At 58.3% G+C, this 195,954-nt stretch carries 166 protein-coding genes, 1 tRNA gene, 2 rRNA genes and 2 pseudogenes (1 of these 171 cut by a window edge); 104 read left to right on the top strand and 67 right to left on the bottom strand.

Features of this window, described 5'->3' with window-relative positions:
* Nucleotides 1-423: 423 nt before the first annotated feature.
* The 6 genes from rpmH to rsmG all read left to right on the top strand — a co-directional run bounded on the left by rpmH (nucleotide 424) and on the right by rsmG (nucleotide 3,672).
* A complete protein-coding gene (gene rpmH / locus QM007_RS11025; RefSeq protein ID WP_083091541.1) occupies nucleotides 424-561 on the top strand; it encodes a 50S ribosomal protein L34 in 138 nt (45 codons plus the stop codon).
* A gap of 95 nt (nucleotides 562-656) precedes the next feature.
* Nucleotides 657-1,019, top strand: coding sequence for a ribonuclease P protein component (gene rnpA, locus QM007_RS11020; protein ID WP_283490005.1), 363 nt, complete (start codon nucleotides 657-659; stop codon nucleotides 1,017-1,019).
* 3 nt (nucleotides 1,020-1,022) lie between these two features.
* A complete protein-coding gene (yidD, locus tag QM007_RS11015; RefSeq protein ID WP_283490004.1) occupies nucleotides 1,023-1,427 on the top strand; it encodes a membrane protein insertion efficiency factor YidD in 405 nt (134 codons plus the stop codon).
* 61 nt (nucleotides 1,428-1,488) lie between these two features.
* Nucleotides 1,489-2,466, top strand: a complete 978-nt coding sequence (gene yidC, locus QM007_RS11010) for a membrane protein insertase YidC (protein WP_283490003.1) — start codon at nucleotides 1,489-1,491, stop codon at nucleotides 2,464-2,466.
* A gap of 21 nt (nucleotides 2,467-2,487) precedes the next feature.
* Complete coding sequence (locus QM007_RS11005) at nucleotides 2,488-3,018, top strand: Jag family protein (protein ID WP_283490002.1); 531 nt, start codon at nucleotides 2,488-2,490, stop codon at nucleotides 3,016-3,018.
* A 3-nt stretch (nucleotides 3,019-3,021) separates the two neighbouring features.
* The gene (rsmG, locus tag QM007_RS11000; RefSeq protein ID WP_237210078.1) at nucleotides 3,022-3,672 is read left to right on the top strand and encodes a 16S rRNA (guanine(527)-N(7))-methyltransferase RsmG; all 651 of its coding nucleotides are present in this window, start codon (nucleotides 3,022-3,024) and stop codon (nucleotides 3,670-3,672) included.
* A gap of 65 nt (nucleotides 3,673-3,737) precedes the next feature.
* Here the strand turns inward: rsmG and QM007_RS10995 are convergent, their stop codons facing one another.
* Nucleotides 3,738-4,259 carry a GNAT family N-acetyltransferase gene (locus QM007_RS10995; RefSeq protein WP_283490001.1) on the bottom strand — a complete coding sequence of 174 codons (522 nt, stop codon included), beginning with the start codon at nucleotides 4,257-4,259 and terminating at the stop codon, nucleotides 3,738-3,740.
* 393 nt (nucleotides 4,260-4,652) lie between these two features.
* Between QM007_RS10995 and QM007_RS10990 the strand changes: the two genes are divergently transcribed.
* The 6 genes from QM007_RS10990 (at nucleotide 4,653) to QM007_RS10965 (ending at nucleotide 9,381) form a co-directional block, all read left to right on the top strand.
* On the top strand, nucleotides 4,653-5,432 hold the full coding sequence (locus QM007_RS10990) for a ParA family protein (protein ID WP_283491029.1): 780 nt from the start codon (nucleotides 4,653-4,655) through the stop codon (nucleotides 5,430-5,432).
* A gap of 137 nt (nucleotides 5,433-5,569) precedes the next feature.
* Nucleotides 5,570-6,679, top strand: coding sequence for a ParB/RepB/Spo0J family partition protein (locus QM007_RS10985; RefSeq protein ID WP_283490000.1), 1,110 nt, complete (start codon nucleotides 5,570-5,572; stop codon nucleotides 6,677-6,679).
* Nucleotides 6,680-7,115: 436 nt separating this feature from the next.
* Nucleotides 7,116-7,439 carry a hypothetical protein gene (locus QM007_RS10980; protein WP_283489999.1) on the top strand — a complete coding sequence of 108 codons (324 nt, stop codon included), beginning with the start codon at nucleotides 7,116-7,118 and terminating at the stop codon, nucleotides 7,437-7,439.
* A gap of 104 nt (nucleotides 7,440-7,543) precedes the next feature.
* The gene (locus QM007_RS10975) at nucleotides 7,544-7,744 is read left to right on the top strand and encodes a hypothetical protein (RefSeq protein ID WP_283489998.1); all 201 of its coding nucleotides are present in this window, start codon (nucleotides 7,544-7,546) and stop codon (nucleotides 7,742-7,744) included.
* A 189-nt stretch (nucleotides 7,745-7,933) separates the two neighbouring features.
* The gene (locus tag QM007_RS10970) at nucleotides 7,934-8,719 is read left to right on the top strand and encodes a helix-turn-helix domain-containing protein (protein WP_283489997.1); all 786 of its coding nucleotides are present in this window, start codon (nucleotides 7,934-7,936) and stop codon (nucleotides 8,717-8,719) included.
* A 182-nt stretch (nucleotides 8,720-8,901) separates the two neighbouring features.
* Nucleotides 8,902-9,381 carry a hypothetical protein gene (locus QM007_RS10965; RefSeq protein ID WP_283489996.1) on the top strand — a complete coding sequence of 160 codons (480 nt, stop codon included), beginning with the start codon at nucleotides 8,902-8,904 and terminating at the stop codon, nucleotides 9,379-9,381.
* Between the two features lie 213 nt (nucleotides 9,382-9,594).
* On the opposite strand, the gene trxA is transcribed toward QM007_RS10965, so the two are convergent.
* From trxA to QM007_RS10940, 5 genes are all read right to left on the bottom strand, one after another.
* Nucleotides 9,595-9,915: a thioredoxin gene (gene trxA / locus QM007_RS10960; RefSeq protein ID WP_185173759.1), complete on the bottom strand. Its 321-nt coding sequence runs from the start codon at nucleotides 9,913-9,915 to the stop codon at nucleotides 9,595-9,597.
* Between the two features lie 35 nt (nucleotides 9,916-9,950).
* Nucleotides 9,951-10,985: a thioredoxin-disulfide reductase gene (gene trxB / locus QM007_RS10955; protein WP_283489995.1), complete on the bottom strand. Its 1,035-nt coding sequence runs from the start codon at nucleotides 10,983-10,985 to the stop codon at nucleotides 9,951-9,953.
* Between the two features lie 93 nt (nucleotides 10,986-11,078).
* Nucleotides 11,079-12,341 (bottom strand): serine/threonine protein kinase, encoded by a 1,263-nt coding sequence (locus QM007_RS10950; RefSeq protein WP_283489994.1) that lies wholly within the window; start codon nucleotides 12,339-12,341, stop codon nucleotides 11,079-11,081.
* Nucleotides 12,342-12,390: 49 nt separating this feature from the next.
* Entirely contained in the window at nucleotides 12,391-14,073 is a 1,683-nt protein-coding gene (murJ, locus tag QM007_RS10945) for a murein biosynthesis integral membrane protein MurJ (RefSeq protein ID WP_283489993.1), read from the bottom strand.
* Nucleotides 14,074-14,097: 24 nt separating this feature from the next.
* Nucleotides 14,098-14,601, bottom strand: a complete 504-nt coding sequence (locus QM007_RS10940) for an NUDIX domain-containing protein (protein WP_237197713.1) — start codon at nucleotides 14,599-14,601, stop codon at nucleotides 14,098-14,100.
* Between the two features lie 92 nt (nucleotides 14,602-14,693).
* Here QM007_RS10940 and QM007_RS10935 point away from each other — a divergent pair, with 92 nt between their 5' ends.
* The 15 genes from QM007_RS10935 to QM007_RS10865 all read left to right on the top strand — a co-directional run bounded on the left by QM007_RS10935 (nucleotide 14,694) and on the right by QM007_RS10865 (nucleotide 27,091).
* Nucleotides 14,694-16,100 carry a CCA tRNA nucleotidyltransferase gene (locus tag QM007_RS10935; protein ID WP_283489992.1) on the top strand — a complete coding sequence of 469 codons (1,407 nt, stop codon included), beginning with the start codon at nucleotides 14,694-14,696 and terminating at the stop codon, nucleotides 16,098-16,100.
* A gap of 65 nt (nucleotides 16,101-16,165) precedes the next feature.
* The gene (locus QM007_RS10930) at nucleotides 16,166-16,744 is read left to right on the top strand and encodes a helix-turn-helix domain-containing protein (protein ID WP_283489991.1); all 579 of its coding nucleotides are present in this window, start codon (nucleotides 16,166-16,168) and stop codon (nucleotides 16,742-16,744) included.
* Between the two features lie 25 nt (nucleotides 16,745-16,769).
* Entirely contained in the window at nucleotides 16,770-17,393 is a 624-nt protein-coding gene (locus tag QM007_RS10925; protein ID WP_283489990.1) for a hypothetical protein, read from the top strand.
* A 137-nt stretch (nucleotides 17,394-17,530) separates the two neighbouring features.
* Nucleotides 17,531-18,547 (top strand): ABC transporter ATP-binding protein, encoded by a 1,017-nt coding sequence (locus tag QM007_RS10920; protein WP_283489989.1) that lies wholly within the window; start codon nucleotides 17,531-17,533, stop codon nucleotides 18,545-18,547.
* Nucleotides 18,548-18,549: 2 nt separating this feature from the next.
* Entirely contained in the window at nucleotides 18,550-19,446 is an 897-nt protein-coding gene (locus tag QM007_RS10915) for an ABC-2 transporter permease (RefSeq protein WP_283489988.1), read from the top strand.
* A 94-nt stretch (nucleotides 19,447-19,540) separates the two neighbouring features.
* The gene (locus QM007_RS10910; RefSeq protein ID WP_283489987.1) at nucleotides 19,541-20,827 is read left to right on the top strand and encodes a hypothetical protein; all 1,287 of its coding nucleotides are present in this window, start codon (nucleotides 19,541-19,543) and stop codon (nucleotides 20,825-20,827) included.
* 12 nt (nucleotides 20,828-20,839) lie between these two features.
* A complete protein-coding gene (locus QM007_RS10905; protein ID WP_283489986.1) occupies nucleotides 20,840-21,193 on the top strand; it encodes a TM2 domain-containing protein in 354 nt (117 codons plus the stop codon).
* A gap of 176 nt (nucleotides 21,194-21,369) precedes the next feature.
* Nucleotides 21,370-21,675, top strand: a complete 306-nt coding sequence (gene rpsF / locus QM007_RS10900; RefSeq protein WP_135011322.1) for a 30S ribosomal protein S6 — start codon at nucleotides 21,370-21,372, stop codon at nucleotides 21,673-21,675.
* Nucleotides 21,676-21,763: 88 nt separating this feature from the next.
* Nucleotides 21,764-22,432 carry a single-stranded DNA-binding protein gene (locus QM007_RS10895; protein WP_283489985.1) on the top strand — a complete coding sequence of 223 codons (669 nt, stop codon included), beginning with the start codon at nucleotides 21,764-21,766 and terminating at the stop codon, nucleotides 22,430-22,432.
* Between the two features lie 129 nt (nucleotides 22,433-22,561).
* A complete protein-coding gene (gene rpsR, locus QM007_RS10890) occupies nucleotides 22,562-22,798 on the top strand; it encodes a 30S ribosomal protein S18 (protein WP_004005948.1) in 237 nt (78 codons plus the stop codon).
* Between the two features lie 22 nt (nucleotides 22,799-22,820).
* Nucleotides 22,821-23,270, top strand: coding sequence for a 50S ribosomal protein L9 (rplI, locus tag QM007_RS10885; protein ID WP_237199864.1), 450 nt, complete (start codon nucleotides 22,821-22,823; stop codon nucleotides 23,268-23,270).
* Between the two features lie 134 nt (nucleotides 23,271-23,404).
* On the top strand, nucleotides 23,405-23,731 hold the full coding sequence (locus QM007_RS10880; protein ID WP_283489984.1) for a hypothetical protein: 327 nt from the start codon (nucleotides 23,405-23,407) through the stop codon (nucleotides 23,729-23,731).
* Nucleotides 23,732-24,157: 426 nt separating this feature from the next.
* Nucleotides 24,158-25,438 (top strand): DUF418 domain-containing protein, encoded by a 1,281-nt coding sequence (locus QM007_RS10875; RefSeq protein ID WP_283489983.1) that lies wholly within the window; start codon nucleotides 24,158-24,160, stop codon nucleotides 25,436-25,438.
* 178 nt (nucleotides 25,439-25,616) lie between these two features.
* Nucleotides 25,617-25,931, top strand: coding sequence for a DMT family transporter (locus tag QM007_RS10870; RefSeq protein ID WP_237187008.1), 315 nt, complete (start codon nucleotides 25,617-25,619; stop codon nucleotides 25,929-25,931).
* A 23-nt stretch (nucleotides 25,932-25,954) separates the two neighbouring features.
* Nucleotides 25,955-27,091 (top strand): glycerate kinase, encoded by a 1,137-nt coding sequence (locus QM007_RS10865; RefSeq protein ID WP_283489982.1) that lies wholly within the window; start codon nucleotides 25,955-25,957, stop codon nucleotides 27,089-27,091.
* On the opposite strand, the gene QM007_RS10860 is transcribed toward QM007_RS10865, so the two are convergent.
* Both QM007_RS10860 and QM007_RS10855 read right to left on the bottom strand, forming a co-directional pair.
* Entirely contained in the window at nucleotides 27,088-28,131 is a 1,044-nt protein-coding gene (locus tag QM007_RS10860) for an ABC transporter substrate-binding protein (RefSeq protein ID WP_283489981.1), read from the bottom strand. The two genes, QM007_RS10865 and QM007_RS10860, sit on opposite strands and share 4 nt — an antisense overlap.
* Before the next feature lie 87 nt (nucleotides 28,132-28,218).
* Nucleotides 28,219-29,196, bottom strand: a complete 978-nt coding sequence (locus tag QM007_RS10855) for a siderophore-interacting protein (RefSeq protein ID WP_283489980.1) — start codon at nucleotides 29,194-29,196, stop codon at nucleotides 28,219-28,221.
* Nucleotides 29,197-29,475: 279 nt separating this feature from the next.
* Between QM007_RS10855 and dnaB the strand changes: the two genes are divergently transcribed.
* Nucleotides 29,476-32,697, top strand: a complete 3,222-nt coding sequence (dnaB, locus tag QM007_RS10850) for a replicative DNA helicase (protein ID WP_502949061.1) — start codon at nucleotides 29,476-29,478, stop codon at nucleotides 32,695-32,697.
* A gap of 40 nt (nucleotides 32,698-32,737) precedes the next feature.
* On the opposite strand, the gene QM007_RS10845 is transcribed toward dnaB, so the two are convergent.
* Nucleotides 32,738-33,418 (bottom strand): TetR/AcrR family transcriptional regulator, encoded by a 681-nt coding sequence (locus QM007_RS10845; RefSeq protein WP_283489978.1) that lies wholly within the window; start codon nucleotides 33,416-33,418, stop codon nucleotides 32,738-32,740.
* Between the two features lie 158 nt (nucleotides 33,419-33,576).
* Here QM007_RS10845 and QM007_RS11190 point away from each other — a divergent pair.
* The 5 genes and pseudogenes from QM007_RS11190 to QM007_RS10825 all read left to right on the top strand — a co-directional run.
* Nucleotides 33,577-33,785 (top strand): annotated as a pseudogene (locus tag QM007_RS11190) (DNA alkylation repair protein); the annotation flags it as partial.
* A 121-nt stretch (nucleotides 33,786-33,906) separates the two neighbouring features.
* Nucleotides 33,907-34,767: a uroporphyrinogen-III synthase gene (locus tag QM007_RS10840; protein WP_283489977.1), complete on the top strand. Its 861-nt coding sequence runs from the start codon at nucleotides 33,907-33,909 to the stop codon at nucleotides 34,765-34,767.
* Between the two features lie 56 nt (nucleotides 34,768-34,823).
* Nucleotides 34,824-35,360, top strand: a complete 537-nt coding sequence (locus QM007_RS10835) for a DUF421 domain-containing protein (protein ID WP_283489975.1) — start codon at nucleotides 34,824-34,826, stop codon at nucleotides 35,358-35,360.
* Nucleotides 35,361-35,451: 91 nt separating this feature from the next.
* A complete protein-coding gene (locus QM007_RS10830) occupies nucleotides 35,452-36,882 on the top strand; it encodes a sensor histidine kinase (protein WP_283489974.1) in 1,431 nt (476 codons plus the stop codon).
* A gap of 35 nt (nucleotides 36,883-36,917) precedes the next feature.
* Nucleotides 36,918-37,709 (top strand): LuxR C-terminal-related transcriptional regulator, encoded by a 792-nt coding sequence (locus tag QM007_RS10825; RefSeq protein ID WP_283489973.1) that lies wholly within the window; start codon nucleotides 36,918-36,920, stop codon nucleotides 37,707-37,709.
* Nucleotides 37,710-37,842: 133 nt separating this feature from the next.
* On the opposite strand, the gene QM007_RS10820 is transcribed toward QM007_RS10825, so the two are convergent.
* Nucleotides 37,843-38,826, bottom strand: coding sequence for an LLM class flavin-dependent oxidoreductase (locus tag QM007_RS10820; RefSeq protein ID WP_283489972.1), 984 nt, complete (start codon nucleotides 38,824-38,826; stop codon nucleotides 37,843-37,845).
* An 857-nt stretch (nucleotides 38,827-39,683) separates the two neighbouring features.
* Between QM007_RS10820 and QM007_RS10815 the strand changes: the two genes are divergently transcribed.
* From QM007_RS10815 to QM007_RS10805, 3 genes are all read left to right on the top strand, one after another.
* A 16S ribosomal RNA gene (locus QM007_RS10815) occupies nucleotides 39,684-41,212 on the top strand.
* Nucleotides 41,213-41,587: 375 nt separating this feature from the next.
* A 23S ribosomal RNA gene (locus QM007_RS10810) occupies nucleotides 41,588-44,683 on the top strand.
* Together the 16S and 23S rRNA genes form the textbook arrangement of a ribosomal RNA operon.
* Before the next feature lie 210 nt (nucleotides 44,684-44,893).
* Entirely contained in the window at nucleotides 44,894-46,120 is a 1,227-nt protein-coding gene (locus QM007_RS10805; RefSeq protein ID WP_283489971.1) for a hypothetical protein, read from the top strand.
* A 70-nt stretch (nucleotides 46,121-46,190) separates the two neighbouring features.
* On the opposite strand, the gene QM007_RS10800 is transcribed toward QM007_RS10805, so the two are convergent.
* Complete coding sequence (locus QM007_RS10800) at nucleotides 46,191-46,814, bottom strand: LysE/ArgO family amino acid transporter (RefSeq protein WP_283489970.1); 624 nt, start codon at nucleotides 46,812-46,814, stop codon at nucleotides 46,191-46,193.
* 70 nt (nucleotides 46,815-46,884) lie between these two features.
* Between QM007_RS10800 and QM007_RS10795 the strand changes: the two genes are divergently transcribed.
* From QM007_RS10795 to QM007_RS10785, 3 genes are all read left to right on the top strand, one after another.
* A complete protein-coding gene (locus QM007_RS10795) occupies nucleotides 46,885-47,799 on the top strand; it encodes a LysR family transcriptional regulator ArgP (protein ID WP_283489969.1) in 915 nt (304 codons plus the stop codon).
* A gap of 121 nt (nucleotides 47,800-47,920) precedes the next feature.
* Nucleotides 47,921-48,460, top strand: a complete 540-nt coding sequence (locus QM007_RS10790; RefSeq protein WP_283489968.1) for a YceI family protein — start codon at nucleotides 47,921-47,923, stop codon at nucleotides 48,458-48,460.
* 198 nt (nucleotides 48,461-48,658) lie between these two features.
* Nucleotides 48,659-49,681 carry an arsenic resistance protein gene (locus QM007_RS10785; RefSeq protein ID WP_283489967.1) on the top strand — a complete coding sequence of 341 codons (1,023 nt, stop codon included), beginning with the start codon at nucleotides 48,659-48,661 and terminating at the stop codon, nucleotides 49,679-49,681.
* On the opposite strand, the gene QM007_RS10780 is transcribed toward QM007_RS10785, so the two are convergent.
* Complete coding sequence (locus tag QM007_RS10780; protein ID WP_283489966.1) at nucleotides 49,678-49,863, bottom strand: long-chain fatty acid--CoA ligase; 186 nt, start codon at nucleotides 49,861-49,863, stop codon at nucleotides 49,678-49,680. The two genes, QM007_RS10785 and QM007_RS10780, sit on opposite strands and share 4 nt — an antisense overlap.
* A gap of 9 nt (nucleotides 49,864-49,872) precedes the next feature.
* On the bottom strand, nucleotides 49,873-50,148 hold the full coding sequence (locus QM007_RS10775; protein WP_283489965.1) for a cell division protein CrgA: 276 nt from the start codon (nucleotides 50,146-50,148) through the stop codon (nucleotides 49,873-49,875).
* A 132-nt stretch (nucleotides 50,149-50,280) separates the two neighbouring features.
* Here QM007_RS10775 and QM007_RS10770 point away from each other — a divergent pair, with 132 nt between their 5' ends.
* From QM007_RS10770 to QM007_RS10760, 3 genes are all read left to right on the top strand, one after another.
* Nucleotides 50,281-51,099, top strand: coding sequence for a class E sortase (locus tag QM007_RS10770; protein ID WP_283489964.1), 819 nt, complete (start codon nucleotides 50,281-50,283; stop codon nucleotides 51,097-51,099).
* A gap of 33 nt (nucleotides 51,100-51,132) precedes the next feature.
* Entirely contained in the window at nucleotides 51,133-51,294 is a 162-nt protein-coding gene (locus QM007_RS10765; RefSeq protein WP_283489963.1) for a hypothetical protein, read from the top strand.
* 64 nt (nucleotides 51,295-51,358) lie between these two features.
* Nucleotides 51,359-52,000: an aminodeoxychorismate/anthranilate synthase component II gene (locus tag QM007_RS10760; protein ID WP_283489962.1), complete on the top strand. Its 642-nt coding sequence runs from the start codon at nucleotides 51,359-51,361 to the stop codon at nucleotides 51,998-52,000.
* An 87-nt stretch (nucleotides 52,001-52,087) separates the two neighbouring features.
* On the opposite strand, the gene pknB is transcribed toward QM007_RS10760, so the two are convergent.
* The 7 genes from pknB to QM007_RS10725 are packed head-to-tail and all read right to left on the bottom strand — an operon-like array spanning nucleotide 52,088 to nucleotide 61,767.
* Nucleotides 52,088-54,052 (bottom strand): Stk1 family PASTA domain-containing Ser/Thr kinase, encoded by a 1,965-nt coding sequence (gene pknB, locus QM007_RS10755; protein WP_283489961.1) that lies wholly within the window; start codon nucleotides 54,050-54,052, stop codon nucleotides 52,088-52,090.
* Nucleotides 54,053-54,079: 27 nt separating this feature from the next.
* Entirely contained in the window at nucleotides 54,080-55,807 is a 1,728-nt protein-coding gene (locus QM007_RS10750) for a protein kinase domain-containing protein (RefSeq protein WP_283489960.1), read from the bottom strand.
* On the bottom strand, nucleotides 55,804-57,246 hold the full coding sequence (locus tag QM007_RS10745; protein WP_283489959.1) for a peptidoglycan D,D-transpeptidase FtsI family protein: 1,443 nt from the start codon (nucleotides 57,244-57,246) through the stop codon (nucleotides 55,804-55,806). Before QM007_RS10745 ends, QM007_RS10750 begins: the two co-directional genes overlap by 4 nt.
* Nucleotides 57,239-58,690, bottom strand: a complete 1,452-nt coding sequence (locus QM007_RS10740; protein WP_283489958.1) for an FtsW/RodA/SpoVE family cell cycle protein — start codon at nucleotides 58,688-58,690, stop codon at nucleotides 57,239-57,241. The genes QM007_RS10745 and QM007_RS10740 overlap by 8 nt, the downstream gene beginning before the upstream one ends.
* A complete protein-coding gene (locus QM007_RS10735; protein ID WP_283489957.1) occupies nucleotides 58,690-60,429 on the bottom strand; it encodes a PP2C family protein-serine/threonine phosphatase in 1,740 nt (579 codons plus the stop codon). The genes QM007_RS10740 and QM007_RS10735 overlap by 1 nt, the downstream gene beginning before the upstream one ends.
* Nucleotides 60,430-60,432: 3 nt before the next feature.
* Complete coding sequence (locus QM007_RS10730; protein ID WP_283489956.1) at nucleotides 60,433-60,936, bottom strand: FHA domain-containing protein FhaB/FipA; 504 nt, start codon at nucleotides 60,934-60,936, stop codon at nucleotides 60,433-60,435.
* Nucleotides 60,937-60,939: 3 nt separating this feature from the next.
* Entirely contained in the window at nucleotides 60,940-61,767 is an 828-nt protein-coding gene (locus QM007_RS10725; RefSeq protein WP_283489955.1) for an FHA domain-containing protein, read from the bottom strand.
* 317 nt (nucleotides 61,768-62,084) lie between these two features.
* On the opposite strand from QM007_RS10725, the gene QM007_RS10720 reads away from it, so the two are divergent.
* Nucleotides 62,085-62,168, top strand: a tRNA-Leu gene (locus QM007_RS10720).
* Nucleotides 62,169-62,419: 251 nt separating this feature from the next.
* Here QM007_RS10720 and QM007_RS10715 read toward each other — a convergent pair.
* The 10 genes from QM007_RS10715 to nhaA (QM007_RS10670) form a co-directional block, all read right to left on the bottom strand.
* Nucleotides 62,420-63,358, bottom strand: a complete 939-nt coding sequence (locus tag QM007_RS10715) for a DUF808 domain-containing protein (RefSeq protein WP_283489954.1) — start codon at nucleotides 63,356-63,358, stop codon at nucleotides 62,420-62,422.
* A 134-nt stretch (nucleotides 63,359-63,492) separates the two neighbouring features.
* Nucleotides 63,493-64,557 carry an NAD(P)-dependent alcohol dehydrogenase gene (locus QM007_RS10710; RefSeq protein ID WP_283489953.1) on the bottom strand — a complete coding sequence of 355 codons (1,065 nt, stop codon included), beginning with the start codon at nucleotides 64,555-64,557 and terminating at the stop codon, nucleotides 63,493-63,495.
* A gap of 64 nt (nucleotides 64,558-64,621) precedes the next feature.
* On the bottom strand, nucleotides 64,622-64,966 hold the full coding sequence (locus QM007_RS10705) for a PLD nuclease N-terminal domain-containing protein (RefSeq protein WP_283489952.1): 345 nt from the start codon (nucleotides 64,964-64,966) through the stop codon (nucleotides 64,622-64,624).
* A 146-nt stretch (nucleotides 64,967-65,112) separates the two neighbouring features.
* A complete protein-coding gene (locus tag QM007_RS10700) occupies nucleotides 65,113-67,539 on the bottom strand; it encodes a 5'-nucleotidase C-terminal domain-containing protein (protein WP_283489951.1) in 2,427 nt (808 codons plus the stop codon).
* A 103-nt stretch (nucleotides 67,540-67,642) separates the two neighbouring features.
* On the bottom strand, nucleotides 67,643-69,061 hold the full coding sequence (locus QM007_RS10695) for a TIGR01777 family oxidoreductase (RefSeq protein WP_283489950.1): 1,419 nt from the start codon (nucleotides 69,059-69,061) through the stop codon (nucleotides 67,643-67,645).
* Between the two features lie 91 nt (nucleotides 69,062-69,152).
* Nucleotides 69,153-69,611, bottom strand: coding sequence for a hypothetical protein (locus tag QM007_RS10690; protein ID WP_283489949.1), 459 nt, complete (start codon nucleotides 69,609-69,611; stop codon nucleotides 69,153-69,155).
* A gap of 411 nt (nucleotides 69,612-70,022) precedes the next feature.
* On the bottom strand, nucleotides 70,023-71,525 hold the full coding sequence (locus QM007_RS10685; protein ID WP_283489948.1) for an APC family permease: 1,503 nt from the start codon (nucleotides 71,523-71,525) through the stop codon (nucleotides 70,023-70,025).
* A gap of 181 nt (nucleotides 71,526-71,706) precedes the next feature.
* Complete coding sequence (locus QM007_RS10680; RefSeq protein WP_283489947.1) at nucleotides 71,707-73,260, bottom strand: alanine/glycine:cation symporter family protein; 1,554 nt, start codon at nucleotides 73,258-73,260, stop codon at nucleotides 71,707-71,709.
* A gap of 312 nt (nucleotides 73,261-73,572) precedes the next feature.
* The gene (gene nhaA, locus QM007_RS10675; protein WP_283489946.1) at nucleotides 73,573-74,931 is read right to left on the bottom strand and encodes a Na+/H+ antiporter NhaA; all 1,359 of its coding nucleotides are present in this window, start codon (nucleotides 74,929-74,931) and stop codon (nucleotides 73,573-73,575) included.
* 216 nt (nucleotides 74,932-75,147) lie between these two features.
* Nucleotides 75,148-76,497 (bottom strand): Na+/H+ antiporter NhaA, encoded by a 1,350-nt coding sequence (gene nhaA / locus QM007_RS10670; protein WP_283489945.1) that lies wholly within the window; start codon nucleotides 76,495-76,497, stop codon nucleotides 75,148-75,150.
* Nucleotides 76,498-76,913: 416 nt separating this feature from the next.
* Between nhaA (QM007_RS10670) and QM007_RS10665 the strand changes: the two genes are divergently transcribed.
* The 3 genes from QM007_RS10665 (at nucleotide 76,914) to QM007_RS10655 (ending at nucleotide 79,167) form a co-directional block, all read left to right on the top strand.
* Nucleotides 76,914-77,438, top strand: a complete 525-nt coding sequence (locus QM007_RS10665) for a MarR family winged helix-turn-helix transcriptional regulator (protein ID WP_283489944.1) — start codon at nucleotides 76,914-76,916, stop codon at nucleotides 77,436-77,438.
* Between the two features lie 690 nt (nucleotides 77,439-78,128).
* Nucleotides 78,129-78,761, top strand: coding sequence for a superoxide dismutase (locus QM007_RS10660; protein ID WP_135012588.1), 633 nt, complete (start codon nucleotides 78,129-78,131; stop codon nucleotides 78,759-78,761).
* Between the two features lie 52 nt (nucleotides 78,762-78,813).
* A complete protein-coding gene (locus QM007_RS10655; RefSeq protein WP_283489943.1) occupies nucleotides 78,814-79,167 on the top strand; it encodes a hypothetical protein in 354 nt (117 codons plus the stop codon).
* On the opposite strand, the gene QM007_RS10650 is transcribed toward QM007_RS10655, so the two are convergent.
* From QM007_RS10650 to QM007_RS10640, 3 genes are all read right to left on the bottom strand, one after another.
* Nucleotides 79,164-79,907 carry a thermonuclease family protein gene (locus QM007_RS10650; RefSeq protein WP_283489942.1) on the bottom strand — a complete coding sequence of 248 codons (744 nt, stop codon included), beginning with the start codon at nucleotides 79,905-79,907 and terminating at the stop codon, nucleotides 79,164-79,166. The two genes, QM007_RS10655 and QM007_RS10650, sit on opposite strands and share 4 nt — an antisense overlap.
* 116 nt (nucleotides 79,908-80,023) lie before the next feature.
* Nucleotides 80,024-80,845: an NUDIX hydrolase gene (locus QM007_RS10645; protein ID WP_283489941.1), complete on the bottom strand. Its 822-nt coding sequence runs from the start codon at nucleotides 80,843-80,845 to the stop codon at nucleotides 80,024-80,026.
* Nucleotides 80,846-81,031: 186 nt separating this feature from the next.
* A complete protein-coding gene (locus QM007_RS10640; RefSeq protein WP_283489940.1) occupies nucleotides 81,032-81,349 on the bottom strand; it encodes a putative quinol monooxygenase in 318 nt (105 codons plus the stop codon).
* Between the two features lie 188 nt (nucleotides 81,350-81,537).
* Here QM007_RS10640 and QM007_RS10635 point away from each other — a divergent pair, with 188 nt between their 5' ends.
* Together QM007_RS10635 and QM007_RS10630 are read left to right on the top strand one after the other, a co-directional pair.
* Nucleotides 81,538-81,756 (top strand): helix-turn-helix transcriptional regulator, encoded by a 219-nt coding sequence (locus tag QM007_RS10635; RefSeq protein WP_283489939.1) that lies wholly within the window; start codon nucleotides 81,538-81,540, stop codon nucleotides 81,754-81,756.
* The gene (locus QM007_RS10630; protein ID WP_283489938.1) at nucleotides 81,753-82,232 is read left to right on the top strand and encodes a hypothetical protein; all 480 of its coding nucleotides are present in this window, start codon (nucleotides 81,753-81,755) and stop codon (nucleotides 82,230-82,232) included. The genes QM007_RS10635 and QM007_RS10630 overlap by 4 nt, the downstream gene beginning before the upstream one ends.
* Nucleotides 82,233-82,333: 101 nt before the next feature.
* Here the strand turns inward: QM007_RS10630 and QM007_RS10625 are convergent, their stop codons facing one another.
* The 5 genes from QM007_RS10625 to QM007_RS10605 are packed head-to-tail and all read right to left on the bottom strand — an operon-like array spanning nucleotide 82,334 to nucleotide 88,684.
* Nucleotides 82,334-83,197 (bottom strand): anchored repeat-type ABC transporter permease subunit, encoded by an 864-nt coding sequence (locus QM007_RS10625; RefSeq protein ID WP_283489937.1) that lies wholly within the window; start codon nucleotides 83,195-83,197, stop codon nucleotides 82,334-82,336.
* Entirely contained in the window at nucleotides 83,194-83,973 is a 780-nt protein-coding gene (locus QM007_RS10620; protein ID WP_283489936.1) for an anchored repeat-type ABC transporter ATP-binding subunit, read from the bottom strand. Before QM007_RS10620 ends, QM007_RS10625 begins: the two co-directional genes overlap by 4 nt.
* On the bottom strand, nucleotides 83,970-85,007 hold the full coding sequence (locus QM007_RS10615) for a choice-of-anchor M domain-containing protein (RefSeq protein WP_283489935.1): 1,038 nt from the start codon (nucleotides 85,005-85,007) through the stop codon (nucleotides 83,970-83,972). The genes QM007_RS10620 and QM007_RS10615 overlap by 4 nt, the downstream gene beginning before the upstream one ends.
* A gap of 13 nt (nucleotides 85,008-85,020) precedes the next feature.
* Nucleotides 85,021-86,619 (bottom strand): anchored repeat ABC transporter, substrate-binding protein, encoded by a 1,599-nt coding sequence (locus QM007_RS10610; RefSeq protein ID WP_283489934.1) that lies wholly within the window; start codon nucleotides 86,617-86,619, stop codon nucleotides 85,021-85,023.
* Nucleotides 86,585-88,684 carry a TIGR03773 family transporter-associated surface protein gene (locus QM007_RS10605; RefSeq protein WP_283489933.1) on the bottom strand — a complete coding sequence of 700 codons (2,100 nt, stop codon included), beginning with the start codon at nucleotides 88,682-88,684 and terminating at the stop codon, nucleotides 86,585-86,587. The genes QM007_RS10610 and QM007_RS10605 overlap by 35 nt, the downstream gene beginning before the upstream one ends.
* A gap of 218 nt (nucleotides 88,685-88,902) precedes the next feature.
* On the opposite strand from QM007_RS10605, the gene QM007_RS10600 reads away from it, so the two are divergent.
* Both QM007_RS10600 and QM007_RS10595 read left to right on the top strand, forming a co-directional pair.
* Entirely contained in the window at nucleotides 88,903-89,316 is a 414-nt protein-coding gene (locus tag QM007_RS10600) for a choice-of-anchor M domain-containing protein (protein ID WP_283489932.1), read from the top strand.
* A 161-nt stretch (nucleotides 89,317-89,477) separates the two neighbouring features.
* On the top strand, nucleotides 89,478-90,713 hold the full coding sequence (locus QM007_RS10595; RefSeq protein WP_283489931.1) for an NRAMP family divalent metal transporter: 1,236 nt from the start codon (nucleotides 89,478-89,480) through the stop codon (nucleotides 90,711-90,713).
* Nucleotides 90,714-90,791: 78 nt separating this feature from the next.
* Here the strand turns inward: QM007_RS10595 and QM007_RS10590 are convergent, their stop codons facing one another.
* Genes QM007_RS10590 through QM007_RS10580 form a run of 3 tightly spaced genes read right to left on the bottom strand, consistent with a single transcriptional unit; the run spans nucleotide 90,792 to nucleotide 95,088 of the window.
* Nucleotides 90,792-91,478 carry a GntR family transcriptional regulator gene (locus QM007_RS10590; protein WP_283489930.1) on the bottom strand — a complete coding sequence of 229 codons (687 nt, stop codon included), beginning with the start codon at nucleotides 91,476-91,478 and terminating at the stop codon, nucleotides 90,792-90,794.
* Nucleotides 91,479-91,534: 56 nt separating this feature from the next.
* Nucleotides 91,535-93,343 (bottom strand): acetyl/propionyl/methylcrotonyl-CoA carboxylase subunit alpha, encoded by a 1,809-nt coding sequence (locus QM007_RS10585; RefSeq protein ID WP_283489929.1) that lies wholly within the window; start codon nucleotides 93,341-93,343, stop codon nucleotides 91,535-91,537.
* An 8-nt stretch (nucleotides 93,344-93,351) separates the two neighbouring features.
* Nucleotides 93,352-95,088, bottom strand: coding sequence for a 5-oxoprolinase subunit B/C family protein (locus tag QM007_RS10580; protein ID WP_283489928.1), 1,737 nt, complete (start codon nucleotides 95,086-95,088; stop codon nucleotides 93,352-93,354).
* A gap of 409 nt (nucleotides 95,089-95,497) precedes the next feature.
* On the opposite strand from QM007_RS10580, the gene QM007_RS10575 reads away from it, so the two are divergent.
* Nucleotides 95,498-96,136 (top strand): DUF559 domain-containing protein, encoded by a 639-nt coding sequence (locus QM007_RS10575; protein WP_283489927.1) that lies wholly within the window; start codon nucleotides 95,498-95,500, stop codon nucleotides 96,134-96,136.
* Between the two features lie 95 nt (nucleotides 96,137-96,231).
* On the opposite strand, the gene QM007_RS10570 is transcribed toward QM007_RS10575, so the two are convergent.
* Nucleotides 96,232-96,993: a LamB/YcsF family protein gene (locus tag QM007_RS10570; RefSeq protein ID WP_283489926.1), complete on the bottom strand. Its 762-nt coding sequence runs from the start codon at nucleotides 96,991-96,993 to the stop codon at nucleotides 96,232-96,234.
* A 132-nt stretch (nucleotides 96,994-97,125) separates the two neighbouring features.
* On the opposite strand from QM007_RS10570, the gene QM007_RS10565 reads away from it, so the two are divergent.
* From QM007_RS10565 to QM007_RS10530, 8 genes are all read left to right on the top strand, one after another.
* The gene (locus QM007_RS10565; RefSeq protein ID WP_283489925.1) at nucleotides 97,126-98,364 is read left to right on the top strand and encodes an MFS transporter; all 1,239 of its coding nucleotides are present in this window, start codon (nucleotides 97,126-97,128) and stop codon (nucleotides 98,362-98,364) included.
* A gap of 40 nt (nucleotides 98,365-98,404) precedes the next feature.
* Nucleotides 98,405-98,893, top strand: coding sequence for a hypothetical protein (locus tag QM007_RS10560; RefSeq protein WP_283489924.1), 489 nt, complete (start codon nucleotides 98,405-98,407; stop codon nucleotides 98,891-98,893).
* Nucleotides 98,894-99,224: 331 nt separating this feature from the next.
* Nucleotides 99,225-100,928 (top strand): DUF5635 domain-containing protein, encoded by a 1,704-nt coding sequence (locus QM007_RS10555; protein ID WP_283489923.1) that lies wholly within the window; start codon nucleotides 99,225-99,227, stop codon nucleotides 100,926-100,928.
* A 52-nt stretch (nucleotides 100,929-100,980) separates the two neighbouring features.
* A complete protein-coding gene (locus QM007_RS10550) occupies nucleotides 100,981-103,101 on the top strand; it encodes a hypothetical protein (RefSeq protein WP_283489922.1) in 2,121 nt (706 codons plus the stop codon).
* 105 nt (nucleotides 103,102-103,206) lie between these two features.
* Nucleotides 103,207-104,916 (top strand): type I restriction-modification system subunit M, encoded by a 1,710-nt coding sequence (locus tag QM007_RS10545; RefSeq protein WP_283489921.1) that lies wholly within the window; start codon nucleotides 103,207-103,209, stop codon nucleotides 104,914-104,916.
* Between the two features lie 2 nt (nucleotides 104,917-104,918).
* Nucleotides 104,919-106,052 (top strand): restriction endonuclease subunit S, encoded by a 1,134-nt coding sequence (locus QM007_RS10540; RefSeq protein WP_283489920.1) that lies wholly within the window; start codon nucleotides 104,919-104,921, stop codon nucleotides 106,050-106,052.
* A gap of 36 nt (nucleotides 106,053-106,088) precedes the next feature.
* Nucleotides 106,089-106,718 (top strand): hypothetical protein, encoded by a 630-nt coding sequence (locus QM007_RS10535; protein ID WP_283489919.1) that lies wholly within the window; start codon nucleotides 106,089-106,091, stop codon nucleotides 106,716-106,718.
* A 12-nt stretch (nucleotides 106,719-106,730) separates the two neighbouring features.
* Nucleotides 106,731-108,167 (top strand): DUF8370 family protein, encoded by a 1,437-nt coding sequence (locus QM007_RS10530; protein ID WP_283489918.1) that lies wholly within the window; start codon nucleotides 106,731-106,733, stop codon nucleotides 108,165-108,167.
* Between the two features lie 500 nt (nucleotides 108,168-108,667).
* On the opposite strand, the gene QM007_RS10525 is transcribed toward QM007_RS10530, so the two are convergent.
* Both QM007_RS10525 and QM007_RS10520 read right to left on the bottom strand, forming a co-directional pair.
* A complete protein-coding gene (locus QM007_RS10525) occupies nucleotides 108,668-109,144 on the bottom strand; it encodes a DUF4411 family protein (protein WP_283489917.1) in 477 nt (158 codons plus the stop codon).
* Nucleotides 109,144-110,289, bottom strand: coding sequence for an ImmA/IrrE family metallo-endopeptidase (locus tag QM007_RS10520; protein ID WP_283489916.1), 1,146 nt, complete (start codon nucleotides 110,287-110,289; stop codon nucleotides 109,144-109,146). Before QM007_RS10520 ends, QM007_RS10525 begins: the two co-directional genes overlap by 1 nt.
* A gap of 488 nt (nucleotides 110,290-110,777) precedes the next feature.
* Here QM007_RS10520 and QM007_RS10515 point away from each other — a divergent pair, with 488 nt between their 5' ends.
* The 5 genes from QM007_RS10515 (at nucleotide 110,778) to QM007_RS10495 (ending at nucleotide 118,313) form a co-directional block, all read left to right on the top strand.
* Complete coding sequence (locus QM007_RS10515) at nucleotides 110,778-114,101, top strand: type I restriction endonuclease subunit R (RefSeq protein ID WP_283489915.1); 3,324 nt, start codon at nucleotides 110,778-110,780, stop codon at nucleotides 114,099-114,101.
* A 280-nt stretch (nucleotides 114,102-114,381) separates the two neighbouring features.
* Nucleotides 114,382-114,687, top strand: a complete 306-nt coding sequence (locus QM007_RS10510) for a hypothetical protein (RefSeq protein ID WP_283489914.1) — start codon at nucleotides 114,382-114,384, stop codon at nucleotides 114,685-114,687.
* Nucleotides 114,688-114,903: 216 nt separating this feature from the next.
* Nucleotides 114,904-116,328: an efflux RND transporter periplasmic adaptor subunit gene (locus tag QM007_RS10505; RefSeq protein WP_283489913.1), complete on the top strand. Its 1,425-nt coding sequence runs from the start codon at nucleotides 114,904-114,906 to the stop codon at nucleotides 116,326-116,328.
* Between the two features lie 3 nt (nucleotides 116,329-116,331).
* Complete coding sequence (locus QM007_RS10500; RefSeq protein WP_283489912.1) at nucleotides 116,332-117,021, top strand: ABC transporter ATP-binding protein; 690 nt, start codon at nucleotides 116,332-116,334, stop codon at nucleotides 117,019-117,021.
* The gene (locus tag QM007_RS10495; protein ID WP_283489911.1) at nucleotides 117,018-118,313 is read left to right on the top strand and encodes an ABC transporter permease; all 1,296 of its coding nucleotides are present in this window, start codon (nucleotides 117,018-117,020) and stop codon (nucleotides 118,311-118,313) included. Before QM007_RS10500 ends, QM007_RS10495 begins: the two co-directional genes overlap by 4 nt.
* Nucleotides 118,314-118,425: 112 nt before the next feature.
* Here the strand turns inward: QM007_RS10495 and QM007_RS10490 are convergent, their stop codons facing one another.
* On the bottom strand, nucleotides 118,426-120,075 hold the full coding sequence (locus QM007_RS10490) for a thiamine pyrophosphate-binding protein (RefSeq protein ID WP_283489910.1): 1,650 nt from the start codon (nucleotides 120,073-120,075) through the stop codon (nucleotides 118,426-118,428).
* Nucleotides 120,076-120,341: 266 nt separating this feature from the next.
* On the opposite strand from QM007_RS10490, the gene QM007_RS10485 reads away from it, so the two are divergent.
* The gene (locus tag QM007_RS10485) at nucleotides 120,342-121,406 is read left to right on the top strand and encodes an apurinic/apyrimidinic endonuclease family protein (protein WP_283489909.1); all 1,065 of its coding nucleotides are present in this window, start codon (nucleotides 120,342-120,344) and stop codon (nucleotides 121,404-121,406) included.
* 90 nt (nucleotides 121,407-121,496) lie between these two features.
* Here the strand turns inward: QM007_RS10485 and QM007_RS10480 are convergent, their stop codons facing one another.
* The 4 genes from QM007_RS10480 to QM007_RS10465 all read right to left on the bottom strand — a co-directional run bounded on the left by QM007_RS10480 (nucleotide 121,497) and on the right by QM007_RS10465 (nucleotide 128,477).
* The gene (locus QM007_RS10480; RefSeq protein ID WP_283489908.1) at nucleotides 121,497-122,351 is read right to left on the bottom strand and encodes a GNAT family N-acetyltransferase; all 855 of its coding nucleotides are present in this window, start codon (nucleotides 122,349-122,351) and stop codon (nucleotides 121,497-121,499) included.
* 1 nt (nucleotide 122,352) lies between these two features.
* On the bottom strand, nucleotides 122,353-123,771 hold the full coding sequence (locus QM007_RS10475) for a sodium:solute symporter family protein (protein WP_283489907.1): 1,419 nt from the start codon (nucleotides 123,769-123,771) through the stop codon (nucleotides 122,353-122,355).
* Between the two features lie 203 nt (nucleotides 123,772-123,974).
* The gene (locus QM007_RS10470) at nucleotides 123,975-125,384 is read right to left on the bottom strand and encodes an MFS transporter (RefSeq protein ID WP_283489906.1); all 1,410 of its coding nucleotides are present in this window, start codon (nucleotides 125,382-125,384) and stop codon (nucleotides 123,975-123,977) included.
* Between the two features lie 27 nt (nucleotides 125,385-125,411).
* Nucleotides 125,412-128,477: a glycoside hydrolase family 2 TIM barrel-domain containing protein gene (locus QM007_RS10465; RefSeq protein WP_283489905.1), complete on the bottom strand. Its 3,066-nt coding sequence runs from the start codon at nucleotides 128,475-128,477 to the stop codon at nucleotides 125,412-125,414.
* A 246-nt stretch (nucleotides 128,478-128,723) separates the two neighbouring features.
* On the opposite strand from QM007_RS10465, the gene QM007_RS10460 reads away from it, so the two are divergent.
* From QM007_RS10460 to QM007_RS10395, 14 genes are all read left to right on the top strand, one after another.
* Entirely contained in the window at nucleotides 128,724-129,494 is a 771-nt protein-coding gene (locus QM007_RS10460) for a DeoR/GlpR family DNA-binding transcription regulator (RefSeq protein ID WP_237196621.1), read from the top strand.
* Complete coding sequence (gene galT / locus QM007_RS10455) at nucleotides 129,491-130,615, top strand: galactose-1-phosphate uridylyltransferase (protein ID WP_283489904.1); 1,125 nt, start codon at nucleotides 129,491-129,493, stop codon at nucleotides 130,613-130,615. Before QM007_RS10460 ends, galT begins: the two co-directional genes overlap by 4 nt.
* A gap of 12 nt (nucleotides 130,616-130,627) precedes the next feature.
* Nucleotides 130,628-131,962 carry a galactokinase gene (gene galK, locus QM007_RS10450; RefSeq protein ID WP_283489903.1) on the top strand — a complete coding sequence of 445 codons (1,335 nt, stop codon included), beginning with the start codon at nucleotides 130,628-130,630 and terminating at the stop codon, nucleotides 131,960-131,962.
* Nucleotides 131,963-131,970: 8 nt separating this feature from the next.
* A complete protein-coding gene (locus QM007_RS10445) occupies nucleotides 131,971-132,903 on the top strand; it encodes an aldose 1-epimerase family protein (protein ID WP_283489902.1) in 933 nt (310 codons plus the stop codon).
* Between the two features lie 396 nt (nucleotides 132,904-133,299).
* Nucleotides 133,300-134,319, top strand: coding sequence for an agmatinase (gene speB / locus QM007_RS10440; RefSeq protein ID WP_283491028.1), 1,020 nt, complete (start codon nucleotides 133,300-133,302; stop codon nucleotides 134,317-134,319).
* Nucleotides 134,320-134,321: 2 nt separating this feature from the next.
* Entirely contained in the window at nucleotides 134,322-135,593 is a 1,272-nt protein-coding gene (locus QM007_RS10435) for an aminotransferase-like domain-containing protein (protein WP_283489901.1), read from the top strand.
* 213 nt (nucleotides 135,594-135,806) lie between these two features.
* Nucleotides 135,807-136,568: a Fic family protein gene (locus QM007_RS10430; RefSeq protein WP_283489900.1), complete on the top strand. Its 762-nt coding sequence runs from the start codon at nucleotides 135,807-135,809 to the stop codon at nucleotides 136,566-136,568.
* 138 nt (nucleotides 136,569-136,706) lie between these two features.
* Nucleotides 136,707-138,179 carry an ATP-binding protein gene (locus QM007_RS10425; protein ID WP_283489899.1) on the top strand — a complete coding sequence of 491 codons (1,473 nt, stop codon included), beginning with the start codon at nucleotides 136,707-136,709 and terminating at the stop codon, nucleotides 138,177-138,179.
* Between the two features lie 149 nt (nucleotides 138,180-138,328).
* Entirely contained in the window at nucleotides 138,329-138,619 is a 291-nt protein-coding gene (locus QM007_RS10420) for a Fic family protein (RefSeq protein WP_283489898.1), read from the top strand.
* A 5-nt stretch (nucleotides 138,620-138,624) separates the two neighbouring features.
* Nucleotides 138,625-140,097, top strand: a complete 1,473-nt coding sequence (locus tag QM007_RS10415) for an McrB family protein (protein ID WP_283489897.1) — start codon at nucleotides 138,625-138,627, stop codon at nucleotides 140,095-140,097.
* Between the two features lie 2 nt (nucleotides 140,098-140,099).
* Nucleotides 140,100-141,554 carry a 5-methylcytosine restriction system specificity protein McrC gene (locus QM007_RS10410; protein WP_283489896.1) on the top strand — a complete coding sequence of 485 codons (1,455 nt, stop codon included), beginning with the start codon at nucleotides 140,100-140,102 and terminating at the stop codon, nucleotides 141,552-141,554.
* A 53-nt stretch (nucleotides 141,555-141,607) separates the two neighbouring features.
* On the top strand, nucleotides 141,608-142,384 hold the full coding sequence (locus QM007_RS10405) for a glycerophosphodiester phosphodiesterase family protein (RefSeq protein WP_283489895.1): 777 nt from the start codon (nucleotides 141,608-141,610) through the stop codon (nucleotides 142,382-142,384).
* A gap of 77 nt (nucleotides 142,385-142,461) precedes the next feature.
* Nucleotides 142,462-143,955 carry a DUF1846 domain-containing protein gene (locus QM007_RS10400; protein WP_283489894.1) on the top strand — a complete coding sequence of 498 codons (1,494 nt, stop codon included), beginning with the start codon at nucleotides 142,462-142,464 and terminating at the stop codon, nucleotides 143,953-143,955.
* A gap of 274 nt (nucleotides 143,956-144,229) precedes the next feature.
* Nucleotides 144,230-145,396 (top strand): cytochrome P450, encoded by a 1,167-nt coding sequence (locus QM007_RS10395; protein ID WP_283489893.1) that lies wholly within the window; start codon nucleotides 144,230-144,232, stop codon nucleotides 145,394-145,396.
* Between the two features lie 112 nt (nucleotides 145,397-145,508).
* On the opposite strand, the gene QM007_RS10390 is transcribed toward QM007_RS10395, so the two are convergent.
* The 3 genes from QM007_RS10390 to QM007_RS10380 form a co-directional block, all read right to left on the bottom strand.
* A complete protein-coding gene (locus QM007_RS10390) occupies nucleotides 145,509-145,910 on the bottom strand; it encodes a cupin domain-containing protein (RefSeq protein ID WP_283489892.1) in 402 nt (133 codons plus the stop codon).
* A gap of 55 nt (nucleotides 145,911-145,965) precedes the next feature.
* Nucleotides 145,966-146,583 carry a lytic transglycosylase domain-containing protein gene (locus QM007_RS10385; RefSeq protein ID WP_283489891.1) on the bottom strand — a complete coding sequence of 206 codons (618 nt, stop codon included), beginning with the start codon at nucleotides 146,581-146,583 and terminating at the stop codon, nucleotides 145,966-145,968.
* Nucleotides 146,584-146,724: 141 nt separating this feature from the next.
* A complete protein-coding gene (locus QM007_RS10380; RefSeq protein WP_283489890.1) occupies nucleotides 146,725-149,556 on the bottom strand; it encodes a multicopper oxidase domain-containing protein in 2,832 nt (943 codons plus the stop codon).
* A 62-nt stretch (nucleotides 149,557-149,618) separates the two neighbouring features.
* Between QM007_RS10380 and QM007_RS10375 the strand changes: the two genes are divergently transcribed.
* The 7 genes from QM007_RS10375 (at nucleotide 149,619) to QM007_RS10345 (ending at nucleotide 155,327) form a co-directional block, all read left to right on the top strand.
* Nucleotides 149,619-150,122, top strand: a complete 504-nt coding sequence (locus QM007_RS10375) for a DUF456 domain-containing protein (RefSeq protein WP_283489889.1) — start codon at nucleotides 149,619-149,621, stop codon at nucleotides 150,120-150,122.
* A gap of 18 nt (nucleotides 150,123-150,140) precedes the next feature.
* Entirely contained in the window at nucleotides 150,141-150,653 is a 513-nt protein-coding gene (locus QM007_RS10370; protein WP_283489888.1) for a hypothetical protein, read from the top strand.
* A 6-nt stretch (nucleotides 150,654-150,659) separates the two neighbouring features.
* Nucleotides 150,660-151,937 carry a glycosyltransferase 87 family protein gene (locus QM007_RS10365; RefSeq protein ID WP_283489887.1) on the top strand — a complete coding sequence of 426 codons (1,278 nt, stop codon included), beginning with the start codon at nucleotides 150,660-150,662 and terminating at the stop codon, nucleotides 151,935-151,937.
* Nucleotides 151,938-152,065: 128 nt separating this feature from the next.
* Entirely contained in the window at nucleotides 152,066-152,500 is a 435-nt protein-coding gene (locus QM007_RS10360; protein WP_283489886.1) for a hypothetical protein, read from the top strand.
* On the top strand, nucleotides 152,490-152,720 hold the full coding sequence (locus tag QM007_RS10355) for a hypothetical protein (RefSeq protein ID WP_283489885.1): 231 nt from the start codon (nucleotides 152,490-152,492) through the stop codon (nucleotides 152,718-152,720). Before QM007_RS10360 ends, QM007_RS10355 begins: the two co-directional genes overlap by 11 nt.
* Nucleotides 152,721-152,875: 155 nt before the next feature.
* Nucleotides 152,876-154,012, top strand: coding sequence for a CPBP family intramembrane glutamic endopeptidase (locus tag QM007_RS10350; protein ID WP_283489884.1), 1,137 nt, complete (start codon nucleotides 152,876-152,878; stop codon nucleotides 154,010-154,012).
* Between the two features lie 10 nt (nucleotides 154,013-154,022).
* The gene (locus tag QM007_RS10345; protein WP_283489883.1) at nucleotides 154,023-155,327 is read left to right on the top strand and encodes a M18 family aminopeptidase; all 1,305 of its coding nucleotides are present in this window, start codon (nucleotides 154,023-154,025) and stop codon (nucleotides 155,325-155,327) included.
* An 89-nt stretch (nucleotides 155,328-155,416) separates the two neighbouring features.
* On the opposite strand, the gene QM007_RS10340 is transcribed toward QM007_RS10345, so the two are convergent.
* Both QM007_RS10340 and QM007_RS10335 read right to left on the bottom strand, forming a co-directional pair.
* On the bottom strand, nucleotides 155,417-155,779 hold the full coding sequence (locus QM007_RS10340) for a GNAT family N-acetyltransferase (RefSeq protein WP_283489882.1): 363 nt from the start codon (nucleotides 155,777-155,779) through the stop codon (nucleotides 155,417-155,419).
* Between the two features lie 68 nt (nucleotides 155,780-155,847).
* Entirely contained in the window at nucleotides 155,848-156,303 is a 456-nt protein-coding gene (locus QM007_RS10335; protein ID WP_283489881.1) for a carboxymuconolactone decarboxylase family protein, read from the bottom strand.
* 103 nt (nucleotides 156,304-156,406) lie between these two features.
* Between QM007_RS10335 and QM007_RS10330 the strand changes: the two genes are divergently transcribed.
* Nucleotides 156,407-157,144, top strand: a complete 738-nt coding sequence (locus tag QM007_RS10330; RefSeq protein ID WP_283489880.1) for a phosphatase PAP2 family protein — start codon at nucleotides 156,407-156,409, stop codon at nucleotides 157,142-157,144.
* Here QM007_RS10330 and nadE read toward each other — a convergent pair.
* Together nadE and QM007_RS10320 are read right to left on the bottom strand one after the other, a co-directional pair.
* Complete coding sequence (gene nadE, locus QM007_RS10325; RefSeq protein WP_283489879.1) at nucleotides 157,113-157,937, bottom strand: NAD(+) synthase; 825 nt, start codon at nucleotides 157,935-157,937, stop codon at nucleotides 157,113-157,115. The genes QM007_RS10330 and nadE overlap by 32 nt on opposite strands.
* Before the next feature lie 94 nt (nucleotides 157,938-158,031).
* Nucleotides 158,032-161,910 (bottom strand): S8 family serine peptidase, encoded by a 3,879-nt coding sequence (locus tag QM007_RS10320; RefSeq protein ID WP_283489878.1) that lies wholly within the window; start codon nucleotides 161,908-161,910, stop codon nucleotides 158,032-158,034.
* A 98-nt stretch (nucleotides 161,911-162,008) separates the two neighbouring features.
* On the opposite strand from QM007_RS10320, the gene QM007_RS10315 reads away from it, so the two are divergent.
* Both QM007_RS10315 and QM007_RS10310 read left to right on the top strand, forming a co-directional pair.
* On the top strand, nucleotides 162,009-162,662 hold the full coding sequence (locus QM007_RS10315) for a DUF4870 domain-containing protein (protein WP_283489877.1): 654 nt from the start codon (nucleotides 162,009-162,011) through the stop codon (nucleotides 162,660-162,662).
* A gap of 214 nt (nucleotides 162,663-162,876) precedes the next feature.
* Nucleotides 162,877-164,061, top strand: coding sequence for a tyramine oxidase subunit B (locus tag QM007_RS10310; protein WP_283489876.1), 1,185 nt, complete (start codon nucleotides 162,877-162,879; stop codon nucleotides 164,059-164,061).
* Nucleotides 164,062-164,280: 219 nt separating this feature from the next.
* Here the strand turns inward: QM007_RS10310 and QM007_RS10305 are convergent, their stop codons facing one another.
* On the bottom strand, nucleotides 164,281-166,257 hold the full coding sequence (locus QM007_RS10305) for a M13 family metallopeptidase (RefSeq protein WP_283489875.1): 1,977 nt from the start codon (nucleotides 166,255-166,257) through the stop codon (nucleotides 164,281-164,283).
* A gap of 270 nt (nucleotides 166,258-166,527) precedes the next feature.
* On the opposite strand from QM007_RS10305, the gene QM007_RS10300 reads away from it, so the two are divergent.
* A complete protein-coding gene (locus QM007_RS10300) occupies nucleotides 166,528-167,340 on the top strand; it encodes a ChaB family protein (protein WP_283489874.1) in 813 nt (270 codons plus the stop codon).
* A gap of 216 nt (nucleotides 167,341-167,556) precedes the next feature.
* Nucleotides 167,557-169,053, top strand: a complete 1,497-nt coding sequence (locus QM007_RS10295; protein WP_283489873.1) for an MDR family MFS transporter — start codon at nucleotides 167,557-167,559, stop codon at nucleotides 169,051-169,053.
* On the opposite strand, the pseudogene QM007_RS10290 reads toward QM007_RS10295, so the two are convergent.
* Nucleotides 169,007-169,487 (bottom strand): annotated as a pseudogene (locus QM007_RS10290) (5-methyltetrahydropteroyltriglutamate--homocysteine S-methyltransferase); the annotation flags it as partial. The gene QM007_RS10295 and the pseudogene QM007_RS10290 sit on opposite strands and share 47 nt — an antisense overlap.
* A gap of 44 nt (nucleotides 169,488-169,531) precedes the next feature.
* On the opposite strand from QM007_RS10290, the gene QM007_RS10285 reads away from it, so the two are divergent.
* Nucleotides 169,532-170,518, top strand: a complete 987-nt coding sequence (locus tag QM007_RS10285) for an aldo/keto reductase (RefSeq protein ID WP_502949060.1) — start codon at nucleotides 169,532-169,534, stop codon at nucleotides 170,516-170,518.
* An 88-nt stretch (nucleotides 170,519-170,606) separates the two neighbouring features.
* Here QM007_RS10285 and QM007_RS10280 read toward each other — a convergent pair whose 3' ends face one another.
* Both QM007_RS10280 and QM007_RS10275 read right to left on the bottom strand, forming a co-directional pair.
* Nucleotides 170,607-171,032 carry an arsenate-mycothiol transferase ArsC gene (locus QM007_RS10280; RefSeq protein ID WP_283489871.1) on the bottom strand — a complete coding sequence of 142 codons (426 nt, stop codon included), beginning with the start codon at nucleotides 171,030-171,032 and terminating at the stop codon, nucleotides 170,607-170,609.
* Between the two features lie 103 nt (nucleotides 171,033-171,135).
* The gene (locus QM007_RS10275) at nucleotides 171,136-172,002 is read right to left on the bottom strand and encodes an Ltp family lipoprotein (protein WP_283489870.1); all 867 of its coding nucleotides are present in this window, start codon (nucleotides 172,000-172,002) and stop codon (nucleotides 171,136-171,138) included.
* A 421-nt stretch (nucleotides 172,003-172,423) separates the two neighbouring features.
* Here QM007_RS10275 and QM007_RS10270 point away from each other — a divergent pair, with 421 nt between their 5' ends.
* From QM007_RS10270 to QM007_RS10255, 4 genes are all read left to right on the top strand, one after another.
* Complete coding sequence (locus tag QM007_RS10270) at nucleotides 172,424-173,719, top strand: adenylosuccinate synthase (RefSeq protein WP_283489869.1); 1,296 nt, start codon at nucleotides 172,424-172,426, stop codon at nucleotides 173,717-173,719.
* A gap of 560 nt (nucleotides 173,720-174,279) precedes the next feature.
* A complete protein-coding gene (locus QM007_RS10265) occupies nucleotides 174,280-174,813 on the top strand; it encodes a hypothetical protein (protein WP_283489868.1) in 534 nt (177 codons plus the stop codon).
* 29 nt (nucleotides 174,814-174,842) lie between these two features.
* The gene (locus QM007_RS10260; RefSeq protein ID WP_283489867.1) at nucleotides 174,843-175,439 is read left to right on the top strand and encodes an ATP-binding cassette domain-containing protein; all 597 of its coding nucleotides are present in this window, start codon (nucleotides 174,843-174,845) and stop codon (nucleotides 175,437-175,439) included.
* Between the two features lie 144 nt (nucleotides 175,440-175,583).
* A complete protein-coding gene (locus QM007_RS10255) occupies nucleotides 175,584-176,441 on the top strand; it encodes a hypothetical protein (RefSeq protein ID WP_283489866.1) in 858 nt (285 codons plus the stop codon).
* Between the two features lie 363 nt (nucleotides 176,442-176,804).
* Here QM007_RS10255 and QM007_RS10250 read toward each other — a convergent pair whose 3' ends face one another.
* A complete protein-coding gene (locus QM007_RS10250; protein ID WP_502949059.1) occupies nucleotides 176,805-178,346 on the bottom strand; it encodes an MFS transporter in 1,542 nt (513 codons plus the stop codon).
* A gap of 176 nt (nucleotides 178,347-178,522) precedes the next feature.
* Here QM007_RS10250 and QM007_RS10245 point away from each other — a divergent pair, with 176 nt between their 5' ends.
* Nucleotides 178,523-179,095, top strand: coding sequence for a TetR/AcrR family transcriptional regulator (locus QM007_RS10245; RefSeq protein ID WP_283489865.1), 573 nt, complete (start codon nucleotides 178,523-178,525; stop codon nucleotides 179,093-179,095).
* Here the strand turns inward: QM007_RS10245 and QM007_RS10240 are convergent.
* A complete protein-coding gene (locus QM007_RS10240; RefSeq protein ID WP_283489864.1) occupies nucleotides 179,001-180,551 on the bottom strand; it encodes an FGGY-family carbohydrate kinase in 1,551 nt (516 codons plus the stop codon). The two genes, QM007_RS10245 and QM007_RS10240, sit on opposite strands and share 95 nt — an antisense overlap.
* Before the next feature lie 109 nt (nucleotides 180,552-180,660).
* Here QM007_RS10240 and QM007_RS10235 point away from each other — a divergent pair, with 109 nt between their 5' ends.
* The 4 genes from QM007_RS10235 (at nucleotide 180,661) to rbsK (ending at nucleotide 185,192) form a co-directional block, all read left to right on the top strand.
* On the top strand, nucleotides 180,661-181,617 hold the full coding sequence (locus tag QM007_RS10235) for a sugar-binding transcriptional regulator (protein WP_283489863.1): 957 nt from the start codon (nucleotides 180,661-180,663) through the stop codon (nucleotides 181,615-181,617).
* 229 nt (nucleotides 181,618-181,846) lie between these two features.
* Nucleotides 181,847-183,214, top strand: coding sequence for an L-fucose:H+ symporter permease (gene fucP, locus QM007_RS10230; protein WP_283489862.1), 1,368 nt, complete (start codon nucleotides 181,847-181,849; stop codon nucleotides 183,212-183,214).
* 2 nt (nucleotides 183,215-183,216) lie between these two features.
* Nucleotides 183,217-184,269, top strand: coding sequence for an aldose 1-epimerase family protein (locus QM007_RS10225; protein ID WP_283489861.1), 1,053 nt, complete (start codon nucleotides 183,217-183,219; stop codon nucleotides 184,267-184,269).
* Nucleotides 184,270-184,274: 5 nt separating this feature from the next.
* Nucleotides 184,275-185,192 (top strand): ribokinase, encoded by a 918-nt coding sequence (rbsK, locus tag QM007_RS10220; protein ID WP_283489860.1) that lies wholly within the window; start codon nucleotides 184,275-184,277, stop codon nucleotides 185,190-185,192.
* An 80-nt stretch (nucleotides 185,193-185,272) separates the two neighbouring features.
* Here the strand turns inward: rbsK and QM007_RS10215 are convergent, their stop codons facing one another.
* The 3 genes from QM007_RS10215 to QM007_RS10205 all read right to left on the bottom strand — a co-directional run bounded on the left by QM007_RS10215 (nucleotide 185,273) and on the right by QM007_RS10205 (nucleotide 189,423).
* Nucleotides 185,273-186,922 carry an alpha,alpha-phosphotrehalase gene (locus QM007_RS10215; protein WP_283489859.1) on the bottom strand — a complete coding sequence of 550 codons (1,650 nt, stop codon included), beginning with the start codon at nucleotides 186,920-186,922 and terminating at the stop codon, nucleotides 185,273-185,275.
* 164 nt (nucleotides 186,923-187,086) lie between these two features.
* A complete protein-coding gene (treR, locus tag QM007_RS10210; protein WP_283489858.1) occupies nucleotides 187,087-187,821 on the bottom strand; it encodes a trehalose operon repressor in 735 nt (244 codons plus the stop codon).
* 396 nt (nucleotides 187,822-188,217) lie between these two features.
* Nucleotides 188,218-189,423, bottom strand: a complete 1,206-nt coding sequence (locus QM007_RS10205; RefSeq protein WP_283489857.1) for a cobalamin-independent methionine synthase II family protein — start codon at nucleotides 189,421-189,423, stop codon at nucleotides 188,218-188,220.
* Between the two features lie 362 nt (nucleotides 189,424-189,785).
* On the opposite strand from QM007_RS10205, the gene ilvD reads away from it, so the two are divergent.
* On the top strand, nucleotides 189,786-191,624 hold the full coding sequence (gene ilvD, locus QM007_RS10200; protein ID WP_283489856.1) for a dihydroxy-acid dehydratase: 1,839 nt from the start codon (nucleotides 189,786-189,788) through the stop codon (nucleotides 191,622-191,624).
* A gap of 71 nt (nucleotides 191,625-191,695) precedes the next feature.
* Here ilvD and QM007_RS10195 read toward each other — a convergent pair whose 3' ends face one another.
* Nucleotides 191,696-192,394, bottom strand: a complete 699-nt coding sequence (locus QM007_RS10195) for a DUF3021 domain-containing protein (protein WP_283489855.1) — start codon at nucleotides 192,392-192,394, stop codon at nucleotides 191,696-191,698.
* Between the two features lie 270 nt (nucleotides 192,395-192,664).
* Between QM007_RS10195 and QM007_RS10190 the strand changes: the two genes are divergently transcribed.
* Nucleotides 192,665-193,861, top strand: a complete 1,197-nt coding sequence (locus tag QM007_RS10190) for an RNase H family protein (RefSeq protein ID WP_283489854.1) — start codon at nucleotides 192,665-192,667, stop codon at nucleotides 193,859-193,861.
* Nucleotides 193,862-194,000: 139 nt separating this feature from the next.
* Here the strand turns inward: QM007_RS10190 and QM007_RS10185 are convergent, their stop codons facing one another.
* Complete coding sequence (locus QM007_RS10185) at nucleotides 194,001-194,627, bottom strand: DedA family protein (RefSeq protein ID WP_283489853.1); 627 nt, start codon at nucleotides 194,625-194,627, stop codon at nucleotides 194,001-194,003.
* Between the two features lie 230 nt (nucleotides 194,628-194,857).
* Between QM007_RS10185 and QM007_RS10180 the strand changes: the two genes are divergently transcribed.
* Nucleotides 194,858-195,954 carry the 5' portion of an O-acetylhomoserine aminocarboxypropyltransferase/cysteine synthase family protein gene (locus QM007_RS10180; RefSeq protein ID WP_283489852.1) on the top strand. 418 nt of this gene lie beyond the right edge of the window, so the window shows 1,097 of its 1,515 coding nt (coding positions 1-1,097); it begins with the start codon at nucleotides 194,858-194,860; its stop codon lies off the right edge, out of view.

Here is a 195,954-nt window from a genome sequence, read left to right as displayed (position 1 = left end):
CCGATTTATCACCATGTTATCCACAGGGTGGAAAACTTGTGATTTAACGAGGGGAGTACCTGTTTACAGTATGTGATTAAACCGCGCACCGCTAGCTCAAAGCCGCAGTTTTTGTAACTTACAACTTTCCCCGGTGCATCTGTGGATAACTCTCGCTAGGGTGAGCGTGCTTGCAAGCTATCCACAGGTGTGGGCAAACTCTCCCACCTACCTGTGATTAAAGACCTACCCCTAGCGGGCTTGACCTTATATCGCAACCTCTTCTAGAGTTGTTTAGTCAAAGTGTGCTAGGACTATGCTTATATCTAAGGCCTGATATCCGCCCCTTACGCGGCGGATCTAACACACGAGCAAGAAGCGTCAACCTGTTCGAAGAACTGTTGAAAGGTTGGCCCCCGTACCAACCATTTTTGGAGTAACCAAATGAGCAAGCGGACTTTCCAGCCGAATAACCGCCGCCGCGCCAAGAAGCACGGCTTCCGTCTTCGCATGCGCACCCGTGCAGGCCGCGCCATCCTCGCGAACCGTCGTTCAAAGGGCCGCGCAAGCCTCTCAGCATAAGGCTTTACATCTCCTCGCCTCGGCCTAGCCCCTTGTGTAGGCCAGCGTGATTACGCAGCCCGCCGAGAGACGACCGAAAAGACAAAGGAGACTACGTGCTGGCACAACAGCACCGGATGCGAGCTTCGGCTCAATTCTCAGCAACTACACGTTCCGGCGCCCGCTCAGGGCGTCGGAACTTAGTTCTATATACAGCCAAAACAGGCCAAGAACCAACCATCGTCGGTTTCATCGTCTCAAAAGCCGTCGGTAACGCCGTCACCCGCAATAAAACCAAGCGACGTCTTCGCGATATCATCGCATCCTTCGTTGCCAAAAACCCCACCGGCTACCAGGTGGTCGTGCGAGCCCTGCCGCCGGCAGCGTCCGCCCCCTACACCGACCTCGAAACAGACTTGACCAGCGCGCTGGCCACCACCCTCAAAAAACTCGGTGCCACCGCCCGAGAGGAGCTCTAAGCCATGGGCACCTCCCACCAGCACCCCGCCGGGGCCCCCGCAGACGAAGACGTCCTGCTCGATAACGCCCCCCACGAGTTCGTCGTGCCCACCACCATCGTTCAGGCAGCTATCACCCTGCCCCAGAACGTCCTCATCGCTTTCATCAAGGTCTACCGCGCCATCGTCTCGCCGCTCTACGGCAACGTCTGCCGGTACTATCCGAGCTGCTCAGCCTACGGGCTCGAAGCGCTCACCACCCACGGCGCCATACGCGGCCTCTCACTGACCGTCCGCCGTCTACTGCGCTGCCACCCCTGGGCCACCGGAGGCCTCGACCCGGTTCCACCCGGACGGCGCACCTTCGCCCCCGGCAGCGAACCCAAAATAATACTTCTAAACCACCCGCACCAGCACCTGAACCACTAACAGGCACTGGCTGCAGTCCACCACAACGGGCTCATATAACCTACTGAGCCAGGGAGAGAATATGAACTTCTTCGACCTAATTCTCTGGCCCTTCAAATGGGTCGTCTCGGCGATTCTCTGGGCATTCCACGAACTCTTCACCGCCATCGGCATGGACCCCTCGTCCGGCGTCACCTGGGTACTGGCCATCATCGGCCTGACCCTGGTCATGCGAACCCTTACCATCCCGCTCTTTATGAAGCAGATCAAGGCCATGCGCGGCATGCAGGAACTGCAGCCCGAACTGGCCAAGCTTCAGGCTAAGTACAAGGGCAAGACCGACCAGCTCTCCCGCCAGGCCATGGCGCAGGAGCAGATGGAACTCTACCGCAAGACCGGCTCCAACCCGCTGGCCTCCTGCATGCCTATCCTGGTACAGATGCCCATCTTCCTTGGCCTCTTCCAGGTGCTCAACGGCGTACCCACCGCAGCGGCTAACAACACCGGTATTCTGGTGCTCGACAACGCCAAGATTGAGCAGTTCAACGACGCCTACATCTTCGGCGCCCCCCTCTTCTCCACTATGCTGCGCCCCGGCGATGGTAACCACGCCGCCACCATCATCATTGCCGCCATCATGGTCGTGCTCATGAGCGCCACCCAGTTCTACATCACCAAGCAGCTCTCGGTGAAGAACATGTCGGATGCCGCCAAACAGTCCCCCATATACCGCCAGCAGCAGATCATGCTCTACGTGCTGCCCCTCATCTTCGCTATCTCGGGTATCAACTTCCCCCTGGGCGTGCTCGTCTACTGGACCGTCTCCAACTTCTGGTCACTGGGCCAGCAGTACTGGGTCATCAAGAACAACCCCACCCCCGGTTCACAGGCCGAGCGCGAGCTCAACGAGCGCCGCGCCGCCAAGGGCCTGCCCCCCGTTGGTAAGACCAAGGAACAGCACGAAGCTGAGCTCGAAGCCCAGCGTGAGCGTGCCAACCGCGGCCAGCGTGCCCAGCCTATGAGCAAGAAGCGCCAAAAGCAGCAGAACAAGAAGAAATAGCGGCAGCTACAGGAGGAACCCATGACTGAAGCCTACGAAGAAACCGCCGCAGACAGCGTCCTTGAAGACGCCGCAGAGCAGGGCTTTGAGGACGAAGGCGACATCGCCGCCGACTACCTCGAAGAACTTCTCGACATCGCAGACATCGACGGCGATATCGACATCGAGGTGCGCAACGGCCGCACCTACCTCTCGGTCGTCACCGAGGACGGCAACAACACCGAACTCGCCGCCCTCGTGGGCGAGGACGGCGAAGTGCTGGACGCCTTGCAGGAGCTCGTGCGCCTCTCTGTGCTCGCTGCTACCGGCCAGCGCACCCGCCTGATTCTGGACATCGCTGAGCACCGTGCCGGCCGCCAGAAGGCCCTCGTTGACATGGCAGAGACCGCCATTGCCCGCGTCAAAGAAACCGGTGACGAGGTACACCTGGAGCCTCTGGGCTCCTACGAGCGTAAGCTCGTGCACGACATCGTGGCAGCCCACGGCCTCTACTCAGAGTCAGAAGGCGCTGGCCCCGACCGTCATATTGTCATCATGCCGGCGGAGGGCTAAACCATGAGCGAAGCAACCACCGACCTTCCCGAACTGGCTGGCCCTACTCTGGTAGCTGCCGACCAGATCTTCGGTGACCGCCTGCCCCTGGCAGAGCGCTACGTGGAGCACCTGGCTACCAGCGGCATCGAACGCGGCCTGATTGGCCCCCGTGAGGTTCCCCGTCTCTGGGAGCGCCACGTGCTCAACTGCGCTGTGGTTGAGGAGTTCATCGAGGACGGTGCCCGCGTGGCCGATGTGGGCTCCGGTGCGGGCTTGCCCGGCCTCTGCCTGGCCATCGCTCGCCCCGACCTCAAACTGACCCTCATCGAGCCCCTGGAGCGCCGCGTCATCTGGCTAACCGAGGTTGTGGACGACCTCGGGCTGGATAACGTCGAAATCCTACGATCCCGCGCCGAGCAGGCCGTGGGGCAGGTCGAGGCTGACTACGTGACCGCCCGCGCCGTTTCTGCCCTGGTAGGCTTGCTGGACATCACCTTGCCGATTCTGCGCGGCACCGGCCAGCTACTGGCTCTCAAGGGCCGTAGCGCGGCTGACGAGATCACCAAGGCTCAGAAGAAGCTCAACAAGTACGGCGCTCGCGAAACCGAAATTCTGGTCGCTGGCGAGACCCTGCTGGAAGAGCCCACCACCGTGGTGCGAGTAAGCCTCTAGGCTTTAAACCAGGACGGCACAGCCCGGCTCCCCTGACAAGGGGAGCCGGGCTTTTTATGTGGGACCTATCGGGGGTCTCTTCTGAAAATGAACTCGTAGTCTTGAGTGGAGCCAACCGTGAAGTAGTAGTCACCAACGCGCGCAAAGCCGTAGCGGCTGTAGAGGCGCTGGGCGCCATAATTTTCAGACCAGACCCCCAGCCAGAGGGAACGGCGGGGGTACTCGCCCTCCAGCCACTCCAGGGCTGTCTCCAGCAGTCTGGTACCCAGCCCTGAGCCCTGCTGATCTGCTAAGACGTAGAGGCGTTTGAGTTCGCCGTCCTGGTCGCTGCAATCAGGGTGGGGGAGGCCAGCAGGGCCTGCCATGACGTAGCCCAGCGGGCTGCCGGCGTCCGTATCTTCTGCCAGCCAGATGGCTGTGCGGGGGTCCGCGAGATAGGTGAGGTAATTTTCGGCGGTGTATGTGGTGGAGAGGTAGTGCTCTAGGTCTTCGGACGGGTAGTAGTTGAAGGTCTGCGCATAGGTGGTGGCAGACAGGGCTGCTAGGGTCTGGGCATCGTGGGGGAGGGCTCTGCGAATGGTGATCATGATCAGTGATTATAGGGGGCGTGTAAAGTGTTTCACGTGAAACGTGGTTCTTTATCTGTAAAACAACTTAATGATGGTGTTTATTTTCAGGTGTTTCGAGAGGTGGGAGAGAACGGGTAACCTTAGATAAGCGAGACCACCACATTTACCGAGGGAGCATAGCCGGTGTCTACCATCTCCAATATCCCCGATTTTGGGCTGCCACCAGAACCTCAGGACGCCCTGGCCAAACCTGACCGAGGCTCACATGTTTCACGTGAAACACGCGAAAAATTGGAGCGCACTGACGCAGCCTCTGCCCAAAATAACCCCATCACCCAGCAGGCTCGCTCGGCCAAGCAACAGTTCGAAGAGCTAGCTAGTGAAACCCTCAGCCGCCCCCGAGAAACCCGCATCTTCACCATCTCTAACCAGAAGGGTGGGGTGGGGAAAACATCAACGGCAGTAAACCTTGCCGCGGCGCTCGCCCTCAAGGGCATGAACGTGCTGGTCATTGACAACGACCCTCAGGGTAATGCCTCGACCGCGCTGAGCATAGAACACGGGGTGGAGGTTCCCTCTACCTACGATGTGCTGATTGACGACAAACCCCTGGCTGATATCGTGCAGCCCTGCCCCGATATCGAAAACCTCTGGTGCGCTCCAGCTAATATCGATCTTGCGGGAGCCGAGATTGAGCTAGTTTCTATGGTGGCTCGAGAGACTCGTTTGAAGACCGCTGTCTCTGATTATGCTGCCGCTCGAGAAGCTGCCGGGCTGCCGCGTCTGGACTATATCTTTATCGACTGCCCACCCTCCCTGGGGCTGCTCACCATCAATGCCTTCTGCGCCGCCCAGGAGGTACTCATTCCCATTCAGTGTGAGTACTACGCCCTAGAGGGTCTGAGCCAGCTGCTCAAAAATATTGGCATGATTCAAAAGCACCTCAACTCTGAGCTACACATCAGCACTATCTTGCTCACCATGTACGACGGCCGCACCAACCTCTCATCTCAGGTAGCTGACGAAGTGCGTGAACACTTCCCTGAGCAGGTGCTTGAAACCGCTATTCCCCGGTCTGTGCGCATCTCTGAAGCTCCCAGCTACCAGCAAACCGTGATGAGCTATGACCCCGCATCACCCGGTGCCGTGGCCTACCTGAAGGCTGCTATGGAGATGGCAAAAAGAGTGTAAACACCTTTTCTACGATGTTTTAGCTGTGTTTTATGAATAAACGGCGCCTTGTGCTTGAACAGGGCGCCGTTGGTCTATGCGGGGGAACTGACTCCACTAGACTTAGGTGAGGAAAACTTTTGAGTACGGAGGTCAACGTGGCAGAGAAGAAACGCGGTCTAGGTCGTGGCTTGGGAGCTCTCATTCCTGAGAGCACTAAGACCCCGGTGGAGCAGAAAAACATCGAGTCAGTAGAGAATGAACAGCTAGATCTGGGTCTAGGTGTAGAGACTCCTGCCCCCGCCCAGAAGAGCGTTTCACGTGAAACATCAAAGAAGAAGCGGGCAGACATGGGAGCTGCCCTGCGCACCGCAACTGGTTCCCGGCGTCCTGTCGATTTCTTCTTTGGCGATGAGACTGCCGCCGCAGGCGATGGTCTGGTACCTGTGCCCGGTGCCGATTTTGCTACCCTCAACGTCACCGATATCCACCCTAACCGCAAGCAGCCCCGTACCGACTTTGATGAACACGATATGCAGGAGCTGGTGCATTCCATCAAGGAAATCGGCGTACTGCAACCGATTGTTGTGCGCCCCAGCCGGGAGGGTGGCACTGAAAAGTACGAACTTATTATGGGTGAGCGTCGCTGGCGCGCTACCCAGCGCGCGGGTCTGACCACTATTCCGGCGATTATTCGTGAGACCCAGGACGAAGACCTGTTGCGGGACGCCCTGCTGGAGAACCTGCACCGGTCGCAGCTTAACCCTATTGAAGAAGCTGCCGCCTACCAGCAGCTCTTGGAAGAGTTTGGAACCACCCAGGAACAGCTGGCCCAGCGTATCGGTCGTTCTCGCCCGCAGATTTCAAATACTATCCGCCTGCTGAAGCTGCCTGCCCTGGTGCAGCGCCGGGTTGCTGCCGGTACTATTTCGTCGGGGCACGCACGTGCTTTACTTGGGCTGAAAAAGGCTGCTGATATTGAGACTCTGGCTCAGAAGATTGTGAACGAGGGCCTGTCTGTGCGAGCTGTTGAAGAGCTCGTGTCAGCTGGTAGCTCTGCGGCTCCCGAGCGTGCTCAGAAGACCACTAAGGTGCAGGACCACTCAGAACGTCTGGATTATCTGGCTGATGCTTTGGCTGACAAACTGGATACCAACGTCAAAATTAATCTGGGAGCTCGTAAGGGCAAGATGACCATCGAGTTCGCCTCAGTGGACGACCTCAATCGAATCCTTGATGTTATTGATCCTAAGCTCAAGAAAAAGTAGGGGAGCGGTCAGTTTAGACTGGCTGGCCTGCCTGTGAGACCTGGAAGCGGTACCTGCTCGAAGCGCAGGTACCGCTTTTTTATGTTTCACGTGAAACATGGCATATGTGGGTGCCCTTGGACGGAAATCTAGGTTTTTACGGCTTGTGGAGAGGTAAAAAAGCGCTGTACGGCTTTCTGCGGGCCTTAAAGAGAGCTCACCTTGCTCGGATATCGGTTAAGTCGCGTTATGCGTTGAGAGTGGCTGCTAGAGCTTCGATTTTTCTCGTAGAGACCAAAATTCTCTCGAATTCCTTGATGCGTGCGCATACAATTGGAACTAACCTGGTCCCTTCTCATGGAGAGACTTTAGCTCATCCTACTCGCAGTAAATATTTGTGGGAGGTTTGGGAGAGGGGGCTGTCCTATACTGGGGATACCATAAGGAGGTGATAACGGTGAATTTTTTCTATGAACTTATTTCCTGGTTTGGCGTTTTTATTATTTACGGCTTACTATTTTTTGCCTTTGCGTTTATTGTGTACCGTATAGTTATTAAGGAAAAACCTAGAGTGGATAATTCTAAAAATAAACCCACGGCTTATGAGGGTGGAATATCTTCTGGTGGTAAATCAGTATTGGGTGACGGCTTGGCTCAGCCCATGGAATTATATGGTTCCTCCTTTGCTCCCGGCCGATCGGCAAGATTTGAAGCATCCCAGAAAAGCGGTCGGGAGAGCTCGTCAATTTATAACCCTGGCAAAGACCCCTTGGAATCTTAAAAGCATCTCTCCAGGGTTGAATTATAGTAAATCCTGAAATTTTTCCGTTTCACGTGAAACATCACCTGATTTTTAAGTCACCCTTTGCAGAATATATGTCATGTATGGAGGTTGATAATATGTCTAAAAAATTATTTTTTATAGCCCTCTCCTTATGGGTATTTGTTGCCTTTATTGAAGTATTCGTTTTTTCTCGTACGTTTACTTCGTGCCCAACAAATCTAGATTCAATTTATGGCCATGCTGGAGTTTCTCTTATTCCGCTGGGATATACCTGCACTTGGGATTCTTTCCCCAGGGCGTAGTGGTGAAAAGTTACCCACCTCTATCAATTCTGCTGACACCCCTAGCGCTTTTGTTATGGGGGTTTAGTCTTCTTGATAAGAAAAAGAAATGAGATTCTTGTAAAGCGAATAGATTGATATTTCAAAATATCTGTTGCGCACATGCATCATCTGTTGCGTATATGCAACAGATATTTTAGGGTGGGATATGTGGATATACCTGAACTCATCCGTGAAGCAGCCAAACAGCCTACCCAAACAGCTCGAAGAGCCGGTATAGCTCGCTCAACTTTGCTCCGCATAACCCAAGAAAAAACGGAGCCCACACCAGCGACCCTGCGCGAAATAGCACTAGCCCACGGGTATGATCTCATCTGCTCCCTCAAGCCAGCCTCAGATCCCTGGGCCGTTACTGCAGCTCGCTACCTTCTCGACCCCACCCTGCCAGAAAATCTGCCTCAAACTCGTCCGAAAGTAGCCCAATGGTTAGCCCGCTATGAACGGTGGGGAATTACCCCAACCACTCCAGAATCTCCCCTCGACCCTGAAAAAATTGCTGAAAAAATCGCTCCTTATGGAAACCTGACCCAGCGGCAGGGGGTGCGTTTCTATGCGCCAGCTCTTTCGATGTCACCAGCCGAACTTGCCTTGCGTGTAGCTTCAGCAGGAGATCAAAGCAAAGCCTCCTGGGCTCTCTCTGGTGCCCCTATTGCCTCGCACCTTTTGGGGAGGCAAACTGTTTTGGCTCCCATCGTTCTCTGGGTAGCAGAAAACCTTGAGCTAGCAGCTCAGAACCTTTCTCTAAACCTAGCTGAAGCCACAAATTTTCAACCTGCAGGAATTGTTCTAGCTCAGGCTGAAACCTATGAGCTCGAAGGAGCCACTCAAGAAGGAGGCATAAACCTCGTTTCCCCTGTCCAGGGCATACTTGACCTGCACTCTCTTAGCTTTGGAGCATTAGCCCGCCAGGTAACAAGCCAGTGGGGTGAAAACTAACTATGAGCCTCCCTCCGCGCCGCATACATTGGGGCAATGGTAACCCCTCAGGCAGCCCTCTACAGCCGCCCCAACCTGAAGGACTTTTAGCTCCCCACGATGAGCGGCACACAACAGGCCGCGTTGTTTGGAACGGCCCCATAGATACTTCCTCTATCCTGCCTAGTGAGACTGGGCGAGCTGTGGCACGTTTTAAACACAATTTGAACGAGCTGATTTGGAATACTGCAGCCTTAGAAGGAAATGCTTTCACCCTGCCAGAAGTCATTACCCTGCTCGACGGAGTAACGGTGGGCGGGAAAAGTATTGAAGATGAGGAGCAAATTTTTGCCTTGAGTGAGGGCTACAACTTCGTTGCAGAGCATGTTGAGTCCGGAACATTTGAACTAACCAGGGAGTTCTCCAATCAGGTTCATGCCCTTGTTGCCCGGCATGAAGCTATCGAGAGCGGGTTTTTTCGGGGTCAGGGAGCTGTGACCGGCGGAGGAAGTGTGCGCCTCTCTCAAGGTGGCGTCATTGACGGCGATGATCACGGGGAGAACGGGGAAAATCTTCTAGCAGACTATGCAAACCTCCTAGCTGCCTTGAGCCAGATAGAAGACCCTCGGGAGCGGGCCCTTGCCTACTTTTGCTCGACGGCTAGAGTTCAACCAGGCACTTGATACTCTCTTCACTCGCGATAATGCAACACAGCTCATACGTTTTCTCGTATCCTGCGCGCTTCGCCCCTAGTTATCAGGCGGTCAATCTGCTGAGTTTCACGTGAAACGCTCCGGCCCTCTTCTGATGTCTCTGGCAGTCATCTGTGGCCACAAACAAGCCCCTCAGTAGGAAGCTGAGGGGCTTGTCAGGGGTGTCTAGAGAAGAAGCAGAGCCTACTTAAGGAACTCCGCAAACTCCTGCTCCAGGGCAGCCTTGGGCTTAGCGCCGACGGTCTGCTTGGCAACCTCGCCGTCCTTGAAAACATAGATAGCGGGGATAGAGGTAATACCGTACTTCATTGCGGTTGCGGGGTTGTTCTCAACGTCGAGCTTGAGCACCTTGACCTTGTCACCGTACTCTTCACCGAGCTGGTCGATGATAGGGCCGACCATGCGGCAGGGGCCGCACCATTCAGCCCAGAAATCGACGATGACGGGCTTGTCTGACTTCAGAACCTCGTCAGCAAAAGTAGCGTCAGTAACCTGCTGTGCCATGATAAATAACCTTTCGTAGAGGGGTAGGGGGAGACTTAGAGGGCCTCGAGGTAGTGCTGGGCATCCAGGGCCGCGACGCAGCCTGAACCGGCTGCTGTGATGGCCTGGCGGTAGGTGGGGTCGATGACGTCGCCTGCGGCAAAGACACCCGGGATAGAGGTACGAGAAGAGCGGCCCTCAACGGCGATCGTGCCGGCTTCTGTCAGGTCCAGTTGGCCCTGCACTAGGGAGGTGCGGGGGTCTGAGCCAATAGCAACGAAGACACCCTCAACACCCAGGGTGGTTTCCTCACCGGTCTTTACATTCGACAGGGTCAGGCCGGAGACCTTCTCGCCACCGTCGATAGTCTTAACAACTGAATCCCAGATGACCTCAATCTTCTCGTGGGCCAGAGCTCGCTGAGCCATGATTTCTGAGGCGCGGAAAGAATCGCGGCGGTGAACTAGGTAAACCTTCGATGCAAAAGAGGTCAGGAAAAGGGCCTCTTCGAGGGCGGAGTCGCCGCCGCCGATAACAGCCAGCGCCTTCTCCTTGAAGAAGAAACCGTCGCAGGTAGCACACCAGGAGACGCCGTGGCCAGAGAGACGGGATTCGCCGTCCACACCCAGCTTGCGGTACTCAGAACCGGTGGAGATGATGACGGTCTTGGCCAGATGAACTGACCCGTCGGTTAGAATAACCTTCTTAACGTCACCCTCCAGCTCAACCTCGGCAACGTCCTCGTAGCGAATATCTGCGCCGAAACGCTCTGCCTGGGCGCCGATGTTGGTCATCAGCTCGGGGCCCTGAATACCGTTGATAAAGCCGGGGAAGTTCTCAACCTCGGTGGTGGTCATCAGGTCACCACCGGGGGAGATAGAAGAAGCAAAAAGGACAGGCTTGAGATTGGCCCGTGCGGTGTAAATAGCGGCGGTGTAGCCCGAGGGGCCTGAGCCCACGATGATGACGTTGTGGATGGGCTGGTCGCCGCTCTCGGTGGTGGCGTCGGGGGCAGTGGTAGTGGCCACTCCTGCCAGGTTGAGGCCGGCAGCAGCGCCGCCGAAGAGGCCGCCGAGTGCGTTGTCGGTCATTGTTCTCCTTGGTGTTGGTAGTGCGCTATAGAAAGGAACGGCGGGTGGGTGGGGTTTATTCCCAACCCACCCGCCGGCGGTGTAGCTAGTGTTTTACTTGACGGAAATTTCTGCCAGTCGCAGGCCATAGACGTAGCCCGGGACAATGGGCTGGCTCAGCTGCGGGGCGCTGGTGAACTGAACGATGATGTATTCGGTTGCGCCGTCCTGGGCGTCCTTGTCGAGCTGGACTGTGGTTTCACCGGTGGCCGCAAAGCTACCGGAGCCGATTTCGGTGGCTCCCTCGATGGAGGCTGAGTCGTTGGCGTAGACGGTGAAAGCGCCGCCTACACCCGAGACCTGGTTGATAGTGATGCTGTTGACGGTGGTTGCCTCGTCGAGCTTGGCTGAGAGGTAGAAGGAATCGGTGAGGCCGCCGAAGTTAGCAGAACCGAAGGCCAGGGAGAGCCAGGTGGTAGAGGCGTTACCGTCGGTCAGGTTACCCAGCAGGGAGTCACTTTCTGCCATCAGGGTGGGTGCGGACGGCACCGTGCGGGTAAAGGTGCCCTCAATCTTGGGGGTGGGAAGGGCAGTTTCGCTGGGGGTTGCTGAGGCGGACGCGCTCGCTGAGGCGCTTGCCGAGGCACTGGCTGACGCGGTGGCTACGGCGGTGCCGTTGGCGTCGAGTACCTGCTTTGAGGCGTCAGAATCCACCATGCCGCCGAGGCTGGCAAAGACGGCTCCGGCGCCGATAACGAGCAGCAGGACGGCCGCAATACCAACGACCCACATGCCACCGTTGCGTTCGGTGGGCTCGTCACCCTCGTAGTAGCCCTCTTCTTCGGCATCGTATTCTTCGAACTCGTCGGCGGGTTCTTCCTCTACGGTGGGGAGGTTGCGGGTGGCAGAGATGGAGGTTGCACCCGCTGCCGCTGCGGCACCTGCTGCCGCACCGGCGTCCTGACCCTGCTCAGCGGTTTTTTCCTTAGCCACCACGTAGGTATTGGGGGCGGTCATGGAACCGGTATCACCAAAGATTTCCTCCCCGAACTCTTCAGCAGAGTTGCTGCCGCCCTCGGTCAGCAGTACATCGAGTAGGGTGTCGGGGCGGGAATGGGAGGTAATCAGGTAGGTGCGCTCGCTGTGGTTGCCTAAATCGAGTACCTGCACCGTAGAACGGGAAAGTGCGCTGGAATTGCGGGCGTTGGTGACCAGAAGACGGCTGTGGTCGGGGGCAGCCACAACAATGGAGACCTTGCGGCCGAGTACCGTATCAAGGCCGTCGAGCACGGCGTCGCCGCTAGCTGTGTCGAGCAGGTGCGCGGTGACTTTGTAGCGATCTCCCAGCAGGGTGTTGAGGGGAATCTGCTGTGTCAAGTGGGGCCTCCCGTTGCGAATGGGTGAGTGATTGGTTAGGTTACTGAGTTTACCCTCTGTGGCGGGCAGCGGGGCGGCGCATACCGATTTTCGCCATAATCGGGTTCATGAGGGTGTCGAGTTCGCGCACGCGGAAGAGCATGAGCATGGCGTAGTAGGCAATCGCCATGACGACGCCGCCTGTAAGGACGGTGATGAAGGCGCTCCCTCGTGAGGCCCAGGCGAAGCCGTCAAAGGTGTAGCCACCTAGCAGGTAGAGGGCGGCGGCACCGGCTAGACCTGCGCCGATAGAAGCGAAGGAGACGCGGGCGTGGGTTGAGACGAGTTCGCGCACCCCGTAGTCGCCGAGACGGCGGGCAAGGACGCGGTGGCTCAGGTAGACCGCCAGCACGTTCTGCAGGGCGTAGGTGAGGGCTAGGCCGTAGATGATGTGCTGGGGGGCAAGGCGGGAGGCGATGAAGCCCATCGTCACGATGACGACAGCTGAGAAGAGCTGGATGTAGAAGGGGGTTTTGGCGTCTTCTTGGGAGTAGAAGACGCGGCCCATCATAAAGGCGATGGTGAGGAAGGGCCCCCCCAGGGCGATGACGGCGATGGTTTGGCCGATGACCGCGCCCGCTTGCTGGGAGCCGCCGCCGAAGATCATGCCGATGGGGCCTGCAAAGACAATGAGGGCTACTGCGCAGAAGATGGTGGCGATAGAGGCAGTGCGTAGGCCGGACGAGAGCGCGGTTGCTACCGAGGTATGGTCGTCGTCTTGGGAGGCGGCAGACATGCGGTTGAAGAGCACCGTGGCGATGGAGAGGCCAATGACGCCGTGGGGCAGGGAGTAGAGCATGGAGGAGTAATTCAGGGCCTGCACACCGGGAATCTGCACGCCCATGGCAAGGAAGTCTTCGCGGGCGCCGACCACACCGGCTGCGACCTTGGCCAGGTAGAGGAAGGCCAGGTTAGAGACGACGCCGGTGGCCAGCGTCCATCCCGCCAGGTTAGCTGCGGTACCCAGGCCGATGCCACGCCAGCCAAAGAGGGGCTTGAGCTTCAGACCCACCTTACGCAGAGGGATAAAGAGAATCAGGGCCTGCAGGGCCACACCCAGGGTCGCTGAACCGGCCAGCACCAGGGTCTGGGCGGACGTCCAGCTCTCCAGGTTGTGGAAGGGCGGGTTGGTGGTGACGTCCTGGGGGCCAAAGGCCATGATGAAAACGACTAGGGCGGCGATAGCTACCACGTTGTTGAGGACGGGGGCCCACATGTACCAGCCGAAGGCACCGCGGGCGTTCAGCACCTGGCCCAGCACCGTGTAGAGGCCGTAGAAGAAAATCTGGGGCAGGCACCAGAGGGCGAAAATCCAGCCGAAATGCTGTTGCTCGGGCGTCCATTTGCTGCCCATGACCGCAATAATGGGCCACGAGAAGAGCAGAACCACAGCGGTCACCGCGGCGATACCGCTGACCGCCAGCGTCACCAGGCGTGAGACGTAGTCGGAGCCGCCGTCATCGTGCTTAGCTGCCTTGATAATCTGCGGCACCAGCACGGCATTAAAAATACCGCCAGCCACCAGCACATAAATCAGGTTGGGCAGGGTGTTAGCGGTTTCAAAAATATCGCCCACGGTGGTTGTAGCACCGAGAGCAACAGTAATCAGGAAGGTTTTAACGAAGCCGAGAACCCTCGAAACGAGCGTACCAGCGGCCATAATTGCGCTGGATAAAGCACCGGAACGTGCCACGGGAATCCTTATCTACTCAGTCAGCTAGGAGAGCTGGTGAATGATGTACTCACGGGCAATCTCAGCGATGCGCCGCTCATTGGGGAAGGAGAGTTTACGCCCCAAATCATCGATGTTGACCCAGGCGACATCAACCGCCTCATGGTCGGGGTCGTTTTCGGTGGTTAGCTCGCCACCGGTTGCAGAGAACAAGAAATGGTGAACCGTCTTGTGCACGCGGTGCCCGGACACATTGAACCAGTAGTCAATGGACCCCAGCGAAGTAATCACATCACCAGAAATACCGGTTTCTTCTTCAATTTCACGGGCAGCCGCTGCCGCCTTGGACTCGTCCCCTTCGGGGTGGCCCTTGGGGAGGCACCATTCCAGACGCCCACCGCGGTTGATGCGGGCGATGATAGCAACGGGCAGGTTGCGGTCGTCAAAGTTGACGATGACGCCGCCTGCAGAGACCTCCTCAACCGTGGGCATGGCAGCGACGGGCGTGAAAGCCCGCCTCTTCGGTGCCCGGGGAATAGGAAAAGTCATGTCTCTACCTTAACCGATAGAGAGGGGTGATGTTTTAAAAGTTGAGGGTGTAAGTGGTAACTTGTGCGGTTTGCTGGCACGATTGAAGGGTTATGGCGTATGTTTTTGATACCTCCCTCATCCACCCGGTAGCACGTGAAGCGGGCGAGCTCTTTGCCCGTGCGGGCTTTGAATTAGCCCTGGTGGGTGGGCCCGTCCGTGACCTGTTTTTGGGGGAAACCTCGGTAGATTTGGACTTCACTACCAACGCCACCCCCGATGAAACCCTGGCTGTGGTGGACGGCTGGGCCGATGCTACCTGGGAGATTGGTAAGGAGTACGGCACCATCGGCATCCGCAAGGGGAATGAGATGGTTGAAATCACCACCTACCGTGCTGAAAAGTATGACCCTGATTCCCGTAAGCCGGTGGTCGCTTTCGGTACAGATTTGAAGGAAGACCTCTTCCGCCGCGACTTCACCATCAACTCCATGGCCCTGCGCCTGCCCTCCCTCGAACTGGTTGACCCCTTTGGGGGGCAGGAGGACCTGCGGAAGGGTATTATCCGCACCCCCGGCACCCCACAGGCGTCCTTCTCTGACGACCCGCTGCGTATGATGCGGGCCGCCCGTTTTGCCTCTCGCCTGGACATTGATCTGGCCCCCGAGGTCTTTGATGCCACGGTCGATATGGCCGACCGTATTCAGATTATTTCGGCTGAGCGCGTGCGTGATGAGCTGGTCAAGCTCATCTGCGGTGCTGCCCCCCGCCGCGGCGTTGATCTGCTCGTGGAGTCTGGGCTGGCGTCCTTTGTTCTGCCCGAAATCCCGGCGCTCAAGCTGGAGGTCGATGAGCACCACCGCCACAAGGACGTCTACCAGCACTCCCTGACCGTCATGGAGCAGGCTGCTGCCCTCGAAACCGATGCGGACGGTGCCGTTCCCGGCCCCGACTTCATCCTGCGCTTTGCCGCCCTCATGCACGATATTGGCAAGCCCGCCACCCGCAAGTTCGAGAGCAACGGGGCTGTGAGCTTCCTGCACCACGACGTGGTGGGAGCCAAGCTCACCAAGAAGCGCATGCGCGAGCTGCGCTTCGATAACGACACCATCAAGGCCGTTGCCCGCCTGGTAGAGCTCCACATGCGCTTTTACGGCTACGGGGACGCCGGCTGGTCGGACTCTGCGGTGCGCCGCTACGTGCGCGACGCCGGGGACCTGCTGGAGCGCCTGCACCGGCTAACCCGGGCGGACGTCACCACCCGCAACAAGCGCAAGGCCAACCGTATTGCGTCCGCCTACGACGACCTAGAGCGCCGTATCGCAGAACTCGCCGAGCAGGAGGAGCTGGAGGCTATCCGCCCCGACCTGGACGGCGAAGAAATCATGGCGATTCTGGGCATCAAGCCCGGCCCCCAGGTGGGACAGGCCTACAAGTTCCTGCTCAACCTGCGCCTGGACGAAGGCGCCCTGGGCAAGGAAGAAGCCACCGCCCGCCTGCTGGAGTGGAGTAAGAAGTAAAGCCAGAAAATTGAGTATAAGTGTATAGCCTTATATTTCAATATATAAGGCTATATACTTATCTTATGTTTGTTCTGACTGTTGACCAGGTAGGGTCATCCGGTGATAAGGACCGGATCCCTGACCTCTTTGCTCTTATCGATGGCCTAGAGGAAGCTGGCCTTCTAGTCCGTCCTTTCCAGCGCACCGCAGGCGATGAAGCCCAAGCGGTGTTCGATGACCCAGCTGCTGCGCTTGTAACAGCTCTTGCCCTGGTACGCACCGGTTACTGGTACGTGGGTATTGGGGAAGGTGCTGTAGCCGTGCCGCTACCTGAAGAAACCCGCGCAGGGGCAGGGCCCGCCTTTGAAAACGCCCGCAGGGCGGTTGAACGGGCTAAAAAAACAAAAGGACGTTGCTGCTTCGTTGGGGCTGTAGCGGTAGCTCAGCTGGTTGATAGAGCCCTGAGCCTGCTCGCCCGTCTTGAGATAGACCGGCAAGAAACCCGCCAGCAGGCAGGAGAAATGGCTCGTCAGGGGTTGTCTCAGAAACAGATAGCTGAAAAACTTGGGATAAGTCAGTCTGCCGTGAGCCAGCGGCTTAGTGAGGGCTACTGGTCTGAAACACGAGCTCTGATAGACGAACTGGTAGAAATCTTGCGGTAGTGAAACTCAACGATGAGGGAGCTGTATGAGCGTCTTTTTAGCCTGTGCCTTAGCGGTTGTGGGTCTAGCGGGTGTTTTACCTAGCTTGCGACCTTCTCTCAAAAGAATGCCAGGAGCGGGCTTTCTTCTTATTCTTCAAACAGCACTCATGGTCACCGTACTCGTGGTAAGTCTCTATGGGTATATAAATTCTTATCAGGAAATTGGTGTGCTGACCGTGTGCGCTATTTGGGCCGCAGCTTGTGGCGGAAGTCTTCCTCTAGCAACTTTGCTAAACCGTATCGCACACCGTGAACCTGAATTCCCCACTGGCTCTGATGATTCGAAACAACTGCATGGGTCGATAACGACACCGGAAGGTGAACAACTTCAGGTTGAAGGAACGCTGAGTTCACCAAAAACACATGAAAGTGCTCTGTTATCCGGTGGGCACTGGATCGGAATCTTTGAGCGTCTAACCATCGCCGTGCTGCTCGTCTTTGCACAGCCAGCACTTTTAGCAGCGGTGGTAGCAGTCAAGGGGCTGGCTCGATACCCTGAGATTCGAGCAAAGAGCAGTCTCGCTGAAAAGTTCATTGTAGGGACTTTCGCCTCGGCGCTTTGGGCAGGCCTATGCATCTTGCCCATACATCTGCTCCAAGTAGGCTAAAAGAAAATAGTGGTAGATGGCGAGACTGGTTTTAACGCTGAGGAAGTATGAAGAACTCACCCCGCAGACTGATGTTTTCTTCGGCCTAAACCCCTAGTGTTAAAAGCGATACCGTCACGCACAACAAGGGGAGACCCATGCTCGAGGTCAGAAACCTCACCAAAACCTACGGCCCTAAAACGGCCGTCAACGACATCAGCTTCACCGTGCCCAACGGCCGGGTCACCGGCTTCCTCGGCCCCAACGGCGCCGGGAAATCCACCACCATGCGCATGCTGGTGGGACTAGAAAACCCCTCCAAGGGTAGCGCTCTGGTCGACGGCCAAACCTACCGCTCCCTCAAGAGCCCGCTGACCTCCGTCGGCGCCCTGCTCGACGCCAAAGCCATGCACCCCGGGCGTAACGGTGCGGCCCACCTGCGCTCGCTGGCTTTGACCCATGGCATCCCGAAAACCCGCGTTGATGAGGTCATTGAGATGACCGGTCTAGCCGCTGTATCGAAGAAGAAGGTCAAGGGCTTCTCCCTGGGCATGGGCCAGCGCATGGGTATCGCCGCTGCCCTGCTGGGGGATCCCCAGAACGTCATCCTCGATGAGCCTGTCAACGGTCTTGACCCCGAGGGTGTTATCTGGGTGCGCAACCTGGCCCGTCACCTGGCCTCAGAGGGCCGGGCCGTGCTGATTTCCTCCCACCTGATGAGTGAGATGTCCCAGACCGCCGACGACCTTATTGTGATTGGCCGTGGCCGCCTGCTGGCCAACTGCTCCATGGAAGACTTCCTGAAAATCGGCGATGAAAATAAGGTTCTTGTGCGAACCGACGCCCGCGAGGCTTTTGCCGCCACTCTGCGCGGGGCTGGCCACGCCTTCACTCCTGTCGATACTGACGGTCTGATGGTTGAGCAGGTTCAGGCTCGCGACCTGGCCCAGTTGGCTGCCCGCACCGACGTCCTGCTCCACGAGCTCACCCCGCAAAAATCCACCCTGGAGCAGGTCTACATGAACATGACCCGTGACGATGTGGAATACAGCTCAGCTAGCTTCGATGCCCCTCAGCAGAATCTCGGTACGGACGCTCCTGCCAGCTCCCAGCCCCAGGCTGGTGCCGCTACCCCGTCAGCTCCCTGGTCCTCAACCTCAGCACAGGAGAACTAACCATGACTACCGCATCTGTTTCTCCTGCGTCCGCGCAGGTCAATCGTTCCCGCTTTGCCGACCGCAAGCTGACCTTCTGGGGTGTGCTGCGCTCCGAGGTGCTGAAGTTCCGCACCCTTACCACTAACTGGGTTATGACCCTGATTCTGGCTGTGGTGATGGTGGGCATGGCCCCGCTCTACTCTCTCATGCTGAACTCTATGGCTGAGAATGCTGAGATGATGGCTCAGGCTTCTGAGGGTATGGCGCAGACCAACGCCGGCATTGAATCTATGACCAATATGGCATATGCCTTGGGTGCCTCGGGTGTTGATTTAGCCAATATGCTAATCGCAGCTGTTGCTGCTGTATTTATTGGTGCTGAATATGCCACTAGGTCTATACATACTAGTCTGACCGTTGTTCCCCGCCGTTCTTCCCTCTATACCGCCAAGCTCTTGGTACTGAGTATTTACGGCTTCGTGCTGGGCTTTGTGCTAGCTGCCCTGGCCTATGCTGCAGGCTACCCCGTACTTGATGCGAGCATCCGAGACTCCCTAGAGTTCACCGATGGCCTGCTACTCAACTGGGTAGCAGTGGGTCTCTACTTCATGTTCATGACCTGGATGGGCTACGGCTTCGGTGCCCTCTTCCGTAACAACGCCGGCGGCATCGTCATGGTGGTCTTCCTGCTCTTCGTGCTACCCATCATCGCCGCTATCTTCATGGGACAGTTCGAGTGGGTTGCAGATGCCTACAACTACCTGCCCTCGGCGCTGGGGCGCGTGATTCTCACCTACGATCTGAGCGAGGAAGCCGACATCAGCTACCTAGAAGGCGGCGCTTGGTTTGCTCTCTGGGCCGCTGTACCCGCCCTGCTGGGCTACCTGCGGTTTACCCTCACCGATACCCGCGGATAAACTGTCTAGCCCCTCAGAAAGATAGGGTGGTGATTTCTTCTCTCTAGCAGAGAAGAAATCACCACCCTTATTTGTTTGGCTTTATAATAGAGCCATGGTTGAGCGTAAGAAAAAGGACGGCGAGCAGTGGCTGGCCCGTGCCGTCTCTCACGCCCGTCCCGAGGTTGTCCGCACAACCTTCACCACCTCCATCCAGCGAGTCAGTCGAATCCCTGGCCAGGTTGGGGAGTTCTCCGGGCGAGCCGCCGGCATCCTTACCCGCAAGGAGGCCCGCGCTGTCCACGTCCGCCTGACCCTCACCACCCTCTTTATCACCCTTCTCGCCATACTGGTCGCCGCTGTGGGCAACTACCTTTCTCTCACCCACACCCCCGAAGACAGTATGGACCGCTATATGAGTGCCCTCGAACGTGGCGACTACATCGCCGGCATCGACCGCGGCGCCTACAGCGACTTCACCTACACCTACCTCACCAACTCCATCTACCGCGCCGCCCAGGGGCGCGTAGAAAACTACACCATCACCGGCACCAGAAAGGACACCACCGGGCAGGTCACAGCCAGCGTCCTCGCCACTGTCGCGGGGCAAGACCACCAGCTCACCCTGCCACTGACCCAGATACCCCGCACCGGGCCCTTCAACGACAGCTGGGAACTTGCCACCCCAGCCCAGTCTTACCTCACCCTCACTGCGCCGGTGGCGCTCGCCGGGGTGCAGGTCAACGGCCAGTCCCTAGACCTTCCCGTTACGCGTCGTACAGAAACAGGGGCAGGTTACCAGTGGGTTATCCCCACCCTGCCTGGCACCTACGATTTCACCCTTCCCAGCAGCTCCTACTACACCCTCAACCACGCCGACCACGTCATCACTGCACCCCTGCCCGGTCAGGGGCCCGCTACCCAAGAGCTCACCCTCGATGTGCGCCCGTCCCCCCGCATGTGGAATGAAACCAATAACCTCATCACCTCCTGGCTAGAACGCTGTGAGAGTGCCCGACGCCTGGATGTTGCCGGGTGCCCCACCTCTCTCCTGCACGGCGAAGACTCGACTACCACCATCAGCAACGTCTCCTGGGAACTCACCGACCGCCCCGCCTTCTACCTGGTGCCGGACCGAACCGACCCCACGGTCTGGCGGGCCTCACGCTACCGCCAGGCCACCTTTGAAGTCACCTACCTCGCCGACGGTAAAGCCCAACGAGAAATCATCCCCTTCTACATCAACGCTGAGGTAGTCTCAGATGGAACCCAAGCTGACATCAGCGTGGGCCTTGGCGGCAGCGAAGAAAGTGAAGCCCAACTGCGTCAGGCCATCACCAGTGAAGACGCCGCCAAATCTACCCTCCAAAAATTTGTGGCCTCACTCGAGAACACCCCCTAAAGGCAGGAGAGCATGCCCGAACAGCCCCAGCACTACCAGCCCACCTATATCAACAACCCCGGCCGCGCCCGCTCCTTTGCTCAGGGGCAGCCGGTTTATATCGTGCAGGCCAAATCCACCCTGGTGGCCTACTTGCTCTTCTTCTTCCTCTGGTGGCTCGGGGCCCACAAGTTCTACCTGCGCCAGCCCATCATGGGCATCTTCTACATCGTAGGTAACCTCATCGCGGGTGGTACCACCGCAGCGGTGCCCTTTATTGGCTGGATCTTCTACATCCCCCTGGTCATCGTCATGATCTGGGACCTCTTCACTATCCCCGTACGCGTGGGCTACCTCAACGCTTTGGCTAACCGCCGCATCTACTAATGGTGCTGTGAACAACACCGCTTTAACCGCGCCACCCCTGCCCAAACTGGGCGTCCTGCGGTAAAGTTGGTCAAGTCTGTGCTGGCGCTCGGCCAACACCTGAGACCTGCCAGACCGTACGTAATCTCCTGCTATGGAAATACCATAGCCGCTTAGCCCAAAGGAGGGGTTTAATCATGCGTGCATACGAACTGATGGTTATCCTCAACCCCGAGGTAGAGGACAAGGCTGTAGAGCCCACCCTCACCAAGTTCCTCGAAGTTGTCACCAAGGACAACGGCACCGTTGACAACATGGACATCTGGGGCCGCCGTAAGCTCGCTTACGAAATCCAGAAGAAGTCCGAAGGCATCTACGCCGTCGTTAACTTCACCTCAACCCCCGAGACTGCTGCTGAACTGGACCGCGTTCTGAACCTGAACGAATCCGTCATGCGCACCAAGATCATCCGCCCGGAAGATCAGCAGATCTCCTCCAAGTAAATGTTTGATACGGGGTCCTGTTCACTAAAATGTCAGACCCCCGTGCAAAACTTCAAATACTTACTCTTATTACGACTGGAGGCATCACATGGCTGGCGATACCGTCATTACCGTCATCGGTAACCTGACCGGCGATCCTGAGCTTCGCTTCACCCCCAACGGGGCAGCGGTGGCTAACTTCACGATCGCTTCGACTCCCCGCAACTTCGACCGCGCATCGGGTGAATGGAAAGAAGGCGAAACCCTCTTCCTCCGCGCCAGCGTCTGGCGTGAAGCTGCTGAGAACGTCGCCGAGACCCTCAAGAAGGGCATGCGCGTTATCGCGCAGGGCCGTCTGAAGTCTCGCTCGTATGAAACCAAAGAAGGCGAACGCCGCACCAGCATGGAGCTAGAGATCGAAGAAATCGGTCCCTCACTCCGCTTCGCCTCCGCTAACGTATCCCGCAACCAGCGCTCAGGTGGCAACTTCGGTGGCGACCAGGGCTTCGGCGGCGGTTACGGTAACCAGCAAGGTGGCGGCTTCAACGCCGGTAACCAGGGTGGTTACGGTGGCAGCGCAGGCTACGGAAACCAGGGCGGCTACAGTGGTAACACCGGCGGCGCACAGCAGGGCAACTTCAATGCTGCCCCTGCCGCACCGGCAGCAGCCCCCCAGGCCGCACCGGCCCAGCAGGCACCTGCTGCTGACCCCTGGGGCCAGCAGTCCGGTGGCAACTACGACTGGGGCTCCGGCGCAGACGACGAACCCCCCTTCTAAACCCCGCGCAGGCACCGCCTGCACGGCAGAAGGAAAGGGACGCCGGGCGTCCTTCTTTGAACCAAGACAAAATATTCATCCATCCCGCGGCTTATCCCGCGGGCTCCCACCAGAAAAAGGAGCACCACGATGGCTAAGGCTGAAATCCGCAAGCCCAAACCCAAGCAGAACCCCCTGAAGGCTGCTGACGTCACCGTCATCGACTACAAGGACGTCGCACTTCTGCGCAAGTTCATCTCCGACCGCGGCAAGATCCGTGCACGTCGCGTCACCGGCGTGACCGTTCAGGAACAGCGCAAGATCGCTCAGGCAATCAAGAACGCCCGCGAAGTTGCACTGCTGCCCTACTCAGGCGCTGGCCGCTAAATCGATAGGAGAGTAGAAGAACATGGCTAAGATTATTCTTACTCAGGAAGTCACCGGCCTCGGCGCCGCTGGCGACGTTGTAACCGTCAAGGACGGCTACGCACGTAACTACCTGCTGCCCCGCGGCTTCGCAGTCACCTGGACTGTAGGCGGCGAAAAGCAGGTTGAGTCCATCCGCGCAGCACGCGCTGCTCGCGCCAAGGCTAACCTCGAAGAGGCAAAGGCAACCGCAGCTGCTCTGGCTTCAAAGCCCGTTGTTGTTGCTCACAAGGCTGGCGCTGACGGCCGACTCTTCGGCACCGTCAAGGCTGAGCACGTTGCTGACGCCATCGAGGCTTCAGGTGCAGGCTCCGTCGACAAGCGTGCGATCAACCTCGGTTCCGCTATCAAGCGCACCGGCGTTTACACCGTTTCTGTGCGTCTGCACGAAGACGTTGTAGCTAACGTTGAGCTGGACGTTGTAGCTGAGTAATTCCCTTGGGGATTATTCGCTAGGCTTTTAGTAGCATCAGAACGCCCCGTTCCCCCTCTTGGGGAGCGGGGCGTTCTTGCGTGGGGCAGGGTAGCGGGTGCGGTTTCACAGCGGAGTCTGGCATGCTAGAGGGTATGGCTTTATACTCAACACCTTCTTCTACCCGTACCCGCCGCCCACAGAGCACCCAGATACTGATTGCATCTGCGGTGACTGAGGGCCTGGCGGTGCTGACGTTGGTGTTGGCTTTTGTGGTGAACGTGGGGTCACCCTCAACGGTTCTGGCGACCTTCTTGGGGTTTATGGCTGTTTCTGTCGTAGCAGCTACCCTGGCCTTTGTGCTGGCCCTGGTGGGGCTGTTGCGCTTTGCCCGGCACACGGCCTGGTTCATCGTGATTCTGGTGGTGTCTGTGCTGGCTAACCCGGTGCTCTGGTTCTTCCTGATCGGCTACTTCTCCTAGAAGCTCCCCCGGGGTAGCCGGTGCCTGCCCGCGCCCGGGAAGCACTCACGGGCGTCCGTAAAAATACCCAGCTTGCTCCCAGGCAACTCAAAACCCGGTTTAAGCCTAGTGCGGTTATATGGATATAACAGCTCGAAAAGCTACAAGAAGCGAATGTGTGTGTGCTTCGAAAACCGGGTAATGCTGAACCCGGCTTTCACTCACCGATGGCGAGACCAGTATGGGGGTCTCGCCATCGGTGTTTAAGTTGTTTTCACCGCTGAGGGCCTCTTTTCACCCGTCCGGCGGATGCGCCACCTATTCTTTTTCTCTAGGGTAGGAGTAGGTACCCACACACGAAAGGTCGCAATGGAGCACCCCACCCAGCCCTCTCATCTACAACCACCGCAGGCTCAGCCCTCGCAGTCTTCCGTCTCGCAAGACCCGGTGTCGTCTGCCCGCTCGCGCATGCTGGTGCCCGACGTTGCCCGCGGGCTGATGCTCTGGGGCATTGCGGTAGCCAACGTAGCTACAGCCTGGGTGCTCTTTGCCGGCGGCCCGGCCTCGATGACCGGGCGGGTCGTCGACGGGAGCTTCTGGGACAAGCTGACTATCATGTTCACCACCTCCTTTGTACATGCCCGCGGCTTCCCCATGTTTTCGACCCTGCTGGGCTTTGGGGTGGGGCTGATTGCCGCCAGTCTCTACCGGCGTGGCTACCCGCTACCTAAGGCTCGCGGAGTGATTGCCCGCCGCTACGGCATGCTGGCAATCTTTGGCGCCCTGCACATGGTCTTTCTCTTCTGGGGCGACATCATGCTGGCCTACGGCCTGATTGGCCTGTTCATGGCCTGCTTAATCGCGGTGCGTACTAAGGTTCTGCTCTGGGTGGCCGGTACGCTTTTTGCCGTGACCAACCTGGTAGCTCTGGTCGGGATGCTCCTACTTGAGGTGGTGCTCGGCGCTGGCCAGCTCCAGGAGCTACTGAGCGGAGGGAGCAGCGGCGGCTTGCTGCCTATGACGAGCTACTGGTCAGTACTGCTCAACGGCCTGATTGTGCTGCTGGGTAGCCTCCTCAGCATACCTCTACAGGCTTTCATGCTGCTTCCCCTGATGCTGCTGGGGTTTGTGCTGGCGCGAGAGGGCGTGCTGGCTGAGCCCGCGCGTCACCGCCGGGTACTGGTCTGGCTGGCCGGGGTGGGCGTAGTGGCTGCCCTGGGCACCGGCATCCCCGCCGGGCTTGAGGCCCTGGGCGTGTTGCCTACCGGTGTGTTCGGGGTGCTCACGATGACCCTGGGTGTTCTGGGTGGCCCGGGCTTTATTGCCCTGCTAGCGCTGGCACTTGCCGGGGTTCAGGAGCGTGTGGACGCCGGTGCCCCCGTCCCTGCCCCGCTTCGGCCCTTGATTGCCCTGGGTAAGCGGTCTATGACCGGTTATGTGCTGCAGTCGGTGATTTTCTTAGTGGTCTTCGGTGGCTTTGCCCTGGGGCTCTTTGCGGACGCCGGTTCCGCCCTGCTCCTGCTGGTTGGCACAGGCGGGTGGCTGGTGACTGTTCTCGTAGCGGTGGCCCTTGAAGCTATGGGCAAGCCCGGCCCGCTAGAGGCCCTGCACCGGCGGATGTCCTATGGCAAGAGTGGGCTTCCGCAAGTGTGGGCGCCACCGGTGGGCGTCCTGCCTACTCATACAGGACCTCATGATTCGCAGGCTGTACACAGGGACGGTATATAAGAGCTTAAGAAGGCTCCGCCATACTAGAGGTACAAGGTTCGAAAGAGCAGCCGCCCGCAGGGTGGCTTTGGAGAATCTCAAGAAAGCAGTAGTGTGTGTTTCTTGCATGGGGCCGGGTCGGGGGACTCAGCCTCGTTGCTTTAACCCCCGGGGTGCCCGGCCCCTAGAATGGGTGCTTATGCACTGGCTTATTCTGATTATTTCTGGCCTTTTCGAAGCTGTCTGGGCAACGGCCCTGGGTAAATCTGAGGGCCTGACCCGCTTGACCCCCACCCTGGTCTTTATAGGGGGTCTGGTTCTCAGCATGGTGGGCCTGGCCTATGCCATGCGGGAGCTGCCCACCGGTACCGCTTATGCCGTGTGGGTGGGCGTCGGCGCAACCGTCACCGTCCTCTACGCCATGGCGACCGGCACCGAGCCCGTTTCCCTACTTAAGGTGCTCTTCCTGCTCATGATTGTGGCAGGTATTGTGGGGCTGAAAGTCACCTCCTAGAGAGACAGGCGCATAATAGACCCATGAAGGTTTTACTCGCTGTCGATAAGTTCAAGGGCACGCTCACCGGTGCCCAGCTCACTGAGGTGCTTGCTGCCGGGTTAGATGAGGCTGGCGGGTGTGAGGTCATCGCCTGCCCCATAGCGGACGGCGGTGACGGCACCGTAGACGCCGCCCTGGCTGCCGGTTACAGCGAGGTCACCTGCACCGTCACGGGCCCCTTTGCCGGCCAGCCGGTGACCGCCCGCTACGCCTACTCGCAGGCTGAACGCACGGCCGTCCTCGAAATTGCCGAAGCGGGCGGCATTGCCCGCCTGCGCGAAGACCAGCTGGATACCTGGCGGTCCACCTCTTTCGGCGCCGGTGAGCTGATTCTGCACGCGGTGGGCGCGGGCGCGCGGACGCTCGTGGTCGGCCTGGGTGGGTCGGCCAGCACCGACGGGGGAGCGGGCCTCATGCAGGCGCTCGGTGTGAGACTTCAGGACGCTGCAGGGCGCGAGCTTGCCCCCGGTGGCGGGGCGCTGGGGCAGCTGGCTTCAGTTGATTCGACCGGGCTCGATGAGCGTCTGGCCGGGGTAGAAATTATCATGGCCAGCGATGTGACCAACCCGCTGTGCGGCCCCTCCGGCGCTGCTGCGGTCTACGGGCCCCAGAAAGGGGCTACCGAAGAGCAGGTTCCCCAGCTGGATCAGAACCTGCAAAAACTAGCTGACGCGGTAGAAGAATCCCTCAATGTTTCACGTGGAACATTCGCCACCGCGCCCGGGGCGGGTGCTGCTGGTGGTCTGGGCTTTGCCTGCCTGTCCATCCTTGGGGCCACCATGCGCCCCGGCGTTGAGGTCTGTTTTGAGCTCACCGGCTTTCACCGGGCCCTGGAAGACGCTGATCTGGTGATCACCGGCGAAGGAAAATTCGACGAGCAAACCCTCCAGGGCAAGGGCCCGGCAGGGGTCGCGGCAGAAGCCTCCGCCCGCAGCCTGCCGGTTATCGCCGTCTGTGGAATCAGCGAACTCTCCAACGGCCAAGCCCGCGAGGCCGGGTTCACCGCCGTCTACTCGGTGGTGGGCGACACCGCCGCCACTCTGGAAGAATCCCTGGCCAACCCGCATCCTTATCTCCACGAACTAGCGGCCACCATCGCCAGCACGCACCTGCGCTAGGAAGCTGCGCGCGTGTTCTCTACAGCCCCTGCCAGGTCTGCAAGCAAGGTGGTCTTGTTGAGAGCCCACAGCACTGAGAGCGGTGAGGCAGCAGAGAGGGCTAGGCCCTTCTGCTTGTCGCTCTCAAATACTGTCGCGTCATTCTTAAGGGCGGGCAGCTGGGCAAACAGCTCGTTAGTGCGGACGGCTTCTGCTTCTTCAGCGGAGTTGGCCCACGCCCAGATTACGTCGCACTCAACCTGGTCAAGAACTTCAGAAGAGATAGTCATATAGACACCCTCGACCTCACCCTCATGATCGCTAATGTAGGGGGCATTGACCATGCCAAGAGAGGCGAAGAACTGGGGTCGGGAGTCCTCTGAGGTGTAGGCGCCAAAGGTATTGGCGGCGGTATCGAAGTAGCCGGCGATGAAACTTGCACCCTTCAGAACAGGGTACTCTGCAACTGCTTCTGCGAGCTTTCCCTCAACTTCTGCGATCAGGGAGGTGGCGTCGTCCTCCCGCTGGAGCATCTTCCCTGCCATCTCAAGGCACTGCTGCCAGCTGGTCTCGTAGGCCCCTACTCCCACGGGGGCAGGAATTACAGGAGCGATACCCGAGAGCTTATCGTAGACCTCCTGGGTCATGTCACCGTAGGGGGAGAAAATGGCGTCAGGTTCTAGGGCGGCAAGAGCTTCGTAGTTGGGGCCGTCAGTCTCGTCATAGCGGGTGGGCTCTTCGCCGCCCAGTTCGGTGAGCTTAGCGTCGAACCAGTCGGTGGAGCGGTTGGCGTTCTCACCCCAGCTCACGTAGGGGGTGCCCGCAGGAACTACGCCGAGGGCAAGAAGAACGTCGGGGTTTTTCCAGGGCTGAACAACAGCAATTTTTTCAGGAACAGCATCAAAGGTGGTGCTGCCAAAGGCATGCTCAACGGTATAGCTACCCCCGCTGGCCTTTGATGTTGAAGAGGGGGTGTTTGATCCTGTTGAGCATGCAGAAAGGATGCCGGTGAGGGCGGTTGCTGTGGTGAGCTTGAGGAAGGTTGCGCGGGTGAGTGTCATGGGTAAAACTCTCTTTTTAGGTGTGCCTAAATCTTTGTTTAAGTTACCCTAAAAATTTGTTTTGTTTGATGACACCCTGTACCCAAACTACTTCTTCTTCCAATACCCCTTGGCATAGCCGTGCCCCTTGGGCACACCCAGCTCCCGCCGCGCCCAGATACGCACGGGGTGAATCGACCCGGACTCGCCCGCCAACCAGGTGCACACCGACCCCTCCGGCAGAGGGTAAGCCATCACGGCCTCAGCCAGCGCCCCGCGCCGGGCAGAATCCACCCAGACCACCTCAAAATTCTCAGGAGCAGCAATCACCTGCTGCGACGCCTCCCCGGGCACCTCAATCACGGCCACACCCCGGGCGCTCGCGGGCAGGCTCTCGATCCAGCGGGCCATACCGGGTAGGCCACTCTCGTCACCGGCCAGCAGGTAAAAGTCGTAGTCCTTGCTGATGGAGTACCCCGACTTCGCACCCAGAAAATGCGCGCTATCGCCCACAGCAACGGTGCGGGCCCAGGTGGTTCCGGCCCCGTGCTCGTGCAGCATGATGTTGATTTCCAGGGCCCCGGTGCGCTCGTCAAAGTTCCTGACCGTGTACTTGGCGGTGGTGGTCGACTGGCTCCATCGCGCCTTGCCCTTCTCAAAGGTCGGCGCGGGCAGCACCTCCCCCTTCTTGCCGGTCACCAGGTAGATGTATTCACCCACCAGCCCCTGGGCCTCAACCCGCTTGCCGTCAGCAGGTTCGGCAACTACCCGCATGACGGTGGGCGTCAGTTGCCCCACCTCGGTCACCCGGTAGTGGGAGTAGCCGCCCCGGTACTTGCCCGACTTCATCGGCTGCGGGTAGGACGCCCCCGCCCCGCCCCGGCTGCCCCCGGCAGCTTGGGGGCGGGCTGGGTTCTGCACAGGGGCGGTAGCAGGTGCCGAACCCTGCCCGGCGGCGAGCGCCTTTTCCAGCTTCTCCACCCGCTTGAGCAGCTGCTTCTGCCCCTTCTTCAGGTACTTCACCTCAGCCTTGAGCTCCTTGAGCTGCTCCTTGGCGTCCTTGCCCTTGCTCTTTGTGCTGCCCACCGGCGTCCTTTCTCTGACTACGACCAGCCCCTTGTGGTGCTGGCCAGCTCAATCTCTAGTACTTAAGTACTCTAGCTAGAACCCATGCTACCGAGATACAGTTAAGCCCATCACGTCATCGTCGCGGTGAACACCAAAGGAGGTAGCTATGACTCTTTCCCCTGCCCCCGGCTACTTTTGCCTCACCAACGTCTAGTCTCACAGCGAAGCGGTGGTCTCCGGGCGCTCGCAGGTGAGATGATAGAACCTCACCATATTCTTCACTACCGAGGGGCCGCCTTGTCTGAGAGCCAGTCTGAGTTCGTCCGTACACCGCCGCACGACGACACCGCCGAGCAGTCGGTACTGGGTGGCATGATGCTCTCCAAGGACGCCATCGCCGACGTCGTTGAGGTCATCGGCGGCGGCGCTGACTTCTACAAGCCCGCCCATGAGATGATTTACGAGGCCATCATCCACCTCTACGGGCACGGTGAACCGGCGGACGCCATTACGGTGGCTGATGAGCTAACCAAGCGTGGCGAACTGAACCGCGTGGGTGGGGCGGCCTACCTGCACTCCCTGATTGCGGGCGTCCCCACCGCTGCTAACGCCGGGTTCTACGCCGAAATTGTGGCCGAGCGCGCTATGCTCCGTCGCCTGGTGGAGGCTGGTACCAAGATTGTGCAGCTGGGGTACTCCGGCGACGGCGAGGCTGAAGCCCTGGTCAACGCCGCCCAGGCCGAGATTTACGGGGTTTCTGCCAACAACACTAAGGAAGACTACGTTCCCCTCTCTGAGGCCATGAACAGTACGGTTGAAGAGATTGAGGCTAATGGGTCGCGCGACGGCGGCGTCCACGGCGTGCCCACCGGCTTCATCGAGTTCGACGAGCTCACCGCCGGCCTGCAGGCCGGGCAGATGATTGTGATCGCGGCGCGTCCGGCAATGGGTAAAGCGCTCGCCCTTGATACCCCCATCCCCACCCCCACAGGCTGGACCACCATGGGCGATATCCGCGTGGGCGATACCGTTCTGGGCGCAGATGGGCATCCCACGACCGTCACGAACGCTACTGACGTGATGACTGGGCGTCCCTGCTTCAAGGTCATTTTTGATGACGGAACCGAAATCATTGCGGACGCCGAGCATCAGTGGCTCACCGAAACCCGCGCGTCCCGTCGGGCCCGTTCGTCAGCTCTGGCGGGTTCAGGCGGGGGGCGTGTGCGGACGTCTGTGGGCGCGCAGGTGCGCACCACCGCTGAGATTCGTGAGACGGTTTGTTGCGCGACGGCTGACCGTCGAGCCAACCACTCCATTGCTAACACCCGCCCGCTCCAACTGCCCGAAGCGGACCTACTAGTCACCCCCTACACTCTGGGAATTTGGTTGGGTGATGACTCAACAATCTTGGCTCCGAGTGCTGAGAGCCTGCGTACTTTGGGCGTTCTGAATAATAAGCACATTCCTATGCAGTACCTACGGGCCTCTGAAGCGCAGCGCCGAGCTTTGCTGGCAGGGCTGCTCGATAGCGACGGCACTGTTACAAACGCCGGGTGTATTCAGTTCACGGTGACGAACCGCCAGTTGGCACTTGATACCCAGGAGCTGGCGCTTTCTTTGGGGTACCGCATGGGTATGGCAACGAAAAAGGTCAAGGGCAGTAGCGAGGCTACGTCGACGGCCTACAAGCTGACCTTCTCTTCCTCTGATTCTGTTTTTGCTCTGTCTCGCAAGAAGCAAATGCACCGTGACCGCGATTCTCGTCCGACCGCTAAGCGAAGCTCTCGCTACATTGTTGCTGTGGAGCCTGTTGATTCTGTGCCGGTGCGCTGTATTGAGGTAGATAATGAGCAGCATCTTTTCTTGGCTTCTCGTGCTTTTGTGCCCACCCATAATTCGACGTTTGCCCTAGACATCGCCAGGTCTGCTGCCATTAAGCACGGTATGACCACGGTGTTCTTCTCCCTGGAAATGGGCCGCAACGAAATTGCTATGAAGATTCTGTCGGCTGAGGCTGGCATTAATCTGTCTGATTTGCGTAAGGGCAAGCTGGACGATGACCAGTGGGCCAAGATTGCTACCGCCATGGGCAAGATGGACTCCGCTCCGCTCTTTATCGACGATTCACCCAACATGACCCTGATGGAGATTCGCGCTAAGGCCCGCCGCCTGAAGCAGAAGAATAACCTCAAGCTGATTGTTCTGGACTACCTGCAGCTGATGAGCTCGGGTAAGAAGGTTGAGTCGCGCCAGCAGGAAGTTTCGGAGTTCTCGCGTGCTCTCAAGCTGATGGCTAAGGAGCTTGAGGTGCCTCTGATTGCCCTCTCGCAGCTGAACCGTGGCTCTGAGCAGCGTACCGATAAGAAGCCGCAGGTGTCGGACCTTCGCGAGTCGGGCTGTCTGACTGCCGATACTCGTGTGCTTCGCTCTGATACGGGAGCTGAAACAACGATGGGCGAGCTTTTTGAGCAGGGCGCTCAGGACGTCCCGGTGTGGTCCCTGGGGGACGACATGCGTTTTGTGGAGCGGCACCTGATCCACGTCTTTTCTACGGGAGTGAAACCTGTTTATCGTCTAACGCTAGCTTCGGGTAAGACCCTGCGCGCTACCGCTAATCATCCCTTCTTTACGTACACAGGTTGGAAGGGGCTGGGTGAGCTTGCAGTGGGCGATCGTTTGGGCGTACCCCGCCACGTTAACGGGCCGTCCGCCCGGACGCATTGGAGTGACGAGCAGGTCATCGAAACTGCTTCCACAGCACCTGTGCTGGGGGTTCCCTCTGAGGTATTTTCCTTACCGAAAGAGCAGATTCGCCTTTTTCTGCGCTCAGTGTTCTTAGACGTACAGACTGTAGATTCATCGGTTACGGTAAATCTGCCTCGACCGGTTGCTGAGCAGGTAAGCCTTCTGCTTCTACGTTTTGGTATTTCAACGGTCGTTGAAGATGGTTCTCTGTGTGTGGCTGAGTCGGATGATTTAGTCCGGTTTAGCTTTGAGATTCAAGAAATCGAGATTCCGGACGCCGGTGTTCCGCTGGGTAGGAATGAGCAGGTCTGGGGGCAGGTAGGTGATGTTTTGAGCGAGCCTACTCGAGTAGCTGATGCTCTTACATCTGCTGGCGTACGCACGAGTGCTCCTGTGCTGACTCAAGTAGCCAGCGTCCTTGATGCCGCTGAGCTCGACATGCTTGCGGTCAATGACCTTTTCTGGGACACCGTCACCTCTATCGAGTACGAGGGGGAAGAAGAGGTCTTCGACGCCACTGTGCTAGGGAACCACAACTTCATCGCCAACGGCATTACCGTTCATAACTCGATTGAGCAGGACGCTGACATGGTCATTCTCTTGCACCGCGAGGACTACTACGAAAAAGAATCAACTCGCGCAGGCGAGGCGGACGTCATCGTCGCTAAGCACCGTAACGGCCCCACCAAGACTATCGCGGTCGCCTTCCAGGGCCACTACTCGCGCTTTGCCAACATGGTGCATGATTCCTACACCGGCACCGAAACCTTCTAACCCCAGCCTAAAAATAAGCCCCCAGGAGTCGGCCCTCTCGTTAGAAGAGGCCATCAAACAGCGACAGCTGCTCCTGGGGGCTCTTCTTTTTCGGCGAGGGCCGGGTCTTACGGGAGTGAGAATTCCCCTCAAGATAGCTCCGGACTGCCGGTGCGGTGCGTTCAGCCAATTCGTCGGTGCTGAGCGCGGCAAGGTGGGGGAGCCCCAGAAGGTAACGCCCTACCGCTACCCCTAGTAGGTGGGTGCTGAGGAGCTCCGCGGACGCCTCATCCAGGCTAGGCTTCAGCGGGTCGGCACAGCTTTGGGTAAGGTGCCGCGTCAGAGCCTCCTTGATAGCGGGTGCCCCCGTGGCCGACGCAAGAGCCGAACGAACTAGGCCTATCAGCAGCGGCCCTGTTTCGGGTGATTCCCACAGGTGCAGGTAGGCCGCGGCAAGGTCGGTGGCCCGGTCGCCGCCGCTGGGTGGTGCGGTCTGACGGGTTGAAAGCTCCGTTGCCTCGTTGAGCAGGGTTGTAAAGAGCGTTTCTTTTGACCCAAAGAAATGTCGAATGAGGGCGGGGTCAACCTGGGCCTGCGCAGCGATAGCCCGTACTGAAGTACCCTCGAACCCGTGTTTAGCAAAGAGGGCAGTAGCTGCCTGCAAAATGTCGTCGCGGGAGCGGGTGCCGCCGCTGCGTCGTCCGCGGGGTGAGCTGGAAGGTGTAGAGTTCTGGGCTGCCATACGCCCAGTCTACCCAAAATTCCCCATTCGTAGATGAAATTCATCAGATGTAGAATAATATCCCCACCTGTTGAATTATGTAGGGTGGACTAAAAGACCCGTTCGCAAACCCCTATAACTCACCACCTGAAAGAGCCCCATGAACTTCTCTACCCTGCATGAAACCCCGGTCGTGGCGTCCAATTCCGTCAATGCTGCCCCCCATGGCCGCCTACATGCGTAATCAATTCCCCTTCCTAGGAATTAAAACCCCGCAGCGCTCGACTATCTACACGCCCTGCGCCGCTACCTCGAACCTGAAGACATTAACTGGCTACGCGAGCTCATTGAAGAGAAAAGCTGGTGGGACACCGTTGACCGCCTCGACACCATGGTCGGTGAAATCCTCTGGCGCAACCCCAACGACGACCTCCGCATGGCCGCTCTAAGCGTGCGTAAGGGCTCTAAACGCCTGGGCTAGCCCGCACCACCGGCGGTACCCTGGTGTTATGACTTCCTCACCTTCTTCACACCGCCCGTCCGCCGCCCCCGAACCCGCTACCGGCCTACTGGCCGGTAAGACCATTGCCGTGACTGCCTCTCGCCGTATTCAAGAGCAGGTTGCGGCCTTTGAGCGGCAGGGCGCGCGCGTGCTGGTGGCGCCCACCGTCCGCATCGTGTCGGTGGCAGATGACACCGAGCTGCACGCGGCCACCGACCACATCCTTGCCCATCACCCCGACGTCCTGCTGGTCACCACCGGCTACGGACTGAACGGCTGGTTCGATTCCGCCCGCGAGCGCGGCCTTGAGGAGCAGCTGAGGAAGGCTCTTGCGGGGGCTACGATTTTGGTGCGTGGCGCTAAGGGCCGGGGTGCGGTGCGCGGCTTGGGGTTTGAGGACGCCGGTATGGCGGCGCAGGAGCGCACGTCGGCTTTGGTGGATTTGGCGCTGGAGCGCGGTGTTGCGGGTAAGCATGTGGTGGTGCAGCAGCACGGGTCGCCGGATGTGGCGCAGGAGGCGCGTCTGGTGGCTGCGGGGGCGCAGGTGACGGCTGTGGTGCCGCACCGGTGGGAGGCTCCTGAGCGTCCTGAGCTGGTGGATGAGCTGATTAATGCCCTTGTTGCGTCGGAGCTGGATGCGGTGACGTTTACGGCTGCTCCTGCGGTGTCTGCCCTGTTTAAGGCGGCGTCGGCTCGCGGGGTGTTGCCGCAGGTGATTGAGGCTTTTAAAACGGGAACTATTGCTGCTGCTGTGGGGCCGGTGACGGCTGAGCCGCTGGAAGAGGTGGGCATTACCCCTCTTGCCCCCGAGCGTTTCCGCCTGGGGGCTCTCGTCAAGGAGCTGACCGCAGCTCTTTCTGATCGGTAGGGCCGGTGGGTATCTTTGAGCCGCCGCAGGGGTGGGGCCCTGCGTTAGTTGAGTATTTGGGGATTGAGCCCTGGCGTATTCCGGTGGTGATGCTCTCTGCTGTAGGTATCTACCTGACCTTTTTGGTGCTGGTGCGTATCTTCGGTGTGCGGGTGCTGAGCGGCTGGAACGGTTTTGATGCGGTCATCATCATTATGTTTGGCGCGGTGGCTGGCCGCGTGATTATTGGGCACCCGCCGACGCTGGCGTCGGGTATGGTGGGTCTGGGCACGCTCATGCTGCTGGAGAGTATCTTTGGTGCGGTGCAGTCGGTCACCGGTATTCGGCATATCAACCACAAGCCCAGGGTGATTATGGCTCACGGTAAGTTTGTGGTGCGCCATTTGAAGCGCTCGCATTTGGCGCCGGCAGAGGTGTACGCGGCTCTGCGGAAGGCCGGGGTGTCGCAGCTGAGTCAGGTGCAGTGCGTGGTGCTGGAGGCCACCGGCCAGCTGTCGATTGTGCGTGAGGGTGTGGAGATCGATCCGCAGCTGCTGCGCGGGGTGGTGGGTGCCGATAAGGTACTAAAGAAGCGGCCAGGACGACCAGGGTAGAGCTAGCTCTACCTGGCAGGTGGGGTGCGGATGAGGTAAGAGTAGAGACTGCCCCACTGCGCTCGGGGGCTGGGCGCGAAAGAATAGAAGCATGACAAGCACCGATTACACCCTGCATGATGCCGCCCCTGCGGCAGGGAGCCAAGCACCGGCGTCCTTTGATACTGACCCCACTGACCAACCTAAGCCCATCAAGAGCCTGTGGCGCCGTATGGCCAACCCCCTCTATATCTTTACTGCCGGCCCCTGGATTGCCTTTGCGGTGTTAGTAGCCCAGGGCATCGTCGCCTCCCTGGTATCCGGTCTGGCCGCCTCGCTGATTGGGCTCCTGGTTCTGCCCTTCGTTGCGATTGGCTTCGGCGCGTATGAGCGCTGGCGCCTGGCCAAGACCGGCCACGGTTTCGTCACCAACGGCCACGTGGACTACCCCAAGGCTGGTTTCTTTGAAGGCTCCCTCTTCCGCCTCAAAGAGATTGCCACCTGGCGCGAGGTCGGCTCCCTAGCCCTGACCACCGTCTGGGGCTGGCTCGCCGGTATCGTCCTTTTCCTCCAGATCATGATGATCGGTGCCGCGGTTGCTGTTGCCTCCTACCTGTACACGGGCAGTAGGCTCTACCTCGACTGGCAGCACCTGTCCCTCTACTCCCAGGGGGAGCTGGACTATCACCTGGCCCAGGGCTTCCTCCCGTCAAATGGTCAGATCTTTGAGGTCACCCCCCAGTACTGGTGGATCTTCCTGGCAGCTATCCCCGTCCTGCTCATCATCTTTGCCTACATCAACGGCCTGCTGGCTGCCACCGGCGCTGGCCTCTCCAAACTGATCCTGTCATCCCGCCCCGAGGAGCAGGAACGCGAACTGGCCCGTCTGACCGCCTCCCGCGCCACCATCGTTGATGCCTTCGAAGGGGAGCGCCGCCGCATCGAGCGCAACCTGCACGACGGCGTCCAGCAGGAACTGGTCAACCTCAACCTGCGCCTTGGTCTAGCCGAGATGGAAGCGAAGAACCTGGCTGCCGACACCCAGGACGCCCGCGCCGCAGCCCTACTCAACCACGTCACCGAGGCCCGCACCCAGCTTTCCCACGCCCAGCAGACCCTGCGCGACACCGTCCGCGGTATCTACCCGGCGGTGCTGGAAGACCACGGTCTCAAGGCTGCCCTGGAAGAGCTGGTGCGCCACAGCGTCCTGCCGGTCCACCTGGCCTACGACGCCCCTGCTCGCCTGCCCCGCGATATTGAGCGCACCGCCTACTACACCGTCAATGAGGCTCTGACCAACACCCTCAAGCACGCTCAGGCCCAGTTTGTTTCACTCTCTGCCTTCGTAGCGGGGGAGTCCCTGGTGGTTACGGTAGAAGACAACGGTATCGGCGGCGCTGACCCCGCCCACGGTACCGGACTTGCCGGCCTGGTAGAACGCGCTGCTGCCCTGGGCGGCACGGTGCAGGTAGATTCCCCAGCCGGTGGCCCCACCCGTCTAACCCTGGCCCTACCTCTACCCAAGGGCTCAACAACCCTGTAGCGTTTCACGTGAAACGTTGTCACGAAAGGTGCCCCATGCGCATTATCCTTGCCGAAGATTCCGCCCTGCTCCGCCAGGGGCTGACGATGGTGCTAGGAGCGCTGGGGCACTCTGTGCTTGCAGAGGTTGAGGACGCCCCCTCCCTGCTCACCGCCGTTGAGGCGGCTATGGCGGGGGAGGGGGTCGATGCCGTCATCACCGATGTGCGCATGCCCCCTACCCACACGTCCGACGGACTGAAGGCTGCCCTGCAACTGCGCGAGACCTACCCAGGGCTTCCGATTGTGGTGCTCTCCCAGTACATCACCACCGCCTACGCCCGCGAGCTTTTCGCCCGCTCCGCGGCCGGGCTGGGCTACCTGCTCAAAGACCGGGTGGGGGACATCGAAGAATTCGCCCGTGCCCTCGACACCGTGGTGGCAGGCGGCACCGTGATCGACCCGGACGTCGTCCAGCACCTGCTCGGCGGCACCTCTAGCGGGCAGATAGCCGGGCAGATGCCCGACACCCCGGCGGGTACTTCCGGCGCGGATGCCCCCACCCCATCTTCCTACCCCGGGGCAGGAAGCAGCGGGGGAGCATCCGCCCGCCAGCCCGGTCAGGCAACCCACCCTACCGAGGGCAAGCTGGCCAGGCTTTCCCCGCGCGAGCTGGAAATCCTGCGGCTCATGGCCCAGGGGCGGTCAAACGCAGAGATTGAAGCTGAACTTTTCATATCCCCGGCAACCGTCGCCAAGCACGTGGGCAATATCTTCGACAAGCTCGATCTGCCCGCCGATACCGGCAACCGCCGCGTCCGCGCGGTCTTGGCCTTCCTAGAGGTGTAGTTGCCCTTACTAAAGGTGTAGCAGGCTCGCAGCGAAGCTGCTGGCTCGGCGGCTGGCGTGAATCGCTTGTGAGCGTCAGCGAACCAGCGAGAGGGTCGGCAGCGAGTGCGAGCCTGCTACACCTTCCTTTGTCCTATTTCTGAATCATGGCCTGCGCCAGCACCTCAAGGCCGCGGTGGGCCTGTTCCGTGCTGGGGGAGAGGTTAGAGATCATCAGCTCGTCGGCCTGTACCGAATTAGCGAAGCGGGTGAGGTAGTCACCTACCTGCTCCGAAGTGCCTACCGCGGTGTAGCGCAGCATGTCCAGGATCTGCTGGCCCTGGGGTGAAGCGACCAGCATATCCAGCTCATCGTCGCTCAGGTCGCGGTCATCTAGGCGCATCATGGACTTCACCCGCTGCCGGTGCGCAATCACCTGCTGGGCGCGGGCATCCTCTTCTGTATCGGCAGCGATTACGTTAGCCGCAGCGATCACGTAGGGCTGCTCTAGCTGCTCCGAGGGGGTGAAGCGCTCGTGGTAGACCTTGATGGCCTGCTCCAGATGGGTGGGAGCGAAGTGGGAGGCGAAAGCGTAGGGTAGGCCCAGGGCGGCTGCTAAGGAAGCCCCAAAGAGGGATGAGCCCAGAATATAGAGGGGCACATTGGTGCCCGCACCCGGAGTCGCGTGCACGCCGGGTACACGGGTATCCCCGCTCAGGTAGCCTGCGAGTTCCTGGACGTCCTGGGGGAAGTTCTCTGCGTCCTGCGGGTCCCGGCGCAGGGCGGCGAGGGTGCGCATATCGGTGCCGGGTGCCCGGCCCAGGCCTAGGTCGATGCGGTCGGGGTACAGTTCGGCCAGGGTGCCGAACTGCTCTGCCACAGTAAGGGGGGAGTGGTTGGGCAGCATAACACCGCCAGCTCCCAGTCGAATAGTTGAGGTCTGCGCACCAACGTGGGCAATAAGTACTGCCGGGGCTGCTGAGGCAATGCGCTGCATGTTGTGGTGCTCCGCGTACCAGATACGTTCGTAGCCGAGTTTCTCTGCGTGCTGGGCTAGCGCTACAGAGCGTTTGAAGCTGTCTGCGGGGCGCTCACCCGGGAAAATCAGGGCAAAGTCGAGAAGTGAAAGGGCTGGCATACTGAAACTTCTTTCCGTATATAGGGGTTGTGTATACCTGACATAATGGCCAGGAGGGGGCGCGATATTCCTTGAAGGGGTTGAAAATGGGCCTTGTGGTAGCCGGAGGAAGATTTTTGAGGAATTTTTTGGTGTAGTGGGTCATAGATTTAAGCCATAGACCTGCCTCACTGAATTCTTCTGACTAGGGAAAACATTCTTGATGGGTGTGATTTTTAGGGTCAAAAAGGGGTGCAAGGAAGCCTGTGGCCGGGTTTTGGGGTCGTTTTCAACTTGCGAAGTGTTTTGAACCTGCGTAGAGTATTACGAGTCGCCACGGCACAGGGGAAGCCCGCCAAGCGACAAAACACCTAGTCACATAGCGAATTCAGGCCAAAGCAGGCAGCTGATCATCAGGGCTCACACGAGTCAGGTTGTGAAGTAACAAACCAGCCAAAAGCCACTGTGAAACACAACACGGAACACCGAGTTGACACACAGAAAAGAAACGCGATAGACTAGACGAGTTGCCCAAACGGGGTGACACAAAACTTGAGAATGACCGATACGAAACACCGGCCAGGTTCAACTGGCTAGGGTTGAGAATGCGGTTTGTTGCTTGAAAACTCAATAGCGTACCAATGTTATAAATAACATTCTTATCGTCCACACTACACACTAGTGTTCACACATGAACACACTGGTAGTGCGGAAATTGAACTGATACCAAATATTTATACAAGATGTGAGAAACCCCTTTGGTTTCTCACAGAATTTGATAATCATATGGTTTCAGATTCGTCAGCTCGAACCACACCACCCCGTGGTGAATGGTTCGCTAACAATCAGAGACCAGGATCATCAACTACTTCATTTTTTCAACGGAGAGTTTGATTCTGGCTCAGGACGAACGCTGGCGGCGTGCTTAACACATGCAAGTCGAACGATGAAGCCCAGCTTGCTGGGTGGATTAGTGGCGAACGGGTGAGTAATACGTGAGTAACCTGCCTTTAACTCTGGGATAAGCCTTGGAAACGAGGTCTAATACCGGATACGACTAGTTCCCGCATGGGATGCTGGTGGAAAGGGATATGTACTGGTTTTAGATGGGCTCACGGCCTATCAGCTTGTTGGTGAGGTAACGGCTCACCAAGGCGACGACGGGTAGCCGGCCTGAGAGGGTGACCGGCCACACTGGGACTGAGACACGGCCCAGACTCCTACGGGAGGCAGCAGTGGGGAATATTGCACAATGGGCGCAAGCCTGATGCAGCGACGCCGCGTGAGGGATGACGGCCTTCGGGTTGTAAACCTCTTTCAGCAGGGAAGAAGCGAAAGTGACGGTACCTGCAGAAGAAGCGCCGGCTAACTACGTGCCAGCAGCCGCGGTAATACGTAGGGCGCGAGCGTTGTCCGGAATTATTGGGCGTAAAGAGCTTGTAGGCGGTTTGTCGCGTCTGCTGTGAAAGCCCGGGGCTTAACCCCGGGTTTGCAGTGGGTACGGGCTAACTAGAGTGCAGTAGGGGAGACTGGAATTCCTGGTGTAGCGGTGAAATGCGCAGATATCAGGAGGAACACCAATGGCGAAGGCAGGTCTCTGGGCTGTAACTGACGCTGAGAAGCGAAAGCATGGGGAGCAAACAGGATTAGATACCCTGGTAGTCCATGCCGTAAACGTTGGGCACTAGGTGTGGGGGGCATTCCACGTTTTCCGCGCCGTAGCTAACGCATTAAGTGCCCCGCCTGGGGAGTACGGCCGCAAGGCTAAAACTCAAAGAAATTGACGGGGGCCCGCACAAGCGGCGGAGCATGCGGATTAATTCGATGCAACGCGAAGAACCTTACCAAGGCTTGACATATACCGGACCGCTCTAGAGATAGAGTTTCCCTTCGGGGCTGGTATACAGGTGGTGCATGGTTGTCGTCAGCTCGTGTCGTGAGATGTTGGGTTAAGTCCCGCAACGAGCGCAACCCTCGTTCTATGTTGCCAGCACGTAATGGTGGGGACTCATAGGAGACTGCCGGGGTCAACTCGGAGGAAGGTGGGGATGACGTCAAATCATCATGCCCCTTATGTCTTGGGCTTCACGCATGCTACAATGGCCGGTACAAAGGGTTGCGATACTGTGAGGTTGAGCTAATCCCAAAAAGCCGGTCTCAGTTCGGATTGGGGTCTGCAACTCGACCCCATGAAGTCGGAGTCGCTAGTAATCGCAGATCAGCAACGCTGCGGTGAATACGTTCCCGGGCCTTGTACACACCGCCCGTCAAGTCACGAAAGTTGGTAACACCCGAAGCCGATGGCCTAACCCCTTGTGGGAGGGAGTCGTCGAAGGTGGGATTGGCGATTGGGACTAAGTCGTAACAAGGTAGCCGTACCGGAAGGTGCGGCTGGATCACCTCCTTTCTAAGGAGCTTCAACGTATTGGTTGAGCCACGCTGAACGCGAGTGTCGTTTGGGTGGTTTGCTCATGGGTGGAATGTTAGTTCAGGTGCCCTTGTGGTGCTGATGAGAATGTGTGTAATGTTGGTGCGCTTTTGGGTTTTGAGGTAACAAGCCATATGTGGTTTGTTGCTCTCAGGTTCCCGGCACGAGAGTAGTGACTGAGCTTTGTCTTTGGTTGCCTCGAGTGGTATCGGGTTGTTGTTTGAGAACTGTATAGTGGACGCGAGCATCTTCGAATGTAATGAAGATTTCTCAATCTCTTATGATTGGGTTTCTTTGATACTTTTGATTTTGTACTTAGTTAGTCAAGGTTTTATTATCTTTGATTTTATCTGTGTGTAAGTTATTAAGGGCACACGGTGGATGCCTTGGCACTAGAAGCCGATGAAGGACGTGTGAATCTGCGAAAAGCCTGGGGAAGCCGATAACAGGGCGTTGATCCCAGGATGTCCGAATGGGGAAACCCAGCAAGCCATCATGGTTTGTTACCACCAGTTGAATGTATAGGCTGGTTGGAGGGAACGAGGGGAAGTGAAACATCTCAGTACCCTCAGGAAGAGAAAATAACTAATGATTCTGTGAGTAGTGGCGAGCGAAAGCGGAAGAGACTAAACCTGTGGTGTGTGATACCGGTTGAGGGTTGCATCATGGGGGTTGTGGGAGTACGCATAACAGTTTCAACCGGCTGTTGACGTGATGTTCTAGCATGTAGGTGAACGCCTTGGGATGGGCGACCGGAGAGGGTGAGAGTCCTGTAATCGTAATGTGTTAGACCGCGTGTGTGCCACCCGAGTAGCACGGGGCTCGTGGAATCTCGTGTGAATCTGCCAGGACCACCTGGTAAGTCTAAATACTTTCTAGTGACCGATAGTGAATCAGTACCGTGAGGGAATGGTGAAAAGTACCCCGGGAGGGGAGTGAAATAGTACCTGAAACCGTGTGCTTACAAGCCGTTGGAGCCTTGTGGGGTGACAGCGTGCCTTTTGAAGAATGAGCCTGCGAGTTAGTGTTCTGTCGCGAGGTTAACCCGTGTGGGGAAGCCGTAGCGAAAGCGAGTCTGAATAGGGCGAGTGAGTGGCAGGATCTAGACCCGAAGCGGAGTGATCTATCCATGGCCAGGTTGAAGCGACGGTAAGACGTCGTGGAGGACCGAACCCACTTCAGTTGAAAATGGAGGGGATGAGCTGTGGATAGGGGTGAAAGGCCAATCAAACTCTGTGATAGCTGGTTCTCCCCGAAATGCATTTAGGTGCAGCGTTGCGTGTTTCTTGCCGGAGGTAGAGCTACTGGATGGCCGATGGGCCCCACAGGGTTACTGACGTCAGCTAAACTCCGAATGCCGGTAAGTGAGAGCGTAGCAGTGAGACAGTGGGGGATAAGCTTCATTGTCGAGAGGGAAACAGCCCAGACCATCAACTAAGGTCCCTAAGCGTGTACTAAGTGGGAAAGGATGTGGAGTTGCTTAGACAACCAGGAGGTTGGCTTAGAAGCAGCCACCCTTGAAAGAGTGCGTAATAGCTCACTGGTCAAGTGATTCTGCGCCGATAATGTAGCGGGGCTCAAGTACACCACCGAAGTTATGGCAATCAAGCGTTGTGCTTGGTTGGGTAGGGGAGCGTCGTGTATCCGGTGAAGCTGCGGTGTAAACCAGTGGTGGAGGGTATGCGAGTGAGAATGCAGGCATGAGTAGCGAATCACGGGTGAGAAACCCGTGCGCCGGATGATCAAGGGTTCCAGGGTCAAGCTAATCTGCCCTGGGTTAGTCGGGGCCTAAGGCGAGGCCGACAGGCGTAGTCGATGGATAACGGGTTGATATTCCCGTACCGGTGAAAAACCGCCCATACTGATATTTTGATGCTAACTGTGAGAAGCCGTTTGTAACCCCTTCACTTGTGTTGGGGAGCTTGTGGTGGACTGCAGGACCCGATTTTTGGAGGTAAACGTATTAACAGGTGTGACGCAGGAAGGTAGCCAAGCCACGCGATGGTTGTCGTGGTCTAAGCGTGTAGGGTATCCGGTTGTTAAATGCGCCGGTGTTGGCCTGAGACGTGATGGGACCCCGTTATTGGGGGATTTGGTGATCCTATGCTGCCGAGAAAAGCATCGACGTGAGGTTTTAGCCGCCCGTACCCGAAACCGACACAGGTGATCAGGTAGAGAATACTAAGGCGATCGAGAGAATCATGGTTAAGGAACTCGGCAAAATGTCCCCGTAACTTCGGGAGAAGGGGAGCCTTGAGCGTGACCGGTCCGTGCGACCGTGAGCGTGTATGGGTCGCAGAGAATTGGGGGAAGCGACTGTTTATCAAAAACACAGGTCCGTGCGAAGTCGTAAGACGATGTATACGGACTGACTCCTGCCCGGTGCTGGAAGGTTAAGAGGATTGGTTAGCCCCTTGTGGGCGAAGCTGAGAATTTAAGCCCCAGTAAACGGCGGTGGTAACTATAACCATCCTAAGGTAGCGAAATTCCTTGTCGGGTAAGTTCCGACCTGCACGAATGGAGTAACGACTTCCCTACTGTCTCAACCATGAACTCGGCGAAATTGCAGTACGAGTAAAGATGCTCGTTTCGCGCAGCAGGACGGAAAGACCCCGTGACCTTTACTATAGTTTGGTATTGGTGTTCGGTGCGGCTTGTGTAGGATAGGTGGGAGACTGTGAAGCATGGACGCTAGTTCGTGTGGAGTCGTTGTTGAAATACCACTCTGGTCGCTCTGGATGTCTAACTTCGGCCCGTGATCCGGGTCAGGGACAGTGCCTGATGGGTAGTTTAACTGGGGCGGTTGCCTCCCAAAAAGTAACGGAGGCGCCCAAAGGTTCCCTCAGCCTGGTTGGCAATCAGGTGTTGAGTGTAAGTGCACAAGGGAGCTTGACTGTGAGACTGGCAGGTCGAGCAGGGACGAAAGTCGGGACTAGTGATCCGGCGGTACGTTGTGGAACGGCCGTCGCTCAACGGATAAAAGGTACCTCGGGGATAACAGGCTGATCTTGCCCAAGAGTCCATATCGACGGCATGGTTTGGCACCTCGATGTCGGCTCGTCGCATCCTGGGGCTGGAGTTGGTCCCAAGGGTTGGGCTGTTCGCCCATTAAAGCGGTACGCGAGCTGGGTTCAGAACGTCGTGAGACAGTTCGGTCCCTATCCGCTGCGCGCGTTGGAAATTTGAGAAAGGCTGTCCTTAGTACGAGAGGACCGGGACGGACGAACCTCTGGTATGTCAGTTGTACCGCCAGGTGCATGGCTGATTGGCTACGTTCGGGAGGGATAACCGCTGAAAGCATCTAAGCGGGAAGCCTGTTTCGAGATGAGATTTCCTGGCAGCTTTGGGCTGTGTGAGGATCCCTATAGATGATGGGGTTGATAGGCTAGGTATGGACGCGGGGAATGCCCGTGGAGTTGACTGGTACTAATAGTCCGAAGGCTTACACTTTATAACTAGTGTGCTTGTGTTGTTTGTGTCCACTGTATGGTTTTGAGGTAACAACCCTGTTGGGTTGAATCAGCGAGGGGTTCTAGAGCTAACGCTCTAGAACCCCTCGCTTTTTTGCACCCAAAAACTACTCTTTACAAAAATAGAACAAATATTTTATATATTGTGCGGTTAAAAATACCCCTCCAGCTCAGCCCGTAGAATCAGAGTATGACACTCACCGAGCAAGAAGCACACACCTGGTTCAGAGCCGCCGGGGCTCCGCTGGTTATCCCTGCGCGAGAGCGTGCGCGATGGACTCTCGCCCGTTCTGCCCCGCTTTCTGCCTGGCTTATAGTTTCTTCCTTCACCTATCTTGCTTTGCTGTGGGGCCTAGCCCAGCTTGATGTGGAGGCGCAGGACGGAGGTGTACCGGTAGACGTGCCAGACAGCGTCCTGACGCCCATCTTCATTGCCCTAGCCCTCGTGCCGCCCCTTCTGCTTCTGGTTGTACCCTGGGCCGTATCGCGCTTACTAGAGCCCCTGCCCTTCTGGCGCCAAACCCTAATTGGTGCGCTGCTTCTGCCTCTAGCGGCTTTCTCCATGCTGCCGCAGACTGCCCGCTGGATGGGGCTGGCAGATGTTGCTGACGCCTTTGCTGCCGGTGACGTGCTCTGGATCCTGGGGGCTACGCTCCTAGCTGTTTACCTGGGCTTGGATTCCCTGTGCTACTGGGCGCTTCGGCAGGTGGTGAAGGAGTTGGCTACCCTTTCAAGCATGGTGGTCAAGGTGCTGCCGGTGCTCATGATTGCGGTGCTCTTCTTTTTTGTGAACGGCGATATCTGGCGTGTGGCTGCGGCTTTGAGTATGCAGCGTACTCTGCAGGTGGTGGCTATCCTGACAGTGCTAAGCTTTCTGGTTGTTTCGTCGACAGTAACCGAGAAGACCCGCCGGCTGCTGGGTGCCCGTAAAGGGGATAAGGTGGAGGAGTTTACGGACGCCGAGTACGCGGGTGCTGCTCTACAGGCTGGGGACAGGTGGCGTCAGGAGCTTAAAAATTTGCCCGCCGCGGGCTTGGGTCGCCCGGCTGATTTTAGGTGGGGCGAGTGGAATAACCTGGTGCTTCTTCCGATTGTGGTGCAGATGATTCAGGCCGTACTTTTTGCCGGGGTTGTTTTTCTGTTTTTTGTTTGGTTTGGCACGATCGCTATCCCTGATGCCACCATTACGAGCTGGCTGGGTTTTGAGGCCTCTAAGGTGACCCTGTTGGGTGTGCAGTTCCCGTTTACGGACGTTCTAGTGAAGGTGTCGATGGTGTTGGGGGCTTTTGCTGCTCTTAACTTTGCTGCGCAGACTAGCACGGATTCCCGGTATGCGGAGGAGTTCTTGGAGCCTGCCATCGGCCAGGTGCGGCGCACGGTCATGGTGCGAAATATCTACCGGGCCCGCGATAGGTAAGCCCCTTGCATCCTGGCGTGTATTCTAGCCTCTTTTATGAGAGGAGCTAATAACGGGCATGAGACGGGTCTTAGTGCCCGAACATGACCTTGTAGGCCAGGAAGAACATGAGGGCGGCGATGCCGGCGTCCAGCACGCGCCAGGCACGGGGGTTGGCGAAGACAGGACGCAGGAAGCGGCTGCACGAGGCCAGGAGGGTAAACCAGATGGCACTACCGGTGACCGTACCCGCATAGAAAAGCCAGCGGTAATCCCCCTGCTGCGCTGCGATACCGCCTATGAGCACAAAGGTGTCGAGATAGGTGTGGGGGTTGAGGTAGGTCATGGCAGCTGCAATGAGTAGGGCCTTGCCCAGGGTTTGCGGCCCGGAGTCTTCGCTGGTGACCTTCATAGCGGACGGACGCAGGGCGCGTTGTGCTGCCAGGGCCCCGTAGATGATGAGGAAGGCACCTCCACCCCAACGCAGGATCTCCAGCATCCAGGCGGCTGAGTCCACCAGGGACCCGATACCCAGAACCCCCAAGCCGATGAGCAGGGCGTCAGAGAGGATGCAGAAGAGGGCGATAGGCCAGATAAATTTGCCGATGATACCCTGCTTCAGCACGTAGGCGTTTTGGGCACCTATGGCCACGATGAGTGAGAGCGAGGTGCCGATGCCAAAGAGGACGTGGGGGAGAATTTCTGCGATAGTCACGAGAATCTATGGTAGGTGACTAGCTTTCATAAAGCTATCTAATGAAACTTTAATAGCATAAGATATTCTTATGATGCGTTTTACTACCGACCAGCTCCAAACCTTCGTTACCGTCATTGAATACGGCACCTTTGACGCGGCGGCCGATATTCTGGGCGTCAGCGCCTCGGCGATCTCTCAGCGTATCAAGGCTATGGAGCAGTTGGCTGGGAGGGTCCTCCTCAAGCGCACCAATCCGGTGGCCCCCACAGAATCGGGGCAGAGCGTCCTGCGTATCGCCCGGCAAAGCGAATTTCTGCATGCAGAAATGGAGCGTGAACTCGGCGGTAGTGAAGAGGGACAGAGCGTAGCTGTAGCCGTCAACGCTGACTCTCTGGCCACCTGGTTCCTCTCGGCTGTGGCCGAACTAGCTGCTCGTGACCGTATCTTCTGCGACGTGCGCAGGGAAGCTGAATATCACTCGTCCGCCCTGCTGCGTTCGGGGGAGGTGATGGCTGCTCTGACCTCCCAGCCGGAGCCCATCGCCGGTTGTTCCGTTGAGAAGCTGGGCGATATTCGCTACCGGGTGGTAGCCTCCCGTGACTATCTAGAGCGCTACTTCCCTGACTATCCACAGGCTACCGTCGAACAGCTGGCGTTAGCGCCAGTGGTGGAGTTTGACCGGAAGGACTTTGGGTTAGCATCAGCGCGCGGGTTACTGGTTGACCGCTTTGCGGTAAACCCTGACTCTTGGCAGGGGTCACCCACTATTTACCTGCCCAGCTCACCTGACTATGCCAGGGCCGTCCTGGGTGGAATTGCTTGGGGTATTCTGCCCGAGGTGCAGGCTTTAGAAGCTCTTGCCTCCGGAGACCTGGTGGAACTCGCCCCTCAGCCTGTTGATGTGCCGCTCTACTGGCAGCATTGGAACATTAGCTCTCCCGTCTTGGCTAGGCTGAGCGAGAGGGTCTACGCCGCCGCGGCTGGCGAGGGTGTGCTGCGCTAGGGGTTGAACCCGGTGCAAAAATTTCTTTGTAAATTTTTTGCCATAGGACTTGCGTAGCTAAAACTTTACTTGTAAAGTAATAACTGTTGAAAACAAACCGTACCGCTCGAAAGGCATAATCATGGCAGAACTCACCGCAGGCACCTGGAACTACGACTCAGCCCACTCAGAGGTAGGCTTCACCGTCCGTCACGCAGGCATCACCAAGGTGCGCGGCACCTTCGACCAGGTCGACGCCCAGCTCGTCGTCGCTGACAACATCGCAGACTCCACCATCAAGGCAACCGCACAGATTGCCTCGGTTAACACCAACAATGCTGATCGTGACGGCCACCTGCGCAGCGCAGACTTCTTCGATGCAGACGCTCACGCCACCATGACCTTCGAATCAACCTCCTTCGATCTTGACGGCGAAGACCTGACCATCGCAGGTAACCTCAGCATCAAGGGTGAAACCCGCCCCGTCACCTTCACCGGCGATTTCACCGGTGCAGTTGTCGATGCCTTCGGGGTTACCCGCGCCGGTGCATCTGTCTCAGCAACCATCTCCCGCAAGGACTTCGGCATCACCTGGAATGCCGCAGTTGAAGCCGGCGGCGTGCTGGTCTCAGATAAGGTCGTTATCAACCTCGATGTAGCCTTCACCGCTCCCGAAGCGTAATCAGCAGACTCCCATCGTGAGAACGCTGACGAGATAAAGCACACTGCTTGAGGCATATACCCAAGCCAAGGTGCAAAATCAGCTGGACTCGAGCTGATAGGTGTTGTGTAGCCCTGCCCTTCCCTGCCTTACGGTAGGGGAGGGCAGGTTGCTTTAAGAGAAAGGACGCACGTGGTCAGCTTGATGGAGAGATACCAGGTGGTTCTGTACCTACTCGCGCTAGGGGCAGGTGCGGCGGCTTCCTTTGTGTCGCCTCTTGCTGCCCTCGCTCAACCACTGGTGACCCCGGCTCTTGGGCTGCTACTCCTAGCTACCTTTCTCACCCTTCCCCTGCGTGGACTTCTAGAGACCGGTGCGCTCACGGGCTTTACTAAAACCCTGCTAGCCCTCAACTTCTTACTGGTGCCCCTGGTGGTGGCTCTACTTTTGCTGGGATTTCGGTGGCTAGTGCCCGATGTTCCTGATCTTCTGCTCTTTACCGCAGGGCTCGTGCTCCTGACACCCTGCGTGGATTATGTGGTAACTTTTGCGGGCCTAGCGGGTGGTGCCCACCTGCGGCTGCTGTCCCTTACTCCGCTCCTGCTTTTGGCGCAGATGGGCCTGACCCCTATGTGGCTTCTTCTCTTTCGTTCGGTCGGTATCTGGCGTGGAGATTTTCTGGCGGACGGCACCCTTTGGCAGGCCTTGCCGCAACTGGGGGTTGCTCTTGCGGTGGTGGCGGTTCCTCTGATCTGCGCTACTCTTATTCAGGGCGTTGGTGGGGTGGTTCAAGCGCGCTCTGAAGATGTGGCGGGTTTGTTAATGGTGCCCCTCATGGTGTTGGTTCTCTTGATAACCCCTGCTGCCCATGCCTCCCATATAACCCTTCTTGCGTCCTATCTCCTACCTCTGGCATGCCTATATGCCATATACGCCATATTTATGGGTTTGCTATCGGGCTACCTACTTGCACACTACGGTAGAGCCCTTCCAGTCCCCGAGCGGATTGCCCTTACCTTCTCAACGGTCACGCGCAATGCCCTGGTGGTACTGCCCCTGGTGCTCGGTCTCTCCACCGCTCTGGCAGGCGAGCCGGCGTCCGCCCTCATGCCCCTGGCCGTCCTCACCCAAACCCTGGTAGAACTCCTCGCCTTCACCCTGCTGGTGGCCCTCTACCGCACGCAAAAAATCCCCGCTACCACAGACCGTAACGGGGATAGAGCACACGGAGCGAGCGTCTAGCCCACCACCGCCTGCCACACAAAATAAATAGCCACAGCAGCAACCACACCAAACAAGGCCCAGCGGCGCAGTTTAGTCTCGAACCGGGCAGCACGAATATCGGCACGTTGATCCAGCGTCTCGTCGGGGTCAACCGGCGCTAAGTTAGACGGATTAGTGGTCTCAGGTTTCTTCTCAGCCACAGTGGCACCCTAGCGCCAGCGGGTGGTCATAATCAGCCCCACCATCATGAAGCTAATGCCGATACCAATATTCCAGTTGCCAATACCCGGAATCGGGTACACCGACTGGGAAATATAGAAAGTAATAATCCATAGCACGCCAATCACAATCATGGCGAACATAATCACGCGATACCAGAGGGGGGTCGGCGACGGGAAATCATCGTCGCTGTACATCGACTCCGCAACGCGGCGCAGCTCCGCCTCTTCAAAATCCTCGTCACGAATAGACTTCGACTCAGCCACTTTTCCTCCAGTAGGGGAGCAGTGCTCCCGGCAGTTCATAAAATATAGGGTCAGAGACGATTTTAACCGCAGTAGCTGAAAAAGTTCTAACATTAAACAGTTCCCCGCAATCGTCCCGTGCCGAGGTGAGATGTGACCACAGCCGTCCCCACTACTAGCCGCCACGCGACTTCCCCTGCCGGGCGCACCCCCCTGCAATGGGCAATTCAGATCATCGGTGAACTGCTGATTACTGCCGGTATCGTCTTACTTCTCTTTGTTGCCTGGCAACTCTGGTGGACCAACATCGACGCCAACCGCACCCAGCAGCAAGCCGTCGACAGTCTCATCCAAGAATTCAACAGCGGTAGCGGGCGCCCCGGCCCCGCCGCCACCGGCCAGGGGGACAATACCGAGGGGGCGGCATCCGGAAACGTCGTACCCGACTACGACCCCGCCAACCCACCGGTTGCCACCCCGCCTGCCTACGGGCAGGCCTACGGCGTGGTCTACATTCCCCGGCTAGGCCAAAACTACGCCCGCCCCCTGGCTGAAGGCGTAGGCACCGATGTGCTCGATACCCTGGGGCTAGGACGCTACCCCAGCAGCCAGATGCCCGGAGAATACGGCAACTTTGCGCTGGCAGGCCACCGCCAAACTAACGGGGCCGTGCTCGATAACATCGACCTGCTTGAGAGCGGCGACAACATCTACATACGCACTGCCGAAGGCTACTACACCTACCGGGTCTACGAGCACAAAATTGTGCTTCCTACCCAGGTGGAGGTCATCGCCCCTAACCCCGACCAGCCCGAAGCGCCCCTCGCCGACGCAGACCGCCGTCTACTCACCCTCACCAGCTGCCACCCCCGCTACGGCGATACTGAACGCTACATCGTCCACGCCGAATTTATCAGCTGGCAGCCTGCTGAAGCGGGTGCCCCCGAAGAAATCGCCGCCATCGCCGGCTAAAGCTAACCACCGCCGTCCACCCCAAGGAACCCCATGTACGCCTGGATTTTCCGTCACCTACCCGGCCCCCTGTGGCTGCGCATCATCATCGCTATCGCTCTGATAGCGGCCGCCGTCTACCTGCTCATGGAATACGTCTTCCCCCACTTCGCCGAGTACAGCCCCTTCAACACCGACGTGACCATGGAGCAATAAGCACCAGACGCCCGCCTCGCCCCGTGCGATAGAATCAAAACACCATCACGAAAGGGCAGGTGCCATGACTAAAATTCTCGTCATCGATAACTACGACAGCTTCGTCTTTACCCTGGTCGGTTACATCCAGCAGCTCGGCGCTGAAACCACCGTTATCCGTAACGACGAACTGAGTCTTGACGAGACCATAGCCCTGGCCCAGGAGCACGACGGCGTGCTCGTCTCACCCGGCCCCGGCAACCCTGCTGAAGCGGGCGTCATCATCGACGTGATCAAATGGGCCAAGACTGCTCATAAGCCCCTGCTCGGCGTCTGTCTGGGCCACCAGGCCCTCGCCGAAGCCTTCGGCGGGGTAGTGGGCCACGCCCCCGAGCTCATGCACGGTAAGACATCCCAGCTGGTGCACACCGGCCAGTCCGTCTTCAAGGACCTGCCCAGCCCCTTCACCGCTACCCGCTACCACTCTCTCGCTGTTGAACCTGCCACCCTGCCCGCTGAACTAGAGGTTACCTCCAGCACCGATAATGGCATCATCATGGGCCTGCGCCACGTCACCGCCCCCCTGCACGGCGTGCAGTTCCACCCCGAATCGGTACTTACTGAAGGTGGCTATCTCATGCTCGGTAACTGGCTCGAAGAAGTAGGTCTAGAAGGGGCCGCAGCCCTGGGCGCGACCCTCTCTCCCCTCATTGAACCGGCAGCCTAATACCAGCTTGATAGCCCAAAAACTCCTATAAGAAAGCCGCCCTCCCCACATGTGGGGAGGGCGGCTTTCTTATAGGTTTAGCACGACCTAGTCGTTGTTGTTACCTCTTGCGCTCGCTGCTGCGCTCGGGGTTACCTGGGCAGTGGCCGTAGCGGCAGGCTGAGTGGCCTGGGCCGTAGCCGCTGCACTCGGTGCGGTAGTAGCTGCCACGCTGGGAGCGCTGGTCGCTACAGGGGCAACTGCCACGCGAATAGTCACGGTTGAGCCCTGCTCAATCAGGGTTCCGGCAGTGGCGCTCTGCGAGATAACGGTGCCAGCGGGCTGGGCGGTGGTGGTGACGGTTTCGATATTGGTGCTCAGCAGGGTATCTGATGCGGTCAGTGCTGCGATAGCGGCATCGCGGCTCAGTCCGACCAGGCTGGGGACCTCAACCTTACCGTTGGAGAGAATGATATTGATGGTCGCACCGGCATCGGCCTGTTCGCCGGAGCCGGGGGTTACACCAACAACCATGCCCGCGGGGATGGTGGGGCTGTTGACGGTGGTGGTGCGGCCGGGCACGAAGCCAGCGTTCGTGAGAGTCTCACGCACGTACTGTTCACTCTGGCCCTCAAGGTTGGCGGGCACGGTTAGCACAGCCGGGCCGGACGATACAGTCACAACAACCTCGCTGCCCTCTTCAGCTTCGAGGCCGGTCACGGGGGAGGTCTTGATAACTGAACCCTTGGGAATAGTGTCGGAGTGCTCTTCTTCGAACTTGAGTGCGAAGTTCAGGTTACGCAGCTGGGTTTCGGCTTCTTCCTTGGTCAAGCCCTGAACCGCGGGAACCACGTGGACGGGAACCTCGTTGAGCTTGGCCTGGTAGTAGAGCACGGAGCACAAACCGAAAGCAGCCAGCAGAAGAATCAGCAGGGTGGTCAGAGCCTTGCCCCAGGCGTTACGGCGGCGCTTTGTGCGGGCCTTAGCCGGGTCCTGGCCGTAGCCGTAACCGTAGAGTTCTTCGTCGGTGTATTCAGACTGGGCGTTGTCGAAGAAGCTGCCAATGCCGGCTTCTTCGGTTTCGCGCGGAGCGGCGGCTACAGCGCCTGCTGCGGCGCCTGCGCCCAGGCTAGCTGCACCGAAAGCGGTGGTTGCTTCGGTGGGATCCTGATCGCTACCGGTAAGTATGCCGCTTTGGGCATCTTTGAGGGCGGACGCAAATTCGCTGGCGCTCTGGTAACGGCTGGCAGGGTTCTTGGCTAGGCCCTTGAGTACAGCGGCATCGAGAGCCGGGGAGACCTCTTCTGAGGCGAAGGCGCTGGGAGGCTGAGGGGTCTCGCTCAGATGCTTACCGGCCAGTTCCACGTTGGTGGGGGCGTCGAAGGGGGAGCGCCCCGCCAGCATCTCGTACACCACGCAGGCAGCTGAGTAGACATCGCTGCGGGCGTCGACGGTCTCGCCGCGGGCCTGCTCGGGGGAGATGTAGCGGGCGGTGCCCATGACGGTGTTGGCCTTGGTCAGGGCATCACCGGCCTCTTCGGCGGCGCGGGCAATGCCGAAGTCCATGACCTTAATCTGACCGGGCTCGCCCAGATCACGGTCCTCTGCCGTCTGGGGCAGAATCATGACGTTAGTGGGCTTGATATCGCGGTGCACGATACCTGCGCTGTGGCTGTAGTCGAGAGCCTCGAGAATCTGCACACCGTAGGCTAGGGCCTGGGCCTGATCGACCTTGCTGCGAGACATGGCGTCGCGCAGGGTGGTGCCCTGAACCAGCTCCATGACCATGAAGGGCACAGAGACCTCAGAGCTACCTACCTGAATATCGAAGGAGCCGGTGTCGTAGACACCTACGATAGAGCGGTGGTTGAGGGCCGCGACGGCCTCTGCCTCGCGCTGAAAACGGGCACGGAAGATGACGTCCTGAGCATGCTCAGTCCGCAGAACCTTGAGCGCAACCTTGCGCCCCAGGCGTGTATCAACCGCCTCGTAGACGGTCGCCATGGCGCCGGAGCCGATAACGGCTCCGACCTCGTAGCGCTGATCGATAGTTTCAGGAACCTGCTGGTCCATGTATTCACCCATCATTTCCGGTGGAGTTTAGTTGCCGGTTGAATTAGCACTCGGTGAGGCTGATTCGGAGCCGGTGGTTGACTGTGATGCTGAGGCGCTCGGCGATGCGGATGCCGATGCACTGGCAGCGGGGGCCTTGGCCACGTAGACGTCTACGCTGCTCCCTACCTCAATGCGGGACCCCGAGGTGGGGCTGGTGCGTAGCACGGTACCTTCGCGGGCACTGCTGCTTTCTTCAAAGTGAATCTGCACGTTTACGCCCAGGCCGGTAATCGCGTTGATGGCCTCTTCAGAGTCTGTACCCTCCAGATTACTGGGTAGGGTCACTGATTTGGGGCCGGTGGAGTACTGCACGGTAATGGTTTTGCCCACTTCTACGCTACCGGTAGGTGAAACGGAGAGCACGGTGTCTACTGCGGAGTCGGAGGTGACGCCGGTGGTGCGGGTTGAGAAGCCCATAGCGGTGAGTTCGTTGACGACATCATCGAGGGGGCGGCCTTCGAAGGAGGCTGAGTCAATTTCAATGCGGGTTGGGGTCTCAGCCGCGCTGGCTTCTTCGGTGGTGGGTGAGACGCTGACGGTTGAGACGGTGCCTGACGCTGTGGGGGTCGTATCGCCGGTAGTGCTGGAGCGGTTGCTGCCAGCTAGTACGAACCAGACGACGGCGGCAATGAGGAGCAGGGCAAGCACCAGGGACACCCAGCCCCAGGGGCTCTTCTTCTTCGCCTGGGGCTCGGCTGTCGGGTAGGCGGCAGCGGCCGGGGCGCTGGGTACACGGGCGGTGGTGGGCTCGGGTTCGTAGTGGACTCCCGAGCCAAACCGGGCCGCTGCGGGAGCCACGGCGGTGGGGGCCGTCATGACCTGGGTGGCCTGGGTATCTGCCCCCTGCGGCAGGAACTTGCCCAGGGGTGGTACAGCCTTAATGGCGGCCGGGATGTCGCGGCGGCGGATAGCGTCAATAGCGGACGCCAGCGCGGTTGCGGTCTCGGGTCGGTCCGCCGGGTCCTTGGAGAGCAGGCACATGATGAGCGCTGCTGCGGGGGCGGGGACGTCCTTGGGCAGGGGCGGCGGTGGGTCGTTAACCTGTGCCAGGGCGATGGCAATCTGTGATTCGCCGGTGAAGGGGCGCTTGCCGGCCAGACATTCATAGCCGATGATGCCCAGAGAGTATATATCTGAGGAGGGGGTGGCCTGCTGGCCTGTTGCCTGCTCAGGCGCCAGGTACTGGGCGGTGCCCATGACCTGGCCGGTGGCAGTGAGGGGCACCTGGTCAGCCAGGCGGGCGATACCGAAGTCGGTGACCTTCACCCGCTCGTCCGGAGTGATAATCAGGTTGCCGGGTTTTACGTCGCGGTGCACGAGACCCTGGGCATGGGCGGCCGCCAGGGCGCGGGCGGTCTGCGCCATGATATTGAGGATGCGGTCAGCAGGTAGCTGCTTGTCGCGCTCAATGATGTTAGACAGTGGCTCACCGGGAACCAGCTCCATGACCAGGTAGGCAGAGCCGTCCTCTTCACCGTAGTCGAAGACGTTGGCGACGCCGGGGTGGTTGAGCAGGGCGGTGTGGCGGGCTTCGGCGCGGAAACGCTCCAGGAAGCCGGGGTCGCCCGTATATTCCTCTTTCAGAATCTTTACGGCGACGGTACGGCCCAAGACCTTATCGCGCGCCTTCCAGACCTCGCCCATACCGCCAATCGCGATACGCTCGGTCAGGGTGTAGCGACCACCAAGAGTCACATCTACCGAAGGCCTCACTTGTTCAACACCGCCTCAAAAAGTTGTTTACCTGCGGGAGCAGCAAGCTGCGCCCCTGTTGTGACGTCTACACCTTCATAGACTACCGCGACAGCTACCTGCGGGTCGTCAGCCGGAGCGAAACCGGTGAACCAGGAGTTATTCAACCCTGTGTCTCCAATTTCAGCGGTACCGGTCTTACCGGCCACCTGAACCCCGCTCACCGCAGCGCCCGAGGCGATACCGTTACTCACGCCGTTTACCATCCACTCTGTTACCTGATTGGCGGCATCGGCTGAGGTGGAGCGTCGTAGCTCCTCAGCTGAGAACTCGTATAGCGAGCTGAGGTTGTGAGACTTAACCGACCTAATCAGGTTAGGTTTCATCTGCACACCGTCGTTAGCGATAGCTGCGCTCATCATAGCAACCTGCAAAGGGGTGGTCTTCACATCGTACTGACCAATAGACGCCTGTGCTAACTGGCTGTCTTCCATGTTAGTCGGGAAGACCGACTGTGACACAGCCAGGGGAATCTGGAGCTCCTGCCCGTAGCCGAAATTGCTTGAGGTCTGGGCGATGGTTTCTTCACCCAGGTCCATAGCAATCTGCGCGAAGGGGGTGTTGCAGGACTGCGCCAGGGCCCACTCGATGGTGACGGACGTGCGGGTTGAGCACTGGCCGCCGGTGTAGTTGGGCAGGGTGACGGTGGTGTTCGGCAGGGTCAGGTTCTGCGGGTTGGGAATCACCGAGTCTGCATTGTATTTACCCGATTCGAGGGCGGCCACGGCGTCAATAATTTTGAAGGTTGAGCCGGGAGCGTAGGTATCGCCCGCGATAGCGCGGTTGTAGAGGGGATGGTTGGCGTCCTCATTGAGGGCTGCGTACTGGGACAGTACCGACTCGGCGTTGTGGGACGAGAGGGCGTTGGGGTCGTAGGAGGGGGTGGACACCATGGCCAGAATTTCGCCGGTCTTGGGGTCGAGGGCCACGATAGAGCCCTTGTAGCCGTCCAGCAGGTCGTAGGCCAGCTGCTGGAGCTCACTGTCGATGGTCAGCTCAACGCTGGCCCCCTGGGCGGTGTTGCCGGTGAACATCTGGGCCAGGCGGTCGTAGAACTGGGCGTCGGAGTTGCCCGAGAGCTGGTCATCCATGGCAGACTCAAGCCCGGTTGCCCCGTAGATGGATGAGAAGTAGCCGGTGAGCCCCGCGTAGAGCTCGGGCTGGGAGTAGGTGCGCTGGAAGGCGTAGCCGTCGTTCGATTCTACGGACGAGGCAATTTCTACGCCGTCAACCACAATGGACCCGCGCTGGGAGCCGTAGCTTTCGTAGAGGGTTCGGGAATTCCAGGCGTTGGCCTGCAGGTTTTTAGCGTCGAAGAATTGGATATAGGTCAGGGTGCCCAGCAGCAGCACGAAGACGCAGGCCGCAGCAATCCATGCCCGGCGGATAGCTTTATTCACCGTGAGCACCTCCTGAACGGTTGGTTTCGGTAATTCTAGAAATGACGGACGTGGCGCCCTCGGGCTCGTATCCCTCGTAGTCGATGCTGTCTGCCTCGTCGAACTCTTCTACCACGTGCGGGGCACGGGCGGTGTGGGAGATAGCGAGCAAGATGGCTACGATAACCCAGTTTGAGAGTAGGGAGGAGCCACCGGCGGACATGAAGGGGGTGGTGAGACCCGTCAGCGGAATCAGGCGGGTGACGCCGCCAATGACCACGAAGAGCTGAATCACGATGAGGGCTGAGAAGCCTGCTGCTAGGAGCTTGCCGAAGGCGTCGCGGGTGCCCAGGGCAGCGCGGAAGCCGCGGGAGACTAGTAGCAGGAAGAGCATGAGGATAGCCCCCAGGCCCAGTAGACCCAGTTCTTCACCCAGAGCAGTGATAATCATGTCTGAGTTGGAATATGAGACCAGGTCGGGGCGGCCGTTGCCCCAGCCGCGTCCGAATAGGCCGCCAGAGGCCAGGCCGAAGAGGCCCTGCACAATTTGACCCGAGCCGCCCAGGGGCTGGTTGTAAATCTCGGGATCAAAGGCATGGACCCAGGAATTGATGCGGTAGTAGACGTGGGAGATGTAGTTGTAGGCCAGCACACCACCAGCAGCTACGAAGAGTAGGCCCAGGGCGACCCAGGTGAGGCTTCCTGTGGCCAAGAAGAGCATGGCCAGGAAGATGCCGAAGAAGAGAATGGCCGAGCCCAAATCGCGCTGGAAAACCAGCACCGCCAGCGAGACAAACCAGGCGATAAACATAGGGGCCAGGTCTTTAAAGCGGGGCAGGCGTACCGGACCGATGCGCTTACCGGCCAGCATGATCAGGTCGCGGTGGGTTGAGAGATAACCGGCGAAGAAGATAGCCAGGGTAATCTTGGCGACTTCACCGGGCTGGAAGGTGCGACCGCCGAGTGAAATCCAGATGCGGGCACCGTTAATTTCGGTACCAATGACCGGTAGTAGCGGCAGCAGAAGCAGCACAATCGAGGCAGCTAAGGATATATAGGTGACCTTCCGCAGCACCCGGTGGTCGCGCAGGAAGAAGAGCACCACGGCTGAGGCAACCATGGCCAGCCCGGTCCACATGAGCTGGGCGGCTCCCGCGTTGGCGGTGGTGGTCAGGTCGATACGGTAGATCATAGCCAGGCCCAGCCCGTTCAGCGCGACTGCAATCGGCAGAATGAAGGGGTCGGCATAGCGGGCCCTCATATACATGACAGCGTGTAGCACCAGGGCACCTACACTTTGAACGGTCAGGGCCTGCAACCACATACGGTTAGCCAGGGCCGCTTCGGGGTCTACCAGGTACATGGCGGCAGGGCAGAGCAACACCGCGAGTACGGTGAGTACCAGTTCGGTCAGGCGGCGGGAGCGGGGCAGCTCAACCGCAGGCGCGGCAGATGAAGCGCTCACTAGTTACCTCCCTGGGTAGTTGTGCTGGTATCGGGTGTTGGGCTGGTTTCGGACGCCGGGCTCGGCTCACCCGAGGCACTGGCAGAAGCACTCGGGGTGGGCTCCGCCGTGGTGACGGTTCCCGGTGTGACCGTAGCCGGTAGCTGGTCGCGCAGGTTCTGCACGATCTGCTCAGCCTCGTCCTGGCTCGTGGCGGTGATAGTGCTGCGCAGAAGGGACTGGGAGAACTCCGGTAGGGAGCTGACCTCAATATCGGTCTCTTCCACCACACTGTTTAGGCTCACCGGCCCCAGGGATTGATTGATGCCGTTGAACACCGTCACGTGGTCGTCCTTAACACCTACGTAGTATTGGGTTTTGGTCCACGAGAAGAAGCTCCACGCACTCGCCGCCAGAACCGCCAGGGTCAGGGCAGCCACGAAGATGCGCATGGGCCAGCGGTGTGGCGACGGAGCGACCTCGTTGCTCAGGGCAACCCGGTATTCCTCGGGCAGTTCGGCAGGCTCCAGGGCCTGGGTAGTCTGCTGGTGGGAGAGGGTGCTGATGTTCTGGGCTGTGCGGGCTGTCACCGCCGGAATCATGCCGGTCTGGGTTGCGTTAGCGGCAGCTCCCACCAGGTCGTGGGGGCGCTCCGAGAGCTCCTGGCGCAGCACGGACGCCGGGGTCGGCTCGTCCTCACCGTCACCGGTGGTGGCGGTGGCGGCGTCCACCCCGGCTTTGACCGTCATGGTGTTGAGCACGCCGTCGGTGAAGGACTCGCCGCGCCACTTGCCGTGGCGCAGGGCGTTACGCATCTTGGCGTGCTGGGGCATGCGGCGGCGCCAGGGGGCGCGGCGCTCGCCGTCCTCGTCTACCGGCTCACCGGCGTCCGCCCCCTCTGCCTGGCTGTCGCTAGAGGCAGGCTCAGCGGCCTCCTGCTCCACGGTGGAGTAAACCCCCACCAGCTCGCCGTCCTTACCGTACTTGCGCACCGGGATAATCGGCTGCGGGGCGGTAATTGCCGCTGAGAGGGAGTCCTCGCTAATGACCTGCAGGGCTACTACGGTTACGTTGTCGGGGGCGCCGCGTTCTAAGGTCATGTCGGTCAGAATATCGACCACCTGCTGCAGGTCGCCGGTGGAGCGCATGACCGCCTCAATCTCAGCTACCTGCACCACGGCGTCCAGGCCGTCAGAGCTCAGCACCCACTTTTCGCCCACCACGGCGTCCAGGGTGCGAAGCTCAAGCTCGGGGGAAGCATCAACATCGCCCAGCACTCGCATAATCACGTTCTTGTGCGGGTGAGCCTCAGCCTCCTCGGGGCTAATACGCCCCTCTTGCAGCAGGCGCTGCACAAAGGTGTGGTCGGTGGTGACCTGCTCAAATACTCCGTCCCGCAGGCGGTAGGCGCGCGAATCACCAATATGGGCCATCTCAATACGGTCGCCATCAATCAGCAGAGCCGTGCAGGTGGTACCCATACCCGCCAAACGCGGGTTTAGCGCTACCAGCTCATTCATGATGATATTGGCATTCACGATCTCATCGGCCAGGTACACCCCGGCATTACCCTCAAAACCTGCCCGGTCAAGAGGAGTCAAATCAAGCACCGTGGTCGCCGACGCAACATCGCCGCCCACGTGCCCGCCCATACCGTCGGCAACAACCGCCAGGTAGTGGCCGGCATAGCCGGAATCATCGTTCTTAGAGCGCACTCGCCCCACATCGGAGCGGGCCGCAAAACGGAAAGCGATACTCATGCACTAGGCTTTCAGCTGCATGGTGGTACGGCCAACCCTAAAGAGCTGGCCAGCCTCAAGCGGAGTGGCACGGGTCAGGCGGGTATCACCCACAAAAGTGCCGTTGGTTGACCCCATATCTTCAAGGAACCAGCGTGACCCCTGCGGGAAAAGACGGGCGTGACGGCCCGAAGCGTAGTCGTCCTGCAAAGACACCTCAATATCGGTGGCGCGGCCAATCGTCACCGGGCTATCGCCCAGGCGCATGGTAGCCCCGGCCTGGGTGCCGTCCACAATCGTCAGCAGGGACGGACGTGCCGGAGGGGCAGCCGCCGGCGCCGGGTGGGCGGGAGTCGCAGGAGCAACCGGCGCATCAACAGCGGCGTCCTCAAACTGAGCCCGCGCAGTGCGGATATTACGCCCCACACCCAGGTCGCGGCGCGACGCGGCCAGAACCATAAAAATAAACAGCCACAGCAGTCCCAAGAAGGCGAAACGTAAAACCGTCACGGTAATTTCAGATGCCACAAGCTACCCCTTACGAACCATCAGACGGAAAACAATACGGGCCCGGCCCATCTCAATCACAGAGCCGTTGCGCAGCTCAGCGCGGCCGTGTAGGCGCTTACCGTCGAGGTAAGAACCGTTCGTGGATCCCAGATCAACTGCCAGATAGGTGCCATCCTGCTCCACAATATCGAGGTGGCGGCGTGAGACACCCGTATCTTCAACGGTGATATCTGCGTTCGACCCGCGCCCCAGGGTAACCGGCAGATCGCGCACGACCACGCGCTCGCCGTTGATGTCGAGCACCACCTGGGGGGTGGGGGCGGGGCGACGAGACTGTGGCAGCTTGTGGGCGGGCACCGGCTCGGTGCGCGGGGGCGCCGCCGGGCGGGTAATGCGCGTGGGAACTGACTGGGGTGCGGACGCCGGGTGGGCAGGTGCTGCCTGCTGGGCAGGGGCCTGCGCGGCCTCGTCCTGCGGGGCCTGCATCTTCTTTACCGTGCTGGTGACGTCGAAGCTGCCCGGTTCAAGCTCGTTGTTGAGCGAGAAGGTCACGCGCACCGCCCCGCGCAGGGAGTAGCCCTGGTCGCGGGCGTGGCGGATGACTACGTCGCAGAGCTCTTCAGCCAGGGGCACACCCCACTGCTGGGCTCGTGAGAAGTCGCTGGCTGAGAACTCAGCGGTGAAGTTGTTGGGGGCGATGGTGCGCCCGGACGAGACGGAAAAGGCCTTGTTGTCCATCTCGGTGCGGAGCCGGTTGGCGATATCTACGGGCTCAAAAGTGCCGCCCTTGCTGAAGGTGCCACGCACGGCCTTTTCTAGGCCCTGTTCAAGTCTGTCGATGAACCCCATGCTTGCCTCCTTCAACACAAAACTACGGGTGCACCGCGCCGTGTTCTGCGGGTGCTTGAGCTGATTCGCTGCGCAGGGTGTGCGCACAGCCTAAGCTTCTAGTCTAGTGGATAACTGTAAAAACTCCCCGGGAAAACCTGGTAAAGCCCTGCTATCTCACGGGTTTGGGGGTGGGGAGCGGACGCCCGTGCGCTGGTTTTGGGTGCCTTATAGGCTTGTGTGTGGTTGAGGACACTTAAGAGCGGTTGGACATCTTCTTGGTGGGGTGTGTATAGTTATCTTCGTTGCTCATTCAGCAACGATAAAAAATGAATAATGCGCAAGTGGCGGAATTGGCAGACGCGCTGGCTTCAGGTGCCAGTGATCGCAAGATCGTGGGGGTTCAAGTCCCCCCTTGCGCACAGCGAAGAAAAACCCGTTTCCCCTAGTGAGAGCTAGGGGGAACGGGTTTTTCGTTCTTGAAAATGGAGCCGTGGCGCTTCTGTGATACTCGTTTGCCCAGCAGCCGGGCACCAGCGTCCTTTTCTCCCCTATGTACCGCGCCCTGCCCACTTTTAGTGTCAAAAACGGGCAGGGCGCGGTACAAACTAGGGGAGGGGTTCATAGGGGCGAGCCTGAGCCTGCAGAACCCCTCCAAGCGGAGCTACAAAGCCTAGTGGTGCTTCTTGCCGGGCAGGAAGTGGACCACAGCGGCAATAATACTGCCCCAGATCAGGCCAACCACCATAGAGCAGAAGGTATTGATCAGCCAGGCTGCTACTCCGCCCAGGGCGGGCAGGTGGTGGCCGTACTCCTCAAGGTGATGCACGAACTGGTAGGGAGCCTCCCACCAGTGCATGTCATAGAGACCCAGCAGAATAATGTGGCCACCCACCCAGAGCATGGCGAACGTACCCACGACAGAAATAACGTTCATGACCACGGGCATAGCCTTCACCAGGCCCAGGCCAAACTTCTGCGCCCCGGCAGATTCACGCTGAGCCATGGCCAGGCCGATGTCGTCCATCTTAACCAGCAGGCCCACGGCACCGTACACCAGGATGGTAATGCCGATACCGACCACAGCTAGAATAGCAGCGCGGGCCCAGAAACCCTCAGAAGCAACCTCGTTCAGGGCAATCACCATGATTTCGGCGCTCAAGATGAAGTCAGTGCGCACAGCCCCCGAGATAATCTTCTTCTCGGCGTCCTCACCCTGCACCACCGCGGGAGTTTCTTCTTCGGCGTGCTCCTTCTTCGAGAACATCTCGATGACCTTTTCGGCGCCCTCAAAGCATAGGTAGGTGCCGCCCAGCATGAGTAGGGGGGTGAGCATCCAGGGCAGGTACTGGCTCAGCAGTAGGGCTGCAGGAAGAATGAAGACCAGCTTGTTGCGCAGGGACCCTACCGCAATTTTTTTGATGATGGGCAGCTCGCGCTTGGGTTCGATATTGCGCACGTACTGCGGGGTGACGGCGGCGTCGTCCACCACCACACCGGCTGCCTTCACGCTGGCGCGGCCAGCTGCCGCTGCTACGTCGTCCACGCTTGCGGCTGCCAGCTTGGCAAGAGCCGCTACGTCATCTAAGAGAGCCGCTAAACCACCGGCCATAGAAATCTCCTCGGGAATGAAAGGTTGTCTTGTTCCTAAGAATACTGCCCGGCGACCCTAGGCAGACTAAGACCCCGCACACACTTTGGCGGGCGGGGTCTGAGCTATATCCAGGTCAGGACGCCGGTGGTCGGCTAGGCGCTGACCTCAGCGCTGTCGAAGGTTGCGGTGTCGATCACCACGCGGAACTGGACGTCGCCGGCGACAACGCGCTCGTAGGCGGCGTCGACCTCGTCCACACCAATCTTTTCGATGACGGCGCCGATGCCGTGCTCGGCACAGAAGTCCAGCATCTCCTGGGTCTCGGGAATACCGCCGATGTTGTTGCCGGTGAGCACCTTGCCGCCCCCAATCAGGCGGTTCATGTGAATCTCCAGGGCCTCCGGGGGTAGGCCCACCACCGAGAGGATACCGCGGGGCTTAAGCAGGCCCAGGTAAGAATCCAGGTCGATGGGGGCAGAGATGGTGTTGAGGATCAGGTCGAACTCACCGCGGTGTTCGGTGAAGAAACCCTCGTCGGTGGTAGCCAGGGTGCGGGCGGCACCCAGCTGGGCGGCGGCGTCCGCCTTCTTCAGGCTGCGGGAGAGCACGGTGACCTCGGCGCCCATGGCGGCGGCAATCTGCACGCCCATGTGCCCCAGCCTACCCAGACCCAAGATAGCAACCTTCATGCCGGGCTTAACGCCCCAGCGGGCCAGGGGTGAGTAGGTAGTGATGCCGGCGCAGAGTAGGGGTGCTGCCACGTCGAAGTCCAGGGCGTCGGGAATACGCAGAACGAAGCGCTCATTGACGGTGACCTTCTGGGAATAGCCACCCTGGGTGATGCTGCCGTCCACGTCCTTGGAATTGTAGGTGCCCACCGCCCCGTTCAGGCAGTTGTTCTCGAACCCGGCGGCGCACTGCTCGCACTCGCCACAGGAGTTGACCAGGCAGCCAACGCCCACGCGGTCGCCCACCTTGAACTTGGTGACGGCAGACCCAACAGCCTCAACCGTGCCCGCGATCTCGTGGCCTACAGCCAGGGGGAAGTGGGCCTCGCCCCATTCGTTGTGGATGGTGTGGATATCAGAATGGCAGATACCGGCTGCCTCGATTTTAATGACCACATCGTCTTCGCGGGGGTCACGGCGCTCAATTTCGGTGACTTTGAAGGGCTGGTCGGGGCCAAATTTTTGCAGGGCCTTGACGGTAATAGGCATAGAGTCTCCTGAGTGAAGTGGTCTTGTCACCTCTCACTCTACGCCTGCCTGCAGACTGCGCTACCTACTGCCCGGCCGGTTCGCTCTCAGAGTGAGAGCTGGCGGACTCAGCCAATTCACGCCGGTCAGCGCGCATGCGCAGCCAGTAGGCGAGGGGCCCCACGATGGGGATAAAGAGGGTGAAGAGCAGCCACTTGAGCTTCTGCGTCTCACTCAGGTGGGGCTGGCGGTGCACGGTGAGCACGCAGAAAATGGCCAGGCCCATGGCAAGAAAGAGTAGGGGGTAGAAGAACCAGCCGAAGAGGCTGAGCTGGGTTCCGGTTTCTTCAGCTGCGCGGACGCCCGCCGCAAGTAGACCTGTAAGGGAAAGGATGGAGGCGGAAAAGACATCGAGGGGCATAGTGTCCATGGTAGCGGGCAAGGCAAAGAGAAAGGGACCAGATTACTCCCATAGTCCTTGTACACAACACATACAATTCAGAGTAATCTGGTCCCCTTTGTGAGGGCAGACTAGGTTTTCACCGTTCTAGGGCGCGGAGCCTATGGTGTAAACCTCTAGGCCTTGCGACGGCGGTTAGCTACCAGGGCCGCGCCACCGGCAACCAGGGCCAGGGCGCCCGCGCCAGCAATCATCGAGGCAGTGAAACCGGTGTTAGCCAGGCGGCCAGATGAGCTGCTACCTGAGGAGGTAGAGGTCTTGATGGCACTGCCGTCCTCAGCCTTATTGGTGTAGTTGGGGTCCTGCTCGCAACCTACGCCGTCCTTATCGGCATCCAGGCCCTTGTGGAAGCCTGCCTCGTCGGACTTGATGGGGCGACCCAGGTCATCCCACACGGCGGCGCAGTTCTTGTACTCAAAAGCGGTAGCTGAGGCGGCAGGTACAACAACAGTGCTCTCGGAGCTGGGAGCTACGATCGGCTCAGTGGTTGGCTCAGCAGAGGGAGCAACGGTGGGCACTTGGCTGGGAGCTACAGTCGGCTCTTCAGAAGGAGCGGGGGTGGGCTCAGCAAGCTCACCGGTGAAGTTCGCAGAGAGGCGGACGGTGGTGCCAGCAACGCCGGTCGCATCAGTCAGAACAACCTCGTGGGTGCCGTTGGTGATGCCCTTACCTGCCAGGTCAAGGGAAACCGCCGCGGTGCCGTCCTCAGCAACAGCAACGGTACCAACCTCAATGCCACCCACGGTCACCTTCAGCTCGGTCAGAGCGGGTACGCCGTAGCTACGAACGTTCAGGTCAGACAGGGAGAAAGCCAGAGTGCCGTTGACGTCGTAGCTCTCAGCCAGGTCGGCAACGCGCACAGCCTGCTTGGCGAAGTTGGGGTCAACGGTGCCGGCGTTCTTGAAGTACTCAACGAAAGCGTCTGAATCTACCAGGGCGGTGTCCTTGGCGTTAACACCCTGGGAGAGGGTGCCGAAGTTATCGCCGCCGCCCAGCAGGAAGCTGGGGATAGCGACGGTGTAGGTGTCGGCGTCCTCAACCTTTGTGCCGTTAACGTACACATCGAGCACGTTGGAGCCGCGGGTTGCGTAGCCCTCAGCGTCGGGGGAGCCGGTGTAGGTGTAGGTGACGTTTGAGGAGAAGCCCAGCTGCAGGTAGGGGCGGGTTGCCATCTCGCCTGCTGAGTTCTGCTGCCACTGTTCCTCAAGTACGGTCTTGAGCTGGGCGCCGGTGAGCTCGGTGGTCCAGAGATTGTTGGCGAAGGGGGTCACGTTGACGATATCCATGACGCGCACGTTCTTGTTGACGGCCAGGCCCAGTGAGGTGCGCAGGCCGCCGGGCAGCTCATCGCGCAGGCCGCCGGGGTTGACGATGCCGATATCGGCGGGGGTGCGGCCGGTGGAGTTAGCGGCAGCCAGGTACATATCCGCTACCAGGTGGCCCATGGTGGACTCGTAGTTGCGCATGTCAAAGCCACCCTGGGTCTCCTTGGCGGAGTCAAAACCGGTGGTGATGGGGGCGCTGACCTGGCCAGCTACCACAGAGCCCTGCTCGGTGGCGTAGGCGTTGGCATTAGTGATGATGGTGTTCACGGTAGCCAGGACGGGGTCAGCTGCAATCTGCTCGGTGGTGGGGGCGCTCATGCGCTTGACCAGCTCAGAGGAGTAGGCAGTGATGTTCTTGTCGGCGTCCAGAGTCAGCACAACCTTGCCCAGGTTATCGCCGTAGTTACCGGTCTGAACGACGGGACGGGTCTTGCCTGCCTGGCCGGGAACGGCGCCGTCAATGACGTACTCGGCGTGGGTGTGGCCGGTGAAAATAGCGTCTACAGCGGCGCTGGTCTGGTTGATGATCGCATCAGCTTCGGGGGCTGAGGTGTCTACGCCCTCGTGGTACTCAGCGATAATCACGTCGGCTTCACCGTTGCTCGCATCGCCGTCGGAGAGCTGCGCGGCGTACTTGTTCACGGCCTCAATGGGATCGGTGAACTGCACTGACGCCAGTGCTGACGGGTCCGTCAGCTGCGGGGTCTCGGTGGTGACAGCACCAATGACGGCCACGGTGGTGCCGTTGACCTCGGTGGTGTAGTAGGGCTCCAGGGCGGGGGTGCCGTCAGCCTTAAGGACGTTGGCGCCCAGGTAGGTGAAAGAGGAGGCGGGGATGATGCGGTTAACTAGGTCGTCCATGCCGGCATCGAACTCGTGGTTACCCACGGCACTGGCAGAAAGGCCTAGGGCGTTCAGGTAGTCCAGGGTGGGCTGGTCCTTCTGCACGCTAGAAACGTAGAGTGAGGCACCCACGTTATCGCCAGCAGACAGCAATAGGGAGCCATCGGTGGCAGCTGCACGCTCGGTCTGGATGGTGTTGGCCAGGCCCATGGCGATGCTGGTGGAAATGCGACCGTGGAAGTCGTTAATGTTCAGCAGGGTCAGGGTGGTGGTGTCGGCTGCACCTGCGCCCGGGACAGGGGCAACAACCAGGGCAACAACGGTTGCGCCACTTGCGGCCAGTCCGGCAAGACGGCGGGAGAGAGAAGAAGACATGCTTATCTTTCGGTGAGAATGATGATGTGTGTCATTCAACAGAATAGCCCGCTTCGCGCCGTCTTGCCGGTGTTTACAGTGATATTTCGGTAAACAAAGAGCTCTACTGGGTGAGCTCGTGAGCCAGGGCCTGCTCCAATTCCGGCTCAAAGAAAACGTAGCCACTAGCCAAGAGCTTATCGGCACTGGCCCGCTGGCTCGCCAGTGCTAATTCCTTCACTCCCTCCTGCCCCAGGGCCAGAGCAGGCACAGCAGGCGGAATAGGGAGCAGGACGGGGCGGTGCAGCACCCTACCCACCGTCTTGGCCAGGGCCTTCGCCGTTACCGGCGTGGGAGCCACCGCGTTTACCGGCCCCTCCAGCTTCTCGGTCAGCACCGCATGCACATAGGTACCGGCAATATCGTCCAGGCTGATCCAGCTCTGCACCTGCTCACCCGAACCAATCCAACCCCCGGTCCCGCTCAAGAAAGCCGGCAGCTGCAGGCGCAACATGCCACCCAGGGCAGACTGCACCAGGCCGGTGCGCACGTTAACTACTCGAAGTCCAGCCTCTCGGGCAGGCTCACAGGCCGCCTCCCACGCCTGGCATACCCGCGCCAGGAAGCCGCTCCCGGCGTCCTGATCCTCGGTGAGCACCTCGTTGCCCCGGTCAGAGCCGTAGAAACCCACCGCAGAAGCACAGACAAAAACGCGCGGGGCGGCGTCCGCACCCCTCTGCCGTACCAGATCAGCCAGGGTGGTTGCCAGCAGGGTCGTGGACTCAACACGGGAGTTGAGTATCTTCTTCTTATTCTCCTCGGTGAAGCGCTGGTTGATGCTGGCTCCGCCTAGGTGAATCACGGCGTCCGCACCCTCAAAAGCGGCGGTATCAATCTCGCCGGCAGACGGATCCCAACGGAACTCGTGCTCCGCCTCGGGGGCGCGGCGCACCAGCGTGCGCACCGTATGCCCACCACCGGTCAGCAGGGCAACTACCTGGCGCCCCACCATGCCGGACGCACCAGACACCACGACCGTCAGGGGGTCACTTTCATAGCGCTGCTGAAAATCAAGATCAGCACCGATACGGCGCTCGCGGGCGGCAAAAACTTTCTCTAGCTGCTTTTGAGCCGCTGCCCGGGCAAGCCGTTCAGCCGCAGCCCCTACCTTTTCTACGGGTGCGGGCAGCGTGGGAAGCGCTGTGAAGGTAATGCTGTCACGCACCACCGTATCGCTCGGCGTCGATAGAAAATCGTGGGTGTGCTCCCAGGAAGAAAAGGGGCCGCGGACCATTTCGTCAGTGAAGGAATCTGCGGACGCCCGGGTATGGCGGGCTGCCCAGGGGAGGGTCAACAGACCCGAGGTCAGCGGCAGAGCCACCCTGGTACGAGCAGTACTTCCCGGCTCGTTCGGGTTGCCCTCTTCGGTGACGGAGCCAGCCCAGTGAGGGGTCGCCCGGGTCAGGGCGCCGGGGCGCACAAACCAGGTGCGCACGGTATCTTCGTCGTAGGGGTAAGCGGCGGTGTAGGTAAAGTCAGCCATGGTAACCTTCCTGGAATCAAAGGAATTTTAAGTAACCTTACCTTTTAGATGGAGCAATAACCAGAAGGCACGCACAGGATGAAAACCTTTTCTAGAGAGCCAGAGCGGTCAGCTTCTCCTCCACCGCCTCAATCAGCTCAGCCAAAGTGGTGATGTAATACTTCTCAGCCAGAGTCACCGCATTCTCACCCGGCAAACCATCCGTAGCGAAAGACCCCAGACCAAAACTCGCCCCCGCACCAAAGCCGCTAGGCGCGGGGGTCTGGCCACCCGCGTCCTGACCAAAAGCGCCCACCCCAAAGGCGGAAGCCGGGGCGCTCGCCGCCTCGCGCGTCAGGGTGTACCCGTAGGCGGTCGAATCGGCATAGCTGATATTGAGCACATACTCCACCTGCACGCCGTCCTCGGAGCGCTCCACCGATAGGTCAGCATCGTCAAGAAACTCACCGTCGAGTTCCAGCCCACCGTTGTACTCGAGGGCCCATCCAAACTTACGGGCCAACGCAAAGGCGGTCTCTTTAATCTGGGTGTGCTGCGGATCGACGGCCATTGATACTCCTTGCTGGGGCGGATGTTTCGTATCTACTGTACTTCGAGTCAAAGAAAGAGGATAAAGAGAAGTGGAGACGAGCCCTTCCCAGGGGGCCCGCCTCCACTTCGGTGCACTGCCCACACCCCTGCGGGCAGCTATCAGAGACGATAAATTTGAAACACACTCATACTCTGAATCGCAGGTCTGTCAGCCCAAACTCTGCCAGACCTACTACACCCAGTATGACATCTCAACCTCAGTAAAACCTGAGACTTTGTAGGCGCAATAGGGGATAAAAATTAGTCAGGTGAGGGGCCTTGCCCCCTATTTTGGGTCTGGCAAGGTGAAATAAAACCACCCCTCAATAGTGCAAATTTTATTTATCTGTAAAAAATTTCTAGACCTTCAGGGCATGGTGGTACAGGCGCCCTATTTCACCTCGTCAAGGTCAGCAGACTCAGGCACCTTTACGCGTGTATCCATGTTCAGGGTATCGCCGCGGAAGAAGGGCTTGAACTCCTCACGGCCCATCAACAGGACCATCAGCCCAAAACCAATCACAAACGAGGCAACCGCCGTAACGAACACACCGCTGGTGCCCAGCATCTGGGTGTAACCGTACTCAGGGTCAGCCATGTTGTAGAGCGAAATGACGAGAATAGCGGTCATCATCACGCCACCAGTTGCCGGAATAACCAGGCGGAACACCACGTTGCGGGCGCTGGTGAAAATATCGCCCCGGTAGTATTTGATGCAGGCGAAGGACGTCACCGCGTAGTACAGGGCCACAGCCACGCTGGCAGCCTCGATGGTATCGGCCAGCATGTTCTCGCTGATGTAGGTCATGCCCGCGTAGAAGAGAGCCGAGCACACACCCATATAAACGGTAGAGGTCTTAGGGGTCTTGAACTTGGGGTGCACATCGCCGAACTTAGCCGGAATTGACCGGTAGACAGCCATGGCAAAAATACCGCGGGAGGAGGGCAGAATCGTGGTCTGGCAAGTCGCCAGGGCAGATACAGCCACCGCCAGAATGATGACCCAACCCCAGGACCCCAGGGCGGCGTCCTTAAAGGGGGTGAAGACATCGTCCGAATTATCGGGGTTAGCCAGGCCAATGCCGCCCGAACCGGCACCCGCGTACATCAGGGCCACCACGGTCACAAACACATAGGTGACCACCAGAATGGAGCTAGAAAGGACAGCCGCGCGCCCCGGGGTACGGTGGGGGTCCTTGGTTTCCTCGGCGATCGCCAGGCAGGTATCCCAGCCCCAGTAGATGAAGATAGCAATCAGCACGGCCTGAATCATGCCATCAAAACTCGCTTCAAAGGGGTTGAACCAGCTGGCCTCAAACTCATAACCGGTCACAGCCCCCGACGCTAGGGAGTTAAAGACGCCCAGCGCCAGCAGCACAATCGCCACATACTGAATTCCGACCAGCAGCCACTGGGTCAGTGAGCCAGCCTCAATATTGCGGTAGGAAATCCAGGTGGTCAGGGCAATCACCAGAACACCGGTTGCCACAATGACGTGCTTGTTGTGGGCGAGGTCGTCCTGCCCCAACAGCAGCCAGAAATAAATCGCCGCAATTTGGGTCTGATTAGCCATAGCGATCACACCCGCCACGATAACGCCCCAGCCAGAAATCCAGCCGGCCTTCGGCCCAAAAGCCTTAGCGCCCCAGGTGAAGACCGTGCCTGAATCCGGCACCGCCTCGTTCAGCTCCTTATAGGAGAGTGCCGTCAGGAGCATAGGGATAAAGCCCAAAATCAGGGCTATAGGGGCTTGATAGCCCACGGCTATCACGATGAAGCCGATAGAGGCAGCCAGTGAGTACATGGGGGCGGTTGACGCAACCCCGATGACGGTTGAAGAAGCTAGCCCCAGGCGCCCTGCGGCGAGGCCTTTGTGGCGGAAGTCGTTGGTCATTGTCGCTAAAGATCATCCTCTGCGGTGGAGCAGGCGTAAGCAGCCTGCCCCGGTGGCGGTTAAGAACAGCTTTCAGTATAGGGGTTTAAAACCAGGCCGCCGCCGCTCACCATTCCTGCCAAGGGGCAGGGTGGCGGGCGACGGCGTCCTTGCGGGTTAACTACCCGGGGGGGGCTTGAGCCTACTTGCCGCGGGCGGTGCGCTTTTCGGCCTGTTCGCGGTCGTAGGCCTGCCAGTACTCTCGCTGGGTGAGCTCGTCGGTGCCGTCCCAGGCGTCCAAGTTCTTAATCTCGGGCAGATCAGAGGCCTGGAAGACCGGTTCGAGGCCGGCCTTGCGCTGGGCCTCGTAGTTGCGGAGAACCTTCATGACCTGAGGCATGAGCAGGCAGACCGCGGTCAGGTTGACGATAACCATACCGCCGTTGAGCAGGTCGGCCAGGTTCCAGAGCAGATCCAGCGAAGCAATGGCACCGAAGAATACGAACAGAATCACAATGACGCGGAAGATGTTCATGGGCAGGTGCTTCTCGGTGACGAAGCGGATGTTGGACTCGCCGTAGTAGTAGTTACCGATAATCGACGAGAAGGCAAAGAGGGCAATCGCTACGGTCAGGAAGTGAACCGCCCAGGGACCCAGGTGGGTCGAGAGAGCGGTCTGGGTGAGAGTGCCGGAGGCATCGCGGTTGCCGTAGGGGATATCGCCTGCAACGAGCACGATGAAGGCGGTCACGGAGCAGACCAGCATAGTATCGAAGTAGACACCCAGAGCCTGCACGAAGCCCTGCTTGGCGGGGTGGGAGACGGACGCGGTCGCACCGGCGTTGGGGGCGGTACCCATACCGGCCTCGTTGGAGAGCAGGCCGCGGCGCATGCCGTGAATGATAATCATGCCGACGCCGGTGCCGGTGACGAACTCTTCCAGGCCGAAAGCACCTGCGAAGATAGCACCCAGCACAGCGGGAACCTCGCCCAGGTTCATGACGATAATGATGAGGCCCAGAATCAGGTAGAGCACGGCCATGAAAGGCACCATGACTTCGGTGACCGAGGAGATGGTACGGATACCGCCGAAGATAATGAAGCCCGCGATGACCGCGATGATAATGCCGAGGGTGATACGGAAGCCCATGCCGTTGGTGCCGCTGACATCAACGCCAAAGGAGCCGGCTGCCGCACCCACGATGGAGTTGGTCTGCACGGCCACGAAGACGAAGGCGTAGGTGATGACGATAAAGGCGACAAAGATGAGGCCCAGCCAGCGGGCGCCCAGGCCGCGAGCCATGTAGTAGGCAGGGCCGCCGATGTAGGAGTCCTTGCCGGGGCGCTTGTAGAGCTGACCCAGCAGGGATTCTGCGAAAGCGGAGGCGGCGCCGATTGAGGCGATGACCCACATCCAGAAGACAGCACCGGGGCCGCCCAGGATGATAGCCATGGCAACGCCGACAATATTACCCACGCCCACGCGGGAGGCAGCGGAGACGGTGAAGGCTCGGAAGGCGGAGATGCTCTTCTTGCCGTTGTACTCGGTACCGGAGGGGTCTTTGAGAGTTCGGAACATTTCGCCGATGAGGCGGAACTGAACACCGCGGGTTGCGATGGTAATGCCCAGGCCTACGGCTACCAAGGCGTACATCAGGAAGTAGGCCCAGAGGGTATCTGAGATGCCGGTAATAACCTCGGTTGCTCCAGCGGTGGATTCGTTAATCCAGTTCACTGCGTTGAGCAGAGTATCCATGCGTGCTCCAAATCGTTAAAAGGGCAGACCGTCCCGGGGTATGGGTGGGTGCGTCTGCACTTGGTGGGGCGCCCTAGCTGCGGCACGGTGGGCAGTAAGGGCGGAGAATCACCGGCGCTAGGGCGGTGAACACTAGGGGTAATTCTCACAGCTCGGTTGCGTTTGTGCAAAACACGCGCATTGTGATGTTGCCGTTTCGCTCTCAGAATTCGGTCTAGAAGGGGACCGCAAAACCTCAAAGGGACCGCAAATTATGCGGTCCTTTTGAAGAAATCAGGTCCCCTCGGGGGTATGCCGAGGGGCAGGCGGACGCTAGGCGCTGGGGCGGGGTGCGTCCGTGTTGTCGGTGAAGACGTCGGGGATGCCGTCCTCGTTCTCATCCACGCTTTCCTTCAGCGCAATCTGCTTGTAGTGCTTATTGCGGATCGACAGAATCGTTGCGCCTAAGACCGCTGCGATAACCGAGCCGATCATAATACCGATTTTGGCGTCCTCGGTGTGCAGTGAGCCCGACGCGAAGGAGAGCTCGGCGACCAGCATGGAAACGGTGAAGCCGATACCTCCGGTGACGGCTAGGCCAATCACGTCAATCCACTTGATGTCGGAGTCTAGGTTCACTCCGCGGAAGCGGGTGATGAGCCAGGTGGTGCCGGTAATGCCGACGGCCTTGCCCAGCACTAGACCGACCATAATACCGATAGCAACGGAGTCAGTGAGGGCGGTGCGCAGGCCGTCCCAACTACTAACCGCTACGCCGGCGGAGAAGAAGGCGAAGAGGGGCACGCAGATGCCGGTGGAGAGCGGACGCAGGCGGTGCTCCAGGGTCTCAGCCAGGGAAACGTGGGCGTCGGCCTGCTTGGCCTGGGCGGTCATGCGCACGGGCACGCAGAAGCCCAGGACGACGCCCGCGATGGTGGCGTGAATACCGGATTCTAGGAAGAGGGCCCAGGTAATAAGGCCCAGGGGGAGCAGGATAACCCAGGCCGCCCACTTCTTCTCGTGGAAGAATTTCTCGTGCTTGTGAGTTAGCCAGAAATATAGCCCAATGGGAATGATGGAGATAATCAGGTACCAGGCGTGGAAGTTGTTGGTGTAGAAGAGGGCAATGATGACGATGGCAATCAGGTCATCGACCACAGCCAGGGTCAGCAGGAAGGTGCGCAGGGCCGCGGGCAGGAAGGTGCCTACACCGGCCAGGACGGCCACCGCGAAAGCGATATCGGTAGCGGCGGGAATAGCCCAGCCGTGTACCGCAGTTTCGTTGCCGTGGTTAATAGCGAAGTAGATAATGGCCGGGGTCAGAGCGCCACCGAAAGCGGCCGCAATAGGAACGACCGCCTTACCCGGGTCGCGCAAATCGCCCACCACGAACTCTTTTTTCAGCTCTAGGCCGGTGAGGAAGAAGAAGACCGTGAGCAGGCCGTCAGCCGCCCAGAGGTGCACGTTCATCACCAGGTGGCTGAAGCCGGGAATGTTGAAGCCGAGTTCGGTGTCGCGGATGCCCTCGTAGAAGCTCGCTGCCTGGGTGTTAGCCAGGACGACGGCAAGCACAGTGGCGGCGAGCAGAATAAAACCACCCACCGATTCCTTGCGCATAATCTCTGAGACGCGACTGGTCTCGGCGTACGATCCGCGGGAAAAGAGCGGGTCCTTGTGAGGCGCTTCAGTCATGTCTCTCCTTAGGTCAGGTGTGTCTTCGCTTGCTTTAGGTTCCATTATGCTCCTTAAGCCCAGCTAATGCCGGAATCTGAGATGCAGAACTGCACACCGGCGTCCGCCCCCTCATCTCACTCAAGGGGACCGCAAAACCTCAAAAGGACCGCATATTATGCGGTCCTTTTGAAGAAAACAGGTCCCCTCGGGGGTATGCCGAGGGGCAGGTGGACGCTAGGCGCCGGGGCGGGGTGCGTCCGTGTTGTCGGTGAAGACGTCGGGGATGCCGTCCTGGTTCTCGTCCACGGTCTCCTTGAGGGCAACCTGCTTGTAGTGCTTGTTGCGGATCGACAGGATGATGGCACCCAGCAGAGCAGCGGTAACCGAAGCGGTCAAAATCGCGACCTTAGCGGCGTCGTTGTAGTCAGAGCCCAGGCCGAAGGACAGCTCGGCGATCAACAGGGAGACGGTGAAGCCGATACCGGCCAGGGTAGCCACGCCGATAACGTCGATCCAGGCGATATCGGGGTCGAGGTTGGCCCGGCGCAGACGGGTAACCAGCCAGGTGGAAGCAGTAATACCGATCATCTTGCCGAAAATTAGGGCCAGAATAATGCCGTAGGCAATCGGCTCGGTGACCGCATCCACGAAGCCCTGGAAGCCGCCGATAGCGACGCCTGCTGAGAAGAAGGCGAAGACGGGGACGCAGAAACCGGCGGAGAAGGGGCGCACACGGTGCTCCATAACCTCGGCCAGGCCGTGGTGGGCGTCCGCTGCTTCGGTGCGCTTGTTCTTGCGCACGGGAATCATGAAGGCCAGGATGACGCCGGCGATGGTGGCATGAATACCGGAGTTCAGGAAGAGTACCCAGACCACAAAACCGATGGGTAGCAGGATGAACCAGGACGCGGCGGGCGAGAGGTGGAAGAGCTTCTCACCCTTGCGCGCTACCAGGGCGTAGAGGGCAATCGGGATAATCGAGAGCGCCAGGTAGCCGATCTGTAGGTCAGAGGTGTAGAAGAGGGCGATGATGGTGATAGCGATGAGGTCATCGACCACGGCCAGGGTCAGCAGGAAGGTGCGCAGGGCAGAGGGCAGGTGGGAGCCAATGACGGCGAGGACGGCCACAGCGAAAGCGATGTCGGTCGCCGCGGGAATAGCCCATCCACCCAGTGCCTCGGAGCTGCTGTTGAGGTTGACCAGTACGTAGATGATAGCGGGCAGGGCAACGCCGCCTGCCGCTGCCACGATGGGCACCAGGGCCTTGCCGGGGTTGCGCAGGTCGCCCTCGACGAATTCTTTTTTGAGTTCTAGACCGACCAGGAAGAAGAAGACCGCTAGCAGGCCGTCCGCTGCCCAGTGGCCGATGGAGAGCTTGAGGTGCAGACCCCAGAAGTCTGCGCCCAGGTAGGTATCACGCAGGCCGAAGTAGTGCTCGGCGGCCGCTGAGTTAGCAAAGATGAGGGCGAGGACGGTGGCAACCAGCAGGATGATGCCGCCGGTGGATTCCTTCGAAAGAATCTCTGAAATGCGCTGCGATTCCTTGTAGGAGCCGCGCGACAGGACGGTGTTTTCTGATGACATAAACGCTCTTTGAGGTCGATGAGTAACGATAAACCGCCTACTCACTGGCCGCTTCTGAAGGGGGGCGGGGCGGACGCCTGTAGCGCCGCGGGTGCCTACCTTCAGGTGGGGAGGTGGTGAGTTGGGCGGGCCGACCAGTCTTCCCGGCACACCTTAGTAACCTAGCTTATCAAATAAAGGGGATGCTAGGGGAAATTTAGGGGCTGAGAGCAAGTTTTGGCAGCGAGTCATGCTAGCAAAGAAGGGGTTTGAGGGGCATCTCTCGGTAGCCAGAAGCAAAAACTAACCCTAAATAATCGATATGTTTCGCAAAACGCGCCAACATGGCTGCACCAGAAGCAGAAACCCTTTCGAAAGAAACTTAAACTAGGTGTAGACAACCACCAATCCTCCCCATTGCACCGACCAGAGGAACCATGAGCGAAGAAATCCCCGCAGCCGCCACCGATACCGCCCGATGGCTGACTGAAGAAGAGCGCGAAGGCTGGCTCTTCATCTCATCCATCATGTTCAACCTGCCCGGCCAACTCGAGAGTCAGCTACAGAAGGACTCTGGTCTTAGCTTCGTTGAGTACATGGTGCTCGCTATGCTCTCGGAGTCCCCCCAGCATAAGCTCACCATGACCGATCTGGCCCGCCGGACCAACACCCTGCTGCCCCGCCTCTCACGCGTGGTAACCCGCCTGGAGAAAAACAACTTTGTGGAACGCCGTATCTGGGCCAAGGACCGCCGCGTCTCTATCTGCCACCTGCTGCCCGGTGGTCTAGCCAAGGTGCAGGAGGCTGCTCCCGGCCACGTTGAAGCCGTCCGCCGTATTATCTTTGACCAGCTCAACGCCCGCCAGGTGAAGTCCCTGGCCAAGATTGGCGAGTCTGTCTTGGGAGATAAACCCAGCGAAATTATCAATGTTCGCAACGTTGAACTCTTCGACGAAGAATAGGTCACCTGCGGGGCACCCTGCCCTGTTTGATGTCAAAGACTCCTGGACCTCCGCCCCTTACCTAGATCAAGGGGCGGAGGTCTTTTTATCCACAGGTTTTATCCCCAGCAAAAAGCGGACGCAGCCAGCAGGCGTGCTGATTTAAGGCTGGTTACAGGGGGTTTTGGGGCAACTTTGGACGCTTTTTCACTTTTTATCCCCACCTGTGGATAAGCCTGTGAACAATATCCACTTAAAAGGTGGAAAAACCACCAGCCCTGTGGGTAAGGGCAGTAGAAAGCCCTTAAAACTCGCAGTTTTAGGCCTTAGAAACAGGTTCTCCACAGGTTTTATCCACACCCGTGGATAAGTGACACTGATGTGATTTTCGAACAACACCGGTGTATTTTCGAAAGACTAACCCCCGAATTACCCCATTCTACCGAGCATTCCCTCGAACATCTTCGAAACTCCCACCCGCGTAATTCGAATATCCCCAGCTTTATCCCCATCTGTGGATAACCTTCCCGTCCCTTAAGTGGAAAACTGTGGAAAACCCGCCGCCGGCGTCCGCCTGCCCCGTTTCAGACCGTTTTGCCCAGGGCTAAACAAGGGGACTTATCAAGTAACCTCCCGTGACCCCGTGCTCCCCAGTGTGTAGAGTTAAACCCAGAAAGACCCAAAGAAGGGCCTTCAACGAAAGGAATAACCATGTCAGAAAAGTACGTTCTGCCTGAACTCGACTACGACTACGCAGCCCTCGAGCCCCACATCTCAGCTCGCATCATGGAGCTGCACCACTCCAAGCACCACGCAACCTACGTCGGCGGCGCCAACACCGCTCTTGAAAAGATGGAAGAAGCCCGCGAAAAGGGCGACTTCGCCAACATCGGCAAGCTCTCCAAGGACCTGGCCTTCAACCTGGGCGGCCACACCAACCACTCCATCTTCTGGAAGAACCTCTCACCCGAGGGTGGCGACAAGCCCGTCGGTGAACTGGCAGCAGCAATCGATAACGACTTCGGCTCCTTCGACGGCTTCCGCGCCCACTTCGAGAATGTAGCCCTCACCATCCAGGGCTCCGGCTGGGCCATCCTGGCCTGGGATACCGTTGGAAAGCGCCTCGTCATCGAGCAGCTCTACGATCAGCAGGGCAACATCTCCGTCGCCCTGATTCCCGTCCTGCAGCTGGACATGTGGGAGCACGCCTTCTACCTCGACTACCAGAACGTCAAGGGCGACTACGTCAAGGCCTTCTGGAACATCGTTAACTGGGAAGACGTCGCAGCCCGATTCGACCGCGCTGTTTCCCAGACCAAGGGCCTCATCATTCCTGAAGCCTAAACCCCTCGCACCCCGCGCGTAGAAATAAAGCCGGGTGCCGGCGTCCGCTCCGATGAGAGAAGGGCGCTGGCACCCGGCTTTCTGCGGCCTCTTCGGCAGTGACGCCGAACCGGTCAGTACCGCCACGCCCAGCGCGACAGATGAAACTCCGGTAGCCCGCGTCCTGCGCGTAATCGACGCCGGCACTCTCAGCATGGAGCGCGATGGCACCACCATCACCGTGGACCTACTTGGTCTCGTCACCCCGCAGGGTAAACACGAGAATGAGAACATGTGCTGCCTGGCCCCCGAAGCCGAACGAGAAAGACTAGAACGCGAAAAAGCAGAAAAGGACGCCGCCCCTCGCCCTCCTGCCTACAGGCACGGAGGTGAGGGGCGGCGTCCGCTACGTTCAACCGTTGTCTAGGAACCCGGGCGTACCGGAATAGCCTCTGCCTCAGCCTTCTTCTGCTGGTTCACGCTGGTACCGGTTTCAGGGTAGAAATCATCACCCAGGAGCGAGCGGAGTTCATTCAGCTGTGTGTTTACAGCATCTAGGGTCACAATTGACCCCACCCATTGAGCAGGGGCTTTAGTCTGGTCTTCTAAGCTTCTATAGAGCTCAGAGGCATTTTGGTAGATGGTCTGGCGTTCAGCTTCACGTTGGCTCTGTTCTACCGGTGCTTCGGCTGACGTGTCTACTTCCCAGCTTTTAGCATCTTCTACAGCTGTTTTTTGTGCTTGAATCTGAGCGGGAATCGTGCACTCGATATCCCTGGAGTATAGGCCTATACCCTCGTTGGCGGCGTCCTGCTGGGCCTGAGAAATCTCGCCGTAGAACTCATCTGCGCTGGTAGTAAACGTGGTGGCAACCATGCCGGCCCGCGCCATATCCCGGTTGATAAAAGCATCACCCGCATACACCGCAGCCTCAACATAGCCGGTCGCCCCGCGCTGGGACTCATCAAAATTCAGAGTCACCTGGCCACCCTCGGGCAGCTTCTCCGCAAGAAGAGCCTTGGACTCATCGATGAGACAAGTGCTTGATAAAGCAATGCCATTGCTCGAAGGAGCCGCGGTGTTGATTAACCGAACTTCTTTCTCAGCTCCATCGATATTGGCGGTAAATGTGTTAGCGGACTCCACGGAAACTACAGTGGCGGTCATGCCATCGGTGTATGTAATGGTGGGGTTCGCTTCAGGGGTTGCTTCTGTGGATGAGCCGCATGCAGATAAAGCGAGCACAGTGACTGCTACTAAGGGCGCTAGACGCTTCATAAATTTTATTTCCCCTGTTCGGCATGATAGGCGGCCTCGCGGTACATACCCAGAGGGCCCTGGTCCGCAAAGGCGCGCGAGTGGTTGTAGCGGTAAAGGCGCGGCGGGCGGTGACGGGTACCCTCAACACGCTTACCTGTATCAATAATAGACTTGGACGCCGCAATCTGACGGCGGAAGTTCGCCGGGTCAAGCGCCCGACCTAAAATCGCCTCATAGACCTCACGCAGCTGGGCGAGCGTAAACTCCTCACCCAAGAAGGAGTGAGCGATACGGGAGTACTCCACCTTATTCTGCAGACGGTAGAGGGCATACTCAACAATCTCGTTGTGGTCAAAGGCCAGGATAGGGAGCTCGTCAATCGGGAACCAGCGGATATTCTCGTGCACCCGGGTTCGGTTCACCTCGGTCTGGGGGATCGATGCCCAATAAATCACCGACACCACACGCTCATGCCGATCTTCCTCAGCAGGAACAGGCAGAGAGCCACCCTCACGCATAATCTTGTAATCCGGGGTGCGGTGCACATCGCCAAAAGCATAGAGCTGCTCAAGATACCCCGGCACCAGGCCGGTCGCCCGCTGAAGGGTATAACCAGCCGCCTCCTCAAGAGACATATCGGGCTGCAGCGGGCCACCCGGCAGAGCCCACTGGCCCTTATAGGGCTCACGCAAGCGACGCACCAGCGGCAGCCACAGCGAATGGTGAGACTCGCTCTCCTTACGTCGCAGAGCCAAAATCACGGTAGAAACAGCAAGCGAAACCGAGGTATGGTCGGCGTCAAGATGCTCGTCGTGGTGGGCCTGGGCGGCGTTCGGCAAAGTCATATGGCTCCCCGGTCGTAGGCAGTAAAAATCAGGACGCCCCACGGCGACCTCTACACCCATTCTAGTCAATCGGTTAAGAGATAACCCCCGCCCAACACCCCGGGCACAAGGCCGGGAGCAAAAACAAGGACGCCGGCAGGCAGCAACCTACCCACCGGCGTCCTGGTGCGGGGAAAGCTACGAAATCTAAATTTTCAGCTCTCCCATTTCCTCCCAGTCGTTGCCGTCGATCGTGCGTGAAATAATCTTGGGGGTCTCGGTTAGCCAGGGCTTCATAGCCTCCAGCCCCTTGGCAAAGTGGTCTGACTCTACGTGAGCTGCCGCAGCGTCGTCCTCAAAAGCCTCAATCAGAACAACCTCGTTGGGGTCCTCAACACTCAGCGACCACTCAAACCACTTGTTGCCCGGCTCAGCGCGGGTAGCCTCGGTGAACTCGCGGGTAGCGGCCAAAAAGCCCTCGCGGTCGCCGTCCTTAACCTGGTACTTCACAACAATGAAAATCATGTTTTCTCCCAATGTGTACTTACTTCTCAACTTCATCCTAGGCAGAGTAGCCGTACCTTGTCAGTAATTAAGTTATGAGCGATGTCTACAAGCAGAAGAGAAATTTTCTTTCCCAAATGAAAATTTTTCATTCCTTTATGTAAAAAATAGTATACACTTAACCCAGGTTGACACGTTGGAGTTCACATATGACAACAGAAACCGCAACCAATATGGTTCGGAAATTTAGGCGATGGCAAGAAATCTCGCAGGCGGACCTTGCGTCCCGCGTTGGTGTTTCAAGGCAAACAATCGCAAATATTGAGAAGGGTAACTACTCCCCATCTGTACATCTTGCCTTAGCAATTTGCCGGGTTTTGGGGAGGACAGTAGAAGAGGTTTTTGACCCTGAAATGGAGGATTCATGAGTTTTAACGAAAAAATTTTGAACGACTACGACGAGTCAGTGGATGACGAGTATGAACGTGAGGTGTTATATAGGGCAACTGCGATTTCTTACGCCTGGACTATGAACCTGATGTTTGTGGCGTCTGCTGTCCTAGCTTGGGTATTGCCTGAGATGTATTCGATGTGGGCAGTAATGCCCATGGGGGTACTAATTTTCGCTATGGCGGTGAGAGACTCATGGTTGCGTAAACGTGTGCCATCCCCTCGTCCGACACAGCACTCTTTATGGAAGCTTCTGACAGTTATCGTATCGGTCACGGTCGTGGGTGGTATTTACTGGAATACCTTAGACGTCGTGGACCATGACTTTTCTCGCGGGCTACTGGTTGGAGGCGCTATTGGAATAGTGGTGTTTTTGGTCCTATCAAGCAAAATTTCTGCTCATCAACGCCAGAGAGATCGCGAACGTCTCGACGCTCAGCTAGGTGAAGAGTAAACAGGTTCCTGCTTGGGGCTAGTACTTACCATACTCGCTATGCAGAGGGCGAACTCCCCTGCAAAAGATGCCCCCGGAAAAGTGCATGTGCCTGTCACTTTTTAACGGGATCTTGCACTTTTCAGGGGGAAGCGGCCGTGAAGTACCCGACTAGCTGCCCAGCAGAGCAGGAACCCGGCAATCATGGTCAGCACGATGACGCCGCCGGTAGGCAGGTTGAAAGCCCAGGAAAGATAAAGCCCCACCGTGGATGTCACCGCCCCGAAGGCCGGTGCACAGACCATCATGCGCCCCAGGGTAGAACAGAGCAGACGGGCGCTCGCCGCCGGAACCACCAGCAGGGCCAGCACCAGCACATTGCCCAGGGTCTGAAGGGAAATCACAACAGATACGGTGACCACCACATAGAGCAAGATATCCAGGGCCAGCACCGGCAGACCCGCAGCTTTGGCGCTCTCCTTATCGAGCGACACCGCCACAATTTCCTTATGGAAGAGCCCCAACACAAGCGCCAGTACAGCCGCAATGCCCGCCGCCTGGGCGACGTCCGCCCCCGAAATACCCACAATGGAACCGAACAAAAAGTCCTGCACCGACCCCGAGTAGCCAGGCGCCAGGGAAATAATGGTGATACCCAGGGCGAAGGACCCGGCAAAGAAAATACCGATGACCGAGTCCTCTTTGAGCTTCTGGTTCTGGCTAAAAATCGCTACCAAAATAGCGGTGATGACGCCTGCCACCAGGCCACCCACCACCAGTGACCCGCCCACCACAAAGGCAACCGCCAGGCCGGGGAAGACGGAGTGGGCAACAGCGTCACCGATGAAAACCATGCCGCGCATGACCACATGGCAGCCCACCAGTCCGGTAATCAGGGAGGCAAGGACGACCGCCGCCAGCGCTCGCGCCAAGAAAGCCAGGTTGGGGTTGAAAAGGTCTTGGATAAATTCGTAAGGAGTAATCATAGGGCTCGTTCACACCCTTCGTGCTGCCCGTGCAGGAAGGCGTAGAGTTCTTCGATGCTGTGCTGCTGGGCGGGGACGTCCACGGCGAGGTGGCCGCGCACCCCGACAATGCGGGAGCACCAGGTACGGGCGGCGACCATGTCGTGGGTGGACATCAGAATGGTCATGCCCTCGGCGGCTAGCGCCCGATAGAGGCGGTTGAGGGAGTCCTGGGTGGGGGCGTCCACGCCGGTGAAGGGTTCGTCGAGAAGTAAGAGTTTGGGTGCGGACGCCAGGGCGCGGGCCAGCAGGACCCGCTGCTTTTGCCCGCCGGAGAGTTCGCCCACTGGCCGGTCTTTGAGACCGGTCAGCTCTGCCTTGTTAAGGGCGGAGTAGACCGCCTGCCAGTCGGCGCGTCGGGGGCGGCGGAACCAGCCGATGGTGCGGGTGCGCCCGCTCATGACGACGTTTTCGACGGTGATGGGGAAGTCCCACTGGAAGAGGTGTTTTTGGGGCACGTAGCCGATGTGGGTGCGGGCTTTGAGGGGCGGTTCGCCGAGAATATCGATGCGCCCCTGAGTGCTCGGCACGAGCCCGAGCAGGGAGCGCAGCAGGGTGGTTTTACCTGCGCCGTTTGCCCCGATCAGCCCGACAAATTCGCCGGGGTGCAGGGTTAGGTTGAGGCCGGTGAGGACGGGCCGCCCCGGGTAGCCTGCGTGCAGGTCGGTGATGGTGACGGTGGGGGCGGACGCCACTGCGCCGGTTTCTTGGACGGGGGCAGGTGAGGCGGCAGTCATGCCCTGCCCCCGGTGAAGTCTTTGAAGGCTTCAGCCTTAGCGGCTGCGGAGCGGCGGGCTAGGAGAACACCACCGACGATGAGGGCCAGGAGGACCGCGCCACCACCGGCTATGAGGCCAACCGGCAGGGGTGAGCCGCTATTCCCTGTTTCACTGTTCGTGCTTGAGCCGCTAGCTGCTGCGGTGGAGGATGCCTCGGTTGCCTGGGCGCTCGCGTCATGGTCTTTCTCCTGGCTCTCGTCCCCTGTGCTGCCCTTGTCAACTGCCCCGAGGGCGTCCGCCCCGGCAAAGACCTGCTCGTTAGTCACGGTCGAGCCGACGGCGAAGAGCAGGCGGGCGGTGTCGCTGACGACGGTGCCGTCGGCCAGCTCAGCGTGGGCGCGCACGGTCAGGTAGTAGGCGCCGGGGGCGGTGAAGACCCAGTTGGCGTGAGTGTGCACGTTGGGCTCAACGAAGATGTCCTGGGGGTCGGTGGTATCGGAGGTCCACAGCACTTCCGGCGCCCCGAAGGTGCCGTTTTCCAGGTACATGGAGAACCCGCCGGGGCCCTCTACCGCCTCAAGGGTGAAGGTAACGCCGCGACCCAGGCGTTCCACCACCTGGGGGTTCTGGGTGTTCCAGCCGGGCCAGACCACCCCGGCCAGTTCGGTCTGCGGAATCACGTAGACCTGCTCCCCGGGGGAGGCCTGCACAAAGGAGTAGCGGGGGTCATCGGGCACGGCCATCATGGCGGTGTCGTTACCGCGCAGCACCACCTCGGCAGGGTCGCGCCAGACCGGCTCGGCGGTTGAATCGTCGCGGAACATGAGTTCCCAGGAACCCTCAACGAAGGCCGGGCCCATATCGACGTGCCCGGCGGCAATCTCGTGCTGGCCGCTAACGACCGGCTCGTCGGGTGAGAGGGTTTGCTCCAGGGCGCGCTCTTCGGCGCTCTTGTTCTCTTCGGCCGCGTAGGCTGCGGGGGCCAGCGCGGACGCCGGCACCAGCAGGGCTGCCAGGGCCAGGGTGGTAGTGAATCGGGGAGAGACTTTCATGGAAATCCTTGTCCTAGGTGGAACAGTCGGTAATGGCCTGCGCGTTGGCCAGCATCATCTGGGAGTAGCTGGGGGCATCTGTATCGAGGGAGTCGGAGTAGAGCTCGCAGACCCGCACCCCGGTCTCCTTGCCTACCTGCTGGAGCACCGGCGTCCTGTTCATCGACCCGCGCTCAGTGTAGAGGGCGGGCACGGCCAGGTCGTTGATGGTGCGGCGTAGGCGCTCGCGCTGCTGGATGCTGGGTTCTACGCCCGCGCCGGGGGAGACGTACCCGGCGACGGTGAGCCTGTAGGTTGAGGCTAGGTAGCGGTAGCCGTCGTGGGTGGTGACCAGGTTCTTGGCGGTGTCGGGGAGCTGGCCGTAGATGCGGTGGAGTTCCCGGTCGGTATCTTCCAGTTCGGTGAGCAGGGCTTCGGTGTTTGCCCGGTAGGTGGCTGCCCCGGCGGGGTCGGCGGCAGTGAGGCTGTCGCGTATGAGCTGGGCAGCGGCCATGGCGTTGGGTACCGAGTGCCAGATGTGGGGGTCGATTTCCCCGTGGACGTGCTTGCCCAGCACCGCCTGGGCCAGCAGGTAGACCTGGTCGCCGGGCTTGCCGAGGAAGCGGTACTGGGGCCCGGCGGGGAGCTCCTGCAGGGTGCGGGAAGGTACCGCAATGACGGTGCTGGCGGGATCGTATTCGGTGACCTGCCCGTCGGAGTCGGTGCGAATCACCAAGCGGCCGGTGTCGAGCTGGGCGGTGAGGTCGGCATGCCCGGCATCGAGGACGGTGACGGGCTGGCCGGTGGCCTCCTGTAGGGCGCGCGCCTGGATGTCGGGTGAGACGCCGACGGCAAAGTGCACGGTGGTTGGGCGGACGTCGGTGAGGCCGTCCAGGGTCGCGCCGTCAGCGCCGCGGGCCTGAGCTTCAAGCTCCAGGGAGTATATACCTGGTTGAGTATATGCCCATGAGAGATGGGTATGGGCCTGAAGGGGAAGGGAGGTTTCCCCCAGGTTTCCCGCCGACCTGTCGCCGTCGGCACCGGAGTCCGCCACCTTCTCAACCGACCCAAAGGCGCCGGTAATAAAGGCGGCCAGCTGGCCCGGCCCGCTGGCGGCAGTGGCCCTGAAGGTGACCGAGGTATCGCGACCCAGGTCGGCATCGCGCGGGGCGCCGGAAGTGCGCAGGCCCAGCCAGATGGAGTCGAGGGAGGCATCCTCAACAATCGGAATCAGGCTGCCCCCGTAGCTCTCAATCTCTTCGGCAACCGCCACCGAAAGCGCCCCCTCGGGCAGGTTGGCGTCAACCATGCGTACCAGCTTCTGCTGCTCCAACAGCAGGCCGTTGGTGAAGGCTACGTCGGCGTAGGCTACGTCGCGAACATCGCGCAGGGAGGGCTCGTAGGTGTGGGGGTCAGCCCCGGCTGGTACCAGGGAGGTCACCTGGGCCCTGTCCCCGGCAACGGCCGAGGCCAGGTCGGCCAATATAGGGGTGGAAGCCACCACCTGCAGGCCCTCCTGGCTCCGCTCCCCTGCACTGCCACAGCCGGTAAGGGCTATCAGGGCGGTCAGTAGGAGTGGGGCCCAGCGGTGAATGCGGCTAGGCTGCACGGCGGGCAGAACGGCGACGGACAAAGAGCAGGACGCCCGCCCCGGCCAGCAGGGCCAGGCCACCGGCTGCGGCGAGGGTGCCAGCCGATGAGGTGCCGGTGTAGGCCAGCTCGCCCCGGGCTGAAGCCTGCTGGGCCTTGGCGAGTTCGTCCTCGCTCAGGGTGCAGTCGCGCCCATCGGCGGTCTTACCCACAATGCGCACCTGGGAGCCGTCGGGTCGAGTGACCAGGCCGGTGGCACTATCGACAGAGCCCTGCCCACCACCTGCGGGGGCCTTGGAACTAGAGCCGCTACCGGCGTCCTGCTGCTGGGGCTGCTGTTCAGCCCGAGCAATATCACCTACCTCAAAATTCAGGGTGCCGCTGGCCGAAACCTGCCCGCCGCTCTTGAGCGGCACAGACCAGGTGAGGGTTGCGGAGTAGACGCCGGGGGTGGTGAAGACCCAGTTGGCGTGCTGGTGGGTGTTGAGCGGAACCGAGAAGGAGTCTCCCACCCCGTTAAAGACGGTGGTCCCAGCTGATCCAAAGTTGCCGGAGAGGAAGACCGACAGCCTACCCGGGCCCTGCAGGTCGGTCAGGGTGAGGGATGCTGGGCCGGAGGCCTGGGCAACGAGTTCAGGGTTCTGGGTGTTCCAGCCGACCCAGGGCACGGTGGCCTGCTGGGTTGCCCCAATCAGGTAGACCTCGGCACCTGCCGGGGCGATATGGCCCAGGCCGCCGGGCATGGTGGTCTTGGCGCTGTCACCCAGCACAAAGGTCAGGGCGCCGGGCTGCTTCCAGGTGGCGGGGGAGGTGCGGTCGTCCTTGACCTGGGCCGAGAGGCTGCCGCCGCTCAGTACCGCCCCGAAGTCGAAGTGGCCGCTGGTGGCTTTGTTGGTGCTTGTGTTGACGGCTTTTTGGATAGTGAAGGCGGGCTTATCCAGGGTACGCACGGACGCTCTGTTAGCCGTACCTGCCTCACCCTGCTGGGCCTGCTCGGCAGGTTTGACCAGCTCTTCGGTGGCCATGCACTGCTGGGGCGCGGTGCTCCCGCTACCGCCTGCCGCTGAGTGTTGCTGGGCGGGGTGCTGCTGAGCTGGGTTCTGGGCGGCCGGTGCCCGGTGAACCTGGTTACTGCTTCCCACAGCCGGGGCCGCATGCTGCTGGCTGGTCTGGGCGGTGGTGCTTTCCTGGGCACTGCCGGGGGCTGGCGCCGGGTTGAGGGGGGCGTAGGTAGGGGCCTGCTCCGGTGCGGCCGCCGCTGCTTCGGTTGTCTCTACCGGTGCAGGTGCACTGGGCTCGGGGCTAGTAGATGAAGGTGCCTCGGGCACCGCGCTAGGGGAGGGAGTGGCGGTCGGCTGGTCTAGCTCGGCCGACCCACCTAGTTTGGCGGGGAGCTGCCCCACCACAAAGGTGTAGGTCTGCTCGGTACTGACGGGGGTGCCGTCCGCCCGAGTGGCGCTGGCGCGGAAGGTGAGTTCGTAGGTGCCGGTGGCGGTGAAAGCCCAGTTGGCGTGCACATGGGAGCCAACCGGCTGCTGCAGGGCAGGCAGCTTCTCGCGGGAGCTAAAGACTCGCTCGGTGCCAAAGGGGGAGGACTGGAAAACATCAACCGCACCGCCCTCGGGAGCCTTGGTTTTTATGAGTTCTAGGGTCAGCTTGTCGCCGTATAGCTCACCGGGGTGGATCCCCTCGGTGTTCCAGCCGGGCCAGAGCACCCCGGCTACCTGGGTTTGGGGAGCTAACCAGATTGTTGAACCCTCAGGGCCCAAAAAATCGAACCCTGCGGGCACGCTGACCCTGGTTTCCGCACGGTCTTGCAGGTTGAAGACTGTCTGAGCGGGGTCCAGGCGGGTGCGCGGGGCACCGGGTAGGTCGGCGTAGGTGAAGAGGTCTAGCTGGCCGTCGGCTAGAGCCATGGCCAGGGCGTCGGTGTGCTCAACGGTGAGGATGGTGCGCGCCGCAGCTTCTTCGCCTACGGTGGGGGCTGCCTGGCTAGCGGTAGGGGTAGGACGCTCCTGCTCGGCTACTGCGGGTGAGGCGGTTAGGGGGCCTGTAAGCAGGGCCACGGAAAGGGCTGCGACCGAGAGGGCGCGGGGGAACTGGTTCATGGTGTGCTCTCTAGCTGTGTGTTGTTTGGCTTTTCTTGACACATAGGATATCGGTAATGATAATCATTCTCAAATTATGGGTGGTCTTCTCGCCACCCAACCCGCACATACTAGAAAGACCGCAATTCAGACCCAAGTCCGTCCGCCCCGGTGTAGCCGGAGCTGACCGTTAGCCCCGCGGCCCCGCCCAGCCCCTGCCCGACGCCCGCCAGGAGCAGATGATGGCCCCCGAGTTGGACTTCCTGGGTGAGGCCGGTAGCGAGTTATACGGTCTGCCCCAGACCCAGCAGGCCGGTATTTTCTGGCCCGGCTGGAACACTCAGGGCGTTGACTACGCCCAGCTGGCCGGACCGGTTACCCTGCACTTGGTGCCGGTTGAGGCTCCGGACGGTGCTACCAAGGGCGCCACCATCGACATTGATTTCGCTACCCACGCCCATGCTAACTGGGTCTTTACCGACCCCAGGGTCTACGGGTTCGACGTCTACTACAGCGCCCCGCTGCCCGAGGCAGGGAAGCAGGCGGACGGTGTCCGCGCGACTGGCGATGACGGTGCGGCTGGCACTGGGGGCGGGCGTCCTGACGCTGCGCCGCCGTCAGCGCTAACCCCCTTGCCGAATCTGCCCCCTTAGAAGTGCAACTGCCCTTCACTAAGTGACGGGCAGTTGCACTTTTAAGGTGGCACGTGCGCGAGCTCTTCTCTTGCGATTGTTCAACAATTGTGTAATCTATGTCTATGACCTAGCACGCACTATGACGGCCTCGTCGCGTGCTCCTACCCCCAAGGAGAGACATGGCAGACACAAACGCCCTGATCACCCCCAAAGACCAGGCCGCCAAGGGGCGCCGCACCACCCTACTCGGCTCCCTCTTCCTCATGGCCACCAGCGCCATCGGCCCCGGCTTCATCACCCAGACCGGCCAGTTCACCTACCAGATGGGCGCAGCCTTCGCCTTTGCGATTCTGGTGTCGATTCTCATTGACATCGCCGTGCAGCTTAATGTCTGGCGCGTCATTGGCGTCTCCGGCATGAAAGCCCAGGAACTTGCCAACTCCGTCCTTCCCGGTCTCGGCATCTTCCTCGCTATCCTGGTAGCCCTCGGCGGCTTCGTTTTCAACGTCGGTAACGTCGCAGGCGGCGGCCTGGGCCTCAACTCCATGCTCGGCATGGACGCCACCACCGGCGGTATCGTCACCGCCGTCCTCGCTATCGGCGTCTTCCTCTCCAAACGAGCCGGTGTAGCCCTGGATCGCATTGTCGTCGTCCTCGGTGCCGTCATGATTCTGGCAACCCTCTACGTTGCAATCGTCTCCAACCCGCCCGTCGGTGAGGCCCTCAAAAACACCGTCACTCCCAGTGAAGTGAACTTCACCGTTATTACCACCCTGGTTGGCGGCACCGTGGGCGGTTACATTACCTACGCCGGTGCCCACCGTATGCTGGACGCCGGTATCTCAGGTACCGAATACGTCAAGGACATCTCCCGCTCATCCGTCACCGGCATTATCATCACCGGTGTGATGCGCTTCCTGCTCTTCCTGGCAATTCTGGGCGTGGTAGCTACCGGCGTTGCCCTCGATACCGATAAGTCCATCGCCGGTCAGGCCTTCGGCATCGCAGCGGGTGACGTAGGAACCCGCCTCTTCGGTCTGATTCTCTGGGGAGCAGCTATCTCGTCGGTGATTGGCGCGGCCTTCACCTCGGTGTCCTTCCTGACCTCCTCCAAGACCTCCGTGACCGCCAAGAACGCCCTGACTATCGGCTTCATCGTGGTCTCAACCATTGTCTTCATCATTGCGGGTAAGGCCCCTGCCACCCTGCTGATTGTGGCAGGTGCCGTCAACGGTCTGATTCTGCCGGTCGGTTTTGCGGTTCTGCTGTTTGTGGCAACCTTCCGCGCCAAGACCCTGCTTAAGGGCTACGCCTACCCCGTCTGGCTGATTGTTATCGGTTGGGTCTCCTGGCTGCTAACCATCTACCTGGGGTACAAGTCCCTCAGCGGTATCGTCGCCCTCTGGGCCGGCTAAATTCCCGCGCCGGTACACAAGGACGCCCCCGCCCCGCCTTCCTACACGAAAGGCGGGGCGGGCGCGTCCTTACCCCTACTACAACCCCTGCGTGAAGTAGTTGCGGGACTCCGTCAGGTAGGTGCGCAGGTAGGCCCGGGCGGCCTCCCGCTGGCCTGACTCGACCAGGTTCAAGAGGTGGGCGTTGCGTTCTACATAGGGGGCGTGGAAGCCCGGCACCGTGACCTGCGAGAAGAAGAGCAGGCGCATTTCAGCCAGAATACGCGACATGGCCTGGGTCAGGCGGGCAGAGCCAGCATGATCGACGAGAGCTCGGTGGAAGTCCTGGTTAGCGCCGGCCATGCCTGTCACTGACCCGCGCGCCCGAGCCTCTTCAGCCCGTGCCAGGGCGCGGTGGGCATGAGGGATAGGGCCTGCTGGCGCTACATCGAGGGCGGCCGCCTGCACCGCCCACCGCTCAATAAAAAGATCGGCAACCTGCTGGGGGCCGGGGTTAGCCACAAAAACACCCCGGTTGGGGATGCGCTCAACCAGGTTCTGGGCTTCTAACAGCGTGAAAGCGGCCCGCAGGGTGTTGCGGGAAACCCCCAGGGTAGCTGCCAGGTGCTCTTCGGTGAGCTTGGACCCGGGAGTGAGGGCACCGGCGTCCATGGCGGTGCGCAGGGTCTCTGCTGCCCAGCCGGTCGCCTGGGCATGGCTCGGCCGGGTACGGGCGATATCAGCTAAAGACGGGGCAAGGTCGATGGTGGTGGTCTCGGGGTTCACCGTTTCATTCTACCGATGGGCTTAATGCCTAAGTACGGGGGTAGATGACCTACTGCTTACTCAAAGACCACCAGTACCTCGCCCGCGGTCAGGCGCTCGCCTACCTGGGTGGGAAGTTCTGCCACGGTGCCGGCGGCTTCAGCCAGCACCGGAACCTCAGTCTTCATGGCCTCCAGCAGGGCCACCTGGTCCCCGGCGGCTACCTCATCGCCCACGGCAACCGTGTACTTGAGCAGGGCCCCGCCCATGGGGGCCAGTACCTGCCCGGCACCTGCCTGCTCCTGCCCGCTGGCGGGGGTGGCGGCGTCCGCACCCGAACCCAAAGAAGCAAAAACCGAATCAGGCAGACCCACCCGGTGCGGGGTGCCGTCAATTTCCAGGGTGAAGCGGGTGATGCCGGTGCCCGGGAAGACGCTAGCACCCACCGGTAGCAGGGGCTGACGGTAGGACGCCTGCGCCCCGCCCCCAGCCTCGGGGCTGGCAGGGGTGGTGGCAGCGCCATCGCCCTGGGCGAGGGAGGGGAGGAAAGCGTCCTCAATCCAGGTGGTGTAGACCCCGAAATCTCCGCCCTCAGCGGTAAAGGCGGGTGCTTCAAGCACCTGCCGGTCAAAGGGCAATACGGTTGCCACCCCGGCGATATCCATCTGGGCCAGGGCGAAACGGGCCCGGCGCAGGGCCACCTCGCGGGTGGGGCCGGTGACAATCAGTTTGGCCAGCATGGAATCAAACTCGCCGCTGACCACAGAGCCCGGGCGCACCCCGGCGTCCCAGCGGATCCCAGGGCCAGAGGGCACGGCGATGGACTCAATGTGGCCAGCTGCGGGCAGGAAGCCCCGGGCCGGGTCCTCCGCATTGATGCGGAACTCAAAGGCGTGACCAACCGGCTCAGGAGTCTCGGTAAAGGGCAGGGGCTTGCCCGCCGCAATGTCGAGCTGCAGGGCCACCAGGTCAACCCCGGTGACCTCCTCAGTCACCGGGTGCTCCACCTGAATGCGGGTATTGACCTCCAGGAAGGAAATGGTGCCATCAAGGGCCACCATAAACTCGGCGGTACCCACCCCCACATACCCGGCAGCCCGGAAAATCTCAGCGGACGCACGCTCAATCTGGGCCCGCTGATCGTCGGTGAGGAAGGGGGCGGGAGCCTCCTCAATCAGCTTCTGATTACGGCGCTGGAGGGAGCAATCGCGGGTGCCTACCACCACCACATTACCGTGGGAATCAGCCGCCACCTGGGCCTCTACGTGGCGGGGCTTCTCTAGGAAACGCTCAATGAAGCACTCCCCGTTACCGAAGGCAGCTACAGCCTCGCGTGAAGCTGCGACGAAGGCGCCCTCCACCTCGCCCAGCTCCCGCACGATACGCATACCGCGCCCGCCGCCACCGTGGGCGGCCTTAATGATGGAGGGCAAACCGTGCTCCTGGGCAAAGGCGCGGGCCTCTTCGGGGGAGGCGACGGGGCCGTCCGACCCGGGGGCTAGGGGAGCTCCCACCGACTGGGCCAGCTCGCGGGCCTTGACCTTATCGCCCAGGGCCTCGATGGTCTCGGGGGCAGGGCCAATCCAGGTCAGCCCCGCAGCGATTACAGCGCGGGCAAAGTCGGCGTTCTCCGCCAAAAAACCGTAGCCGGGGTGCACGTCAGTAGCCCCCGAGGCCACCGCAATGGCTAGTACTTTCTCAATATCCAGGTAGGTTTCGGCAGGGCCGGTGCCCTCCAGGGCGTAGGCCTCATCGGCCAGGGCGGTGTGCAGGGCCTCGGCGTCCGAATCGGCGTAGACCGCCACCGACGCGATACCCTGGGCGGCGCAGGCGCCAATAATACGGACGGCAATTTCGCCACGGTTAGCAACGAGAACTTTACGCATGCGGGGGCTCACTTTTCGGTCGGGGTAGGGGCGGTCTGGGGGTCGGTTAGTAGGGTGAATCTTAGCTGGGTGCCGGGTGGGGCCTGGGCCAGGAGGCGCAGGTCAGCCGGGTGCACCGTGGCAATGACGGGGTAGCCGCCGGTCACCGGGTGATCGGCCAGGAAGACCACGGGCTCACCGCTCGGCGGCACCTGGATCGCCCCGGCCACCATACCCTCGCTGGGCAGCTCCCGGGTCACGGCCCGGGTGAGTACGTCGGTGGGCTGGGCTCCTGCGCCCCCGTCGGCTGGGGCATCTGCTAACAGGAGTCTGACCCCGATACGGTCACTGGACTGGGAGACCTCCCAAGTCACCTCGGCGAAGCGGTCTAGGGAGTCGGGCGTAAACCAGTCATCGCGGGGGCCGGGTAGGGCGCGAACCTCCAGCACCTTACCCGGTTCCGGCATGGGCAGGGCGGACGCCGGGTCAGCCACCACCGCTACCGGTGGGCTGGCAAGGAAGAGCTGCTCCCCGGCTGTCAGGGGCTTCGGACCCAGCCCGGCCAGGGTGTCGCGGGAGGCGCTTGCCGCCTCGGTTCTAGCGGCAAACCCTCCGCGCACCGCAAGATAGGTACGCAGACCGCGTGTGGGCGCCCCCAGGGTGAGGGTCTGCCCGGGCTTCAGGGCAAAGGGAGTGTAGGGGCGAACGGCCAGAGGGGTGTCTGTCGCCTGAGCTGCACCCTGCCCGGGCTCCGCAACCTGCCCGGTGGCGTCCTCGGCTATCTGCGCCGGAGTATCTGCCCCGGTCAGGGTCAACTCTACGTCGACCAGGGCGGTTACTTTCAGCCCGCCAGCCAGGTTCTCAAGAACGGTTGCACCCGCGCTATTACCGACCAAACGGTTAGCTTCTGCTGCCGCTTCCCGGTCGGCAGGTCCTGAAGGGGAAACACCCCAGTGGGTCAGCCCTGCTCTACCGGAATCCTGGAAGAGGGTCTGTAATCCCGGAGCCTTCACCTGAAGTACGGGGCGGGCCGATGCTTGCTCGTCCTCGGCGGGGTGGGCGGGGTCGTCCTGAACCCCTGCCTGACCTGCTGTAATGAGCTCACGCACCGCCTCGAACTGCACCTGCATACCGGGCTCCAGCAGGGCGGGCGGGTTCTGGGCGAGGTTCCAGAGGGGGGCGTTCGTGTGGCCAATGAGCTGCCAACCGCCGGGGGAGGTACGCGGGTAAATACCCGAAAAATCACCGGCCAGACCAACAGCACCAGAAGGAACCGAGGTGCGCGGGGTGGGGCGACGCGGAACATCCAGCACATTATCGTGCCGGTGCAGGTAGAAGAAGCCCGGGGCGAAACCCGCAAAAGCAACCGACCAGTGGCCGGTCGTGTGGGCGTAGATGACTGCCTGCTCACTCATGCCCAGGTGGGCGGCGACGTCCGCGAGGTCCTGGCCGTCGTAGACCACCGGGATGGTGACCGTGCGACCGTGGGTGCGTACGTCTCCGGACGCCTGCGGCAGGTTGGGTGCCGCAAGAAAGGCAGCGGCGTGCTCGGCAGCAGCAAAGCGGACGAGCACAGTCTGGGCTGCCGGGACCAGTTCGGTCTGCCCCACGGCAGGGTGTTGCTGCAGGTGGCCGTGCAGGTGCAGGGCGTTTTCGAGGGTGCGGCAGTCAACCATAACGGCTAGTAGGCCGAAGGGCTTGACCGTGTAGATGTCGGCTGCGTGCCCGTTAGCGGTGAGCCTGCCGGGTATCTGTGCGGTGGCCATGGCGCCCCTCTCTGCCTGGTTATGCTGAACGGCCTGTCGGTGGTTGGAGAAAACGAAGAGCCCTCAACCACTACTCAGGATTGTTCAACAATTCTGGCAGATGTGGCGACGCCCACGCAAGCTGTGCCCCCTTGTGACTGTTCTCTTTGGCGAATGCGACTTACTTTCCCGAGCGGGTGTTGTTTTAACGCCCTTTCGGGAAGACGAGTCACATTCAGTGGTGAGGCCATTTCTGGAATGCTCTGTGCCGGGGTAAACGCCGCTCAACGGCTCTATCTCTGTGGATAACTTTGACTCACTGGCGTCATACTTCTCGCCCTGAGCAAACTACTGCAGTTAGGCGCCAAACTTATCCACAGATAGTAGAAACAGGCTAGTAGAGACGTGCTGTATAGGGCATTTTTAACCCATGGAACACCTGTTTGATACTGTCAAAACTTCGGTTGAGCTTAGACACCTGGGTAAGAGCACTTCCGGCGTAAGCCGTGAATGCGCTAGGGGAGAGCTCTTCAAGGTTGCTCATAATGCTTATATAAAGACAGCTCTGTGGGAGTCACTGAGCAATGCTGATAGGTGTTTAGCCGGGCATGTGGCTTTCATGAAAACAAATCGGGGGTATGTGTTAAGCCATGTGTCTGCAGCTCTCTGGTGGGGTGCCCCTGTGCTGCGGTTACCGCACAAAATATGGGTGAGCCATCCGCGCGATTCAGTCAAATCTCGAGGGCGGGTGCAGGTCAGCCGCAATCGACAGAAGGAATGCGACAGTGCGGTGTTCCATCGGGGAGCCCGTGTGACACCACCGCCTGACTTTTTGTGGGAGAAAGAGCGGGTCATTTTAGAAGTTGATGGCAAGGTCAAGTATGCGGGTACTTTTGGTGAGGCTGCAGAGGACGTGGTTCAGAACGAGCGCCGCCGTCAGCACGAATTAGAGAGCATGGGGTATACCGTGGTGCGCGCTTTATGGGAGGACATTGTGGTGCACCCTGAGCGTCTGCGCGCAAAGCTGGCGAGGGCTGGAGTTTGTGAAGGGCCCCGCCGCCGAATGTGACTTGAATTCCCGAACGGGCGTTAAAGCAACACCCGCTCGGGAAAACACGTCGCATTCAGCAGGGCAGTGGGGGCAGGACGCCGCCGCCCGCCTCCCTAGGCGAAGGCGCGGACGTCCGCCCCGGCGTCCTCAAGCGCTGCCCGCACCTGCTGGGCGATGGCGACAGCCCCGGGGGTGTCGCCGTGAACGCAGATGCTATCGGCCTGCAAAGGAACAACCGACCCATCAACAGCTACCACCTCGCGGTCCACCGCCATGCGCACCACACGCTCGGCGACAGCCTGCGGGTCGTGAATCACGGCACCGGCCTTGCGGCGGGACACCAGGGTACCCTCAGGGGTGTAACCGCGGTCGGCAAAAGCCTCATAGAACACCGGAACACCCAGCGCCTGCGCCTCCCGGGCAACAGCTGAATTGGGCAGGCAGAGAATCGGCAGATCCCCCAGCTCGTGCAGGGCACGGGCCACGGCAGCAGCCTGCACCTCGTGGTGAACAATAGCGTTGTAGAGACCGCCGTGGGGCTTACAGTAGCGCACCTCGGCGCCCTCAACCCGGGCTACCGCCTCAAGTGCCCCCACCTGGTAGATCACCGCGTCGGTGAGTTCGGTGGCGGTCATGTCCATGAACCGGCGGCCAAAACCAGCCAGGTCAGGGTAAGAAACGTGGGCTCCAATCGTCACGCCGTTCTCGTGCGCCGCCCGCACGGTGGTGCGCGCTACCGAGGGGTCACCCGCGTGGAAACCGCAGGCGATATTGGCTGAAGAGACGGTCTGCATCATTGCAGCGTCGTCGCCCATGGTCCAGGAGCCAAAGGACTCCCCAGAATCAGAATTCACATCAATATGTAGGGTGCTCATGGCACTAGCCTACCGCTGCCGCCCCCTGCCGGGCGCACCGGCTGGGGCGCGGACGTCCGCCGCACCTGGGCGGGCATGTTCCCTGGGCGGGGTAAGGGGGCTAGAATTGCTGAGGTCTACAAAGGAGTGCGCATGACACACGCTACCGACCCCCGCCGGGTCACCCTCTACACCTGGATTATCTCGGTGGGCGGCTTTCTCTTCGGCTATGACACCGGAATTATTAACGGCGCCCTTCCCTTCTTGCAGCAGGACTTTACCCTGTCGCCTGCGGCGGAGGGGGTGGCGACGTCCGCGCTGACCCTGGGTGCCGCTTTCGGCGCGCTCCTTGCCGGGCAGTTGATTGACCGGTTCGGACGCCGTCGCGTGCTTTTCGTGCTGGCTTTGGTTTTTGCTGCCAGCTCCCTGGGCCTTACCGCTGCCCCTAACCTGGGTATTTTTATTGTCTTCCGCGTGCTGGTGGGCCTGGCGGTCGGTGCTGCCTCGGCGGTTGTGCCGATTTATCTGGCGGAAATTTCTCCCGCCAACCGCCGCGGTGCGATTGTCACCCGCAACCAGTTCATGATTGTCTTTGGCCAGCTCACTGCCTACGTGGTCAACGCGATGATTGGCAATATTTTTGCTCATCAGGTGATGATTTGGCGGGTCATGTTCGCTATCTCAATCATTCCTGCGCTGGTGCTTTTTATGGGTATGTTCCTGGTGCCCGAATCGCCGGGCTATAAGCGGGAGGCTGCAGCCGAGCGCGGTGCCCTGAAGCTGCTCTGGCGCGACCCGGCTCTGCGCACCACCCTGTTGCTGGCTGCGGCTATTGGTATTGTGCAGCAGGCTACCGGCGTCAACGCCCTCATGTATTACGGCACCCAGGTGCTGCGCGAGGCTGGCTTTTCCACCGACGCGGCTCTGACCGCCAACATCTCCAACGGTGTGCTGTCGGTGCTGGGTGCAGCTGTTGGTCTCTGGTTCGTAGGACGCTTCCCCCGCCGCCTGGTGCTGACTATCGGCCTGGTAGGCACTACCTTCTCCCTGGCTATGCTGGCCGTGACCTCGCAGGTGCTGGACGCCGCCGCCCGCCCCTGGGCCACCCTCTTGATTTCTATTATTTTCTTGGTTTTCCAGCAGGGCGCCGTATCGCCGGTGACCTGGGTGCTCATGAGCGAAGTCTTCCCCGCCCGCGTGCGCGGCGGTGGCATGGGCGTGGCTACCTTTGTCTCCTGGATCGCTAACTTTACGGTCTCCCTTTTCTTCCCGCAGATGGTGGCAGCCCTTGGCCTAGGCATGACGTTTACGGTCTTCGCCGTCATTGGTATTGGCCTGATTACCTTCACGCGCGCCGCGGTACCCGAAACCGCCGGCCGCGATATGGACTAGCCGCCTGGCATCCGTCCGCCCTACTACCCTAAGGAACCCTATGGCTCGCCCCGACTATGGTATTGGCCCGCTGGCCCACGCCCTGGCTACCGACTTTGGCTACGATTTTGAGTACGACGCCCCGGCTGAGGTCGATGGTCTCTGGCTAGAGACCGCCGAACTTGAGAAGACCTACATCGATCTGACCGGCCGCGTCTTTACTCTGCTGCTGAACATTTTTTATATTGGGGACGAGCGCCGCTACGGCTTCGCTCTCTTTGAGCTTGAGGACGCCGCGGAGCCGGGTTCTGAGACCGGTGCGGACGCTGGTGAGCAGCTGGTGCTGCAGGAGGACGGCTTGGCGAGTGCGGCTGACCTGAAAGCCCGGGTAGCTGATGTGCTGGCTGACTCTGCCCAGCTGCTGGCCGAGCAGGACGCCTACGACCTGGGTGAGGCCATCCGGACTGTTGATGCTACCTATACCCCGGAGCAGCAGGCGGCTATTCTTGAGAGTTCGCAGGCGCAGAAGGGGACGTCTTTCTTTGCATAGTAGCTGCCTGTCAGAGCCATGAGAAACGCGTATGTTTGAGAAAGCGAGCCGATTGGCTCGCTTTCTCTCGTTAAAGTATTGGGCTTACGCAACAGGTTCCGTGGCTCCATTAGAAAACTGGGTGGTTTGTGGGGTGAGCGTGGGGAGGGGCGGCTAATCTATCAAAGTATTCCACCTATGTGAAATTTTGATAGATTAGACAGCCTGTTAATCTGCCAAAATCTCCCAGGTGAGTGAAATTTTGATAGATTATATACCCCTTTAATCTATCAAAATTCTTGTAAGTGGGCGTAAACTGATAGGAACCCGAAAACCTTACATGGAGGCAGGTATGAAACACTCAGCTCGTATTCAGCTAGAGGAAGCTGTCGAAGGTATCTTTGCATCTTACCAGCAGGGGTATCTAACAAAGACTTGGGAGAGTCAAACTATTGATTTCAAGGAAGAAGCAGGGCGCCGTAATGGCCGAGAAATACTTCCAGGTAATGCAGAGAACCCTGAGGCTGCAACAAAGTTAGCTGATGAGGTGGCCTGTCTTGCAAATTCTCCTGGTGGCGGTGCTCTCATACTGGGTGTGGAAGACGGAACTGGCAAGCTAATTGGCACTGAACTTGATGTTGATTGGTTGCGTCAGCGCATCAACAATGCTGTTCAGGTAGCTCCGGATATCGTTGTGCATACTATTTCTGGTATTCGTTTGCTTGTTATATATGTTGCTCAGGCGCGTGAGCCTGTTGCGGATACCAGCGATAGACTCCGTTGGAGGGTAGGCGACAGCTGCAGCCCCATCGACCGTGCGGAATGGTGGCAGTATATTGATTCCACACGAACTGTAGATACCATGGCGGAGAAAAGCGCAGCTGGCCCTCAGGACGTAGGTGCGGGTACAGAGCGTGTTCTAAGGAATCTTCTGGGTAGTGAAGATGCCGAGAGCCTCGATCAAATTTTGCGGAAGATCGGCGCGCTTCGTTCCGATGGCTATCTTTCAGAAGCCGGTCGGCTTTTACTGTGTGCGTCAGAGAGAAGCTACCTTAACTTCACTGCCTTTGATGTTACCGGTGGGTCCATTCTCAATAGGGTTGAGGCGCCTCTTGGGTACTCTCTCCTTGAGCAAATCAATTTTATTGAGGAAACCATTAAAAATTTCAATACCCAGACGGAATTGACCGTGGGTCTTATGCGTCAAGGGCATAGGCGTATTCCTCAGTCTGCTGTGCGTGAGGCGTTACTTAACGGGGTGGTTCATCGAGATTGGAATAGATCTGAGCCCACGGAGATTCGATGGGTTGACCTTGACTTTTCTTTGCTTGTGAGAAGTCCTGGTGGGTTTTTTGGGTCTGTGAATGCAAGCAATGTTTTGAGTAATCGGGAGGCCCGTTACCCGGCTCTCTCTGACCTGTTTCGCGCTATTGGTTTGGTGGAAAAACAGGGCGTGGGTGTGGACCGTATGTACCAGTCCATGATGATGCTGGGTTTGAGGCGCCCTGAGATTTATGACGTTGAAGGTGCATATGTGGAGTGCCTGCTGATTGGCGGGCAGCCCACCATAGCTGTGCTGGAATTATTTGAGTCTATCCTCCCTGAACCGAGACGGTATGACCTTAAGGTGACGATGGTGCTTGACCTGTTGATGCGGCATGCTTTTGTTTCGGTTGCGTCGGTTGCTGAGGCACTTCAGTGTTCTGAAGCAGAGGGGGAGCTGGCATTGAGGGCTACTTTGCAAAGCACCTTTGAAGGAGAACCGCTGATTCAGGCCTACAAGGAGACATGGATTCTGGGTAAGAAGGTCGGGCGGTTCCTTGCCGGTAACGTAGGAAGAGATTTCTCTCCTCTAGTTCCATACCTAATGAAGGACAGGGGGAAGATGAAGCGAGTTGCCTTGGACTGGCGAGAGAACTTTGGTGCTGTTACATCCGGTGATATGGCCGAAATTTGCCGGGTTGCTGTGGGTACCGCTAAGTCAGTTCTCGAGGAGCTTCGTGAAGAAGGCACCATGGTACTTGTTGGCCAGGGGCGGACGACGCGTTACGAGTAGTTAGTTTTCTGTTGGGGCCTGTCTGACCCCCTCCCATGAGTAGAATCGATGCATGACATCTAGCACTGTTGAGCAGCATAATATGGGGCAGCTTCGTTCTCTTTTTTCCGGTTTGAGATTGAATGCTTCGCAGGCAGCTCGTGTTGCTGGTGTGAAACGGCCAGTGATTTCTACTTGGGCCTCACGTCATAACGATTTTCCGCGTGCTGTAGAGCAGGGCCTTGCATCTCGGGAGACGCTCTATGATGCCTTTGATTTTGCCGTGTGGGCTTCAAACCGAAAGCAGGCAAAGCGATCTTTTGAGGAGATGCTGGTGCAGGCTGCTGTTGAGGCTAGCGTAGCTCCGGCTCTTGAGAAGAATCTTGAGTTGCAGCAGCTGATTCAGTCGCTGACGACCCTGGTACTGGTTTTTCGTGTGGTTGAGCCTATTGCCGGGGAACGCCCTGTGGCCCTGTTACGGCGCTATGCAGAGGCTTCTTCCCAAACAGTGGGGAATATACGGCCTTTTATGCTGAAAGTTGATTCAGAAGATTTAGCTCTTTTGATGTGCCCTGCATATGTATTGGCTCGTTTCTCTAGTGATGTGTTGGGGGACGTTCACCTTTTTTCTTCCTTGGTGATGGTGCGCCAGAAGCTCGGCGAGCAGATTTCTGTTGAGTTGGGTGAATTCTTGCGGAGTATCAGTGCGCGTTTTGCTGGTGATGTGAGACTGCATTTTGCTTCTGGTGTTGACTCGGCCCTGACTGTGCAGGTGGCACAGAATATGGCGTTGACCCAGGATTTCCGGCGGAATCTGCACCTCACTAGTGCAGGAATAGCTGGGGATAGCGATTTTGCTAGGGTGCTAAATTTTTTGGCGGACGAGGAGCTTCTGCTGGTACCTGAGAGCAGTGGGTCTGGTCGGGAGCCTGCTCTGATTGTTGCAGTGTTACCCCTCGCTAAATCTGCGGTTGATAGTGTGCAACAGTGGTCTGATATTGAGGACTTACTGTTGGACGCTCCCCTGGGTGTGCCAGTTATGGTGCTGGGGAGGTCAGAGGTTCTAGGTTCGGCTTTTAAAGCGAGCGAGGATCTGCCGCGTCAGGCTGTGCTTGAGGCTGGGCATTTGCTGGCTTTGGTGAATTGTGGCCAGAAGCAGTTAGTGAATGAGTCTGGTGCTCGGCTGATGTTGGGTGTTTTTGAGAATCGTAGGAGGAGCGGTTCTGGGCAGAAGCCTCTTATCGGCGTGATTAATCTTGCTGAGAAGTTTGATGCCTTTCAGTGGGAAGCACGGGAAGAAGCCTTGCATGATATCGAGTCTTTGGTGGTGGAGAGCCGCCAATCGGCGGTCCGGAGCGCTTCTGGCGAGCATCACTTAGTGAGCGGCGCGCGTGCACGTTGGGAAGACATTAGAGAGTTTGGTTTTGACGCTGTAGTGGAGTTGTCTTCACAGGCGTCTAGTATTCCAGATGCGGTGTCGGGTATTAAGCGGGATGTTGAGCGTGTTAACAGCGCTGTGTACCCCAGGTTTTCATTGGATTGGCGGGTAGATTCTGTTTCTGGCTCCTCTACGAGGACGCTTGGGGGCGCTCGCGAGGACGGTCAGTTGCGGCGCGTTGCTGGCATGACTGCGCAGAAGCTGGCTGAGCTTGCTGGGGGGTCTTCTGGTGAAGGTACTGTGCGGGTTGTTGATGTTGAGGCTATGGAGCATTACCGCCAGATGGGCGTTTTACCTGCTGAGCATGATGCTTTGGGCGCAATAGATATGCTGAATCTTGAGATCGCGCAAGACGGTGACCTTTTGGTGTATGAGGGCCCGCAACCGGCTGTTTATGCGGTTCGTGGTGGTTTGATGGTGGCTAAGTCTCCGGTCTTTATTGTGAGGCGGAACTTGCCGGGCAGGGTTCAGCCTGATTTTCGGTTGGAGGTTTTTGCCGGGTTGGTACAGGCTGCGCTTGATGCTCAGGTGCGAGGTGGGGCGTCGAAGGTGAGCTGGCTGAGGGCTCGTGTTTCGGGTGAGTTGCTGAATGCTGTGTTGAGTGATGTGTCTAATGACCAGGTGGATTGGTTGGACCAGCAGTTGAAGAAGGTGCGAGAACAGAAGCTATTTTTGCGGGAGCAGTTGCTGGCCCTGGAGTCTCTTGCGAAAAATACCCTGGGAGGCCTGGCTGAGGGCTCAATCAAATTTTCGTAAAATATTGTAGCTACCGATACGTCTCCGTATCACCATATGTTGATGCATGAGAAAACTCAAGACTGGTACTCTTGCACCAAAGCTACTCATGAAAGGTGAAATCTAATGGCTACTGTGAAGAAGGGTAAGTCCTCTGCCTCTACCCCGGAGGAACTGCGCGATATGATGTGGGCTGCCGCCGATAAGTTGCGCGGTTCGATGAACGCGGCGGACTACATGAACTTCGTGCTGGGCCTGATTTTCCTTAAGTACGTGAGCGATAGTTTTGATGCTTGCGCGCTACAGATTAGGCAAGAGCTGATTGATGAAGGTTACGAGGGGGAAGAGCTCGATGAAGAGCTAGAAGTTTCCCTCCAGGACCCTGATTCTTTCTATGGTGAGGGCGTCTATTTCGTGCCTGAGAAGGCTCGCTGGGGCTACATCACTAACTTTGCTAAGACTGACAACATTGGTGAGGTGCTAGATGCGGCTATGCGCGAGATCATGGAGCAGAATGATCGTCTGCGTGGTGCGCTGAGCGAGATTTATAACAAGGAGAACGTAGATCAGCGCCGTCTTGCTGGCCTGATTGATTTGTTTTCTAACGCTGACTTTAAGGGTATTCGTGAGCAGACCGGTCGTTCTTCCCAGGACGTGCTGGGTGAGGTTTATGAATACTTCTTGGGGAAGTTTGCGGCGAAGCAGGGCCAGCGTGGTGGCGAGTTTTATACTCCGAGGTCTGTGGTGCGCACGCTGGTTGATATTTTGGAGCCGGTGGACGGCAAGCTGTATGACCCTTGCTGTGGTTCAGGCGGCATGTTTGTGCAGTCTGAGAAGTTTGTGGAGAAGCACGGCGCTTACTTTAAGCAGGAGAAGGGCTATGAGCCTGCTCTGATGGTTTATGGTCAGGAGCTTAATGACCAGACGTGGCGCCTTGCGCGTTTGAATCTTGCGATTCACGGTATTTTTGGTGAGCTGGGTGATCGTTGGGCTGATACTTTTACCGAGGATAAGCATGCAGGCACGAATTTTGATTATGTGCTGGCTAACCCGCCTTTTAACTTGAAGGATTGGGATCGTCGTACTGATGATCCGCGCTGGAATTTTGGTGTTCCTCCGGTACGCAATGCGAATTATGCCTGGTTGCAGCATATTTGGAGCAAGTTGAATGCGGGCGGTTCTGCGGCTGTGGTGCTGGCGAATGGTTCGATGAGCTCTAATACGGGTGGTGAGAATACTATTCGTGAGGAGATGGTGCGGGGTGACGCCGTGGCGGCGATGATTGCCTTGCCTGCCAACCTCTTCTTAGGTACTGCGATTCCGGTGTGCGTGTGGGTTCTTGCCAAGGATAAGGGTGCTGGTAAGCGCGGTAAGAATGACCGCAAGGGCGAGATTTTGATGATTGATGCCCGCGATATGGGCCATATGGTTGACCGGACGACCCGGGTGTTTTCTGATGAGGACGTTGCGAAGATTGCGGGTACCTGGCATCGCTGGCGCGGTACTGATTCGGAGCTGAATACGGGTGAGTATGAGGACGTCGCTGGTTTCACCAGGTCTGTATCTGTGAAGGATGTTGAGGCTGAGGATTGGGCTTTGACTCCGGGGCGTTATGTGGGTTCTGCGGCGGTGGTTGATGATGGCGAGCCGGTGGAGGTTCGTATTGCTCGTTTGCGTGAGAAGTTGAGTGTGCAGTTTGCGGAGTCGCAGCGTCTTGCTGAGGTGGTGCAGAAGAATCTGGCGAGTTTGGATTTGCCGCTGGTGCCTGCTGATAGCGAGGACGATGGGCTGGGGCAGGACGCCGCAGCTGAGGTTGCAGAGGGTGAGGTGAAGTAGGGATGACTTCAGCAAAGCTGGGCGACGTTCTAGATAAAATCATTGATTGTGAGCATAAAACAGCTCCAGAAACCGTAGGAGAAGTCTACGCGTACTCTGTTGGTACCCCTCATCTAAAAGAGGGCAGAATTTTATACAGCCAAGCTAAACCAATTTCTCAAGAAACTTATCTGCAATGGACTAAGAGGGGAGAGCCGGAAGCGGGTGATTTAATTCTTGCTCGTGAAGCACCGGTCGGGCAGGTGGGGCTAGTAGGAAACGTCAGGGTTGCATTGGGACAACGCACCGTGCTGCTCAAAGTGAATAAGAAATTGTGTGTTCCAAGATATCTGCATTACAAGCTAATATCCCCGCGAATGCAACAGTTGATGCAAGTTTGGTCTGAGGGCTCAACTGTTGCACATTTGAATGTCAAGGATATCCCTAAGCTAGACATCGGTAACCTTCCACCACTTTCAGAGCAGCGACGTGTGGCTGAGATTCTGGGGTCTTTGGATGACAAGATTGAGGCAAATAATGCGCTGATAGAATCCTTGGAACAACTCGCTGATACTGAGTTCCTGCGTCTGCTAAAGCTTCATGAGGGCTCTATAGAAGATGCTAAATATGGAGATTTGGCTGTGTTTGGTGGTGGAACCCCAAGCACGAAAAAACCTGAGTATTGGGAAGGCGGAGTTATTAATTGGGTAACGCCTACTGATGTGACCGGTTTGAGTAATCATGCTTTGTTTGAGAGTTCGAGGAAGATTACTGATGCTGGGCTAGAGGCTTGTTCTTCGGTATTACATCCAGCAGGTTCTATTCTAATGACTTCGCGTGCTTCTATTGGTTTCTTTGCTGTGAATGAAGTGCCAGCGGCTACTAATCAGGGTTTTATTGTGGTGGAGCCTGAGAACGCTGATGTTCGGTGGTGGGTGTACCACCATATGAAGCGTGATGTAGGATTATTTTTACAGTTATCGAATGGTGCAACGTTCATGGAGTTGAGCCGTGGCATGTTCAAGTCGCTACCGCTGAAACTGTATAGGGGTAAAACTGCTTTGAAGGATATTCATGCTCAGATTATTTCGTTAGCTGCAGAGAATAGAGAATTAGTAGAAACTCGCGACCTATTAATACGCAAACTCATCAAGTAGCGATTTTGGAATAATAATTTCCATGATAGGAATCTAATGGAGCAGTACAAAATTACACCTGATGGTTATATAGGAGTGAGCGTAAGTGGAAGTCGTAACAATGCGGCATCAATCTTAGAACGAGAGATAATTGATTTCATTGCTAAAAATACTGGCTACCCAGTAACTAAAGTTTTGATTCCAGGAATGGGTGCATTAGGTGGCCCACCATCAGATTTTATTGAACTGGTTCGGACTAGTTTCGAAATTGCTGGTTATCTCGGTGTTGCATGGAAAATGGAACAGTTTTTCCGTCGAAAAGCTAAATCAAGAATCGATAAGAAGGCGCGGAGACAGTTAGTTAATCGGCAACATCTCTTTATAGTCTTGACCCATGGAGACCCTATCCCAGATTCGTCTATTCAACGCTTAACGATTCGTGACCTAGTAGCGTTGTTGCCTCATCTGAGAGAAAAACTATCTGCTGTAGAGAACTTTACGCTGATGATTATGGGAAAATCTGCATCAGGAAATCAGGTTAATTTTTCTAACCTCAAATTAAAAGACCTTCAGGGTAAGGCTCTACGACGAATGATTAAGGTTTCTAAACGAGAAGAAGGCCCTATCGGCTATACCTCTGAAGATCTGAATATGTTGATTTTTAAACCAAACTCAAGACTGTATTAGTGGGGACTACAGATGCGTTTTTCAGAAAAATTTAATATCCAACTAGACGGGTCTGAGGAGTGGTTTGATTTACTGCTCAACCAAGACACACCATTGTATGTTGACCCATTTCTTATCTTTGAAGATGAGGATCCTTTTTGGGCTGAAGCTAAGGAGGAAATTGTCAACTTCTTTGAACACGCGGTTGGCTTAGCAATCAAATCTGAAGGTCAACAAAACCAGTATTGGAAGAGTGCAGTTCAAATTTTAAAGTGTCCTGAGCCGAATCAGTTTTGTTTAGGACTTAGTACCGGTGATCCTAAGGGGTCAGGGCTTGGAAAAATTGCGGCTGAATCAATATGTAAGAGTATATCAAAAGCTAGTAAATCAGAAATTGTTGATTTTTCGATGATAGTAGGGTTTATGATCCTGGTGCCTAACATCGGGGTGGATATTCTGAGTGATTGTGTTTGTAATATTCTTAAAAAGAAATTTATTGAGTATACCCAAAACGTTTGCACGGAAGAGTCTATCGAAATGGAAGAGCATGTAGTTTCTCATGCGGGCTTTAATAAAATTAGTAAACGGTGGGATAAACTCAAGTTTTATTTGCCTTCCAATCCTTATAGTAATTCTTACTCCTTGCTGGTCCCTAAAAGGTTTTTGGCAGAGATACCGTCAGAAGAAGCTGGTTATGATTATTACGACGCTATTGATATGAACGATGAATTGAGAAATAGATTTAATCTTGAGTTAAATAAGGAGCTAAATAAATCAAAAAGACTGGCTATAATCAAAGCCGCAATGTTGGAAAATCCAGAAAAATCAATGGATTTTATAAAAAAATTTAATGCGATGAACCCACGGAACCCGTATGATATTTCCACGGATCCTGAAGGTATATTTACTTGGTATGAAAAAGGTATTGAACTTGCTCAAAAGGCTGAATTAGTTAGGGAGCCTTTGGATAAAAATATTAAAGAGTTTGTTTTAGCTCTTGCTAATAGATTCAAGCATGCGGTTGAGGAGCAGGGGGGATGGAAACTCTTGTGGAACGATGGAAATACTAACCATCGTAAAGAGGATATAGTACAAAGTCTCGCAGGAATGATGTGGCGTTCTCAGTGTCGAAATGCCAATATTGATATTAATCGAGAGATTGAAACTGGTCGTGGTCCAGTGGATTTTAAATTTTCCTCTGGCTGGGAAGCGCGTGCTTTGCTGGAAGTTAAGCATCTTGACTCATCTGCGTTTCTCAAAGGTCTTCAGAAGCAGACCTTGCAATACCTAAAATCTGAGGAAGTCTATGTAGGGGTATATCTTGTTATTCAGTATGAGGAGAGCAAGCGTATGGACGAGCGAATTATTGAAATTCAAAGTGAAATTGAACGTCTAAAACGCCAAGGAAAAAATATTGAAGTGGTATTTGTTAATGCTTCTCCAGATAAGCCGTCTGCATCTAAATTATAAATATTATTTATAATCTTCTGACTTTGACCATGATTTTTCATCATCCATGCGCCTTATGCTTAATTGTAAAAAATAATTTAATGAATCTGGAAGCTCATGTCCCCAGGGTGTATGAAGTATATGCCATGGGCCTCTAGCTAGTTCCTAGCGCAGCCATGATGGGTCAGGGCTCTCGGCTTGCTTCGTGCGCTAAGCAGTTCATACCAGGTTTACCTATGTCAACTTTTCGGCACCCCTCACCCAGTGCCACTCACTTTTAACTGCTCCTACTCTTATATCCGTGAAGTCGAATGCACTGTGAATGCGATTAGCGGCATGCACCGAAAGAGCGTTAAAGAAAAAATACCTGGAGCCATTAGCAGTAAGTAGGACTTATCTATACGGGGCAATTCATTAGTTACGCGGTGACTCCATATTTCGGTAGGCTAAAAGAAGGAAGTCGCTACTTCATCTGTTGTATTTAGTGAAACAAACAAAGTAGCGGCTACCTGTTTGAAGAGCTAGAAACTGGCTTCGAGATCACGCATCATCGTGAATGTATCAACGTAATCTACACCGAAAGCACGGCAAACATCTGGAATCAGAACGCGCTTCTTAGCCTCAGGGCGCGGCAGTTCATGAGTCAAAACAGTCAAACCATGCGCTGCAGCATAGGCCACGAGAAAGTAATCAGCAATTCCCAAAAACTCATCTACCGCTGACTGCCTATAACCTTGCTGCCTTACCCAATCCGCAATCTCACCCATCGCCTGAATGGTTGCACCATCAGCAATATCCCTGAAGAAACGAGATCTGTTCTTTGCCCACTCAGTCAGAGCATCGTTGCCTTCCTTGAGCTCATCCAGCACAGGTTTAATACTTACCAGGCTCCCAGCGCCAAAATTCCGATCAAGGAACTCCCAGAAACTCGGCACAAGGTCAAAAGCATAGTAGCGGCGGTATGCCTCAACCAAAATATTGGTATCTACCAGGAACATCACCAAGCACCAACCTCACGTGCGAAACGCTCAAAAGTCTTAGTCTGCCTAACTCCCAACAAATGCTGGGCATCAGGATACGACATCCTACCGCTACGCGCCTCGCGGTACACTGCCCGCGCAAAACGCGGCCCCACTACAAAGGGGTGCGACTTATAAAACTCGCCACCAGAAGACCCCTTCTCGGTTTTCTGCCGCAAAACCTCCAAAGCCCGAGCCTCAAACTCAGGGTAAGCCACAGACCACTGCTCACAAGAAATCAGCTTCAAATCCCGAAGCCGATTCAGCAGAGCCAACGCACTCACCCTAAAACGCTTCGCCACAGGTAACACCGCGTCCTCGCCCAAGGAACGCAGAGCAAGCCTGCTCACCTCACTGGCGGGCATGAGAAAGGCCGCTGCAAACTCATCGCACCAACGCTCAGAACGACTTAAGCTTCCGCTCTCTTCAGCATCATCAGACACACCAGACTCACCCAAAACCAAATGCCCCACTTCATGGAACATCGTGAAAACCTGAGCAGCATGAGACTCTTTGCCATTCACAAAAATAAGCGGAGCGTACTCATCAGAAAGAGAAAAGCCACTGAACTCTTGAGTATCAAAAGGCCTACGGGTGGAGCCAAAATAGCCAGCCACGCTTACAAGAACACCCTGATTCTCAAGGAAAGTAAAAACCTCCTTGCGAGACTCAACATAGCTCTGTGCCTTGCTGGCAGTATAAAAATTCCACTGCTCACGTAAACGCATTGCTACAGTCTCAGGTGCGTCACTTAAGCTGGCACTACCAACCCAATCCACAACGTCCAGACCCTGATCAAGCGCATAATCGCGGAACCAAACCTGCTTACGCTGCTGTGCGTAAATCTCATCGGTTAGTTCCTGAGAATAACGGCTACTGCGCCCATCACGCCTGCGAAAATCAGGCAAAGGCTTCTCAAGCACTGGTGGCTCACTCATCATCAAGTAGCCAAAGGGAACGTGAGTGCTCTTCGCAAAATCCTGTAGCTGCTTTAAAGTCGGCTGCAATGAGCCTTCAAGCCAACCCACCACCTTGTCGCCTAGCCGCAAATCACCAGGTTCAACACTAGCTTGTTCCAAAGCCCAAGAAATCAAAGCGGGTTTCACCGGGACCCGAACGCTCACACTACACCCCCTCACAAAAACTGCTTAAGAAAACACCCCCTATGACATGACCGAGATAGCTTGATACTAGGCTTCTTAACGGTATGAGGGGACTCTACCTCTAATTTAATCTATTGATGTAAACCAGCGCTACACAAAAGTGAAGAAAAGCATGGCACGTTCTGGGCGGCGGTTCTATAGAGATAAGCCACCTACGGTTCCAGCGCTAGGTGAACCATAGCGTGATGAATACCTCGCACAGGGCACGATTGAGTGCTCAGAACACACTCCTTGGCAAGTGGTTGGAAGCCCAAAAGATTGTACAGTGACTGTGCAAAAGATTGTACAATCTTTCAGTTTATTGCTGCTGGAAGGGCATACAGCGGGTACCTACCCAAACATCAAGAGAGCAACTGATACGCCCCATTATCACTGTCACACTTCTCCCAATGATTTCCCCTTGCATAAGCTAGGAACAGATAAGACACCCCTAGCAAAGGAACAGAACCATGGCATTCATCGACGAATCAGAATGGGAAAGCTTCGCACTCGACATTCTCGGAGAACTCAGCTGGCAACCCCTCCACGGCACACAAATCGCCCCTAACGCCAGAGGCGAGGACGACATCAACGGCAAGCTCCCCTACGAGCACCTCCGCGAGAAAAACGACACCCTCGAAATCCCCGGCATGCTCCGTGAAGCCATCGCCCGCCTCAACCCCGAACTCACCCCAGAAGACATACGAACCGTCGCCGAAAGCGTCCTCACCGCCGCATCCATCGACCCCAAAGCCGAAAACCGCGAAGCCCACAAATACATCACTAAGGGGTACAAGGGTCTCACCATCAAACGCCACGACGGCAGCGAATACAACCCCACCGTACGCATCATCAGCCGCAACCCCGACGAAAACCGCTGGCTCGCCGTCCAACAAGTCACCCTCAAAACCCTCGACAAAGAACGCCGCTTCGACATCGTGCTCTACTGCAACGGCCTACCCGTCGGCATCATCGAACTCAAACGCGCAGGCGACCCCAACGCAGACCTCCGAGGTGCTCACAACCAAATCAACCAGTACCTGCACGACTTCCCCCTAGCCTTCCGCTACAACGTCCTCACCATCATCAGCGACGGCATCACCGCCCGCTACGGAACCCCCTTCACCCCCTACCCTCACATGTCTGTCTGGAACGTGGACGACGACGGCAAACTCATCGACTTCACCACAGAAACACCAGACCCCTCAGACTACGAATCCCAAACCGCCCTCGAAGCCCTCCTCTTCGGTGTCGCCAACCAAGAACGCTTCCTCGACCTGCTCAACAACTACATTGTGTTCACCAGCGTTCCTAATGAACAGGGCGGCGTCCAAACCACCAAAATCATCGCCAAACCCCACCAATACTTCGCCGTAAGTCGTGCTGTCACCGAAACCATGCGAGCAGTCACCGGAAACCGCCAAATCGGCGTCGTCTGGCACACCCAGGGCTCAGGTAAATCCCTTGAAATGGTCTTCTACGACAACATCGTCATGCGCCACCAGCACCTCAACAACCCCACCACCATCGTCGTCACTGACCGCACCGACCTTGACGACCAGCTCTTTAACACCTTCTCATCCACCCTAGATTTCCTGCCGGAAACCCCTTACGAAATTGAAAGTATCGCTGAGCTTCGCAGCGAACTACAGGGGCGCCAGCAGGGCGGTATTTACTTCACCACCCTACAAAAATTCGCCAAAACCAAAGATGAAAAAGACGCCGGTCTCAGCCACCAAATGCTCTCAGACCGCTCAAACATCATCATCATGGTGGACGAAGCGCACCGCTCCCACTACGACAATCTCGATGGTTTTGCCCGCAACATCCGCGACGCGCTACCCAAGGCCAGCTTCATTGCCTTTACCGGCACCCCCATCGAAAAGCTAGAGACCAACACCCAAGCAGTCTTTGGTGACTATATCGATATCTACGATCTCACCCGCGCAGTTAAAGACGGTGCCACCGTACCCGTCAAATACGAGTCCCGCTACATCCCCCTGGAACTGCCAGACGGCGAAACCATCGAAAATATCAATGATGTCGCCGAGCGCCTGACTGAAGAACTCGACGAAGCAGAGCGCAGGAAGACCGAACAGGCTGTGCTGCGCATGAACACCATGTACGGTTCACCAAACCGCCTCAAGAAACTGGCAGCAGACCTCGTAGAACACTGGGAAACCCGCAGCAGCTCCATGAAACAGCTCATCGGAGTACCCGGTAAAGGCATGATCGTTGGCGTGACCAGGCAGGTTTGTGCTGACCTCTACGACCACATCATCGAGCTCCGCCCAGACTGGGCGGGAACCGGTATCAACGACGGAAAAATCCAGGTGCTCTACACTGGGTCCGCCTCAGACGAAGAGGATATCGCCCGATTTGCCCGTAACGGTCAGGCATCAAAGACGCTACAGGCCCGTTTGAAGAATCCCAATGACCCGCTCGAGCTCATCATCGTGCAGTCAATGCTCCTCACAGGGTTCGACGCGCCAGCGCTCCACACCATGTACCTTGACCGCCCCCTTAAAGGTGCCCTGCTCATGCAGGCTCTTGCCCGCGTCAACCGAACCTACAAAGAAAAACAGGAAGCCCTGCTCGTTGGTTATGCGCCCATCATCGATAACTTGCGTGAGGCCCTCGGCATCTATGCGAGTAGCCATACTGCAGGTGCACCCGGCGAGCACGATATGCAAACCGCTGCGGAAAACGCTCTCAATCTCATCACCGAAATTGAATACCTACTACAACCTGTGCACGGGTGGAAGGAGAAAATTCTCGGTGAGGGTAACCATCGCCCTAACCCAGCAGACCGTATCGCGGCCCTCCGCATGGTTATGGGATTCCTGCTCAGTAACCGCCAGGCAACCGAACCCGTCATCAAGGATTCGGACTCTATTGACGGAACACCACGCCGTCCCCAAAAAACGGAGAAGAGCATCTACAGCAAGTTTGTAGAACGCAGTTCCCAACTCACTCGGCTGTACAACTTTGTTGCCTCCACCCATGAAAACGACAAAGTCAAAGAACTCAAGCAGAAAACAGTCTATGTGCAGTTCTTTGAAGAGGTACGCGTAGCCGCAGCCAAGAACCTAGCCGAAGACCGGGTTAGTCGTGGTTTGCCTGTGCCTGAAGACATCAAGCGCCTGCTAGAAAACTACACCGAAGGGCTCATCGAAACCGGTGAAGTGAAAGACCTCCACAAGCTTGCAGGAATTCCCGCACCAGACCTCAATGAGCTCAACCTAGACTTCGCCCGCCAGGCAGCCGAAAATTCCAGTGAACCGTTAGCTCTGGAAGCCTTGCGTAAGGCAATGCAACGACAAATGCGAGATACCGTCGGGCATAACCAGACCCGTCAGGCCTACTACGGCGAAAAGCTGCAGGACCTTGTCACAAAATACAACAACTCGCAGCTAAGCTTCGTTGAAATCATGGAACACATCATCGAACTGGGTAAAGAGCTTAAACAAGAAGCAATGCGCGGCGAGGAGCTGGGCCTCACCTACGATGAAATGATTTTTTACGATACTCTCGAAGCTTGCGACCGAGCTGAACTAGAGTACTCTGCCGATGCCCTGGCAGACATCGCTCGCGGAATTGCAAACGCCATCCAGGGATCGCACCGGGACTGGCTCTCTCAGCCCACGCAGCGTGCCAAACTGCGCAAAACTGTTAAACGTCTGCTTCGCAAGCACAAATATCCGCCGAAAGGTCAGGATGAAGCCCGCCGCCGCGTCCTAGAGCAAATGGAAATCATCGCGGAGGAAAGGAGCAAGAGGCAGAACGGGGAGTGATGCACCGACTATCACAGGATGCCCCGGTGCTCCCTGAGGTGCCTGCCTATCGGCGCGTCTGTGGATAACCCCTGTAATGCTCGGTCATAAATCCGCCGGGCACCCCGGAGTTATCCACAGATTTCTAAAAGACCTAGTGGGAGCCAAAATTTTTTCCCATACTGGTGCCATGAACAACACTTTCCAGCACCCCGAACGTCCGCCCTACCCGCTACCTCCAGCCCCAGCTCGCCCGCCTCACCCGGGCCAGCCCCTTGTGTACCCACTGCCGGGGGTGCATATGCCCCACGAGACAAACAAGCTCAATCCCTACGGCACAATCTCCCTGGTCATGATGCTACTTATGGCCTGCCTAGGGCTCGCCAACTTTTTCTTTTTCGGCTGGGAACTCAACATCGTCCTACCCACAGGGTTTACCTGGCTCGGTGCCATGGGGCTGGGAATAGGGGCCCTATTCGTGAAGGGCCGAGAGAAAATCACTGCAATCATCGCCCTGATCTTGGGGGTGCTGATTATCGTCGCTGCCCCGCTATTCTTATTTCTTGCCTTGGCCTTCATTATGTGGGTGGGAAGTGGCTTCGCCTAGAGGATGAACTCGCGGCGCCCCTCCTCATACCCGGGTATGATTTGTTGTTTTCTGAGCATCAACCGGGTGTTGTCTGGGCAGGTTAGCACTTACACTAAAAGAGAACTGCACTACATTTATCTCCGCTAGTGAAGGGCCAGCACCATGAGCACAACCCCCACACCTCCGACTCAAGTACCGGAAGCTGCGCACCGGCGTCCGCCTGCCAAAAAGAAAATGAGCACCCTCACTAAGGTACTCATTGGTCTGGCTGTAGGCGTCATCGCTCTCATCGCCATCGGTGCGCTAGTCGTGGGTAGCATGTTTGGTGGCAACACCAGTGCTCAGAACTCCATCCCCTCCACCGACTACCTGATTTTGAGCGACGAAGGCGTCAGCAACAAAGTACGGGTGGACGGTACCATCGCCCCCGGCGAAGTCCGCTCCATCACCACCCACCTCACCAGCCCCATCAGCTCCGTTGAGGTAGAGGTCGGCGACCGGGTTGAGCTCGGCCAGACCCTAGCCACCATCGACACCTCCACCTTGCAGGGGGACCTCGATACCCAACGCACCCAGCTCGACGGGGCCGTCACCAGCGCCCAGGGCGCTCTGACCGCAGCGCAAACCGCCTACGACCAGTACAGCCAGGGAATCACCAACGGCACCAACCCCGAAATTCTAGCGGCCCTCGCTACCCAGCGCTCCGCTAACGAACAAGCCTCCCTGGCTGCCACCGACCTCAACGCCAAGTATCAGATGCGCGATCAGGCCGCTGCTGCCGGTGAAGACCTCACCATGATTAACGCCGAAGTCGCCGCCGCTGAGTCGGCCCTGCGTCTGGCTAACGGGGCAAAGGCGGACGCAGACACCGCCGTCGCCACCGCCCGCACCTCCGCCAACACCCAGCTTTCAGCCCTCGAAACCGAGCTCAATAGCGCCCGCACCGCCCTGACCAGCGCAGAAACCACTCGCGACCAGACCCTCGGTGCCCTGCAGGGGGACCTCAGCTCAGCCACCCTCACTTCACCCATCAACGGTGTCGTTATGAGCGTAGCTAAGCCCGGTGCGCCGGCAACCGGCCCCGTCGTGACCATCGGTGACGATTCCAAGCTCACCATCACCACCAGCGTCCGCGAGGCTGACGTTGCCACCATCAAGGAAGGCAACCGCGTCACCTTTACCGCCGGGGCAACCGGAACCAAGGAGTACTCGGGTACCGTCACCTCGGTCGCATCCATCGCCGACTCTGCCCAGCAGACCAATCCTGAGGCTGCAGCAGCGGGCATGGCAGCCGGTGGTTCACCCACCTTTACCGTCACCATCGAAGTTACCGGTGACCGCGACGGCCTCTACCTGGGGTCCTCCGTCAAGGCCAGCATTATCACCGCTGAAGAGGAAAGCTCCCTAGCGGTGCCCCTGGATGCGGTCTATACTAACGATCTCGGTAGCGAGAGTGTTGTGGTGGCTGTCGCTAATGACGACGGCTCCTTCACCCTCGAAGAGCGCTCCGTTGAAACCGGCCTGGCTAACGAGTTCGACATCGCTATCACCGGCGGCGATGTAGCCTCCGGCGACATGGTGCTCACCTACGGCGAAACCTACCGCTACCGCGTGGGTGAAACCGTCACCCTCGACGCCGGCACCAGCTTCGGGTGGTAGGCCATGAGCACCCTGCTCGATATGCAAGGCATCGTTAAAACCTTCAACGCGGGCACGCCCAGTGCCATTACGGTGCTCCCCGGTGTTGACTTTCACGTCGATCGCGGTGAGTTTGTATCGGTGGTGGGCCAGTCCGGCTCAGGTAAGACCACGCTGATGAACATCATCGGCCTGCTCGACCGGGCCACCCAGGGTTATTACACCTTCGCCGGTGAGAATATCCCTTCCCTCAGTGATGACGAGTTAGCTTACTACCGCAGCCAGAACATCGGGTTTATCTTCCAGAGCTTCAACCTGGTGGGCCGTATTTCTGCCCTCAAGAACGTGGAAATGCCCATGATGTACGCCGGTATCAACCCCCGTGACCGTCGCGAACGAGCCGCCCACCTGCTAGAGCAGATGGGCATGGCCGACCGCATGAACCACAGCCCCACAGCTCTCTCCGGTGGCCAGAAGCAGCGTGTTGCTATCGCCCGCGCCCTGGCCAACGACCCGCCCCTGCTCCTGGCAGATGAGCCCACCGGCGCCCTGGATTCCCAAACCGGCCGTATGGTCATGGATCTCTTCCACGAGCTCAACCGCGAGCAGGGCAAGACCATCGTCTTCATTACCCACAACCCCGAGCTGGCGGCTGAGACCGACCGCATCGTCACCATGGTCGACGGCCGGATTACAGAGGAGGTCTCGCAATGAACGTGCGTGAATCAATCTCCCTAGCCCTGGGCAGCCTGCGCAACAACAAGATGCGCTCCTTCCTCACCCTGCTCGGCATCATCGTGGGCATCGCCTCGGTCATTACGATTCTGACCCTGGGCCATTCGCTCAAAACCCAGGCCTCTGAGTCGATTGTGAGCTCTGGTGCCAACGACCTGATGGTGAACGTGGTGCAGCGACCCACCGAGGAGCAGGAAGAAGCTGGTTTGACCTCGGGCCCGATGGGCATGCCGAACGGCGAATACATTGAGCCCGCAGCTGAGTCTAAGTTCGATGAGCACGACATCGCCCGCCTCAAAGAGGCCCTGGGCGATAACATCGCGGGTATTCCCCTCGGGGCAAACTCTTACACCAGCGTAAATCTCAGTGCTGGTGGGAGCGAGGCTCCTTACGCCAGTGCCCAGTTCGTCAATATGGACTACCTGGAGCTCAACCCGGTCAGCCTGGTGGCGGGGCGTTCTCTGACGCAAGCCGACATGGATGCCAAGCGACCGGTCATCCTGCTTTCAACCGATCAGGCGTACCAGCTCTTTGGCGACCCCCAGACGGCAGTGGGAAGTGAAATCGATGCGCAGTTTGGCATGACCTCGCGAAGCCTCATGGTGGTCGGGGTCTATCAAACCGAATCTGTGGGCAGCGGTATCTTCGCCTACACAGGGCCGGGCACAGTCTACCTACCGGTGTCGCTGGAGTCTGACTTCAACTCCTATAACAGCGACGGCTGGAATAGCATCACTGTGCGCCCGGCTGAGGGTAAGGACCTGGGCCAGGTCAAGGCACTGCTCCAGGCCCACCTGACCAGTATGTACCGCAGCGACGACCAGTTCATGGCCGAAATCCAGGACTTCTCAGCCATGACCGAGCAGTTCAATGCGGTTCTGGACGGCATCAGCGCAGCTATCTCGGCTATCGCCGGTATCTCGCTGCTGGTGGGCGGTATCGGCGTCATGAACATTATGCTCGTGACCGTCACCGAACGTACCCGCGAAATTGGCATCCGCAAGGCCCTGGGTGCAACGCGCGGGGCAATCCGCCTACAGTTCGTGGTTGAGGCTATGATGGTCTGCCTGGTCGGCGGTATCCTCGGCGTTCTCATCGGTGGTGGCCTGGGTATGCTGGGTGCCAACATGCTGGGAACCTTCGTCTTCCCGCCGCTCAGCGCCGTGCTCCTAGCCCTGGGGTTCTCCCTGGCCATCGGTCTCTTCTTCGGCTACTACCCGGCCAACAAGGCGGCCAAGCTCGACCCCATCGATGCCCTGCGCTACGAGTAGCTACCCGCCTCACCCCTGGTAAAAAGATAAAAACAAGGACGCCGCCCCCACCTTCCTGCCCTGAGGCAGGGGAGTGGGAGGCGGCGTCCTTATTTTCGTGCGCTACCTGCGCCTAGCGCAGGGTCTCACCAATCTTCAGGTGCACCACCGAGGGGCCACGAGTGGCCAGGGCCTGCTGAACGGTCTCGGCCAGGGTGTCCATGGTGGCTGAGAAGCCGGTGGCGCCGAAGCCCTCGGCCAGTTTGACCCAATCGGGCTGCACCAGGTCTACCGCCACGGGGGCGATGCCGCGGTCGCGCTCGTTCTGGCGGATCTCGCCGTAGCCGCCGTTCTCCACGCAGATGATGGGCAGGTCGAGCTGCTGCTCAACAGCGGTCATGAGCTCCTGGATGGCGAACATGAGGGCGCCGTCGCCGAGCAGGCAGACCACCGGACGTTCGGGCGCGGCTACCTTAGCACCGATAGCGGCAGGCAGGCCGTAGCCCAGGGTAGCGTAGGTTGCCATGTAGAGCAGGGAGTTGGGGCGGGCGGCCCGGTAGAAGGTGGTAGTGCCCATGTAGGTGACCTGGGAGGAGTCACCGGCGATGATGGTGTCTTCGGGCAGGACCTCCATAATCTTCTCGTTGAGCTCGGCCAGCTCGGGCGCGATAGCCCGCCCCTCGTTATCGAGGGCATCGAAGATGTTGTGCAGGTCGCGTGGTTCGCGGGAGCCGGGGGCCAGGCCGAGCTCGGCGAGGGCGTCCAGCAGCTGGGGGATGACGGCCTTGGAGTTGCCGGGTAGCTCAATGTCGGGGGTGATGTTGGTGAGCATCTGGTCACGGGTGATATCAACGCGAATGACGGGCCCAGCGGGGCGGATATCGCCATCCCAGAGCTCCGCTTCACCAATCTTGGAGCCGATGATTAGCATGGCGTCAGCCTCACGGCAGAAGGCGTGGGCGGCGCTCAGGCGCAGGTCGGCTCCGAGGGAGAGGCGGTGCTTTTCGGGGATGGCGCCCTTTCCGTTGACCGAGGTGATGACGGGTGCTTCGAGAGTTTCAGCCAGGCGGAGTAGGTCTGCTGCTGCCCCGATAGAGCCGCCACCTGCGACGATGATGGGCTTCTTCGCTTCGGCCAGCATACGGGCAGCCTCGCGCACGTCGTCAGCAGGTGCAGGCTGAGGCTTTCCCAGGGGGCGGGCCTGCAAGATAGCGGGGTCGAGTTCGACGTCGCGTTCGAGCACGTCGAGGGGCACCTCAATGTGAATGGGGCGCGGACGGTTGTGGGCGAAGGAACGGAAGGCGTTGTGGAGGATGTCCACGGCTTCTTCGGCCGAGTTGACGCGGCGGGAGAGCTCGACGATGGAGTTGACGGCACCGGTGGGGTTCTTGGTCTCGTGCAGGGCACCGATGTCGCGGAATTCGTGCCCCACAGGGCGGCCGGGGGAGAGGATAATCATGGGGCGTGACTCGGCGTAGGCGGTGGCTGCACCTGAGAGCGAGTTAAGTAGACCGGGGCCCGAGGTGGTGATGACGACGCCGGGTAGGCCGCGGGTCAGGGACCAGCCGTCTGCCCCGTAGGAGGCACCCTGCTCGTGGCGGGTGGTGACGGGGTGAATGTCGAGCTCTTCGAGGTGGCGGTAGAACTCAAGGTTGTGGGTGCCGGGGATGCCGAAGACGGTATCGATGCCGTAGCTGCGCAGGGTTGCCAGAATGGCGTAGCCGGCGTTGCGGCGGGGCTCGGTGGTTTCACCGGAACGGTCGGGAAGTGAGGGGTGAGTCATGGTGGCCTTTCGTGGGCGCGGGGTGCGGGCTTCCGCTTTAGCATACGGGGTGAATGCATAGATATGCGGGATTTTCGTGCCTGAAATGTTATGCGGAGCACAGTATGTTTATAAGCGGACGCCCGTGGCGGCTTGGTTGCGCTGGGCGGTTCTGGTGGTAGGGGGCTCTGTTGCTCTATTATGGTTTCATACTGCGTCATAGAAAGACATTAAGGGTAAGTATTCAGTAGACTGATTAAACATTTGCAGTCAACTCCCAGGACACCATGCCTACTCGTCACACTCATCTTCTTGCCCTTGCGACTCTCTCTGCTCTCGTTCTGACAGGGTGCTCAGCTACTCCAGCTGATAACTCTGCGAGCGAAACTGCCACCCCCACAACGGCCGCAAGCAGTTCTGTAACCCCCAGCCCCACACGCAGCGCTAGCGCGACGGCGTCCTCACTCGCTCCTACCACATCAACCGCTAGCCCCTCGGCAAGTGTTAGCGCGACCGCGTCCACCTCTGTGCAAGCCCAACCGCGGGCTAACGCCCCCAAGAGCGAGGTGCTCGGTGGTGGCAACCAGATTTTTGCCCACCGCTACGTGGCACTCTACGGCAACCCCGGCGGCCCGTCCCTGGGAGTACTTGGTGAGCAGGGACCAGCTGAATCTGTTGCTCGCGTCAAAAACCTTGCCGCTGAATACCAGGTGCACAGCGACGAAAAGGTCATCCCCGCCTTTGAAATCATTGCTACGGTGGCAAGCTCTGCACCCGGACCTGACGGCGACTACTCCGATGAGGCAACCATCGACAGCTTGCGCCCGCTCATCGACGAAGCCCGTAAGAGCGGGGTTTACGTTATCTTGGACTTCCAGCCCGGTCGCAGCACCTTCACCGAGCAGGTCAAACAGTATGAGGAGTTGCTCAAGGAACCCCACGTTGGTCTGGGCATTGACCCCGAATGGCGTATTTACCCCGGGCAGGTGCACCTGCAACAAATCGGTACTGTAGATGCCTCAGAAATTAATGAAACTCTGGACTACCTGGCGGCGCTGACCGATAAGCACCGCCTGCCCCAGAAGATGGTGGTACTGCACCAGTTCACGCATTCCATGATTACCAATCGTGCGGCGCTTGACACGAGCCACCCGGAGTTGGCCCTTACCCTGCATGCGGACGGCCACGGCACGCCTGAGTTGAAAGATTCTACCTACCAGGAGCTCATCCGCGATCTTGACCCGGCTATTAAGCCCTCGTGGAAGAACTTCTACGATGAAGACACCCCCACTCTGACCCCCGCCCAGACCTATGCCCTCACCCCCAAGCCCTATGTGGTGACCTACCAGTAAGGTCGGGGTTATCTGGCAAGCGAACCCTGGCGTGAATGTGACTTCTTTTCCCGAGCGGGCGTTAAAGAAACACCCGCTCGGGAAAAGAAGTCACATTCGGCGTGAGGAAGCTGCCGGTATCTCCACGAGCCGGTACCAGCGTCCGCCTGCTCCAGTTTTGGCCCAGGCAGGGAAGAGGTGGGGGTCTGAGATATGCCCATCGGCCTCGACCGTGCTGTGCCCCGCTTCACCTAGTTGTTCGAGGGAACGCCGCAGACAGGCCTCTAAGAGTAGCTCCCCCTGATCAGGGGCAGGAATGGTTGTCTCTCCGCAGAGCTCAGGCCGGTCACCGGGAAAAACCGCTATGACCGCGTGCACCTGCCCGGCGGCGTCCACCGCGATTGATGAGTAGTCGTTGTAGGCCTCGGCGGCATGGCGGGCCAGTACCGGCCGGTGGTCGCCCGATACGGGGTGCCAGCTGGCGTGCGTCCACTCGTAACAATCGACGTAGGCCTGCTCAAATTCTGGGTAGCTCACACTGCGTGCAGAGCGGGCGGACGCGTGCTCCCGCAGGTTCTGCGCGGAGCCGGTGGACATGGTGGCGGGCGGAACCATCTGAAGAGTCTGGGCGCCTAGCGAATCGGCAAAATGCAGGGTGGGTTCGCCCAGGTAGTCACGCATGAAGAAGGGTAAGGGCGTGGACGCCTGTGCCCGCGCCTGCCGGTAGAGGGCAGTACCTATGCCCTGACGTCGCAGAGGGGGTGCTACCGCAAGCTGGAGTTCATAGTGGGTGTGGTGGGCGCGGGCCATCCACCAGGCAACGATTCCTACCAGCTGCCCATCGTTATACGCCAGGAGGCAGCGAGTGCGCTCATCGCGCGTGAAATCCTCAAAATACACGGCTTGCGCCCAGGCGGGTAGTTGCTCCCGGTGGTTGGCCGGGGCGCTGGAGAAGGTCAGCTGCATACTAGCTATTCAGCCGTTCCTGCCAGGCCTTCATGACCTCGGGCGAGGTGGGTTTGGTGGACAGGGACGCTACCACATACACCACCAGCGACGCTGCCAGGCCGTAGTAAATCGGCTCGTTCGCAAGTACGCCAAAGATCGGCATACACCCTAGGGTTACTAGGGAGCCTGCCGCCATAGAAAGAGCCGCGCCCATACCTGTGCCACGCTTCCATACCAGGCCGCCCAGAATTGCAACCATCAGGCCGCCCACCAGGATGTCGTAGGCAATGGTCAAAGAGGTCACCGTGTCGGTCAAGAAGATAGCAATAACAGTAACCAGCACGCCCAAGACCAGCAGGTAAAGGCGGTCAGCCTTGAGCGTGGCATCGGTTTCCTCGCCTTCCTCAAGCGCAGGGCGCCCGGTGATAAAGGGAATCACGTCCACACGGGCTACGGTGGCAGACGCAATCAGGGCGCCCGACGCCGTTGACATCATCGCAGCTACACCGGCTGCCAGTACAACGCCGCCTACGCCTACAGGCAGGTAGTTCTGCGCAATAGCCGCGAAGGCGTCGTCCTGGCTCTCAAGCTGAGGAGCTAGCACCGCAGCCGCCATACCGATCACCGCACCGACTACGCCGTAGAGGGCGATGTAGATACCGGCACTCGCACCGCCCCAACGGGCAACCTCGGGGGAGCGGGCTGAGAAGACACGCTGCCAGATGTCTTGGCCAACCAAAATACCCAGGGTGTAAATCACGAACATGGTGATGATGGAGTTCATGCCCATAGAACCTAACTGGAAGAACTCGGCGTCCAAGCGTTCAGTGAGCCCCTGCCAGCCTCCAGCCTGACTCAGTGAGAAGGGCAGCATCAGCAAGAACATGCCCACGGTCATAATTGCGAACTGCATCATGTCGGTCAGGGTAATGGACCACATGCCGCCGAGCAGCGAGTAACCAATGACCACCAGGGAGCCGAGCAGAATAGCCCAGGTGCGATCCATATCGAACATCACGCGGAAGATTGAAGCGTAGGCGGCGGTTGATGTCACCGCAATCATGACGGTGTATGCCAGCATGACAATAGAAGAAACCTGAGTCGCTCGCACCCCATAGCGCAGGGAAAGCATCTGCGAGACGGTATAGATCTTGAGGCGCGAGATAATGGGGGCAAAGACCAGGGAGAGCAGTAGAACGCCTGCCGCAATAGCCACGACCAGCCACATGCCTGACAGGCCATAGGTGTAGCCCAGGCCCACACCGCCCACTGTGGAAGCACCGCCCAGCACTACCGCGCTTATGGTGCCGGTATAAAGGAGCGGGCCCAGGCGTCGCCCGGCAACACGGAAGTCTTCGGTACTGTTGGCACGGCGCTTGCCGAGGTACCCGAAGAAAATGAGGGCACCGAGGTAAAGCAGGATAATGGCGAGGTTCATGGGGCGCCTTTCGTGGTGATACGGCTTTAAGGTCGTGATGTAGCATACGCGATGGTCGTCACATATAGAAATTGTTGGTGAGCCTAGGAAGGCGTTTGTAGATTCCCCATTGACCTCGATACGAGGAATACCTAATAACCGTATAAAAGTGTTGCACGCCAGGGGAATGGCGTGCAACACTTTTGGGGTTCAGAAGAATACTTTTACTTGTCGAGCACCGTGTAGTTGATAGGTGCGTTTTCCCTTAGTTCCTTGTTGGCTTTCTCCACCTTAAGCTGGGTGAGCAGGAGAAGAATGATGAGGTTGATCGCTGCCGGGATCCATAGGTACATGATGTAGAGCATCTGTAGTGCAGATTCTGATTGCTCCGGTGCGTTAGCGACGTAGCCGCTGAAAGCGAGTAGCCAACCAGCGAGCGCAGTGCCTACACCGCCACCGATCTTGACGCCCAGTGAGGTTGCGGAGAACATGGTGCCATCTACCCTTTTCTTTTTGGAGAGGAAGGTGTATTCCGAGGCTTCAGCGATGAGTGCGTTGATGGTGCCCTGGAGGGGGCTCATTCCGATGGAGGCAATACCGGAGAAGAGGAGCATCAGAGGGATATTGCCCATGTAGGCTGCCACGATTACAAGAACGCGGGCAACGAACGCGATGATGTAGCCGATGACGTTGATTTTGTACATGCCTTGGAATTTTTTCACCACGATGGGGGTGAAGAGCAAGCCAATGATGAGGGGGACGTTGATAGCCCAGGCGAAGGGGCCGAGGAGCTTGGCATCACCCAGGATATAGGTCATGAAGTAGATGCCCATGCTCAGTGTAGTGTTGAAAATTTGGTTGAGTAGGAAGACTGCAAGAATCAGGAGGTAGAACTTGTTGCTTCCGAGCAGGCTGAGGGATTCTTTGAAGCTGTACTTCTCGGGAACAGGGTTGTTCTTCTCGTGAATGATGGGGATAGCCTGGGTTTCTTCTTCAAGGACTGATTTGGGGAGCTCCTTGACGGAGAAGACGGAGAGGGTATTGACGGCGAGGCCGATGAGGGCGTAGATGATGGCGATGGTGCGCCAGCCTTCTGCGCCGCCGCCGAACATTTCGACGCCTTGAACGGTGATGCTTTGAATGAGGAGGCTGGTGCCGAACGCAAACATGAAGCGGGTTGAACCCATCTGTACGCGCTCGTTACCGTTCTTGGTGATGAGTGAGGTGAGTGCGGAGTAGGCAATGTTGTTGGCGGTGTAGAACACGCCGTTGAGAAGGGTGTAGGCGATGAAGAACCAGGCGTACTGGGCGAAATCACCGAGTGATGGCGGAATCGCGAAGATGGCAATAATCATTGCGGCGCAGCCGACGTAGCCCCAGAGCATCCAGGGGCGTGCTTTGCCCATGCGGGTGTTGGTTTTGTCGATCATTGCCCCAAAGAAGAGGTCGGAAACGCCGTCAAAAATCTTGGAGGCAAGAATGAGGGTGCCGATAATTCCTGGGTTGAGTCCTACCGTGTCGGTAAGGTAAATCATCACGAATGATGCGAGGAAGGCGTAGACCACGTTGCCGGCAACATCGCCGGAACCGTAACCTACTACGTTGTACCATTTCAGGTATTTTGTTTCTTTCATTGTGTTACCTTTTGTCTGTTTCTCGCGCTATAGGGTGGGGGCGAGAGTGAAACCGAAGTTGATATTTTGTGCGTTGAGTTTGTACTCGTCTAAGACTTCGGGGCCGCAGCTGTTGGACCCGATTCCGTTGTGGGCGTAGTCGAGGCAGAGGACTGTTGAGTCGGCTTCGACCAGCTCGAAATTATGGTTTTTGTTCGTCAGCTCTTCCTGCGTGTAGTGGGAGGCGCTGAACGAGAAGGGGTGTTCGGAGGCTACAGAGAGCTGATGGTGGGGGCTTGATAGGTGGACGTAGTCGCAGTCGAATCGGCTACCGTTTTCCTGCGGCATGATGTAGTCCTCGTGGAGATCTTCGACGGAAGATTGGAAGGTGCCGTGGTAGCTTGCTTCGTGTTTGTCGCTGTAGCTCTCATGGGGACCCATGCCGAAGTATTCAACATCGGCAAAAGACTTGTCGAGGAAGAGGCGAACTCCGAAGCGGGGGAGGTCGGGGAATTCTGGGGCGCGTTCGATGTTGAATCGAGCGGTGATTTTTCCGTCGTTTGTGATGTTCCAGAGGACGGTGCCGGTGAAGATGGGTTGTACTGTGGGGGCTACCATGTTCAGGGTGCAGGAGATGGTGACACCGTTTTCGGTGTGCGTGTATCCGCTGGTGTAGACCCTTGAGTAGGCCTGGTGGTAGTGCGCTTCTGCCCATTTGAGTTTGATGTACATGTCATTATCTGTGGGTGCCCTCCAGATGTTGATGTTCATGGGCTGGGTGAGGAGGTTGTGGTCTTTGGTGGAGAGCTGGTCGAATACACCGGTTCGTCGGTTGAAGGTGTAGGTGAATCCATCGCCTTGGATGGTGTAGTGCTTACCTGTTTCGGTGACAGCGAGGTTCTGTGTGTTGTTGGTGGTGCCCAGAATATCTAGTGCCTTGGCATGGGTGGGGTTGATGGTGTGGACGGGTACTTCGTCGCGGCCGAGGAAGAGGCCTGTGGGAAGTAGGGGCAGGTCCTTCTTGAGAATGTATTCGATGTGGAGGTAGCAGCGTCCGCTGGTGAGCGAAGGTGCCTCAAGGTTAATAGTGGTTTTTTGGTGGGGGAGGAATGCCTGCTCAAAGTGGTAGGTGCCTGATGCTACTTCTACGCCATCCTGGCTGAAGGTGTATTTCAGTTCTATGGCTTCTTGTGCGTCGGTGAAGTCAAGGTAGTTCTTGAGGGTAAGGGAGCCGGATACGGTGTCGAAGGAGACGACTCTGAGGGGGCGGTAAACGTTGCGGTATTCGAGGAGACCAACGTGGGGAGTGCGGTCGGGGTAGACAAGGCCGTCCATGCAGAAATTTCCGTCGTGTACTTCTTCGCCGTGGTCGCCGCCGTAGAGGTATTTGGGTGTGCCATTTTCGGTGGTACCAGCGTAGATGGCGTGGTCGCACCATTCCCAAACGAAGCCGCCGCACATTGCCTGGTTCTGGTCGATGACCTGGAAGTAGTCTTCGAGGTTGCCGGGGCCGTTGCCCATAGCGTGGGCGTACTCGACGAGGAGGAAGGGCTTATTGGGGTTGCTGTTGAGGTACTGTTCGATGTCCTCGAAGGGCGGGTACATGCGGCTGTAGAGGTCGATGTTGGAGTAGTCGTAGCGGCGCTTTTTGTCGTCGTAGTAGGCGCTTTCGTACTGGGTGATTCGGGTGGTGTCGTAGGACTTGACCCAGGCGAGGGACTCTTCGAGGGTAACGCCGTAGCCGCATTCGTTACCTGCTGACCAGGAGACAATGCTGGGGCGGTTCTTTTCGCGGAGCACGCAGAGCTGGACACGGTCGAGTGTTGCTTCAGTCCATTCTGGGTTGTCTGAGATGCGTTCGTTCCAGTGATTTACCTGGTTGTCGAAGGAGCTATCTTCGAGGTGCTGGACCTGGGTGCCGTGGCTTTCGTTGTCGGCTTCGCTCATGACGAGGAACCCGTACTCATCGCACATTTGGTAGAAGTAGGGGGAGTTGGGGTAGTGGCTGCTACGGATGGCGTTGAAGTTGTGCTGTTTGATGAGTCCGAGGTCGCGTTTGATGTGGTTGTAGTCCACGGTTGGGCCGGTGACGGGGTCGGAGTCGTGGCGGTTTACGCCGCGGAAGGTGATGGGCTTGCCGTTGAGCAGAATGACATTGTGTTCAATGCGAATGGTGCGGACGCCCACACGTTCGGTGATGACCTCGTCCTGGGTTTTTAGGTGGAGGGTGTAGAGGTAGGGGTTTTCTGGGTTCCAGGTGTGGGCGTTAGGGATATGAAGGGTTGCTGAGTGAGTGAAGTTGGGGTTGGCAGCATTGGGTGTGAGCGTGGAGCTCGCTACCTCTTCGCCTTCAGCGTTGGTGAGAGTGAGTGTGGTGTGTGTTTCTTGGCTGAGGAAGCGTGCCGTGATGTTGAGGGTCGCGTCGCTGGTTTTTTCGTTGAGGTCGGTGGTGATGAAGTAGTCGTAGAGGGCGTGGCGGGGGCGGCTGAGAATGTAGACGTCTCGGAAGATGCCGCTCATGCGGAATTTGTCCTGGTCTTCGAGGTAGGAGCCATCGCACCACTTGTAGACGAGTACGGTGAGGCGGTTTGAGCCGTTTATGAGGTATTCGGTGATGTCGAATTCGCTGCTTGCGTGGGATACCTGGCTGTAGCCGATGTAGCTTCCGTTGACCCAGAGGTAGAAGCATGAATCAACGCCTTCAAAGGTGAGGTGGGCGAGCGGGGCCTGCTGATCCTGGGCGTACTGGAAGTCTAGAGTGTAAAGACCGCAGGGGTTTTCGTGGGGTACGAAGGGTGGGTCAAGAGGGAAGGGGTATTTGAAGTTGGTGTACTGGTGGGTGTCGAAGCCCTGGGTTTGCCAGGCGCCCGGGACGATGATGGGGGACGCGTCGGTGTGGGCGTATGTGGCAGTGTGGAAGTCCTGTGGTAGTTCAGAATCGTCGTTGAAGTAGGTGAACTGCCAGGTTCCATTGAGGTTGAGGAAGCGGTCGGAGGACTCACGGTTGTTCACCAGCGGGCCCATGTCATGGGAGGCGGGGACGTAGTAGGCCCGGGGGGTGAGGACGTTCTCGTGGAGAACGTTGAGGCTCTCGTGATGCTTGGTGGGGTACATGCTCTCTTGTCCTTCCTGATGGAATTGGCTGAACCTCGGATCCTGTTGCTATCGAGAGGGCTGAAGTTCAAGCCCCATGGTGTTCATATTAGTTCAAGATTGTTGCTTTGTGTAGATATCTGAACAAAAAATCGTTCTTTTTTGTTCAAAAAACTCATTTCGAGTACGTTTTAGCTCTGGAAATGCTTGTTTTTGTTTGATATTGTTCAGTTTAGAAGAAGTCGTTACAACCGGAATGAGGTTTAAGTGCTGGCTCAACAGCGCCACAACGCAATCGTTGCAAAAGTACAGGAAAAAGGCACTGTTCAGGTCCAAGATCTGGCTGGCCTGCTGAATGTATCTGCGATGACGATTCGCCGTGACCTGGCAGAACTAGAAGAACAGGGGTTACTGAGCAGGGTTCACGGAGGTGCAACCATCTCTGAATCTACCCATGAGCCAATCTTTGCTGAGAAGACCACGCTCAACGCAGAGTCGAAAGCAAAAATTGCAAAGGCCGCAGCTCAGCTAGTCCGCAGCGGCCAGTCAATTGCAATCGGTGGAGGCTCAACCAGCGCACGCCTTGCCCAAGAAATAGCTGCCCGTACAGAGCTTGAGAACCTCACCATCGTCACTAACTCCCTCCCCGTCTCTGACTTCTTCCACGGGTTAGCTGACACAAGGAACAAGCCCAAAGTGCTCCTTATCGGCGGTGAGCGCACACCCTCTGACGCCTTCGTTGGACCGCTTGCGGACGCAACTCTGGCAAACCTCAACATCGATGTTCTGTTTCTGGGTGCTCACGGTGTGACTCTGAAAGGCATGTACACCCCCAACATGAACGAGACCAGTACTAACAGAACTTTTATCGCAAACGCCCACGACACCGTGGCTGTTTTCGACTCCAGTAAATGGAATGTGGCTGGGCTATCCCGGTTTGCCTCCTGGGCAGACATCGACACCGTCGTCACCGACGAACTCACCCAGGAACGACACAACTTCTTATCCGACAACGTAGCTAAGGTGATTACCGCATGACTAACGTAAAAGTTACTAAAGGAACCCTCGCAGACGGGCGAGAAATCATCTTCTTCGATGACTCTGAACCCTACGTCTCAGACCGGAAAACCCGAACCATCCGCGATACCCGCCCCCTGGAACCTCGCACTCTGCCTCCCCACGAAGCTGCCTGCGTGCGTACCGACCCTCTGACCGGCGAATCAATTGCTATCGCTGCTCACCGCAACAACCGAACCTTCCTGCCGCCTGCTGATGAGGACCCCCTAGCGCCTGCTGGCGTAGGAACCGTACCCGGTGAAATCCCGGAAGAATCCTACGACGTTGTTGTCTTTGAAAACCGTTTCCCTTCATTGCAAGGGCCGCTAGAGACCCTCCGAGATGAGCCCCTTTTCAAGGAGACCACACCAGGCGGCCGTTGCGAGGTTATCAGCTTCACCTCAGACCAGTACGGTTCTTTTGGCTCCCTCAGCTATGAACGGGCGCGCACCGTTGTAGAAGCTTGGACCCACCGCACCAAGGAGCTCTCAGCCCTCGACGGAGTCGTACAGGTCTTTCCCTTCGAAAACCGTGGAGAAGAAATTGGTGTAACCCTGCCCCACCCCCACGGTCAGATCTATGCCTACCCCTACATGCCGTCCTATACAGCTTCTGTTGCACGGCGAGCAGACGCATGGGCATCAGAAACCGGTGGAGACCTCCTGGGAGATGTTCTCGCTGCAGAACTTGCAGCAGAAGAACGAATCATTAGGAAAACCGACTCCTTTGTGGCGTATGTACCGTATGCCGCCAAGTGGCCTGTAGAACTTATGGTCATGCCTAAACGCCCGGTTCGTGACTTCACAGAACTTACCGAAGCAGAAAAAGACGAACTCACCGAGCTGTACCTAGACCTGTTGCATCGACTCGACAAATTCTTCGAAGGGGTAGACAAACTCCCCTACATCTCAGCCTGGCACCAGGCCCCTATCATCGGCGGAAAAAACGTCTCACGCATGTACCTCCGCGTTTTCTCCCTCCTGCGCGCCCCCGGAAAGATGAAATACCTGGCTGGCTCAGAATCCGCTATGGCCGCGTGGGTATCTGACACCACACCCGAGCGTATCGCCACCCGATTCAAAGAACTCGCTTCTGACGCATAAAGGAAACACACCATGACTGCTATCTGGAAGAACACCGTACCTGCACAGACACTCCGCAAGAACGTCGAAGACCGCTTCTATACTTCCTTTGGGGAAGCCCCTTACGGAGTGTACTCAGCCCCTGGGCGCGTCAACCTTCTGGGCGAACACATCGACTACTGCGGTGGCACCGTCCTTCCCTTCGCCCTCCCCCAACGCACCTACGTAGCAATGGCCCCCCGCCAAGACGGAAAAATTACGGCAGTCACCGCTCAGGGTGATGCCGGTTCAACCGCCCCTGATGACAATACTGAAACCGTTCAGTTTGCTGAGGTGGGCACCCAGCCCCTCTCCGGCTGGCTCTCCTACGTTGCAGGTGTTCCCTGGGCTATGCAACAGCAAAAGCAGGGCGATTTTGCTGGTTTCTCGCCGGAAGGGTTCGGCGCCAACATCGCCATCGACTCTTCCGTCCCCCTGGGTGCAGGACTCTCATCATCAGCTGCCCTAGAGTGCGCTGTAGCTCTCGGCGTTGACGACCTGCTAACCGTCCAACAGCCCACTAGAGAACTCCTCGCCAGCACCGACCAGGGACGTGCCGCGCTGGCCTCAGCCTGTATCCAAGCCGAAAACGACATCGCAGGGGCCTCAACAGGTGGCATGGACCAGTCAATTTCCCTCCGTGCAGAAGAAGGCTCCGTCCTCGCCATCGACTGCCGCGACTTCTCCACCAGCCCTCTTACCATCGACGTCGCCTCAGCCAACCTCTCCGTACTCGTGATAGACACCCGAGCGTACCACAACCTCTCCGACGGGCAATACGCCGCCCGACGGGCAGCAACCGAGGTTGCCCGCGAAGCCCTGGGCGTGAACCACCTCCGAGACGCTTTCCAAGGAACCCCCACCCTCAAAGAAGCCCAAGAACTCATCGAACAGTGGGATAACAACGTAGACTCCTACAACCTGCCCGACGGAACAGACCGGGCAGTAATCCGCGATGCCCTACACCACGTCTGGACCGAAATTGCCCGTGTTGAAGAATGTATCGCCCTCTTCGACAACGTAAACTCACCAGCCGATGACGTATGGGAAAAGCTCGGTGAACTCCTCAATGCTTCCCACGACTCCCTCCGCGACCAGTACCGAGTCTCATGCCCCGAACTAGACACCGCGGTTAACGCCGCCCGCGAAGCAGGAGCACTAGGAGCCCGCATGACAGGAGGTGGCTTCGGTGGCTCTGCTATTGCACTGGTTCCTACTGAAAACCTGGAGAACCTCGCTGAAGCAGTTGCAGAAGCATTCGACCGTGAAGGCTTCAACCCCCCAGAGTTCTTGGTAGCCACCCCCTCCCGATCCGCGGAGAAGGAGTAAGACCCCCCATGTCCACCTCCACCCAGAACCAGCCACAGGGAGCCGCAGTCACCCTCAAACACTCCGGCTACCAAGCAACAATCACCGAAGTCGGTGCCAACCTCTCATCGCTCACCTCCCCCAAAGGGCGACAGCTCGTGCTCCCCGCCCCGCCACACAAAATACGAGAAGCCGCCCGAGGCGCCCTCCTCGCCCCCTGGCCCAACCGCATAGCAGAAGGCCGATACACCTGGAAGGGCGCCGAGTACCAGCTGCCCATCAATGAACCCACCCTTAGAAATGCAATCCACGGACTCGCTGACTGGACCCGCTGGGAACTCAACCAAGCAATTAACACCCCCGACTCATCATCAGTCACTGCCAATCTCCACCTAGTACCCCAACCCGGCTACCCCTTCCCCCTCAAACTCACCGCAACCTACACCCTCACCGCCCAAGGGCTCACCACAACCTTCACTGCACTCAACACTGGAGAAACAACAGCCCCCTACGCCCTCGGCGCACACCCCTACCTCATGGCAGGCACAGAACAGGAAACCCCCGGCGCAGTCGACTCATGGAACCTCACTGCTCCTGTCTCTACCTACCTCAAGGTCAACGAATCCATGATTCCCACCCAGGAACTCCCCCTCACCGAAGACCTCAATCTCGCAGACACAATCCCCCTCAAGGGCATAAATCTCGACCACGCCTTCGGAGGAATCCAAAAAACTGCTGGAGAAGCACACATTATCCTCACCGCTCCCAACGGTGAAGCCACCCGACTAACAATCGGAGACGGTATCGAATGGTTGCAGTTCTATACAGACGGAACTCAGCGGCGAGCCCTTGCTGCTGAACCCATGACAGCCCCCGCAAACGCCTTCAACAGCGGCACAGACCTCATTGAACTAGAACCACACCAAAGCCACACCAGCTGGTGGCGAATCCAAGAAGACTAGGGGCAAACCGGCTGCACATAAAAGTGTGGGACTTTGCGCCATAGTGCCCCCATATTTTTTATGCCCGCCCTGCCGCAAACTTATGCACCCGCCTCTCCCCGCTGGGCACTGTGTTGTGCCGGGGGAGTGCGGGTGTTCGCCATCGAGAGGAGCGCTGCCCGGTATGGCTTTGCCCTCCACTGAATAAGTATCGGAGCCCCACCGGTAGGGGCCCAAAAAAAACACCCCGCGCCCCCGCGTCCTGCCGCTATAGTGGTAGCGAATAAGTGTGGGCACTCACACGGTGCTCGCCCTACCCCCCACCACCCGGATAGTTCCGCACAGACAGACCTGCACCCGCAAACCACAGGAGAACCCGTGACTCAAGCCTTCTTCTCAGCTGACCCCAACCGCGTCATCGCCACCGGAGCCGACGGCGTCGAACGCGTCGGCCCCGTCAACGCCGCCGAAGTGCCTCGCTGGGCTGGCCTTGCTACCTTCGCCCGCCTGCCCCGCCTGGACCAGGTCGAGAAAGCCGACATCGTCGTAGCCGGTATGCCCTGGGACTCCGGCGTCTCCTACCGCCCCGGCGCCCGCTTTGGCTCCAACCACGTGCGCGAATCCTCCCGCCTGCTGCGCCCCTTCAACCCGGCTGCCAACATCTCCCCCTTCAAGGAAGCCCAGGTGGCCGACGCCGGTGACATCATCGGCAACCCCTTCAACATCGAAGAAGCCCTTGCCATGTTTGAGGCAGGAGCCCACGAACTGACCAAGGACGGCGCCCGCCTGGTCACCATCGGCGGCGACCACACCGTAGCGCTCGCCAACCTGCGCAACCTGGCCAAGAAGCACGGCAAAGTCGCCCTGCTGCACTTCGACGCCCACCTGGATACCTGGGATACCTACTTCGGTGCCGAATACACCCACGGCACCCCCTTCCGCCGCGCCTTCGAAGAAGACCTGCTCGACACCGACGCCCTCTGCCACGTAGGCACCCGCGGCCCCCTCTACGGCACCGAAGACCTTGAGGACGACGCCCGCTTCGGCTTTGGCATCGTCACCAGCGCGGACGTCTACTACCTGGGTGTGCAGAAAGTCGTTGAGCTGCTGCGGGAGCGCATTGGCGATAAGCCCCTCTATGTCTCCATCGACATTGACGTGCTCGACCCCGCCCACGCCCCCGGCACCGGTACCCCCGAAGCTGGTGGCATCACCTCCCGTGAGCTGCTGGAAATCCTGCGCGGTCTGCGCGGGCTCAACCTGGTGGGCTCCGAGGTGGTGGAGGTGTCCCCGGCCTACGACCACGCCGAACTGACCGGCATCGCCGCCGCCCACACCGTCTACGAACTCATCTCCCTGCACGCCGCCGGGGTAGGTGCTGAGCCGACCTCACCGGCGTCCGGCGTCGCCGATATTACCTACGGTGGCAAGGAGTAACCATGAGCAAGATTGCAGCCCTACTAGCTGAAGCTAACCCTGCCGAAGCCCGCATTATGCGCCACTTCGCTGACCGCGCCGCCGGGTTCCGCCCGTCCGCTGTGCGCGATGTCTTCGAGGTAGCCATGCGCCCCGGCATTATCTCCCTGGCAGGCGGCAACCCTGACCTCGACCTGCTGCCCCTTGACCGACTCGGGGCCATGAGCGCCCGCATCATCGAAGAAGAGGGCCTGGAAGTCCTGCAGTACGGCTCAGGTGCCGGCCTTGAAGCCCTGGCCGAACTGGTCTGCGACTTCATGGAATCTGAGGGTGCCCGCCCGGCGGTCGATGACATTCAGATGACCGCGGGCTCCCAGATGGGCCTGGACCTCGCCACCAAACTCTTCGTCAACCCCGGCGACGTAATCCTGGCGGAGGGCCCCACCTACACCGGCGCCCTGGGCGTCTTTGAGGGCTACCAGGCGGACGTCCGCCAGGTAGCCCTGGACGCGGACGGCCTCGACCCCGCCGCCGTCGCCCGGGCCATTGAAGAGATCCGGGCCGAAGGTAAGCAGGTTAAGTTCCTCTACACCATCCCTAACTTCCAGAACCCCACCGGTATTTCCCTGTCGGACGAGCGCCGCGCCGAGCTGGTGCATATCTGCCGTGAAGCTGACGTGCTGATCGTTGAGGATAACCCCTACGGCCAGCTCTCCTTCACCGGGGAACGCCGCCGCTCCCTCTATTCTCTGGACCCTGAGAACGTGCTCTACCTGGGCTCCTTCTCTAAGGTCTTCTCACCCGGTGTGCGTGTGGGCTGGATGGTCGCCCCCTTCCGTGTGCGTAAGTTCCTGCAGATCGCGGGTGAGGCGGTGACGATTTGCCCGTCGGTGCTGTCGCAGCGCCTGGTGCTGGGTTTCATGAGCGAGGGCCTGTGGGAGTCTCATACTCGCGCCACCGCTGCCCTCTACGAGGCCCGCTGCAAGGCCGTGCTGGACGCCTGCGAAAAGTACATGCCCGAGGGAACCACCTGGACGGTACCCGAGGGCGGCTTCTTCACCTGGCTAACTCTGCCCGCCGGCGGTAAGTACGAGGACGCGACGGACGCCCTCGCCCCCGCCATCGAGGCCGGCGTGGTCTTCATTCCCGGCTCGGCTTTCTATGAGCCGGTGGTTGGTTCAGATGGTGTTTCGCGGAACCCCGGCGCTAACCAGCTACGTATCGCCTTCTCAGCGATTGAGCCGGACGCCCTGACCGAGGGTGTGCGGAGACTTGCTGAGGTTCTGAAGGGCTAGAGCTCTTGGTTGAATGCGACCTTTTTCCCCGAGCGGGTGATGTTTGAACATCCGCTCGGAAAAAGAGGTCGCATTCGTCTGTGGGAGTCAAGAACCCTACAATGATCTGCCACCGACGAACTCTTTAAAGCAGCAACGATATCAACAGAGGCCAGTGGAGCAACCCGGGAGGCCCTGCGTTACTAAAAAGCCCTCTTTGCTGGGCTCGAAGCGATGCGGGAACGTCAGGGCATTATCACTGCTAATACTGCCCGAGATATTTGTAGCACCATCCGCGATATTGATACTCGGGTCAGACACGGGGACGGTGTGTATATCGGTAACCCGGTAACTCGCCGTCGTATCTATACCCCGCCCCAGGGCGCTGGAGTGATTTCTGAGAAACTGCGCAACTGGGAAGAGTTTGTGAATTCTGCTGGTAGTTTTGACCCACTGGTGAAGGTTGAGCTTGCCCATTACCAGTTTGAGGCTATCCATCCTTTCGACGACGGTAACGGGCGTACCGGGCGAATTCTGAACGTGCTGATGCTGGTATCTTCCGGGCTTTTGAGCGAACCTATTCTTTATATTTCTCAGAGCATCATTACCCAGAAGAATGACTACTACCGCCTCTTGAACGCGGTGACCTCTGAGGGGGCCTGGGAAGACTGGACGCTCTACATGGTTGAAGCCATGCGGTTAACGGCGGTGAGTACTCTGCAGAAGATTAAGCAGATTCAGGCATTGCAGGAACAGGTAAAAGAATCTATTGGCTCTCAGATGCCGGTAGGTGTAGTAGATCTTCTTTTTGAGCAGCCCTACTGCCGTATTAAGGACGTGGTGGGCCGCTGCTCGGTGACCCGCCAGACCGCAACCAAATACCTGGGGGAGCTCGTCTCAGCCGGGGTGCTGCGGGAAGAAAAAATTGGTAGGGAAAAGCTCTTTGTGAATGAGGGGCTGATGGATATTTTGAAGAGTGACGTAGTGAAAGGGTAGAACTCCTTGTCGTATTCGCTCTGTGCCGGTTTATCGCTGCATACGGCCTGAGGGGTCTGCGCGGACTGATAGGGGAGATGTACATTGAAATGTGCAAAATGATGTACATCATGTGTATAAGTGTGTATATATGTACATATGGAATGGACATTAGAACATCTCAATGAGACCCTGAACCGGCTCAGAACCTACGGTTCCGAAGAACCCCGCCTCGAAATTAAAAAGGCAACGGAAGGCTACCCTACCAGCATCGCTGAAACCCTCTGTGCCTTCTCCAATATGCCTGACGGGGGAACCCTTATCTGCGGTATCGATGAAGCAGAGAACTTCTCCGTTGTTGGAGTCTATGACATAGATGAACTTGAAAAGTCCATTGCCTCTGCCCTGCGAAACTCTTTGACCCCTAAGGGGAACGCCACCTTTGATCGCATAACAGTGGGTGATGCTGCCGTCCTCATCGTGAGCGTTGCGCCCCTCCCTCTGATTGACCGCCCCTGCTATTACCGGGGCAAGGCCTACATGCGCTATTCCGACGGCGACTACGCCATGGACGACTACGAGATTACCCGTGTTCTGGCCGCACGGGAACGCAGGCAGCATGACCTTGAAGCGGTTGCTCACACGAGCCCTGAAGACCTCGATAGGCGGTACACCGAAAAATTTGTTTCAGCTGCCCGGCATACTTCGCAACGACTGAGTCAGATAGACGACAAGATCGTGCTTGCTCGCAAAAGCGTTACTACAGCAGACCACCGACAGCTGACCCTGGCTGGCTTGTATGCCCTGGGTAACTACCCGCAGCAGTTCTACCCTGCTCTCAAAGTTTCTGGGTGGGTTGAAGATGAGGTCTTGCGTAATGCAGACAAGTTAGAAGCTGACGGCCCCTTGGTAGAGATGCTGGAGCAAACTCTGCAATGGTTAGTAAGAAATCTTCGTTTTTCTGTGGTTTCTGATGGTCAGGGAGGGCTGAAAAATCAGCCTGAGATTCCGCTCATTGTGCTTCGTGAGCTGGTGGCGAATGCTCTGGTTCACCGTGCCCTTGATGCTGATACTGCCTACGCGAAAGACGTTGTTATTCGGGTTTATCGCAATCGCATTGTTATCACTAACCCTGGAGGGTTATGGGCTGTGACTACTGCCAACCTTGCTCAACCGGGGCACAAAACTGCAGTTAATTCTGCCCTCTATGAAATTTGTAAACTTGCTCAGATTTCTGATGGTTCCAGGGTGATTGAGGGTGAAGGGAACGGTATTTTTGAGGCTCAAAAGGCCATGCGAGAGGCTGGCCTGCCGCCGCTGGAGTTTGTAGATAAGGGATTCCAGTTTACTGCGATTATTCGACGTCCAATGATGGGCGCTGATGGGGCCGAAGCTGTTCAGCTCCCTGAGCCTCGGCAGGACGGTGCGCTTCTGGGGCTTGCAGAGACTGAGGAAAAGATTTACTCCTATCTGCTCCAGGGCGGTGGTCGAACCGTCGCGGAAATTGTGGAGGGGCTTCATCTGACCCGTAGGCAGGTTGCCTATAATCTCGGTAAGCTCAAGGACGCTGGGCTCGTTAGCTCTTCTCATGTTCCTGGGAAGCGCGGGGCTGTCTATGGTGTTGTCGGGTAGTTCTCAGCAGGTGGAAGTGGCTGTCTAACGTGGAACCCGTCAAAAGATTTAACATGTGACCTGGATCTGTGAAAAAATCACGAAATTTTTGACATATCAGCGGTTTTGAGAGCCTATACGTCAAAAAATCGATAGATTGTGCACATGACTTGGTCTGTTGGACGCTGCACATGGTTGAGGCTATGCGGGAAACCACGGCGCAGACTCTGGCAAAGATTAAGCAGATTCAGGCCCTTCAGGAGCGGAGTGTAGTGGTGGTTCTCTTTGAACAGCCCTACTACCGCATTAAGGACGTGGGGAACCGCTATGTGGTAACCCGCCAGACCGCAACCAAGTACCTGGGAGAGCTTGTCTCAGTCGGGGTTCTGCGGGAAGAAAAGGTTGGTAGAGAAAAGCTCTTCGTGAACGAGGAGCTGATGGAAATTCTCAGAAAAGGATAGTGTAAATGTTTGGTGTGTTAATTCTTGGAAATATAGAGAATGTAGAAAATTTAAAAGACATTAAATTGTCAAAAGATAATCATAGTATTAGATTTTTGCTGGTTCCAAAAGGTGAAGAGGGTTTTCAGTCAGGCATATTGAATGATTTTCATTTTTGGAAGAATAAGTTAGAGGAAATCCCTGTTTTTGTAACGAGTGAATTTAAAGTGGAAGAGGACTTTTCTTGGGTTCCTAATGATTCCTCCGGGCGCCAGAATCTAATGATTGAAAGTTCCGCAATGGATAATCGGGTTTATGTTGGAAATATTGTTATTAAAGAGTATGACCTAGAAAGTCACAGTTTTCTCATTGATTTTGAGAAGAATGCTAATTACGACTTGCTCAGGCTGTCGGATATATTTTATTCTTATTATGATCTATTTGATAATTTTCTGGGAAGGCTTTGGTTTCATCATACTCATTTTTCTATTTATAATAAATCGATTGATGATTTTTTAAAAAAAATTGAAATTTCTAGCACGTTTCATATCAACGGTCCTTTACGTGATCTGGAGGGCAAGTTGAATATTATTGTTGATGGCGTCGCTGGTTCTGGCAAATCTCATATGATGCAGGAACTCCGCACTAGCAAATCCTACGGCGACAACGGTAGCCGTATTGAAGTTGTGGTCTTCCACCCCTCCACTTCATATGAAGAATTCGTTTCCGGTATCCGCCCTAACTTCAGTAAGCAGGCAGGTGAGAGCGATTTTGTGACCCAAGAGGGAACCTTCGTACAGATGTGCAACAGGGCAGCTCAAGATCCTGATAACGCTTACCTGCTCTTCATCGACGAAATCAACCGTGCTAATACTGCCCGAGTCTTCGGTGACCTCATGTTGGTCCTTGAAAAGAGCAAACGCCAAGAGTTTAAAGACCTGGCAGAAGAAGGCAGAGACGGTGCCCTCTTTGAATCCTCTGTTCAAGAAATGCCGGGTGAATACGTCCGCCTGCAAACCCCCATCTTCAAGAATGGCAAAGAATATAACAAGCTGGCAGTGCCCACTAACCTGCACGTCCTGGGCACCATGAACACCACCGACCGTTCCGTGGGCACCATTGACCTGGCCCTGCGCCGCCGCTTCCACTGGGTCACCCAGCACCCCTTCACCGCAGAAGAACTGCAAGAGGCAATGGAAGAAAACGGTGAAGATTACCCTGAAGATATTGCATCTTGGTACGAGAACGCCAACACTATTTTGCTCAATCAGGTTGGCCCTGACGCCCGCCTGGGCCACGCCTATTTCTTCGGCAAGGACGGTGACGCGGAAGCTATCGCTGAAGCCCTGCTCAACCAGCTCAAAGAAGTTGCCTTTACCTTCAATATCAGCCAGACCATCCTCGATGCAATTGGCCCTGTACACGGCCAAAAAATCATCACACGAGGTACTGGTCTCGGTGCCCGCCCCGACATCGTTGATGAGTCATACCAGGGTTAGGTATGAGCAACCACGAGGAAACCTGGCAGGCCCCACTCCGCTACTTCCAAGCCAGCAAACTGGGCAATGGGGTGGGGCTTACCGTGCTACAACGAGAAGTTCCAGAAGGGGAGAAGTGCAGAACTCTTACCATCCATGTTCTTCCCAAACTATGGAGGGACAAGGGTATATACGATACGGTTTTCACCCTACCCGAAGGCATCAGCACAGAAACCTTTCATACCTTTGTCTACGAAATGGACGTCATAGCCCTTGACGAGAGCTGGGCCTCCCATTTCTCAAGGGTTGCACCAGCACAACTTCAAGAACAATCAGCAGATGAAGAAGAGGAAGGCGCAACCGACCCTCTCTGGTTAGAAACCAGAAGTCGGCCGAACACTGAACCGCTCGGCGTCCTCAATACGGGCCATGCCAACACCCTCTGGGAGCTCATCAACACCTACGGCATGAGCCCCGTGCCACTGGCTGACAAAATCGACCTTCCACCTTCTGGCGTCTCTATCTTGCCCGATGTTCCTGAACTGAAAATTCAGTTTTACCGGCAATTTCTGCGGCAGGCCGAAGGGGCTGTCAGGCAACGCAAGCCTGTCTTCCTGCAAACCCAAGATGAACTGAACTTTGTGCGCGGGCGCATGGTGCCCCAGGGTCTAATTAAGCGCAAAATCTACCATCGAGTGCCTGTGCTCTGTGAGTTCGATTCACTCACTGCCGATAACCATATCTGGCAGGTAATTCGTGCTGCGGTGCAAGTAACTGGACAGGTAGAAGACCGGTACCTACAGGCCTATTCTGTGGAGATCGACGCTCACCTTCGAGATGTAGGAATCAAAACTTCAGCAGAGCTTTTGGGTAGGAGACTGAGTTCTACAGAGCTTTCCCGCATCGGCTCTCCGCTTAGAAAAGCCTACCTTTTGGCCCGTTCCATTCTGGCCATGCAGTTGGGCGTAGGGTTTGAAGAACCAACTTACGCAGGTGGTGTTATCGCTAACCTTAAGGTGGTTTCTAGCGACCTTTGGGAAAAGATTGTTGCGGATTATGTGCGGCAAAGTATTCCACAGGCTGAAGTGGAAGAACAGTCTAACCTTCATCTCTATTACAGGGCTGATGGTACGCCGGCGGCCAAAGCTAAGAAACCTGATATTGTGCTCAAGCACGGTGACAAAACCGTCGTTTACGACGCCAAGTACAAGAAGCTCCGTGGAAAGAACATTGATGACGCTTTGATGGGGGACCAGTACCAGCTTGCCACCTACGCCTACCGTCTAGCCGCTGACGCCTTCCTGGTCTACCCCCATAAACCAGGGCAGGAGCCGCTACACAGTGAGTTCTACTTGTCCAAGCCTGGAAGCCCAGCCAGCGGCAGGCTTGACCTTGAGGCGCTGAGTCACCGCATCGGCGTCCTTTCCCTGCCCTTTCCCGGTCCTGAGAGTCATATCCAACCTGTGCAGGGTTCTTAGCGCTTGTGCAGGGAAAACCCTGCACACAGCCCAAGAACCCTGTACAGAGCTCTATGGCGGGGTGTCTTCTGCTGGCCGTCCTGTTCCATACTGGTGCCATGCGTATTTTTGCTCACCGGGGGGCGTCCGGAACCCGCCCCGAAAACACTCTCGCCGCCTTCACCGCCGCCGCTGACTCTGGCGCGACCTGGGTCGAAACCGACGTTGACATTGCCGCCTGCGGCACACCCGTCCTGCTGCACGACACTGACCTCGACCGCACCACCAACCTCACCGGCTCCCTTTACAGCTACACCGCCGAGCAGCTTTCCGGGGCGGACGCCGGGGCCTGGTTTTCGCCCGACACGGTGGGGGAGGCGGTGCCCACCCTGGCCCAGCTGATTGATCTGGCCAATGAGCGCGGGCTCAACCTTAACATCGAACTGAAATCTAACGAGCAGGGGGCAGAACGTTCCCGCCTGCTCATCGATAGAGTGATCGAAGAGCTAGCCCGTCTGCAACCGGAGCGGGAGGTGATTGTCTCATCCTTCAACCATCTGCTCCTGGCCGAATTCAAACGCCGAGCCCCGCAGTATGCGGTCGGGGCCCTCTTTGTCACCGAGATGTTCCAGCCCGACTGGCGCTCCGTCTTAGAGCTCATTGACGCCAGCGCCGCCCACCTGGAAGACCGGGGCCTAACCCGCGCGACCGTCCGCGCCCTGCGCGAAGCCGGGTACGAGGTCAACGTCTGGACGGTCAACAGCCCAGCCCGCGCCAACGAGCTTAAAAACTGGGGTGCCACCGGCGTCTTCACCGACTACCCCGAGCGGCTGCTGCACCTCGAGAAGTAAAGCGTGCCCGCCCTCACCGCCGCCACGCGGTCGGGGCGCGGGCGCTCGCACCCATGGTCTTGATAGGCTTGAATTCCATGGTGAACAAAATTGGTTTTGACCGTGAGAAGTACATCGAGATGCAGTCTCGACACATTCAGGAGCGCCGCGAAGAAATCGGCGGCAAGCTCTACCTCGAAATGGGTGGCAAACTCTTTGACGACATGCACGCCTCCCGTGTGCTGCCCGGCTTCACACCCGACAACAAAATCGCGATGTTGGAGCAAATCCGCGACGAGGTAGAAATTCTTATCTGTCTCAACGCCAAAGACCTGCAACGCAACAAAATCCGTGCTGACCTGGGCATCACCTACGAGGACGACGTGCTGCGCCTGGTCGATGTCTTCCGCGACCGCGGCTTTCTGGTTGAGCACGTGGTGCTTACTCAGATGGAGGACGACAACGCCAAGGCCGTTGCTTTCAAGCAGCGCCTAGAACGCCTGGGCCTGAAAGTTTCCCGTCACCGCGTCATTCCCGGCTACCCCACCAATACCGACCTGATTGTGAGCGAGGACGGTCTGGGACGCAACGAGTTCGCCGAAACCACCCGTGACCTGGTGGTTGTTACCGCCCCCGGCCCCGGTTCCGGCAAGCTGGCAACTGCCCTGTCGCAGGTGTACCACGAGAACAAGCGCGGTGTGAAGGCAGGCTATGCCAAGTTCGAGACTTTCCCCATCTGGAACCTGCCCCTGGAGCACCCCGTCAACCTTGCCTACGAGGCTGCCACTGTTGACCTCGATGATGCCAACGTTATCGACCACTTCCACCTGACTGCCTACGGTGAGTCTACCGTCAACTACAACCGCGACGTTGAGGCATTCCCGCTGCTCAAGGTGCTGCTGCAGAAGATGACCGGCACCACCCCCTACCAGTCGCCCACCGATATGGGTGTGAACATGGCCGGTAACTGCATCACCGATGACGCCGCCTGCCGGTATGCCTCTGAGCAGGAGATTATCCGCCGCTACTTCAAGGCCCTGGTGGACGAGTCCCGCGGCGGCCTGGATTCTACCCAGTCAGACCGCGCCGCCGTCGTCATGGCTAAGGCCGGCATTAAGGCAACCGACCGCCCGGTCGTCACCCCCGCCCGCCTGCGGGAAGAGACCACCGGCGCTCCCGGTGCTGCGATTGAGCTGCCCGACGGCACTATCGTCACCGGCAAGACCACCGACCTGCTCGGCTGCTCGGCCGTCGCCCTGCTGAACGCTCTCAAGCTCCTAGCTGGTCTGGACGATTCCAAGCACCTGCTCACCAATGAGGCGATTGAGCCAATCCAGCGCTTGAAGACCCTGCACCTGGGCAGCCAGAACCCCCGCCTGCACACGGACGAGGTGCTGATTGCCCTCTCAACCTCGGCAGCCCATGACGAGGACGCCCGCAAGGCCCTGGAGCAGCTGAAAAACCTGCGCGGGGCGGACGTCCACACCACCACCATCTTGGGCTCGGTGGACGAGGGGGTCTTCCGTTCCCTGGGTATGCTGGTCACCTCTGACCCTAAGTTCCAGAAGAAGGCTCTCTACCAGAAGCGCTAGGCTACCCGCCGTCCTGAGGTCCAAGATCCACTTAACCCCGCACTTAAGCTTAAAACCCCGCACTTAACTGCGGGGTTTTACGTTTAACTCCGGAGGGAACCCGGGGTGCTCGAAACCCGCCCCCTGTGAAGCCCCTGTTTATGCTCCTGCCCACGCACCTGTGTGTTTGAGTAGACGGGCGAGGTGGGTGTGCTCGCTGTATGACTTCTGATAGGTTCAAAACAGCAATAATTTGCATATCTAATACCAATAACCGTTATGTCAGGGGAGAATCATGACTCAACACGTTGACGAATCACACTACGACTGGAACTCTCGCTCGCCCGAGGTGCAAGAAGACCAGATCGCGGCCTACGATTCCATGCGCGCTCGGTGCCCTGTTGCTCACGATGAGTTTATGGGCTACACCCTCTTCAAAAATGAGGATGTCCGGTATGCCCTTGAACATCCTGAACTGTTCTCTAACCGGGTGTCGACCCGCCACATAGCGGTCCCCAACGGAATGGATGCACCTGAACACACTGCTTTCAGGGCTATCAACGATAAGTACTTCACCCCAGAGCGTATGCAGGCTTTTGAGCCGCAAATCCGTGAGGTAGTGCACCAGCTCGTCCGCGATATTCCGCGCGGTGAGACGGTTGACATCATGGGGGAGTTCGCCACCCGCTACGCCATGCGCGTGCAAAATGCTTTTATGGGGTGGCCAGAGAGTCTTGAAGAAGCTCTGATTGCCTGGATGAACAAGAATCGGTCTGCTACCCTCAAGCGTGACCGGGCTGAGATTGCCTCGGTTGCCGTAGAATTTGATGGCTATATTCGAGCTCTTCTGGACGAGCGGCGGGCGAATCCTGCTCTTCAGGACGTCACCGCCGAGCTCCTGCACGATCGTGTGGAGTTGCCGGGGCAAAAGCCTCGCGTCATGACGGATGAAGAGATTGTCTCTCTTATTCGAAACTGGACGGTTGGGGAGCTATCGACGGTTTCGGCCATTGTGGGAGTCATCGTAAACTTTTTGGGTGAGAATCAGGGTGAGGCTGACCGCTTGCGGCAGCATCCCGAATATATTGGTCACGCGGTGGAAGAGATCTTGCGTTTGCAAGATCCCCTCGTTGCTAACCGCCGTATAACAACTGCAGATGTTGAAGTCGGCGGTCGTACAATTCCTGCCGGATGCCCGGTGACCATCAACTGGACGTCGGCGAACCGTGATGAGGGCGCTTTTGAGGACGCCCTGGACTACCGTCCTGATCGTGATCAGTCGAGGAACCTGACCTATGGCGCGGGAATTCACGTGTGCCCCGGGGCCCCTCTAGCTCGGTTGGAGCTGCGCGTACTGGTTGAAGAGCTGCTTGCAGCGACGGAGTCAATCACGGTGGAGTCTACCGTGAACGCTCAGTTCCCGGTGGCAGGTTATTCCTCGGTGAAGGTTGTCGTGAGGTAGGTGAGTGCGGCGGCGTCGGCAATGTGTCGGCGCCCTGTCGCTCCAGCGTCCACTTAACCCCGCACTTAACTGCGGGGTTTTACGCTTAACGACGGGAGAAACTCCCGGGGTGCTAGCCGGTGTAGGTGGCCTCGTCGACGGGCTCGCCCCAGTTAACGAATTCGCCCTCCTCGTTGAAGGGGGTGACAGCGATGTGGGTCATGGGCCCGTCACTGGTGGCTCCGTGCCAGTGGTTGACGCCCGGTTCAAAGAAGAAGGCCTCACCGGGTGTGAGGGTCTGGGGTTCCTGGCCTTCGAGCTGGTAGACGCAGATGCCTGAGGTCACCACGATGAGCTGCCCAACATCGTGGGTATGCCAGTTGGTGCGGGCTTCGGCCTCGAAGGTAACAGCCAGGGACTGTAGCTGGCTGCTGGGTGCCAGCGGGTGCATATAGGCCTGGCCGGTGAAAGAACCGGCAGGAGCAGGCTTACCCTGGGGGAAGAGCTGGTCTGAGGGAAGGGATGAAGCGGTCATGGGGTCTCCTGAGGGTTTGGTGAATCAGGCTCGCAGTTATGTATTTTACGCCTCCCTAGCGCACCAGGGTAGCCTGCTTGAAGCTGGGGTCGGGTGCGCAGGTCACCGCATATTTGGTGGCAGCCAGCTCGTCGATTTTGACCACGTAGTTCTGGGTCTCAAAATAGGGTGGGATACCACCAAATTCCTCCACGGCACCGGGGCCGGCGTTGTAGCCTGCCAGCACAATATCCTGAAGTGAAGTTTCAGCCGAGACATAGGGGGCTAGACGCTCAGAAAGATGGGCTAGGTAGCGGCCCTGGGCGGCGATGGAGTCTTCGGGGCTGTTGATATCACCCTCGCCCCAGATATCCCAGGTGTCTTGGGTGAACTGTGCCAGGCCGTGGGCGCCAGCGTGGGATTCGGCGGCAGTGACCCAGCCTGACTCGGTTTCTAGCTGGGCTGCCAGCAGTCCTGCCCGGAAGCCAGAAACTTGGGCGGCAGCTTCAATATCGTCCCGCAGCTCGGTGGGGGCGTAGGTCAGGTCGGTTTGCCCGCAGTAGTCCTCGTAGGTGGCAGAAAGCCCCGCGACACCGGCTGTTATCAGCACTGCTGACGCCACGATTTGCCAGTGCGCGACCAGCCCCGCGCCGATGCGCAGGGCTAGATTGGGCTTGGTGCGTTCACTTGTCATCAGCTCAAGACTACTGGAAAACCCTCCTACCCGTCAGGCGCTCACCTGCCCTACACGCCCTAGGGTGATGCACCCAACCCCGGCACTAGGGGCTACTGCCAGATGCCCGCTGGTGGCGGCGTCCGCGACTTTAAGCCAGCTCTAGCTGCCGGCGACGGTGATCTGCCCGCGGGCCCCGCGTTCGGCGGCGGCAAAGTTGTGGTTGACGAAGGTGTAGGTGCCGGGTTCTTCAAAGACCATCTCAACGAATCCGCCCTGGGCGGCAGAAAGGTCGAGGGCCTGGGCGCCGCCCCCGTTAGTGCCGAAGGCATCTACGCCGCCCTGTAGCAGGTAGCCGCCTTCCTTGTAGACCGTGTCGAACTGGCTGCCGACTACGTGGAAGCTCAGCTCACCGTTGGGCCCGGCGTTGAGTACCCAGATGCGCACGCGCTCGCCCGTGCGGGCGGTGAGCGGGTCGCGCAGGTACTGGGTGGCGTGCCCGTTGAAGAGGGTGAGGGTAGGGGTGCCTGCGGACAGCCCCTCGGGTGAGATCTCGGTGAGGACGCCTTCGCTTGGCTCGGCGGTGGAACTATGGCTGTTAGCGGCTTCGGTCAGTGCCACCTCGGACTGCACCAGCAGGTATTCGCGGTCTACCTCGGGCAGGTCGGCGGGGTCGATAATAACCGCCCCAAACATGCCCGCTGCCAGGTGGGCGCTCATGGGCATAGTGGAGCAGTGGTAGAGCCAGATACCTGAGCGCACGGCCTCAAAACGGTAGGTGAGGGATTCGCCGGGGGCGATGGTGCGCATGACCTCGTCGGGGGAGACGGTTCCGGCGTGGAAGTCTACCGAGTGGCCCATGCTGCCATTATTGACGAGTGTAATTTCAAAAATATCGCCCACGCGCCCGCGCAGGGTGGGGCCCATGTAGGAGCCGTTGAAGGTCCAGGCGTTGAGCGTGACCCCAGGAGCGATTTCGCGGGGGAGTTCTTGCACATCGAGGGTCTGGCGGTGCACGGTGCGGCCGTCCACGGTTTCCCCCTCGGGTACGGGGGCAAGGGCGGCGTCGTGGGTCTGGTAGTCATCGGAGATATCGCCCTGCAGATCAATATCGCTTGAAGCAAGGGTTGAGCTACTCGCGCTGTGCCCGGCATGGGCTGAGCCGCTACTGTCGCTGGTGCCTGCCTGGGCTGCGTCCGCCCCGCTTGCTACCACCGTGAAGGTCATACCCATGGCCTGGTGCCCAACCACCGAGCACCAGCCCTCTAAGTCGCCGGTGATGACGCCGACGTCCACGGTCTTGGTAGCCCCGGGGTCGATACGGCCGGTGGTGGCTCCGTTGGCAAAGGTGAGGTCGTGGGCGTTCTTGGTATCGGTGTTGGTGACCTCAATGACCAGGCGGTTACCCGCCGGCACCTCTACGGTATCGGGGGTGAAGCGCATATCGGCGGTAGCTTCAACGGCCAGGGCGGTGGTCTGGCCGATGGCGCTAGTTGTGGATGCTCCTGCGGTCAGTCGGGCGCGGGCCGCCGGGTCAACCGCTACTCCCAAGGCTACGACCATGACGACAGCCAGGGCGCCGAAGAGGGCGTTGCGTAGGTGGGGGGGCGGTGCGGGGGTGAGGGCTTGCGGGTCGGGGGTGGGGGCTTCACCGCGTGCGCGGGCCTGGATCATGGTCTTGCGGACGTTCACCGAGGCCCGTACCCCGCGCAGCATGAGGGGGATGAAGGCGAAGAGGGTGAAGGCGCCGAGCAGGGAGGCGCCGGTGCGCACCCAGGAGCCGGTGAGGGAAACCGGCAGGATGAAGATGAGTATGGAGAGGTTGACCATGATGGCGCGGCCTGCGGCGAAGCGGTTGAATTCGGTGTTGGCGGCGCGCACGGCTTTGGGGCCGCCGCCCATGCGGGCAGGGAGCAGATAGGTCATGGCGCCCAGCAGGGTTTGGGCGAGGAAGCCCGCAACGAAGATGGGGGTTACCGGGCGCAGGGTCAGGGAGTCGAAGGGGGAGGTTGCCACCAGATAGGCGGAGAAGAGGACGCCGGTGGTCAGCCAGATCATACCGGCGGCTACTGAGAAGGTAGCGTAGTCGGAGGGTTTCTTGACGGTGGTGGTGCGCACCATCAGGGTAAGGACGAGCGCTAGGGCGGCTGCGTAGAGAAGCAGACCGGCAACGGCTAGCCAGGTAAGACCTGCAAGGGCGCCGGTTACGGTGAGCCCCAGTCCTGCGCACAGCCCTGCCAGGGCGCGGGTGGAGCGGGCAACGGCGTCCGGTACCATGACCGTGCGTAGCATGGTGGGCCACAGGGTCATGAGGGTACCGACTACGGTGATACCTACAAAGCCCAGTACGTTCACTGCCTCGTGGGCTAGGAGCAGGCGGCCGTGCCAGCTGGCGTTTAGGCCGTCGTAGTCCAGCAGGGCACCAAAAGTAGCACCCACCGGCAGTAGCCAGGAGGCTGCAATATAGTAGCGAATCGTCACCCCAAAGCGGGCAGGTAGAGCAGAACGTATCTGCTGTAACAGGGCCACCCCGTGCCAGGTGACCGTAGCACCCACGCCTACCGAGCCCAGCACGGTCAGCGGGTAGAGGGAAAAGACTACGCCCACCATGAGCACCACCATTGAGGCGTTGAGGGTGTAGATGCGGGCCAGCTGCACGGGCCTAGCGCTATCGGGGAGCTTGTGCTTGAGCAGGGCCTCGGTAAAGTGCTGGGACCAGACCAGAATCGAGTTGGTCATCAGACCCAGGGTAACCATGTGAACCATCAGCCAGAGGGATTCAGGGATCCATCTGTGGGTCATGAGCACGATGAAGAGGGCGAACATCCATACCGACACCGGCTTAGATGCCTTCCGGTGCCAGGTGCGGCGGCCTCTGGCGATATCGCGGGCCTGCTGGTCGGTGACCGGCGCGCCGGGAGCGTCGAGCGGACGCGCCCCCAGGGTCAGCTGCTCGCGGTAACCGGACCGGGGTGCGGCGTCCTTCTCAGGCATCTCTACTCCAAAAAACTTGTATGTGTAATGCTGATTATAGCAAGCTGGGTAAACTGAACAGTATGACCCTAGCTATCGTGATGACCCTTATCGCCGTCGTCCTCATTGCCGTCGGTATTGTCGGTATCGTCTACCCCATCCTGCCCGGCTCCTTCGCTGTGCTCGGCGGCGTGCTGCTCTGGGGGCTAACCCTGCGCGGGCCGGAAGGCTGGTGGCTCCTCGGACTAGGCCTTCCCATCATGATTGCGGGCATGGCAGCCCAGGCCCTGCTCACCGGTAAGACCCTCAAACAGCGAGCCATTCCTAACCGCTCTATTCTCTGGGGCGTACTTGGCGCGGTAATCGGTATGTTCATGATCCCCGTCGTCGGCCTCTTCGTCGGCTTCGCGGTAGCCCTGCTGCTTAGCGAAACCGTGCGCAGCCAGGGCGATATCGTCACCTCAGCGGGAAGTACCCTGGCTGCCCTCAAATCGATGGGCATCGGCATCCTCATTGAACTTGCCGCAGCCCTGACCGCCGGCACCATCTTCACTATCTGCGCCATCACCTACTTCATCACCGCCTAGCCGGTAGACTGGTTTCCCGTGAAAACACTGCCCGCCTCCCTGCTCCTTGCCGCCACCGCCACCGTCCAGGCCCTCGGTATCTTCCGCTACACCGAAGACACCATGGCCCTCTCGGGTCAAATCTTCTTCCCTGTGCTCTTTGCGCTCATGGCTATCTACATCACCTGGCGCAACACTGAGAACAATGGCGCCTTCCCCCTGGCCCACATCATCATTGCTGCTCTAGCCGTCGTTGCCCTGGGGGCCACCATCGCCGGGTGGAGCGCCAGCCTCTACTACTTCTACCCCTCCTACTACGTCTTCTACGCAGCGCTGGCCCTGCTCGTGATTGAACTAGCCCTGCGCATTGCCGCCCTGCCCAAGAAAGCTGCCGAGGAGCGTCCTACCAAGCGCCTACCCGGCCGCGCCAAGACTAAGCGCGGTACCAACCTGGTCGCCGTCCGCAAGACCGCAGACCAGGACGCCACCGGCCCCGCCCCTGCCCAGCAGACAGACAGCGGCACGGCGGCGTCCGCCCCCATCGAAAAGTAGCCGCAGGTGCCCCTCTTCAGCCTCACCACCCGCCTGCCCGCCCGGCACACCATCTGGCCGGTCCTCACCGGCATCTTCTTCGTAGCGGTCATGCAGTGGCACATCCGCCACTCCATGATCCTTAACGGCCAAGACTTCGAGGTCTACCGCACCGGCGCAGGCGTGGTCTTCGGCGACCTCTACCCCGGCAAAACCCTCTACAACTACTACCTCGAGGACGGGCAACCCATCACCCTGCCCTTCACCTACCCGCCCTTTGCGGTCATGCTCTTCGCCCCCTTCGCCTTCCTACCCCTGTGGGCAGGCGCTGGGCTCATGACCCTGCTGGCTGTGCTTGCAGCCCTGTGGGTATCGGTGCTCATTCTCAACCACGCGCGCGCTCGCGGTATTACCGTTCCCGGGGAAGCCCTGCTGGGGAGCCGCTCACTGGTCGTGGTGCTGGCTACCTGCATCACCATGTTCAGCCCCTGGGACCGCGGCATTGGACTGGCTCAGATCAACGCCCTGATCCTGCTGCTGGTGCTCATTGACCTGTTGCGCCCGGCAACCAGAGTGCCCTGCGGCGTGCTCATCGGTACCGCCGGTGGTATCAAGCTCACCCCGCTGGCCTTCGGCCTGATTCTGCTCATGCGCCGAGACATCAAGGGCGTGCTCACCCTGGGAGCCACCTTCGCAGCCACGGTTGCCGCCGGTTTCATCTTCATGCCAGCCACCGCCCGCGAATTCTGGTTCTTTGCAATCTCAGACCCCTCCCGCGTGGGCAACATTGCCTATGTCGACAACATCTCCACCCTGGGCTGGCTCCTGCACCTTGGCCTGGTTGAGGGGCCGCTCCTGTCGGGCCTGCGCTACGGTCTTACCCTTGCCTTGCTGGTGGGCGTCGCCTACCTGATCCCGGTGTTGCACCGCCGCGGCATGGTGCTCTCCCAGATAGCCCTCAACGGCTTCTTGATGATGGCCATGTCGCCCATTTCCTGGTCCCACCACAACATCTGGCTACCCCTGCTCATTGCCGCCTTCTGGCTGGATGCCTTCCCCACCTTCTTCGCCCTAGCCCCTCGGGCTGTCCGCTGGGCGGTTGGTGCCCTAGTAGTTATTGGCTGCGTGGGTTTAATATACGGGCCTATGCGCATCGGCATTCGCCTTGACCCTGCCACCCACAACCTGGATGAGCTCAGCAGAACTGCCCTGGCGGCGTCCTCTGCCCCCATCATCTGCCTCACCGCAGCGGTGCTGCTTTGGGTAGCGGTTGCGGTGCGCTACCGGCGGGCGCTGGCTGTCTAGCGCCTCGGACCGTGTGCCGTGCAAGCTTTCGCAGGGGCACTTGAAATAGTGGAGTAGGCCGGTCTAACGCTTTGACAGTGGAGCCTAGCGGAGAGGTATTCCATAATTACACCGGTGCCGGTACAATTATGGAATCCAAGCACCGGGCTAAACAAAGACTTCAGCAGCTAAAAGTAGAAGGTTTTAGCCGTTTTCTCGGTTTTGCCCGTAGAACAGATCTCGATGTGCAGTACTTCTTGCTCTCCCACCAGGAGATTGCTGAACTTTCTCAAGAGCTTGCTTCACAGCTTACCGGCGTTAGTAACCCGCTAGCAGGAATAAACGGAACTCTTGTTGATGCCTATGTCTCTAAGGAACAGCTAGAAGATATCGTACTTTTCTATTCCCTATCTCCTGCAACAAAAGCCCAGCATAATGTGCGGCTCAGAGTAGGGAATATCCCCGAGATCATCTCACGCCTACATGTTGCCGCCGATCTTTATGAAGATGCTAACCCTCGTTCGCAAACTCGTGCACGAGAGCTCTTTGAGCAGATAATGCGAGGACTTAGCAATGGAGATTAACTCCGTTAAAATTCATGTCCTTAGCGAGGCCGAAAAGGAAGCCTGGTGGGCTCTCTTTGATATTGCCCTCCACATGCCAGATGGATGGGCAATAACTGGCGGTAGCCTCACGAGGCTTCTTCTCGAAGAAAGGCAGCATCTTGGTGCGCGGGCAACGAATGATATCGACGTTGTACTTGATGTGAGAGCTCGCCGTGCTAATATCTCCGATATTTTATGAGGCCCTAAAAAGGAATTCAGGGTTCATTGAAAGCATCTTCAGATACTGCATCGGGTGAATCGCTTAAGCGGTTGCTTCAAATTCTTGAGCGTTAAACCTGTGCAAGAAAACCCTTCCTCGGTTTTCTCTGTAAACCTGCCCTGTAGGGTAGAGGCATGAGCACTCCCAATGACCCATACATTCCCTGGCAGGCACCTGCCCACAATCCAGCGCAGGGTGCGGCACCGGCGTCCGCCCACGTGCAGGAGCAGGTGCCCCACCCGCTTGCACCCCACCCCAACCCAGTGCCCCTGCCGCCGGTCGGCTGGCGACCCGGCTACCGACAGGAACAGCAGGAGCTGGGCTACCACCAGCTCTCGCATGCCGACCCCAAAGGTGCCTGGTGGAAGCCCCTGGTCGAAGCCGTCATCGGGGTGCCGCTCTACCTGGTGCTGTTTCTACTCTTGGTTGTTGCCTTCTTCTTCGTGCTCCTGCTGGGCCTTGATCCCTTACTGCTTTCTGACCCCACCTACCTCTTGTTTTCTGCTAGCACAGAAGCCCTTGAACAAGAAGCCTTGCGAAGCCCCTCGACCTTCGTCTTCCTCTTTGGGTCGGTAGCACTCATGTTCCCCGCCCTCTGGGCTGCCCGCCTGATTCTGGGGCCCAAGCCTTGGGGGTTGATCCACTCGGTCGCCGGGCGTATGCGCTGGGGCTGGTTGGCAACCTGCTGTGGTCTAGCGGCTCTGCTTGTTGTGGTTCTGCCTCTGGCCTTCGACCTTGCTGTGGGAGCCCGCTATATTCCCAGCACCAGCCTACCTACCGGCGGTCTTATCGCCATGCTGGTAGCCATCATTCTGGTGGTGCCGGTGCAGGCCTACGCCGAAGAGCTGGTCTTCCGCGGCTACCTCATGCAGACTATCGGCCGCTGGCTGAAACACCCTGTCTGGGCAATTATTATTCCTGCCCCGCTCTTTATGCTGGGGCACCTCTATGACCTGTGGGGCCAGCTCTCTGTGCTGGTCATGGGCCTGGCCGCCGGGTATATCACCTGGCGCACCGGTGGGCTTGAAGCGGCTATTGCTCTGCACGTGGTGAATAACCTGCTGGCTATGAGCTTTGGTGTGCTGGGCATGGCAGACCCCTTCCTGCAGCAGGGCTCTACCGTGGGCATATTTATCTCGGCACTGGTATCGAACGGCCTGTTCGTGCTGGTCGTTATCTGGGCGGCGAACCGTCGCGGGCTAGAACGCGCCCGCCCAGCCCTGGTCTGGGTCAAGGAAAGCCGCCCTGAAGAGCCGCAGCCTGTCCGGTAAAATGTGGTCTATGACTCTTTCACAGACTTTCGATGCCCGAGCCAATATTGATGATTTAGCTGCCTTTGTGACCGCCTCCCCCACCTCCTTCCACGCGGCGGCTGAGGTTGCCCGGCGCCTGACCGCCGCCGGCTTCACTGAGCTGAGTGAGCAGGACGCCTGGGGTAGTACAGCTGCGACCGGCAAGCACTTCGTGGTGCGCGATGGTGCCATCATCGCCTGGGCCGGTAGTGCTCAGCATGAGAGCTACCGGGTGCTGGGGGCCCACACTGATTCCCCCGGCTTTAAGGTCAAGCCCAAGTCCTCGGTGCGCACCCTGACCTGGAACCAGGTGGGGGTCGAAGTCTACGGTGGCCCTCTGCTCAACTCTTGGCTGGACCGCGAACTACGCCTGGCTGGTCGCCTGACTGTGCTGGTGGACGAAGCGCTCGAAACCCGCCTGGTTGCCACCGGGCCGATTGCCCGCGTCCCCCAGCTCGCCATCCACCTGGATCGCGCCGCCAACGAGGGCCTCAAACTCGATAAGCAGGGCAACCTCTACCCCGTGTGGGGCTTTGGTGACTCCACCGGTGATGTGCTGGCCTACCTGGCAGAACGAGCCGAGGGTGGTCCCGTTGACCCCGAAAGCATCGTGGGTTACGACCTCATGTTCGCAGACTCTGCTGAACCCCGCGTCTTTGGTGAGAACGATGAACTCTTTGCCTCGGGGCGGCTGGATAATCTCAGCTCCGTCCATGCCGGCCTCACCGCCCTGATCCGTTACGCTGAGTCGGGGGCAGAGTCCGCCCAGACCGCCGTGCTCGCCGCTTTTGATCACGAAGAGATCGGCTCAGAATCCCGCTCCGGGGCAGCAGGTCCCTTCCTGGAGGACATCCTGGTGCGGCTCTCTGAGGCCCGTGGCGATTCCGCTGAAGCCTACCGCCGCTCTATCTCTGAGTCGGTCTGCCTCTCATCCGATGCCGGGCACCTAGTCCACCCCAACTACGCCGGGCACCACGACCCGACCGTCCGCCCTACTCCTGGTGGTGGGCCCCTGCTCAAAATTAACGCCAACCAGCGCTACGCCACCGACGCCATCGGTGCCGGTATCTTTGCCCAGGCCTGCACCCTGGCAGAAGTGCCCTACCAGGAGTTCGTCTCTAACAACAATGTTCCTTGTGGGTCCACCATCGGCCCCATCACCGCCACCCGCTTAGGCATGCGGACCGTGGACGTTGGCGTCGGCTTGCTCTCCATGCACTCGGCCCGCGAACTCACCACCGTAGCCGACATGGCTCACCTTACCCGCGCGATTGAGGGGTTCTACAGAATCTAGAAGGCACAGCCCGATAGTCTTGTGCGCGTCGGCACCCTGAACGCCAGCCCAGAGCCAGCCGACGCGCACAAGGCCATCGGCCTTTACCTTTACTTACCTGCCTTCGCTAAAAAGCGCAGGTGGGCAGGTTCGGGCTTGCGGGTCTTCTCGGCATAGTCGGGGTGCTTCTCCACCCAGCCCTTGATATAGGGGCAGACAATGACCGGTTCGTACCCGGCCTCAATGGCCTGGTCGAGGGCGCTTTTGACGAGCTTAGAAGCCAGCCCGTGCCCGCCGAATTCTTCCTTCACTACCGTGTGGGGGAAGATACGCTGCTTGACCCCGCCTTCGGTGTAGGTGAAGAACTGGGTGAAGCCAGCCGGGCTGCCGGAGCTATCGGCAAAAATCTCGTAGGCGCCGCGGCCGCTCTCGTCGCGTTCAGCGACAAGTGGGTTCTCAAGGGTTGCGTTCATGGGGGAGTCCTTTCGTTGGGTCTACCTACTTCAACCGTGTTCCCGTTCAGGTATTCCCGGGCAGGTGGCTAGGCCGGGTGCTGCGACATAATCGAAATACGGTTAGCTGCGTTCATAGAGATTGCTAGCCACTGCACGGCGCTGTACTGCTCGTCGGTGAGCACACCCCGGGCGTAGGTGCGGGCAAAATCCCTGTCTTCGGGGCAGGGGAGCTTCGTGACGGTTTCAGCCAGGAAGAGCGCCGCCTTTTCAGTGAGACTGTATTCGCTGCTTTCCTCCCAGACGCTCACTAGGGCCCGACGGTTCTCACTCAGCCCCGCCTTGATGGCTCGCTTGGTATGCACCTTCAGGCAGTAGGCGCATCCATTGATCTGCGAGATGCGCAGGCAGACCAGTTCGATGAGCTGGTCATCAAGGCCCGCTGCGCGGGCTGACTCGCCCGCCTGCTTGCTCAGGACGCCAAAAGCTGACCAGGCCGCCGGGTCGGATTTATCGAGATAAAACTCTTTAGGTGTATCAGACATAGAACCAGCTTACACGCCTGGCTCTCTAGCAGGCAGGTAGCTAGGCGGGAGGGCCCGGGGCGAGCCGGTATCCTAGAGGGTGCTCCCGTCAAGAGAGGTAACCGTGAACCACACCCCCGAATCGCCCCGCCCAGGTGGGGTGCGCGTCCGTCCGTCCGCTGAGCACAAGGACGCCCCCGCCCGCCTTCCTGCCCTCAGCGCGCTGGCGGGACTAGGCCCCTACCTAGCCCGCACTAGCCTAGCGGGTCTACTGGTGTTTGTGTCGATGTGGCTGGTCAATGCACAGGCCCTCACGAACCCTATCGACGATGCCATCTGGCAGGCGTCGCTGACCTGGCGCACTACCGCGCTCGATACCTTTTTCTCGGTGCTCACCCAGGCCTTCAATACCCTGCCCATGACAATCTATGTGCTGGTGGCCCTGGGGGTTTTCATCTGGCGCTACGGCTCTGCCTGGCCCCTCATCGGCCTGGGTGCCACCATGGTCCTGACCCCCTTGGTCGTCACAGTCCTCAAAAATCTGATTGACCGACCTCGCCCCTCCCTTACACACCGCCTGGTGGAGGAGTTAACTTTTTCCTTCCCCTCGGGTCATTCCACCAGCACCGCTGCCTTCTGCGCTGCGCTTTTTCTCACTGCTTACCCGGCCCTGACCCAGCAAGGACGCCGCGCCCTGGGAGTAGGGCTCGGCGCGCTCGCGGTGACCATCGGGTTTTCCCGTATCTATGTGGGGGTGCACTGGGTTACCGACGTGGTCGGCGGCTTAGCGCTGGGCCTGGCAATCGCCTGCCTGGTCCATCTAGTTCTGATTACTGCTTATACCAAGAATCAAAAATCGTGACCGGGGTGGTGCGCTTATGGCGCGACCGCAGGAACCTGCCCTCGATGTTCTCAGCTGCCACCGGGTCAATGTCCTTACCCTCTAGATAGTCATCAATCTGGTCGTAGGTAACCCCCAGCTCGTCCTCATCGGTACGACCGGGCTTGCCGTCGAGCAGATCGGCGGTGGGTACCTTCTCCCACAGGCAGGTATCAGCGCCCAGCACCTTGAGCAGGGCCCGGTTTTGGCGCTTATTCAAGCCAAAGAGAGGCATAACGTCCGCCCCGCCGTCACCGAACTTAGTAAAGAAGCCGGTGACAGCCTCAGCGCCGTGATCAGTGCCGACCACCAGCAGGTTCTTCTCACCTGCCAGGGCATACTGGGCGATCATACGGGCACGGGCCTTCACGTTGCCCTTGTTGAAGTCAGCGATAGGGCGGCCGGTGGCGGTTGCAAAAGCTGATTCGAAGCCATCGACGGCCTCTGCGATGTTGTAGGTGACGGTCTGCTGGGGCATGATGAAGCGCAGGGCTGCCTGGGCGTCATCCTCATCGGCCTGCACCTTGTAGGGCAGGCGGACGGCAATAAACTCAGCCTCGACGCCCTCAAGCTCTAGCTGCTCCACGGCTAGCTGGCACAGGCGTCCGGCCAGGGTGGAATCCAGCCCACCCGAAATGCCCAGAACAAAGCCGCGGGTGCCGGTGGCTTTGAGGTAGTCCACCAGGAACTGGACGCGTTTGCGCACCTCCTCAGCCGGGTCGATGGAGGGCTTCACGCCCAGTTCTTCAATGATGTGAGCCTGTAAATCGCGCATGACTCTATGCTACTGCTAGCTCCTACAGACAGAAAGACGCCCCGACCTCTGTAATAGAGGTCGGGGCGCTTCTAACCTTCCTTACACAAGCGGATTACTTGTTAAGGACCTTCTGGTCAAAGCGGTAGATGAAAGCTGCCATCTGGTCGCGGTTGACCGGATCGTAGGGGCGGAAGGTGCCATCGGGCCAGCCGGTGGTGATGCCCTGCTCAGCCATCCAAGCAATCTCCTTGTAGAAGACGTGCTCGCTTGCTGAAAGATCCTTGAAGGGGCTGTTTGCAGGAACGGTGTATTCAGGTGAGCCAGCCATGCGGTAGAAGAAGGCTGCCATCTGATCGCGGTTGACCGGATCGTAGGGGCGGAAGGTGCCATCGGGCCAGCCGGTGGTGATACCCTGCTCAGCCATCCAAGCAATCTCCTTGTAGAAGACGTAATCGGTTGGTACGTCTGAGAAGGGGGAGACAGCGGGCGGAGTGTACTGAGGTGAGCCAGCCATGCGGTAGAAGAAGGCTGCCATCTGGTCGCGCTTGACGGGCTCGTAGGGGCGGAAGGTTCCATCTGACCAGCCGGTGGTGATACCGCGGTTAGCCAGCCACGCGATTTCGTTGTAGAAGACGTGGTCGGTGGATACATCGGTGAAGCGCGGGTTGTTAGTGACAGGGGTCTTTAGACCACTGACGTTTACAACCTGAGCCTTATCGCCGCGAGCACCAGCCTTGATGCCTGCCAAGTCACCGGTGGCGTTATGCATGTGCAGGAAGAGCGCACGAGTCTCAGTGGTATCTGCTGCACGGTGGGCAATCAGAGTATTATCCGGTGAGTCAACGAAGAGGGAGGTTCCCACGGTCTGCTCGCTGCTGAAGTAGAGAGCGGGTGCGTAGGGGTTGTACTTGACCCAGTCGGTACCTTCGATATTGCCATTGTGGTACCAGGTGCCTGAGTAGATCTTGTAACGCAGAGCCTGAGCCTGATCAGAGGTCAGGTTCAGAGCTTCTAGGCTAAGGGGCATGACCAGAGTATTGGACCCCATCAAGTTAGTATCTACGTCACCGAAAGTGCCGTTGACGGGCTGTGAGTCGATAACCGTCCAGTCACCATTGACCTGCTTGTAAAGGTTGACGACGGGAAGGTCGATACCCGGAATCCGGGTTGTCATAGCGAAGAAGTCAGCACGGCCGTCACCGTTAACATCGAGGTCCACTTCGTAGAACCAGGTGCGGTTGATGGTTGCCCAGTTGGCCCAAGACGCGATACCGATGTTGAGGTAACCGGTGGTGGGGTCTTCCCCCTGAGCTTCCAGGACGGGAGCAGTTGAGTTGGCACCTGCATACATGAGGTCGGCTACCTGAGATGAGACGCTACCCAGAGAGCTGGTGGGGATGCGGGGGCTTTCAACACCCAACTGGAAGGCGCCGATAGCGGAACGGTAGCCACCCTGGTTGAGTTCAGTACCGGAGAGAGTAACTTCGGTGGCGTTTGAGCCGGGGCCGAACTCGATAGCCGAGTTAGCTACCTTCATATCGGCAACGGGCTTGGGAGCTACCTGAACGGGGATACGCAGCTGAGTGTCGCCCTCGGTCAGGAGAAGACGTGAGGAAGCGGTAGCCAGGTATTGGCGGGCAACTTCCTTATGGGTTTCAAGAGCTGCAGGATCACGGTCCTTAGCAAGCTGAGAACCATCAAGGGTTGCGGTCAGGGTGATTTCGGCCTGGCCTCCCGCCGGAACGGTTACGGTGCTCGGAGCGTTGATGGTTGCACCGGTAACGGTGGAGCTATCGGCCAGAGCTACCTTGAAGGTACGCTCACGGTCGGAGTAGTTCTCAACGGTGACGTTGCGGGAGATGGTCACGGACTCACCGACAGGTACTTCGGGTGCACCGAAGCTGGTTGAGACCTGCTCGGGGCGGTCAGAGTTGTAGACCAGAACGTCGGTGTTGACCGCAGCTAGGGCATCGACACGACCCGAGCCTACTCGCTCAACCGAGTAGATGTTGCCCTCATCAGTGACGAGATCGTGGGTGGCGGTGTTCATGATAGCAGCCTTGATTTCGGCGGGGCCATAGTTCTGGTGGGCCTCCAGCACGAGGGCTGCAATACCTGCAACGTGGGGAGACGACATTGAGGTGCCGGTCATGATGAGCGGATCAGAGCCCAAACCAACACCAGCGGAGCTGATGGAGGTACCGGGGGCAGCGACGTCGGGCTTAGTAAAGCCGTTTGCGCTAAACTGGCCGCGGGCACTCGATGAGTTGAGGGTGTCAAGTGCACCGGTCTCAAAAACGGTCTTGCCGATCCAGTCAGAATCCAGCTTGATACGCAGGGTACCGGCCTGGGCGGCAGGCAGAGCCTTCTCAGCATCTGCTACGGTCAGGCGGACGCCGGGGATAGTTGAGTTGCCGGCGATACCTGAGGTTTCTTTCAGCACCTTGGACGCGAGGACGACGCCTGCGCCGCCGGCCTTCTCAATGTTGTTGAAGCGGACGGTGGAGCCACAGGGGAAGTTACCTTCGAGGTCTTCGGCCCAGTCAATCCAGACCCACTTGCCGTTGAAGTCGGTTCCCGCGGGGAAAGCTTCACAACCGTAGCGGTTGTTTTCGGGGGCCATGACAACTTCACCGGTGAGCTGGTCTTCAGATGCTGCAGCGTAGTTGAAGTTGATGCTGTAGTCGCCCTGGACGGGGCCAGCGATATTGGCAGGGGAGAGAATCTCGGCCTTGTCAGCGTAGGCGTAGGTTCCGATGGAGTTAGCTACGGTCAGAGCTGAGATGGTGTTACCGGGAGTGCCCAGGATTGAGTAGGCGTCGCCCTGGCCCTGGTAGCTGTTGGCGTTACCGGCTGCAATAACCGAGAGGACACCCTGGCGGTAGAGGGAGTCAATGATGTAGTTTTCGGGGTCATCTACCGCGCCGAAGTCAGCACCCAGGGAGAGATTGACAATGTCTGCCTTGTCGGAGAAGTCGCCATCGCCGTTGGGGTCGAGGGCGCGGTCGAGGGCTTGACCGGTGAGGTTGGTGCTACCGTCACAGCCGAAGACACGTAGGCCGACGACCTTAGCTTCGGGGGCTGCACCCGGGCCAATCTTCATGCCCAGAACATCGTCCTGGGTGAGCTTGGTGTAGTCACCGCGGAAGGTGCTGCCATCTGCATTGACGGCAAAGCCCGCAGCGCTACCTGCCACGTGGGTGCCGTGGCCGTTGGCGGTGCAGTCAAGGGGGTTGTTATCGGGCTTCGGTGCGTTAGAGCCGAGGTAGTCGTCACCGGCTAGGTCGTAGCCGCCGACGAACTTTTCGGGGTCGTAGAGGCCGCTGTCTGCAGCGGGCATATCGGTTGAGGCCTTAGCTTCATTGTAGGCTTCGACGGTGCCGGGGCCACCAAACGCTGCGTGGGTGTAGTCCACACCGGAGTCGATGACGGCGATGGTGACGTCCTTACCGGTCTTACCGGTTTGTACCCAGGTGTTGAGGGCCTCGGTGGTGATAGCGGTACCGCCGTTGGTGCGTTCCTTGGGGACGATGCGGGAGATGCGAACAACGTCGCTACGCTGGGCCAGCGCACGGAGCTCTTCGGCGTCACCGCGCAGAGCGGTTCCTCGCAGGACGTTGTGGGTGGTGTAGATGACCTCTGCATTAGCCTGGGTAGCGACCTGCTGGGTCTGGGATTCTACACGCTGGGCGATAGCTTCAACCTGGGCCTGGGCCTGAACAGGGTCGCTTTCGCCAGAAAGGACACTGCGGGGCTGGGTGCTTTCGTAAGCGCCATTTCCTCGGAACTGAACGAAGACCTCAACTGTGCCTTCAGCCTCTGCCAGGGAGCCCCCAATCTTGCTGGTGGCATCGTTGGCCTGAGTTGAAGGGTTGAGGTCTACATCGTATGCCTGGGCCGGTGGAGCGACCATGGGCAAGGAAAGCGCGAGACCAAGCAGGGCAGCTGCACTGCCTTGTACGGCTTTCCGTCGCATAGGATTCTTCTTCATGGGTTTCCTTAGGGTGTGTGTATTAACTCCCACGGATGGTGAGTGTCACTCCTATCTAATCGTTGTGAGGTGGGTCTCTGTCAAGAGTTTCTCAAAATATGTACGAAATTAATTGGATGGGTAAGGGGGTAACCCCTGTATTTCTCAAGGTTAAATCCCTAGAGATGGAAGGTGCTTACCGTCCCAAAAGGGCGCGTTCGGATAAGCTAGTTACCACACCACACAAGAAGCAAAGGCACTCCACCATGACTGAGCAGAACCCGAACCCCTACGGTAACTACAATCAGCAGGGTCAGAATGGCCCTTCGCACCCGCAGCAAGGCCAGCCCTCTCAGCAGCAGCCTGGTTTTGGCGCCCCTACCTACGATGCTTACGGCAACGTCATTCCTGCTGATGCTAAAAGCATGGCTATATTTGCCCATCTCTCGGGTCTGCTGGGCCTGGTGCTGACCGCATCTTTTGCCAGCTTTATCGGCCCCTTGATTTTCTGGGCTATCTATAAGGACAAGCCGGGATACGGGTTTGTGCGCGTGGCTGCCGCAGGGGCTTTCAATTTCAGCTTCACCCTCTGGCTGGTCAACATTGCCGCCTGGGTACTTACTCTCGTGACTTTTGGAATAGCGGGTCTATTTACCTGGATCATCTTCATCGGGGTTTGGGTGGCCCTGCTTATTGCGCACATTCTTGCTGCGGTCAAAGCCAATAACGGCGAAGTGTTCACTTATCCTATGGTTCTGAAGGTGCTCAAATAGCTAAGGCCAGTCAGAGAAGGGTTTGATTTTTTGCTCAACAGCAAATGAATTCTTGCCCAACCTGTTTGGCAGATGAAGCGATTCTATAGCGGAAGCACGCAAAATAGTGCCCCCCAGCTGTTGGGTATGCCCAAAAACTCATTTATCAGCGGCGTTTAAAAGTGTTATGTTGATTCGTCTGAACTTTTAACACTCACAGTTGGAGATCCCCCGCTTGACTTCACATGACGCCTACCTCAACGCAGCCGTTGACCCCGAACTCAACCCCGTCCTCCCCCGCATCGACTTCCGCTACCTCTCAGAAGCCGACATGATTGCGGCAGGCGTAGAAGACGTCGCCGCCTGCACCGACGCCATGGAAGAAGCCCTGGCCCTGCACGCCCGCGGTGACTACCGCATGGCAGGCCACAACGGCGAATCCCACGGCGCTAAGGTACAGTTCCCCGTCAACCCCGCCCACGAGGGCATGCCCGCCGACGGCCCCGACCGCCGCTACGTCGCCATGCCCGCCTACCTGGGCGGCTCCTTCCGCACCATGGGCGTCAAAACCTACGCCTCCAACATCGACAACCGTGAGATTGGCTTGCCCCGCTCCATTCTCATGCTCACCCTCAACGACGCAACCTCCGGCGCCCCCCTGGCCTACATGAGCGCCAACCTGCTCTCGGCCTACCGCACCGGCTGCGCCGCTGGCGTCGGCGCCCGCCGCTTCGCCCCCAAGAACGCCAAGGTGCTCGGCCTGCTGGGCCCCGGCGTCATCGCCAAAGCAACCGTCGCAGCCCTCATTGAAGCCCGCCCCACCGTCGACACCATTAAGGTACTCGGCCGCTCCCAGAAGGGCATCGATACCTTCATCAGCTGGGCCGAAGAAACCTACCCCGGCATGAACGTCATCGCCGTTGAAGAACTCGAAGAGGTCGTGCGCGACTCAGACATCGTCACTTTCTGCACCTCAATCCACGTGGGCGACCCCGAAACCTACCCCACCGTCCGCCGCGAATGGGTCAAGCCCGGCGCCTTCTTCGCCATGCCCGCCGCCTGCAACCTGGACGAGGGTATGTTCGCCGACGACGTGCGTAAACTCGTTGACAACGCCGGTATGTACGACGCCTGGGCAGAAGAAACCGAACCCGGCAAGTCCCACAACTACGTCTCCATCATCGGCTGCAAGTTCAACGACCGCATCCACAACGGCCTTATGGCCCCTGAAGAACTGCGCGACATGGGTGAAGCCCTCAACCACCCCGCCCCCGAGGACAATGAGGAAAAAATCACCGTCTACTCCGTCGGCGGCATGCCTATTGAGGACGTCGCCTGGGGTACCGTGGTCTACCGCAACGCCGTCCGCAAGGGTATCGGCACCGTGCTGAACCTCTGGGACGTCCCCGCGATGTCCTAGCCCTCGGGTACGCAAAAGGATGCCGGTGAGTAGTTCACCGGCGTCCTTTTAGTTAAGCGGGGGCGCAGGGGCCTTCCCCGGAAGACGACTGGTAGGGGCGCGAGCGGACCTGCTTTCGCCTGCCGACCCTCTCGTAGCTCGCCCTGGGGGGCTCGCTACGATTCACGCCAGCCCCGAGCCAGCAGGCTCACAGCAGGTCCGCCTCCGCGCCCTAGATTTCTACCAGATACGCACGCGCTCCTCCGGCGCCAGGTAGAGGGCGTTCTCGGGCTGCACAGCAAAGGCGGTGTAGAACTCGTCGATGTTGCGAACCACGCCGTTGACGCGGAACTCCTCGGGGGAGTGCGGGTCGATTGCCAGGAACATTTCGGCGGTCTGCGGGCGGGTCTTCATGCGCCAGCCCTGGGCCCAGGAGATAAAGACGCGCTGGGTGGCGGTCAGGCCGTCGATGACGGGGGCGGTCTCAAGGGTGAGGCCCTGGCGTTCCAGGTAAATCTGGTAGGCCTTGAGCGCGATGGAAAGGCCGCCCAGGTCGCCGATGTTTTCGCCCAGTGTCAGCTCGCCGTTGACGGTGAACTTTTCGGGGTCTAGACCGGTGGGGGTGTAGCCGTTGTACTGCTCCACTAGTGCCTTGGTGCGGGCGGTGAATTCTTCGCGGTCGGCGTCCGTCCACCAGTTATTAAGCGCACCGGTACCGTCGTACTTGGAGCCCTGGTCGTCAAAACCGTGGCCGATCTCGTGGCCAATGACGCCGCCGATGGCACCGTAGTTGACGGCGGCGTCCGCGTCCACGTCGAAGTAGGGGGCCTGCAGAATTGCGGCGGGGAAGACGATTTCGTTGGCCGGGGGCATGTAGTAGGCGTTGACGGTCTGCGGGGTCATGAGCCACTCGGTCTTGTCAACGGGCTCGTTGATGCGGGCGACCTGGAACTCGTGCTCAAAGACGCCCGAGCGGCGCAGGTTCTCGAAGAGGTCATCGGTGAGTTCGAGGGCGGAGTAGTCGCGCCACTTGTCGGGGTAGCCGATCTTGGTGACGAACTTGCTGAGCTTCTCGAGGGCGCGGGTGCGGGTCTCGTTGGTCATCCAGTCTAGGTCGGTGATGGAGCGGCGGTAGGCTTCGAGCAGGTCGTCTACCAGTTCCATCATCTTGGCCTTGTGGGTGGGCGGGAAGTGAATCGCCACGTACTCCTTACCCAGTTCTTCGCCCAGGGAGTTTTCGACCAGGCCGACGCCGCGCTTCCAGCGGTCACGCAGCTCTTCGGAGCCTGAGAGGGTGCGGCCGTAGAAGTCAAAGTTCTCTTCAACGATGGCTTGGTTGAGGTAGGGGGCGCGGGAGTGGGCCATGTGCCAGATGTACCAGAGCTTCCAGATGAAGAGGGGAGCGGTGGCCCACATCTGGGCGGCTGCCTCAAAATAGGAGGGCTGGTTGACCACAACGGTGCCGGCCTTCTCGATAGAAATGCCCATGCCTGCCAGCCAGGTGGTGAAGGGGAAGCCGGGGAACTTCTCGTCCAGCTTGGCGGCATCGACCGGGTTATAGCGGGCATCGGCGTCGCGGGTGCGCACGTTATCCCAGTGGTGGGAGGCAATTTCGGTCTCGTGGGCAAAGACAGCGCGGGCGGCGTCCGCCGGTTCAAGACCGAAGTTCTCGGCCAGGCCGGTCAGCTCAAACATGCGCTCAATGTGGGCGACGTAGGCCTCGCGCAGTTCGGCGTACTTCTCGTCGCGGTAGTAGGACTCATCGGGCAGACCCAGGCCGGTCTGCACCAGGTAGAGCACGTACTTTTCGGGGTTCTTCGCGTCGATGCTGGTGTACCAGCCAAAGGGGCCACCGTGGCCCTGGCGGTCAAGCTCTGCCATAACCTGCACAAAGTCATCGGGGGTAGCCGCGTCCAGCACCGGCTGCGCCTCGGCGTGCAGCGGGGCGGCGGCGTCCGCCTCAATTTTCTCGGTGTTCATGAAGGAGGAGTAGAGGGCACCAATGCGTGACGACGGCTGCTCGGCGGCGAACTTCTCGACGATTTCGCGCACGTGTTCCTCGGCGGCGTCACGCAGGAAGTACATGCCGCCGTCGCGGGAGCGGTCGGCGGGGATCTTGTGGGAATCGTACCAGGTGCCGTTGACGTGGCGGAAGAAGTCGTCAGCGGGGTTGGTGGCGGGATCAAGGAAGCTAGTGTCGATACCTGAGTTAGTCATATCACCTAGTTTAGGGGCGCGGACGCCACCCGTCAGGTGCCCTGCGCGGGTTCGGCTCAGAGCGTGAGGGGCTGTTCTGCCCCCTTCCGCTACTCCGTATTATCGCCCCGCTACTTTGTACCGCGCTCTGCCCACTTTTGACCCAAAAAGTGGGCAGAGCGCGGTACAAAGTCGGCAGGAGGGGCGTAACCAAACCGTGCCGCACTTGGGGCGGCGCGTGACCGGGACTACGCTTAGACAGTAAGAACACTGATAAGTAGAAGGTGAACCATGGGCAAGAAACCAGAACTCAGCAAGGAACTCAAGCGTTCCAGCGACAAGGCACAAAAGCGCTATGTGAAGGCCTATGCCAAGGCCCTGGACAAGTATGGCGATGAAAAGAAGGCCCGCAAGAAGGCCCAGAAGAAACTTGAGAAGAAATACGAGCTGGTGGGCAAGAAGTACGAAAAAATTGCCGAGAAGGTAAAGGCAGAGAAGAAGGCCGACCAGAAGAAGTCTGACAAGAAGGACTCGAAGAAGGTAGAACAGAAAAAGTCTGGCAAAAAGGACGCAAAGAAGAAAGCTAAGAACAACAAGAAGAGCGCGGCCCAGCGCGAAGCTGAGCTGATTCTGGCTGATGTAACCGAGGCCGGGGAAGAAACTGTCGGCTACGAAGAGATTCTTGATACTGAGAGCCTGGAGCCTGGCGATCTTGAAGCATTCGAGGGCGAGGAAGAAGCCCCCGAGCTGGATGCTCCCGATGCCGTCACCGAGATTGGAGAAGATGAGGGCCTGGCCCCCGAAGAGGCCGACAAGCCCGAAGAAGCCGAAGAGCTCTACGAGGAAACCTTCGCCAGTGCCGACCTCGCTGACTTCGATGAGGACCTGACCACCGAACCCCTAGCCGAAGCCCCTGTGCAGGAGGATGCGGCGTCCGCCCCCGACCTGCAGGACGACACCCAGACCTTCCTGGTTGCAGAGGTGCGCCCCCTGGCGGAGCTCACCCGCGCCGAGCTCTACGAGCTGGCGAAGCAGCTTGAGGTGCCGGGCCGCTCGTCCATGAACAAGGGTGATCTGCTGATTGCGGTGCGCGCTGCCCAGTAGAAAACCTCCAGAACCTACTAGAAGGGACCAGAATACTCTGGTCCCTTTTACTTAGGACCAGATTGCTCTGCGAAGTCCGTGTACAGATTGAGGAATTTGGGAGGAATCTGGTCCCTACTCGCACCTGTATACCCGCCCACCGATACCTGATGTGACCTGGGTCTGTGAGCAACTAGCTATTACGCGAGCGCGCGGCAAAGAGTAGGCTTAACGCCTATGTCTTCTGCGCAAACACACTCTCACCCCGAAGCCGGAGCGCACGCGGTCACCGAACCGGCCGCGCATACCGCATCAATGCCCGCTGCCCATAAACTAGAGCGCCAGGAGTTCCTGCTCCTGGCCATTATGGTGATTGCGGCTTTCGTGCTGATTCTGAATGAAACCCTGCTGGGCGTGGCTCTGCCCGACATCATGGCAGACCTGAACATCAGCGCCTCAACCGCCCAGTGGACCTCCACCGGCTTCATGCTGACCATGGCCGTCGTAACCCCGGCTTCTGGCTTCATCATCTCCCGCTACTCCATCCGCACGGTCTTCGTGGGCGCTATGGCCCTCTTCTCACTGGGCACTCTGGTAGCGGCCACTGCTCCGGGTATCGCCCTGCTGCTGGGCGGACGCGTGCTCCAGGCCGGCGGTACCGGTGTAATAATTCCGCTGCTCATGACCACCATGATGCGCCTGGTCGCCCCCAGCAAAATCGGTCAGGCTATGGGCATCATCGGCATGGTTATCTCGGCCGCTCCCGCCGCGGGCCCGACCGTCTCGGGTATCATTCTAAACGCCGCTGGCTGGCGCTGGCTCTTCTGGCTGATTCTGCCCATCGGCATCATCGCCCTGGTGATTGGCCTGCGTCTGGCACCTGCCGAGAAGCCCGAGGGTAATTCACAGGAACTCGATGTGCTCTCAATTATTCTCTCCACTCTGGGCTTTGGCGGCCTAGTACTGGGGCTTTCATCCATGGGCGGCGATTCCTCCCACGGTGGCACCCACCTACCTGTTAACCCCTGGGTTATTGTGGCTATCTCAGCTGCCCTGCTGGCAGTGTTCGCCCGCCGTCAGATTCAGCTGCAAGACCGAGGCCCTTTCATGGATCTGCGCATCTTCCGCGCCCGCCCCTTCACCCTGACCGTCATTATGACCTCCCTGGGTATGGGCGTCATGCTGGGAACCGCGATTATGATTCCCCTCTACGCCGCAAACGTGCTGGGTTTGAGCGCCCTGCAGACCGGTCTGATATTGTTGCCCGGTGGTGTGCTCATGGCAGTATTGAGCCCTATCGTGGGTCGCCTGTCGGACCGCTTCGGTGCCCGCACCCTGGTGATTCCCGGCGCAGTTCTCTTTAGCGCCTCAATCTGGCTGATGAGCACCTTCAGCGCCACCACCCCGGTCTGGTACCTGGTGGGCACCTACATGCTCATGACCTTCGCCTTGCCGCTCATTAACACCCCCTTGATGTCGCTGGGTCTGGGCTCTCTGGGGCATGAACTGCATGCTTTTGGTTCCTCGGCCATGACCACCTTCCAGCAGGTCTCGGGTGCCGCCGCGACCGCCCTCTTCGTGGCTCTGCTGGGCATCGGTTCAGCCGCCCACGGTGGCATCGGCGTAGAGGCCTACATGGCCGGTGTGCACCTTGCCTTCCTGGTGGCAGCCTTCATGTCGCTGGGCTCTATCGTAGTCGCCCTGCTTCTGCCTGCCGGCAAGCAGCCTCGATAGCGGCAACCAGAGACTCGATAGAAGCCTTGGTCTCCTTGTAGGCGCGGGTCTTCAGGCCACAGTCAGGGTTAACCCAGAGCTGACGGGCGGGGATATGCTCCAGGGCAGTAGCCAGCAGCTTCTTGACCTCGTCGACCTGGGGCACATGCGGGGAGTGAATGTCCCAGACATCGGGGCCGATGCCGCGGTCGGAGCTTTCGGGCACATCGGCCAGCAGTTCCAGGCGGGAGCGGGCTGCCTCAATCGAGGTGCCATCGGCATTCAGGGCATCAATTGCCCCAAAAATCTCGTTGAACTCCGAGTAGCACAGGTGGGTGTGGATCTGGGTGGAGTCAGCAACCTGCGAGGTCGCCGGGCGGGAGACCCCCGACCGATCAGTCCAGGTAGGCAGTCTGACCCTCGGCGCGCAGGGGCAGCAGCTCACGTAGGGCGGGTCTGTGCCGGGTGTGTTGAAACACATCACAGTAATATGATGGGTATGAGCATTGAATACCGTCAACTGGGAAAAAGCGGCCTCACCGTTTCAAATGTAGGCCTGGGGTGCAATAACCTGGGCCGCGCCAAAACCGCCACCGAAACGCAAAGCGGGACCAACGCCGTCCTCACCGCCGCCGTTGAAGCCGGCATTATCCTTTTCGATGTCGCCGATATCTACGGGGCTGAACCGGGTGTTTCTGAAGCCATGTTTGGGCGAGCCCTGCGCGAGACCGGAACCGACCGCGATGAAATCGTGATTGTCTCCAAGTTCGGCATGGATATGGGCGGGGCCAACGGCACCGACCACGGGGTACGAGGCTCCCGCCGGTATATTATGCGGGCAGTTGAGGCCTCCTTGAGCCGCCTAGGTACCGACTACATCGACCTCTACTTCCACCACACCCCCGACCCCGCCACCCCCATCGAAGAAACCCTCTCAGCTCTGGGTACCCTGATTGAACAGGGCAAGGTGCGCTACATCGGGTCGTCCAACCACACCGGCTGGCAGATTGCCCACGCTGAGCACCTGGGCCGGGCCCTGGGGCACCGCTATATTGCGGCTGAAAACCACTACAACCTGCTTGACCGCCGCGCTGAGCTTGAGGTGCTGCCCGCCGCCCGCGAGTTCGGACTGGGCGTGCTGCCCTACTTCCCCCTGGCTAACGGGCTACTAACGGGCAAGTATTCGCGCTCTTTTGCCCCGGCGGACGGTCGTCTGACCCGCATCAAACCCGACATCTTGGACGGCGCTAACTGGGACCAGCTCGAAGCCTTCTCAGCCTTTGCCGCTGAGCGCGGCCTGACCGAGGTACAGGTCGCCTTCTCGTGGCTGGCTCAGCAGGAGCCGGTTGCCTCTGTAATCGCCGGGGCCACCACCGAAGAGCAGGTGCGCGCTAACGCGGCGGCTATCGTCCGCCGGTTCGACGCGGACGAGCTCGCCCTGCTCGACGAGATTTTCCCGGCACCGCCGAAGGTGGCGCTTTTCTAACCCCCATACAGCAAACGACGCCCCTTCCCTCTTTCCCCGCAGCACTCCGGTGCGTGGAAAGAAAGATGGGGCGCCGTTGTATGCCGAACTAGGCAGTAAGCTCAGCCAGCAGGGCGCGGACACGGGCGTCGATGTCGTCCCGAATCAGGTTCATACGCTCAGCCCCCTCAATTCCATCATGGGAGGGCTCAACGGTATTCCAGCGTTCGGTCTTAGCCAGCACCTCCTCATCCGTCGTCTCAAGCTGGGCCGCCCCACCCAGAATGACGATCCGGTCGGCAGCAGCCAGGTCGTCGGCGCTCGCAAACTTGGGCCTACCCTGGCTCATATCTGCACCAATCTCAGCGAGCGAAGCGGCAGATTCAGCGTTGACCGCGCTGCCCACCGCAGCCTTGGTGCCTGCGGAGGCCGCCCGCACGCGTCCTTGCGCGTGAAGGTTCATCAGGGCCTCAGCCATCTGAGACTTGCCCTTATTGGACTGGCAGATAAAAAGAACGTGGGGGGTAGAAGTCATAGCTCCATCATAGGGTTCATCAAGAACTTCTACATACACTAAAGCCCGCCCCGACCCCATCTCAGAGAAGGGGTGCAGGGCGGGCTTTGATATTTTTCTAGTTTTAGAGATTGTCGATGGCGTACTGGGCCTGTTCAGGGGTGAACTGGCTACCGTACTCGCTGGTCAGCTGATCGAAGAGGCGGGCGTCGCTCATCTCAGAGATTTCTAGGTAGCTACGAGCGGCATCGAGAGCTTCCTGGTTCCAGTCTGCATTGACATTGTCAACCGCGTACTGTGCCTGTTCGGGGGTGAACTGGCTACCGTACTCGCTGGTCAGCTGATCGTAGAGACCTGCGTAAGAGAAATCAGAAAATTCGATGTAGTCTTCACCGGCTTCAAGAGCTTCAGCGTTCCAGTCAACATCGCTCAGGTTATCCATAGCGTACTGGGCTGCTTCAGGTGAATACTGGCCGCCGTACTCGCTGGTGAGCTGATCGTAGAGGCCAGTGTAGGAGAAACTGCTGAACTCTAGATAGTCATGGGCTTCGGCAAGAGCGCTCGTGTAATCGCGGGGGATATCCCCGGCAGCAGAGGTGGTCTGCTGGGAGGCTTCGGCAGACGGTGCGTTAGAAGTAGCAGGGGCAGGGGTAGTGACGGCCGGAGCAGCAGAACTTACCGGAGCAGATGCGGTTGCCGTCGGGCTAGCTACCGCTGACTCAAGCTCCTGCAGGCTCTGCTGGAGCTCGGGGTCGTTAGCAATAGTATTGAGGGCAAAGAAAAACAGGACGATACCTGAAATCACTGACCCGATAACCGAAAGCACAATGGCGATAATCGAGGTGACTTTTTCCTTGTTCTTCTGGAAAAGTCCAACAATGCCGGTCACAAAAGCTGCAAACAGAAACAGCCAGCCAAGGAACATGATGCCGGGAATGCAGCCCAAGATAAAGCCGAGAACGCCCAGGCCCAGGGCCACCAGGCCAACCACATTCTTAGGCTTTTTTCCGTTAGGTTGCTGAGGTGCGGCGTAGGGGTCCTGATAGGGGTACCGGCCCGGTGCGGCATAAGCCCCGGCAGACGACGCTGGCACCCCGGGTTGATCGGGCTGAGAAGACTGTGTGTTAGGTGTGTATGGGTTTTCGCTCATACTTCCCAGCTTAAAGATAACCCCGGTGCCTGCTGGTCACATGTCGGATTATTTCTCGGTGATTCCCGGAAACCTGCCACCTGCGTCCGCCCCCCTCTACCGCTAGCAGCGCAAAACCTGGAATACCCCACCCAAACACAAACCACCCTTGCTATCCTTAAGAATGGTGTGCCCTGCGTCCGCGCCGTCTGCACAGGCCGCGCAGCCCCACCCCACCGCCGTGAAACCCGGCAGGTGACCACCCTATTCAGGAGTAAGACTTATGCCAGCAATTGTGATTGTAGGCGCCCAGTGGGGCGACGAAGGTAAGGGCAAAGCAACCGACCTACTCGGCGGCCGCGTCGACTACGTCGTCAAGCCCAACGGCGGCAACAACGCCGGCCACACCGTCGTCGTCAACGGCCAGAAGTTCGAGCTCAAGCTCCTCCCCGCAGGCATCCTCTCAGAAAACGCTGTACCCGTTATCGGCAACGGCGTGGTAGTCAACCCCGAGGCTCTCTTCGAAGAAATCGACGGCCTTGAAGCCCGCGGGGCAGACACCTCCAAACTTAAGATCTCAGCCAATGCCCACCTGGTAGCGCCCTACCACCAGACCATGGATAAGGTCACCGAACGCTTCCTGGGTAAGCGCGCCATCGGCACCACCGGCCGCGGTATCGGCCCCACCTACATGGACAAGGTTGGCCGCCTAGGCATTCGCGTGCAGGACATCCTCGATGAATCCATCCTGCGCCAGAAAGTTGAAGGTGCCCTGCGCCAGAAGAACGAACTGCTGGTCAAGGTCTACAACCGCCGCCACGTTGAGGTCGAAGAAATCGTTGACTACTTCATGAGCTTCGCTGACCGCCTGGCCCCCATGATTGTTGAGTCAACCCAGCTGCTGAACAAGGCCCTGGATGAAGGCAAGACCCTGCTCATGGAAGGCGGCCAGGCTACCTTCCTTGACGTTGACCACGGCACCTACCCCTTCGTCACCTCATCCAACCCCACCGCAGGTGGCGCCTCAGTTGGGTCCGGTGTTGGCCCCACCCGCATCTCCCGCGTCATCGGTATTCAGAAGGCCTACACCACCCGCGTGGGCGCCGGCCCCTTCCCCACCGAACTCTTTGATGACATGGGCGAATTCCTGCGTACCACCGGTGGTGAGTTCGGCGTGAACACCGGCCGCCCCCGCCGCTGCGGCTGGTACGACGCGGTTCTGGCCCGCCAGGCTGTGCGTATTAACGGCTTCACCGACCTTTTCATCACCAAGCTCGATGTGCTCACCGGCCTGGAGAAAATCCCTGTCTGCGTCGCCTACGACGTGGACGGCGTTCGCTTTGATGAGATGCCCATGACCCAGTCAGACTTCCACCACGCCAAGCCCATCTACGAGTACTTCGATGGCTGGACCGAAGACATCACCGAGGCTAAGACCCTCGATGAGCTGCCCGAGAACGCCCGTAAGTACCTGGAGAAGCTGGAAGAGATTTCCGGCTGCCGTATCTCGGCGATCGGCGTTGGCCCTGGCCGTGAGCAGACCATCGTCGTGCGCGACCTGATTGAGGACGAAAAGTAGGGGCGCGGACGCCTACTCGCAAGGACTCCGGGCTGGGGCAGGGAACTGCCCGCTCGGCGTCCTTGCACCCCGCCGCCCTTACAGTCATTCCTTCTTTTTGAAGACCAGCAACAGCCTGAATGGCACCGCCATTATCAGCAGCAGCGAGGCCGGGCAGCCAAAGGCCCAGTGCAGCTTGGGTGCCACATCAAAATTTATGCCGTAAAAAGTCCCAAAAAAGTCTTGCACCCTTCAATACGGTCTCGCTAGAATCGTTATGAGGGCTTTACCCTTGATCCCCAAGTTTCAGCCCGTAGGGGGCTGGCCAAGTACTCAAGGAGTTTTATATGAAAGTTAACTATGGGAAAACAGGCTATCTTAGCTTCGATTGTTTACCATAATCTTATGTACTTACCGCTAAAATAAATTTATTTGTGTAAATATTTAAAATTATTTTCACTCTGATACGTTATTTAAACCCCTATAGCCTGGATTCAAGCTAGTGGTTTCATTATATTTCTAACATACCTATTTCCTATAAAGAAGGGTAAGTTAAACATATATTATCTGGAGAGAATGCTATGAAAAATGTAAATAAATTAATCCCTGTTTTTTCGATAGGTTTACTACTTCTATCTACTTTTTCGCCTTTACATGCCAGCACCGAATTAGCTGACTTAAATAATCAAGAGGCACAAAGAAGCGCTTCAGAATCTGCTGCAATTCGCGCCTGGGAAGAAAATCGGCAGACATTTTACAGCATGCCTTCAGAGAAAGTATCATCACCCGCTTCTGGTCAATATACTAGAGTATCTTTTTATCGGGGCAGCTATCTTTTATGGGCAAGAGAAACTGTGGAGTTTCGGTGGTCAAATAATAGGGTTACATGGAGCAATGGGTATCAACAGTCAGGTGCTATATTCCCTAATACAATTACAGAGAAAGGAACCTCAAGGGTTTATACGTCATCATGGAATCATACATGGAATGGTCGCTACACCGTAGGAGCGGGAGTGCCAACCCCTTGGGGTAATGCAAATGTTTACCACACCACTTCAGTTATTACTACAAATGTATATGGGAATGGAGGGCACTCGGGAAATTGGAACAATTAGGTTCTGCAGTCCGTTTTGATAACCTTAAAGTGACTAAAAATAATGGCTATATATTAAATGTCTCTACCTCGCTAAATGGAGGGTGTGTATGGCAGATTGTAGGGGGAAATGGTAGTGGAAAGACTTCTTTATTATATCAAATTCTTTATGGCCAAGAGGGGCATTCGGCTAGTGTTACCTATGCGGGGTATCCCGCTTCACGACTGGCTTCAGGAGCCTTGAGCTATAGTTTCTTATACCCCAAATGGACAGTTGAAGATAATTTAAAGTATTTTATCGGGGTTAATTCTAAGGGTGTTTCTTCGCTTCCTTATGCCTGTCAATTAATCCCAGCTGACTGGTTAAAACGAAAAACATTTCAGCTATCAGAAGCAGAGAATAAAATAATTTCCATTACTATTTTGCTTGAAGCTGGTGGTGGCTTACTTGTCTTAGACGAACTGGACAGCTGCTTTGATGATGAGAACCTTCAGAAGGTGATAAATGTGCTTCATAGCTGGGTAAATGCTAAAAGCCCTCGTATAGCGATAGTCGCTGTAAAAAATAAAATTCAAACTATTGAGAATACCTTGTTTTTAGTAAAAGATTATACCGCAAAGAATACATTTTTCGGGGCGGTGCATTAGCTCATGTGGGGTGCAATTCTACAGCAATCTAAAAGTAATTTTAGGTGGCTAATCTATTCTCGTTTTTTTATCTGGGCAGTATGCTTTATCCCCCTCTTGTCATTTATATACTCGATTCACGCTGTATCCTCCTGGAATTCATCAGTGCTCCTATGGAATTTGTCTATAGATGAAATTCAAGCGGGGCCCGAAGATATTATCCATGCTTTGAATTCTCATTCTCATGAAACTATAACAGGGGATTCCGTTACTACAGATAATGAATTGAAGTATCGAGCTTCCGAACTAATTCAATCCTACATGTCGACCAGGCCAGCAAATGCCACTAGTGGAGGGTTGGGCTACATATCATTTATCTTCCTACCCGTTCTATCCTTTGCTTTTGGGTTCATTGCTAACGGTAGGGAATACAGGAATTCTCGATTAGCTGTAAAGACTAGAGTAACTTCAGGTTTAGAGGTATTTACATCAAAGATTGTAGATATTTTATGTACCGCTATCTTGTGCGTGGCCTTCTATATGGGCATTTCACCTTTTTCTATGTTTATAATATTTTCTATAGCGGGTAAAAGCTTTACTTCTGCCACCTACAATGAAATTATTTATGATAATCTAGGTGAAACATATAATCTGAGTAATGTATTTTATCAGGCTGCTCTCTCGGTGGTAATCCTTACGTTTTACACATCTCTTGGAACACTTTTTTCAGAAATCTTTAGGGGGAATAGCCTTGTTGTTTCTTTCGCTGTTGCTACCTACTATCTCCTTCCTTTGATGGGCACCTATGATCCTCGAAACGTAGTGTCAGCAGCTGGTCGAGATGTGTTTCATTTCGGTAGCGGCTTCAATCCGTATCTAATATATGATCCTCAGTTGAATAGTGGTATTGCTTTATTTCTTCTTTTATTATCGTTAATTATTTCTCATTTAATGACCTATGGCATTCGAGTGAGTAGGGTGCGTAATGAGCATTTTATGAGATTACTATTAAGGGGGTTTTGAGGGATTGTAGGGTTTTATTCATAAAGAGAGACTTATTCAAAAGTAGGAACACACCCCACACCCACCAAGAGATAACGGTCCCGCCAGGCAGTAAACATGAGGATAAATCGCCAGAAATATTCTCAAGCCACACTGGAAGAACCGTTGCTACACCAGCAGCGACCCCGAGCAGGCGTAAGCCTGGTCAGAAGCTGAGCCGTCAGGTCAAGAAGAATAACAGGGTGATTAATCAACCTGTTGGGGTCGGTGGTGGAGCGGGTTATTGCGCTGGTTTTGTACCTGGTGGGGGGCATGTAGGTAAAGGCTTCAGCCCCCAGCTGCTCTACATGGGTGACGGGCGGGTTACGCTGTGTCCGTCCCTTTCTACATCTTCACCCCGCGCAGGGTTCGCACCACCATCACAGCGCAGAGAAGCATGAGCACCACACCGATAGCTGAGGTATAGACCACGCCCGAGTCGAAGGCGTGCTGGGCTGAGGCCAGCAGGGCGGCGCCGGTTTCTCCGCCGATGTTCTCAGCCACCTCAGCTGCCCCGCCCAAGGTCTCGCGGGCAGCGTCCGCGTCCGCAGCACTAACCCCCTCGGGTACCACCAGGTGGGCAACGTAGGCCGCGTTCAGGATTGACCCCAGAATCGCGGTTCCCATGACCGAGCCGGTCTCGTAGGCGGTCTCCGAGATAGCGGACGCCGCACCCGCCTTGTGCGGGGGGACAGCGGCCAAGATGATGTCGTTGGTCAGGGTTTCAGCAAAACCAATGCCCACACCCAGCAGGGCAAAGGCCACCAGAATACCGGTATCAGAGCCTGAGTTGGCAGTGAAGAAGACCAGGCCGAAAGCTGCCGCGTTCATGAGGAGGGCACCTGAAATCACAATCCAGGGCTTGAGGACTTTAACGATATAGACAACCACCAGGCCCGCAATAACGGTCAGTACCAGACCGGGTAGCAACAGGAGGGCAGCACTGAAGGGGGAATGGCCGCTGACCAACTGCAGGTGCTGGGAGACGAAGTAGAGGAAGCCAACCAGGGAGAAGATTGCCATGAGGTTGGTCAGTACCGCGCCGGTGAACTGCTTGTTGGTGAAGAGGCGGACGTCCAGCATGGGATTGGTGCGGGCCAGCTGGCGGCGGGTGAAGACAAGACCGCAGATGGTCGCTACCAGCAGCAGAGCGACGGTGAGCAGGTTGAAGCCGTCGTGGGCAAAGTGCTTGATGGCGTAGACGAAGGGGGTCATGGTCGCCATGATTAGGGCGATGCTGACGAAGTCGATGGCGCCGGGGGCCGGGTCCTTGGAGTTAGGAATCAGCCAGAAGCCCAGCAGGAGCATGGGCAGCAGGACAGGCACGGCCATGAGGAAGACCGAGCCCCAGTAGAAGTGCTCCAGCAGGAACCCGCCGACGACCGGGCCCAGGGCCGCGCCGCCTGCGAAGCCTGAGGCCCAGATGGCGATAGCGGTGCGACGTTCGGTGGCGTCGGTGAACATGTTGCGGATGATGGAGAGGGTCGCGGGCATGAGCATGGCCCCGAAGATGCCCATACCGGCGCGGGCGGCAATGAGCCAGGCGGCGGTGGGGGCGAAGGCGGCGGCAGCTGAGATGACGGTAAAGCCTAGGCCACCAATCATGAGCATGGTACGGCGGCCAAAGCGGTCACCCATGCTACCTGCGGGAATGAGTAGGCCCGAGAGAATCAGGGGGTAGATATCGTTAATCCAGAGTAGCTGGGTGCCGCTGGGGGAGAGCTGGGCTGAAATCTCGGGCAGGGCGAAAGAGAGCACGGTGTTATCGACCGAGACCAGCAGCACCGGCAGCATGAGGACGGCCAGGGCTGCCCAGCGACGGGAATAGGGAGCGATTGAGGATTCTTCAGTGGTGACGGCTCTCATCTGGCCGGTTGCGGGGTGCATGTCTGCTCTTTCGTGCGGTGTGGGCTACCTGGGATTGGTGCGGGTACGGAACCGGGCAGGACGCCGGGGTATGCTTGGTCGCTCATCGGTAGCGGGGTGCTCGTTGGGGAGCACATTAGTTACTGTACCGTCTGGACGGTTTTGTTTTCAAGTGGGGAGGCGGTAGGGTGGGGCACATGAGTTCTCGCGAAAAAATCCTCGACGCCTACGAAGCCCTACTGATTGAGGAGGGGGAGCGTGCAGCGTCCTTGAACGCCATTGCCGCCCGAGCTGGGGTATCCAAGGGAGGGCTGCTCTACCACTTCCCCGATAAGACAGCCCTGATTGACGGGCTTTTGGGGCGGGCCTGGGCGCTCGCTGAGCAGGACTTTAAGGCCATGGCAGATGACCCCGCCGGGGCCTGCGCCTACTATGTGCGCACCTCGGTCTACCAGGACACCCCCTTTGACCGGGTTTTTGTGGCCGCTTCGCGCCTGCGCCAGGACGCCGCCGAGAAGGTTGCCGAGGTCTACGACAGGATTCAGGGGCGCTGGTTTGAGACGATTCGGGCCGAGGTTCCCTCGGACGCGGCGGCCCGCGCTATCTTGCTGATGGGGGACGGGCTCTACTACAACGCGGCGGTAGCCAGTAGTGAGTCCCGCCCCAACCTTGCTCTCAGCGGCGATATGGACGCCCTGCTCGAGGTCGTGGAGCAGCTGAAGGGGACACTGGGTTCTGGGGGGAGGGCTCCATCTGGCCCTGGAGCCTAGATAGCCTATGCTGAATATCTTTCGTGGAGACGTAAAGCTGGCGGTAATCCAGGTAGAGCTGGTTATAAATTGGCATTTCTCGCGGGTAAATCACATGATTAATGGGGTTCCATTCATTAATGTCAGACGCTACTCCTAGCGTTTGAGCAACCATAAAAGCGTCGCCCAAAGAAGCACCGATGGTGTACTTTCGTATCAGCTGTTCGCGGCCGGTCACGTCAGAAATAATTTGTGGCCAGAAGTCAGATTTAACTCCTCCACCAGCACAGGTAATACCCTGAATATTGGCGCCGGCAGCTTCCATCGTCTCAATATTATGGCGGACAGCAAAAGCGGTAGATTCAAGCAGAGCCCGATAAATATGCCCGCGTGTATGATCCAGCGTGAGCCCGATAAGTGCTCCGCGAGCGTCTGCATCTTGAATAGGGGTTCGCTCGCCTGCGAAATACGGTAAAGCAAGCAGACCATGGGCGCCTGCGGGTGTACCTTCAGCCTCAGCAATCAGCTGAGCAAAACCGGTCGCCCCCGTCAGGTCCCGGAACCAACTCGTTAACGCTCCCGAGGTAGCAAGACCACCGGCAAGGTGATGGGTTCCTTTACGTGTTCCGGCTGTTCCCCACATCGAAAGATGTCGGACGCGGCGATCTGTGTTTGCGATGAGAAATAAGGTCGTCCCGTACATGAGAAAGAGGTGGTGATTTTCGGTTGCCCCTACAGACTCTTGCTCTGCCCAGGCATCAATGGTCCCAAAAATTACCGGAATTCCACCTTTTAGCTCAGGAATTTCGGGGTTCGGACGAGTTTCCCCTGCAATCTCGTTTGACCAACCCAAACGGGGCATCTCAAGGTTCTTTCCACCTATCTCGCTTACCATTGAATCATCCCACTCACCGGTTTCAGGCCTATATAGGGGCGTCATCTGAGATGCAGAATGCCGGTCAAGTGTATACTCCCCGGTTAGATGCCATACCACCCATGAATGCGGCATAAAAAACCGGACGCCGCGCTCAAAATCTGCTGCGTACCGTTGCTGGAACCACGCTATTTTAGGGCCACCGGCCTGTGAAGTCAGCGCCGAATCATAGGTGTGTAGTAGGTATTCCTTGCCATAGCGGGTAGTTAGTTTCTGGATTTCATCTGTTGCCCGCCAGTCCACACCGTAGAGAGCTGATGGAGCTATCGGGATGCCTTCGAGACTGGTTATGCCAACGCACGGTCCCATGCCTGAGAGCCCGATTCCGATAACTTCGAAGTCTTGACCACCTATGAGTGCGCGGTACAGGTCTTTAAATTCTTGCCACCATACGAACATCGGCATCTCAACGAGGCCGTGTTCGCCGCGGGTAACGGTGTGTTCTGTTGTTGTGGTGTTAAGAAGCTGGCCGTTCGCATCTATGAGAACTGCCTTGGTGCTTGAGGTTCCTACATCGAAGCCAAAAAATACCTTTTGTGTCATACTCCCCATTATGGTTGAGTTCTTTGGTGCTCAGAAAAACCCAGTCGGATAAGGTAAAACGATGAGGTTCGCTTCGCCTTGTTCTCGGTGATGCCCGTACAATGACGGTATGAAACGTGACATCTATGGGCTGACGCGCAGAGACATATCCGCTTTGGAAGTGGCGAGGCTCTACCATGAACGGGGTCTTTCTCAGCAGGAGGTTGCTCAGCATCTGCATATTGCCCGTCCTACGGTTTCTAAGTTGCTTACCCATGCCAAAGACCGCGGTTTCATTCGAACAACTGTGATTGACCCGCGTGATAATAACCAGATAATGGCGGAGCAACTACGAAAGAAGTATAGACTTCTGGGCGTGAGGCTTGCCCCTGTGGCAGGGCGCGGACCGATGGACTTGCGGCATGCTTTAGGGCGGGCGGCAGCCCAGCTTCTTAAGGAGCTCGTTCGAGAAGGGGACATCATCGGCGTAGCGTGGTCGCACACCATTGCTGAGATAGCTCAAGCGCTAACTCCACAACAGGTGAGCGGGGTGAGGATTGTTCAGTTACGGGGTGAGGCTATGGGTGGTACAGCCAGCCAGCACATTGCTCACACGTACCAGCGGTTTGCTGAAGCACTATCGGCTGAACTTTACAGTATGGATGAACCCGCCGTGTTCTCGACGTTTGGCGATAAAATGAGCCGGTCACGTGATGTTTGGGTGAGCGAGGTCTTGCGTTTGGGCGCAGAAAGCCGCATTGCCGTGTATAGCGTAGGAGCCACTGACCAGGGCTCAATCCTCTTCAGTTCGCCGCTGCTCTCACCCTCTGAAAAGGAGCATCTACGTCAGGTATCGGTGGGAGATATCTGCTCGCATTACCTGAACGAAAAGGGGCAGGTGTGCGTTCCAGAGCTCAATAACCGCACCTTGGGTATCTCTTTACCCGATATGCGTCATACGGAACAGAAAATCCTTGTTGCGGGTGGGCCTGAAAAAATTCGCGCCATCCACGTAGCGGTAACCTATGGTTACGCGAATAGGCTGGTGACGGATGTCCAGACTGCGCAGCAGCTACTTAAGGTGTAACCTCCACACAAAAGGTTACAAATGTTCTATCGCGGTATAAATGCTATAAAAATGGAACATATGTAACGATAATCCCGTGGTGTGTGGTGCAGAGCAACTTATATTTGTCTCATCAGAACTGACAAAGGAGTTGTTATGACGATGGTGTCACCCTTTATTTTCCACATCACCTTGATTCCTTCTTTCCCCTCTAGGAAGCCCTCACTCTACCGGGGAGGGGACAGCTAAGATGAACGTTGAAAACCCTACCCACGTTGAAGAACGCGGCGTATCCAACACCTCTTGGGGAATTATTAAAGACTCCACACGGCAGCTGCGCAACGGATACCTGGACCGCACCCCAATTTTCCAGTACATTCTGCTTTCTATCTGCTTCCCTATGTGGGGTGCAGCAGCTAGCCTGAACGATATTCTTATTGCCCAGTTCAAGCACATTTTTACTCTTTCAGACTTTGCAACTGCTTTTGTGCAATCTGCTTTCTACGGTGGCTACTTCGTCATCGCTATCCCTGCATCACGGGTTATTCGTCGTTTAAGCTACAAGGCCGGACTGCTCATCGGCCTCACGATTTACATTCTTGGTTGCCTACTGTTTTTCCCTGCTTCACAAGCAGCGACTTACTCCGTCTTTCTTGCCTCTCTTTTCGCTGTTGCTGTCGGTCTGTCTTTCTTAGAGACTTCTGCTAACACCTACTCCTCCATGATTGGCCCAAAGAAAACAGCAACTCTGCGTCTGAATATTTCTCAGACTTTCACCCCTATAGGTTTCTTTGCTGGCGCCCTTATGGGTAAGTATCTCATCTTCACAGAAGGGGCTTCATTAGAGGACCAACTTAAAGGTTTAGATCCGGTAGCAGCCCAGCAACTCACCGAGCAGCTTCTGCAACGCACACTAGAACCTTATCGCTGGATTATCTGTGTCCTTATCGTACTGTTACTGCTTATCGCGATTACTCAGTACCCTTCCAGCAAACCGCTTGATGCTAGCAACCACGAAAAATCAGCTGGTTTAGGTGAAACCCTGCGCTATCTCTTCCAGAAGAAAGACTTCCTCGCAGGTATCTTTGCTCAGTTCATGTACGTCGGCCTGCAGACTGCCTTGTGGTCTTTCACCATCCGACTGGCGCTCACCCTTGACGATTCCCTCAACGAGCGTGCCGCTACCAACTACCTGCTTGCTGCCTATGTGGCCTTCTTTATCGGTAAGTTCATCGCGAACTTCCTCATCACCAAAATGAATGAAGACCTCGTCCTAATTATTTACTCCCTCATCGGTGTTGGAGCGCTAACCTATGTCGTTTTTGTTCCCAACATCACCGCAGTGTGGGCAGCGGTTTTGGCGTCCGGTTTGCTTGGCCCCGGATGGGCAACAATTTACGCACGCACCCTGGATACCATTGAAGATAAGCGCTTTACCGAAACTGGCGGAGCCATCATCGTTATGGCTATCATCGGCGGTGCCGTCATCCCCGTCGTCCAAGGGCTGATTTCAGACCTCACTGGATCAATGTCTATCAGCTTCTCAATCAACATTCTCTGCTTCTTGGTGATGGCTCTCTACTTTTGGGGCCTTTACCGTCAGTCAAAGAAGGCATAACAATGAGCACGATTATTCCTCTCCATCACAGCCTCTTCACCAGCGAGAAAACAACCGTTCTTCAGAACGATGAATTTACCGTCAGTGCGTTGACCTACCCCTCCGGAGTACAATCACTCACCCTGGCAAACTCCCGTGGTTTCGTTGAAGTGCTCCCCTTCATGGGGCAGATCATCTGGGACGCCGAATTCGACGGAACCAGCCTGCGCATGAAGAATATGTTCAACCAGCCTCAGCCTGCCTCAACCATTGTTGAGACCTACGGTTGCTTTGCCTTCCACTCAGGTTTACTCGCCTCTGGATGCCCCGCTCCCGAAGATACTCACCCCCTCCACGGTGAATTTCCCTGCGCACCGATGGATTCAGCAGAACTTATCATCGAAGATCATGGGGCACTCACGGTGCGGTCGCACCGCGAGTACGTCATGGGCTTTGGCCACCATTACCAGGCCTCGCCCTCCGTCACCGTCACCGCGGCGTCCGGCCTGCTGACCATTGGCCTGAAGGTCACGAACCTTTCAGCCTACGCACCCATGCCCCTGCAGTACATGTGCCACATGAACTACGCTTTCGTCCCCGGCGGTACGATGAGCGATAATCTCGCCGCAGACTCCTTTCAGCTGCGCCGCACCGTACCCGCTCACGTCACCCCCACACCTGCGTGGGAAAAGATCAATGACAGCATTCTTTCAGGGGAATATGATGCCAACTCCCTGGTGGGTGCAGAAGCGTTTGATCCTGAGATCGTGTACTTCGCTGACGCTCTTGACCAGCAGGTTAAGGACGCTCAGTTCACCCTCACGCACCCGGACGGCACCGCCTTTATCACCAGGTTCTCAACGGATCAGTTCCCCGTTGCGACACGGTGGATTTTGCATAACCCCGACCAGACGGTTGCAGCCTTCGTCTTGCCGGGAACGTCCCGACCTGAAGGCTACCTGGCAGCAGATGCTGCAGGAACCCTCATTCACCTTTCTCCCGGTGAAGAACGTACCTTTGAAGTAGAAACCGGTTTGCTCTCAGCAGCAGAAGCGCAGACCCAGGCGAAGGAGTAATACCCATGGATATCGCAGTCATCGGTTCAAACAATGTTGACCTGATTTCCTACATCACCCGTATGCCCCAAGAAGGCGAGACCATTGAAGCACCAGATTTTCAACTGGGGTGCGGTGGTAAGGGCGCTAACCAGGCTGTTGCGGCTTCTCGCTTAGGCTCCGAGGTGCTCATGGTGACCCGCGTGGGTAATGATCTCTTTGCGGATAACACCATCGCCAACTTCAAAGCCAACGGCATGAGCGATAAGTACATTCTGCGGACGGACGCCACCAGCGGGGTTGCACCGATTTTTGTTGATCAGCAGTCTCGTAACTCCATCATCATCGTCAAGGGTGCCAACGCTCTGTTGACCTCTGAGGATCTTCAGGCAGCTCGTGAGGATATTGCCCGATGCAAACTGATAGTGTTGCAGCTTGAAATCAACCTTGAGACCGTTTATGCGGCGGTTGATTTGGGGAAGGAGCTGGGCATTCCCGTCCTGCTTAACCCCGCTCCAGCTGCCCCTGAGCTTTCACTGGAACGGGTTCGCTCAGTAGAGTTCATCGTCCCTAACGAGACCGAACTGTCTCTGCTATCGGGGATGCCCGTTGATACGCTTGACGATATTTCTAATGCTGCTGGTGTACTGCTTGATTCTGGTATCAAGAACGTGATTGTTACCCTCGGTGCACGCGGAGTTCTGTGGGTTTCTGAAGAGGGTGAGAAGCTCATCGAAGGGAATGCCGTTGATGCCGTTGATACCACCGGCGCGGGGGACGCATTTATTGGGTGCTTCAGCCATTACTGGGTGAAGAATGGTGATATTGCAGAGTCCCTGCGTTTGGCAAACTACTATGCCGGTGACTCAGTGACCCGCCAGGGTACTCAGAAGTCATACGCGACCGGTGAGGACTTCCACCAGAGGTTCGCCCATATTTTCTAAGAAGTAGCGGTAAACGCCCCCATCTGCTCTGAGCCCGGTGTGCGGGTAGCGTCGGTGGGGGCGTTTTATCTTGGTCGTCGCTAGCCAGCCAGTACCGCTACCGCCTCATAGGGGCGGAGCACGATTTCGCTACCCCCCAGCGCAGGTTCATTCTTGTAATTACACAGAAGCACCGACCCTGCCGCAAACTCCGCGGGGAGCTGCACGGCGGCGTCCTCACCGTAGAAATTGCAGAGCACCAGCATGCGTTGACCCTCGTGATCGCGCACAAAACCGTAGACGCTCTCGTGCTCCCGGGCAAAAGGCTCGTAGGACCCTTCAGAAATCAGAGGCATCGCGTGGCGCAGGCGCACCAGCTCTCGGTAGAAGGGCAGAATGACACCCTCCGCCTCTTCTCGATCAACGTTAATCTTGGCCTGCGAGGTGGGCATCAGCCAGGGCCTCACCCGCGAGAACCCCGCGAACTCCGATGAATCCCACTGCATGGGGGTGCGCGAGTTATCACGGGACTTCTTGGTGACAATGCGGAAGGCCTCGGCCTCGCTCACACCCCGCTCCTGCAGAATGGCAAAGGCGTTGTGGGATTCAACGTCCACGTAGTCATCCATGGATGAATAGACCGGATCAACCATGCCGATCTCTTCGCCCTGGTAGATGTAGGGGGTGCCGCGGGTCAGATGTACGGCGGCAGCCAGCATGGTGGCGGATTCAGCATGGTAGCGCTCCACATCGCCAAAGCGGTTGATGGCGCGTGGCTGGTCGTGGTTATTCCAGAAGGATGCCTGCCAGCCGCCCCCTGCCTGGATGCCGACTGCCCAGTCGGTCAGCAGGCCCTTGAGCGCCATGAAGTCAAAGGGCACGTCAGACCACTTTTCGGCCCCGTCGTAGTCCACCTTGAGATGGTGGAAGGAGAAAACCATATCCAGCTCTTCATTAGCAGGGTTGGTGTAGCGCACGCTGCTCTCGATGGTGGTTGACGACATTTCGCCCACGGTCACGGTGCCCTCGGTATCACCAAAGGTGGCCCGGTTCAGCTCCTGCACCCAGGGGTGCACGCGCTCGGTGTCGGTGTAGATGAGCTTGTCGTTTTCGCCGGGGGCGGCGTCCCGCAGGTCCTCGGCCTTGCCAATCACGTTGAGCACATCGAACCGGAAGCCGCGAACGCCCTTGTCCTTCCAGAAGTTCACGACCTTAAAGAGCTCTTCGCGTACCCTGGGGTTGTGCCAGTTCAGATCTGCCTGGGTCACATCGTAGAGGTGCATGTAGTAGAGGTCGGTATCACCAAACTGTGACCAGGCCGGGCCGCCAAACTTAGATTCCCAGTTGGTCGGCAAGGAGCCGTCCTCCTGCACCGGGCGCAGGTAGAAGAAGTCCTGATACTCCTTCTCGCCGGCCAGGGCCCGCTGGAACCACTCGTGCTCGGTGGAGACATGGTTCAGCACCATATCGAACATGACCCCAATCCCCTCTTTGCCCAGGGCGGCGATGAGTTCTTCGGCGTCCGCCATGGTGCCCATCTCGGGGTCTACCTCGTAGTAGTTGGCGATGTCGTAGCCGTTATCGTTCTGCGGCGAGACAAAAAAGGGGTTGAACCAGACCATATCCACGCCCAGCGAAGCAATGTAGGGGACCTTCTCGATAATGCCTCGCAGGTCACCTATGCCGTTGCCGCTCGAATCGTAGAAGGACTTGGGGTAGACCTGGTAGATGACCTTATCGTGAAAGCGCATGGTGTGCTCCAAAGGGTAGGACGCCGGTGCCAGGGCGGGTGCGCCCGGTGGTTGGTGGGGGTCGGGGTAAAAGAAAAGAAGCGTACCCCGTCAAAGCGGGGTACGCTCCTTAACCTTACCTGTCTAACAGGTTCTTCAGTCTGTATTACAACAGTTTTGGAACTTTATTCAGAAACCGGAATTTCCTGGCGGCGGTGGGCGAAGTCTAGGTAGCGGAACTTATCGGTGCGGTGGCGGGAGATAGTGTACTGGAAGGCGGTGCCGTCCTCAAGCACGGTGATTGAGGTGGTTACCGCAACGTACTCGCCAGCGTGCAGGTTCAGGTACTTGGCATCGTTGGGGGTCGCCTGCTCGATGGTGATCTGCTTGGCAGACGACACGATATTCAGGCCCAGTTCACCCTCGAAGTAGTGGTAGAGGGAGTCCTCGGCAACCTCGCGGGAGATTTCGGGAACCACGCTCTTGATGATGTAGTCGTGGTCGATGATGGCGGGGGCGCCGTCCATGTGGCGCACGCGCATGATGTGGGTGACGGGAACCTGCTCAACTGAGCCGTTGGACAGGGCCTGGAAGGGCACATGGGGCAGCAGGGCGTCTTCGAGTTCAACCAGTTCGGTCTGGGTGTCGCGGCTGGCTGACTCAGCAAACTCCTTGTAGCTCACCAGTGAAGACACGGGAATGGAGTAGCGCTTGTGGTCGATGACCAGGGAGCCTTTACCCATGATGCGCTGGATGTAGCCGCGGTCGGTCAAAATAGCCAGAGCCTTGCGGGCGGTCTCACGCGAGACGTTGTACTTTTCGGTCAGCTTCTTTTCGCTGGGCAGCAGGTCGCCGACGCCGTACTTGCCTTCATCGATGTCACGAGCCAGGTCGTGGTAGATGCGTTCAAACTTTCCCATTTGGTTCCCCTATGTAATAGGTGCAAGAGCACATTGTGCGAGATAGAGTGAGAGCTTCACCCGGTGATTGTGTTTCCCTATAGTCTAGGACTCGCGTGGGGTGTTTGCGAGAGACACACATGTAAATGCGTGTCACACGTTGATCAGGTCGCTCACATGCAGGTTTTAAACCACCGGGGTGCCTTTTGACCTGAGAAAACTCTGGTTAGCGAGAGCACCTCTGACGAGAATGTGGCGCGAAACGCACTCTCCGGTTGTAAGAAGCGGCCCCCACCAGCGTCCGCCCGCTTCTCTTCGGCCCGCAGCAAGGGGACCGCATGACTTCGAAGGGACCGCATAGTACGCGGTCCCTTCGAAGTTATACGGTCCCCTTTAACGGTGGGGTGGCGTCCAGCCCTAGCCGAAGAGACGCTTACTGGCGATGCGGGCACCTGCCGTCAGCGATTCCAGCTTGGCCCAGGCAAGGTCGGGGTGCAGGCGTCCGCCCAGACCGCAGTCGGTTGACGCCACCACGTTCTCCTTGCCCACCACCTGCGCAAACTGCTCAATGCGCTGGGCAACCAGCTCAGGGTGCTCAATCAGGTTGGTCGAGTGCGAGACAACACCGGGAATCACGTACTTGCCCTCGGGCAGCTCTAGGTTCTCCCAGACCTTCCATTCGTGGGCGTGGCGCGCGTTAGCGGCCTCAAAGGTGTAACCGGCTGCGTCAACTGACAGCAGGGTGTCGGCCAGGTGCTTGAATTCCAGGTCGGTGCTGTGCGGCCCGTGCCAGGACCCCCAACACAGGTGGAAGCGGGTCTGCTCGGTCGGAATATCCTCAAGCGCATAGTTGAGAGCATCGACCGCCACCTGAATAAAATCAAGATAGTCGCTGACGCTGGGCTCGGGGTTAATCTGGTCCCAACCCTCAGCCACCGAAGGGTCGTCAATTTGCAGGGTGAACCCGGCATCGGTGATGGCCTTGTACTCTTCCTTCAGCACGTCGGCCCAGGCGTAGATGTGCTCCTTGTCGGTGGGGTAGTAGAGGTTACCCACGCGGGCAGCTGACCCGGGTGACAGGGCAGCAACAAAAGCACCGTGCACCCCCTTACCCTCGGTGGCGGCCGCCAGGTTGCGGACGTCCCGCCCCACCTCGTCCTGACCCTGGTAGGTCAGCGGGGCGACGGTAGCGGGGAAGCTGCGGTCGGGGTCGTTGCCCAGGTCGAGTTCCGCGGTGTAGAAGTCCTGAAAACGGGTCCAGTCGCGGCGGTCGGCAAAGCTGGTGTACTTGAGCTTGCCCGGCTCGGAGCGGTGTACCTCGTTGGCGGGGTTGCCCTCGGTCAGCAGCTTCAGGCCGCCGGTGCGGGCAAAGGAGTAGTGCCACCAGGCGCCGTAATCCACGGCCTGACTCATGGCATGCCCGTACTCACCGTCATTCACAATGTCGATGCCGATTTCTACCTGGCGATCAACGACCGCCTGGGTTTCTTCGGTCAGAATCTTCTGGAAGTCTGCCTCGTCGATGCTGCCGTCGCGGCGGGCAGCGTTAGCACGAATCAGGCGCTCACTGCGGGGCAGGGAGCCGACGTGGGTGGTCAAAATACGGTCGGTGTTGATGGGCATGATGTGCTCCTGGGTTAGTCCTACGGCTGTAGAGGACGCTGCACTTCGGTCAGCGGCCTTGACTCCAGCTAACACCTCCACCCGGCGAGCGCCCAAGCATTCCAGGCCCTAAGACGGCACATTTCAAAAATGAACTACAGTGACGGATGCGCGTCATACGCGCTTCATAAGCGCCTGCCTCACCGCAAGGGGACCGCAAAATTCAATAAGCTTTAAGGTCCCCTTTGAGAGGGTGCGGTGCGGAATCGTCCGCCCCTATCTTCACTATATGAGAACCCCGCTTTCCACCCTGTGGACTACCGCACCGACAGGCGTAGACTAGTACCCAAACCTCCAACCACAAACTTTCTTGGGAGCTAACGATGCCAGAACTGCGCTCGCGTACATCCACCCACGGCAGAAACATGGCAGGTGCCCGTGCACTGTGGCGCGCCACCGGCATGGGTGACGACGACTTCGGCAAGCCCATCATTGCTATCGCCAACTCCTTCACCCAGTTCGTGCCCGGTCACGTGCACCTGAAGAACATGGGCGAACTGGTCGCCGGTGCTATCCGCGAAGCAGGCGGCGTAGCCAAGGAATTCAACACCATCGCCGTGGACGACGGCATCGCCATGGGCCACGATGGTATGCTCTACTCCCTGCCCTCCCGCGATCTGATCGCCGACTCGGTCGAATACATGGTCAACGCTCATCGCGCCGACGCCCTGGTCTGTATCTCTAACTGCGACAAGATCACCCCCGGTATGCTCCTGGCAGCTATGCGCCTGAACATCCCCGTCATCTTTGTCTCCGGCGGGCCTATGGAGTCCGGTGAAGGCATTGAGGGGGTCGTTGAGCACCGCCTCGACCTGGTGGACGCCATGGTCATGGCCGTGGACGACAGCGTCAGTGACGACGCCCTAGCCCAGGTCGAAAAGAATGCCTGCCCCACCTGCGGCTCCTGCGCCGGTATGTTCACCGCTAACTCCATGAACTGCCTGAATGAGGCCATCGGCCTGGCCCTGCCCGGTAACGGTACCACCCTGGCTACCCAGGTCGCTCGCAAGCAGCTCTTCCTCGAAGCTGGCGCCAAGATTGTAGAGCTGGCCAAGCGTTACTACGAGCAGGACGACGAGTCCGTGCTGCCCCGCTCCATCGCCACCAAGGCAGCCTTCGAGAACGCCATGGCCCTGGACGTTGCCATGGGCGGCTCCACCAACACCGTGCTGCACATCCTGGCTATTGCCCACGAGGCAGGCGTCGACTTCACTCTGCGCGACATCGACGCCATCTCCCGCAAGGTGCCCTGCCTGGCCAAGGTCGCCCCCAACTCCACCAAGTACCACATCGAGCATGTGCACCGCGCCGGCGGTATTCCCGCCCTGCTCGGCGAGCTGGACCGCGCCGGTCTGCTGAACCGCGACGTCCACTCCGTGCACGCCAACTCCCTTCAGCAGTGGCTCTCTGACTGGGACATTCGCTCCGGTGCCGCCACCGACACCGCCAAGGAGCTCTTCCTGGCTGCCCCGGGCGGCGTCCGCACCACCCAGGCTTTCTCCACCGCCAACAAGTACGAGTCCCACGAGACGGACGCCGAGAACGGCTGCATCCGCGCCGTTGAACACGCCTACACCAAGGACGGCGGCCTGGCCGTTCTCTACGGCAACATCGCCGAGGACGGCGCTATCATCAAGAGCGCCGGTATCGACGAGGAGCTCTTCCACTTTGTCGGCAAGGCCTTCGTGGTGGAGTCCCAGGACGAGGCCGTCTTCGAGATCCTGTCGAAGAACGTGAAGGAGGGCGACATCGTCGTCATCCAGTACGAGGGCCCCAAGGGTGGCCCCGGCATGCAGGAAATGCTCTACCCCACCTCCTACCTCAAGGGTCTGGGCCTGGGTAAGAAGTGCGCCCTGATTACCGACGGACGCTTCTCGGGTGGCACCTCCGGTATCTCCATCGGCCACATTTCCCCCGAGGCTGCCGCCGGTGGCGCCGTGGGGCTGATTGAGCACGGGGACGAGATTGAGATCGATGTTCACAACCGTATTCTGCGTGTGAACGTCTCCGACGAGGTGCTGGCCGAGCGCCGCGCCAAGAAGGGCCCGGCCCCCTGGAAGCCCACCAAGCCCCGCGAACGCCAGGTCTCCAGTGCCCTGCGCGCCTACGCTTCCATGGTCACCAGCGCCGATAAGGGCGCCGTGCGCATCGTCCCCGAGTAAACCGCGGTTTTCACCCAAGATAAGGACGCCCCTCCCCGGCTTGTGCAAGCCGGGGAGGGGCGTCCTTGTGTTTATACCTGGGCCTTTGCCAAAGCAGCGTTAACTCTGCGGGTTTTGCTTACCGCTATGCAGAGAGACACGACCCATACCAGGGCATATATCAGCACGGCAACAATCGTAAACCCTATAAAAGCAGGGAGAGTTAACGGAAACCAGTGCAGATAAGCGCCAGCGAGTAGGGCACTGGTAAGCACGATGAGAGCATGCACCAGGGATGCGAAGGGCAACGGCCAGCTTTCCCTTTTATAGAGGCCCGCCGCACAATACTGAATAGCGCCAAGTCCGGAATAGATAAGGCGTTGTATGAGCACAGCGATATTCTGGTTATCGAATTGATTGAGGTAACCAGTAACTCCCGGGATATAGGAGTTGCCTGCGAAAGCTGAAAATAAAAGCTCCATCGTGCAACCAATTGCAAGCCCGATGAGAGCACCGATAGCAATTTTGCGAATCATTATTTCCATACGGAGCTTGACGTTCAATACGCCCTGAATCGTGTGCGCACAGACATTTTTATCTGAGGTATAGAACCGGAGAGTTTGATTTAGATCCAAGGGCACGGCATTACCCTTCGTGTAGGCAAGAAGGGGAACTAGGGATTTGCTCGCTAGATAGTTCTGTAATTCTTCTATTTCAGCAGTGAGCTGCGGAGCTGTGACATCTACACGGGTCTCTTGAAATTTTCGATCAAGAGTGAGTGTGAATTTCATGTGTTCCCTTTCCAGCAGAGGGCGAGTAGGGCTGACACTTTTAGTAGAACAGATACTCAGGAGCCCCAACAAGACTTTCACGACATACGGTAGTACCCGGCTGATAAGCGGTATGAGGTAAGGGGGGAGCCACGCGAGAACCGTGGACGTTCACCGAGAGAGTGAACGGGCAGCCGATGCGGCCCTAGCTGTTGGCAAAACGACGCTGAGTTGGTATAGCTTTAAAGAGTAAGCAAAACAACTATAGACACCCCTTAGGAGATGAATAATGTGGAAATTACGCCTGCACATATCAAGAAATGTGAGCTGACCTGGGAGCCGCCGGACTACACCAGCTCTTACCCGGCAGGGTTTACCGAGCAGGGCGTGGCAGTGATTGTGGTGGTCATGGACCAGGTGCGAGCCGCCGGTAACTGCCATGTGGGGCTGACGTCCTTCGCCTTTATCTCGCGTGAGAATGGTGAGCGTGAGGTGATTGAGAGTGAGCCTATCGCGGAGTCCCTGACTCACAGCCTCATGGACCCCTGCGACACCGTGCATACCGACATGCTAGGTCGCGCGATTTTGGCGATCATGGACGCTATCCCCGAGGAGTATAAGACCAACCTCATCACGGTGGCTGGCCATAAGCACTACCTGAAGCTGCTCCTCCGTAAGTTCACGGCCTTCCGTGATTTTTTGGAATACCGCTCCATTGATAAGGTGATGAACCCCTACGAGTCGCACTCTCTGGGCGAGATCCACGTGAAGCTGATTGGCACTCCTGCGGGTGAGCTCATGCCCCGCTTTATGGACGAGGCTTCGCGCCTGGCCCACGCTGAGCTTGAGAAGAACACCGCCCAGCTACCGGTGGAGAAGCTGGCGGAATACAGCGTCTTTACTGACTGTTCGTACAGGTCGACCAACAATAAGAGGTATTTAAAGGGTGGACGCATGGGCATCGGCGGGGTGAGCGAAGACGGCTTCTTCTTCCACGCCCACTACGATGCTACGAATATCATGACCGGGGAGCTCTCGGCCATGTTGGCTGCTTTTAATATCTTCTATCACGGTGGCCGCCAGCTGATTATTCACACCGATTCGCTGGGGGCGCTGACCTTTGTGCTGCGCCTGGCCCACAGCCGGTGGGTCTACAACACTTGGGCTACCGAGGGTGTGCAGAACCAGCAGGTTCTGGACGAGATGGAGCGGCTGACCGAGGCCATTCGGGAGCGCCGGGTGCTGGTTAAGCATATTCCTGGGCATACCGGGCACGGGTTGCAGGAGTCGTCGGATTCTGTGTCGAAGATGCACCGGCACTTCCCCGGGCAGATTGTGGATAAGGGGCATGTCTCCGAGTTCAATCAGCGCTGCGAGTCGATTATTACCGCCCTGTCTGGGTGCGAGAAGGCACTGCGCCTGCCCTGTGCCGACTGGATTCAGATTCGCCCGTCGGTGGTGCATGCCCGCAACCGCCTGTGGAAGTAGCGGGGGTACTGCACTAGGGCGCCCTACTTCCTCAAAGGGGACCTTAAAACCTAAAAGGGACCGCATAATACGCGGTCCCTTTTAGGTTTTAAGGTCCCCACAGGAGAGGGGGCGCAGAAGCGTGCGCGGACACCCGCCACTAGGCTACGTCGCGCTTTTCCTGGCGGGCGCGGCGCAGTAGCCAGATGAAGACAGCCACGAGAGCCAGGGCCACCAGGGCGTACACCACCTTGGAGTACTGGTCGATGACGCCCTCAACAGCGTGCCAGTTTTCGCCCAGGACCCAGCCGCAGTAGATGAGCAGGGCGTTCCAGATGGAAGAACCAAGCAGGGTGTAGAGGCCAAAGGCCAGCGGGTTCATGCGGTCAATACCGGCGGGAATTGAAATGAGGGAACGAACACCGGGGATGACGCGGCCAATCAGAATGGATGCCTTGCCATACTTGTCGAACCAGGCCAGGGCGTTGTCGACGTCCTCAACCTTGACCAGCCACATCCAGGCTGCGATCTTGCGCAGACGGTTGGCGCCGATGGCTGCACCCAGGTAGTAGAGGAAGTAGGCGCCGGTGAGTGAGCCGACGGTCGCCCAGATGAAGGCGGCCACTACGTTGATGGAGCCCTGCGAGGCGGTGAAGCCAGCGAGCGGCAGAATGACCTCGGAGGGGATGGGCGGGAAGACGTTCTCAAGGAAGACCGCCAGGCCAACACCGGGGGATCCGATGGCTTCCATGATGGAGATAACCCAGTCGATAATGTTCTGGAGCACAAGTGCCCTTTCTTCTGCGAGTGCGGGCAGCCGCCCGGTGACAAAACTTTCTCTATTCTCTCGTAGAACCCTGTGTTTTCCTATGAGCTAGCTTGTAGAGACGCTGGGGGTTTTGGTCACGTTATAGTAATGCTGCGTAACCTGTTCACACGGTGAAATAAGTTACCGTCGCCGCGCGGGCATGGGTGACTATGGAGGGTAGAGAACTTCGCCTACCATCAGGAGAGTCCATGGCTGAGCATACTTTTGGCTTCCGCACCCGCGCCCTGCACGCGGGCGGCACCCCCGACGCTGAGCACGGCGCTCGCGCGGTTCCGATTTACCAGTCCACCTCCTTTGTTTTTAAGGACGCGGACGACGCCGCCAACCTTTTTGCCCTGCAGAAGTACGGCAATATTTACTCCCGCCTGGGCAACCCGACCGTGGCGGCGTTGGAAGAGCGCATCGCCTCGCTGGAGGGCGGTATCGGTGCGGTGGCGACCGCCTCGGGTATGGCCGCTGAGTTCATTACCTTCGCGGCACTCTGCCAGGCCGGTGACCATATCGTTGCTTCGTCCAACCTCTACGGCGGCACCATCACCCAGCTGGATGTTTCCTTGCGCCGCTTCGGTATCGACACTACCTTTGTGGACGGCACCGACCCTGCCGATTTCGCCGCCGCAATCCGCCCCGAAACCAAGGCCGTCTACACCGAAATCGTGGCTAACCCCTCGGGCCAGGTTGCTGACCTTGAGGGTCTGGCCCGCGTGGCCCACGAGAACGACATTCCCCTGGTGGTGGATGCCACCCTCTCTACCCCCTACCTGATTCGCCCCATCGAGCATGGCGCTGACATCGTGATTCACTCGGTCACGAAGTTCCTGGGCGGGCACGGCACTACCCTGGGTGGCGTGGTTGCCGAGTCGGGCCGTTTCAACTGGGGCAACGGCAAGTTCCCTACCATGACCGAGCCGATTCCCTCGTACAACAACATCTCCTGGTGGGGTAACTTCGGCGAGTACGGCTTTTTGACCAAGCTGCGGTCGGAGCAGCTGCGCGACTTCGGCCCCTCCCTCTCAGCCCAGGCTGCTTTCAACCTGTTGCAGGGTGTTGAGACCCTGCCCCAGCGTATGGACGCCCACCTGGCTAACGCTAAGGAGGTCGTTGCCTGGCTGAACGAGGACGCCCGCGTCTCCTACGTTAACTACGCTGGCCTGCCGGAACACCCCCACTACGAGCGGGCACAGAAGCTGCTGCCGCTGGGTGTTGGGTCGGTCTTCTCCTTCGGCGTTGCCGGCACTGAGAAGGCGGGCGGACGCGACGTGGGCGCCGAGTTCATCAAGAACCT

Origin of the sequence: Rothia sp. SD9660Na (assembly GCF_030064065.1) — a bacterium.
Taxonomy (GTDB): domain Bacteria; phylum Actinomycetota; class Actinomycetes; order Actinomycetales; family Micrococcaceae; genus Rothia.
The sequence above is the reverse complement of the archived record's forward strand: the minus strand, read 5'-3'. Positions and strand labels throughout refer to the sequence as shown.

Bases quoted from the DNA above. Each gene is read 5' to 3' on its own strand.
- QM007_RS10500 (WP_283489912.1), top strand. From the start codon at position 116,332: ATGAGCACCCTGCTCGATATGCAAGGCATCGTTAAAACCTTCAACGCG.
- QM007_RS10435 (WP_283489901.1), top strand. From the start codon at position 134,322: ATGAGCAAGATTGCAGCCCTACTAGCTGAAGCTAACCCTGCCGAAGCC.
- QM007_RS10680 (WP_283489947.1), bottom strand. From the start codon at position 73,260: ATGGATACTCTGCTCAACGCAGTGAACTGGATTAACGAATCCACCGCT.
- QM007_RS10195 (WP_283489855.1), bottom strand. From the start codon at position 192,394: ATGAAATTCACACTCACTCTTGATCGAAAATTTCAAGAGACCCGTGTA.
- QM007_RS10625 (WP_283489937.1), bottom strand. From the start codon at position 83,197: ATGATTACTCCTTACGAATTTATCCAAGACCTTTTCAACCCCAACCTG.
- rpsR (WP_004005948.1), top strand. From the start codon at position 22,562: ATGGCTAAGGCTGAAATCCGCAAGCCCAAACCCAAGCAGAACCCCCTG.
- QM007_RS10560 (WP_283489924.1), top strand. From the start codon at position 98,405: ATGGCTCGCCCCGACTATGGTATTGGCCCGCTGGCCCACGCCCTGGCT.
- QM007_RS10865 (WP_283489982.1), top strand. From the start codon at position 25,955: ATGAAGGTTTTACTCGCTGTCGATAAGTTCAAGGGCACGCTCACCGGT.
- QM007_RS10475 (WP_283489907.1), bottom strand. From the start codon at position 123,771: ATGAACCTCGCCATTATCCTGCTTTACCTCGGTGCCCTCATTTTCTTC.
- QM007_RS10880 (WP_283489984.1), top strand. From the start codon at position 23,405: ATGGCTTTATACTCAACACCTTCTTCTACCCGTACCCGCCGCCCACAG.
- QM007_RS10510 (WP_283489914.1), top strand. From the start codon at position 114,382: ATGCCCCACGAGACAAACAAGCTCAATCCCTACGGCACAATCTCCCTG.
- QM007_RS10505 (WP_283489913.1), top strand. From the start codon at position 114,904: ATGAGCACCCTCACTAAGGTACTCATTGGTCTGGCTGTAGGCGTCATC.
- QM007_RS10825 (WP_283489973.1), top strand. From the start codon at position 36,918: ATGCGCATTATCCTTGCCGAAGATTCCGCCCTGCTCCGCCAGGGGCTG.
- trxA (WP_185173759.1), bottom strand. From the start codon at position 9,915: ATGGCACAGCAGGTTACTGACGCTACTTTTGCTGACGAGGTTCTGAAG.
- QM007_RS10545 (WP_283489921.1), top strand. From the start codon at position 103,207: ATGGCTACTGTGAAGAAGGGTAAGTCCTCTGCCTCTACCCCGGAGGAA.
- QM007_RS10820 (WP_283489972.1), bottom strand. From the start codon at position 38,826: ATGCCAGCCCTTTCACTTCTCGACTTTGCCCTGATTTTCCCGGGTGAG.
- QM007_RS10910 (WP_283489987.1), top strand. From the start codon at position 19,541: ATGGTTGAGCGTAAGAAAAAGGACGGCGAGCAGTGGCTGGCCCGTGCC.
- QM007_RS10285 (WP_502949060.1), top strand. From the start codon at position 169,532: ATGAGCATTGAATACCGTCAACTGGGAAAAAGCGGCCTCACCGTTTCA.
- QM007_RS10805 (WP_283489971.1), top strand. From the start codon at position 44,894: ATGACACTCACCGAGCAAGAAGCACACACCTGGTTCAGAGCCGCCGGG.
- QM007_RS10525 (WP_283489917.1), bottom strand. From the start codon at position 109,144: ATGTTCCTGGTAGATACCAATATTTTGGTTGAGGCATACCGCCGCTAC.
- QM007_RS10975 (WP_283489998.1), top strand. From the start codon at position 7,544: ATGGAGGTTGATAATATGTCTAAAAAATTATTTTTTATAGCCCTCTCC.
- yidC (WP_283490003.1), top strand. From the start codon at position 1,489: ATGAACTTCTTCGACCTAATTCTCTGGCCCTTCAAATGGGTCGTCTCG.
- QM007_RS10620 (WP_283489936.1), bottom strand. From the start codon at position 83,973: ATGACTGCCGCCTCACCTGCCCCCGTCCAAGAAACCGGCGCAGTGGCG.
- QM007_RS10580 (WP_283489928.1), bottom strand. From the start codon at position 95,088: ATGGCCACCGCACAGATACCCGGCAGGCTCACCGCTAACGGGCACGCA.
- QM007_RS10530 (WP_283489918.1), top strand. From the start codon at position 106,731: ATGCGTTTTTCAGAAAAATTTAATATCCAACTAGACGGGTCTGAGGAG.
- QM007_RS10600 (WP_283489932.1), top strand. From the start codon at position 88,903: ATGATGGCCCCCGAGTTGGACTTCCTGGGTGAGGCCGGTAGCGAGTTA.
- QM007_RS10490 (WP_283489910.1), bottom strand. From the start codon at position 120,075: ATGACTCACCCCTCACTTCCCGACCGTTCCGGTGAAACCACCGAGCCC.
- QM007_RS10280 (WP_283489871.1), bottom strand. From the start codon at position 171,032: ATGACTTCTACCCCCCACGTTCTTTTTATCTGCCAGTCCAATAAGGGC.
- QM007_RS10235 (WP_283489863.1), top strand. From the start codon at position 180,661: ATGAAACGTGACATCTATGGGCTGACGCGCAGAGACATATCCGCTTTG.
- QM007_RS10905 (WP_283489986.1), top strand. From the start codon at position 20,840: ATGCCCGAACAGCCCCAGCACTACCAGCCCACCTATATCAACAACCCC.
- QM007_RS10355 (WP_283489885.1), top strand. From the start codon at position 152,490: ATGGAGATTAACTCCGTTAAAATTCATGTCCTTAGCGAGGCCGAAAAG.
- pknB (WP_283489961.1), bottom strand. From the start codon at position 54,052: ATGGACCAGCAGGTTCCTGAAACTATCGATCAGCGCTACGAGGTCGGA.
- QM007_RS10605 (WP_283489933.1), bottom strand. From the start codon at position 88,684: ATGAACCAGTTCCCCCGCGCCCTCTCGGTCGCAGCCCTTTCCGTGGCC.
- QM007_RS10840 (WP_283489977.1), top strand. From the start codon at position 33,907: ATGACTTCCTCACCTTCTTCACACCGCCCGTCCGCCGCCCCCGAACCC.
- QM007_RS10700 (WP_283489951.1), bottom strand. From the start codon at position 67,539: ATGTCTTCTTCTCTCTCCCGCCGTCTTGCCGGACTGGCCGCAAGTGGC.
- galT (WP_283489904.1), top strand. From the start codon at position 129,491: ATGACTAACGTAAAAGTTACTAAAGGAACCCTCGCAGACGGGCGAGAA.
- QM007_RS10315 (WP_283489877.1), top strand. From the start codon at position 162,009: ATGTACGAAATTAATTGGATGGGTAAGGGGGTAACCCCTGTATTTCTC.
- nadE (WP_283489879.1), bottom strand. From the start codon at position 157,937: ATGCGCGATTTACAGGCTCACATCATTGAAGAACTGGGCGTGAAGCCC.
- QM007_RS10735 (WP_283489957.1), bottom strand. From the start codon at position 60,429: ATGAGTATCGCTTTCCGTTTTGCGGCCCGCTCCGATGTGGGGCGAGTG.
- QM007_RS10870 (WP_237187008.1), top strand. From the start codon at position 25,617: ATGCACTGGCTTATTCTGATTATTTCTGGCCTTTTCGAAGCTGTCTGG.
- QM007_RS10225 (WP_283489861.1), top strand. From the start codon at position 183,217: ATGAGCACGATTATTCCTCTCCATCACAGCCTCTTCACCAGCGAGAAA.
- QM007_RS10760 (WP_283489962.1), top strand. From the start codon at position 51,359: ATGACTAAAATTCTCGTCATCGATAACTACGACAGCTTCGTCTTTACC.
- QM007_RS10640 (WP_283489940.1), bottom strand. From the start codon at position 81,349: ATGATTTTCATTGTTGTGAAGTACCAGGTTAAGGACGGCGACCGCGAG.
- QM007_RS10765 (WP_283489963.1), top strand. From the start codon at position 51,133: ATGTACGCCTGGATTTTCCGTCACCTACCCGGCCCCCTGTGGCTGCGC.
- trxB (WP_283489995.1), bottom strand. From the start codon at position 10,985: ATGACCGACAACGCACTCGGCGGCCTCTTCGGCGGCGCTGCTGCCGGC.
- rplI (WP_237199864.1), top strand. From the start codon at position 22,821: ATGGCTAAGATTATTCTTACTCAGGAAGTCACCGGCCTCGGCGCCGCT.
- QM007_RS10425 (WP_283489899.1), top strand. From the start codon at position 136,707: ATGGAATGGACATTAGAACATCTCAATGAGACCCTGAACCGGCTCAGA.
- QM007_RS10925 (WP_283489990.1), top strand. From the start codon at position 16,770: ATGAGCGTCTTTTTAGCCTGTGCCTTAGCGGTTGTGGGTCTAGCGGGT.
- QM007_RS10540 (WP_283489920.1), top strand. From the start codon at position 104,919: ATGACTTCAGCAAAGCTGGGCGACGTTCTAGATAAAATCATTGATTGT.
- QM007_RS10940 (WP_237197713.1), bottom strand. From the start codon at position 14,601: ATGACTTTTCCTATTCCCCGGGCACCGAAGAGGCGGGCTTTCACGCCC.
- QM007_RS10615 (WP_283489935.1), bottom strand. From the start codon at position 85,007: ATGAAAGTCTCTCCCCGATTCACTACCACCCTGGCCCTGGCAGCCCTG.
- QM007_RS10515 (WP_283489915.1), top strand. From the start codon at position 110,778: ATGGCATTCATCGACGAATCAGAATGGGAAAGCTTCGCACTCGACATT.
- QM007_RS10725 (WP_283489955.1), bottom strand. From the start codon at position 61,767: ATGGGGTTCATCGACAGACTTGAACAGGGCCTAGAAAAGGCCGTGCGT.
- QM007_RS10795 (WP_283489969.1), top strand. From the start codon at position 46,885: ATGATGCGTTTTACTACCGACCAGCTCCAAACCTTCGTTACCGTCATT.
- QM007_RS10445 (WP_283489902.1), top strand. From the start codon at position 131,971: ATGTCCACCTCCACCCAGAACCAGCCACAGGGAGCCGCAGTCACCCTC.
- rsmG (WP_237210078.1), top strand. From the start codon at position 3,022: ATGAGCGAAGCAACCACCGACCTTCCCGAACTGGCTGGCCCTACTCTG.
- QM007_RS10550 (WP_283489922.1), top strand. From the start codon at position 100,981: ATGACATCTAGCACTGTTGAGCAGCATAATATGGGGCAGCTTCGTTCT.
- QM007_RS10300 (WP_283489874.1), top strand. From the start codon at position 166,528: ATGGGCAAGAAACCAGAACTCAGCAAGGAACTCAAGCGTTCCAGCGAC.
- QM007_RS10715 (WP_283489954.1), bottom strand. From the start codon at position 63,358: ATGGCCGGTGGTTTAGCGGCTCTCTTAGATGACGTAGCGGCTCTTGCC.
- QM007_RS10630 (WP_283489938.1), top strand. From the start codon at position 81,753: ATGAGTTTTAACGAAAAAATTTTGAACGACTACGACGAGTCAGTGGAT.
- fucP (WP_283489862.1), top strand. From the start codon at position 181,847: ATGAACGTTGAAAACCCTACCCACGTTGAAGAACGCGGCGTATCCAAC.
- QM007_RS10935 (WP_283489992.1), top strand. From the start codon at position 14,694: ATGGCGTATGTTTTTGATACCTCCCTCATCCACCCGGTAGCACGTGAA.
- QM007_RS10535 (WP_283489919.1), top strand. From the start codon at position 106,089: ATGGAGCAGTACAAAATTACACCTGATGGTTATATAGGAGTGAGCGTA.
- QM007_RS10320 (WP_283489878.1), bottom strand. From the start codon at position 161,910: ATGAAGAAGAATCCTATGCGACGGAAAGCCGTACAAGGCAGTGCAGCT.
- QM007_RS10295 (WP_283489873.1), top strand. From the start codon at position 167,557: ATGTCTTCTGCGCAAACACACTCTCACCCCGAAGCCGGAGCGCACGCG.
- QM007_RS10930 (WP_283489991.1), top strand. From the start codon at position 16,166: ATGTTTGTTCTGACTGTTGACCAGGTAGGGTCATCCGGTGATAAGGAC.
- QM007_RS11005 (WP_283490002.1), top strand. From the start codon at position 2,488: ATGACTGAAGCCTACGAAGAAACCGCCGCAGACAGCGTCCTTGAAGAC.
- QM007_RS10265 (WP_283489868.1), top strand. From the start codon at position 174,280: ATGAAAAATGTAAATAAATTAATCCCTGTTTTTTCGATAGGTTTACTA.
- QM007_RS10685 (WP_283489948.1), bottom strand. From the start codon at position 71,525: ATGACCAACGACTTCCGCCACAAAGGCCTCGCCGCAGGGCGCCTGGGG.
- QM007_RS10345 (WP_283489883.1), top strand. From the start codon at position 154,023: ATGACTCTTTCACAGACTTTCGATGCCCGAGCCAATATTGATGATTTA.
- QM007_RS10695 (WP_283489950.1), bottom strand. From the start codon at position 69,061: ATGGCTGACTTTACCTACACCGCCGCTTACCCCTACGACGAAGATACC.
- QM007_RS10470 (WP_283489906.1), bottom strand. From the start codon at position 125,384: ATGAAAGAAACAAAATACCTGAAATGGTACAACGTAGTAGGTTACGGT.
- QM007_RS10495 (WP_283489911.1), top strand. From the start codon at position 117,018: ATGAACGTGCGTGAATCAATCTCCCTAGCCCTGGGCAGCCTGCGCAAC.
- QM007_RS10705 (WP_283489952.1), bottom strand. From the start codon at position 64,966: ATGGACACTATGCCCCTCGATGTCTTTTCCGCCTCCATCCTTTCCCTT.
- QM007_RS10385 (WP_283489891.1), bottom strand. From the start codon at position 146,583: ATGACAAGTGAACGCACCAAGCCCAATCTAGCCCTGCGCATCGGCGCG.
- QM007_RS10860 (WP_283489981.1), bottom strand. From the start codon at position 28,131: ATGACACTCACCCGCGCAACCTTCCTCAAGCTCACCACAGCAACCGCC.
- QM007_RS10895 (WP_283489985.1), top strand. From the start codon at position 21,764: ATGGCTGGCGATACCGTCATTACCGTCATCGGTAACCTGACCGGCGAT.
- QM007_RS10485 (WP_283489909.1), top strand. From the start codon at position 120,342: ATGCCTACTCGTCACACTCATCTTCTTGCCCTTGCGACTCTCTCTGCT.
- QM007_RS10570 (WP_283489926.1), bottom strand. From the start codon at position 96,993: ATGAGCACCCTACATATTGATGTGAATTCTGATTCTGGGGAGTCCTTT.
- QM007_RS10920 (WP_283489989.1), top strand. From the start codon at position 17,531: ATGCTCGAGGTCAGAAACCTCACCAAAACCTACGGCCCTAAAACGGCC.
- QM007_RS10645 (WP_283489941.1), bottom strand. From the start codon at position 80,845: ATGACTTTGCCGAACGCCGCCCAGGCCCACCACGACGAGCATCTTGAC.
- QM007_RS10305 (WP_283489875.1), bottom strand. From the start codon at position 166,257: ATGACTAACTCAGGTATCGACACTAGCTTCCTTGATCCCGCCACCAAC.
- QM007_RS10565 (WP_283489925.1), top strand. From the start codon at position 97,126: ATGACACACGCTACCGACCCCCGCCGGGTCACCCTCTACACCTGGATT.
- galK (WP_283489903.1), top strand. From the start codon at position 130,628: ATGACTGCTATCTGGAAGAACACCGTACCTGCACAGACACTCCGCAAG.
- rpmH (WP_083091541.1), top strand. From the start codon at position 424: ATGAGCAAGCGGACTTTCCAGCCGAATAACCGCCGCCGCGCCAAGAAG.
- QM007_RS10480 (WP_283489908.1), bottom strand. From the start codon at position 122,351: ATGCAGCTGACCTTCTCCAGCGCCCCGGCCAACCACCGGGAGCAACTA.
- QM007_RS10660 (WP_135012588.1), top strand. From the start codon at position 78,129: ATGTCAGAAAAGTACGTTCTGCCTGAACTCGACTACGACTACGCAGCC.
- yidD (WP_283490004.1), top strand. From the start codon at position 1,023: ATGGGCACCTCCCACCAGCACCCCGCCGGGGCCCCCGCAGACGAAGAC.
- QM007_RS10690 (WP_283489949.1), bottom strand. From the start codon at position 69,611: ATGGCCGTCGATCCGCAGCACACCCAGATTAAAGAGACCGCCTTTGCG.
- QM007_RS10555 (WP_283489923.1), top strand. From the start codon at position 99,225: ATGAAACACTCAGCTCGTATTCAGCTAGAGGAAGCTGTCGAAGGTATC.
- nhaA (WP_283489946.1), bottom strand. From the start codon at position 74,931: ATGACTGAAGCGCCTCACAAGGACCCGCTCTTTTCCCGCGGATCGTAC.
- QM007_RS10790 (WP_283489968.1), top strand. From the start codon at position 47,921: ATGGCAGAACTCACCGCAGGCACCTGGAACTACGACTCAGCCCACTCA.
- QM007_RS10240 (WP_283489864.1), bottom strand. From the start codon at position 180,551: ATGACACAAAAGGTATTTTTTGGCTTCGATGTAGGAACCTCAAGCACC.
- QM007_RS10335 (WP_283489881.1), bottom strand. From the start codon at position 156,303: ATGTCTGATACACCTAAAGAGTTTTATCTCGATAAATCCGACCCGGCG.
- QM007_RS10465 (WP_283489905.1), bottom strand. From the start codon at position 128,477: ATGTACCCCACCAAGCATCACGAGAGCCTCAACGTTCTCCACGAGAAC.
- QM007_RS10575 (WP_283489927.1), top strand. From the start codon at position 95,498: ATGGAACACCTGTTTGATACTGTCAAAACTTCGGTTGAGCTTAGACAC.
- QM007_RS10585 (WP_283489929.1), bottom strand. From the start codon at position 93,343: ATGCGTAAAGTTCTCGTTGCTAACCGTGGCGAAATTGCCGTCCGTATT.
- rpsF (WP_135011322.1), top strand. From the start codon at position 21,370: ATGCGTGCATACGAACTGATGGTTATCCTCAACCCCGAGGTAGAGGAC.
- QM007_RS10415 (WP_283489897.1), top strand. From the start codon at position 138,625: ATGTTTGGTGTGTTAATTCTTGGAAATATAGAGAATGTAGAAAATTTA.
- QM007_RS10655 (WP_283489943.1), top strand. From the start codon at position 78,814: ATGAGAGAAGGGCGCTGGCACCCGGCTTTCTGCGGCCTCTTCGGCAGT.
- treR (WP_283489858.1), bottom strand. From the start codon at position 187,821: ATGGGAAAGTTTGAACGCATCTACCACGACCTGGCTCGTGACATCGAT.
- QM007_RS10390 (WP_283489892.1), bottom strand. From the start codon at position 145,910: ATGACCGCTTCATCCCTTCCCTCAGACCAGCTCTTCCCCCAGGGTAAG.
- QM007_RS10405 (WP_283489895.1), top strand. From the start codon at position 141,608: ATGGCGGGGTGTCTTCTGCTGGCCGTCCTGTTCCATACTGGTGCCATG.
- QM007_RS10650 (WP_283489942.1), bottom strand. From the start codon at position 79,907: ATGACCGCCACTGTAGTTTCCGTGGAGTCCGCTAACACATTTACCGCC.
- QM007_RS10270 (WP_283489869.1), top strand. From the start codon at position 172,424: ATGCCAGCAATTGTGATTGTAGGCGCCCAGTGGGGCGACGAAGGTAAG.
- QM007_RS10360 (WP_283489886.1), top strand. From the start codon at position 152,066: ATGGAATCCAAGCACCGGGCTAAACAAAGACTTCAGCAGCTAAAAGTA.
- QM007_RS10430 (WP_283489900.1), top strand. From the start codon at position 135,807: ATGCGGGAACGTCAGGGCATTATCACTGCTAATACTGCCCGAGATATT.
- QM007_RS10915 (WP_283489988.1), top strand. From the start codon at position 18,550: ATGACTACCGCATCTGTTTCTCCTGCGTCCGCGCAGGTCAATCGTTCC.
- ilvD (WP_283489856.1), top strand. From the start codon at position 189,786: ATGCCAGAACTGCGCTCGCGTACATCCACCCACGGCAGAAACATGGCA.
- nhaA (WP_283489945.1), bottom strand. From the start codon at position 76,497: ATGTCATCAGAAAACACCGTCCTGTCGCGCGGCTCCTACAAGGAATCG.
- QM007_RS10340 (WP_283489882.1), bottom strand. From the start codon at position 155,779: ATGAACGCAACCCTTGAGAACCCACTTGTCGCTGAACGCGACGAGAGC.
- QM007_RS10410 (WP_283489896.1), top strand. From the start codon at position 140,100: ATGAGCAACCACGAGGAAACCTGGCAGGCCCCACTCCGCTACTTCCAA.
- QM007_RS10350 (WP_283489884.1), top strand. From the start codon at position 152,876: ATGAGCACTCCCAATGACCCATACATTCCCTGGCAGGCACCTGCCCAC.
- rbsK (WP_283489860.1), top strand. From the start codon at position 184,275: ATGGATATCGCAGTCATCGGTTCAAACAATGTTGACCTGATTTCCTAC.
- QM007_RS10375 (WP_283489889.1), top strand. From the start codon at position 149,619: ATGACCCTAGCTATCGTGATGACCCTTATCGCCGTCGTCCTCATTGCC.
- QM007_RS10380 (WP_283489890.1), bottom strand. From the start codon at position 149,556: ATGCCTGAGAAGGACGCCGCACCCCGGTCCGGTTACCGCGAGCAGCTG.
- QM007_RS10400 (WP_283489894.1), top strand. From the start codon at position 142,462: ATGGTGAACAAAATTGGTTTTGACCGTGAGAAGTACATCGAGATGCAG.
- QM007_RS10635 (WP_283489939.1), top strand. From the start codon at position 81,538: ATGACAACAGAAACCGCAACCAATATGGTTCGGAAATTTAGGCGATGG.
- QM007_RS10215 (WP_283489859.1), bottom strand. From the start codon at position 186,922: ATGCGCTTTCACGATAAGGTCATCTACCAGGTCTACCCCAAGTCCTTC.
- QM007_RS10995 (WP_283490001.1), bottom strand. From the start codon at position 4,259: ATGATCACCATTCGCAGAGCCCTCCCCCACGATGCCCAGACCCTAGCA.
- QM007_RS10710 (WP_283489953.1), bottom strand. From the start codon at position 64,557: ATGCCTATTACCGTCAAGGCCCTGCAAAAATTTGGCCCCGACCAGCCC.
- QM007_RS10205 (WP_283489857.1), bottom strand. From the start codon at position 189,423: ATGCCCATCAACACCGACCGTATTTTGACCACCCACGTCGGCTCCCTG.
- QM007_RS10595 (WP_283489931.1), top strand. From the start codon at position 89,478: ATGGCAGACACAAACGCCCTGATCACCCCCAAAGACCAGGCCGCCAAG.
- QM007_RS10395 (WP_283489893.1), top strand. From the start codon at position 144,230: ATGACTCAACACGTTGACGAATCACACTACGACTGGAACTCTCGCTCG.
- QM007_RS10665 (WP_283489944.1), top strand. From the start codon at position 76,914: ATGAGCGAAGAAATCCCCGCAGCCGCCACCGATACCGCCCGATGGCTG.
- QM007_RS10830 (WP_283489974.1), top strand. From the start codon at position 35,452: ATGACAAGCACCGATTACACCCTGCATGATGCCGCCCCTGCGGCAGGG.
- QM007_RS10845 (WP_283489978.1), bottom strand. From the start codon at position 33,418: ATGGCAGCCCAGAACTCTACACCTTCCAGCTCACCCCGCGGACGACGC.
- QM007_RS10245 (WP_283489865.1), top strand. From the start codon at position 178,523: ATGAGTTCTCGCGAAAAAATCCTCGACGCCTACGAAGCCCTACTGATT.
- QM007_RS10250 (WP_502949059.1), bottom strand. From the start codon at position 178,346: ATGCACCCCGCAACCGGCCAGATGAGAGCCGTCACCACTGAAGAATCC.